This window comes from Halomonas sp. DP1Y21-3 (assembly GCF_019801245.1).
Lineage (GTDB): Bacteria > Pseudomonadota > Gammaproteobacteria > Pseudomonadales > Halomonadaceae > Halomonas > Halomonas litopenaei.
In genome coordinates, this window is record NZ_JAHVJM010000005.1 from 171,782 (window position 1) to 402,467 (window position 230,686).

A 230,686-nucleotide genomic window follows, 5' to 3' on the forward strand; every position below is an offset into this window, starting at 1 on the left:
GACACAACTCTGCCATGGGGTCGTCGCGATGGGCGTCGAAGCCCGCCGAGACCAGTATCAGTTCCGGGCGGAAGTCTTCAAGAGCGGGCCACCAGTCACGCTCGATGGCCGCGCGAAAACCAGCGCTTTCGGTGCCGGCGGGCAGCGGCGTGTGGACCACGTTGGGGTAAGGGGTATCCAGATAGCGCCAGGGGTAGAAGGGATACTGGAAGCTGGTGCAGACCATCACCTCGGGGTCATTCTTGAAGATGTCGATGGTGCCGTTGCACTGGTGGACATCGAAGTCGAGGATGGCGATGCGCCGCGCTCCGTGGACGGCGCGGGCGTGGGCCGCGCCGACGGCAACATTGTTGTAGAAGCAGAAGCCCATGGCCTCCTGGGCCTCGGCGTGGTGACCGGGAGGCCTGACCGCACAGAAGACATTGTCGGCCTGACCGCGGAACACCTGATCGACCCCCTTGACCACGGCGCCGGCGGCCAGACGTGCGGCCTGCAGGCTGTCGCTGTTCATCAGGGTATCGGCGTCGATCGAGGCGTGCCCCTCCTGGGGCGAAGCCTGCTCCAGCCGAGCGAGGTGCGCCTCGGGATGCACGCGCTGCAACTGCTCTTCAGTGGCCTCCCGAGCGTCTGCCTGCATCGCGTGTTGCAGCACGCCAGAGCGCATCAGTTGCGCCCTGATGGCATCGAGTCTCAAGGGACTCTCGGGATGATCCGGCCCCATGTCATGACGCTGGCAGTACGGGTGACTGAGAAAGGCTGTGATCATCGATATCTCCGACTGGTCTGGCGCCACCTTAGGAGTAATACGGACCCCGAGACAGTGGCAAATGGTCGAAGCGTGATGCCAAGGATGCCTTGTTCCTGGTCAAGCTAGCGCTGGACGTGGTTGTGGGGTAGCGCCACACTCCGGCACTATTTCCATAACGTTCAAGTGCGCAAGTCCGCACAATTCGCCGCCAGGGTGTCGGCTACCCGTCGCCTGAGGAGACCACCTGTGAGCACCCAGTTTCTTCGTCGCTTTTTCGATCCCGCCTCGATCGCCGTGGTGGGTGCCTCCGAGAAGCCTGAGTCCACGGGTGGGCAGGTCATTCGCAATCTGCTTGACGGCGGCTACGGCGGCAAGCTGTGGGCGGTCAACCCCAAGGGGTACGCCAGCGTCCACGGGGTCGAGTGCGTCGCTCGCACCTCTCAACTTCCCGAGGTGGTGGACCTGGCGATCCTGTGTTCGCCGGTCTCGACCCTGCCGAAACTGTTGAGCCGGCTGGGTGAACGCGGGGTGCGAGCGGCCCTGGTGCTGTCCGGTGGCAGTCAGCTGGAACAGGACGAAGGCGGCAAGTCGTCGATCCGCCAGCGCATGCTCGATGCGGCCCGGTCCTCCGGCATTCGAATACTGGGGCCGGAGTGCATGGGCTTGATCGTGCCGGGACGACGGCTCAATGCGTCCTACTCCAGTCATACGGTGCCCAGGGGCAAGGTGGCGTATCTGGGGCAGTCGGGCATGCTGGCCAACGCCATGATCGACTGGGCGGCCGGGCGCGGGATCGGCTTTTCTCACCTGCTGACGTTGGGGGAAAGCGTCGATGTCATGCTTCCCGACCTGATCGACTACATCAACCAGAATTCGCCCACCCAGGCGATCCTGTTGCACCTTGAACGGGTCCACGACGCCCAGCACTTCATGACCGCCGTGCGTGATGCGTCGCGCAATCGGCTGGTACTGGCGATCAAGAGTGGCAGGACCAGCCAAGCCGACCTCAGCGGCCTGCCACCGACGCCAGGCGTCACCCATCGTGATCGGGTCTTCGATGCGGCCTTCGCGCGTGCGGGCGTGGTAAGGGTCAACGATTCCGACGAGCTGTATGACGCCCTGGAGACACTGTCACGGATGCGCCCACTCAAGGGTGACCGTCTGGCGATCGTATCCAACGGGCTGGGGCCGGCCATGCTGGCCATCGACAAGTTGATCAACGCCGGAGGTCGTCTGGCCGAATTCGAGGAGGCTACCCAGACATCGCTGCGTGAGCGAGACCTCGATATCAGCAAGCCCGGCGAAAACCCGGTGGATCTCGGGGGCTACGCCACCCCGGAACGCTTCGTGGCGGCGTTGGAGATCGTCGCCGCCGACCCCAATGTGGACGCCGTACTGGTGGTCCATGCTCCGACGCGTCTGGCGCCTTCCAAGGCGACCGCCGAGGCGCTGATCCGTGAACGCAAGCGCTTTCGGCGTAACTTGTTGACCAGTTGGATGGGCTTCGAACAGGCGATCGGCGCTCGTCACCTGTGTCACGAAGCGGGTGTACCCACCTATCTGTCGCCGGAGAAGGCGGTGAAGGCCTTCATGCACATGGTCGACTATCAGCGGGTCCAGTCGTTATTGCAGCAGACGCCCCCGAGCCTGCCGTTTTCGACCTCGGCCGAGGTGCGAGAGCGCTGCCACCGGCTGATCGACGAGGTGCTCGCCGATGGTCGCGAGAGCCTGACCCATAGCGAGACCGCCCAGGTGCTCAAGGCCTACGGCCTGCCAGTGGCGGAGAGTCGCTATCCCGACGGTGCCCAGGCCGCCGAGGAGGCCGCCCGGGAGCTGACGGGCCCCTTCGCGATCAAGATCGTGCACGACGGCAACAGTCGGCCATTTCGTTACCGGCGACATCCTCACAAGCTGTCGGCGGGGCTGGTCCAGGATCTGGCCAGACCCGGCGACGTGGCCGAGGCGGTGGATCGCCTCAGCGAGAAGGTCTCCGAGAAATTTCCCGGCTTTCGCGTGCGAGAGTTCTGTCTCCAGCCCATGCAACGGGGCAAGCATTCGATGCAGCTGTGCGCAGGCATCACCCGGGACCCGGTCTTCGGACCACTGATTCTATTCGGCATCGGCGGCTACAAGGTCAATATTCTGGCGGATCGACAGGTCTCTCTGCCGCCCTTGAACATGACGCTGGCCGCGGACATGGTGTCTCGTACCCACGCCGCGCGGCTGATTCGTGAGCACTCGAGTGATCCAGAGCGCGATGAACAAAGGCTGTGCCAACTACTGGTGACCCTGTCGCAGATGGCCACCGACCTGCCTCGGCTGCGTGGTCTCGAGATCAACCCGCTGCTGCTCAATCGAGACGGCATGGTGGCGGTGGACTTCGCCATGGACCTCGGTTCTCCGGCGCGCTTCGCGATCATGCCCTATCCCGAAGAACTGAGGGAGTGGGTCAAGCTCAGAAACGGCTGGGACGTCGAGTTCAGGCCCATTCGGGCTGAAGATGCCCCTCTGATTACCGACTTCCACGGGCAGTTGTCCGAGGAGAGCATCCGCTTTCGCTACTTCCACAACAAGACCGATTTAAGCCAGGGCGATCTGTCGCGCCTGGCCCATATCAACTACGACCGACAGATGGCGTTTATCGCCGAGCGTCTTTGCGAAGACGGCAGCAAGGAGATGCTGGGGGTGGTTCGGGTCTGGAACGATCCCGACAATATCCGAACCGAGTTTTCGATCATCATCCGCGATGACCTTCAGGGGCTCGGTATCGGCAGTCGTCTGATGGAAAAGATGATCCGCTACTGCAAGGGGGTCGGCACCCTGGAGATGGTCGGCAAGATCATGATCGACAATCACCCCATGCGCGCACTGATGAAGCACCTCGGGTTCCGACAAAGCTTCAACATGGAGGAGCAGGTGGTGGACGCAGTGCTGCGCCTCAACGAGCCGGGTAACGATTGGCAGCGACACCGCCTGGAACGGCCGATGGAGTAGCAGGTCGGCGTTCGATGCCAGGACCGCCGGCCTGGCCTCCCGCCTGTGCTTGCAAGGCGGGAGCCGGTCGGATGATTCGTTCAGGGTGCCAGCCGCACCACTTCCCAGTGGCCATCGCGGCGGCCGTAGCGAACCCGGTCATGCAGGCGACTGGGCTGTCCTTGCCAGAACTCGATCATTTCGGGGACGACGCGGTAGCCTCCCCAGTGCACCGGGCGCGGGATATCCTGGCCTTCGTAGGCCTTCTCGAAGCGCCGCTGGCGCTGCTCGATCCAGTCGCGATCGGGGATGACCACGCTCTGGGTGGCGATCCAGGCCCCGAGCTGGCTGCCGCGGGGACGGCTTGCAAAATACTCGTCCGACTCCTGCTCGGCGACCTGCTCGGTGCGTCCCTCGATGCGCACCTGGCGCGCCAGCTTGGGCCACCAGAAGGTCAGGGCCGCATGGGGGACGTTGGCCAGTTCGCTACCCTTGTGGCTGTGATAGTTGGTGTAGAAGACCATCCCGTTTTGATCGAACCCCTTGAGCAGCACCACCCGCGCGTGGGGCAGGCCCTGGCTGTCCACGGTCGACAGGGTCATGGCATTGGCATCCTGGGGATCGGTATCCAGGGCCAGGGCGAACCACTCATCGAACATGGTGAAGGGATCCTTGGGTACCTGGCCTTCGTCCAGGCTGCCGCCTTCATAGTCACGTCGAATGTCCGCAATATCACGGGTCATCGGTATCTCCGGTGGAATCAGACAAAAAAAGGACGGCCACTAGGGGTACCGTCGTCCAATTGATAAATCATCGCACCTTGTGTCCGAGATGTCGCCCCGCGTCGCCGGGAACACCACCGTCATCGTCGCGAGTCATGATGAATGTCAGCTGCTACAGCTTTAGCAAGTACCGCTTTGGCAAGGCGCCACCACAGGGAGTGGCTATCTTGAGTATATCGTCACTGGCGCCAGGCGTTGTGCCTTTATCAGCGAAGGGGAGCGACCATGCCATCTGTCGAGTCAACGTCAGCCGCCGAGCACAGGCCGTCAGGGCGTAGCCGGCGTGTCTGGAGCCTGGCCATCCGGCTATTCCACTGGGGGCTGGTGGCCTGCGTTGTACTCTCATTTCTGACCATGAAGGTGGAGACCGACCTGTTCGACTTTCCGCAGAACGTGCACGCCAGGGCTGGGCTGATAGCGCTTGGGCTTTTGCTGTTTCGCTGGGGGTGGGCGCTGGTCGGCGATCACCACGCGCGCATCGGCTCCTGGCTGCGCTCTCCTTCGGTAACGCTGTCCTATGCCAGAGACCTGATGAAGCGACGTGCCGATATCTTTGCCGGTCACAATCCGCTGGGGGGATGGGCGGTGCTGGCGATGCTGACGAGCCTGACGATTCAGGCGCTGACGGGGCTCTTTGTCACCGATGACATCTTCTTCGAGGCGCCGCTGCATACCCTGGTGCCAGCAGCAGTCAGCGACACGGCTCTGTGGATTCATCACCTCAACGCGAATGTGCTGCTGGCGCTGATCGTGCTTCACCTGGGGGCTCTGCTAGCCCATCGCTGCCTCGGCGAGCGACTGGTAGGCGCCATGTTCAGCGGCCGCAAGACGCTGCCGCGGGGTGCGCACTGGGCCGAGACGGACGCAGAGACCCACCAGCAACCAGAGCAACAGTCAGATCAAGAGTCAGATCGGGCGTCAGATCACCAGCAAGGGCAACGTGGAAGCAGCGGCAAGGGGGTAGAGCCTGGCCGCTCGGCCCTGATGGTGCGAGCGGCGCTGCTGGCCCTGTTCAGTACGGGGTGTGTGATGTGGCTGTGGGGGCGCTTGTGAAACGCCGAAGGCTCACTCGGCTCGGAAGTTGTCGTGACACCCCTTGCAGGTATTGCCGACGGTGGCCACCTGCTTGAACAGCGCGTCCTGGTCACCACCGTCGGCCATCTCGGCGAGTTTTGCGGTTTCCTCGATCAGGGTGTGGTAGCGCTGGTCGAAGTCTTCGTAGTCATCGGCGATGTCCGCCAGGGCATCGGTCTCGACGCCATGGTCGTCTCCCTGCAGTGAGCCCTTGACGAAACCTTCCCAGGGTAGCGGCGCCACGGCGGCGAGGCGACGCGCCTTCTCGAGAAACAGTTCGGCGTCGAAGTCGCGCTTGCCCTGGGCCATCGCGCCCAGCGGGCCGATCTGCCAGGCCATCACGCCCAGCGCGTCCTGACGGTATTCGATGGCGTCTTCGATCTCGACGCTGGCATCGGGGAGTTCCTCGGCGAGTGCACAGGCGCTGGCCAACGTTAGTCCAAGTCCGGTCACGAGGGCATGCAACGGGGTCACGGTCATTGTCCTTACTCCTTGCCTGGCGACATGGGCCGGGCGTTGTCGAGGATGGCGTCGCGAATGCAACGACATCCTCAAGATAGCAAGGAGAGCGGCTGCCGCCAGAAGGGCATGACGGTCGGGCTGAACAAGAGCTATGAATTGCCCTGGTGCTGTCGCATCTGACGAGAGCGAAAGCGTGCGTAGCCCATGCAGCCGGTAAACAGCACCAGCGCCACCAGTGCCTCTGCCACGCCACGCAGACCGAGTCCCGGCAGGGTGGCGATCATCACCCCCTGGGCGAAGTAGAGCAGACTGACGAAGGCCAGCCAGGCATGGCCCCGTGGACGGCGGGTCAGGATGGATGGCAGAAACAGCACAAGAGGCAGCACAAAGGCGATCATCGGGCCGAAACGATTGCCGTCGGCTTCCACCGCGATACCGCGGTACACCATCATTGCCAGCAGCAGGCCAAAGCCGACCAGCACCAGCTGGCGCGACTGCCGGGTCAGGCGGTCAAGCCCGCGGCGCTGTTCTACCCCCTCAAGCCAGGCTCTCATGAGGCCCCCTTGCGGGCGTCAGCCAGAGCGAGCGTCAGCCGCGCCAGGCGCGCGCCCTGGGCGAAGGCCAGCTCACGCTCGTGTTCATCCAGCGGGCGATCGCTGCGAACGCCAGCCAGGTGGCTGACGCCGTAGGGGGTGCCTCCGCCCTGGGTGCGGGTCAGGGCCGTCTCGCTGTAGGGCAGCCCGGCGTAGACCATGCCATGGTGGAGCAGCGGCATCAGCATCGTTACCAGCGTCGTCTCCTGGCCGCCGTGCAGGCTCGAGGTGGAGGTGAAGGCGGTGGCGGGCTTGTCGATCAGCGCTCCTGACAGCCACAGCTCGCTGGTGCCGTCGAGAAAGTGCTTGAGAGGAGCCGCCATGTTGCCGAAGCGTGTGGGGCTGCCGAGCGCCAGGCCACTGGCGTTGCGAAGATCGTCGAGGTCAGCGTAGATAGCGCCTTCGGCGGGAATTTCCGGGTCCACCGCTTCACAGGTCGGTGACACCGGAGCCACGGTACGCAGGCGAGCATCGACGCCGGCGACAGACTCGACACCGGCGGCGATGCGCTCGGCCAGCGCCCGGGTGGCGCCCTGGCGGGAGTAGTAGAGGACCAGAACGTAGGGCAGATCCGACATACACTTTCCTTATGGCAAGAGCCTATGGGTTGACGAAAGCCCGAGGCAACGGGCGAAGAGGCTGGCTGGCCTCAACTCTCCAGCAGTGACGTGATGGCCTCGGGCGGGCGGCCGATTACCGCTCGCTCGCCGTTGTCGAGAATCGGGCGCTGGAGGATTCGAGGATGGGCCAGGATGGCAGCCACCACCTGGGATTCATCCTTACGGTCGGCGCCCAGACTCTTCCATTCGGTCTCGTTGGCGCGCACCAGGTCGCTGAGCTTGCCGTCCAGCCGGGCGATCAGGCCACGCAATTCCTCACCGTCCAGGGGATCGTCGAGGTAGCGGCGGACCTGGACCTCGGCGCCGGCCTGCTCCAGCAGGGCAAGGGCTTCGCGGGACTTCGAACAGCGAGGGTTATGCAATAGCGTGAGTGCAGCCATGACAGCTCCGGTCGAGTGGGAATCGGCGGCTATTGTAGATCGCCGGCGCGACCGGCCACAACGACGCGCCGCCAAGACAGGTCATTGCTCGAGAAGGCGATAGGCCCAGACCTCAGCGCCGCGAGCGAGGGTTAGCCTGACGCGCTCGTAGCGCACGCCCAGACGCTCGTAGCGGTCCAGTTCGGCCAGGGTCTCGCTATCCACCGCCAGTAGCTGTCCGGCCACCTGGTCGTCACGATCGACCTCCAGGTCGAGCCCCTCTCGGCGATACCCCGGGAGCAGTGCGGGCGTCGACTCGAGTCTTTCTCCGGTCACCAGCCAGCGCACCCATGGGGAGCGCAGGGTGCCGTAGACAAAGACTGGGTGGGGGCCGTCAGCGGACTGCTCCATGGCAGCCGGAGGTGTATAGCCATAGGGGCTCTGGTAGGTGTACCAGAACCAGCCATAAAGGCCGATGATCAGTGCGCCAACAAGACAGAGCAGGCGGGCAAGCCAGAGCGTCAGGGTGTTCATGGGGACCAGTGACAAATGAGCGGTGTGTGCCGGAAATCGAAAGGTGGCGTGTCTCGCTTGACTAGCCTCTCACCAGGCGGCCGGCTTGTCGAACCGAGGTCGCCCGCTATTCATTCCCGCTAGCCATTCCTTCTATCCTTTCCCTCTATCGGCGGCGGTCCCGGCCTTGCTAGGATAAAGATTCCCGCCAAGACGAGGAGGTGCCCCATGAGCGAATTTCTCCGCGCCGAGTCTTTTGATGGTGCCCATGATGATGTGGACTTCAAGGCCATGATGGGGGACGTCCAACCACTGCGCCAGGCCAACAATCGTGCCGATGCCGGCCGTCGCCGAGGCGCGCCAACCGAATCACAGCTGGCCAGGCGTCGTCATGCCCTGAGTGGAGACGACGGGCTTGATGGTCTCAGTGACGACTTCGTCGATCTGGTGCCTCCCTTCGATCCGCTGGAATACCGCCGCGATGGCATTCAGACCGGGGTGGTCGAGCGCCTGCGGCAGGGCGGCTATCCGGTGCAGGCCAGTCTTCACCTGCTGCGGCGCCCGTTGCATGAATGCCGGGGGAGTCTGCCCCAGTTCATCCGCGACGCCTACGCGGCCGATCTGCGCTCGGTGTTGATCGTCCATGGACGCAGCCGCGAGATCGATGGCGCCGCCAATGTGCTGCGCTCCTGTCTGGCCAAGTGGCTACCCGCCCTCGACGAGGTCCAGGCGTTCGTGTCTGCTCAGGAGGCTGACGGTGGACTCGGCGCCACCTGGGTGATGCTCAGGAAGAGCGAGCGCGCCCGCGCGGCGAACCGCGAACGCCAGCAGAAGCGTCGCGGATAGACCTGGCGAAGCCTGTTGCGGCTTCCCGGCCGCTTTCCTGCATCGATCCTCTTTTTTATTTCCTTTCCACCCGGCGCCATCCTGCAGATGGCGCCGTATCGCTTGCGTGGCCTCGCCAAGGACGCCATCGAGACAATCGGCATCAAGTTGGAACAGTCTGCACTGGCTGCCGCGACTAGGGTTCCTATAGCGCGATAGTGGCAAGCAATGCGCTGGCAGGGTCACGGCAAGGTGGGGAGCGACTTGATGAGTCATCCACTGCCGGTGCAGTGGCCTTACGACGTCATTCAGTTGGCAGGGGGCTACATGATCATCGCGGAACTTCACGACCACTGGCAGTGGTTCAAGCATCACTCGATACCTACCTTGGGGCACCGCTACTGGCACTGCGATGAGCTGATGCCATTGCTGCGCCGGCTGGACCGGGCGAACCGGCGGATTCAGGACTTCGGCCCGGTATTCACCGACCATGACCAGCAAAAGCTGGATCATCTGCGTGATCGCGCCATGGCACTAGTCGAGCAGGCGAGTGAAACGGCGACAAGGTGTCAGCAGCGGCTGGCGCTGGGCGACCAGGGGAGCTCTCGACCGCTTGACGAGCAAGAGCGGGCCTTGCTGCTGTCTTTCTACACGCTTCACGTCATCGAGCCTCTGGAGGATGCCCGGGCCCATCTGCTCGAAGAGCTTGGCTAGTCGACCTCTGGCATCGGGGGCGGAGACGACAGACAAGGACGTTGATGTCGCCAGACATCAGAGCAGCAACTGACGCTCGCACCACTCTCGGTGCCAGTCCTGGGGGCTGGCACCGTATTGACGCTTGAAGGCACGGGTGAAGCTGGCGGCGTTAAGGTAGCCACAATGGTACGAAAGCTGATCGATGCTGGGCGGATGGCGGGTCTTGAGTCTGGCCCTTGCCTGTTCCAGCCGGGTGCGCCTGAGCGTCTCGGCCACGCTCTCTGGGTGGTCGCTAAAGGCGCGGTAGAGCCCGGCACGGGAGCAGCCCAAGGCGTGAGCGATGCTGTCGACGTTCAACCGAGGCTCACCGGCGTGCAGTTCGATATAACGACAGGCGGCATTCATCAGGCTTTCGCGCTGGGTCGCCTCCCACTCGAGCGACAGCGGCCCTTTCAACTGCGCCAGCGCTACCAGGCTCATGTCGCGAGCGGTATCCAGTGCGCAGGCCAAGTCCTCGCCGGCGAGGGCCTCTTGCTCCTTGATGACGCCAAGCAGATGGGTCGTGAGCAACCGGGTCATGGCGTTGTCGGGAAGGCTGAAGGGGCTCGACTCGGCCCGCGTCAGCGCATCAGGCGCCCTGGCCTTGACCTGGGGCCGGGGAATCATCAGGTACAGCATCGAGTGCTGCATGGCGAGGCTGGACAGGGGCTGGAGGCTATCCAGTACCACCAGACCACTCTGGCTGGTGACACGATGTCGCTGGCCGTCGGCTTGCTGTAGGCGTGCTTCCCCCGCGAGCGTCAGGCTGACCAGCACAAAGTCGCTGTTGTCCTGGGCAAAGTGAGCAGCGGTGTCGTCGTTGGTACACCAGCCAAGGACGGCACCACCAGCGCTTGAAGCACTGATCACGCAGGCTCGATAGTCGTCAGCGCGCCGGCCTTGGGGAAGCTCGAGCTGTATGTCGGAATGCAGGCTGCGCCAATAGTCGAAGCGCAACTCGGGTGCTACCGACATTGACGAATAGCGCTGAAAGGCCGCCAGGGGGGATGGCGCTTCGCTGGACATAAGGAGCCTGAACAAGTTCTGGGGTGCGTGATCATCATCTGTTGCGCGTTCGAGCAGCGGCGCTTGTTCAGCATAGATCACTACGCCAACTGGTTCGGCGGCCAGTGGCGAGCTACCTCCAATGCCTGAGAAAAAGATGAGATTGGCTCGTCTTTCAGGATCGCTGGCTTACATATTGTGCATGGATGGGCATGGGCTGACATGAAACGCGGCGCATCGATATCCCATCTGCTGGTGCCCCTTCCACCAAACACGACAATGCCGCGATTCCTGCTGGCGCCAGCCTGTCACCACTGGGGCGACGGCGCCGGAGATCGCGGCATTGTTGATGGTGATGCTTCCTGCTTGCCTGGCAGGAGGTCGGTCGAACCAGGCAAGCCGTCCAACCCGGATAGGGTCAGGCGACGGCGGTTTCGCGCTGGCGTTCACGCGCCTCGCGCTGACGGCGCAGGAACATCGGCTCCGGGTTGTCGACGGACACCTGGTAGTGGCGCGAGAACACCGTGAGCGAGGCCAGGGCGTCTTCCACGACCTGGTCTTCGCGCAGCGAAAAGGCGTCGAAGCCACAGCGTGCCATATAGGACAACTGGTCGATCAGCACGTCGCCCACGGCACGGATCTCGCCCTTGAAACCGTGACGCTCCCTGAGTACCCGGGCCAGCGAATAGCCGCGGCCGTCGGTAAACTTGGGAAAGTCGATGGCGATCAGCGGCGCGTCTCTGAGTGCGGCGACGGTGTCCTCATCGAGCTGGGTGTCGCTGGGTAGCCAGGGCGCCAGGTCGTCGCGACGCTCTGCGGCCAGCCAGACGTCCAGGCGGACGATGGTCATGGGCTTGACGGGGGTTGCACCCTCGTCATCGACGTCAGACTGGAGCACCCAGGCGTCTTCCACCAGGCGGCGTTCCTTGATCAGCGGGCGTTGCGGCGTCTGCTCAGGCATAAACGTGCTCCTTGAAGGGTTTCAGACCGATGCGGCGATAGGTGTCGATGAAGGTTTCGTCGGCTTCGCGGGCGCCAACATACACCTGCAGCACCTTGTCGATGACCTCCGGCACATCTTCGCGGAAGAAGGAGGGGCCGAGGATCTTGCCCAGCGAGGATTCGTTGCCCTGACTGCCGCCGAGGGATATCTGGTAATACTCCTCGCCTTTCTTGTCCACGCCGAGAATGCCGATGTGGCCGACGTGGTGATGACCGCAGGCGTTCATGCAGCCGGAAATGTTGAGATCCAGCGGGCCAAGGTCGTAGAGGAAGTCGAGGCTGTCGAAGCGCTCCTGGATCGCCTGGGCCACCGGAATGGACTTGGCGTTGGCCAGGGCGCAGTAGTCGCCGCCAGGGCAGCAGATAAGGTCCGCCAGGGTGCCCACGGTGGGGTTGGCCAGGCGCAGCTCCTCGAGCTTGTGCCACAACTCCTCGATGCGGTCGACGGCCACGTCGGACAGCACCAGATTCTGCTCGTGGGTCACCCGCAGCTCGCCGAAGCTGTACTCGTCGGCCAGGTCGGCGATCTGGGCCATCTGCTCGGAGGTGACGTCACCCGGCGAGTGACCACTGCGCTTGAGTGACAGGGTGACGGCCTTGTAGCCCGGCACCTTGTGGTCGGTGACGTTGTTGGTGACGAAGCGGGCGAAGGCCCGGTTGTCCCGACGCAACGCCTCGAAGGCCTCGATGGCGGCGTCATCCACCTTGCGACGGGGCGGATCGACGAAGTGCGCCGCCATGTCGTCGATGGCCTGCTGATTGAGGGTCTGGGCGCCGTCCTTGAGGTGGGCCCATTCTTCCTCGACGCGCCGCCGCATCTCGTCGATGCCGAGTGCCTTGGTCAGGATCTTGATGCGCGCCTTGAACTTGTTGTCGCGGCGACCGAACTGGTTGTAGACCCGCAACACTGCCTCGAGGTAGGTCAGCAGGTGCTGCCAGGGCAGGTCCTCGCAGATGGTCTCGCCGATCATCGGAGTACGGCCGAGACCGCCACCGACCAGCACCTTCACGCGGACGTCGCCGGCGTCGTTGCGCCACAGACGCAGACCGATGTCGTGGACCTGAATGGCGGCACGATCCTCGGCGGCGCCGGTCACGGCGATCTTGAACTTGCGCGGCAGGTAGTAGAACTCCGGGTGGAAGGTCGACCACTGACGAATCAGCTCACACCAGGGACGCGGATCCACTTCTTCATCGGCAGCGATGCCGGCGAACTGGTCGGTGGTGGTGTTGCGGATATCGTTGCCGCTGGTCTGGATCGAGTGCATCTGCACGCTGGCGAGCTGTGCCAGCATTTCGGGCACGTCCTCGAGCTTCGGCCAGTTCAGCTGAAGATTGGTACGGGTGGTGAAGTGGCCGTAGCCGCGGTCATAGCGGGCGGCCAGCTCACCGAGCTTGCGCAGCTGGTAGGAGGCCAGCATGCCATAGGGGATGGCGATGCGAAGCATGGGCGCGTAACGCTGTACGTACAGACCGTTCTGCACCCGGATCGGGAGGAATTCTTCCTCGCTGATCTTGCCTTCGAGGTAGCGACGCATCTGGTCGCGGAACTGTGCGACGCGTTCGTCGACCAGGGTCTGATCATGGTTGTCGTAGCGATACATTCAGCGCGTTCCTGCAGCCAGGGAATGACGGGACGTTGCGGGTTACTCTACCTGCACGCCATTATGCTATAAAAGAATAAATAGTCATAGTTTGGGTGCAAAAGGTAATTAAAAGGTGTTGATAGGCGTCGTGCGGGGCGCTACACCTTCAGACTCTGCCAGCGGCGGCGTTGCCAGATCACCGCAAAGCACAGTGAGTTGAGCGCGCGGTAGCCTAGCTGACACCACCAGATGCCGGCCAGGCCGAAGCCTTCATGCACGCCGAACCACCAGGCCAGCGGCAGGAAGACCAGCCACTGACCGGTCAAGGTCAGCTGCATCACCGTACGGTTGGCGCCGGCGCCGAGCAATGCCTGGGTGAACACCAGGGCGGCGGCGTCGAGCACGATCATCAGCGCGGTCAGGCGCAGCGGATCGACGCCCAGGGCGATCAGTTCGGGGTCATGTAGAAACAGGCCCAGCACGGCTTCCGGCATCAACGCCATGGGCAGGGACAGGGCAGCGAGCAGCAACCAGGCCATGTGCACCACCTCCCAGCCCCAGCGGTGGGCCCTTTCCGGCGACTCGCGCCCCAGCGCCTCGCCGACCAGGCTCATCGCCGCCATGCCCAGGCCCACGCCGGGCAGAATCAGCAACAGCGATAAGTTGACCAGCACATGGCCCACCGCCACGCTGGCGGTGTCGACCTGACCGAGGATCCAGAACAGCACGGCGTAGCCGGCGGCGAACCAGAGCTGCTGAAAGGAGTGCGGCGTGGCCAGCTTCAGGGTGGTGGCCATGGTGCTGCCGCCGAGTCGCCAAGGCGAATGACACGGCCTGTGACGAGTGCCGCGATGGCCAGGCGTATGGCTCAACCAGGCCCAGATGGCGACACCGGCAAACAGCGACAGGCTGCTGCCGAGCCCGGCACCGCTGACGCCCATGGCGGGCAGGCCCCAGTAGCCGAAGATCAGGCCGATGCTGGCCAGCAGGTTGACCAGATGCATTACCAGCATGATCCGCAGGTACAGGCCGGTCTGCTGGATGCCGTTCCAGTAGCCTCGGTAGCAGAAGATCATCGCCACCGGCAGCAGCGCGATCAGACGCCAGCGAAAGTAGTCCACCGCCATCGACGTCAACCGCGGATCGTCGTTGAGCCAGGCCATGATCGGACCGGCCTGCCACAGACACAGAACCATCAACGGCAGGCCGATCATGACGGCCAGGGTAAGTCCCGCCGCCAGCGGCTCCCCGCGTGGATCGTGGCGCAGCTCAACGCCAAGGTCGGCGGCCGCCGAGGCAACGGGCGTCTGATGGCGTTCGCCATGGCGCCGCGCTACCTGGGCCTGAACCCCCGACGACAGCCCGAACAGGCAGGCGGTGACCATGAACATGGCGTAGCCGCCGATGCCGGCGGCGGCCAGCTCGGTCTCGCCGAGCCGGCCCACCAGGGCGGCATCGAACAGGTTCATCAGGCTCTGGCTCAACATGCCGGCCATGATCGGCAGCGCCAGGCGCAGGATCAGACGCCAGCGCGTCAGGTCGGGCAGCAGGGCCTGTTGTTGCAGGGAACGCATCAGGCGTCGTAGGACAGTACCGGCGACAGCCAGCGTTCCATGACGTCCAGCTCCATGCCCTTGCGACTGGCCAGGGCCTCGACCTGATCCCGGGTAATCTTGCCGGTGGCAAAGTACTTCGACTGCGGGTGGGAGAAGTACCAGCCGGACACCGCCGCCGCCGGCCACATGGCAAAGCTCTCGGTCAGTTCGAGCCCGGTGCTGGCCTCGGCGTCGAGCATGCGGAACAGCGTCGCCTTCTCGGTGTGGTCAGGGCAGGCGGGGTAGCCAGGGGCAGGGCGGATGCCCTGATACTTCTCGGCAATCAACGCCTCATTGTCGAGCTGTTCCTCGGGTACGTAGGCCCAGAACTCCTTGCGCACCCGCTCATGGATCAGTTCGGCAAAGGCCTCGGCCAGGCGATCGGCCAGCGCCTGCACCATGATGGCGTTGTAGTCGTCGCCCTTGGCCTTGTAGGCCGCAGACAGCTCCTCGACGCCGTGACCGGCGGTGACCGCGAAGCCACCGATCCAGTCCGGCTTGCCGCTGTCCTTCGGGGCAATGAAGTCGGCCAGGCTGTAGCAGACTCCCTCTCGGTTCTTGGTGGTCTGCTGGCGAATATGGTGCAGACGCTCGATCACCTCGCCGCGGGTCTCGTCGGAATAGACTTCGATGACGTCATCATCGACGCTGTTGGCGGGCCAGAGGCCGATGACCCCGCGCGCCTGGATCAGGCGTTCGTCGATCAACTTGCGCAGCATCACCTGGGCCTCGTCGAACAGTTGGCGTGCGGCTTCGCCGACCACCTTGTCGTCGAGGATCTTCGGATACTTGCCGACCAGCTCCCAGCTCATGAAGAAGGGCGTCCAGTCGATACGATCGACCAGTTCGTTGAGGTCGTAGTCCTCGAACACCTTGAGACCGGTAAAGGTCGGCGCCGGCGGGGTATACCCCTGCCAGTCCAGCGCCGGCTTGCGCGCCCGGGCATCGGCGTAGGACAGGTCGGCGGCCTTGGGGCGGCGCTTGGCATTGCGCTCGCGGACCTTGACGTACTCTTCCCGGATCTCGTTGACGTAGGCCTCTTTCAGCCCCGGTGACAGCAGCTTGCCGGCCACGCCCACGGCACGTGAGGCGTCGGTCACATAGATCACCGGCTGCTCGTACTGGGGTTCGATCTTGACCGCGGTGTGCGCCTTGGAGGTGGTGGCGCCGCCGATCAGCAGCGGCAGCTCGAAGCCCTGGCGCTGCATCTCCTTGGCTACATGGACCATCTCGTCAAGCGAGGGGGTGATCAGTCCCGACAGGCCGATGATATCGGCGTTCTCTTCCCGGGCGGTCTTGAGGATCTTGTCGGCGGGCACCATCACGCCGAGGTCGATCACCTCGTAGTTGTTGCACTGGAGCACCACGCCGACGATGTTCTTGCCGATGTCGTGGACGTCGCCCTTGACCGTGGCCATGACGATCTTGCCCTTGGCCTGGGTGTCTTCGCTCTTTTCCGCCTCGATGTAGGGGATCAGGTAGGCCACCGCCTGCTTCATCACCCGCGCCGACTTGACCACCTGGGGCAGGAACATCTTGCCGGCACCGAACAGGTCGCCGACCACGTTCATGCCATCCATCAGCGGCCCCTCGATCACCTCGATGGGGCGGGTCGCGCGCTGGCGGGCCAGTTCGGTGTCATCCTCGATGTAGGCGGTGATGCCCTTGACCAGAGCATGCTCGATGCGCTTCTCGACCTCCCAGCTACGCCACTCGAGGTCCTCCTTCTTCTCACCGCCGGAGCCGTCACCCTTGTACTTGTTGGCGATATCGAGCAGCCGCTCGGTGCTGTCATCACGGCGATTGAGCACCACATCCTCGACGGCTTCGCGCAGCTCTTCCGGCAGGTCGTCATAGACCGCCAGCTGGCCGGCGTTGACGATGCCCATGGTGAGCCCTGCGCGAATCGCGTGGTAGAGAAATACCGAGTGGATCGCCTCGCGCACCGGATTGTTGCCGCGAAACGAGAAGGACACGTTGGAAACGCCACCCGACACCATGGCGTGGGGCAGGTGTTCGCGAATCCAGCGGGTGGCCTCGATGAAGTCCACCGCGTAGTTGTTGTGCTCGTCGATGCCGGTGGCGATGGCAAAGATGTTGGGGTCGAAGATGATGTCTTCGGCGGGGAAGCCGATATCGTCCACCAGCACCCGGTAGGCGCGTTGGCAGATTTCGGTCTTGCGCGCGAAGGTGTCCGCCTGGCCGGACTCGTCGAACGCCATCACCACCACGGCGGCGCCATGACGGCGGCACTCGGTGGCCTGGTGGCGGAAGGCCTCTTCGCCTTCCTTGAGCGAGATCGAGTTGACCACCGCCTTGCCCTGGATGCACTTGAGGCCGGCCTCGATGATCTCCCACTTGGAGGAGTCGACCATGATCGGCACCCGAGCGATGTCCGGCTCACCGGCGATCAGATTGAGAAAGCGCACCATGGCTTCCTGGGACTCGAGCATCCCCTCGTCCATGTTGATGTCGATCACCTGGGCGCCGTTCTCGACCTGCTCGAGCGCCACCTCCAGGGCGGTGGTGTAGTCCTCTTCCTTGATCAGTCGCTTGAAGCGAGCCGAGCCTGTGACGTTGGTACGTTCACCGACGTTGACGAACAGCGAATCGTGCTCGATGTTGAACGGCTCAAGGCCAGACAGACGGCAGGCTCTGCTGCGGTCCGGAATCTGGCGCGGGGGCAGGTCCTTGATCGCGCGGTGAATGGCGGCGATATGCTCGGGGGTGGAGCCACAGCAGCCACCGATGATGTTGACCAGGCCACTGCGCGCGAATTCAGCGACGATCTCGGCCATCTCCTCGGGGGTCTGGTCGTACTCGCCGAACTCGTTGGGCAGGCCCGCGTTGGGGTGAGCCGAAACGAAGGTGTCGGCCTTGGTCGACAGCTCCTCGACGTAGGGGCGCAGCTCCTCTGCGCCGAGGGCACAGTTGAGGCCCACGGTCAGCGGCTGGGCGTGGCGCACCGAATTCCAGAAGGCCTCGGTGGTCTGGCCCGACAGGGTGCGCCCGGAGGCGTCGGTAATGGTGCCGGAGATCATTACCGGCAGGCGCTCGCCGGTCTCGTCGAAGATCTCTTCGAGGGCGTAGATCGCCGCCTTGGCGTTCAGGGTGTCGAAGATGGTCTCGATCATGATCAGATCGGAGCCGCCTTCGATCAGTGCCAGGGCTGCCTCGCGGTAGTTGTCACGCAGGGCATCGAAGGTCACGTTGCGCTTGGCCGGGTCATTGACGTCCGGCGACAGCGAGGCGGTGCGCGAGGTAGGGCCAAGCACCCCGGCCACGTAGCGGGGCACCCCGGTCTCTTCGCCGACGTCGTCGCATACCTGGCGGGCCAGCCGAGCGGCTTCGCGATTGAGCTCCGGGACCAGCTCCTCCATGCCGTAGTCAGACTGTGACAGGCGGGTGGAGTTGAAGGTATTGGTCTCGAGGATGTCGGCACCGGCCAGCAGATAGTCGCGATGGATGCGCGCCACCAGGTCCGGGCAGGTCAGGGCCAGCAGATCGTTGTTGCCCTTGAGATCCGACGGCCAGTCCTTGAAGCGCTCGCCGCGGAAGTCTTCCTCGCTCAAGGCCGCATTCTGCAACATCGTGCCCATGCCGCCATCCAGCATCAGAATGCGGTCTTTCAGGCTATCGATGAGGCGGGCTGTCTGAGGGGTCGGTGCTGCTACGGCCATGGGCGGGTGTGTCTCCAGCTAGACGCTTGTCAGGTCGACGAACGATAAAATTTTTATGGGCCAGCGCTTGTGTCCACGCGGCAGGACCCCCATGTGCATGCCGGAATACACGGCGATGTCTCGGGAGTCGGTCGAAGGGGCCATATGGTACCAAAGCACCGGGCCTGGCGGCAGGGGCAGCGTACCTGCGAAGGCGGAAACCAAAATCCGAGTAAAATACTCGGGATTGAGTCTGACGCAGGTGTCGCTTACCATGGTCCTGACCAAACCCGCGGGGCCACAGCGCCCGCTGTCAGGCGGGGCGAACTAGCGAGAGACCCATGAGCGAGAATATCCAGATCACCGACAGCGCACAGGACTACCTGGCGGAGCTGCTCGAGAAGCAGAACGTCGAAGGTATCGCGGTGCGGATCTTCATCACCCAGCCGGGCACGCCCTACGCCGAGACCTGCCTGGCGTACTGCCGGCCGGGCGAGGAAGAGCCCAGCGACGAGCGCCTGGAGCTTTCCAAGATCGCCGTCTATCTCGACGCCAACAGCATTCCGTTCCTGGAAGAGGCGGTGGTCGACTTCAACGCCGATCGCATGGGCGGCCAGCTGACCATCAAGGCGCCCAACGCCAAGATGCCCAAGGTCAACGCCGATAGCCCGCTCGAGGATCGCATCAACTACATCCTCTACAGCGAGATCAACCCGGGCCTGGCGGCCCACGGTGGCGAGATCAAGCTGATGCAGCTGACCGACGACCAGGTGGCGGTGCTGGCCTTCGGCGGCGGCTGTCAGGGCTGCGCCGCGGTGGACCTGACCCTCAAGGAAGGCGTCGAGAAGACGCTGATGGAGCGCATCCCGGAACTCGCCGGCATCCGCGACGTCACCGACCACACCGACACCACCAACGCCTACTACCGTTGACGTTCAACCGCGCCGACTGGCGCACTGAGGTTCCGCCCTCAGGATCAAAGGTGAATCAACAACGCCGCTCCATGGAGCGGCGTTGTGGTGTTTGGGTAAACCATTAGGGGTAGGGGCGCGCGAGACTGGTTGGGGAGCGATAGGCACCCCCTGTCGAGCCGGTGTCTGCGAACAGCCATCCACCGAAGTCATAGCGGAACTGCCGGCGGTCGCTGTTCTGGTTGGTTAGCGCCGAGAGCCGCAGCAGGCGGTCGTAGTGGTTGCAATCACTTCAAGAAAAGACGCTGGCCCATGGGGTCGCGGCGTTCGATGGGCTGGTCCTTGTCGCTTGCCGTTGTGAAGAGTCGATAGCGCTGGTTGGTAGGGGCGTGACCTCCCGAAACTTTATATGGCGAACTCCACATCCAGCGTCGAAGAGCCGGATGTTTTCTGCATCCAAGAGTTTGAGAAAGCCACTTACCCTGAATACATGGATTCAATCATTATTCTAAGATGTTTGCTTCCAGGTTCTTCTCCCCATGACTCCATTAGCTCTGAAGATAATTTGTCGCAATGTGCTATTACATCTTTTCCAGAAACTTTATTCCCACACAAAGTTGAAGCATCACCAAATATGTTAGAGATTTCATCGACTAGAGCACCAAATTGTCCTATATATTTAGAGTCTAATGTTGCCAGTGGGTATTCAAGTTCAATTTTGTCGATCGGATCTTGTGCGTCCACAAGTTTTCCGGAAAGAAAAAGCTTTAGCTGTATGATTGTTTCAGATTGCCACGCAGGGGCTTTCTCTTTCCGATAAAAACTATAAGTGTCATAATTTAAGTTTGCTCCGGCGGTCTTAAGGATTCTGTTTGACTCACCAGGGGAGTACACCCTAGGTAAGTCAATAATTACGGACACTGTCTGATGAAATTCATCGTTATTATTCATAGGATTCCTTTTGTGGTAGGTACTGTATGCCTGAATGCATCAACCGCACCATGGCGAGCTGCCCTGGTGACGGCGCACTTCGCGATGCAGGTCGTCGCGCTCGAAGGCCATCAGCTCGCGCTGGTCCAGGGTCATGGCGTGGACATGGCCGGAGCCATAGCGCAGCCAGGCCTGGGTCTGGCCGTCGGGCAGGGTGGTGGTCTCGCGGTTGCCCAGGGCGTCGTGGGTGTGGCGTGTGACGCTGGAGTAGTCACCGCCGTTGGGCAGCTGATGACGCTGCACCTCGGCGATCAGGTTGTCGGCGGTGTCGAAGTGAAAGCGCGTCTCGCTGTGGCGGCTGGCGGCGCGGGTCAGGCGTCCCAGCGGGTCGTAGCCGTAGCGGGTGGTCAGCGCGGGCTGGCCCGGTCGCTGGCTCTCGCGCTCCAGCACCCGGCCCATGGCGTCGCGGGTGAAGGTGGTGACCAGCTCACCTTCGCGACGCTCGATCAGGGCACCGCCATCGTCGTAGCGGTAGTGGCGGGTGCGCCCGTCGAAGCAGGTGTCCACGATTGCTGGGTAAGATCAGTCTGAGGTGCCGGCACCGACTTCAATTGATCAGATGTCGCACTTGCTCATTGAGACCGCCGAGTTCAGTCAAATATATGATGGTCAGCATCATGCTTGGTTCGGTATAGCTCCCCCCATCCTATTATGTCTAAGTCATTCTTTTCAGAGATGTTAGAAAATGAATAGGCATCATTTTTTGGTATTGCAATAAAAACAAAGCACGGAAATTCAGAGATGTTGATAATATTTTCACCTTGATGGCGAGTAGCGAGCACTATTGTGTCAATGTCCTCACTTTTGTTGAATGGGTGGCCAATAACTGGTGGGGATATTTTTGCTACAATATATGGCTTGTTTGAGCTAAAAGAAGACTGTGACAAAAAATCACACTTTCTTGTCAATGAGAATGTTTTGCTCTCCAGTGAGGACAAGAAATACGTTTTCATATCAAAACTCCGGATTGACGCCGCTGACTCTATCAATCTTCACTGCACCGTTATCTATTCCATTTGGGATGATGTATTCAGCAATTCCCCCTTGATTTCCGTCGAGTGGTAAGGCCTGACGTATTTTTACTACCTTGGTTGGATCTTGTAATGTTCCTTCAATTACGAAGCGTCCAGAGTTATTTGCTCCGCTTTCTCCACCAGAGGGTAGACCGGCCACCTCTCTATAGTTTTGCACATTATTCGGATTTTCCGGAGACCAAGATGCTCCGCCGGGCATTGCGTCATCACCATATACTCTATATAGCCGTTGGCCCTTTTCGGGCATTGGCGGGGATGATAGGTCAGAGCATTGGCAATTCTTAGTCAACCCCAGCGGATCCACCCATCCTGTCGGATTGGGGGCGTACATGTACAGGTTTTCGCCGCCGGCCAGGCCTATCGGGTCCTGGGTGGTGAAGCGTCCCGTCTCTGGATCATAGTACCGATGGCGGTTGTAGTGCAGCCCGGTTTCTTCATCCAGGTACTGACCCTGGAAGCGCAGCGGATTGTCGGTGGTGCTGGGATTGCCGTGTCCGTCACTGGCCTTGGTGAGCTTGCCCCAGGCGCGGTAGTGGCCGACCCAGGCGAGCTTGCCGTCGCATTCTGCCAGCTCCATCGGGGTGCCGAGGTGGTCGGTGTGGATGCTGTAGAGGGTCGGCTCGGTTGGCTGGTGTTCGGTATAGAGCACCGCCCCGGTGCCGCTGCGGGTGTGGACGGCCTCGAAGCGGTTCTCGAGCTTGGCGGCGGGCACGAAGCTGTCGGGTTCGAACAGGTAGATCACCCGCCGTTCGGGGGTGAGGCCGGGGTACTCGAGCCGATGGCAGCGCTGGGCGATCGGTAGCGAGTGAGGCCGTTCGGGGTTCTCGCGGGCCAGTTCCAGTCGTTCGGGGCGAAACAGCGGCGGCAGGCCGCCGACAAAACGTTCTTCGCTTTGCAGCAGGTCGCCGTCCCAGTTGAACACCGTCAGCTCGCTGGGCTGGCCCTGGCGGTTCACCTCTTTCCACACCCGTCGGCCGAGGCCGTCGTAGGCGTAGCGGGCGCGCATGCGCGGCACCGTGTCATCGCCCGCGGCGGGGGCATGAGGGTAGTGGCTGGCCTCGATCAGTCGGTGTTCGGGGTCGTACTGGTAATGCCAGGTCTCGCCGCTGGGGGCGATGCGGCGGGTCAGGTTGCCGCTGGCGTCGTAGTGGTAGTGGGTGCCGGCGTAGCGCTTGAGCAGGTTGCCCATGGCCGGCGACAGGCTGGCCGGTGCGCCAGGGTAATCGAGGCGAATGCGTTCCTCGGATCCGTGGTCGAGGTGATCGCGGGGGCGCTCGCGTCGCCAGCGGGTGGCGTCGGAGGTTGTACCTTCGTTTCCTTTTTCGCCTTTTGCTTGTGGTGGCACGGGATCGACCAGATTGCCGGCCGGGTCGAAGGCGAACACTTCCTCGAGGCCTGGGGCGCTTGCCTGGCGCAGCCGGCCCAGTGGGTCGTAGCCGTAGCGGGTGGTGCCACGCAGGTTGTCGTCCACCTGGCTGAGCAGGCCGTTGGCGCTGTAGTGCCACTGGCGCCTGACGGTGGGGTGTCGGGGGCGGTCCTCGACGGATGCTTCGAGGGTGCGGATGTGCTGCTCTATCAGGCGTCCCAGCGGGTCGAAGCGTGACTCGACCTCGCGGCTGCCCTGGTGACGGCGCACCTCGCGATGCAGGTCGTCGCGCTCGAAGGCCATCAGCTCACGCTGGTCCAGGGTCATGGCGTGGACATGGCCGGAGCCATAGCGCAGCCAGGCCAGGGTCTGACCGTCGGGCAGGGTGGTGGTCTCGCGGTTACCCAGGGCGTCGTGGGTGTGGCGGGTGACGCTGGAGTAGTCACCGCCGTTGGGCAGCTGATGACGCTGCACCTCGGCGATCAGGTTGTCGGCGGTGTCGAAGTGAAAGCGCGTCTCGCTGTGGCGGCTGGCCGCGCGGGTCAGGCGTCCCAGCGGGTCGTAGCCGTAGCGGGTGGTCAGCGCGGGCTGGCCCGGTCGCTGGCTCTCGCGCTCCAGCACCCGGCCCATGGCGTCGCGGGTGAAGGTGGTGACCAGCTCGCCTTCGCGACGCTCGATCAGGGCGCCGCCATCGTCGTAGCGGTAGTGGCGGGTGCGCCCGTCGAAGCCGGTGTCCTCGATCAGTCGTCCACCGCCGTCATAGCGGAACTGCCAGCGGTCGCCGTTCTGGTTGGTCAGCGCCGACAGCCGCAGCAGGCGGTCGTAGTGGTAGGCGAAACGCTGGCCCATGGGGTCCCGGCGCTCGATCGGCTGGCCCTTGCCATTGTAGCGATAGCGGGTGCGCTGCCCGGTGGGATCGAGATACTGGGTCAGCCGGCCTTCGCCGTCGTGGGAGAAGTGCTCGATGGCGCCGTCGGGGTGCTCGACGCTCAACAGCAGGCCGGTGGCGTCACGGGTGTAATGGGTGCGATGCCCGGCGGCGTCACGGCGCTCGATCAGCCAGCCGCGGTGGTCGTATCGAAACTGGGTGGTCTTGCGTGAACAGTCGCTGGCACCGGTCAGCCGACCCTGGTCGTTCCAGCGGTACTGGTAGGTGTTGCCGGCGGCGTCGGTCATCGCCGTGAGCAGGCCGCGCGCGTTGTGACTGAAGGTGGTGACACGCCCGCTCGGGGCGATTTCTTGCAGCGGCAGCCCGCGTTCATCGAAGCGCAGCGAGCGTTCGCGTCCGTCAGGCTCGGTGACGCGCACCGGCAGGCCCTTGTCGTCGTAGTCGATGCGGGTGCTCAGGCCCTGGGGATCGACCGTCTCGATCAGCCGACCCTGGTCGTCATAGCGATAGTGGGTGGTGCGTCCTTCGCCGTCGATATGGCGGATCAGCCGGCCGTGCTCGTCCCAGCGCCAGTGCTCGCTGCCCAGCGCCGGGTGGAAGGGGTGAGTGATCGACTCGATCTGGTTGTGATAGTTGTAGCGGTAGAAGGTCACCACGCCGTCGGCGTCGGTGACGCGGGTGTACCACAGGCCGCGATGGTACTCGAAGCGGGTGTCTTCGCTGCCGTCTTCCAGGCGGTTGCGTACGCAGCGCGCATCGTGAGCGGCGGGCAGGGCGCCCTCGGCCTTGCCCGGCCAGTCCCACTCGAGCTCCACCGCCAGGCCACTGCGGTGGGTGTAGCGGGTGACCAGATGGTGCTGGTACTGGTACTCGCGGGTGTAGCCGCGCATATCACGACTTTCGATCAGATCACCGTCGGCGCTGTGCTGGTAGCGGACCAGCACCTCGGGCTCGTGCGCCTCGGCGGCTTCGTCATTGTGTTTGGTGACGTCCGCCCCGGGATAGTGGCGCACCACCTTGGCCAGCAGCCCCGCGCTGCTGTAGTGAAAGCGCAGCAGCAGGGCGGCGCCGTCGGTCAGCCGGTCCAGTCGGCCCTGGCGATAGCTCAGGTGCAGGGCGCGGCCGTCGCGCTCGCGCTGCTCGACCAGGCGGAAATGGACGCGCTCGCCCGGCCCGGACTTGCCGATGCGGCGGTAGAGCTCCTGACTGCCGTCGAGGTAGTGAAGCCGGTAGTGCTCGCTGTCGGGGTGTTCCAGGGTCACGCTTTCACGCGGGAGGAAGCGGCTGCCGCCCACCTCGATGGGCTCGATGGGCAGGGCGCGGTTCAGGCTGTCGATAAAGGTCAACTGCTCGCCCAGGGCCTCGAAGCGGGTATGGAACGGGCTGCTCCAGCGGGCGCCCAGCTCGCTGTCATCGAGTTCGTCGATGCTGGAGCGGTAGTAGCGGGTCCACTCGACGTCGATCAGCCCCGGTACGCTGAAGTCGGTGTGCCACAGGTTCTCGTCACCCATCACATAGTCCACGGGGTTGGGACTGGTGGGGGTGGGGCGATGCAGCGAGCACACGCAGCCGGCCGGAGTGGCGCTTGGCTCGGCTTCGTGGCGGGTGGTCTGGCGATTGTCTGCCGACAGGTAGTGGACCGTATGTTGCCCGGTGACGGCGGTGCCCTGGTGATTGACGCCCCTACTTTGCGACGACCGGCGGCGAGTCGCCTGGGCCAGGTCGCGTATCATCGGCAACAGGCGCTCGAACCCGGCGTTGACCATGGACCTGGCCATCCCGCCGAGCTGGCCGAGGAAGGCGATGAGGCGCTGACGGTCGTCACCAAAGGCCTCGAGCAGGCGGTCAAAGGCAATGAATACGACACGCTTGCCTTTCTCGAGAAGGTTCCACCACTCGGGGTTTTTGTCGATCAGGCCGGCCTGGGTGGCGGCATCGACCGGGTTGTTGATGAACTCGGCAAGTTTGCCGACGATGGTGTCAATTTCGCGCAACAGCTTCGGTTTCTGTTCCTCGAGCTTGGATTCGAGTTCTGCCAGAAAATCCATCGCCGCACCGCCGGCCTGGTTGACCAGAATTTGAGCGGCGATGTCGACGCCTTCACCGCGGGCAAACGCCTGTATGCCCTCACGGGTACCCACGCGGATAGGGCGGGAGGCGTTGCCGACGGCGGGCACCAGACCGATGGCGTCGATCACTAGCACCGCCCAGAGCCAGACGTTCTGGTAGTTCGGCGTGCCGTCTGCGTCGTTGCCATCGAGGTCAACCACGTCGCGGGCGACGTCGCCGATGGCCATGACGTTACCGACCACCGGCAGCATGTAGGCGGCCTGGACGACCACGTCGAGTACCGTGACGGAATCTTCCTCCACGTCCATCATCATCACGGCTTCCGGGGTCTCACCTTCGCTGTAGGGCTCGGCGGTGATCACCCGGCGGTGATTGAGTGCCTCTTTCAGAGGATCGTGGTCCAAACCTGGAATGACGTGGTTGCCCCAGCTTGTTCTCGCGGCCATGCTAAGTTTCCTTCCTTATGTCCCCACAAGAGGGCGCCATCCCTGATGCATTCAGTGAGGTATTGACCGCTACCCACCGAGCCCCTTGGCGATATTGGCCTGTCGACTCAGGAGCGTTTCTTCGGTGATCCACCAGGCCAGCCTGGCGACGTCAGGTCGGTGTCCTGAGCGTGGGGGGTGTCCTTGAGGTCGCCGAATGTCGGCCTGGTGGGGACGCCACCCTTCCAGCCGGGTGATGACAGCTCGGTATTGCCAAGGCCTGGGAGCTGCTCCTGAAGCTTCTCCTGCGCGATCTTTTCGAGTTGTGCCCGGGCCTGCTGCCCGACCCGCCCCGGAAGATCGCTCGGGATGTCACCTGGAATGGATGGCAACGGAGGCCCCTCGGGCCAACCGGGCGACGATAGACCCGCACCGGAAGTGCTTGGCATTCTTCCGGACGTTCCGCCGGCCCAGCCAGGAGACTGGAGGAGGCTGGGCGCTGGTTGGCTGGTCGACCCCAGGCCACCGGCGCTGCCCGACACGGCGGCCTGGGTATCGCCGGACGTCGTGGCATACGTTGGCTTGATCGGTACCTTGCTGGGCCACGCCTGTGGCCGCTTGTCGATTTCTCGCGGGTCCTGGAAGTACTCGACCTGGACACCCCCCAGAGGCAGCCCAGACAGCGTTGCCTTGCCGGCGGCGTCCAGCACCCCTTGGCGTACCGAGCCATCGGAGAGGAACGCGCGATAGCGGGCGCCGGGCACCGGCCGACCGTTGCCATAGAGGTGTTCAAGATCCAGGTTGGAGGGTTCGGTTTGCGGAAGGTTGTCCAGCGGATAACTCAGACTCGTGGGCCCGCCAAACAGGTGCTGGCTGCCCTTGACGTCGATAGTGCCGGGGGCGTGAATTTCGATGTCGCCGCCCTTGAGTCGGATATAGCCGCCACCGCAGGTCAGCAGCACTTCCTCGGCAGCGGCAATGTGCACGGCGTCTTCGGTGGAGGTGATGCTGAGCTTTTTCTCCGCAGTCAGTGCCATCTCGTCGCTCTGGGCCTGCACCTCGACTTTGCCCTGGGCGGCGAACAGCTTGATCCCGGCGCGTTGGACGAACAGCGACAGCCGGTCGGCGATGCTGGCGACCAGGCGTTTGCCAGCGGCCAGGTTGATGTCTTCGCTTGCGGTGACGCTCAGCGACTTGCCCTGGGCCAGGTGGGTGGACTGGGGGGTGCTGATGGCGATGCCCGCCGGGGAGGCCAATTGCAGCCAGGGCTCCTTGAGTCGCGCGGCCTCGCCACGCCCACCTTTGCTTGCCGTTGTCGCACTGCTGCCGTCGAAGGCTGTGGCAGAGTCGGCACTACCGTGGCGCCCCTGGGCGTCGTCGCTGGCCTTGTGCAGGTCGGTGCGGCTGGCAAGCGCCTCGGCGTCGTGGTCGACAGCGCTGTCGCTGAGGCTGTCGGCAAGCTGCCAGGCGCTTTGTAGCTCGCGCCAGGCGGGACGCATGTCGAGCTGCTCACCGTTGGCACCAAGCTGTCCCCAGCTGCTGACCAACAGGCCCTGGTTGGCGCGCACGGCGCCGTAGGCGTCGGTGCGCAGCTCGAAGCCGGTGCCACGAAAGTCGCCGCGGGTATTGCCGTGCTGGTGGATCAGATAGCCGAGGTTCAACTGGCTCTTGGCGTGCTCGGAGTTGAGCCGCACCCGCTCCTGGTCGGTGGCGTCATCGAACACCAGCTCGTTGTACTTGCCGCCACGATAGGTCTTCGACTTGAAGCCCGACAGCAGGCCGTTGGAGTGCCATTCCGGACGTTCATCGCCGTTGTAGACCCGACCGGTGATCAAAGGGCGATCCGGGTCGCCCTCGAGGAAGTCAACGATCACCTCCTGGCCGATGCGCGGGACAAAGACCGCGCCCCAGCCGGCGCTGGCGTTGGGCTCGCTGACCCTCAGCCAGCAGCTCGAGCCAGCGTCGTGGTGACCCAGCCGGTCCCAGTGAAACTGCACCTTTACCCGATTGAGCCCATCGGTGTGGATTTCCTCACCTTCTGGCCCCACCACGGTGGCGGTCTGGGGGCCACCCATCACCGGGCGCGGATGGTCGAGGCTCGAGCGATAGGGCAGGCACAGGCGCTGGGTCTCGATGTCGACCAGATAGTGGCCGGTGCCGGCGCGCTGGTAATCGTCACGGTGGAGGCTGGAGCCTTTATCCGAGAGACCCAGCCCGTGGGCGCGACGCGCCTGATCGAGCTGTTCCTGCAAGCTTCCGGGCAGGGTCGACAGATGCGCCGATACCGGCAGGGCATTCTCGGCATGCACGCTGAGGCCCAGCACCAGGAACTCGCGCTCGCTGTCGTCGCCGCGCTCATGTTGGCCATGCTGGGTCAGGGTGAAGTGGCCGCCGACCTGAAGCTGGCGGGCGCCACCGGCGCCATGGAAGCGCTTGGCGCGGGACTCCAGGGCTTCCAGACGATTGACCGCCAGTCGCTCACCGCGACGGTGGTCCGGGTAGTAGTACTCGCCGGGATAATCGTAGACCTCGGTGTCCGGCAGGTGGCCCTGGTCGGGGATGGTGTCCTGGGCGATGTCGCTGGGGTGGCGAGGCTGCTTGTAGTTGAAGGTGGCGAGGCTTACGCGGGTGGGCTGCTGCTGACGGCGCCCACCCCACTGAGTCAGTGCGTCCTCGGCCTCAGTGGCGGCCTGGCGATGGAAGCGGATGGCCTGGGGGGTTACCGCTGGGCAGGTATCTACGCTGTCGGTGATCACCAGGCAGTGATCGCCTTCGCCATGGCTGAAATAGAAAAACAGTCCTTCTTGTTCCATCAGCCGGTTTACGAAGTGGAAGTCGCTCTCTCGGTACTGCACGCAGTAGCTGCGCGCGGGGTAGTCGCGACGAAGATCAAAGCGGTAGCGCCCCTTGGCGATCTCGTGGCCCTGGAACACCGCCTCGATCACCTCGGTGACGTTCTTGTCCTGGAAGATGCGGCTGTCACGACCGAGGCTCAACAGGGATAGCCAGGGCACCAGCACCAGTTGGTAGTAGTAGACGCCACCGTCTTCGCCGAGCAGGGCGGCGGTGTCGACCAGGCCAGAGAGCGGACGGTAGCCGCCGTCGGCCTGGCGGATCTCGATCAATGCCGGCTGGGCGATCAGCGACTTGAGTTCGATGTTGCCGCGCTGGGAGATTACGTCGAGGGTGTAGCAGAAGGGGCGCGAAATGGTCTCTTCACCGACCAGGCGATGAGGGATCAGCGATTGCCCGGCCAGATGAAACTTGAGCAGGCGCTGATCCTGACTCAGTGTGACATCGAAGGCACCCAGCAGGTCGCTTGGGCGATACGAGGACCAGGAGGGGTCGTCCATGCTCAGCACCCTCCTGCCAAACGTGCCCACTCGGTGGGCGCCGATGGAAGACGCAGCGATGCGCGCAAATGATGGGGAGCAGATGGCATGGCGGTTCCTCCCTGAACGATTCCGTCAGTCCGAATCAGGAGGATCTTACCGGCGGGACGGGGCCCGGGCAGCAGGGGAAAGGCGTTTTCAGAAAGGGCTTACGCAGGAAAACGACATGTCGAGCAAGCTGTGCCTTGGCAACGCCGCAAATCGGGCATTGAAGGAGGCGGTGCACGTCGCTTGGGCCATGAATGGCGCTTGTGGTTTGCAGTGCCGCTGCGCTGGATCCCGGGCTTGCCGTGTGAACGCCACCCTATGCAATCACACGGCAAGGCCGCTGCCTGAATCCTGGAGGCGCTGCCCTAGGGCGAAGAGGTCTGTTGTTTGGCGTTTCCGCTGGATCTGCCCTCGTTATCATCGGGGCGTTCGCGCTGTTGCCTGGCCAGCGCCCAGATCTTCTCGTCAAGCTTGGCCTCGAGTGCCTTGAGTCGCTCTGACTGATTCGCCAGCAGGCGCCTCTGCTCTTCGATACGCTCGTTGAGCAGGTCTACCTCGTGGCCTCGAGCGCGCAGGTTCTCCTCGGCTCGCGAGCGCTCCATCTGCGTCTCGCGGTGGCGCTTTTCCTCTTCTGACAGTTCGCCCCGCAGTGCCTGAAGCTGCTGCTGCAACACCTCCTGGCGCTGATCGGCCTGCTTGAGGCGCTGGGCATGGGCCTTTTCCGCACTTTGTCGTTCCTGGCGTGCCTCGTCCAGCATAGCCATCAGCCGCGCCTCGGCGGCCTCGTGGCGCTGTTCTTCCTGGGCCAGGCGCTCGCGATGCTGCTTCTGCTGATCATCCAGCGCCTGCTGGTACTCCCTGCCTTCACGCTCCTTGTCCTGCTGCAGACGATCAAGCTGCGCTTCGAACTGGGTGGCGCGCTCGCCTTCCTTGATGAGCTGCTGCTCCAGCGCTTGATTGGCGCTCGCTAGTCGTGCCGATTCCGAGGCCGCCTCCTGCAGACGCTGCTCCATGGATGACAGATGGGCCGACAGGGCGCTTTCGCGCTGTTCGGCGTCCTCGGCGCGACGATCGGCGGCGGCCACCTTTTCAAGCGCGCCTTCCACGTTGCGATCGGCCTCCTGGCGATAGTGGGCCAGGTTTTCCGCCGCCGCCTCCTGGGCCTTGCTCCAGAGCTCTTCGGCCAGTCCCTGAAGCTCCACGGGCATCCCCTGGGGGGGCGGAACGTCTCGTCGCTCTTCCCGGCGTGAACGCCATTCGCGCAGGTGCTCGCTGATGGTGGTGAAGCTGCCGGTGCCGAGTATCTCTCGGACCTTCTGAACGCTGGGGGCTTCCTGCTGCTTGAGCAGGGTATCCACCGCTCGTTGAACGTCGTCGTAGGTGATCCCGGTACGGGCCATGAAGCTCTCCTTGTGCGGTGGTCGATTCCGCCAGCGGCTGATCATGCCTGAATGCCCCCTCGCTCGCCATGCTCCGGTTCGCTTTCTGTGACACCCGTTGGCACTGCCGTGCGGTGACGTCACGTGAGCGGTGCTCACATTCCTGCGAACCCCTGCCTGCTCCGTGAGGGGGCGGCTGATGCCGCCAGCCATCATTTCCATTAAGCAAAGGCGATAGTACGTGTAATTACATAAAGTGTAAATACGTAGGCATATTTATGATAAGCGACATTAAATCAAGATTACGCGCCTTATCTTGAATTTACGCACTTACAGGGGCAGACTAAGACAACCAGCGCTCGTTGCGGATGCATGGGAGAAGTTGGCGTCGTATAGCGCGGGAAGGGCTGCTGCGAGTTGGTTGCAGCGGTAGAAGCGGCGCGCCTTCTCGTTGATGTCGAACAAGGGCGCGTAGAGGACGTCTAGGGAGAAGTTCTTCTTCGGATAATGGATGGTTTAAAATCAATGCGTTACATGGTTTCTTGCTCGCCCGGCAGGGCGGCCTTGGGTTAGGCTAGAGCAGGGAAAAACGAGACCAGGAAAGAACGCGGGCATGGGAGCGCCAGACCGGGGAAAGCGAGAGCGGAGAACGGTTCGAAAAGAGATGAGCTAGAGCAGAGAAGGGCCAGCCCGGGGAAAGCGAGAGCGGAGAACGGTTCGAAAAGAGATGAGCTAGAGCAGAGAAGGGCCAGCCCGGGGAAAGCGAGAGCGGAGAATGGCTCGAGAAGAGCTAGAGCAGAGAAGGGCCAGGCCGGGGAAAGCGAGAGCGGAGAACGGCTCGAGAAGAGCTAGAGCAGAGAAGGGCCAGGCCGGGGAAAAGCGAGAGCTGAGAATGGCTAGATCAGAGAAGGGCCAGAATAGAGAGCGGCAAAAGTAGAGAAGCACGAGGGCGGGAGAGGGCGGGCAGGTGAGTAGCGGTCAAGCCACCCTGACAGCAGGGCATCAAGGGTTATGCCCACGCCACTTGGCATAAGCTGCCGTTCCAAGCGCCAGAATGATCAGCGGCGAAGCCACGAACAGGAACGTCTTCAGGGATTCGAGAATATCCGGTGTCATACGTCCTCCTCAGAGGAAAACCTCTTCTTAGTAGTGATTCCGAGAGCTGCACAGCCAATCCCCAGCAGCACCCCCGCGAGCGAAAGGAGTGCGGGCATCTGAGACGTGAACAGGCCGCCCATGACACTGAGTGCCGCGATGGTGGCACCAACCCGGTCAACGAAGTCCCCGAAGCCACGGGCAACGAAATGCTGGTTGTGACTCATGATCGATCTCGACGGCTCCCTGTCGTTCATACGTCAGCATACCCGAGACCCTCAGATACCGGCGCAACCAGGCTGCGCGCTATCGCGTCCTCGCACATTGGCCGCGCGCAACCGGATGTGGCCATCGGTGTCTTGAGCGGCCAGCTGGTCAGCAGGACTTTTTATCTATTCAGCCGCGCCAAGCGAGGACACGCAATGGCGCAAGCCAATGGGCAGGTCATATGAGCAAGACACCTCCGATACAGGCACAGGACGGCAGGGCGGTCTTCGACAGCACGCCGGGAGGCACCCTGGTCGACGGCGAATTACCGTCTTCGTCGTCCCCGCAGGCCCTGATCGAGGCGGAAGATGACTGGCAGGCGGTGGCCCACTGGCTTGCCGAATACGGCGGCAGCGCGCAGACCCAGCGCGCCTACCGCCGCGAGGCCGAGCGGCTGCTGCTGTGGCTTGAAGAGCGCCGCCTTTCGCTGGCCCAGATGACCCGGGCTCACCTGGATGAGTTCGAGGCCTTTCTCGCCGACCCGCGCCCCCGCGAGCAGTGGGTAGGCCCGGTCAGGCCGCGTCAGGATCCTCGCTGGCGGCCGTTTCGCGGCCCCCTGTCGCCGGCAAGTCGGCGCCAGAGCCTGGTGATCCTGCAAGGCATGATGGCCTGGCTGGTAGAGGCGGGCTGGCTGTCGCGCAACCCGTTTCGATTGATGCGCGACAAGCGCAGGCGCCTCAACAATGGCCAGCGGCGTGTCGAGCGCTATCTGGAGCGTCCGCTGTGGGACTGGCTGTGGGCCTGGCTCAACGAGCCGCTGGAGCCAGGTGCCGACCGACGAGCCAGATTTCTCTGGACCAGGCGGCGACTGGTGTTCGGCTTTGCCTACCTGCTGGCCCCGCGGATCAACGAGATGAGCCAGGCGCGCATGGAGGATCTGGTGAGGCGGGAAGGGCGCTGGTGGTGGCAGGTGGTTGGCAAGGGCGGCAAGTTTGCCGAGATTCCGGTGCCGCCCGACATGATCGAGCTGGTCCGGGAGGCGCGGACGCTCTACGGCGAGCCGGCCGATCCCGCCGGGGATCCAGCGCCACTGTTGAGACGCCTGGATGGTAAGACCGCGCTGGGTGACAACCAGTTGTACCGACTGATACGCACGACCTTCAGCCAGGCCGCGGGCTGCCTGGAAGAGCAGGGCGGGGATCCCCAGGCGGTGGCACGGCTACGACAGGCTACGCCGCACTGGCTCAGGCATACCGCTCTGACCCATCAGGCCCAGGCGGGCGTGGAGCTTCGTTATCTGGCGCAGTCGGCACGTCACTCACGCCTGGAGACGACGTCACGCTACCTTCACACCGAAGACGAGGAGTGGCATCGCCAGCAGTCGCTGCACGGCCTTGGCCAGGCAGAAGGACCAAGATGGGGTCAAGGGAAGGGGGGAGAATAAGGAATGAAGAAACAGCCCTCCCCCCTGGACAGGTTTCTGGCTGAGGGCGGCTAGCAGAGCCCGCCAATGGAGCCAACCAGGCAATCCTAGTGCTCGAGGGGGCCGCGCTTTCGGGCGATATAACGATTGGCGTGCTCGGTGAGCGCCTTGACGTCGGACTTGTAGCCACGGTCGAGTCGGTAGGCGGCCACCGCCAGCGCCAAGGTGGCGCCCAGCATGATCAGCATGGCGATATGGAATGTCATCACTTGTCCCTCCAGGTGAGCAGGGCCTTGGCATAGGATGCCACGAGTGCCAGCCCAAAGCCAACGAAGGCGCCCCAAAGCGGCTTGGCCGTGCTGGCCACCACCAGCGTCGCCCCCGAGCTATCCTTGTCGGCGAAGAACAGCGCAATCAGCGAAAGTGCGCCGACGGTTGTGCCCGCGCGATCGGCCAGATCCAGCAAATTGGTAAGGATGGCCGCTCGCTTGGCCCGGCGCTGGGCGGCCAGGTGAGCGATGATCTCTTCCAGCTGCTGCTGCGTCAGGCCTCGCTCGGAGGCCGGCGTGCCGGTCTTGCCGGCCCGTGACGAGCCCAGATACTGGTCGAGCTCCTTTTCCAGTGCATCGAGTCGTCTATCACGTGAGCGATGCGGGCCCTGTCCTTGGGGGTCTGGCGCTTGCATGTCGATCTCTTTATGTAGCTTAGGCGGCGAGCGACAGCGAGTGCTCCGTTGTCACCCGCTCAGGGCGAATTCTAGCATGACGCCTGGCCGGGTTCTCCGAACCGGGGCTGACCGGGGGAGGACGACGGCGGGGCCTGGCAGGTATAATCCTGGCAGCATTCTAGGGAGTCACCATGACCACGACGAGTACCGCAGAACAGGCCCAGCAGGAGCTGCTGGAAGAGTTTGAACTGTTCGACAACTGGATGGACCGCTATCAGTACATCATCGACATGGGCAAGGCATTGCCGGCCTTCCCCGATGAGCACAAGCGTGACGAGCTGAAGATTCAGGGCTGTCAGTCCAATGTGTGGATGCACCACGAGCGCCAGGGCGACACCCTGCACTTTGCCGCCATCTCGGACGCCGCCATCGTGTCAGGGCTGATCGCCGTGCTGATGCGCATCTACAACGATCGAAAGCCCAGCGACATCCTCGCCACCAGTCCACATTTTCTCAAGGACCTGGGCCTCGACAAGCACCTGTCGCCGACCCGCAGCAATGGCCTCAACGCCATGCTCGAGCGCATCTATCGCGTCGCTGAGCAGGAAGCTGCCTGACGCTTGAACCCTGGGCGTCGACGAGGCGCCCGCGTCAGTCCGCTGATCTCGAGTCGCTGTCGCCGCGCACCTGAAACCGCTCATCGAGCTCCGGATCCTGGCGGCAAAGCCTCTCGCTGGGCCCGCCAGGCACGGGATCGATGCCGCCCTTGGCGCCAGGATGGCAGCGCAGAATACGCTTGAGCGCTAGCCAACCGCCCCGTATCGGACCGTGAACCGTTATGGCTTCGTGACTGTAGTGCGAGCAGCTTGGCCAATAGCGACAGCGTGGGCCCAGCAATGGGCTGATGACACCCTGGTAGAGGCGAATCAGCGCCAGTAACGGCCATGCCAGCCAGCGCTTCGGTCCGCGCGCCCGGGGTGATGGCTCCTGCGCGGGGGGCGATCGATCATCGCGACCACGACTGCTGTCAGCCCCGGCCGTCGCCGGTGACTCAGGATCCCTTGGTGTAGAGCTCATCGGGATCGATCAGCGCAGCGCTGTTGATGCGGGCGCTGTCAGCTTCCAGGGACAGATAGAAACAGCTACGACGGCCGGTATGGCAGGCTGGACCGGTCTGCTCGACCTGCAGCAGCAGCGTATCGCCGTCACAGTCCAGCGACGCACTCTTGAGATGCTGCTGCTGGCCGGAAGACTCGCCCTTGCGCCACAGCTTGGCGCGGGAGCGGGAGTAGTAGCATACCCGGCCAGTGCGCAGCGTTTCCTCCAGCGCTTCCCGGTTCATCCACGCCATCATCAGCACTTCGCCGCTATCGTGCTGCTGGGCGATCGCCGGCAGCAGGCCATCGCCGTTGAATCGCACATTGGCCAGCACCTCTTCGAGAGAATGACGGCTATCGCAGGGTTCGCGCTCGAGGCGTTTGAGCAGGTCGGTCATGGGGCTCAGGTGGCGTCCTTGGGGGTGGAAGAGGATGTATTGACTGGATCAGCGGTGGCGTCGGCACGCTCCTCGGCACCATCGTTGCGGCTGCCTTGGCAGGCCTGGCACAGGCCAAGCAGTTCGATGGTCTGGCGCTGTACCTGGAAGCCCAGCGTCCTGGCACGGGTTGCCAGTTGCTCGTTGATCTCGTCGAGGTGCAATTCCTCGACGCGCCCGCAGTCCCGGCAGATCAGCAGCTGGAAGCGATGGGCATGCTCGGGGCAGGGGCAGGCGACGTAGGCATTGAGCGACTCGATGCGATGTACCAGCCCCTGTTCGATCAGGAACTCCAGCGCACGGTACACCGTCGGGGGGCGCGCGGCGGCGTGATCCTTGGCTAGCCGATCCAGCAGATCGTAAGCCTTGAGGCCACCGCTGGCCTCACCGATCAGTTCCAGTACACGTCGCCGGATGGGGGTGAAACGCACGCCACGATGTGCGCAGTGAGCTTCAGCCTGTTGTAGCAGGGCGGTTTCGGTCATGGGGTCCAATATTCACGAAGCGGCAACCTAGTCTACGCGCTGGCCCGCCGGCGGGCCAGACACGCGAAACTGTCAAATGGCTTCTGCCGGGGCTTCCTGCAGCTCGCCCTGGCGGGCGAAGTGGTGCTGGGCGAAGGCCACCCGCTCGGCAGCGCTGCGCTCCTCGGTCTGCGCCTCGATCAGATCGAGGCGTCGCCGCAAGCCTTCGCCATTGGCCATCTGGATCGCCAGGCCAGGGCGGGCGTTCAGCTCGAGCAACATGGGGCCGCGGTCACGATCGAGCACCATGTCGGTGCCGAGATAGCCAAGCCCGGTCATCTCGTAGCAGCCGGAGGCGAGTTCAAGAAGGGTGGTCCAGCCAGTGATCTGCAGGCTGGCCAGTTCATGGCCGGTATCGGGATGATCGGTGCGCGAACGATCGAACTGGACGCCTCGTACGGCGCGCCCGCTGGCGATATCGATACCGACGCCCACCGCACCCTGGTGCAGGTTGGCCTTGCCGTCGGAGGCGGCGGTGGACAGCCGCATCATCGCCATCACCGGGTAGCCCTTGAACACGATGACACGGATATCCGGCACGCCTTCGTAGGTATAGGCAGCGAAGGTGGTATCGAAGTTGATCAGCCCCTCGACCAGGGCAACGTCCGGGGAGCCCCCAAGCGAATAGAGCCCCGAAAGGATATTGGAGACGTGGCGTTCGACATCCTCGATATCCAGCTCCGCGCCGCTGGGCTTGATGAAGTGCTTGCCCTCGACTCGCTCGATGACCAGGATGCCCTTGCCGCCGCTGCCCTTGGCCGGCTTGATCACAAAACCGTTGTGGCCCGCCAGCATCTCGCTGATGTGCTTGACACTAAACTGGGTCGACACCGTACCGATATGCTCCGGCGTGGTGATGCCGTATTCCTGTGCCAGCAGCTTGGTCTTGAGCTTGTCATCCACCAGCGGATACAGCTTGCGACTGTTGTAGCGACCGATGTAACGGATGTTACGCCGGTTCATGCCGATGATGCCCTTGGCATTGAGCTTGCCGGGACTGGTCCAGTTGAGCATGGCTCAGTCCTCCGTGACCGGCTTGAAACGACGAAGTTCGAGCAGCCGGTAACCGGTGTAGTTGCCCAGCAGCAGGATCAGCGCCATCAGGATGAGCTGCAGGCCGAGGAAGTTGAAGGTGATGTGGCGAATCCACGGATTGTTCATCGCCAGATAGGCCAGTACCGCGGTCAGCAGGCTGCCGCCGCCCTGGATCAGCACCTCCTTGGGGCCTTCTTCTTCCCACAGGATCGACATCCGCTCGATGGTCCAGGACAGGATGATCATCGGGAAGAAGGTGATCGTCAGGCCCGCATTGAGACCAAAGCGATAGGACAGCACGGTGAAGATCGAGATGATCGCTATCACCGTTATTATCACCGCCGTCACCCTGGCCACCAGCAATAGATTCAAGTGTGACAGATAGCTGCGGATGACCAGACCGACGGCCACCACCAGCAGAAACCCGACCAGGCCGGTGAGCAGGGTGGTCTGGATGAAGGCCAGGGCAATCAGTACCGGCATGAAGGTACCGGACGTCTTGATGCCGATCAGCACCCGCAGCAGCACCACCACCAGCGCACCGATCGGGATCAGCAGGATGGTCTGGAACAGCGCCTGCTCCTCGAGCGGCAAGCTGTGAATCGAGAAGTTGAGCAGGGTATCGCTGTCCTCGGCGAGCTGGCTGCGTACCGCCGCCGCGGCGGGCTGGTTGCGTACCAGCATGGAGAAGGAAATACGTGAATCGCGACCGCCTTCCACCTCGAGCACGGCATTGCCAGCGCTTTCCCACATCAACAGGTTGTCGGGCTTGCCCTGTTCGCCGGTGGCCGGATTGAACAGTGCGCGCTTGTCGCCGTCATAGACCTGTATCCACGAGGTCAGGCTCTGGCGCCGACGGCCGCTGTCGAGCATCAGGCCACTGACCTCACGGGCGGCAACGCCGGCCTGGTTCAACAGGCGCACGGCCAGCGGCACACGATCGAACTGGGTCAGCAGTAGCCTGGCATTTTCCCCCTGGCGGTCATCGGCGAATTCGCTCAGCAATTCACGGGCGAAGGTAAAGGCGTCGGACGAGCGTGCCCAGGCGCGGTCGATCACCTGCTGGGCGGCGGTGTCGTAGGGACGCTCCCAGGCGACATCGGTCACCGGCGGCGGCGGGGGCGGAGCGGTTGCCTTGCGGGCACCTTCGGTCACCAGTACCTGGGCGGTGTAGTAGAGGCGCTGATCGCCCACCGCCTCGCGGGTGGACCACTCGGCGCGACGTGCGCCGTTTTCCTGCAGGAACGCCAGGCCGTAACCCGGTGAGGCGGTGTGCTCGGTCAGCACACGAAAGCCGGCCTGAGAGGAGGGCAGGGCCATGTCCACCTTGGCCGGCTCGCCCTGGCCATCGAAGGTGACCTGAGCCTCGATTTCCCAGACCTGGCGCTGTTCACCCGGCGTCCAGGGGACCTCGAATTCCACGTGGCGGTGAATGCTCATCGCGATGCCAACCACCATCAGCAGGGCGACGATCAGATAAAAGGGCAGTCTGGACATGGGTCTTCCTTAATCGGGAGCGAAAGGCCGACGCCCCGAGGCGTCGGCACACAGCGTTATCTCAGGGCTGTTCCTGATCATCACGATCGGCCGCTTCCTCGTCGGCGGCTTCGCTGGCCGATTCCCCTCCTGGGAATTCGGGACGGTCGTGCAGGTAGTGGCGTGCCACGTCGATGACGGCGATATCCAACAGGAAACGACGGCCAAGCAGGACGGGATAGCTCAGGTGGGTGCGGTCGTTCAGGGTGAATTCGACCTGTTCACGCAGCGGGCCGAGGGTCATCAGCAGGCTGACCACGGGGCGGCTTTCTTCACCGTTGGCCTGGACGATGGTCACCTTGCGTTCTACCGGTGCCTCGATCCATTCATCGCGCACGGCCTCGACCACCGAATCCTCTTCATTGAGGCCCAGCTTGAAGCGCACCCATTCGTCACCATCCCGTTCGAAGGTGGTGACATCGGTAGCGGACAGCGATGAGGTATTGGCCCCGGAGTCGATCCGCGCCTTCAGATAGGTGCCCACATCGGGCAAGCCAACCCACTCGCTGCGTCCCAGCAGTTCCTTGTTGTCGATACCGGACTCGGTGCTGGCCTCACACTGCGTCGTCCGAGGACCGGGCTCCGCGCTGCCGCGCTCGAGCCCGGCCAGATCCTGGCGTACGCCGCGCAGCAGGCTACCGACTTCGCGGATATCGGCGGTCATGCGGCGATCCTGCGCCGCCTGTTCACTGAGCATGTCGTGGGTCAGGTCGCAGCGTCCCGCCAGGCGCGTCTCGAGCCCTCGGATCTCGGCGTGGAATTCCGAAGGCGTGAGAGGCTCAGGAGGAGGCGGAGCGTCGACCGGTGCCAGAGCACAGCCACCGAGCATCGCGGCGGCGGCCAAAGAAAGAAAACGAGTCGGTCGGAGGGGCATGACGCTAGCGTCCTTGTATCGGCATCGACAAAAATGGTGTGACTCGACAAGACCACTTCCGAGGAAGCTAATCGAACGAGACAAATTGAAGCGATGATAAGGAGCGACGCCAGCGCTGTCCATGCTGGGGCCGGGTTGATCACGCCTCAGGTGCTCCGCTGTACTGCTGAGAACCGCCCACAATCCCGAGCCCCCACCCCTGAAAAAGCGCTAAGGTGTCTACTGAGCGGGGCCCATGTCTACCTCATCAGAAATCGGGACAATAGACCCAAGGAGTTGCCTGAGTATTGGCGGCTACACATGTCCCATGGTCTTCCGCTTCTACTATGCAGAACCTTTCGTGCTTTGCTGAAGCTAGCACGAGGCTGACTACAATAACGCAACAAGATAGCGACAGAGTCGACTACAAGGTTCAACGTTCTCGTCGGAGCCCTCGCCATGGATAACAAGATTCTTGTGGTAGTGACCAGTCACGCCAAGTATCCCAATCATGATCGAGCCACGGGTCTGTGGCTAGGTGAAGCCGTGCATTTTATCGATCATGTCGAACAGGCTGGCTGGACCTGCGACATCGCAAGCCCCAAGGGGGGCTATACGCCCATCGATCCCCACAGTCTGGCGGCCGCCGAAGCGATTGACTGGGACTACTATCAGAACAAGGACTTCATGAACCGCCTGGGTACGACGCTGGCCTTGGACGAGGTCAACGCAGCGGACTATCGGGCAATCTATCTGGCGGGCGGGCATGGGGTCATCTGGGACTTTCCGGGCAACGAGACGCTTAAACGCCTGTGTCGGGACATCTACGAGGCAGACGGTATCGTATCCTCTGTGTGTCACGGTGCCGTGGGCTTGCTCAATGTGACCCGGGATGATGGGGAATACCTGATCAAGGGCATGAAGGTGACCGGCTTTTCCAATCACGAGGAGCACCTGGCCAAGCTCGACGACATCGTGCCGTTTCTTACCGAAACGGAGCTTGTCGAGCGTGGCGGACTCTATTTGAAGGCGGATCGCGCCTGGGAGCCATTCGCCGTAGTCGATGAGCGGCTGGTCACCGGGCAAAATCCAGCCTCGGGCCGACGCGTGGCCGAACTGGTGCTGGAAGCGTTGGGCGACTGATCACCGTCGGTCAGCAAGATCTTTTCTATCCGGACATCACCATGGCAGCCAGACATCGTCAGGGAAGACGCACGATAGCGATTATCGTCACCACGGCGCTGGTCGCCGGACTCGTCATGGGGTTCTACGCAGGAAGCCGCTACCAGCTCTGGCATCTGCAGGACGCCTGCCTGGATGCCGGAGGACGGGTTTCAGACGACGGTGTGGCACGATGTGACATCGAACGTGAGGTTCCTGCCAGCTAGCCTGTGCTCGCAAGCGGAGAGGAAGCGTCGCTGGGTTGTGCAGGATGGAAAAGCAGTCAGACGATCGACATGGAGGCCGCAGAGCGCCAAAGGGGAGGCAGCAGAGCATCAGAGGCTTGTCCGGGAGAACCGGCAAACACCTCATTTAACATAATATAGATTATGCGAACTATGGGTCATGAAAGCTTGTGAAGGCTGATAACAGCCTCGAACTTACCTCGAACTCGGCGGTAGCTTCCCACCGAGCCCAACGGATTCAGATCATCGAACTGGCAGTCCTGTCGAGCGGACTGCGTCAACCGATGACAACTGACGTACTGGCGGCCGGCACTGACTCAACCCTTCTCCTTGAACTGCTGGTAAGTCTCCCGGGCGCGTTCCAGGTGGCGCGCCATGGCGGCTCTGGCGGCGTCGGGGTCGCGTGACAGGATCGCGTCGAGAACGTCCTGGTGCTCGGCTTCCACGCGCTTGAGATAGGTGCTGGTGGAGTCGGTATTGACCTCGCTGGTCGCGAGCTTCGAGCGCGGAATCGCGCTCAGGTTGAGCTGCTCCAGCGCCTGAGGGAAGAACGGATTGTGGGTGGCCCTGGCAATCGCGTGGTGGAACTCGAAGTCCTCGTTACGCGCCTGGCTACGCTGCTGACGAGCCTTGACGAAGGCCGCATGGGTGTCACGCAGGCGAGTCTCGTCGTCGGCCTCGAAGCGCTCGGCGGCCAACGCCGCCGCCGCAGGCTCCAGATTAAGCCGCAGCTCGATGACATGCAGAATATCTTCGACGGTGGTCGGACGAATCCGCTTGGCGGGCATGGCCTCGGCCGGTGCGGCCCGGATCACCGTGGTGCCGACGCCACGCCGTGCCTCGACCAGGCCCAGCGACTTGAGGTGAGCCACCGCCTCGCGAATCACCGTCCTGCTGACACCAAAGGAATCACACAGGCCGCTTTCTGTCGGCAGCTTCTCGCCGACGGCGATGGTTCCGGCGGTGATCAGACCTTCCAGCTGGTCGGCCACGTTCATCGACAGACTGCCTTCACGCGTCAGCTTCTTGACGTTTAGCGGTGCCGGTTCCGTGCGGGGTGCTGGCTTGGCTGCCATGGTCGATTCCTCTTCAGTTCGCGTGGCGATGACGCGACGTGCCGCAAAGCGCTATCACTGGGCTACTTTTCAGGGCTATTTATCAGGGCTGTATATCAGCACTGACTATCAGGACGCCAGTGTATCAAGGCGATGGCGTCAGGTCCCCGGTGTACGGATGCCTGGTGGCTTTCCGCGACGATTCAGTGGCTATTCATCGTCAGGATGGCCCTGGCCTGCAAACTTGCCGCCCTGGAAGCGCACCGAAGGGTCATCGGGAGCCAACCGCCCTCCCCTGGCCTCGATCTCGGCACGCCAGGGTTCGGAGCTGTCCTTGGGCACCCAGCCCAGAAAACCTGCTTCGCGATTGTCCCACCATTGTTCGGCGTTGTTGGAGGCGCCGTAGACCACGGTGTAGCCCAGTTCAGGGACGCAGAAGGCGCGCTCGAGCAACGCCATGAAATCCTCGACGCTCATCCAGGTGGCCAGCATGCGGGCATCGGCGGGCTCGGGAAAGCAGGAGCCGATACGCACCGCCAGGGTCTCGACACCGAACTTGTCGAAGTACAGGCTGGCGAGGTCCTCGCCGAAGCCTTTCGACACGCCATAGAGCGAATCCGGGCGTTTCGGCACCTTGGCGTCCAGCCGCTGATGCTGTGGGTAGAAGCCGATGACGTGGTTAGAACTGGCGAATACCACCCGCGGCTTGTCATGATGGCGCACCGCCTCATAGAGGTGATAGGTGCCCATGATGTTGGCCGGCAGGATCTGCTGCCAGGAACGCTCCACCGATACACCGCCCAGGTGGATAACACCATCGCAGCCTTCGACCAGGCGAGCGACAGCATCGACGTCGGTCAGGTCTGCCGTGACGATCTCTTCATGGCTGGTGTCGTGGGTCACGTCCTGGTCGACGGCGACCATGTCGGACAGCCGGACCTCCTTCGCCAAGCGACTCAAATGAGGTCTCAGAGCGGTGCCCAGGCCCCCGGCGGCGCCGGTGACCAGCAGTCGATTCAACATGTCAGAATTCCTTCTCGGGTGTCGTGTCTCGTGTCTCGTGATACGCGCCTTCAGCGACCGAAGCCGTACAGTTCGGCGGGATTGTCGACCAGGATGCGTTGGCGCTGCTGCTCATTGGCCCAGGCCAGCAGTACGTCGAGTTGGTCAGGGTCGTCGGGGTACTGATCTCGCGGGACACCAACATGGGGCCAGTTGCTGCCCCAGAGGATGCGCTCCGGTGCGTGGTTGATGACCCGCCGGGCGATGGCGCCGACGTCGTCGTAGTCGGGCCCTCCGCTCAGGCTGGTCTCGTAACCGGCGCAGACCTTGAACCAGGCGTTGCCGCGGTCAAGCAGCCTGAGAATGGCATCGACGCGAGGATCATCGGCCGGCACCGGATCGATGAACTTGCCGATATGATCGATGATGTACGGGCACTCGATACGTTCCAGCATCGGCAGGTGCTGGTCGAGCTCGCGGCCATTGAACTGTACCATCAGGTGCCAGCCTAGGGGCGCGATCAACGGCTCGACCTCGGGCAGGCGAGCCAACGGCATGGCGCCTCCGCCCAGGTTCATGATGCGTGCGCCGCGTACACCTCGGCCATGCCAGTCTTCGAGGGTTTTCAAAGGGGTGTCAGGACTGACGGCGGCGACCCCGCGGGCCTTGTCCAGGCCCAGTTGATCGAGCGAAGCAAGCAAGGCGCCATTGTCGAACTGATAGGCGTTGGACTGGGTCACGACCACCCTGTCGAGCCCCATCCAGCGCTGGAAGCGCCGGAGATCCTCGACGGTTGCCAACTCCTTGATCGGCGGCCCGCCTGGCTGGCCTTTGTAGCCATCGAGGAAGAGATGAATATGGCAATCGGTGGCGCCGGCGGGTGCCTTCAGCCTGGGCGCGCGCCCTTCCAGCGGACGGGTATTGGCCGGTATCACTGTCTTGTCTCCTTGAGGGCGAAACGTGTCAGGGCGTCGCGATCGATCTCGATGCCAAGTCCAGGGCCGTCAGGGATATCGACCCAGCCCTGATGATGCTCCAGCGGCTGGGTAACAATGGCCTGACGGAAGGGATTGTGGGTCCGATCGAACTCCATGATGGGTTCGATCGGCTCACGTCTCGGCGGATTGGGCGGTAGCGCCGCCATGGCCTGAAGGCTGGCGGCGATGCACACGGCGGTGCCCCACACATGGGGAATCAGACGCACGCCATGAAGCGCCGCCATATCCACGACGCGCCGCATCTCGGTGAAGCCGCCGACGCCGCATATGTCGGGCTGGCAGATATCGATGGCGCGACTGGCCAGCGGCTCCTGCATGGCGTAGCGGCCATGCCAGTTCTCGCCACTGGCGACCGGTAGAGGCTGGCCATCGCGCACCGCGCGATAGGTATGAATCTGCTCCGGCAGTACCGGTTCCTCGAACCAGTCGACGTCGTAAGCCGCCGCCCGCTTGCCGACCTCGAGGGCCTCCAGCAGGTCATAGCCGTGGTTGGCATCGATCATCAGACGCCGATCGGGACCGATGGCCTCGCGCACGGCGGCGATGACCCGAAGATCTTCCTCGACGTTGAAGCCGATCTTGATCTTGACCCCGTGAAAGCCCTCCTCGGCGTAGCCCGCCACCTCCGCGGCGATATCACTGACCCGGTCCACACCATCGCGACGAAAGGAGCCGGTGGCGTAGGCCTGGACGCGTTCGCGAAAACGCCCTCCCAAGAGTTCCGACACGCTGGCACCGTAGTGCTTGCCCTTGATGTCCCACAGCGCGATGTCGATGCCGCTGAGGGCCGTCATGGTCAGCCCCCGCTGGCCCTGGTCACGCAGCCGGTTGTAGAGCAGGAGCCACAGTCTTTCATGCTCCAGCGGGTTGGCGCCGATCAGGGTGTCGGCGTAGGTGGCCACCACCGCGGCGTTGGCCTGGGCCGGACCGAGGCACTCCCCCCAGCCGACGGTGCCGTCTTCGCAGGTGATCTCCACCAGGCAGTGCTGGCGGCGTTCGAAGCGCATGGAAGCACTTTCGAAGGCCTGTTCAAGGGGATGATCCAGCAGATGGGTCTCGACCCTGGCGATCTTCATCGGTGTGCCTCTTTTCCTGTAGGTGGTCTGCGGTGTGTGGCGCCTCGTCAAAGGCTGGCTTGGCATGGTCGCCATCACTCCAGCATGTTGGGCAGCGCCATGGACAGTGCCGGAACGTAGGTCACCAGCATCAGAGCGGCGAACAACGCCAGGTAAAACGGCCAGATGGTGCGAACGGTCTGTTCGATCTTGATCTTGCCGACCACGCTGCCGACAAACAGGCAGGCACCCACCGGCGGCGTGCACAGCCCGAGCCCCAGATTCATCATCATCATGATGCCGAACTGGATCGGATCCATGCCGAACTGGGCGGCAATCGGCAGAAAGATCGGCGTGCAGATCAGGATCAGCGCCGCCATGTCCATGATCATGCCGAGTGCCAGCAGGATCAGGTTCAGCATCAGCAGGATGGCGAGCGGATTGTCGGTGATCCCGAGCAGCGTGTTGGACAGCAACTCCGGCACGCTATAGAGGGCGAGCAGATAGGAGAACGCCGAGGCGCAGCCGACCAGGATCATCACCAGCGCGGTGGTGCGCACCGACTGGTAGACCGCCTGCTTGAACGATGCCCAGTGCAGCTCGCGATAGACCAGCGCGGTGACGACGATGGCGTAGATGGCCCCGAAGGCGCCTGACTCGGTCACCGTCAGCACGCCAGACAGCACGCCGCCCACGATGATGACCGCGGTCAGCAACCCTGGCAGTGCGGCGGCAAAGCTGATCGCCAGCGCCTGCCAGCCCGGAAAGCGTTCGCCCTGGTAACCACGCTTGACCGCTACCAGATAGGCGGCAAGGGCCAGCAGGCCACACATCAGGATGCCCGGCACGATGCCCGCCATGAACAGCTTGGTGATGGACAGGCCGCCACCGGCCGCCACGGCGTAGAGGATCATGTTGTGGCTGGGCGGAATCACCACCCCGGCCACCGACGAGGTCACCGTCACGTTGACCGCGTAGTCCGCGTCGTAGCCCTTCTCCTTCATCACCGGAATCAGGATGGAGCCGAGCGCTGAGGTGTCCGCCACCGCGGAACCGGAAATCCCGCCGAACAGCATCGAAGAGGTCACATTGACCACCCCGAGCCCTCCGCGCACCCGGCCCACTGCGGCAGAGGCCAGGCGCACCAGGCGCTGGGAAATACCGCCGTGCAGCATCAGCTCGCCGGCGAAGATAAAGAACGGAATGGCCAGCAGGGAAAACACCGAAATGCCCGAGAGGATGCGCTGGAATGCCACGAACAGCGGCAGTCCCTCATAGAGAAAGCCCCCTACTGCTGCCAGTCCTACCGCAAAGGCCACCGGAGCGCCGACCGCCAGTCCCAGGGCAAAGAGTCCAAAAACGATAGCGAGTCCCATGCTCAGTCCTCCTGGGTCGGGTTGTGCCGGCCGCCAAGCCGCTTGACGATGTTAGCCACAGCGAACAGCACCATCAGCGCGCCACAGATCGCCAGCGGCGCAGCACGCCAGCTTTCGGAGAGTCCGAGCATCGGGATAGGTCGTGCCAGGTTGGTCATCATCAACTGCCAGCCCTGCCAGGCCATGAAGCCGCCAAAGGCCACCACGAACAGATCCGCCAGATGGTGCATCAGACCCTTGATCGGCGCCGGCATGTTGTCGCGCAGCAGGTCGATGGACAGGTGGCTGTTGTGACGAACGCCGGCAGCGGCGCCGAGAAAGGTGATGTAGGCCACGCTCAGAAGCGCCGTCTGCTCGACCCAGGTGGGGGTGTCATTGAGCACGTAGCGGCCAAATACCAGCCAGCCAAAGGTGATGATCAGCAACACCAGCAGCACCCCGGCCACCATGATGCAACCATGGGCGATACTGTCGAGGATGCGGTCCAGTCGGCTGGGTGTTTCACGCTTGTAGCGTATGCTTCGTGACTCCGGCGATGCCGGAGGAAAGGCACCACGGCGTACCGTGGCGCCCTCTTGCTCTGACTCGGTTTGCTCGGACCCGACGTCAGAGGTGTCGGTGGGTGCGTTCACGCATCAGCCTCCCCGCCCGCCCCCGGCACCGGGGACGGGGCTCTCGTATCAATGGGATCAGTCGGCCTGAGCCGCGCGAATGTCGTCGACCAGCGAGGCCAGGTCCGGGTTCTCGGCAAGAAAGCCCTCATAGACCGGTTGCATCAGCGCCTGGAATTCTGACTTGTCCGGAACCTCATTGATCTCGACGCCTGCATCCAGCGCCGTTTGCCGACTGGCCGCGGTACGCTCTTCCCACAGTTCACGCTGCTGCTCGGTGGCGACCTGCCCGGCCTCCCGGACCGCCGCCTGGTCCTCTTCGGACAGCTCGTCCCAGGTACTGCGGGCCATGCACAGGCACTCGGGAATGACCAGGTGGTTGGTCAGTGAGTAGTAGCCGGCAACCTCGTAGTGGCCGCTGGATTCGTAGGACGGGAAGTTGTTCTCGGCGCCGTCGATCACTCCGGTCGTCAGCGATTGGTAGACCTCACCGTAGGCCATGGGGGTGGCGTTGCCACCCAGCGCATCGATCATGTCGACGTAGAGGTCGTTGTTCATGACCCGGACCTTCATGCCCTCGACATCTTTCGGAGTCTCGACCGGGTGGTCGGTGTTGTAGAGGCTGCGCGAGCCTGCCCCGAACCAACCCAGCGCGACCAGGCCCTGCTCCTCCATCGCTGCGGCGAAGCGTTCGCCGATCTCGCCATCCATCAGTTCGTACATGCGCTCTTCACTTTCAAAGATGAAGGGCAGCGAGAGTACGTTGGCCGCCGGCACCATCGGACCCATGGGGCCCATGTTGAAGTTGCCGAAATCCAGAGCACCGTTGCGGGTCTGCTCGATGGCATCAGGCTGATCCCCCAGCACGGCGTTGTGATAGACCTTTGGTGTGATGCGCCCTTCCGTTCGCTCGTCCACCTCCTTGGCGAAGGTCTCCAGCGCAATGCTGTTGGGGTACTCGGGAGGATGAATGTTCCAGCCGCGCCACTGTTCGGCCAGGGCTGGCGTTGCCAGCAAGGCGGTGGTCGCGGCCAGGCCGGCAAGATGGATGGCGCGGGTGAGCTTGCGTGAAGCGGCGGGATTCATGGCGAGTCCTCTGGTTGACCTTGTTGGCGTTGTTGTCATACCCGGTTGGGCAAGTGTCCGGCCCTCTCGTACTGCCATCACATGGCGATGGCCTGAGCCGTTTTCTGGAAACCATGGCATACTATGTATGACAAAGTAGAAGAGAGGACTTCCTGGCTGCAACCCCTTCCTGACACTTTTTGACTAAAGTGCAATGCCACTGTCGAGGTGCGTTAGCCAAGGCGGCCAACATGATCGACATTTTTCGGAAAAGCCCTTTATTAGCGGGCAATAACGATCTGTCTGAAACCGGTTCCTGGTGCAGAGAGGTCCCGCTGCAGCGGCAGCTTAGTTGTAAAATGCTGTCATTTTCGAGCGTGACGCGTGGCCTGCTGTGTCCCTGTGCCGCCTGAGCTGCATAGGCGGCAGGAAGTCTCGAGGGACGTGCAGGGCCTCGGCTGATAAAGACGTTCAGCGTAGACAATATCGATGCAGAACAACGGGAGAATCGGGCGCCGCTGAGCGCCCGAGAACATGGCGGAGATTCGTTCAGGGGAAGGATCGAGGTGGCGCGCCCGAATCATCGGATCGGGCGCTGGTCGGGAGGTGGGGAGGTGGCTAGAAAGCCCAGGCCGCCGACAGCGACACCGTATCGCCATCGAAGCGATTTTCGGATGACACATCGTGCAGCCACTTGCCGATCAAGGTGACCGGCGCCTGGCCGAGTGAGACGCTCTTCATGAAGGCCGGCCCTACCCCTGCCCCGCTACTGCGAAAACCATCTTCCAGGCGATCCGGTACCGGTCCCGAGTCCGACTCGAGCTGTTCGTAAACGTACCCGGCGAGGCCCAGTCCGAAGCTTGGCGTCAGGTACTTCGCCGCCAGCACGTCCAGGTGAAACTCGTCGCCGGTGGTGTAGTCGGTGGCATCGTTCTTGAAGTTGAACAGGATGCCCGCAGTCATCGACAGGTCCCATCCGCTTTCGGGCAGCCAACTGTAGGTAATGGTGGGATCGATCGACCAGTAGTGCCGCCCCAGGTTGATCCGATCGTCCTCGTCGTAGCGCCCCACCGGAATATTGATCCCCACCGCCGCCGTGGTGTGGTGAGTCCCGTTGGCCCAGTTGAGGGCGACAGGCACCAGGTACGGATCACCGAAGCCGCTGTTGCTTCCGCTGTTGAAGCGTTCCTGGCCTGGGATGCTGGCCTCGAGATCGACGCTGACGTCAAACACGTAGGGAAGATTGATCCCGGCGATGTAGGTGGCGCCGAGCCACTCGACGTCGGTCACCCAGGTCAGCTTGAGCAGGTTGAACCACAGCGTCTGGTCGAGACCCGCCGACAGCCGTCCGCCCAGGGGCCGCGCGCCGATATCGCCCTCGTAGCGCACCAGGTCGTTGCGCGCATAGACCCCGGGCGGCGGGGCCAAGCCGGCGGCAAAGTCATTATAGGCGCCCGGTACATAGATGCTGCTGCCACCTTCCGAGGCATGAGCCGTCGCTGGGGCCAGCAGTGCTGCACCAAGGATCGGCGCTGCCAGCAGGTAGTGATACATACCGGAGGTCAGGAGTCGGGGGCGACAAATGGCCATGGGGACGGTTCCATTGAGAAGTTTGCTGCAAAGTATAGGAAGCACTACGAACTTTTGGGCACAATTTTGACGTACCTGCCTCCTATGCCCCCACGTACCCTGCTGCTCTTCCCGTGACGTCTACCTCCAGCGTCCTGCGACTACTTCGGTCGTCCTGCGATTACTTCGGTCGATTGGCCAGATACGACAACGGCGCCCCAAGGGGCGCCGTTGTCGGGTGCGGGAAGCGAGTTCCTGTTCAATCCTGGCGGGACGCCCTTACTCGCCGGCGGGCGCGTAGGAGCCATCTTCGCGGTGCACTTCCTTGCCCGTCAGGCCCGGAGTGAACACGCAGGCCAGGTGCATGGTCTTGGAAGCACGCAGCAGGTGCTCGTCGTGCTGATCCAGGATGTAGATGTCGCCCGGCTTGATCGGCCAGATCTTGCCGTCGGCCAGGGTCTCCACTTCGCCTTCGCCCTCGATGCAGAACACCGCCTCGAAGTGATGCTTGTAGTGGATGTGGGTCTCGGTACCCTCGAAGATACGGGTGATGTGGAAGGAACACTGACCGCCGTCATCGGCGAGCATCAGGCGGGTGCTGTCCCAGTTACCGTTCTCTGCCTTTACCAGGCGGTCGGTCTGACGAGCTTCTTCCAGGTTGCGAACGATCATCGAATTCTCCGTTGTCGGGGGTCGGGGGCGTCGGCGGTGCCGGGCATCGAAAGGCCCTGTGCGAGGCTTCGAGCGCTGGTGGCGTCCGCAGAAAAAGCGAGGGCGAGCCCTCGCTTTACATATTGCTCAGGGCAGGATCAGCGGCACCTTGCTGCTGGCACCTGCCCGCAGATAGCCTGCGGGCGTATCCTGTTTCAGCTTAGCGCCTCGTGGGTGCTGCGCTCGAGGATATCGAGACCTTCGATCAGATCCTCGTCGGTGATGGTCAGCGGACACAGGCACTTGACCACCTCACCGTCCTGGCCACTGGTCTCGATCACCAGGCCGTTCTCGAAGGCCTTGGCGGTGATCTTGTCGGCGATATCGCCGCTTTCCACGTCGATGCCGCGCATCAGGCCGCGGCCACGCTCGGATGCCGGATACCCCTTGTCGCTGAGCCAGGCGGCGATCTTCTGAAAGCGCTCTTCCACGATCCGCGCCTTGCGCTGGATGTCACGCTCGAAGGTATCGTCGCTCCAGTACTTGCGCATGGCAGCGGTAGCGGTGACGAAGGCCAGGTTGAAGCCACGGAAGGTACCGTTGTACTGACCCGGCTTCCACTTGTCGAGCTCCGGGCGCATCAGCACGTGGGCGAACGGCAGGCCGAGTGCGGACAGCGACTTGGAGTTGGTGACGATGTCCGGTGTGATGCCGGCGTGCTCGAAGCTGAAGAACTTGCCGGTACGACCGCAGCCCGCCTGGATATCATCGATGATCAGCAGGATGTCATTGTCGCGGCAGATGCCCTCGAGACGCTTGAGCCAATCCAGGCCGGCCACGTTGATGCCGCCCTCGCCCTGGACCGTTTCGACGATGACCGCGGCGGGCACGTCGAGACCGCCGGACTTGTCGCCGAGCAGCTTCTCGAAGTAGTCCAGGGTATCGGTCTCGCTACCCATGTAGCCATCGAAGGGCATGAAGGCTGCACCCTGGGTCGGAATACCGCCGGTCGCCTCGCGGAACTTGCGGTTGCCGGTGGTGGCCAGCGCTCCCATGGTCACGCCGTGGAAGCCATTGGTGAAGGTCACGATGTTGTGACGACCCTTGGCCACACGAGCGAGGCGAATGGCAGCCTCGACGGCATTGGTGCCGGTCGGCCCCGGGAGGTGGACCTTGTAGTCGAGACCACGCGGCTTGAGGATCACCTCTTCCAGGGTCTCCAGATAGTCGCGCTTGGCGGCGGTCCAGAAATCAAGACCGTGGATGATGCCGTCGGTGGCCAGGTAGTCGACCAGCGCCTGCTTCAGGTGCGGGTTGTTATGGCCGTAGTTCAAGGTGCCGGCACCGGCCAGAAAGTCGATGTACTCGCGGCCTTCCTCGTCGGTCAGGCGAGCGTTCTGCGCTTTGGTGAAGACCACCGGAAAGGAACGGGAATAGGTACGAACTTCGGATTCCATGCGTTCGAGGATCTGGGTCTGCATTGCGACCTCCTGTCGGGTTCGTAGGGGAAGTTATCGGGTATCGGTGGCGACGGACGCTGGCGCCCTGTCACCACCCTGGAAGCCGTTAGATACGCGTCGTGTCGAAGGGACCGATGCGCACCAGGTTTTCCGGATCGTGCTCTCCACCCAATTGGTCGGTAGAGAAGTACTCGCGGCTGTTCAACGGCGCCTGCCAGCGATCGGCCAGGCGGCGGAACAAGCCCCAGGAAGCCTGGTTATCCGGTGTGATGGTGGTCTCGAGGTGGTGGACCTCGGCAAATTCAGGGCGGGTCAGGATGGCTTCGACCAGTCTGCGGGCCAGGCCGGTACCGCGGGCCTTCTCGCCCACCGCGACCTGCCATAGAAAGTAGGTGTCCGGAGCATTGGACTTCACGTAGCCGGAGACAAAGCCGACGATCTCGCCTTCCTCGTTGGTGGCAACGGCACAACTGTCACGGAACTGGGTGGCCAGCAACAGGTAGGCGTAGGCGGAGTTGACGTCCAGGGGCGGGCAGGACTTGACCAGCTCGTAGATGCCCCAGCCATCCTCGGGAGTGGACTTGCGAATAAACAGCGGCGCCGCTTCGTGACCCACCACCGCGTCCGCCACCGTAGGCTTGGCGAGGTCGGCTGATGGTGTGAAGGGCTCAGTGCTTGCGGTCATGTTCGTTATGCTTCGCTGTAGCGAATTTGGACAACCATTATAACAGTCGAGTATGACATTTCAAAATCTGGATTATTCTTAACCCCTGGAAGCATAAAAAAAAATTATGCGAGTGGCGCCAGGCCACGTCTCATGGCGGCTCGGAGCGATCACTGCCGCTCACCTCCCCTATCCCTTTGGCGTAATCGATTGCCTCTCCAACGAGACGATTTCGTCCGCCTGAAGCAGTATAGTCGGCCCTTTCGGATCGGCGAGAAAAGGCCACAAAAAAGGGCACCCACAGGTGCCCTTGTCGTATCGTGACGCCGGTCTCAGGTACGCGTCGGCGTGCGCATGGTGACAAACTCTTCGGCGCCGGTCGGGTGGATGCCGACGGTGGCATCCAAAACAGGCGGCCTTGGTCTCTCGTCAAAAGATAAGGGCACCCACTGGTGCCCTTGTCGTATCGTGACGCCGGACTCAGGTACGCGTCGGCGTGCGCATGGTGACGAACTCTTCGGCGCCGGTTGGGTGGATGCCCACGGTGGCGTCGAAATCTGCCTTGGTCAGGCCCGCACGCACCGCGATGGCGATGCCCTGGATCACCTCGCCGGCCTCCTCGCCGACCATGTGCGCCCCTACCACCACGTCGCTTTCGTCGTCGACGATCAGCTTCATCAGGCAGCGTTCATCGCTGCCGGACAGGGTGTGCTTCATGGGACGGAAGTCGGCGCTGTAGACGCGGACCGCCTTGCACACCTCGCGGGCCTTCTCTTCGGACAGGCCAACGGTGCCGATGTTGGGATGGCAGAACACCGCAGTGGCGATGTTGTCGTAGTTCATCGGCGCCTGGGGCGCGTCACCGTAGTGGTGTGCGACCAGATGCATGGCCTCGGCCAGGGCCACCGGCGTCAGCTCGGGACCGCCGGTCACGTCGCCCAGCGCCAGGATCGAGGGCACAGAGGTCTCGAAGCGATCGTTGACCTGGATAGAGCCGTTCTCGTTGAGCGCGATGTCGAGCTGGTCCAGGCCCAGGCCTTCCAGATGCGGCTTGCGGCCGGTGGCGGACAGCACGGCATCCACCTCAAGGGTCTCGCCGTTGGTCAGGGTGGCCTTGATCCCGCCTTCGACCTTCTCGAGGGACTCGATGTTGGTGTTGAAGTGCAGGTTGACGCCCTTCTTGGCCATCTCGTCGCGGGTGAACTCGCGCACCTCCTGGTCGAAGCCGCGCAGGAACAGGTCGCCGCGATACAGCAGGTGGGCGTCGGCGCCCAGGCCGTTGAAGATGCTGGCGAACTCCACGGCGATATAGCCGCCGCCAAGCACCAGAAAGCGCTTGGGAAACTCGTCCAGGTCGAAGATCTGGTTGGAGTTCATGGCCAGTTCGCTGCCGGGGAACGGCGGCACCCAGGGCCAGCCACCCACCGCCACCAGGATCTTCTCGGCGCTGATGGTCTCGCCGCCGACCTCGACACGGTGTTCGTCCACCACTTTGGCGCGACCGTTGATCAGGCGCACCCCGGCGTTGTCCAGCAGCTTGCCGTAGATGCCGTTGAGTCGCTTGATCTCACCGATCTTGTTGTCGCGCAGGGTCGCCCAGTCGAAGCTCGGCGCCTGGTCGAGCTGCCAGCCGAAGCCGCGAGCGTCGTCGAAAGCCTCGTGGAAGTGTGCGGCGTAGGAGTAGAGCTTCTTGGGCACGCAGCCCACGTTGACGCAGGTACCGCCGAGGTAGCGATCCTCGGCGACGGCCACCCTGGCCCCGGTTGCCGCCGCGGTACGGGCAGCGCGGACACCACCGGAGCCGGCACCGATGACAAAGAGGTCATAGTCGAATTGTGACACTTGCGTCTCCTGATTCTGTTGCTGGGGCCCTTGTTGTCGGGACCGCTGTCGGATCATTAGGGGCCTGGCCTACCAGGGACCTGCCTCGAGGCCCACCAGGATGGGAAACCTTCCCATGATACCAGCGGGCTGGCTACCACGGGAGGGTGCTTGACCACCTTGACCGAGGGGGGTAAAAACATGCACCACTTTAGCCATCCACTGCTTGCACGGGGAAAGTTCATGAGTGATATCGACAATCTGCTCGCCAATAATCGGGCCTGGGCCGACAGAATCTGCCAGGAAGACCCTGATTTCTTTGCCCGCCTTGCTCAGCAGCAAAGCCCGGAGTATCTGTGGATCGGTTGTTCCGACAGCCGCGTGCCGGCCAACCAGATCATCGACCTTCCCCCGGGTGAGGTGTTCGTCCACCGTAACGTCGCCAACCTGCTCTACCACAATGACATGAACGCCCTGTCGGTGGTGCAGTTCGCGGTGGACGTGCTCAAGGTACGTCACATCATGATCGTCGGCCACTACAACTGTGGCGGCGTGCGCGCTGCGGTCACCGGCGGCGAGAACGGTATGGTGGACAACTGGTTGCACAGTGTACGCGAGCTCTACAGCATGCATCGCTCGGAACTCGAGCATCTGCCGCTGGACGAACAGGTGGATCGCATGTGCGAGCTCAACGTCAAGTCTCAGGTCAAGACGCTGTGTCGTACCAAGATCGTCCAGCGTGCCTGGCAGCGCGGCCAGGCGCTGTCGGTGCATGGCTGGGTCTATGGCCTCAGCGACGGTCGTGTCACCGATCTGGAATGCAGCGTCCACGGCCTGGATCAGGTCGCCCAGCTTTATCGCATCGACCGCGTCTGCCCGCCCCAGCAGTGACGGCTGGTCTGAACTGACCGATTGACCGCCAGGCGACCCTGGACACCACTGTCGCCTCGGCGCTGTGTCGATTGCCCTTTCGCGCCCCCGAATCTCGTTCGGGGGCGCTTGCACTTGCGGTTACCTCACTCGCCTCCGCCGGCTACCTCAGCTCCTCTATTTCCCCTTACTTTTCTGTCTGCGCCACCTTCTCGTCGCTCAGCGCTTGTCTGCTCCTTGAAGACACGCTCCCCGGGCCCATATTCGTTCCTCGCATGGGTGCTGTCACAATTTCGATTGTGTTTAAACGCGACACCTCACTATGTTGATGCAGGACATTGACTAGCCGGCGCTTACAACATTGACCAAGGCGTCCGACTGGCAATTACAACAACCTCAACAAGCAGGAACTCCTTCCATGTTCAAGAAGACCCTTCTGGCCGGTGCCCTCGGTGCCGCCATGCTGACGGCTGCCCTGCCCCAGACCGCACTAGCCGAAAACACCCTGCGCATGGCCTACGACGCCGATCCGGTGTCGCTGGACATCCATGAGCAGCTCTCCGGCGGTATCCTGCAACTGTCGCACATGGCCTTCGATCCGCTGGTGCGCTGGACCAAGGACTTCGAGTTCGAGCCCAGACTCGCCACCGAGTGGGAGCAGGTCGACGACACCACCATGCGCATCAGCCTGCGCGAAGGGGTCACCTTCCATTCCGGCAACCCCTTCACCGCCGAGGACGTCGCCTGGACCGTCGAGCGCCTCAAGCGCAGCCCGGACTTCAAGGCGATCTTCGAGCCTATCGAGACGGTCAACGTGGTCGATGAGCACACCGTGGAGATCATCTCCAAGCGGCCCAACCCGCTGCTGCTGAACATGGCCACCTACATTTTCCCGATGGACAGCCAGTTCTATTCCGGCGAGACCGACGGCGGCAAGGCCAAGGACGAGATCGTCAAGAACGGCAACTCCTACGCCTCGCGCAACATCTCCGGTACCGGCCCCTTCCAGGTGACCAACCGCCAGCAGGGCGTTCGGGTCGACTTCGAACGCTTCGATGACTACTGGGACAGCGAGTCCCCGGGCAACGTCGACGCCATCACCCTGACTCCGATCGGCGAGAACGCCACCCGCGTCGCCGCCCTGCTGTCCGGTGACGTCGACTTCATCGCGCCGGTACCGCCCAACGATCTGGAGCGCATCGAGAGCGACGAGGACACCAACCTGGTGACCATGTCGGGCACCCGCATCATCCTGTTCCACATGAACCAGGAGCGGGTCGAGGCCTTCCAGGACCCGCGTGTTCGCCAGGCCTTCAACTACGCGATCAACCAGGAAGGCATCGCCGATCGTCTGATGAAGGGCTTCGCCACCCCGGCCGCCCAGTTCTCGCCGGAGGGCTACTCCGGCCACAACCCGGATCTCGAGCCGCGCTTCGATCTCGACCGGGCCAAGGAACTGATGGCCGAAGCGGGCTATGAGGACGGCTTCTCGGTCAGCATGATGGCGCCCAATAACCGTTACGTGAACGACGCCAAGATCGCCCAGGCGGTAGCCGCCATGCTGGCGCGGATCAACGTCACGGTGGACCTGAAGACCCTGCCCAAGGCCCAGTACTGGGGCGAGTACGATGATCGCGCCGCCGACATGATGATGATCGGCTGGCACTCCGACACCGAAGACTCCGCCAACTTCCACCAGTACCTGACCGAGTGCCCGGATGCCGACAGCGGTGGCGGCCAGTACAACGCCGGCAACTACTGCAACGAGGAGCTCGACCAGCTGATGGTCGACGCCAACCTCGAGGTGGATCTGGAGAAGCGTGGCGAGATGCTGCGTGAGCTCGAGCAGGGCCTCTACGACGATGCCGCCTTCATTCCGCTGCACTGGCAGAACCTGGCCTGGGCCTCGGCGGCCAACGTCGACATCGAGCCGGTGGTCAACGTGATGAACTTCCCCTACCTCGGGGATCTGGTCATCGAAGAAGAGTAAGACGACAGGCACCGCCACGCGGTGCCTGCAAGCTCCCATTCAGCAGCTGCCTCGGCTCCGTGACATGGTCGCGGAGTCGAGCGCCTGTACCCTGGACAATCCCCATGATCGCATTTCTGATCAAGCGCCTCTTTCATGCGCTGCTGGTGATGTTTGTCATCAGCGTGATCGCCTTCGCCATCCAGGACAACCTGGGTGATCCCATCCAGCAGATGGTGGGTCAGTCGGTGCCCGAGAGCGAGCGCGAGGTGCTGCGCGAGGAACTGGGGCTCAACGATCCCTTCCTGGTGCAGTACTTCCGTTTCGCCGTCAACGCAGCCCAGTTCGACTTCGGCTATTCGTACATCTACAACGAGCCGACCACCGAAGTGGTCCTGCGACACCTGCCGGCGACCCTCGAGCTGGTATTCGCTTCGACCCTCCTGATCATCTTCCTGTCGGTGCCGATCGGCGTCTACAGCGCGATCAAGCCCCGCGCCTGGCTGTCCCGTTTCTTCATGGGGGTGTCGATCATCGGCATCTCCATCCCGGTGTTTCTCACCGCTATCGTGTTGATCCAGCTGTTCGCCATCGGCGTGAGCTTCACGCCCTTCCCCGCCGATACCGGCTGGGGCGCCTGGCTCAACGGCCTGCTGTCCACCGAGGGCGGCATGCCGGCCTACGGTCGCGGCGACCCGATCCACGTGTTCGGCACCTGGACCACCAACTTCGCCTCGCTGGAAGGCCTGACCTACCTGGTGCTGCCGGCCATCTCGCTGGCCTCGATCATGCTGCCGCTGTTCATTCGCCTGATCCGCGCCGAGATGCTCGAGGTGATGCAGTCGGAGTACGTCAAGTTCGCTCGGGCCAAGGGCATCTCGATGCGCCGCATCTACTTCCTGCACGCGCTGAAGAACACCATGTTGCCGGTCATCACCGTCGGCGGCGTGCAGATCGGCACCCTGGTGGCCTACACCATCCTCACCGAGACGGTGTTCCAGTGGCCCGGCATGGGCCTGATGTTCCTCGACGCCATCGAGCGCTCGGACATCCCCCTGATCGTGACCTACCTGATGATCGTCGGCCTGATCTTCGTGATCACCAACACCCTGGTCGACCTGATCTATGGCCTGGTCAATCCCACCGTCAAGCTGACAGGTAAGCCCGCATGAGCACCCAGAGCACTGCGACGAGCAGCCGGTGGGAGCGGTTTCGCGACTCCTACCTCTTGTACAGTTTCAAACGCGACCTGATCGCCCAGACCAGTCTTCTGATCTTCGTGGTGATGGTCCTGGCCGCGCTGCTGGCGCCCTGGCTGGCGCCGGCCGACCCCTACGACCTGGCCCAGATCGACATCCTTGCATCCGAGCTGCCGCCGTTCTGGATCGACGGCGCCGACCCCCAGTACCTGATGGGTACAGATTCCCAGGGGCGCGACCTGCTCTCGACCATCCTCTACGGCATGCGGGTGTCGCTGGTCATCGGCTTCGGCGCCGTGGCGCTGCAGGCCACCCTGGGGGTGTGCTTCGGTTTGCTGGCGGGCTACCTGGGTGGGCGCGTCGACGCCTTTCTGATGCGCCTGGCGGATATCCAGCTGTCGTTCTCGACGCTGATGGTGGCCATCGTAGTGGGCGCCCTGTTCAAGGCGATCTTCGGCGGCGCCACCTACTCCGACTATGCCATGTGGCTGCTGGTGCTGATCATCGGCCTGGCCGAATGGCCCCAGTACGCCCGTACCGTGCGTGCCTCGGTGCTGGCAGAGCGCTCCAAGGAGTACGTCGACGCCGCCCGGGTGATGGGCCTGCGCAGCCGGCGGATCATGTTCCGTCACATCCTGCCCAACACCCTGTCGCCGATCTTCGTCATCTCCACCGTGCAGGTGGCCAACGCCATCATTTCCGAGGCGGCGCTGTCGTTTCTCGGCCTCGGCATGCCCGAGACCCAGCCGTCGCTGGGCTCGTTGATCAAGTCAGGCTTCGACTACATCCAGTCCGGTTCCTGGTGGATCACCCTGATTCCGGGCCTGGTGCTGGTGGTGCTGGTGCTGGTGATCAACCTGCTCGGCGACTGGCTGCGCGACGTGCTCAATCCACGACTGTACAAGGGCTGAGGTAGACATCATGGCACTACTCGACGTCAATCACCTCGACGTGCGCTTCGCCCTGCGACAGGGCGACGTGAAGGCACTGCGCGATGTGTCGTTCAGCCTGGATCGTGGCGAGCGTCTGGGCATCGTGGGCGAATCCGGCGCCGGCAAGTCGGTCGCCGCCTTCAGCCTGCTGAATCTGATCGCCAAGCCGGGCTATATCGCCGGTGGCAGCATCACCTTCGATGGCCAGGAACTGACCGGGCTCGGCGAGCGCGCCCTGCGCAAGGTGCGCGGCCACCGCATCTCGATGATCTTCCAGGATCCGATGATGACGCTCAATCCGGTGCTGTCCATCGGTGAGCAGATGGTGGAATGCCTCAAGGCCCACCGCCGTATCTCCAGCAAGGAAGCCCGCGCGATCTCGCTGCGCAAGCTCGAGCAGGTGCAGATCCCGTCGCCGGAAAAGCGCCTGGACCAGTATCCCCATGAGCTGTCCGGCGGCATGCGTCAGCGCATCATCATCGCCATCGCGCTGCTCCTCGACCCGGATATCATCATCGCCGACGAGCCCACCACCGCCCTGGATGTGACCATTCAGGCGGAGATCATGGCGCTGTTGCTGGAACTGTGCGAGAAGCACAACGTCGGCCTGATCCTGATCACCCACGATCTCGGCGTGGTCAGCCAGGTGACCCAGCGCATGCTGGTGATGTACGCCGGACGGGTGATCGAGCAGGGCCCGACCCGAGAGATCATCAATGATCCCCAGCATCCCTACACCCAAGGGTTGATCAACGCCCTGCCCCAGATGGCGACCCCGGGCGAGCGGCTCAACCAGATACGTGGCAGCATGCCGTCGTTGAGCCAGCTCCCCAGCGGCTGTCCGTTTCATCCGCGCTGCGACTTTACCCAGCGCCACGACGGCAGCGAACGGACACCCTGCAAGACCGAGGTACCGGCCTTCGTGCGCTCCGGCAACTGTGAGGTGGCCTGCCATATGGTCGCCGAGATGCAGGATGCCGAACGCATCGTGGCCAGGGAGGACAACTCATGAGCCAGACCACTCAGGCAGCCGTCAAACCGCCGACCGAGCCGATTCAGCAGGGCGGCCCCGCCGACATGAACCCTGCCGCTGGAGGCGACAGCCTGCTCGAGATCCGCGGGCTGGAAAAGCGCTTTTCGCTGTCCGGGGATTTCCTCGAGCAGCTCAAGTTCCGGCGTGGTCGTATCGTGCGCGAGCAACAGCACGTGCACGCGATCAACGGGGTCGACCTGGACATCCGCCGCGGGGAGTCGCTGTGCGTGGTGGGCGAGTCCGGCTGCGGCAAGTCGACGGTAGCGCGTACCGTGATGGGCCTGCTGCGGCCCAGCGCCGGCGAGATCCATTACGACGGCGAGCGTATCGATCATCTCGATTCGAAAGCATTGCTGCCTTTCCGTCAGCGCATGCAGATGATCTTCCAGAACCCCTACGCCTCGCTCAATCCGCGCATGACCATCCAGCAGACGCTGGAAGAGCCGATCCGCCTTCACCACCCCGACTGGAAGCCACAGCAGGTCGTCGACAAGGTCCACGAGGTGATGAGCTCGGTAGGCATCGCCCCGGACTGGGGCTCGCGCTACGGCCACGAGTTCTCCGGTGGCCAACGACAGCGTATCGCCATCGCCCGAGCGCTGGCGGTGGATCCGGAGTTCATCGTCGCCGACGAGCCGATTTCGGCGCTGGACGTGTCGATCCAGGCCCAGGTGCTGAACCTGTTGATGGAAGCCCAGCGCGAGCACCATCTGACCTACCTGTTCATCACCCACGACCTGGCGGTGGTGGAGCACTTTGGTACCCGGGTGGCGGTGATGTACCTGGGCCGCGTGTGCGAGGTGGCGCCCACGGCGACGCTGTTCGCCCGCCCGCGTCACCCTTACACCCAGGCGCTGATGTCGGCGATTCCCCGGCTGGAAGACGACCGTCCCCAGCACCTGCGCCTGCAGGGCGAGGTGCCGACCCCGGTGAACCTGCCGTCGGGCTGCGTGTTTCACGGGCGCTGCCCCCACGCCAACGAGCGCTGCCGCCGGGAGATTCCCCGTCTGATCGCCACCGATGAGGGCGGCCAGGTCGCCTGTCATGGTGTCGAGGAAGGTCGGCTGTCTTGACCGCTGCCTTGACCTCCATCGCCTTCACCTGCAACACGCCGACGCCGGGTACGCCCGGCGTCGGGTTATCTGGCACAATCGACGTTTCGCAGGACAGGTGACACTTCCATGGAAATACGTTGGCTGGAAGACTTTCTCGCCTTGGCCCGCACGCGTCATTTTTCCCGTGCCGCCGAAGAACAGAACGTGACTCAGCCCACCTTCTCTCGGCGCATCAAGCTGCTCGAAGAGGAGATGGGCACCACCCTGATCAACCGTCAGACCCTGCCGCTGTCGCTGACGCCGGCCGGCGAGGCCTTCCTCGCCATGTGTCACGACGTCACCCGGCGGGTCGACCTGACCCGCCAGCGACTGGCCCAGATGGCCGAGGAACAGGCTGGACAGCTACGCCTGGGGGCACCCCAGAGCCTGCTGGCGCAGTTCCTGCCCCAGTGGCTCAGCGGCTGGCAGTCGCCACCGCCGCTGCAGCCCTACCTGCGTGCCACCGCCTGGCTGGTGGGCGACTATTTCCAGGGACTTGCCTCCGGCGAGATCGATCTTGCCCTGTGCTACTGGCCGACCAGCGGCAATCCGCTGGAGCTGGCCAACGAGGACACCGATTATTGCGTCATCGGCCGCGAGCGCTTTATGCCGGTGTGCCTGCCGGATGCCAGCGGCCAGCCTCGCTTTGCGCTGGAAGGCGGCAAGGGGCGCGCCCTGCCATTGATCGCCTATCATCCCCGGGGCATGATCGATGCCGCCATCCGCTCCCACCTGGACCGACTCGGCGACGCCCCTACCCTGACGGTGCTCAACGAGAGCGTACAGAGCGGCAATATCCGAGAACTCGTCGCGCTGGGCTATGGGCTGGGCTGGTTGCCCGAGCGCAGCCTGGGCGAGGCGCTGGCCTCCGGCGCGCTGGTGGCGGCAGGACCGCCACGCTGGACGGTGTCCTTCGATATTCGCCTGTATCGCCACCTCTCGACCCGTCGCGCGGCGGTCGACGCCGCCTGGCAGGAGCTGTGTGCTCACGCCCTCGAGACCGAGGCTCAACCATGATGCCCCCGACCACCCAGCGGAGACCTAGCCTTGCCCCAGCCTGACGCCCGTTCAAGCTTGTCCCCTGCCACCTCGGGCCTTCGCGCGGATGCAGCGACACCGGGCGGCTTTCGTGCCGCCCGCTGGCTGTCCAATCCGCATGTCCAGACCCTGCTGCCGAGGGTACTTCGTCCCGCGGAGGTGGACTGGCGACAGGAATTTCTCGCGCTGCCCGACGGTGACGAGGTGGAGCTTAGCTGGGTGCTGCCGGAACCCGATGACCAGAGCGCCCCGCTGTTCGTGCTGTTCCATGGCCTCGAGGGGGGAATCACCTCGCCCTACGCGCACGATCTGCTGGCGGCGGCCAGAGACCAGGGCTATCGGGCGTTGCTGATGCACTTCCGTGGCTGTGGCTCACGCCCCAACCGCTTGCCGCGCGCCTACCACAGCGGCGATACCGGCGACGCCAAGGTATTGCTTGAGGTACTGGGCGATCGCTATCCCGAGGCACCCAAGGTCGCCGGTGGCGTGTCGCTGGGGGGCAATATGTTGCTTCGGCTGGTCGCCGAAGAGGACGCTAACTCGTTGGGGCTCGACGCCGCGGTGGTGATCAGCGCGCCGCTGGATCTGGCGGCCTGCGCCCAGCGCCTGGGCGAGGGTTTTTCGCGGGTCTACGAACGCCACCTGCTGGCCTCGCTCAAGCGCAAGGTGATACCTCGGCTCGAACGCGGCGAGCTTTCCCTCAAGGTCAGCGTCGAGCAGGTGCGCCGGCTGAAGCGCCTGCGCGACTACGACGACGTCATCACGGCGCCGATGCACGGCTTCCGGGACGCCGATGACTACTATGCCCGCGCCTCCAGCGGCCCGGTGCTCGATCGGGTGGCCGTTCCCACCCTGATGCTGCATGCCCGTGACGATCCTTTCATGCCGGCCGACCTAATCGAGCGTTTCCCGGCTCGCTCGCCGCTGGTGACCCTCGAAGTCGCCGAACGCGGCGGCCATGTCGGATTCATGGAGCCAGGCCCTCGCCGCCCTCGCCCCTGGCTTGGCCGACGGCTGGCGCGCTACCTGCAGGAATTGTCGCTGGACCAGCAATGACATGGCTCCTGCTCATGCAAGGGCAACTCAGATCAAACAATGTCACGCATCATCACACAAGAGCCCCGGCCATGGCCGGGGCTCTTGTGCTTTACGCCGTGTGTTGCGTGGAGTGCTGCGCGCTTGGTCACTGCAGTTCCGGAGGATCTCCCGGCAGGCTCCAGGTGTAGATCAGGTCCACCGCCTGGGCGGCGCCGGAGACGGCTTCCAGGTAGAGGCTCCTCCATAGCTGGTAGGTCAGGGTCAGCTCGGCGATGGGCGAGAAGATGCCGACGCCGTAGCCCACCTCCAGACGGTCGGTGAGACGGCCGCTGACCACCACCTGACTGCTCTCGCCACTGCCGGAGGTATCCAGTGACAGATCCTGGATGCCGAAGGCCTCACCCATGGCGCCTACCGCCCCCCCGGTCTTGCCCAGGGTCAGGCCGATCAGCGCCGAGGTCAGGGCGCCGCTGGAGTCGCCGCTGTCATCCGGCGCCCGGCCGCGCAGCACGTAGGACAGCGCCCGAGACTCGTCCATCGACGGCTCGGAGAAGATCTCCAGATCGGGCTGGCTGGCGGTACCGGTGACCTTGAGACCGGCGATCACTCCGTCTTCGGTGCTGGCCGGGTTACGGATGGCCTCGAAGTCCAGCGTCGGCAGACTCGGCGGGCCGGCGAAGATCAGCTTGCCCTGGCGAATCTGCAGATCCTGGCCGTAGGCACGGAAGCGGCCATCGACCAGGCTGACGTCGCCGAACAACTGCAGCGGCCCGTTGTTCTGGCGCACCTCCAGATCCCCTTCGAGCTCGGTCTGCAGACCGTAGGCGCTCAGGCGCATGTCGGGTCCCAGCAGCAGCCGTACGCGGATGTCGATGGCCATGCCCGCCTCGGCCATGGCCTCGGCGGTGGATTCTCCTACCGGGTCTTCCTGGGCACGCCGTTCGGCCTCCTTGGCCTCCTCGTCCATCTCGCGGGTGATGATGATCTCGTCACCGCTCGGGGTGACCGCGGACGCCGGAACGTCACCGACCTTGAGCCTGGCCCAGGGGATCCGCACCTCGCCACGTACCCGCAGTCGCGAGGGGTTGGCGGTGATGGTCAGGTCCGGGGCCAGCTTCAGCTTGCCGAAGGCCGGCATGGCGGCGAGCAGTGGATCCTGCACCGCGGACAGCGCCATGTTGGCCTCCCAGCTACCGTCAGGCCAGGCGGCGTCACCGCTGATATTCAGGCGCCCTTCCTCGGCGTCCACATGGCCGGAAATCCGCGCGCTGTCGCCGGACAGCGCGATATCCAGCCGTCCGTCGGTGACCGCCAGGGGGATATCACCACCGTGGACCCTGAGCCCGGTCAGACTGATGTCGCCACTGAGGTCGGGTGCCTCGCGGCTGCCGGCGATACGGATGGTGCCGCCAAGACTGCCCTCGAGTTCATCGAGGCCGGCCGCCAATGGCTGATACGGTGCCAGGCGCACGTCGGTAATGGTCAGGGTGCCGTCCAGGCCGCCGCGCCCCATGGGATCGTCGATGGCCAGGGCCAGGTCGATATCGCCGCTCTGGGCCAGTGACAGCGCCAGGTCCATGTCGATGCGGGCCTCGCTGGCGTCTGCACTGAGCGACATGCTGGTGGCAGGCACCGACCAAGGCTGGCCATAGGCGTCCTCGCCGGTCACGCTGACCTCGCTGTCGACCTGGACGTCGGCCTGCCAGCGACTGCCGCCGGCCGACCAGCCAGCGACGACACGAGCGCCGGTGTCGCCGTCGATGGCCCAGCCCTGAGGCAAGGCCTCGTTGACCAGGTCCATGGGCAGCTCATTGATCTCGAGGGTCAGCGAGCCGGCGTCCGCCGAGGCGCTCAGCGGCTCGCTGATGCACACGGCGCCGCCCTGGCGACGTGCCAGGCAGAAGGGCTCGGTCTGGACCGACCCCGCGGCCAGGTCGGCCTCGAAGCTCAGCGGATCATCGAGGGCGATATCGCCCTGGGGCAGCGTAACTTCCAGCGGCGACAAGGTCCCCTGATAGCGGTCGCGGGCCTCGTTCATGGCCCCGTCAAGGGCCAGCACCAGACGGTTGAGTGGCCCGTCTTCGCTGCCCTCCACGGTGAGCTCCAGGCGGTGATCCGACAGCCGCCCATCGAGATCCAGGGCGATATCGGAGAATCGCTGGCCACCGGCTTCGACCTGTCTTGCCTCAAGACCGATATCGAGCTCGGGGTCGTCGATACCGGCCACACGGCCGGACAGCGACAGTTCGCCGACGCGATTCTCCTCAAACGCCACCCCGCTGCCGTTCAAGGCAAGGTCAAGCTGGGGCGCCTGGAGGCTGCCGCTGGCCGTGATGTCACCGGATAGCTGGCCGGCAAGCCCCGGATACAGGCTCGCCATGTCCGGCAGTGATATCTCGGCGTCGACGTCGAGGTTGGACTCGCTGACCTGGCCGACGGCCTGGATGCGATTGTCGCCCTGGCGGAAATCGAGGCTGTCGATGTCCCATTGCATATTGCTGTTGCCGGCGAGTTGGGCCTCCAGCGACAGCGGTCGGCCATCGAGGGTTCCCTCGATATCCAGCGCCGGCACCTCCACCCGCCAACCCTCATCGGTCTGGGTGAACGCCACCTGCAGGGTGCCGTCGATATCCCCCGCGAGCCCTTCGACGAAGGGTTCCGGATTAAGGCCCGTGAGGGTCGCTGCCGCCTCCACCGAGACGCCGTCAGACCAGTCGACACGTCCCTCGGTGCTGAGAGCGCCGGCGCCCTCCGGTGCGACCTCAAGCGGCGCCCAGGCAAACTGTGAAAGATCCCCCTGGCCCTGAAGGGCCAGGGTGGTTGGCGGTACATCCGGTCCCTCGGCGGCCAGGGCCAGTTGCAGCGTATAGCCGGTCAGGGAACCCTCGATGGCGAGATCCAGATCGCGGGCGATCCACGGCTCCACCTCGGCCGTGGCAGCGGTGGCATTGCCAGCTTCAGCATTGTCTGGTGCGCTTGTCTCGGCGTCGCTCACCTCGCCAGTCTCTTCGATGCCTTCAGGTAGGGGGCTGTCCATGCCAGGCAGCGGCCATTGCAGTCTGGGGCTCTGGAAGGTGGCGCTGAAGGGCAACGTGGGGTCGAGGGCGTCGAGTCGGGCGACCAGGTGGGTGTCCACCGGGCCCGAGGTCTTCAGGTCGATTTCCAGGTCGGCCAGACTGCCGGCTGCACTCAGCTCGACCCGCTCGCCGGACAGCGCCGGGAAGATTTCCGGCAGGTACAGATCGGCGGCAAAATTGAGCTCCAGCGGGTAGTCGCCGCTCAACGTGGCGCGGGCCTGGAGCTCGGCGTCGGCATCGGCGGAGGCCACCGCCAGGGGCTCGATGGTAACGGTCTGACCGCGGGCATCGAGACTCAGGTCCAGACGCTCGACGTGGTAGTCGAAGGCACCGTCGACGGTGGTGTCCTCGACCACCAGTTCGGGTACTTCAATGGCCAGTGGCAAGGTGACCTCGGGCAGCACCAGACGCTCACGCTCATCCAGCGGGATGTCATCGGCCTTGGCTGCGGCCCCTTCCATCTCGGCGGCGGCCTCGCTCGGCAACGGCGAGCGCACCGCGATGGCGGCGTCGATGGCCTCGGCGCTGACGATGGGCCCTTCGTGTTCGGCGTCGCTCAGGGCCAGCATGGCGCCGGGCGTCAACGGCAGGGTCAGATGAAGACCCGCCAGGCGCGTAGGTCGAACGCTAAGGGTATCGCCCTCGGCCACCGCCGCGGTGGTGAAGCTGTCCCAGGCCAGTCGAGTGCCGTCGGCTAGTTGCACGGCGACGTCCTCGACCGCCAGTTCACGGATCTCGACGGGAAACGGCAGCGCCAGGGGCCCCGGCTCGGCGCTGGTCGGCTCGGGTTCTACGGGAGGCTCCTCCGCGGCTTCGCTCTCGCCCAGGCGGACGTCGGTACCCGACACCCTCAGGTAATCAAGACACAGCCGGCCATCAAGAACGCAGTCCTCTGCCCAGGACAGCGACAACGCGTCCACCGACAGCCGCAGGCTGCCCATCTCCATGCGAAAGCCATCCAGCGCAAAGGTGTCGAGCAGCGCGCCTTCGACCGCCTCGTACTCGAGAAAGCCCATGCGCTGGCCCTGATCCAGCGCCATTCGGGTGCCCCAGGGACTCAGCACCAGGCCGCCAATCAGCAGCACCAGGCCAACCAGGGTCAACGGCAGCCAGATCAGCAGACGTGTCAGGGCCCACAGGGCGCGTCCTTTTCTCATTGAAGCCTCGTGTCAGGGGCCAGCGGCATCGGGTTCAAAACTCGGGCCCGATGGCGAAGTGCAGCCGGAAATTGTCGTCTTCGTCATCGAAGGGATGGGCGACATCGAAGCGGATCGGGCCGACCGGAGAAATCCAGCGCACGCCCAGACCCGCGCCCTTGTTCAGGTCGCCCGGCCACCACTCGGAGAAGGCGTCACCGACATCGAAGAAGGCCGCGCCCCACCACTTGCCGGTGATCCGGCGCTGGGCCTCGACGCTGGCGGTGAACTCGTGCTGACCGCCTTCCAGGTCGCCGTTCTCGTCTTCCGGCGACAGCGACTCGTAGCTGTAGCCACGCACGCTGGAGTCACCACCGGTAAAGAAGCGAAGCGAAGGGGGAATCTTCTCGAAATCGTCGGTATTGATCGCGCCGACACCCAGTCGGCCGATAAAGCGGTTGTCGTCACCCAACTTGCGGATCCAGGCGGTATCGCCGGTCATGCGGAAGAACTCGGCATCAGAGCCCCAGGCATCGCTGGAGTACTGCAGCTCGAGATTCTGACGATCGCCCCAGGTGGGAAACTGAGGGTTGCGCGTACGGGTACGCGACCAGCTTACCCCGGGATAAAGCAGCAGCACCTGATCGGACTGCTCCCCCTGGGTAAAGTCCTCGTAGGTGGCGCGCAGATAGACCGTCTGCTCCCAGTCATTCTCGAACACCCAGTGCCGACCAAAATCGACAGTACTCTCGAAGCTTTCGGTGTCCTCGATGTCCTGCTGGCGCAGCCCGTACTGCAGTCGGTAGCTATCGTTGAGCGGATCCTCCAGCGGGATCTTGTAGGTGCCGCTGAACTGCTGATCCGGTGCCGACAGATATAGCTGATTGGTCCAGCTATGGCCGTAGCGGTTGACCCAGGGCTGCTCCCAGGAGAACTGCAGGCGCGGCCCCACATCGGTGGCGAAGCCGATACCCGCCTCGAACTGGTGACGATCCGCCGGCGTCACGCTGACATCGATCGGCATGGTCGGGAATTCCGGTGGATACAGTCCAAGCGCCACCGCCAGAGCGTCGCGGCTGATCCGCGGCCCCTGGTACGGCGTCGGGATCTCCGCGACGTCCACCGAGTACCACCAATTGTCGTTCTCGGGCAGCGCCAGGGAGCCCTTCTGGCGTTCCAGGCGGGGGCGTACCGTCAGCGAGCCGAACCATTCGGTCTCGCTCAACTGGTTGTTGAGTTCGGCGACGTCGCTTGCCAGGTAAGGATCGCCGTAGTCGAAGGGCACCAGATTGCGCAGGCGTTCCTCGACGATGTGATGGCCCTTGAAATTGACCCTGCCGAAGCGATAGCGCGGCCCGCTGTCCATGCCCAAGTACAGCCGGGCGCTGTTGGCCCAGGGGCGAATTTCCATGCGCTCATCGGTGAACTGCCAATCGAAGTAGCCTCGCTCCACGGTCAGGCCCTGCAGCCTACCCTTGAGACTCTCGTAGGGGGCGTGTTTGAGGATGTCGCCTTCCTCTTGCGGATAGGCGTCGATCGCCAACTGAAAGGGGGCGTCATCGCGGGCGTCGCCCTCCAGGGTGAAATCGATCACTTCCAGCTTGACCGGCTCCCCCTTGTCGATGGTGAGGAAGACCTCCTGGGGCTCGTCATCGCGGTCGAAACGCATCTCGATCTGCGGTTCATAGTAGCCGTAGACCCGCATCGCCTCCTGGGTCAGTCGAACCACCTCGTTGCGCAGCCGCTCCACACGATACTGGCTGCCGTCGAGCCCCTGCAGGTAGACCTCGACATTGTTGGCCATATCCCCTTCGATACCGACGATCTCGGCATCCATGCCCAGGGCCGGCACCGACACCGAGACCAGGCAAAGGGCGGCCCCTGATCGACGGACGAACGGACCCAGACCCGAACGAGCGGGAACGCGATTTTCCATAATAGACTGGCTTTCCTGACGTGGGTGCTGGATCAACGCAGCGCCTCCAGTTGGGCGCTGAACGCGAGCTGGGACTGACGCAGTTCGCGAAGATCGGCGCCAAGCGACCGGGCGCTGTCATCCAGCGCATCCAGGCGCTGCTCGAGCCTGGCTTCCATTGCGCGACGTTCCTCCGCACCATCTTGGCGCGATTGGCGCAGGCCTTCAACGTCCTCGTCCAGGGAGGCAAGCCGCTGCTCCAGGGTGTCGAACCGCGGCAGTAGCTGGCCCAGTCGGGTATCCAGGCGCGTTACCACCTCATCGACCCTGGTGGTCAGCGACCCCAACCGGCCGGCAAAGGACTCGCGGGCATCATCGAAGCGGTCCATGCGAGCCTCCAGGGCACCTCGGGCATTGTCGCCGGCTCGTTCAACGGCACCCAGCGATGTGCGTGTCGCCGCCAGCGTATCGGCGATGGAGGCGATACGCTCTTCGACATCCTGCAGAGTGTCGGCGTTGTTGCTGTGTTGGTCCAGCGTTGTCTGTGCCTGTTCGGAAACAGTGTTTCTTATATCCTCGGCGGTCGACTCGAGTCGCTGGGCCAGGGCATCGTCCCGCTGTTCGAGTTCGGCCACTCGACGCTGGATGTCCGCCACCAGGTCCCCTTCTCCCTGCTCGGCATCGAACCGCGCATGAATGTTGGACAACTCCCCCCTCAAGCGGGTCAGCTCACCCTCGAGCCGCTGACGTTCCTGCCAGGCCAGCCAGCCAGCGGCCCCCACTGCACAGATAATCAACAGCACCAGTAGCCATAACGGCCAAAGTCTAGGCGCCGGGGGCCGGCGATAGCGAGCGGCGGATACACTCTCTCCTGGATCGGGTACGATAGCGCCCGGACGGCCGACTTCCGGTGGATGCCCCATGAAACTCTCCTTGCGGTTCAGCGTGTGGCACTGTGGCACCGGATGGCATCGCTGGCTCAGGGCCGATCACGTGCCACGGGCCTTGGCGGCCAAAGTTGGCTGATAGTGTAAGGTTTTTTACCATATTTACGCACGGCAGACGGATAACGCGTTAGCGCTATCCCGATCAACGCCTTGCTGTGGGGCACCTGCCATACCTCGCTTCACCATGACGTTCACGAACCCGGAGTCCCCATGATCCTTGAATTGCCCGCGCTGCCCTTCGATAGCCACCAACTGGAACCCTACCTCTCGAAGGCCTGGGTCGAGGATCGTTATCAGGGGGACCATCAACGTCATCTGACAGCGCTCAATCATTGGGCGAGCGGCTCAGGCACGGCTACGAGGTCCCTCGAAGACGTAGTGTCAAAGGCCCAAGGTGAGGTGCTCGAACACGCTGTCGAAGCCTGGAACCTTACCCTGTTCTGGCACTGCCTGTTACCGCGCCCGACAGCACCGGAGGGTCGACTGAACGAGGAACTGACACAGACGTTCGGTTCCTTTACAGGATTGAGAGAGGCGATGCACGGGCGGGTCGAAGACGAACAGGAGCAAGGGAACCGGCGGCCAGGCTGGCTGTGGCTGCTGCACTCCAACCGTGGCATGAGCCTGACGATCAGTGCGCGTGGCCAGCGGCTTGATGCCGCATCGGGCAGGCCGCTGCTGGTCATGGATCTTGGCTGTGGAAAGTCTCCGGTGGAGCAACTCTGGCCGCTGATTCACTGGGACTTTGTCGCCCAGAATCTCGGCGACTGTCATTGACCGATGACACCTCGAGCAGCTCAGGTCGGGCCAGGCCTGGTCTGGCCAAGACAGAACAAGACACCAAAGCAAAGAGCGCAGTAAATACTGCGCTCTTTACGGGACAGACCCGGTGCCGGGCCGATGGTTCGGCTGTCAGGCCCTGATCGATATATCAGGTTGACGGATCGGCGCGTCGGCCGATGCCGCGATAGTGAAAGCCCTGGGCGGCGACGTACTGGGGGTCATAGATATTGCGACCATCGAGGATCAGGGCGCCCTCCAGCTGTCGTTTCAGCGCCATCCAGTCAGGATTCCAGTAGGCCTTCCACTCGGTGACCAGCATCAGCGCATCGGCGCCATCGCAGGCGTCGAGTGGGTCGTCCTGATGCAGGCTCAACAGCGGGTGGTCACCGACCACCGCACGTACGGCAGGGAGCGCAGCGGGGTCATGCAATCTGACGTGCACACCCTGGGCCCACAGGGCGCGCAGCAGGGTCAGCACGGGCGCATGATCGATGCGTGCGGTGCCGGGCTTGAAGGCAGCCCCCCAGATGGCCACGGTACGGCCTTCCAGACGCCCCTGATAGTGAGCCCACAGCTTGCGGAACAGCGTCTCCTTCTTGTGCTCGTTGATCTCGAGCACCTGGTCGAGCAACTCGGAGTGGCGGCCGCTGGCCGACTGGACATCCACCAGGCCCACCAGATCCCGGCTGAAATTGGGGCCGCCGAAGCCACAACCGGGGTACAGGTATTCATAGCCGATGCGCTGATCTGCCCCCATGCCCTGACGCACGTACTCCACGTCCACGCCCAGGGTGTCGGCTAGCCCGGCCATCTCGTTCATGTAGCTGATACGGGTCGCCAGCATGCCATTGATGGCCAGCTTGGTCAGCTCCGCGGCGCGTCGAGGCATCCGCTTGAACACCTCGTGACGCCGATTGAAGGCACGCATCAATTCTCGCACCTGGCGCTCGGCGTGGTCATCGTCGCAGCCCAGCAGCCAGCTGCGGGCGCGGGTAAAGGTTTCCCAGGCCCGCCCTTCCTCGAGGGTGTCAGGTAGTGCCACCGAGGTCACGTTCTGGCCCTCGAGCACAGACTCGAGCCGCTCGGTGTCGCCCACCGGAAAGGTCGCGTTGTTGACGATGATGGCACCGTCGGCAAGACGCGAGGCGTTCTCCTCCACCAGACGGCTGGCATCGTCGCGCTGGGTCGGTGACAAGGCCAGCCACAGCACGTCGATATCAGGGCTGTCGACCTCGCTGTTCCGCTCCAGGGTCAGGTGCCCGGCCTCCATGGCCTCCGTCAGGCGTTGCAGTACCGAAGGCTCACGGATCAGCCAGTCACTATCCTTGAGCTCGCTCCAGCGGCGATCCAGCGGTTGCCAGCAGACATCATGTCCAACCCAGGAGAGCGCGGCGGCAGCGGTGGCTGCCGAAAGCTCACTTCCATGTATCACGACCTTCATGGCTTCAGTCCTCGGCGGCGTAGCGTTTCAGCAGCTCGGTGAAGCCCTTGCCATAGCGGGAGTGGCGCCGACCATAGGCCAGGATCGCCTCCAGGTAGCCGAGCTGGTGGCCGCAGTCGTAGGTGGTGCCCTGCATGCGGTAGGCGTCCACGCCTTCGGCGACGCGCAGCTCCTCGATGGCATCGGTCAGCTGGATCTCGTTGCCGGCGCCGGGCGGGGTCTTGGCCAGCAGCGGGAAGATACGACCCGGCAACATGTAGCGTCCGATCACCGACAGGTTGGAGGGCGCTTCCTCGACCTTGGGTTTCTCGACCAGGCCGGAAAGCTCACAGGACTCACCGGGCTCGGGAGACTCGCCCTTGGGCGCAACGATGCCGTACTTGTAGACCAGCTCGCGTGGAACCTCTTCCACCATCAGCTGGGAGCGTCCGGTGCGCTCGAAGGCGTCGATCATGCCGGCAAGGTCATTGCGCTCAAGGCCATCATCGTCGACCAGTACGTCCGGCAGCAGCACGGCAAAGGGCTCGTCGTCACCGATCACTGGACGAGCGCACAGCACCGCGTGGCCGAGGCCCAGAGGTTCAGGCTGACGCACGCTGATGATGTTGACGTCGGCAGGAACGATGGCACGCAGCTCCTCGAGCAGCTCGGTCTTGCCCTTGGCCTCGAGCCCGGCCTCCAGTTCAAAATGCTTGTCGAAGTGGTTCTCGATGGCGCTCTTGGTGCCGTGGGTCACCAGCACGATGTCACGAATGCCCGCCGCAACGGCCTCCTGTACCACGTACTGGATCACCGGGCGATCGACGATGGTGATCATTTCCTTGGGGATGGCCTTGGACGCCGGCAGACACCGTGTGCCAAAACCTGCGACGGGGAGAACGGCCTTGCGGATCATGAGACTTCCTTCTTCTCGAAATTGGGTTCGGCTGTCGTCCATGGCGATCTGGGCCATGGGACTCGGAACAGGGAATGCGTAGAATAGCGTACCAGACGAACTCGGTCCGCTGACATCGGCGGCATGGAACGCCCTGGAGATACAGATGAGCATATCCGATACCCCTTCCGCCAACGTGGACCACAACGAGATCGACAAGTTCTCCGCGCTGGCCGAACGTTGGTGGGATCCCGAAGGCGAATTTAAACCGCTGCATGCCATCAACCCGCTGAGGCTCGATTTCATCGACGCCAGAGTGGGACTGGCCGGACGCGAAGTGCTGGACGTCGGTTGCGGCGGAGGCATCCTCTCCGAGGCCATGGCACGCCGCGGCGCTCGGGTGACCGGTATCGATCTGGCCGAGGCGTCGCTCGCGGTTGCGCGTCAACACGCCGATGAGCAGGGGGTCGCTCTCGAATACCGCTACATCAGCGTCGAAGACATGGCCGAGGAAGCGCCGGAGCGCTTCGAAGTGGTGACCTGCCTGGAAATGCTCGAGCACGTGCCCGATCCCGAAGCCATCGTGCGTGCCTGCGCTCGCCTGCTCAAGCCCGGCGGACAGCTCGCGCTGTCGACCATCAATCGAAATCCCAAGTCCTACGCCCTGGCTATTCTCGGCGCGGAATACGTGCTCGGCATGGTACCTCGTGGTACCCATGACTACGCCCGTTTCATCCGCCCAGCCGAACTGGCCCGCTGGTGCCGTGACGCTGGACTCGAGATCGAGGAGCAAAGCGGTCTGGTCTACCACCCGATCACTCGTCGCTTCTCGCTGTCCGCCAACGACGTCTCGGTCAACTACCTGATGATCTGTCGCAAGGAGACCGCGTGAACGATTCGCTACCTCACGCCCTGCTGTTCGACCTTGATGGCACCCTGGTGGATACCGCCCCTGACCTGGCCCAGGCCACCAATCGATTGCGCCGGCTGCATGGTCTGGACGAGCTGCCCTACCCTGCCATTCGCGCCCAGGTGTCCAATGGTGGCAGCGCCCTGGTCACCCTCGCGCTGGGGCTCGAAAGCGAGCATCCCGACCACGCGGCAGCACGTCAGCAGCTGCTTGACCTCTACGCCGAAGCGGTGGCCGAACACAGCCAGGTGTTCCCGCCGCTCGACCGTCTGCTGCTCCACTGGGATGGCCTCGACCGGCCCTGGGGGATCGTCACCAACAAGCCACGTCTGTATGCCGAGCCCCTGGTCGAGGCGCTGGGACTCGCGCCGGGCGTCATGCTCTGCGCAGACGACCTGCCGGTGAAGAAGCCACATCCAGAACCACTGCTGGAGGCGGCCAGGCGCCTCGACGTCGCGCCCGAGGCGTGCTGGTATCTAGGCGACCACGTGCGCGACATGCAGGCGGCAAAAGCCGCGGGCATGCCGGCTATCGCCGTGGGTTATGGTTACATTGCCGAGGAAGAAGATTACCGGGACTGGCCGGCCGACCGCTGGTTCGATACCGCGGAGGCGGTTCTCGAGGCGCTGAAAAGGCACTGAGAGTCTAATGAGAGGACGCTGAGAGGCCACTGAGAGGCCACTGAGACGTTGCTGAAAGCCAGACGTCGACGAGCAGCGAGGGCGGCGGCCGAGGCCCTGCACGACGACGCGAGGCGCGACCTGTGCGTCGGTTCGCTGGCGCTGGGGTCGGGATCGACAGTTTCAGCGGTGGGACACAAGGAACGGCGGGCCTATTGGCTCGCCGTTCCTTTTGCAACGCTCGTTGCTCGCTTCGCTTGCCTGTGACGTCAGCTTCTCGGCGGCTGGGCGTCGAAGGCTTCCCCGTTGCGGCCCTTGCTGTCAGGGCCCATCAGCCACAGATAGGTCGGCATAATGTCCTCTGCGGTCCGAAGGCTCATGGGGTCCTCGCCCGGGTAGGCGCTCTTGCGCATGGCGGTGCGGGTTGCCCCGGGGTTGAGGGTGTTGATCCTCAGGGTCCCCAGATGATCGATCTCCTCGGCCAGTACCTGGGCAAAGCCTTCGGTGGCGAACTTGGAGACCGAATAGGCGCCCCAGTAGGCCCGCCCCTTGCGGCCAACGCTCGACGAGGTAAAGATCACCGAGGCGTCGGCAGACTTGGTCAGCAGTGGCAACAGCGCCTGGGTCATCCAGATGGGCCCGTTGATGTTGACCTGCATGACCTGATCCCACAGTTCCGGATTGTACTGCTCGAACGGAGTGATCCGCCCTAGCTGCCCGGCGTTGTGCAGGATACCGTCGAGCCGGCCGAACTCCTTGTCCAGCGCTTCGGCCATATCGTGGTAGTCCTTGAGCGTCGCCCCTTCGAAGTTCAACGGAAAGATCGCCGGTTGCGGGCCTCCGGCGGCCTCGATCTCGTCGTACACCTTCTCGAGCTTGGCGGTGGTGCGGCCCAGCAGAATCACGGTGGCCCCGCGACGTGCGTATTCGATCGCCGCGGTACGCCCGATGCCGTCTCCGGCACCGGTCACCAGCAGAATGCGATCCTTGAGCAGGTCTTCAGGTGCCTGGTAGTCAATCTTGCACTCGGTCATGGCGCTTCCTTGATCAGGCCCCGGCCTGACGCAAATAGTCATCGGCAAGAGACGCCGCATTGCTGTCAGGATAGTCCTGCTGGACGGATTCCAGAAGTGCGTGGCCGCCTTCGGTATCTCCCTGCCGCGCTTTCAGCAGTCCCAGCTTGTACATGGCATCGGGAACCTTGCTGCTGTCGGGAAAACGGTCCAGTACGGTCTCGAAGGCAACGGCGGCATCGCCAAAGGACGACTGTGCCGAATGCAATTCACCGAGCCAGTAGTAGGCGTTGGCGGTCAGGCTGGAGTCGGGATAATGATCGACGAAGGTATCGAAGTCGCTGATCGCCTGATCGAAGTCTCGCGACTGCACCTTGGAGAACGCCGACTGATAGGCCTCCCTGGCATCATCGCTGGCCTGACCAGAGGACGATGAGGATGCTCCGCTGCCGCTGCTGTCTGCAGATTCGCTCGGCGGCTCCGTGGGCTCACTCGGGGCGCTTGGCGACGCTGCCTGGCGCGGCAACTCGGACATGCGCTGATCGAGGTCCATGTACTGCTGGCGACTCTGTTGCTTGAGCTGATCGAGCTGGTAGCGCAGTTCTTCGATCTGCCCGCGCAATTCTCGAAGCTCGCGCTGGTGCTGCTCGACCTGGTTGAACAGTGCGAGATTGCCGCTGGCCTGGGCCTGGGTGGCCGTCTGATCGTAAAAGCTGTTGCCACCGCTGAGGTCTCTGACGACCGGCTGCTGAGCCAGTGCAGGTGACAGGATGGCGGGTACCATGACGGACAACGGGAGCACCAGGGCTCCCGCGCCGCACAGTCCCTTAAGACTGTGTCTCATTGACTTCTCCCACGTCCGACGTCAGTGGCTTTCAGTAAGCAAAGACCACACGGCGGTTCTGTGCAAAGGCATCCTCGTTGCTGCCGCGAGCTGCGGGGCGCTCTTCGCCGTAGCTCACCACTTCCATCTGCGAGGGATTGACGCCCTGCAGGCGCAGGTAGCGCTCGACGGACCCGGCACGACGCTCGCCAAGCGCGAGGTTGTACTCGCGGGTACCGCGCTCGTCGGTGTGGCCCTGCAGCACGACGGAGGCGTTGGGGTTGCTGCTCAGGTACTGGGCGTGGGCGTTGACCACCGATTCGAACTCGGGACGGATGGCGTCGCTGTCGTAGTTGAAGTAGATGGTACGCACTTCCGGGATGCGGCCGTCGGCCATCTGGCCGGCACCGTCGGTGCCATAGCCGGAGCCGCTGACCTGGCCGCTGCCGGCGGTGCCGGTACCGATGCCGGTGCCACCCATGGTACCGCCGGTACCGGTGCCTGCGGCGCTGCCGTCCTGGGTGCCGCCGGTGCTGGAGCAGCCAGCCAGAACGGCCAGGGAAGCGGCGATGGCCAGCGAACGGGCGTAGGGCTTGAGAAACATCGTGTCACTCTCCTTGCGTGATGCATCAAAGTCGATTCATCGGCATATGGCCGTCGAATCAGTTCAGAAACGGGGACCAGGCCGGCTCACGGACATCGCCCTGGGCGGCGGGCAGACGGAACTGCGCACGTCCATCGGCGGTGACCGCTCCCAGCACCCCGGTGCTACCCTGCTGGGTGGCGAAGATTACCATGGTGCCATTGGGCGCGATACTGGGAGATTCGGCCTGCTGGGCATCACTGATTTCCACCAGACGCCCGCTCTCGAGGTCCTGCTTGGCCACCTGATAGCCATTGTTGCCGCGGTGGATCAAGAACAATGTTTCGCCATCCGGCGACAGGCGACCACGAGCATTGTAGTTGCCGGTGTAGGTCAGACGCTCGGCCTCACCACCGGACACGCTCTGGCGATAGATCTGGGGGCCGCCCGAGCGGTCCGAGGTGAAGATCAGGGAGCGGCCGTCCGGCGCCCAGGCCGGCTCGGTCTCGATGCTCGAGGAGTTGGTGACACGCTGAACGTTGCGCGAGCCGATATCCATCACGTAGATCTCGGGCTGGCCGTCCCGGGACAGCGCCATCGCCAGGCGACGGCCATCCGGCGACCAGCTCGGTGCGCTGTTGAGCCCCTCGAAGTCGGTCAGCTTGACGCGCTGACCGGTGGCAAGATTCTGCACGTAGATGGCCGGCCGTTCGGTCTCGAAGGACACATAGGCCAGCTTGCCGCCATCCGGCGACCAGGCCGGTGACATGATCGGTTCATCGGACGTCAGGACCTGCTGGCTGTTGCGCCCATCGGCGTCGGCCACATAGAGCCCGTACTGGGTGTTGTCGCCCACCCCCTGCGAGGTGACATAGGCGATGCGGGTCGAGAAGGCGCCGCGAATTCCGGTGATCTCCTCGAAGATCTGGTCACTGATATAGTGCGCCGCGCCGCGCAGATCGGAACTCGATGCCGTGACCGTCTCGCCCAGCAGCCGGGTCTCGCCACTGACGTCGAGAAGCTCGAAGCGCACCTTGACCTGGCCACCCTCCTGACTGGTGCTGCCGACCACCAGGTAGCGCGAGTCGAGACTGCGCCAGTCACCGTAGGTGACCTCTTCGCTGGTCGAGGGCTGGTTGAACATCTCTGAGCGCGGCAACGGTTCGAAGTAGCCGCTGCGCTCCAGGTCATCGGAGACGACCTGAGCGATATCCTCCGGTAGCCCACCCGCCTGGTCGGCGAAGGGCACCACCGCGATCGGTGTGGCCCTTTCGTTGCCACGGGTGATATCGATGGTCAGATCGGCCTGGGCTGCTGGCCCGGCCAGCCATACCAGCATGCCTGCCACAACAGCAAGCAGACGCTTGGCAAGGCTTGTGTGAGCGACGGTCATGCTGACCCTCCTGGTCCACCAACTCGCATTCAAGGCTCTCATCAGCGAATGTCTCCCGGTCTGAATCGCAGATTGAATTGACGATAGTCGCGTTGCACGCCGCTGGGAAGGTCTCGCAGTTCGGTGAACGGAGCAGCAGACTCCACCGCCTGGATGGCGGAGTTGTCGAAGGCGGCGTTTCCGCTCGAACGTGTGACCGTTGCAGCAAATACTTCACCCGAGGGCCCCAACCTGACCTGTACCTCGGCGGTGGTGCCGTCGCCCACATTGGGCGGGATGACCCAGGCCTGCTCCACCGCACGCCGCACCAGCTGGATAAAGCCATTGGCGGCCTCGTTCCCCTGTTCGGCGTTGGAGACGGCACTGGAATCGCCCTCGATGATCCGCTGAAGCTGCCGCTCGGCCTCTTCTCTGGCCTTCTGTTCGGCGGCCTCGCGGGCCTGGCGTTCGGCTTCTTCCTGTGCCTTGCGTTCCGCTTCCTGGCGGGCCTGACGTTCGGCTTCTTCCTGTGCCTTGCGCTCGGCTTCCTCTCTTGCCTGCTGCTCGGCTTCCTCTCTGGCCTTCTGCTCGGCTTCCTCTCTGGCCTTCTGCTCGGCTGCCTCGCGGGCCTGACGTTCGGCTTCTTCCTGTGCCTTGCGCTCAGCCTCCTCTCTTGCCTGCTGCTCGGCTTCCTCTCTTGCTTTCTGCTCGGCTTCCTCGCGGGCCTGTCGTTCGGCCTCCTGCTGTCGCGCCGCCTCTTCCTGACGACGTCGCTCGGCTTCGGCCTGGCGCTCCTGCTCGGCCTGCTGGCGAGCGGCTTCACGCTCGGCTTCCTCTTCGGCCTTGCGCTGGGCGGCGGCTTCGGCCTCGGCGGCCCGCCTTTCGGCTTCCGCCTGAGCCTGCTCGGCAGCTTCTTCCCTTGCCTGCTGCTCGGCTTCCTGCTGAGCCTGTTGTTCTGCCGCCTGACGCTCGGCCTCTTCGGCGGCCTGCTGCTCTGCGGCCTCGCGGGCCTGACGTTCGGCCTCCTCCTGGGCCTGGCGCTCGGCTTCTTCCTGAGCCTGACGTTCGGCCGCGCGCGTGCGTGCCTCGGCCGCCTGCTGGGCCTGATCGGTACGTGTCTCGGTGCTGATCAGGGTAGCCTGCACGATGGCGTTGTTGGGCGCCTCGGGTTCACTGCTCGGCCACTTGATCACACTGATGACCAGGATACCCAGGTGCAGGGCAACGGCCAGCACCGTCGGCAGACCATAGCCAACTCGCCCGGCGGAACGCTTAAGTGTCTTTCGCCGCTGTGGTTTCGCCATGAGCGCTCCTAACCGTCCTGGGGCGGGGGTTCGGAGATCAACCCGACGTTGGCGACGCCGGCGACCTGCAGCGTGCTCATCAAGGTCACCACCTGGCCGTAGGAGACGTTGCGATCACCCCGCACCATGACCGGCGTGCCGGGATTGCGCTCGAGCAGAATGACCACCCGGTCACTCAACTCGTCCAGGCTGACCTGGGTCTCGTCGCCACCGAGGCTGATGAAGTACTGCCCTTCCTTGTCCACCGAGACGATGATCGGGTCGGTGTCTTCGGTGTCCTCGATCGGCTCCGAGGTCGCCTGAGGCAGGTCGACCTTGACCCCCTGGGTCAGCATCGGCGCGGTGATCATGAAGATCACCAGCAGCACCAGCATGACGTCGATAAAGGGGACCACATTGATTTCCCCCATGGGCTTGCTGCGCCCACGGCGATTGAAGGGTCCAAGCATGCGGCGTCTCCTTGATCAGGCGGCGCCGGCGTCGGGCCGGCCCTGCAGGTTGCGGTGCAGGATGGAGTGGAACTCCTCGGCAAAGTCTTCGTACTTGCCAAGCAGGCGCGACGATTCCGCCGACAGGCGGTTATAGAAGATGACCGCGGGGATCGCTGCAAACAGGCCCATGGCGGTCGCGACAAGCGCCTCCGCGATCCATGGTGCCACCGTGGCCAGGGTCGCCTGCTGGGCCATCGACAGCGACTGGAAGGAGCCCATGATGCCCCAGACGGTGCCGAACAGGCCGATATAGGGGCTGGCCGAGGCCACCGTGGCGAGGAACACCAGGTGCAGGTTCAGGCGCTCTTCTTCACGTGACCAGGCCACCCGCATGCTGCGTTGGACGCCGTCGAGGATCGCCTGGGGGCTGCGGGTCTTCGGCATCAACCGATTGAACTCGCGAAAGCCGGCGCGAAAGATGTGCTCGGCGCCCTGGGTCTCGCCCTCGGCCGGGGCGTCTCGATACAGCTCGTTGAGGTCGACGCCGGACCAGAAGCGGTCCTCGAAGGCGCGATGCGCCTTGCGTGCACGGCGCATCACAAAGCTGCGCTGGAACACCACGATCCAGGAAAGCACGGAACCGATCATCAGCAGCAGCATGACAAATTGCACCACGCCGCTGGCGTTCATGATCAGATGGGGAATGGACATGGAGTCGTTCACGGAAATCCTCGTCTCGGGTCAGTCGTTGGAAGCGTCGAAGGCCTGGTCGTCAGGGGCCATGCCGAAATGGGTCCAGGCCTGGCGCGTCACCACCCGGCCTCGTGCGGTGCGCATCATCAGACCTTGCTGAATCAGGTAGGGTTCGATCACGTCCTCGATGGTGTCGCGCTCCTCGCCGATGGCCGCCGACAGCGAATCCACCCCCACCGGACCACCGTCGAACTTCTCGAGCATCGCCAGCAGCAGGCGACGGTCCATATGGTCGAGGCCATGGTGGTCAACGTGGAGCATGTTGAGCGCCTGGTCGGCCACCTCGGCGGTGATGCGCCCTGCCGCCTTGACCTCGGCGAAGTCGCGAACCCGCCGCAGCAGCCGGTTGGCGATACGTGGCGTGCCACGGGAGCGCCTGGCCACCTCACGGGCGCCATCTGTGTCGGTGTGTACCTCGAGCAGGCGCGCCGAGCGTGCCACGATCTCGGTCAGCTCGTCGATGGCGTAGAACTCGAGGCGCTGCACGATACCGAAACGGTCGCGCAGCGGTGACGTCAGACGACCGGCTCGGGTGGTCGCCCCGACCAGGGTGAAGGGGGGCAGATCGAGCTTGATCGAGCGGGCCGCAGGGCCCTCACCGATGACGATATCCAGCTGGAAGTCTTCCATGGCGGGATAGAGGATCTCTTCCACCACCGGCGAGAGTCGATGGATCTCGTCGATGAACAGGACGTCACCGGCCTTGAGATTGGTGAGCATGGCGGCCAGGTCGCCGGCACGCTCGAGCACCGGACCGGAGGTCGAGGTCAGGCCCACGCCCATCTCGGTGGCGATGATATTGGCCAGGGTGGTCTTGCCGAGTCCAGGCGGGCCGAATACCAGGGTGTGGTCGAGACTCTCGTCCCGGGCCCGGGCGGCGTGGATGAAGATCTCGAGCTGTTCCCTGACCCGGGGCTGGCCGATATAGTCAGCCAGGCGCCTGGGGCGGATGGCGTGGTCCACCCGCCCTTCTCCTTCCTGCGGATCGGCAGCGATCAGTCGGTCGGTATCGATCATGGTCAACCCGCCATGCGGCGCGCCAACGCCGCCTTGATCATGGCTTCGGTGCTGCCCTCATCCTCGAGGCCGGACAACATGCGGCTTGCCTCGGTGGGCTTGTAGCCCAGACTGACCAGCGCCGCCTCGGCGTCAGCCAATGCCGTCTTGCCGGATACCGGTGTGGACGGCTGAGCGTTCCCTTCAAGCGGCAGGCTGTCGGGATGCTGCCAGTGGGGAAAGCGATCGCGCATCTCGATCACCAGCCGTTCGGCCGTCTTCTTGCCGACGCCAGGCAGACGTGTCAGCGCCTTGACGTCGTCTTCCATCACGCAGCGGATGAAGGCGTCCTCGTCCATGCCGGAGAGTATCGCCAGGGCCAGCTTGGGGCCGATACCGTTGACCTTGATCAGTGCGCGAAACAGCGCGCGCTCCTGCTCGCGGGCAAAGGCATACAGCAGATGGGCATCGTCGCGCACGGTCAGATGGGTGTACAGCGACACCCGCTCCCCGGCGCCCGGCAGGGCGACCAGGGTGGTCATGGAGGCTTCCATCTCGTAGCCGACGCCATTGACGTCGACCACCAGCCAGGGTGGTTGGGTTTCGAGCAGTGTGCCCGTGATGCGTCCAATCATGGCGCGAATACTTCCTTGATCTCGGCGGTAAAAGTGATCGCCAGTGTACCTGAGACGGCGGTCACGAATCGCGGGAGCGGCTACCCTGCAAGCGTACCTTGCATCCCACTATACGGTGGCAGCCTGGGCCCCGCCAGCACAAACAAACGCTGTTCGATAATGCTTCCGTCGGCACTTTGCGACAGCCTGAACGTCAGCCGACGCAACAACAACAACCCGGCGCATCGGCGTAAAAAAACCTAGGCGCTGTCCGAAAAGTCGACGAGCGAAGGTTAGACAAGGCAAAAATCGGTGAGAAAGCGCAGTTTACGGGGTGTAAATGAGCATTTTGATCCGATTTTTAACGCCGTATTACCGAGCGCAGGCACTTTTCAGACAAGCCCTAGGGACGATACTGGCGCCAGGACGTCCCCTTGCCGCCCCCCCTGGAGCCACTGGGCCGCCCACCGAAGGAGCCCTGGGTGATCAAGCCACGTGACGCGTAGCAGTGCGTCAGGGCGATTCCCAGAGCGTCGGCGGCGTCCGCCTGGGGCGTGCCGGACAGACCCAGCGTCGCCGTGATCATGTGCTGCACCTGGGTCTTGTCGGCACCACCGCTGCCGGTGACCGCCTGCTTGATCTGGCGCGGCCCATACTCGTGCACGTCAAGGCCGTGATTGGCGGCGCAGACGATGGCGGCGCCCCGCGCCTGGCCCAGTTTCAGCGCAGAGTCGGCATTTTTCGACATGAACACCTGCTCGATGGCGAAGGCCGCGGGACGGTGGATCCCGATCAACTCGCTGATCCCGGCATAGACCTGCGCCAGGCGCTGGGCCAGGGACTCATCCTTGAGCCGAATGCAGCCACTGGCGATGTAGCGCGGCTGCCGCTCGCTGGCGTCGAGTACCCCGTAGCCGGTGATACGCGAGCCAGGATCGATCCCCAGCACGATCATGCCGGGTTCCCCGGCAGGTCAGCGCTCCAGTTCGGCAAGAATGGCATCATTGAAGTCCGCATTGGTGAAAACATTTTGCACGTCATCGAGGTCTTCGAGGTGATCGATCAGGGCGAGCACACGGCGCGCGAGATCGGCATCCTCGATGGGCGTGGTGGTATCGGCGAAGAGTCCGACGTCGCTGTAGACGGGCTCAAGCTCCGCGGCCAGCAGGGCATCCTTGACGGCACCGAAGCGCTCCGGTGATGTCACCACCTCAAGGCTGCCGTCTTCGTCGGTCAGGATATCCTCGGGCTCCGCCTCCAGGGTGGCCGCCATGGCTGCCTCCTCGGAGGTTCCCGGTGCCAGGGTCAGTCGCCCCTGGTGATGGAACATGAAGGCGACCGATCCGCTGGTGCCCAGGTTGCCGCCATGCTTGGAAAACGCGTGTCGCACATCTGAGACAGTTCGATTGCGGTTGTCGCTCATGCACTGCACCAGGATGGCGACGCCTTCCGGACCATAGCCCTCGTAGGTGATCTCCTCCATGTCATCGCCATCATTCTGCCCTGCCCCGCGATCCACCGCCCGCTGGATCGTGTCCTTGGTCATGTTGTTGGACAGGGCCTTGTCGATGGCGGCCCGCAGACGCGGATTGTCAGCGGGTTCGGGCCCGCCCTGACGAGCGGCCACGCCCAGCTCGCGGATCAGCTTGGAGAATATCTTGCCGCGCTTGGCATCCTGGGCGGCCTTGCGATGCTTGATGTTCGACCACTTGCTATGTCCTGCCATGGTGCATCCCGTTGGTTGCTGGAAGCCGACGCTTCGCACGTCGCCGGGCGATATTGGAAGACAAGGCCCTGAAGGAGCCTGCCAAAAGCACCTGAACCCGGCGCTGGATCAAAGGCGCGCCACATAGCCCGCCACCTGATCACCCGTTGTGCTAGCGTCGGGCGCTTGATTTATCGCGCATTCTACCGCGCGTGCAGCTCACCAGCGAATCCAGCTCAGGAGTGACGAATGAAGGATGTGGCCATCATTGGTGCAGGGCCAGTGGGCCTATGCCTGGCGCGAGCACTGGCCGGTGCCGGCTTGAGTGTGGCACTGATCGATCGAATCGATCGCCCTCGACTGGCCGAACCCAGGCCCGATGGGCGCGAGATCGCCATGACCCAGGCATCCTGCGACCTGCTTGCCGACATTGGTGTGTGGCAGCGGATCCCCCAGCACGAGGTGGCACCGCTGACGCATGCCAAGGTGTTCAACGGACAGTCGTCCTTTGCCATGGACTTCGACTCCGGCAACGATCGACCACTGGGCTTCATGGTGCCGAACCATCTGATACGCCGCGCCGCCTTCGAGGAAGCCGAACGTATGGACGGCATCGACTGGCACTTCTCGGCGCTGGAAAGCATCACCAGCGACCCCGGTGCGGCGCGTCTGGCACTGGAAGACGGTACTCGACTGTCGGCACGTCTGGCGGTGGCCGCGGACAGTCGCTTCTCCGAATCCCGCCGTCAGATGGGCATCGCTGCGCGCATGCGCGATAACGGCCGCAGCATGCTGGTGTGTCGGGTTCGCCACCAACGCGCCCATGACCAGTCTGCCTGGGAGTGGTTCGACCACGGCCAGACCCTGGCGTTGTTGCCATTGCACGAACACCTGTCGTCGGCGGTGGTGACCCTGCCCAGCCAGCAGATGTCGGAGCTTACCGCGCTGCCGCCCGAGGCACTGTCACAGGCGTTGACCCATCGCTACGGACGCAGGCTCGGCGCCATGACCCTGGAGGGCGAGACCCACGTCTATCCCCTGGTAAGCGCCTACGCAGAGCGCTTCGTGGCCGAACGCTTTGCGCTGGTCGGTGACGCCGCGGTGGGCATGCATCCGGTGACGGCACACGGCTTAACTTTGGCGCCCAGAGTCAGCACCGCCTGGCCCGCCGGCTGATCCGCGCCCACCAACTCGGACAGGACATCGCCGACCCGCAACTGCTGAAGCGCTACGAGCGCGAGCATCGGCTGGCCACCTGGCCGCTGTATCAAGCCACCCAGGCCATCGTCGGCCTCTACACCGATGACGGAGTGCCGGCACGAATGGTCCGTCACCTGGGGCTGCGCCTGGGTGACCGACTGGCACCGGCGCGTAGAATGATCGGACAGCATCTGACCGAGCCTCATGGTGGCTCACCGATCTCACCGCTCTCGCCTCTATCGTCTCTCACCACCCTTCCGTCGCTGGCCCGTCGCGCGGCGTCTTCCTTGCCGTCACCACTGTCCAGGCTGCTGGGCTGATTTCCCATCAACGAAAAACCCCCGCCGATGGGCGGGGGTTTTTCGGTACAGCACGATAGCCTAGGGCTTGTCTGAAAAGTGCCTGCGCTCGGTAATACGGCGTTAAAAATCGGATCAAAATGCTCATTTACACCCCGTAAACTGCGCTTTCTCACCGATTTTTGCCTTGTCTAACCTTCGCTCGTCGACTTTTCGGACAGCGCCTAGCGTTATTCGCCGGCTTCGGGCTTGGCCTTCTGACGCAGGCGGATACTCAGATCCTTGAGCTGGTCGTTGCTGACCTCGCCAGGGGCGTCGGTCATCAGACAGGCTGCACTCTGGGTCTTGGGGAAGGCGATGACCTCACGGATGGTACGAGCGCCGGTCATCAGCATGACCAGACGATCGAGACCGAAGGCCAGACCACCGTGGGGCGGCGCACCGTAGTGCAGCGCGTCCAGCAGGAAGCCGAACTTCTCGCGGGCTTCTTCTTCACCGATACCCAGGATCTCGAATACCACGCTCTGCATGGCCTGATCGTGGATACGGATCGAGCCGCCACCCAGCTCCGTCCCGTTGAGCACCATGTCATAGGCGCGTGACAGGGCCTCGGCCGGGTTGGCCTTGAGCTCCTCGGGGCTGCACGCCGGCGAGGTGAAGGGGTGATGCAGCGGGCTCAGGCGACCGTTGTCGTCGGCCTCGAACATCGGGAAGTCGACGACCCACAGCGGCGCCCAGGGCTGGGTGTAGAGATCGAGATCCTCACCCAGCTTGACCCGCAGAGCCCCCAGCGCCTCGTTGACGATGCGCGCCTTGTCGGCACCAAAGAAGATGATGTCACCGTCTTCGGCATCCACACGATCCAGCAGGCTCTCGATCACGCCTTCCATGAACTTGACGATCGGCGACTGCAGGCCCTCGATGCCCTTGGCACGCTCGTTGACCTTGATCCAGGCGAGGCCCCGCGCGCCGTAGATACCGACGAACTTGGTGTATTCGTCGATTTCCTTGCGCGACAGCTTGGCGCCACCGCTGACCTTGAGTGCGGCGACACGGCCGTCATCGGCGTTGGCCGGACCGGAGAAGACCTTGAAGTCCACCTCCTTCATCAGATCATCGACGTCGGTCAGCTCCAGCGGGATGCGCAGGTCCGGCTTGTCGGAGCCGAAACGATGCATCGCCTCATGCCAGGTCATGCGCGGGAACTCGCCCAGATCCACGTCGAGCACGTCCTTGAACAGGCCCTGCACCATGGACTCGGTGATGCGCATGATGTCGGCCTCTTCGACGAAGGAGGCCTCGAGGTCGATCTGGGTAAATTCCGGCTGACGGTCGGCACGCAGGTCCTCGTCACGGAAGCACTTGGCGATCTGGTAGTAGCGATCGAAGCCCGCCACCATCAGCAGTTGCTTGAACAGCTGAGGCGACTGCGGCAGCGCAAAGAAGCTGCCGGCGTGGGTCCGACTCGGCACCAGATAGTCACGTGCACCTTCCGGGGTCGCCCGGGTCAGCACCGGCGTCTCGATGTCGAGGAAGCCCTCGCCTTCGAGAAAGGCCCGCACGCTATGGGAGATGCGAGAGCGCAGACGCAGCTTCTCGATCATCTCCGGGCGACGCAGGTCGATGTAGCGGTGCTTGAGGCGAATTTCCTCACCCACCTTGCCGTGCTCGTCGAGCTGGAACGGCGGCGTGGCGGCGGTGTTGAGCACCTCCACTTCCTTGGCCAGCACCTCGATCAGGCCGGTCGGCATGTTCGGGTTCTGGGTTCCCTCGGGACGCATGCGCACTCGGCCCTGGATGCGCAGCACGTACTCGCTGCGGGCGCGGTCGGCATTGGCGAAGGCCTCGGCGGTATCGGGGTCGACCACGACCTGGGCGATACCGTCACGATCGCGAAGGTCGAGGAAGATCACCCCACCGTGGTCACGGCGGCGGTGTACCCAGCCGCACAGGCTGACCGTCTGGTCCACCAGGGTTTCGTTGAGCTGGCCGCAATAATGGCTGCGCATGTTGGTTCCTGTCATGTTGCGTGAAGGTAAAGGCAATTCGTTGGATCAGGCAGCGGCGCCGTCACCGGAAGCGGAGCCACCACCGGAGGAGGCGCCGCCTCCGCCACTGTCACCCGCCAGATTCTTCTTGGTGCCACCGGTCTTGAAGTCGGTCTCGTACCAGCCGCCACCCGCAAGACGGAAGCCAGCCGCCGAGACCAGGCGGTTCAGTTCGGGAGCTTCGCAGGCCGGGCAGTCGGTCAAGGGAGCGGCGCTCATGCGCTGCAGCTTCTCCAGCCGATGGCCACAGGCCTTGCACTGATATTCGTAGATGGGCATGGTTCTAGGTCTCCGTTCGCATTGTTCCTGCGGGGCGGGAAGCCGGCGTCTGATCTGCCTGACACACCCTCGATCACGCCGCTTCCGATCCCGACATGCGATATAGGGCCGGCCAACAGCAATTCCAAGCCCAAATCAAAGGGGCGCATTATAGCGTGCTGAGCGCCTCAAGGCCCAGCCCTGTGCACCGATCTTCGCCACCAGACTCACCACACCCACCAAACACAACAGGAGAAGCGATGAAAGCTGTATTACTGGACGCCGACAGCCTGGGTACTGATATCGACCTGGCACCGCTGCGCGAGCAGCTCGAGAGCCTCGAGGTTCACCCCACCAGCACCCCCGCCGAGGCGCGTGAACGGCTGGCCGGAGCCGACGTCGCCATCGTCAACAAGGTGGTGCTGGATGCCGATACCCTGAACGCCCTGCCTTCCTTGCGGCATATCTGCGTACTGGCCACCGGCACCAACAATATCGACATGGAGGTGGCGAAAGAGCGTGGCATCCGCGTCGACAACGTCAACGCCTACGGAACTGCCAGTGTTGCCCAGCATACGCTGATGCTGATCCTCGCTCTGGCCACTCGCCTGCCGCAGTACCAGCGCGACGTGGCCGAAGGCCGTTGGGGAGAGAGCCCGTTCTTCTGTCTGATGGACCACCCGACCCTGCAACTCGAAGGCAAGCATCTGGTGCTGGTGGGACAGGGTGAACTGGGCTCCAAGGTGGCCGCCCTGGCCGAGGCATTCGGCATGCGGGTGAGCTTCAGCGCGCGTCCAGGCAACGAGGCCAATGACCGGCGCCCGGCACTGGCCGAGCTGCTGCCCGAGGCCGACGTGGTCAGCCTGCATTGCCCGTTGACCGAACACAGTCGTCATCTGCTCAACGCCGACAACCTCAAGACCATCAAGAAAGGCGCCCTGCTGGTGAACTGCGCCAGGGGTGGAGTGATCGATGAAGAAGCCGCTCTGGCCGCCCTGCGCGAAGGGCAATTGGGAGGCCTCGCCGTCGATGTCCTTCCCGCGGAGCCGCCCCGTGACGGCCACGCCTTGATCGACGCAGTCAACGAGTCGCCGCGCCTGAACCTGCTGGTCACCCCGCACAGCGCCTGGATCACCCCTGAAGCGCGACAGAACATCGTCAAGCTGACCGTCGACAATCTGCGAAACGCTGCGCAAGAGAGCTGACGCCGTCCAAGGCGGGCACAGAAGACCGTGCCCGCCGCACACCAGGTCATTCTTGCCACCCTGCGCCTTGCCTGCCCCTTGCTGAGCTCTCTCCAGGCTTTCGCCACGCTGATACAACGTTATCGTCACGCTGATGCCAAGTTCTCGCCACGCTTAGGAAACGTTATCGCGCCCCTGATCGGGCATGTTCAGGCGAGCCAACAAGTGTGACGCCTCCCAACGGCCTGTCCTCATCGCCTATGACTAACACATCGATGAAATTGGCACGTTTGAGTACTGGTCGAACAAGATAACGGTATAAATTTGGAAACAAGGCAATACCCGCGTTGTCGATGGCGGTTGCACCCTTGCGTCCGCCCGGCATCACTCCGATACTTCGCGCTGAGCCCACCCCCTCATCGGACACCCCATGCTGTACAACTACGGGTCGATCAATCTCGACCATGTCTATCGCGTTCCCCATCTCGTTCGCCCGGGGGAAACCCTGGCGAGTCATGAGCACCGAGTCGGCCTTGGAGGCAAGGGAGCCAACCAGTCGCTCGCGCTGGCCAAGGCCGGTGGTCAGGTGGCTCACTGGGGTAGCCTGAATGCCCAGGATGGCTGGGCCCGCCAGCAGCTTGCCGATGCCGGGGTCGACGTCAATGGTATTGCCGAGGTGGCCGCCCCCTCCGGCCACGCCATCATCCAGGTCGACGACGGCGCAGAGAACGCCATCCTGCTGTTCCCCGGAGCCAACCACCACCACGCGGCCGACGACCTTTCCAGGCTGATGGAGGGCACTCAGGCCGGCGACTGGCTGCTGCTGCAGAATGAATGCAGCGCCCTGGCCGACGCCATCCGGCTCGGACATGAAAAGGGACTGAACATCGCCTTCAACCCGGCGCCGATGAGCGACGCCGTGCTGGACCTGCCGCTCGACCGGTGCGATCTCCTTTTCGTCAATCGGGGCGAGGCCGCCTGGCTGGCCGGTGTTACAGAGGATACCGATGCCGACGCCTTGCTCACCGCCCTTTCCGAGCGCCTGCCCAGCACCCAACTGGTGCTGACGCTCGGAGGCGAAGGCGCCTGGCATCAGCACGGCGGACAACGCCAGTTCCAGGCGGCGAGTCGGGTCGAGGCGGTTGACACCACCGCCGCCGGGGACACCTTCATCGGCTACTACCTGGCCGCGATGCAGGAACAAAAGACCGTGGCGGATTGCCTGGCGCTGGCCTCCACCGCCGCCGCCCTCGGCGTTCAGCGCCAGGGCGCGGCTGCCAGCATTCCGACCCGCGACGAGGTCGACACAGCGCTGGCGAGCGGCCAGCACGCCATCCGTTGAGACCTTCAGGCCAATCACAGGAGCTTCCGTGAGCACCCCGATCATCTTCGATACCGACCCGGGCGTCGACGACGCCCAGGCCATCGCCATCGCCCTGCGCCATCCCGACATTGAGCTGCTCGGCATGACCACCACCTTCGGCAACGTCGACATCGAGACGGCGACCCACAATGCCCTGCTGCTCGGCGAGATCGCGGGCCAGCCAGTGCCAGTGGCCCAGGGCTCGGCCTGCCCCATGGTCAAACCTCGTCATCCGGCACCCAAGCATATCCATGGCGACAACGGCCTGGGCAATATCACCCTGCCCGAGGTCAAGGGACAGGCCGATGCTCGCAGCGCCGCCCAGTTTATCGTCGACACCGTGCGCCAGCGTCCGGGCGAGGTCAGCCTGGTGGCGGTCGGCCCGCTGGGCAACCTTGCCGCAGCGCTGCAGCTGGACCCCGAGATCACCCGCCTGGTCAAGCAGGTGGTCATCATGGGCGGCTCCATTCGCGAAGGCGGCAACGTCACCCCGGTGGCAGAGGCCAACATCTTCAACGATGCCCACGCCGCGCAGCGCGTACTGACCGCCGACTGGCCGCTGACCCTGGTGGGGCTCGACGTGACCCATCGCTGCATCCTGACGCCGGAACACATGGCCCGCATCGAGGCAGGCCAGGGCGAGCTCGGCAAGATTCTGGCCGGCAGCTACGACTTCTATCGCGCCTTCTATCGTGAAGCCCTCGGCATCGACGGCTGCTGCCCCCATGACAGTGTGGCCCTGGCCTGGCTACTGCGCCCGGACCTGTTCGAGACCACCCGCGGCCACCTGGGTGTGGTTACCGAAGGGCCGGCCGAGGGGCAGACCATCCTCGCGCCCGAAGGCAGAGGCTTTATCGCCGACCGCTGGTCACAGACACCCGTGGTCAACGTCTGCATGGGGGTAGACGGCAAGGCCGTCAGCGACTGGATCGCGGACACCCTGGCCTGAACGACTCAAGCCAGCAAAAAGCCCCGGGCGGGCACGACGGATAATGTCGAGGGACATTGTCGTGCCCGCCCGGGGCTCTTCTATCGCTGGATCCTTGAGGTCATGGCGCCAGCGGCGACGACCACGGGCGCTCTACACCGGGCTCTAGCCCGTCGTGAAATCCCTCGGCGGCTTATCCAGCGTTACCTCACGGGTGGTGACCTGGGTCACTTCGGCCTGCTCGGGCCCATATTCAAGCCAGTCGGCGACCCGTTCCACCGCGTCACGAGGTCCACACAGCAACACCTCGACACTGCCGTCCGGCAGGTTGCACGCATACCCCGCAAGCCCCTCTGCCTCGGCTTGCTGCCTGGTGGCAAAGCGATAGCTCACGCCCTGTACTCGCCCTTCCACCAGGGCCTCCAGGCATAGGGTGTCATCGGACATCGTGGCTGCCTCCTGCTGCTCGTCCATTGGTTCCTCTCTGGCGACATCGGCCCCTTGAACCGTATCATCGACGCTGACCTCGTCATCTTCGTTGGCCTGACGGCTCTCCACCGTGCCAGCAGTCTCCGCTCCCCCTGCCTCCAGCTCCGCCTCATGCTGACGCTCGCGAGCCTCCTGCTCGAATTCCCGTTCTTCTTCGGCGCTCAACTGGGCACGCACGCTCTGCTGATCGAGCAGTTCCTGCTTGACCAGCACGGCGCTGTTGCGCGGGATGATGGGCTTGTGCCGGGCGAGTAGATGGACCTTGGTAAAGGCAGCACCAAACAGCAGGATCAGCGAGGAGTAGTAGACCCACAGCAACACCACCACCACCGACCCCGCCGCACCGTAGGTCGAGGCAGTCGCGTTGTAAGCCAGATAGAGCGCGATACCGGTACGCCCTATCGAGAACAGCAAGGCCGTGACAACCGCACCGACGATGACGTCGCGCCAGCGCAGCACCACGTCGGGCAACACCTTGAAGATGGTGGCAAAGAGCGCGGCGATCACGCCGATCGACACCAGCAGCTCCACCCCTCGTGTCAGCAGGCTGACGTAGGGCAGCACATCATCGGCGGCTTTCAGCGCCGCCCTGACGAACACCCCGAGCCCCACTGACACCAGCAGGATAAAGCCGATCGCCAGCACGATCGTCAGTGACAGCATGCGATTCTTGACGAAGATCCACAGGCTGTTGCTGCTGGGGCGTGCCGCGACGCCCCAGATGGTGTTCAGCGAAAACTGCATCTGGCCGAACACCGTAGTGGCACCAACCGCCAGGGCGGCAAAACCCAGCAGCGTCGGCAACAGCCCGGACTCCTGGATCCGCGACTGGGCGACGGCATGCTCGATGGCGGTGGCCGCTTCGGGGCCCATGGTGCCCTGCAACTGGGCGAAGATTTGCCCCTGTGCCGCCTCCTCGCCCAGCACCACACCGATCACCGTCACCGCGATGATTACCGTCGGCGCCAGCGAAAACAGGGTATAGAACGCCAGCGAGCCGGCGTAGCTGAAGGCGTTGCGCTCCAGCCACAACGCCACCGAGCGACGCAGCACTCCCCACCAGAAGGCGAAAAACTGAATGATCATGGCGTTCCCTCGTCATTATCGTTGCCCTCAGCATACCTAACACCGACGGTATACGCAGGAACATGCGCCAACGCGACGCCCTGATGCTGCCAGTTCATCACGACCGGATCGTCGTGACGGGGTGATCGAGCCTCCTTCATCTAGCCTCATTTATCCAGCTCGGGAGCCTGTCTGTTTGCACCGGTCTGTTTGCGCCTTCCAGTCGTCGCCACCATAATGGCGGCGACGTTTTCCAGGAGTCCTCCATGCCCACCGATCTGGCCACCTCTCCGCCGCAGACCGAGTTCGACTGCCTGGTGTTCATCGGACGCTTTCAGCCCCCGCACCTCGGCCATCTGGCGGTGATTCGGGCGGCCCTCAAGCAGGCCAGACAGGTCATCGTGCTGGTAGGCTCCGCGTGGCAGGCGCGCTCACTGCGCAACCCCTGGCGTTTCGACGAACGCCGCCAGATGCTGCGCAGCGCCTTCGACGAAGACGACAACGCTCGCCTCGAAATCGTGCCGCTGCTGGATGCGCTCTACAACGATGATGTCTGGGTGCACGACGTCCAGCGCAAGGTGCGCGATCTGGCCCATCCCGAGAGCGCACGGTTACCACGTATCGGGCTGATCGGCGCCAGCCGCGGTCAGTCGAGCTACTACCTGTCACTCTTCCCCCAGTGGGAGTCGGTGAGCGTACCGCTGGTCGAAGCGATCTCCGCCAGCCAGATTCGAGAACGGCTATTTCGCTCCGAGGGCTCGGCGGTAGAGTATCTCTCCACCAACGCAAGCCACGATCTTCCACCGGGCGTGGTGGAACATATCCGCCGCTTCATGAGCGGCAAGCCCTACCGCCAGCTCGGGGAAGAACAGCAACTGCTCGATCAGTACCGCTCGGCCTGGGCCCAGGCGCCCTACCCGCCGATCTTCGTCACCGTCTGTGCGGTTGTGGTGCAGTCGGGCCATGTGCTGCTGGTGCGGCGCACCTCGGCGCCCGGCAAGGGACTCTATGCCCTGCCCGGGGGCTTTATCAGCGCCCAGGAACGACTGATGGACGCCTGTCTGCGCGAGCTGCGCGAACGCATTCGGCTGAAGGTGCCGGAGCCGGTGCTCAAGGGATCACTACGCGGTCAACGGCTATTCGACGAGCCGCACCGAAGCTGGCGTGGGCGAACCCTGGCCGAAGCCTTCTACTTTGCCCTGCGACCGGATCAGAACCTGCCGAGGCTGAAACCCGTCAAGGGTGGCGACCACGCCCGCTGGGTACCCCTGGCGGAACTCGAGCCGGAAAGCCTGTTCGAGGATCACTTCTTCATCATCCAGAACTTTCTCGGGCTGCCTGCCGATCGACGCTCCTGAGGCACGCGGCAAGATCCAACGGCGGTAACGACATGGCGGACAAGGGAAGCCCCCTGTCCGCCAAGTTTCCTGCTTGTGACGGCCTGGCTAACCGTCAATCGTGCTCGGTCAGCAGCGCCAGCGCCTCCAGCAGATTCGGGTCCAGGTCATTCGACCGGTGATGGGCCCGACTGAGCTGCTCGCTGAAGCCTGGCGCGGCCACAGGGGACGATGGCTCACTTTCACTCACCTCCAGCCGAACCTTGTCCAGGTCCAGCACCAGGCGATAGTGATGTGCTTCCCCTTCACCGCCTCGGCTATCGATATCCAGCGTCACCTTTTCCAGCGCCGCCGGCCGTTCGATCAGCAGCTGACCGATCGAGGGACGCTGGATCCAGTCCGGCAAGGCTCGGCCCCCGGGTAATGACACCTTGATGTCGCGTTGCCCTTCCGGCAGCGTGAGCCACGCCCGCTCGTTCTCGACCAGAGCCTCCAGCGTCGCTCGGCCATCGCTGCTTGCCCACGACGTCGCTCGCACCTCACCGGGATGAGCCAGCGATCTGGCTTCCTGCAGCATCGAGGAGTTCCAGGCGCTGGATTCTCTCGGCTGATCCTTGTTTACCACCTCCATTTCAGCGTCGGTCAGCGCCGAGATGCCGTGTACCGCCGCTCTTACTGCCCCATCCGCAGACAGGTCGGCAAGGCCACCAAGGCCTCCGTACTGATTGACCACCTCATCGACCATGCCATCGGCATGCATCAAGGGCCCTTCAGCATCCGACTCGACATCCTGCGCCGGGACTTCGGGCGCACGGTCACCGATATACAAGCTATCGAGGGGCTCCACCGTCACCGAGACGGTCACGTAGGTTACACCGCCCTGCCCGTCCGACACCGCGACGACAAAGCTGTCGCTGCCGGAGAAGCCTGCTTCCGGCACATAGACGAAGGATCCATCCGGGTTCAGGGTAAGCTGACCGTGTCGAGGACCGTCATCCAGCGTGAAGGTGAGATCATCCCCCTCAACGTCCGATGCCACCACCTGACCAGCGGCGGCTTCACCGCTACCAGTGACGATGGGATCGGCACTGGCCACAGGGACGTCATTGACCGGCTCAACCGAGACGGTGACTACCACGGTAGTGGTGGCACCGCTGGCGTCGGTCACGGTCACGCTGAAGCTGATATCGCCACTGACGTCGGGATCGGGCACAAAGGTGAAGGTGCCATCCTCATTGAGCGTGACGGTGCCGCCGTCCGGTTGATGGTCGAGACGGAAGGTCAGGTCGTCATTGTCCACGTCGGTGGCGACGACGCGCCCCTCGACCGGGGTATCCTCGGTGGTGACGATGGGATCCACGCTGGCGACAGGGGCGTCGTTGGCGCCGAGAACGCTGATCGTCAGCGTCGCGGTGGAAACACTGCCATCGCTGTCGGTGATGGTGTAGCTGAAGGTCTCGGTGAGCGTCTGCCCCGGTTTGAGCGCGTCCACCACGGGGTTGCTGTTGTCCAGCGTATAGGAATAGCTGCCGTCCGCGTTCAGCACCAGGCTACCGTAACGGCCCTCCACCGGCTCGCCAACGCCGCCCTCGGGCGATGACTGACCTGTCCCGACCGCCGTGACCCCGCCATCCACCGAAACGTCATCGACACCATAGTGGTCATTGAGGAGGACGTTACCGCTGCAGTCGCTTCCCGGCTCTGAGCCTTCCTCGCTCACCTCACCGCGGTCATTGCCGGTGCCAGGACCATCATCGATGATGGCGATGGCCAGGGTACCAATGTTGTCGGTGGTCTCGCCCTCCACGTCGGTGACGCCGATGGCGAAGCTGTCGTTAACCGCGCCGCCGGAGTGATCGGCCCGGGATGTCAAGGTGTAGGTATAGCTCACCTCTCCGGTGGCGGGGTCGTAGTAGCGCAGCACCAGGGTGCCGTGATCGCCGGTCACCTCGATGGGATGGCTACCACAGTCCTTGAGCTGATCCAGGCTGATGGTGCTTCCCCCCAGGGTCAGGCTGGACAGACTGTCGGCTGGTCCGAGGGTAAAGGTGCCACTGTGGCTCAGGCCCAAGCCCTCGTGGCTGCCTCCTGTCAGACCGGCCTCGTCCACCGACCCATCGGTGGTGGCGTCGCCTGCTGAATCGCCCCCTCCTGGCTCACCGCCTCCATCCCCCAGCCCACCGACGGTCACCTTGTCGTCTACCGCCGTGACCGAAATGCTCAGGCTCGCGTCGGAGGTCGCGCCCTCATCGTCACTGACGGTGTAGGTGACCAATGGCATCTCGCCGTTGTAGTTCAGCGCCGGCACGAAACGGTAGCTGCCATTGGCGCTGATGGTCAGCTCGCCGACGCCTTCGATGACGGCGGTCTGCCCTGCCAGGAAGGTTCCCTCGATACCATCGACACTGAAGCCCGTAACACTGAGGCTATCGCCCTCGATATCGCTATCGTTGGCCAGCAGGCCGTCTTCGGCGGCGACCGTCAGAGGCGTGTCCTCGGCGATCGTGGCCTGGTCGTTCTTGGCGGACGGCGCGTCATTGACCGGTGTCACCGAGACATCGACCTCCACCGTGACGGTGGCACCGGAAGGGTCGGTCACGGTGACGGTGAAGCTGGTGTCGCCGTTGAAGTTGGCATCCGGGGTAAAGGTAAAGTTACCTTCCTCATCGAGGCTAACGGTGCCACCCTCAGGCTGCGCATCCAGACTGAAGGTGAGCTCATCGTCATCGACGTCGGTGGCGATGATCTTGCCATCCACCGGAGTATCCTCGCTGGCGGTCACCTTTTCCGCAGAAGCTTCCGGCGCGTCGTTGGCGCCACGAATGGTGATCGTCAAGGTGGCGGTGGCGAGATCGCCGTCGGCGTCGCGAATCTGATAGCGGAACGTGTCGGTCCGCGTGTCACCGACCTGGAGCCCGTCCACCACGCTATTGGTGTTGTCCAACGTATAGCTATAGCTGCCATCGGCGTTGAGGATCAGGCTGCCGTAGCTCCCTTCCAGCGGGACGCCGGTGGCCCCATCGAGACTTCCGCCTTCCACACCTACCCCGACCACCGCCCCATTGGCATCCGCACCATCGGCACCCGGGCGATCATTGGCCCAGACGCTGCCTGCGCCGGCAGCACCGTCCTCGACGACTACGCCGCTGTCATTGGTCGCACTCGGGGTGTCATCGATGATCTTGATCGCCAAGGTACCGGCGTTGGCGGTGACCTCACCCTCCACGTCGGTCACGCTGATCATGAAGTCGTCGCTGACCGGCTCGTTGGCGTGATCTGCGTTTGAGGTCAGCAGATAGCGGTAGCTGACCGTACCTGTGGCGCGATCGTAGCCTTCGATGGTCAAGGTGCCGTAGCGGCCCTCAATCGCGATGGGTGACGACGCGCTGGCCTCGAGCTCGGCAAGGCTGATGCTGCGACTGCCCAAGGTAAAGCTCGCCAGGCTGTCCGCCGGCCCCAGGGTAAAGCTGCCGCTATGGCTCAGTCCGCTACCTTCATCGCTGCCCCCGGGCAGGCCGGCCTCGCTGACGGAGCCATCACTGATGTTGCCTCCCTCGCCGCCATCGTTCCCGTCGCCCAGGCCGCCCAGGTTGACCTGGTCGTCCACCGGCGTGACCGTGATGTCCAGGGTGGCGGTGCTGGTCCCACCCTCGCCATCGCTGACGGTGTAGGTGATCGTTGGCACCTTGCCGTGGTAGTTGAGTGCCGGTTCGAATCGCCAGGCACCATCGGCCTCCACCGTCAGCTTGCCGAAACCATCGATGGTGACGGTCTCACCGACATCGATGCTCTCGCTCATGCCGTCGACGCGAACGTCCACGACCACCAGGCTGTCGTGATCGGTCTCGATGTCACTGTCGTTGTCGAGCAGACCAGGCAGACTGTCGTCGCTCGAGGAGTCAAGCGGCGTGTCCTCGGGGGTACTGGCGGTCTCGCCGGTCACCTTCGGCGCATCATTGACCGCTTCCACGTTGACCGTGACCTCGACAGTGGTGGTACCACCATTGCCATCGGAAACCGTGACCTTGAAGGTGATATCGCCATTGACGTTGTCGTCGGGGGTGAAGGTGAAAGTGCCATCGTCGTTGAGCGTAACCTTGCCCCCGTCTGGCTGCGCGACCAGATCGAAGCTGAGGTCATCTCCTTCAACGTCACTGGCCTCGATGGTACCGCTGACCGGGGTATCCTCCTGGGTCGTCAATGCATCGACGCTGGCCGTCGGCGCGTCGTTGGCCCCCTCGATGGTGATGGTCAGAGTTGCGGTGGACGTGCTGCCGTCGGCGTCGGTGATCTGATAGCTGAATATCTCGGTCAGCGAACCACCCGATTTGAGGCTATCGACCTCCGTATTGGTGTTGTCCAGGGTGTAGGTATAGCTGCCGTCGGCGGCCAGGGTCAGGCTGCCGTATTTGCCGACAACCTCGCTACCGACACCGTCCGAGCTGACGCTGGAGCCCGGGCCCGTCGCCGTCACCGTGACGTCTCCATCGGCGCCCTCGCGGTCATTGGTCAATACACTACCGGTGCCGGCATCGCCGTCCTCGGCGACGCTGACCTTGTCCTTGGCGGCGATGGGAGCATCGTCGAGAATCTCGATCATCAAGGCCTTGGGGCAATCCCGGGTCGAATTTTCAAGTTGGTCTGTCATGACCACGTCGACGCTATCGAACACTCGCTCTCCACCATGCTCAGCCGCTTCTGTCAGCACGAACCGATAGAGCACGGTGTTTTCCCGCACGTCGGTGCCGTCGCCTTGCTGGTAGCCGATAATCTCGAAATAGCCGTGATCGGTCTCGATGCGTACCGACGGATTGTCGGCGGACAACGCCGCCAACTCGCTCGGGGTGAAACTCGTGTCGCCGATGGTCAGGGTTTTGAGCTGCTGCGTCACCCGGTCCACCACCGAGAATGATCCTTCGTAGATCACCTCACCCGAGTCTCCAGGGTCTGTGCCGGTGGCGCCATCCGTGTTGAGTTGAGCTTCGTCTACCTCGCCCCCTTCCGTGCCAACCACCGCCGTCGTGCCGTAGATGCGGATGGTCAGGGTGGCGGTGGCCGTATCTCCGTCAGGATCGGTGATCTGGTAGGTAAAGGTGTCTGAAACGTGTCGCCCGGCAGCCAGCCACTTGACCGTGTCCGAGTCGAAATCGGGTACATAGCGGTAGCTGCCGTCGGCGTTCAAGACAAGAGTGCCGTATTCGCCCTGAAGCCCCTGTCCGATATGGGACGCCGACGGCCCGTCTGATCCTGCCCCCACTGCACTGACCGTGCCACCGTCACCGCCCAGGAAATCGGCGTCACCGTCCATGGCATCGGGATCGTCGCCTCCGTCGCCGGTCAAGACGTTTCCATCGGCGATACTGCTGGGTTGATTCGGCTTGTTGATCGTGTCGTCGACGTCGTTCACGGCCTTCGGTGCATCATCGAGTATGGCAATCGACAGGGTACCGGCATCCGCAGTGACGTCACCGTCGACGTCGGTGACGGCGATCGCAAAATCGTCACTGACAGGGCCCTGGCTATGGTCGGCGTGTGCCTTGAGGGTATAGATATAGCTGACCGTGCCACTGGCCCTGTCGTAGCCATTGATCAAAAGCTCGCCGTGGCCACCCTGGATCCTGATCGGCGTACCGGCACTGTTGACCAGCTGGTCAAGCGTCAAGGTGGTTCCGCCAAGGCTGATACTGGCGAGGCTGTCCGCCGGTCCCAGGGTGAAGCTGCCGGTATGGGAGACGCCACTACCCAGGGTACCGGTCCCCCCCGCCAGGCCGGACTCGCTGACCTGTCCATCGTTGGCACCATCACCGTCACCACTACCATCGCTCAGGCCCCCGACGGTGACCTTGTCGTCGACCGCCTCGACGCTGAGCTGGAGCGTTCCGGTGGTAGTTCCGCCGGCACCATCGCTGACGCTGTAGCTGATCTTGGGCACGTCACCGTGGTAGTTCAGTGCTGGCTTGAAGCGGTAGGACCCATCGGCGTTCAAGGTGAATTTGCCGACGCCCTCGATGGCGACCGTCTCGCCCGGCTCGAAGGTTCCCGTCACGCCCTCGATGGTAAAGCCGCTGACGCTGAGACTATCACCATCCATATCGCTGTCGTTGGCCAGTACCCCACTGTCCTTGTTCACCACAAGGGGGGTGTCTTCACTCGTGCTGTTGGTGTCCGGGGTGGCCACAGGAGTATCGTTGACCGGCGTCACCGTCACCGTAACTTCCACCGTGGTGGTACCGCCGTGACCGTCGTCTACCGTAACGCTGAAGCTGACATCACCGTTGACGTTGGCGTCGGGAGTAAAGGTGAAGCTGCCGTCTTCATTCAGTGTAACCGTGCCCCCGTCCGGCTGGGCCACCAGATCGAAGGACAGCGAATCGCCATCCACGTCGCTGGCGGTAATCTTGCCGGAGACCGGCGTGTCTTCAGGCGTGGATATCGCATCCACGCTGGCCACAGGGGCATCGTTCGCGCCCATGATGGTGATGGTCAGGGTCGCTGTACTGGTATCACCATCGGCATCGATGATCTGATAGGTAAAGACCTCGGTCAGGTTTGCCCCCACCGCCAGCGCGTTTACCTCACTGTTCGTGCTATCGAGTTTGTAGAGGTAGTTGCCGTTGGCATCCAGGATCAGGCTACCGTAACTGCCGGCGACGCTGCTGCCGACACCGCCGCTCGGCGACGCCTCACCGCTACCCACCGCGTTGACCAGCCCCTTGCTGGGGGCGCCATCGGCTCCTGCCAGGTCGTTGCCGATGACCGAGCCACTGATGTTGCCACCGTCCTCCACGGCCTGACCGGTATCGGCCTTGGCCACCGGTGCATCGTCGATGACGGCGATGGTCAGAGTGCCCGCATTGGCGGTGACATCTCCCTCGACGTCGGTCACCCCAATGACGAAGCTTTCGTGGACCTCACCATCGCCATGGCTGGCATTAGTGGTCAGTGTGAAGGTGTAGCTGACGATACCGGTCTTCTGGTCGTAGCCGGTAATGGTCAGCAGACCATGGGTGCCGTTGATCTTGATCGGGGTGGTGGCGCTGGCCTCCAGCTGCGCCCGAGTAATCGATGTAGTGCCAATGGACAGGCTTGCCAGACTATCGGCGGGCCCCAGCGTGAAGCTGCCGCTGTGGGATACCCCGCCGCCCGCCACATCCGAGCCACCGGTCAGGCCCGACTCCTTGACAGAGCCGTCGGTCATGGCGTTGCCGTCACTGCCATCGTTGCCATCGCCAAGCCCGCCCAGACTGACCTCGTCATCCACCGGCTTGACTGTGATAGCCAGCGCACCGCTGGTGGTCCCGCCATTGCCGTCACTGACGCTGTAGGTGACCTTCGGCACGCTGCCGTTGTAGTTGGTCGCCGGCACGAAGGTATAGGAACCGTCGGCGTTCAGGGTCAGGATCCCCACCCCGGCAATGGTGGCGGTTTCGCCCGCCTTGAAGCTGCCCGTCACGCCCTCGACACTGAAGCCGCTGACGCTCAGGCTATCGCCTTCCACATCAGCATCGTTGGCCAGTACGCCCTTGTCCTTGGCGACCTCGAGCGTCGTGTCTTCGTTGGTCTCGGCCTTGTCATCCACCACCGTCGGGGCGTCATTGACCGGCGTCACCGTGACGCTGACCTCGACGGTGACGGTGCCTCCGTTGCCGTCGGAGACGGTTACGCTGAAGGTAATGTCACCATTGACGTTGGCGTCGGGGGTGAAGGTGAAACTGCCATCCTCACTCAGGCTGACGGTACCACCTTCCGGCTGGGCGACCAGATCAAAGGACAGGTTATCGCCATCCACGTCCTCGGCCACGATGCTGCCGTCCACCGGCGTATCTTCCGATGTGGTCAAGGCGTCGACCGAGGCGGTCGGTGCATCGTTGGCCCCCTTGATGGTGATGGTCAGGGTGGCGGTGCTGGTATCGCCGTCGGCGTCGATGATCTGGTAGCTGTAGGTTTCGGTCAGGGTCTCGCCCTGCTGCAGGGCATTGACCATGGCGTTGGTGTTGTCCAGCGCATAGACGTAGCTGCCATCGGCGTTGAGCGTCAGGGTGCCGAAGCTGCCCACAAGGGCGCTGCCGACGCTTCCCCCATCGGTGGATTCGGCAACACCCACCTTTGACACCTTGCTGCCATCGGCGCCTTGCCGGTCGTTGCTCAGTACGTTGCCTGTGGAGGCCGCGCCGTCCTCGGTCACCGAACCGGTATCGGCGGCGGCCGACGGCGCATCATCGGTGATGCGGATCGACAGGGTACCGATACCCTTGGTGATATCTCCCTCGACATCGGTAACATCGATGGCAAAGCTGTCCTTCACCGCACCACTTGAGTGGTCGGCGGCGGAGGTCAGGGTGTAGCGATAGCTCAGCATCCCGGTCTGGCGATCATAGCCCTTGATCGTCAGGGTCCCGTGGCTGCCGGTCACCTTGATCGGCGTCGTGGCACTGGCCTCGAGTTGGGCCAGCGTTATGGTTGAACCACCCAGGGTAAAGCTCGCCAGGCTGTCCGCCGGACCCAGCGTAAAGGTGCCGTCGTGGGTCAGTCCTGTGCCCTCGGCATCGACCAACCCTGACTCCTTGACCTCTCCGTCGACGCCGTCCCCGCCATCACCGAGCCCGCCCACCGACACGCTATCGTCGACCGAATCGACCGTGATGCTGAGGGTGGCGGTGTCGCTGACGTGCCCGTCGCTGAGCACATAGGTCACCTTGGGTACGCTGCCATGGTAGTTGAGCGAGGGATCGAAGCGGTAGGAACCATCGGCGTTCAAGGTCAGGGTCCCCACCCCGGCAATGGTGGCGGTTTCCCCTGCCGTGAAAGTGCCCGTCAGCCCCTCGACGCTGAAGCTTGCCACCGACAAGGCATCGCCATCGATATCACTGTCATTGCTCAGCACGCCCTCGTCCTTGCCAACGATCAAGGGGGTGTCCTCCGCTGTGCTGGCGCTGTCGTCTGACGCGACCGGCACATCATTGACCGCACTGATCTTGACCGTCACCTCCACCTGGGTCTTGCCGCCGTGGCCGTCATCCACCGTGACGCTGAAGGTGATGTCGCCGTTGACGTTGGCGTCCGGCACGAAGGTGAAGGCGCCGGTGTCCTCGTCGAGGGTGACGGTTCCCCCCTCGGGCTGAGCATCAAGGGTAAAGCTCAAGGAGTCACCATCAGGGTCCTCGCCGACGATGGTGCCCGTGGTCTCGCCGTCCTCTGCACACTTGGCGGTGATATCCTCCGCTGTCGGGGCGTCGTTGGCGCCCTTGATGGTGATGGTCAGGGTCGCCATGCTTGTATCGCCGTCAGCGTCGGTGATCTGATAGGTAAAGGTCTCGGTGAGGGTTTCCCCCTTCTGCAGGCCGTTGACCGTAGCGTTGGCGTTGTCCAGGGTGTAGAGGTACTTGCCACTGGCGTCCATCACCAGGCTACCGTAGTCACCGGCAATGCTGCTGCCCACACCACCGGAAGGCGGAGCCTCGCCCTTGCCGACCGCGCTGAGTGCACCGCTGTCGGCGGCCCCATCGGCCCCCAGGGTGTCATTGGAAACGACACTGCCCGTCAGCGAACTGCCGCCGCTGGCGTCCTCGTCGACGCTGCCCTGGTCTGCCTTGGCGGTCGATACGTCATCGACCACCAGGATGGCCAGCGTGCCTGCGTTGTAGGTCTCGTCGCCATCGCTGTCGGTGGTGCCGATGGTAAAGCTGTCCAGGACCGGATCCGACCCATGATCGGCGACCGACGACAGGACGTAGCGGTAGGACACGACCCCGGTATCGCTGTCATAGCCGTTAATCGACAGCTCACCGTAGCTACCCGTGATGGTGATCGCGGTGGTGCCACTGGCCTCCAGCTGTGCCCGGGTTATCATCGTGACACCGATGGTCAGGCTGTCGAGGCTCGAGGCCGGCCCCAGGGTAAAGGAGCCCGTGTGCACACTACCACTGCCGCCGGCGGCAGAGCCCCCGGTCAAGGCCGATTCGTTGACGCTGCCATCGCTGCCGTCGCTGCCATCCCCGAGGCCGCCAAGTGACACGCTGTCTTCCACCGAGGCAACCGTAATGGTCAGGGAACCGCTGGAGGTCCCGCCCTTGCCGTCGCTGACGGTGTAGGTGATCTCCGGGACACTGCCGTGGTAGTTGGGCGCCGGGGTAAAGCTGTAGGAGCCATCTGCGTTGAGCGTTAGCGTCCCCTTGCCGGGGATGCTGGCGGTCTCACCCGCGGTGAAGCTGCCGGTGACGCCGGCCACGCTGAAACCAGAGACGACCAGACTATCCCCTTCCACATCGCTGTCATTGGCCAGAAGTCCTTCGCTCTTGTCGACACTCAGCGTCTCGTCTTCCTTGGCATCGCCCTTGTCGTTGGTGACCACAGGGGCATCATTGACGGCGGTTACCGTAATCGTGAGCGTCGAACTGGCGTAGCCACCGGATCCCTTCAGGGTGTAGCTGATGATCGGCAGTGCACCGAAAAAGTTCGCCACAGGATCGAACCGGTAGGAGCCATCCTTGGCCAGCGTCAGCTTGCCTATGACATTGCCGTCACTGTCCTTGACGGTATTGGCCTGCCCCAGTACCAGGGCGGTATCGGCAACGCCGTCACCGTCCGTGTCGATGGCCGCCGAGGCGATTTCGGTGGCCCCCGCCAGGGTATCGTTGGACAACAAGCCCTTATCCTTGGTGACCTCCAGCGCCACGTCCTCATTGGTCTTCCCGGCGTCTTCCACCGCCGTCGGCGGATCGATGCTGTCGCGATAGTCCAGGTCGAAACCGGGAGGTAAGGCGTCGCTGCCGTCTGCTGCGATATCATCGTCGCTGTCAGAGAGCGCAAAGTTGCCGTCAACAAGGTTCTCATCATTGGCATCAAAGCCATCGTTGGCGTCCGATCCCTCGAAGATGTCGAGGAGCCCGTCGCCGTCGGTATCGGTGCTGTCACTGACCGACGTTGCGCCATCGTCGCGCTCGGCGATATCCAGCTTGCCGTCGTTGTCGGAGTCACTGTCGAGATAGTCTGCCGTGCTGTCGCCATCGGTATCGACCGGCGTCAGCCCCTTGCTGGCCGTAGCGGTGATATTGCCGGTGTCCTTGTCGTAGGCGTCATCGAGTCCGTCCTTGTCGACATCGGTGCCAGAGGGCTTTATATAATCCTGGGTCGTCTGCGACTCGACATTGTCGGTGATGCCATCGTTGTCGCTGTCGATATCCAGGTGATCAAAGACACCGTCTTTATCACTGTCCCTGTAAGCCGCATGATTGCCGGAACTGGCAAGTCCCAATTCCCTTAGCTGAAGCTTATACCCCGCTATCGAGGGTCCTGTTTCATGGGTACTCGTGATAACAACTTCAAACCGGAGAACGCCGCGATACACGTGACTAAAGTTATAAATATCGTGCGTACTCGTGTTATCACAACCAATATTCGCTAAAACTTCCTCGCCCAGCAGCCCATCCTTCCCATACACCCTGATAGTAGCCGACCTTATCCCATCACCAACAACACCGCGATCATTGGCAATATAAAATTGATCGACCGTCAAACCAGAATTCGACAAGGAATCTACTACAGAGACAGATATCACTATCGGCGGATCAAGCTCCCCTTTCCTGCCTCCTGTATCGATATGTATGTAATCGCTACTCGAATCATCACCGTCGAATACATCCCCGGCTTCACCCACGACGATTTCGCCGCCATCCACCTTGATGGAAGAGTTGTCCCAGTAGTCTGTTCCTATCCAATTTCCCGAGACACCTTCACCCCACTCATTGATATCAAGGATTCCATCATTGTCGTCATCGATGTCCAAGCTATCTGCGATTCCGTCACCATCGGTATCAATCTGGCTATCCCGATAATCCAGGTCGGAACCGGGGGGCGAAGCGTCGCTGCCGTCGGCCGCGACGTCGTTGTCGCTGTCAGAGAGCACAAAGTTGCCGTCAACAAGGTTCTCATCATTGGCATCATAGCCATCGTTGGTATTCGTTCCCTCGAAGATATCCAGCAGGCCATCATGATCGGTGTCGGTAGCATCCGTGATGGCCCAGGCGCCATCATCGCGTTCGGCAATATCCGGCATGCCATCGTTGTCGGAGTCACTGTCGAGATAGTCTACGGTGCTGTCGCCATCGGTATCGGCCGGCGTCAGCCCCTTGCTGGCCGTAGCGGTGATATTGCTGGTGTCCTTGTCGTAGGCGTCATCGAGTCCGTCCTTGTCGACATCGGTGCCAGTGGGCTTTATGTAATCCTGGGTCGTCTGCGCCTCGACATTGTCGGTGATGCCATCATTGTCACTGTCGATATCCAGGTGATCGGCGATATTGTCACGGTCGGTGTCCTTCGCCACACCACCGATACCAATCCTGACACATGACCCTACATTGGCAACCACATTGTAGTCAGGATGCCACCCCATGCTCAGGGTCACCGTTTTTACATCGACGACCCTTACCGACCACGACAGTCCGTATAGGTTCCCCAATCCTCTCATGCTGAATGTGAGCGAGTTAAGATAAATCCCCTGAGCGACATTCAGGACATTGTTGGGATCGTAGACCACGATATAGGCACCGGGGCTCGATACGGTAAGCTGGTCATACCTATCAAACTGTCTGCTACTAGGTACGTTCTTGCTGTCGATAACGAAGTCCACAAAGGTATCTGTTGCAAGACTGACCGTTGCAACATTATCCGCGGAATAGTCAAAGTTTACCGCTCCGGCTTCTTGACCATAGCTGAGGCTACCCTCGGTGGTATTTGAGGTCACTTCTACCTTTGTGCCGTTAAAGTCAAGATCCGGTATCTTGTCGTTGGCGATATCGGTCGTGTCGATTTGTTCTTGTACAGAGGTATCTTTTCCTTCGGTAACATCAATGATGCCGTCGTTATCCTGATCGATATCAACCGTATCGATGATACCATCGCCGTCACGATCCAAGACAGCATTTTCCCGATAGTCAAAATCGACAACAAGAGGTTGTGCTCCGTCGCCATCCGCCGGCAGATCGTCGTCGGAATCAGCCAGCGTAAAACCATTCTCCGTGACATTTTCATCGTTTGCATCATAGCCATCGTTGGCGTTCGTTCCCTCGAAGATATCCAACAGGCCATCATGATCGGTGTCGGTCGCATCCGTAATGGAAGAGGCCCCATCATCACGCTCGGCGATATCCAACTTACCATCGTCGTCGGAGTCACGATCGAGGTAGTCTGCCGTGGTGTCCCTATCGGTATCGACCGGCGTCAGCCCCTTGCTGGCCGTAGCGGAGGTATTGCTGGTGTCCTTGTCGTAGGCGTCATCGAGTCCGTCCTTGTCGACATCGGTGCCAGAAGGTTTTATATAATCCTGGGTCGTCTGCGCCTCGACGTTATCGGTGATGCCATCGTTGTCGCTGTCGATATCCTTGTCATCGCAGATACCATCACCATCGGTATCCTTTGAAATATATTGAAACGCCACCCGGTCCATGGCGTAGTCACCGTTTCCTCCGTCCCCGTCCTGATCGACCACCATCACGATGCCATAGTTGCCGGCCTTGCTCAGATCAAACACACCGCTAAACGTCTTGAAAATACCGCTTCCAGGAAGATCGCCGATAAGGCCGTACGCAAGCGTCTTGACGCGCTTCCCAGCATCAAAATCCCAGATAAATATATTATAGCCATCCGAACCACGCGAATACGTTTTTGAGAGATCGAAGCTGTATCGATAGTCACCTGCCGCCAACTCCTTGCCGAACTTGTAGACAAGTGACTCGCTGCCATCCGCTGCATTTACCAGACTATGATTCCCACCATTCTCACCAGGGCTGATCTCATCAAAGAGGCCCCCGCTCAGCGATGAGTTTTTTGCACTATTAACCCAACTAGGCTTTGAAGTATTGTTATCAACAAGGTCTGAGCCGCTGAAATACCAACCAGAGGAATCCCCACCGGAAAATCCGCCATTCTCCACCAGATTTGGTCGACTAAAGTCATACTCGTTATCGTCGATAATCCCATCATTATCATCATCGATATCGACGCTGTTATCGATACCATCACCATCCGGGTCGAGGCGAGCGCTATCACGATAGTCAAAGTCAGCTACGCTCGGCACCGCGTCTGAGCCATCCGCGCTGACGTCGTTGTCACTATCGGAAAGGGTAAATCTCCCATCCTTGATCAGCTCGTCGTTGGCGTCAAAGCCATCATTGGCATCCGCTCCCTCGAAGATGTCGAGCAGACCGTCGCCATCGGTATCGGTTTCACTAGTGATGGACCAGGCCCCAGCGTCGCGCTCGGCGATGTCCTGCTTGCCGTCGTCGTCGGAGTCGCTATCGAGGTAGTCTGTGGTGCTGTCGTCATCGGTATCGACCGGCGCCAGGCCCTTGCTGGCCGTAGCGGAGGTATTGGCGGTGGCAGCATCGTAGGCGTCATCCAGGCCATCCTTGTCCTTGTCGATGCCGCTGGGCGCCACATACCCCTTGGTGGACTGGGCCTCGATGTTGTCGGTGATACCATCGTTGTCGCTATCCAGGTCAGCAGAATCAGCGGCTCCGTCTCCGTCACTGTCGATCCTGCCGAAGAATTCGACTTCTGTCACGGCAATCCCTGCTCCACCTCCCACCTGCTCTTTAATATTGAAAAACTGAATACTTGCCACACCGTGAATATCTTTCGGTATATCCATATGAAGCGGCCAACCAGCCGCCCCTTCGGGGATAGAGTTAGTGGCAGCATATCGAGTGCTTGAATAGATCAAGTCCCCGGAAGAATTATAAAACCTTATCTCACCTATCGAGCCAATCGATTGTGAATCATTAAGTATACTTCCCGCATTGTTCCACAGATCGATCCCATAGATACGATCGATGGGTGGATCAAAATTGAACGTAAAATCGCTGATTTGCTCTGCAGTGGACGATACAAAGTAAGTTTTGGTATTCCCGTCTACCAGGCGATCCAGAGGAGCCGAAGAAGCCCCGCCGCTCGTCACGCCATTGCAGGTTATTTTCTGTGCCCCACCTTCCACTGAATCGAGAATACCGTCCCCATCATCATCGATGTCGTCGACATCCAGGACGCCATCTCCATCGATGTCGGAGCCCCCGGCAGCACGCTCCCGCCCGCCCTTCTGGGCTTCCACGTGCTGCAGGGCGCTCATCAATACATCATGGCCTGCATCATGATCCGCGGAGCCCGTATCTGTCGTTGCGACCGCGGCGTCAGCCGCTTGCTTGACGTTATCGACGGTGGCGGTACTGGCAGCATCCAGCAACACCCGGGCTTCGAGTTCGCGAATCAACAAGTCGTCCTTGATCATGTCGGATCTCCCTCTTTGAATTCGGGCTGACCGTCACCTGGACGTGTCAGGTTTCAATGACTGCGACGCCTATGACCCCCACTCACGCACCAGCACCTGGGCCACACGACGTGCCATGCTGGCTGCCAGGCTAGACGGTTGCCCCTCCAGGTGAAGCTCCCCGCGAAGCTCGGTGAGCGGCGACGATTGGTCCTGGTCAGAGACTGCCAACAGTTCGAATAGCGCACGTTCCGGCACGGAGCGTTGGTCATCGGGCCGTGCCGCGATAGGTCCGCCGTGGTCTGACGCCAACATCCACTGATCGACGTAGCGGGAAGCGGCGGCGGCGATTCGCTCGACGTGCATGGGGGTCTGCGGCCAGAGACGCTCATCATCGACAAAAAAACAAGGCTGACCGAGCGCCAGCAATCCCAGATCATCGCTGCTGACGTAGCCACGGGCGGATAGCCGATCCGTACTGGCTACCAACGCCAGACGAAGGTCTGTGCCGACCCAGCGGCCCGAATGCAGGTAGTCGGCAAGCTCAACCACCGTGCCGTCCATGGGGGCGATGACGTCGAGCCGACGACGTTGATCGGTGAGTCCAGCAAGCTGCTGGCGTTGCATGTCCCGTTCGCTCTCCAGTACCAGACTCTGGGACAGGTCCGTGTTGTCGGCACTTCGTCGGTCCAGGCGCCTATCCACCAGATTCAGATGTTCCTGCACCGTTCTTTCCCGCTGTTGCAACGCTGGCACTTCGAGCCTGACCAGTACCTGCCCCCGCTCGACGACATCGCCGACGCGGACCAGCACCTGCTCGACCCTGGCGGCGCGATGGGCAAACACCGGAACCTGTTGACTGGCGCCGAACACCACCGGCACCGTGATTCGATGAGGCAGAGGCAAGGCAACGAAGGCAGCGATGCCGGCGGCCACCGCCAGGGTCATCAGCACCCGCCGGCCAGCCTCCCTGCGTCTTTTCCACCAGACCATCAGCTCACGCAGTATCGGCATGACAATGAACCATAGAATTTCCACGCTGAAGAGAAAGACGCCCAGCACCTTGAAAAAGAGGTGGTAGACCACCAGGGCAATCCCGAGAAACAGAAAGAAGCGATACACCCATACCGCCAGGGCATAGCCGATCAATACCCGGCGCTTGGCACGACTCAGCGCTTCCGGCGGCGTATCGCTAAAACCGAAAAGCCCTTCCCTCAACCACCAGCGCCCCATGGCAAAGCCCCGCTCCTGCAGGTTGACAATGCCGAGCAGGTCACTGAACAGGTAGTAGCCGTCGAAGCGCATCAGGGGATTGAGGTTCACCGCCAGGCTCAGCACCCAACCGGTGGTGGCAAGCGCAAAGGCCACGAACCGCAGAGCGCCATCCGGTAGAAAAACCCAGGCCAGAGTGGCATAGACAGCGATGACCAGTTCCACCGCCACCCCGGCCAGATCGATCAGCACACGTTTGCGCCGCCGGGGCAGCCGCCAGGCATCGGTGGTGTCGGTAAACAGCACCGGCATCATCACGATCAGCGCCACCCCCATGCTCGACACACGAACCCCAAAGCGGGTCGCACAGAAGCCGTGGCCAAGCTCATGCAGCGTCTTCACCAGCACCAGACTCAGGGAAAACGCGACCACACCGGAAACGCTGAACATCGCCGGCAAGGTGGTGAAGAAGCTCTCCCATTGGCGAGAAACAAGGTAGAGGCCAATGACACCCAGGATCGCCGTGAAGAGCCAAAAGCCTCGATGAAAGAAGATGGCGACCAGCGGTAGGCATCGCTTCAACCCACGCCCTGGATACACCAGGGGGATACGCACGAAAAGGTAGTGATGAAGCAGCCACTTCCACCAGGATGGCCGGCTGGCCTCACGATATCGCCGAGCCTTGTCGAAGCTGCGGCCTTCGCTGGCCTCGAGCAGGTCGTTGTGATCCAGAAATTGCTGGATCTGGCGAATATCATCTTCGCTGATGTCAACGTGTCCGCGGGCGTCAAGACGTCGCCTCAAAGCCTCCACCGTCCCCGCCGACCAGCAGGCGAGAATATCGACGACCCTGGCATCAATCTCGAAAAAACGTCCGGCCAGCGGGTCATGAATCTTCCAGCGAGCGGCCTTGCCTGGTTCTGCCCCACCTTCGATCAGCTCGAGCTCCTGACGAAGCGACCCAAGCAGCTCCTGCTTTGCTGAATCAGACGTGCCCTCCATTGCCCTGGCCACGGCCTAGACGCCTGTCAACTGTCTGAAGGTGACGATCGGGCGCCGGAACAGATAGTAGAACAGTGATACCGGCTCACCATGGATTCGCGCCGTGCCTCTGAGACCCAGCCGCGGCATGTCTTCTCTCGGCGTTTCCGGTATCGCCATCACCTTGAAATTGGCGATACCGCTGGCGTTCTTTTCGGCCTTGTAGGCGGCCCGTGCCACGACCGCCGACACCGGTTCGAGGGGTGCTGCATCAAGAAACACATCCACCGAGGCTCCACGTTCGAGGGTGACGGCGTCGGCGGCCGCCACTTCGAGCCGGAAAGCAATATCCGCCGGGTCCGCTACCTGCATCACGGCTTCACCCACCCGCACGGGACGCCCTACCCAATCCTGCGGGTCGCCATAGAGGGCGACCCCGCTGCGCTCGGCGCGAACTACCGCCTTGTCGAGCAGGTCATGGGCATAATCTCGCTCGGCTTCGGCAACTCTCAGCTCGCTGCGAGCGATGGCGAGCTCGCGCTTGGCCTCACTGCTTGCGATGGCAGCCTGCTGTAGCCTCAACGCCTTGGACTGGGCCACCTGAACCTTGCGCTGGGCAACTTCGAAGTCATTGCGTAGTTCCACGTCCACCAGCTGCACCAGCGGATCACCCAGCGCCACCCGGGCGCCGGGAGCGACCAGGATGCGGTCGACGACGCCCGCCATCGGTGCCGCCACGACAAACGGCTCACTGGCGACCACCTCAGCGGGCGCCCTCGACGTCAGCGGTACCTGCACCAGCGCCAAGGCTGCCCCCAGGCCCAGCACCGTAGCCAGCGCCAGTCCGCGCGCCCCCCGTGCTCGCCCAAGAGACACACGGCGTCGACCTCGGATCGCGCTGGCGCCGTGACCGTAGGCCTGGGCAAGACGACTGGCCAGGGCCAGGTGCGGTGTTTCCCAGGCACGCTCGCGAGTCAGTAACCAACCGGCGCCGATGGGCCGGTCGCCATAGCTTAGCGGTATCCACAGCCCATGGCGCATGGCGGGTATGCCTTCGTCCTCCAGGACGTTGGCAAGATCCAGCAAGCGCGGTTGCGTCTCGTCCCGGTGTTCACGCCAGTCACTGCCCACCAGATGCTGGTAGGCAAGCACCTGAGCACTGTCATGAGGCACCCGCGCAAGTCCTCCCACCGCCTTGACTCGCCAGCGATTTCTGCCCGACAGGCAAAACACCAGTGACTGGCGAGCCTGGAGCAGGCTCTGCCCCTCATTGGCCAGGTGGCACCACAGCTGGTCGAGGCTGTCACAGTGGCGCAAGGCGCCTTCGATACGAATCAGCCGCTCGCCACCTGGCCCCACCTCCGAGCCACTCGCTCTGGCCTGACCCTCCGCCACCGGGTGTTGCGCCTCGGTAGTAGACTGGCGCTCAATCGCCACACTCGTCATGAGGAGGTCACTCCACAGCGCCTGCCCTCACCGCCCCCCCTGGAGGGCCAGGTCGCGGTGCCGCTCATCCCGGGAAGAACCCGTGCCGGTGCATTGTCCACTCGGCTGATCACCTTGACGGTCTGGCTGACGGGATCGACGGCAGCCGAGATGCGCGACACTTCTGCGTCAAGCCTGTCGCCGGTCTCGTCCACCTCGAAGCCGAAGGCGCTACCCCGGGTCATCCAACTCAACCAGCAGGAAGGCACCACCATATGCAATTCCAGTGCGCCGTCACTCACCACCTGGATCAGGGGAGCGTTGGCTTCCGGCGTCTCGTTGGGGCGTACCATGGGCTCAACCACTCGCCCGGCAAAAGGCGCCTTGATCTGACAATCCTTGCGTTGCTCCTGGATGGCGGCCACCCGGGCCCGCTGCTCACGCACCTTGAAACGTGCAATGTCGGCATCCGCCTGTCCGGTGGCGCCCATCTGCAACAGTTCGTTCTGCATGGCGGCGTTGCGGGATTCCGCTGCGGCCTTAGCCTCCGTCGCACGCAACTCGGCGTCGAGTCCGGCGCAGTCGAAGCCGACCAGCACCTCATCGGCATCGAAGTGGTCGCCTTCCTTGAACGGCACCTCAAGCACTCTGGCCGATAGACGACTCGACAGTATCGCCTCGTGCTCGGCCCTCAGGATGCCTCTGGCCTCGCCCATGTCGCTGGCCTGGGCAGCCCCCGACAGCAGCACTGCCAGCACGAGTCCCGGCCAGAGCGTGCGAGTCCGCTGGCCACACTGCCCCGCCCCCAGGCTTCTGCTGTTCATCCCGTGCGCCCTCATGGCGATGCCACCACGTCAATGGCCAAGGCATCGCCACGCTGCGCCCACAGAGCACGCAGATCATCGGCAAGCTCCAGGACGCTTTCGTTGCTGCTCATGCCGGCATCCACTGCGTCGATGCCTGTGGCCGTATAGACATTGGCGTAGGCCCCCTGGAGGTCCGACAGCGCCTGATCCATCCGCACCTCGGCCAGCAGGGTATTCATCTGTTCACGAATCAGGGTCTGTTCGCTGACGTGCCTGGCACGATAGCCGGCTTCCACCTGATGCTCGATCGCTCGCTGCACCTCAAGGAATCGCTTGGCCGTGCCGAGTTCTCCGCGCCGCAGTTCATAGCGTGCTCGGGTCACCGATACCTGAGTCGCCACCGCCATGGTCAATGCCAGGCTCCGTGCATCGAGCAGATCGCTCTGGGCGTCGATACGATCCTGACGGGCCGGCAGACTGAACACCTTCAGCAGGTTCCAGCTGGCGCGAGCGCCATAGCTGACCCAGTCACTGTTGTAGAGAAAGTCGTCGTCGCTATAGTTGGCTCCGACGAAAAGCTTGAGACTCGGCAAGGTTTCCAGAATCGCTGTGGTGCCCTCGCGCTCGTTGTTGCGCAATTGGTAGGCGACTTCGCGCAGCTCCGGGCGATTCATCACCGCCAGCTTCAACATGGTGTCGTAGGAAAGGTCGATCCCTTTCCAGGCCAGGTCACGCGGCGGCAACACCAGTTGGTAGGGTTGCTCGGGCGGAAGGTTCATCAGCGCCGCCAACTGCTGCTTGGACACCCGCAGCTCCCGCGTCAGTGACTCGAGGTCGCGGCGAATGGTCAGCAGTTCACGTTCATAGCTAAGCGCAGGAAGCGGCGCCGTCAAAGCACTGCGCTGCTGACGGTGGGCCTGATCCAGCGCCCTTCGTGTGCTCTCCTCGAGCTCTCGAGTCTTGGCCAACAGACGTTCTGCGCTGACCGCTCGCCAGTAGGCGGCGCGTACATCCTCGATGATGCGCTGGATGACCTTGCGCTTGCTTTCCTCGGCCAGCATGACGCTGTCGGCCCTCTGCTGAGCCCGCACATAGGACAGGCCAAAATCGAGCACGTCCCAGCTCATGGTAAGGTCGGTCGCCAACTGGTTGCGTTCGCTGGATGACGAAGGTTCCAGCGACTCCTGACCACTCAACAGAGAAATGCTGGAACTGCCCGGTTCATTGTCGCGTCCGGTAAAGTTGAGGTTGCCGACCACCTTGGGCAGCAAATCGTAGTGCGCCAGATCGAGCTCCTTGGTGCGCAGGGCCTGCTCCATCACTTCCACCCGATAGTCCAGGTTGTACTTGATGGCGCGGGCCATTGCCGAATAGAGATCGATTGGGGCAATAACGGGTTCCTGACTGGCCGTGACCCTCGCCAACAGGTCGTCGGCGCGTTGTTCATTGGCCTGTTGCGACATCGGTTGAGGGGTGACAGCGCAGCCGGACAGCACCAGCGCCGTTGCGACGCCGACCCAGGTCTTTCCATATTGCTTTCCGAAGCACGAGGCCCTCTGGCCTGCCACTCCACACTTTTTATCGACCATCCCTGTGCCCCCTGCCGAAATTACCTCAGCCTTCAAGAGTGACGCGTCTTGCCTGCTGGTTGCGCACCTGCCTACCGGCCGCCACCGACAGGCGCCCAACATTGCAACAGCGCACAAACGTCGAGAAAGCGAGCGTATAACTTATGTTACTTCGTGTAATCAACTATCCAGAGAGCTGGACAATGGGTCAATATGAAAACCCGAAGAGCGCAAAGGTTGGCCCAGTTTCTTGACCTTGATCACAGTCATGACCGACAACGTTCGGTAGTGCACAGAGTGTCACCTGGGCGAGAAAGGCCCTCTTTTGTTACACCTTTCATGCTCCTTTTCATTGGCTGGGTACGGATACACACGCAGCAGGTAGCGCGAGAAAGGCATGACCTAGCTGCATGCCATCGGATGCGAAACCCTCGCTTAACGGGACAAGCGCCACCAGCCAGCATCGTGAATTTCCAAGCCATCTAGAGCGAAAACGCCAGTACGCGACAGCCAGGATCAGTCAGGAAAGCATGGTAAAAACGTCAGGACACGAATGTTGGGATCAACCAGGAAAACAAAGCGGGATCAAAGACAGGAAATGGGAATAGACGCGGGGGTCTTCGCAACCACTGAGCGACATGGCACCTCCATGCCGGGTCCAGCAGCGGCTTGCCTGTCTGTCGTCGTACAAGGAGGGGATAGCGCCTGACGGGCACAGGTCCGCAGGCACTTGTCAGAGGTAAAGGCGATCAGGCCTCGAGGAAGTCTCGCGGCAGCTTCATCATCTGGCGCCACAGTTTTTCGACACCGGGCTTATGCACCAGTGAACAGCGATACAGGCGGATCTCCAGCGGGACGTCCCATTGCTCGCCACCGGCCCGCACCACCGCCCCGCTCTTCAGCTCCTGCCTGAGGCAGAAATCGGGTATCCAGGCCATGCCCACGCCCTGCATGACCATGGCCTTGAGCCCCTCGGCCATGGCGGTCTCGTAGACGGTACGCAAGCGCATGCGCAACGGGTCATTCTTCAACAGCATGCGCACGCTACGCCCGAGAAAGGCACCCTGGGTGTAGGCCAGGTACGGCAGGGAGTCGTCACCGTCCAGAGGGAAGCGCGGCGCTCCCTGCTCATCCGGCAGGCTCACCGGTATCATCTTGACCCGCCCGATGGAAAAGGAGGGAAAGACTTCCCCGTCCAGCTGCATACTGGCGTAGGGGTCGTAGTAGGCCAGCATCAGGTCGCAGTTGCCTTCGCGCAGCACATGGATGGCCTCCCCCACGTTCATCGCCACCAGCCGCGTCGGCAACTCCCCGAGCCCCTTCTGCAGCCGCGAGATCCATTGAGGGAAGAAGCTCAGCGCCAGCGAATGGGCTGCCACCACGTCCAGCGCCTCGTTGGCCATGGCCAGGCCGCGCAGATGGCCGAGGGACTCGTTGAGCTGCTCGACGATATTGCGAGCGGTCACCAGAAACAGCTGCCCCTGAGGGGTCAGGTCGATGGGCGTGGTCGAGCGATCCACTAGGGTGACGCCCACCGCCTGTTCGAGTGAGCGAATACGGCGACTGAAGGCCGGCTGGGTGACGTGGCGCTGGCGTGCGGAGGCCGAGAAGCTGCGGGTGTTGGACAGCGCAACGAAGTCCTCGAGCCATTTCGTTTCTAGATTCACCAGCACTCCTTGTCAAGACACCAACCACACGGGACGCTATCGCCTTGAACGTGACCGAAGGGGCCACATCAGACCGCCCGATAAAACGGCTAAATGTACCGGAAAGCGCCCACCTTCCCAAGGGAATACTGACGCTTTATTGCTCCGCCATGCTGCGTGCCACTGTGCCGGACATTGACCAGCCTCCAGCAGAGCCTTGTTCTCTTTTTGCCTCGGGGGATGGCAAGGCAGCGGCGGCGCCTGCACAGGCTACTGCACAGGCGCCAGCAGGTAGGCGGCCCGGGACACCAGCTTGCGCCACAGCGGACGCGAGCGCAGCTCGTCGAGGCTGACCTCGCGACAGTTGGCGAAGTCCTGTTCCAGCATGGCTTCCACCTCCAGGGCGAACGCCTGATGTGGCACCAGGGCGGTGATCTCGAAGTTCAACCGGAAGGAGCGGTTGTCCAGATTGACGGTACCGACACTGGCGGCGCTGTCATCGATCAGCATGACCTTCTGATGGAGAAATCCCGGCTGATAGCGATAGACCTTGACCCCGGCGCGGATCATGTCCGGCAGGAAGGCGAAGGCCGACAGGAACACCAGCAGATGGTCGGGACGTTCCGGCATCATGATGCGCACATCCACCCCGCGCATGGCGGCCAGGCGCAGTGCGTCCTGTACGCCCTCATCGGGAACGAAGTACGGACTGGTCACCCACAGACGCCGATGGGCGCTGTGGATCAGGTGCTGGACCAGCAGGCTCGCGGTCTCCTGCGGATCCGCCGGGCCCGAAGGGACGATCACCACATGGCGCCCGTTGCCTTCATCGAGCGTGCGCTGATCCACCTGGGGCGCCCAGGACAGACTCAGCATGGTGCCGGTGGCCCAGTGCCAGTCCTCCCAGAAGGCTTCCTGCAGCCCCAGCACACTGGGCCCGACCAGCTTCAGATGGGTATCGCGCCAGGGTCCGTGGCGAGGATCCTGTCCCAGATACTCCACCCCCACGTTAAAACCACCGAGCCAGCCTTCGCGACCGTCCACTACCAGGATCTTGCGATGGTTGCGGAAATTGAGCTGAAAACGGTGACGCCATCCGCGCGAGGAGTGAAAGGCGCTGACGTGGATGCCCGCCTCGCGCAGCTCGCCCAGATAGCCGTCGCCTAGCTGCCGGCTACCGATCTCGTCGTACAGGAAGTAGACCCGCACCTGACGCCGTGCCGCCCGCACCAGATGTTCCTGCAGCCGACGACCAAGTTCATCATTACGCACGATGAAGAACTGAATGAGGATATAAGAGCGGGCCGCATCGATACCGGCAAACAGGCTGTCGAAGGTCTGATCGCCATCGACCAGCAGCTCCGTCGAGTTGGCGCGGGTCAGCGGCATCATGGCAAGCTTTTCGACCGCCTTGACGTCGGCGTCGGTGGCCCCCACCAGATAGGAATCGAAGCGATCTCGATAGCGCAACAACACGCGCCGTAGCAGCGTATCGCGCTGGCCGCGCGCCGACACATAACCGTAGAAGCGTGGTCGGCCGAAAACCCAGTAGGCCGGCAACGCCAGATACGGCATGGCGACCAGCGAAATGATCCAGGCGATCGCCCCCTGAGAGGTTCGACTCGACATCAGCGCGAGCACGGCGGAGATGGCCCCGCCCAGGTGAATCAGAAAGATGGCCAGGCCAAGCAGCCATGAGGTCATCGAAGGTCTCCATCCGTGTGACACCGCACCACATCGAGCGCTGAGCGTCGGGGCGCACTAGCTAGCGTTATTGCGGACTTCAGCATACCCGCAACGCAGGCGGCCCCGCCAGATGACGGGGCCGCCTATCGTGTCTCGCCGTGCACCGGGGCGAGACATGGCATGGGGAGATCAGACGCTCTCGGCGATGATTTCCTTCCACTTGGCCGGACCGGTCTGGTGCACCGATGAACCCTGGCTATCCACCGCCACGGTCACCGGCATGTCCTCCACCTCGAACTCGTAGATGGCTTCCATGCCCAGGTCCTCGAAACCGACAACCCTGGAGGCCTTGATCGCCTGGGACACCAGGTAGGCCGCACCACCCACCGCCATCAAGTACACCGCCTGGTTGTCACGGATGGCCTCGATCGCGATCTGACCACGCTCGGCCTTGCCGACCATGCCCAACAGTCCTGTCTGCTCGAGCATGGTGCGGGTGAACTTGTCCATGCGCGTGGCGGTGGTCGGTCCAGCCGGCCCCACTACTTCGTCACCGACCGGATCGACCGGCCCCACGTAGTAGATGAAGCGCCCTTTCAGATCCACCGGCAGCGACTCGCCCTTGGCCAGCATGTCGACCATGCGCTTGTGCGCCGCGTCGCGCCCGGTCAGCAGCTTGCCGTTGAGCAACAGGGTATCGCCCGGCTGCCAGGTCTTCACCTCTTCCGGGGTGACCTCGTCGAGATTGACGCGCTTGACGTTGCCACCGGCTTCACGGGTGATCTCCGGCCAATCCTCGAGCTTGGGCGCCTTGAGCGCCGCCGGCCCACTGCCGTCCAGGGTAAAGTGGGCATGACGGGTCGCCGCGCAGTTGGGGATGATCGCCACCGGCTTGTTGGCGGCGTGGGTCGGGTAATCCTTGACCTTGATGTCGAGCACCGTGGTCAGGCCACCCAGCCCCTGGGCACCGATGCCGCTGCGGTTGACCTTGTCGAACAGTTCCAGGCGCAGCTCCTCGGCGCGATTGGCAGCGCCTCTGGCCTGGAGGTCCTGGATGTCGATCGGATCGAGCAGGGCTTCCTTGGCCAGCTCCATGGCCTTCTCGGCGGTTCCGCCGATGCCGATGCCGAGCATGCCGGGCGGACACCAGCCTGCGCCCATCTTCGGCAGCTGTTCCATGACCCAGTCGACCACCGAGTCGGAGGGATTGAGCATGGCGAACTTGGACTTGGCCTCGCTGCCGCCGCCCTTGGCCGCCACGTGAACCTCGACGGTATCGCCAGGCACCAGCTTGTGGTGGATCACCGCCGGAGTGTTGTCCTTCGTGTTCTGACGCTTGCCGTCGGGGTCGGCCAGCACCGAGGCGCGCAGCACGTTGTCCGGGAAGTTGTAGGCCCGGCGCACCCCTTCGTTGATCATGTCATCGAGGCTCATGTCGGCCTCGAAGCGCACGTTCATGCCCACATGGACGAAGACCGTGACGATGCCGGTATCCTGGCAGATCGGACGATGGCCGGTGGCACACATCCGCGAGTTGATCAGGATCTGGGCGATGGCATCCTTCGCCGCCGGATTCTCCTCCCGCTCGTAGGCGGCCGCCATGGCGTCGATAAAGTCCTTGGGGTGGTAGTAGGAGATGTACTGCAGGGCATCGGCGACACTCGTGATGAGGTCGTCCTGGCGGATCACGGTCATGGCAGACTCCTTGGCTGGGTCGATACGCCCGCTCTCTTGGCGTCCCGTAGGCGACATGGCGGGCTTGCGAGGGCCCGTAGTGTAGCGCATTACGCCACGGCTCGGCAGCCGTCTGTGCCGGTTCGTTTAACGCGCTACTGATCCGGCGTCTGCTTGCCGGCTGGCGGAGATCCCGCCTCACTCTGGAGAACGAGCCTGCGCTGCGCCAATTGAACAAGATGCGCCAGCCAGGGCAGCCAAGCGGAAGATCAGGCTAATCGGCAAGATAACGGTATAACACGCAATTAGAGGAACCGAGGACACGGTCACGACAGGACGGACTGCCAGATTCGCCCGCCCCGCTTACGCTGCCTCCTTTATACCGCTCCGAGCGCCAGCTGACGCTCTCTGAGCCCATGCAGGCGATCGCGCAGCCGCGCCGCTTCTTCGAACTCCAGATTGGCGGCGGCCTCGCTCATGGCGTCCTCGAGTCGCGTCATCTCCTTGCGCAGCTCCTCCGGCGACAGGCTGGCGGGATCGTAGACCGCTTCCGGCTCGGCCACCTTGCGCTCGCCCTTGCGTCCACGAGTCTTGCGGCTGCCCGGGGCCTGGGCGGCTTCGAGAATATCCGCCACCGAACGGGTCACCGTCTGCGGCGTGATGCCGTGTTCTTCGTTGTGTGCCGTCTGCTTGGCGCGGCGCCGCTCGGTCTCATCGATGGTCTTGCGCATCGAGTCGGTAATGCGGTCGCCGTAGAGGATCGCCTTGCCGTTGGCGTTACGCGCGGCCCGCCCCACCGTCTGGATCAGCGAACGTTCGGCGCGCAGGAAGCCTTCCTTGTCGGCGTCGAGGATCGCCACCAGCGACACCTCGGGGATATCCAGGCCCTCGCGCAGCAGGTTGATACCGACCAGCACGTCGAACTTGCCCAGACGCAGGTCGCGGATGATCTCGACCCGCTCCACCGTATCGATATCCGAGTGCAGGTAGCGCACCTTGACGTCGTGTTCGTCCAGATACTCGGTCAGGTCTTCCGCCATGCGCTTGGTCAGGGTGGTGACCAGCACCCGCTCGCCCACGGCGGTGCGCAAACGAATCTCCGACAGCAGGTCATCCACCTGGGTCGAGGCCGGACGCACCTCGATCTCGGGATCCAGCAGGCCGGTGGGACGTACCACCTGCTCCACCACCTGGCCGGCGTGCTCGGCCTCGTAGGGACCCGGCGTGGCCGAGACAAAGATGGTCTGGGGTGAAATCCGCTCCCACTCCTCGAACTTCATCGGACGGTTGTCCAGCGCAGACGGCAGGCGGAAACCGTACTCGACCAGGGTCTCCTTGCGCGAGCGGTCGCCGCGGTACATGCCGCCCACCTGGGGCACACTGACGTGGGACTCATCGATGAACAGCAGCGCATCGGCGGGCAGGTAGTCGAAGAAGGTGGGGGGCGGCTCGCCGGGGTTGCGTCCGGACAGGTAGCGCGAGTAGTTCTCGATGCCGTTGCAGTAGCCCAGCTCCATCATCATTTCGATGTCGTAGAGGGTACGCTGCTCCAGGCGCTGGGCCTCGACCAGGCGATCTTCCTTGCGCAGGAAGGTCAGTCGTTCGGCCAGCTCCTCTTTGATCCGATCCACCGCCGCCAGAATGGTCTCCCGCGGGGTCACGTAGTGGCTCTTGGGGTAGATGGTCATGCGGGGCACCTTGCCACGTACCTCGCCGGTCAGCGGATCGAACAGGCTGATGGTGTCGATCTCGTCGTCGAACAGCTCCACCCTGACCGCCTCGTCCTCGGCGTCGGCCGGGAAGATGTCGATGACGTCGCCACGCACCCGATAGGTGCCGCGCTTGAAGTCCATGTCGTTGCGGGTGTACTGCAGTTCCGCCAGACGACGCAGAAAGCCGCGCTGATCGATCAGCTCGCCGCGGGTGAAGTGCAGGCGCATCTTCAGATACTGGTCCGGATCACCCAGACCGTAGATCGCCGACACCGACACCACGATCAGCGCATCGCGACGCTCCAGCAGGGCCTTGGTCGCCGACAGTCGCATCTGCTCGATATGGTCATTGATCGAGGCGTCCTTCTCGATGAAGGTGTCCGACGAGGGCACATAGGCCTCGGGCTGGTAGTAGTCGTAGTAGGAGACGAAGTACTCCACGGCGTTATCCGGGAAGAACGCCTTGAACTCCCCGTACAACTGGGCCGCCAGGGTCTTGTTCGGCGCCATGACGATGGTCGGCCGCTGCAGCCGCTCGACGATGTTGGCCATGGTGAAGGTCTTGCCCGAACCGGTCACCCCGAGCAGGGTCTGGTGGGCCAGACCCGAATCGAGCCCCCCTACCAGGCTTTCGATAGCGCTCGGCTGGTCACCGGCAGGCTGGAACTTCGACGACAGACGAAAGGACTTGCTCATCATGACTCCTGCTGGGGGACACCACCCAGATCGGGGCGGCTGGCGCCGACTTCAAGTCTCGCGCCCGCTCGCCGACGTCAGGTTTGGGCCGTTGGCGCCAGCGTTCGCGTGGTGATTTCCACCGTGGAAGTGGTCATCAAGCGGTGGATCGGGCACTTGTGGCTGATCTCCTCGAGCCGTGCCAGCCGCTCAGGATCCTCGATGCCGTGGAAGGTCATCGCCACATCGAGCCGATAGACGCCCTTGCGTTCGTCGCGCTCGTCTCGGGTGACCTTAACGCTGACGCCATCAAGGGGCCACTCCTTGCGTTGTGCATACATCTGAGAGGTGATCGCCTTGCACGCCCCCAGCGACAGATCGAAGTAGTCGTGGGGGTCCGGCGCCAGGCCATCACCGCCGAAGGCCACGGGCACATCGACCAGCAGATCGTCGAAACTGTCGATAGTGACCCGCTGGCGCAGCTTGCCATCCTTTTCGGTGATGATATCAATACTCATCATTTCACCTCGATGCCGAGCTTGAGTCGCTTGATCGCCTCGATCAGAGCCTCGCGGCGAGCGCGCCCCTCCACCTCGGCACCGTGGCGGCCCACCTCCACACTGTCGACGCCGTCGAGCATCATCAAGGCGGTGGTGATCTGATTGACCTGGTCGGCGTTGTCGACGCCCTGGAAGGTCAGGGATTGCTGGGACATGAGGCGCGCCTCCTTGGCGGGTAAAGCGGAAGGACCGAAGATCGTAACGCAAGCTTGAAACAGGTGGAAAAGCTTAGCACGACACCCCGTGCGGGTTCTTCTGCCCGTACCTTGCAAAAGGGGCGTCTCACCCTCACATTGCTGACAGGCGCAAACTTCACCTTTTTTCGATACGCGCGACAGGATTGCTCATGACGGATTGGATCACCGCCCACGGCGGCCGCTTGACCGGCTCGGACCAGGTCGACTTCGACACCCCCGACGCGGCCCGCCTTGCCCTGGACAGCACCGTGGCCACCCCGCTGGTCCATCTCGGCGCGCTGGACGTGGTCGGCCCCGACGCTGAGCGCTTTCTGCAGGGCCAGACCAGTGCCCAGCTCGCCCACGCCAACGGCCACTTCGCCCCGCTGACCTGCTTCTGCACCCCCAAGGGCCGCATGCTTGCCAACGGCCAGCTGATGAAGGTCGACGACGAACGCTTCAGGATCGTGCTGCATCGCAGTCTGGTAGCCCCGCTGGCCCAGCACCTGGGCAAGTTCGCCGCCTTCTACAAGGCCGAGCTGACGGCTCGCGATGACCTGGCGCTGATCGGCCTGATCGGCCAGGAAGCACCCGCCCTGACCGAGGTCGACTGCGACCTGACACCGCCCGATCCCTGGCGCCAGGCGAGCCACGGCGAGACCCTGGTGCTCGGCCAGCCTGGCCCTCGCCCCCGCTACCTGATCATGCTGCCGGAAGACCAGGCAGAGGCCTTGTTCTCGCGCCTGATCGAGCAGTGTCAGCCGGTGGGCAATCAGGTATGGCGGCTGGCGGATATCCAGGCGGGTCTGTGTTTCATCGATACCGATCAGCAGGATGCCTACCTGCCCCAGATGCTCAACTGGGAGGCGCTGGCAGGCATCAGTTTCAAGAAAGGCTGCTACACCGGGCAGGAAGTGGTGGCTCGCGCCCACTTCCGCGGCCAGGTCAAGAAGCGCCTGTATCGCGCCCAGCTGGAGGGGACTCGACTGCCGCCGCTGGGCAGCGAGGTGATCGACGAAAGCGGCAAGCGCCAGGGCGAGGTGGTGGCAAGCGCCCTCGATGCCTATGGGCAGGCCGAGGTACTGGCGGTGCTGAACACCCGCGCCGATGAGGCCGCCCTCAGCTGCGAGGATCAACGTCTGAAGCTTCTGCAGCTGCCCTACGCCATCGATCGCCTCGACCCCGAGAGTCTGGTCTGACATCGCTGACGCCTGGGCATTTCGACCCGGGCGATAATCCCGCCGTCGCCCTGGTCAGGGTGCCGGCAGGCCGAACAGCCGGCGGGCGTTGTCACTTGAGTGCAGCGCCACGGTTTCCGGTGTCTGCCCTCTGATCTCGGCCACGTGGCGACACACCTCGGCCACCAGGGCAGGTTCATTGCGCTCGCCCTGGTGGCCGGACAACGGCATGTCAGGGCTATCCGTCTCCAGCACGTAGGCGTCATCGGGCAGCGATGCCACCGCCCGGCGCACCCTCCTGGCCCGGGGATAGGTCACCGCCCCCCCAAGGCCCAGCGTAAACCCCAGATCGACAAAGCGCCTCGCCTGCTCCGGAGAGCCGGCGAAGGCATGGATGAGGCCCCCCGCGGGAAGCCCGAACTGGGCCAGTCGCTTGGCGACTTCATCGTTGGCACGCACACAGTGGATGACCACCGGCAGGCGCAGATCCCGCGCCAGCCTGAGCTGGGCATCGAACAAGTGCCATTGGCGATCGAGGGTGTCGCCAAAACGCGCATCGATCCCGCACTCCCCCAGGGCGACGCAGCGAGGGTGGGCCTTCAACGCCTGGCCCAGCGCGCTGATGTCGTCATCCTCGCCCTCCAGCCGATGATCCTCCAGAAACACCGGATGCAGACCGAGACAGGCGTGCAACCCCGTCTGCTCGGCCAGCTCCAGAGTGCCCTGCCAGGCGTCACGGTGGGTTCCGGCGACCACCAGATGTTCGACGCCCGCCCGCCTGGCCCTGGACAGGACAGCGTCGCGATCGGCGTCGAAGTCGGCAAAGTCGAGGTGGCAGTGGGCGTCGATCAGCATCAGAGCTCCTCTTTCCACGGAGGCGCCGTAAAAACGTCGCGAGCGATGTCAGGATGGTCGCCGCCGGAGCACAAAGGCCGGAATTTACTTGCCGCTAAATGAGGACCTTGAGCACCGCCGGCGGGAAGCCTGTCGAGCGCAGCAGTTTTTTCCGGTGTCTCCTCAGTGCTCGCGGGTCTCCCTGAACCTTATATCCGGCCAGCGCTCCTGGGTCATCTGCAGATTGACCCGGGTCGGGGCGATATAGGTCAGGTAGCCACCGCCGTCGATGGCCAGGTTGGTACTGGCCTTGCGCTTGAACTCCTCGAGCATCTTCGGATCGTCGCAGTAGATCCAGCGGGCGGTGTTGACGTTCACCCCTTCGTACATGCAGTCGACCTTGTACTCTTCCTTGAGACGATGGGCGACCACATCGAACTGCAGGGTACCGACGGCGCCAAGGATCAGGTCGTTGTTGTCCAGCGGCATGAACACCTGGGTGGCGCCCTCCTCCGAAAGCTGCTGCAGGCCCTTCTGCAAGGCCTTCATCTTCAGCGGGTCCTTGAGCCTGACCCGCTTGAACAGTTCCGGGGCGAAGTGGGGAATGCCGGTGAACCGCATGTCCTCGCCCTGGGTGAAGGTGTCGCCGATCTGGATGGTGCCATGGTTGTGCAGGCCGATGATGTCACCGGGCCAGGCTTCTTCCACGTGGGCACGATCGGAGGCCATGAAGGTCAGGGCGTCGGCGATCTTGACGTCCTTGTTGATGCGCACATGGCGCATCTTCATGTTCTTCTGGTACTTGCCCGAGCACACCCGCAGGAAGGCGATGCGGTCACGGTGATTGGGATCCATGTTGGCCTGGATCTTGAACACGAAGCCGGTGAAGCGCTCGTCCTCGGCCGGCACCTCGCGCACGTCGGTTTCCCGCGCCTGGGGCGGCGGCGCATATTCGACGAAGCCATCGAGCATTTCGCGTACACCGAAGTTGCCCATGGCGGTACCGAAGTACACCGGCGTCAGCTCGCCACGACGATAGGCCTCGAGGTCGAAGCTGTGGGAGGCACCGCGCACCAGCTCGACCTCCATCCGCAGCTCCTCGGCCAGATCCTCGCCGAGCACCTCGTCCACCTCGGGGCTATCGAGGCCTTCGATACGCTTGTCTTCCGGAATCCGGTTGCCCTGCCCCTGGGTGTACAGGTGGATGACGTCATTGTAGAGGTGATAGACCCCCTTGAACTGACGCCCCATGCCGATCGGCCAGGTCATCGGCGCACACTGGATATTGAGCACCGTCTCGACCTCATCCATCACCTCGATGGGGTCGCGGATGTCGCGGTCCATCTTGTTGACGAAGGTGAGGATCGGCGTGGTACGCAGGCGGCAGACCTCCATCAGCTTGATGGTGCGGTCCTCGACGCCCTTGGCGCCGTCGATCACCATCAGCGCTGAGTCCACCGCGGTCAGGGTGCGGTAGGTATCCTCGGAGAAGTCCTCGTGGCCCGGCGTATCGAGCAGGTTGACCATGCGGCCGCCGTAGGGGAACTGCATCACCGAGGTGGTCACGGAGATACCGCGCTCCTGCTCCATCTTCATCCAGTCCGAGGTGGCGTGGCGATCATCACGCTTGCTCTTTACCGAACCGGCCAGCTGGATGGCGTTTCCGAACAACAGCATCTTTTCGGTGATGGTGGTCTTGCCCGCGTCCGGGTGGCTGATGATGGCAAAGGTGCGCCGAAGCCCGGTTTCCTGGGCCTGCTTGGGGTTGGACATGGAGACGGTTGCCTGCTTGCTCGTAAAAAAGTGGGGCACGGGGACAGGGCCCCCATGCGCAAGGGCGCCATGATACCGCGACAGGGGCCCTGGCTGCATCTGACTATACTGGCACCATCATCCTCTCTTCCCAGGCCTCTCGCGTTTCGTTGCGGCTCTGCGGTTCATTGCGCTTCGCATTAATGCAATAGATTCGCGATCAAGCTGTCATCGACGGCCGCAATGCTAGACGACTGGCCGCGACCGCCCCCCGCGAAGGGCGACGCGCCACCCCGCCAAGACCACCGGACGCAACGACAAGGAGAGCCCCATGCAACCCACCCGACGCCAGTTTCTTGGACTCGGCCTCAAGGCCGGTGCCGGCCTCGGCCTGATCACTGCCGCCCCCGGCATCGTGCTGGCCGAATCCCGTCGACCCGTGATCACCTCCGGGGTGATGAGCGGCGACGTCGGCACCGACCGCGCCATCATCTGGTCGCGTGCCGACCGCCCCTCGCGGATGCTGCTGGACATCGCCGACAACGCTGCCTTCAACAACGCCCGTACCCTGCAGGGACCCACCGCCCTGCCGGCCAGCGGGCTGACCGCCAAGCTCGACGTCACCGGCCTTGCCGACCTGCCGGAGGTGTTCTACCGAGTGCGCTTCGCCGCCCTCGGCGACGACCGCGCCATCAGCGAGCCGGTCATCGGCCGGCTGGTCATGCCGGGACGCTCACGCCGTTCGGTACGTTTCGTGTGGTCCGGCGATACCGTCGGCCAGGGCTGGGGCATCGATGAATCCCGCGGCGGCATGCGCATCTACGACACCATGCTCAAGCAGTCGCCGGACTTCTTCCTGCACTCCGGCGACACCATCTACGCCGATGGCCCGCTCGAAGAAAGCGTGAACCTGGAGGACGGCAGCGTCTGGCGCAACCTCATGACCGACGCCAAGAGCAAGGTGGCCGAGACCCTGGACGAGTATCGCGGCCAGTACCTCTACAACCTTCTGGACGACAACCTCAAGCGTTTCAACGCCGAGGTACCGATGTACGCCCAGTGGGACGACCACGAGACCGTCAACAACTGGTACCCCGGCGAGATCCTCGATGATCCGCGCTACACCGAGAAGAACGTCTCGCTGCTGGCGGCGCGTGCCCGCCGCGCCTTCCTCGAGTCGATGCCGATCCGTCAGCGCCCCGAGGCCCCCGAGATGATTCGCCGTCGTTTCACCTACGGTCCCGAACTCGAGGTGTTCATGCTCGACATGCGCACCTATCGCGCGGCCAACAGCATCAATACCCAGGGCGCCGACGACCCGGCCTCGAGCCTGATGGGGGCTCGCCAGGTCGACGACTTGATCGCGGCGCTGAAGGCCTCGACGGCCACCTGGAAGATCATCGCCTCCGACATGCCGGTGGGCCTGGTGGTCGCCGACGGCGAGCACTTCGAAGCGGTGGCCAATGGCGAGGGTGGCGCCCCTTCCGGGCGCGAGCACGAGATCGCCCGACTGCTCAAGGCGATCCACGACAACGCCATCGCCAACGTGGTGTGGCTGACCGCCGATGTCCACTACACGGCCGCCCATCACTATGCGCCGGAACGTGCCAGTTTCAAGCAGTTCACGCCCTTCTGGGAATTCGTCAGCGGCCCGCTGCACGCCGGCACCTTCGGCCCCAATACCCTGGACGCCACCTTTGGCCCGGAAGTGGTGTTCCAGAAGGCCCCCGCCGATGGTCAAGCCAACCTGCCGCCCAGCGAAGGCTTTCAGTTCTTCGGCCAGGTGGACCTGGATGGCGACAGCCTGGCGCTCACCGTCACCCTCAAGGACACCGAGGGTAACAGCCTGCATCAGCAGGTATTGACGCCTCAGCAGGCCAGCTAGTCAGGCGATGCCGCCTGTCGCTGCCAAGACCCGACAGCGCCGCCGTAGAGGCGGCGCTTGTCCTTTGCACCTGGGCCACGGGCCCAATGGAGCGCACGACAGGCCCACCATGCGCAGGTCCGACCGCGCCCCCCTATAGCGGCCTAGCCCTCAGACGTGGTGTGACGTGATGTCCGTGAGGCCAACGCGGCCTTGAGGTGTTCCAGGTAGCTCAGCAGTACCGGGATCACCGCCAGCACCAGCAGGGTCGAGACACCGAGGCCGAAGGCGATGGTCACCGCCATGGGGATCAGGAACTGAGCCTGCAGCGAGGTCTCGAACAGCAGTGGGGTCAGTCCACCGATGGTCGTCAGGGATGTCAGGAACATGGCCCTGACCCGCTGCACCACCGCCTCGTTGAGAGCCGCGTCGATATCCCGCCCGGCGTCACGCTCGTGACGATAGAAGGTCACCAGGATGATCGCATTGTTGACCACGATCCCGGACAGCCCGAACAGCCCGAACATCGACAGGATGGTGAGATCCAGCCCCATCACCCAATGGCCCAGCAGGGCTCCCACCAGCGCCAGCGGAATGGTCGCCATCACGATCAGCGGCAGGCTCCAGGAGGCAAATACCCAGGCCAGCACCACATACATCAGGCCCAGCCCGATGATCAGGCCGGTGCGCATGTCGGCGAAGGTATCGCGCTGGTCCGCCGCCTGGCCCTCGAAGGTGTAGCTCAGGTGGTAGCGCTCGGTCAGCGCCGGCAGCACCTCGGCTTGCAGCGCCTCGACCACCGTAGCGGTGTTGGTCACCTCGGTGTCGAGGTCGGCGCTGACTTCGACGGCCAGACGGCCATCGGCGTGACGCAGCGCCTCGAAGCCCTGGCGGTGATCCAGCGCCATCACCTGGTCCAATGGCACCAGGCGGCCATCATCCACTCGCACCATCAGCCGCGGCAGGGTCGCCAGGTGCTCACGCTGGTCCTGCGGCAGCAGCACCCGCACCTCGATCTCGTCGGCACCGTCCTGATAGGTCTGCACCAGCACGCCATCGAAGGCTGCCCGCAGCTGGCGCCCGAGTTCCCGGGTGGTCAGGCCCAGCGCCTGACCATAGGCGTTGACCGAGTAGATCAGCTGTTCGCGCCCCCAGGGCATGTCGTCCTCGGGCTCCAGCACCCCGGGCAACTGTCCGAGGCTACGGGTCAGTGATTCCGCCGCCCGCTTCAGCGACTCGGCGGACTCGCCGACCAGGCGCACGTTGACGTCACGCCCCGGCGGCCCGCCGCTGCGCTCGACGATGGACAGGGTGTCGAGTCCCGGGACCTCGGACAGACGCTCTCGCCAGGCACGGATAAACGGCAGATTGCGCACCGAGCGCCGGTCGGACGGCACCAGCTCGACCATGATCGAGCCGACATTGTCACCGGTACGCCCGCTGGCGTCGGCGGACAGGGTGCCCCCCACGCGCACCACGGCGCTGCGCACCAGATCCCCGCCCAGGGCCTGTTCGGTGTCATCGAGGGCCTTTTGCATGGTGGCCAGATAGTCCTCGACCCTATCTCGAGAGGTGCCGGTGACGAAGCTCAGGTTGGCGTAGAGGATATTCGGCTCCGGCGTGGGGAAGAAATTGAACGCCAGACGTCCGCCCGCCAGGAGTCCCACCGTCACCAGCACCAGCGCCAGCGCTGCGCTCAAGGTCAGCGCCCGATGGCGCAAGGTGCTGGCGGAGAAGCGTCGGAAGGGCCCCTGGCGAAAACGATCGAAGCCGCTGTCGAAGGCACCTCGCAGACGCCCCAGCGGCCCCGGACGGCGCTCGCCGCCGGCGCGAGGCGAGAAGGCGTTGCGCAGGTGGGCCGGCAGCACCACGAAACACTCAAGCAGGGAGGCCACCAGCACGCAGATCATCACCACCGGAATATCGCGCAGGATGTTGCCGATGATTCCCCCCACCATCAACAGCGGCATGAAGGCGGCCACGGTGGTCAAGGACGACGCCACCACCGGCCACAGCATCCTGCGGGCCGCACCCGCCGAGGCCAGGCGTGCCGCCTCGCCTGCTCGAAAGTGGGCATCGGCGTCCTCGCCGACGACGATGGCGTCGTCGACGATCACCCCCAACGCCATGATCAGGGCAAACAGCGAGATCATGTTGACCGAGCCGCCGATGCCCCAGAACACCGCCAGTGCACCGAGAAAGGCGGTGGGAATACCGATGGCCACCCACAAGGCCACCCGCGCCGGCAGGAACAGATACAACAGCGCCAGTACCAGCACCAGGCCGCCCAGGCCATTGTTGATCAGCAGACCAATGCGATCGGCGATCAGCTGCCAGGTCTCGTCGTGGACATCCAGCGTGATGCTCTCGGGCAGTTCCGCGCGGGTTTGCTCCAGCCAGCCATTGAGCACCTCGGCGGCGGCAAGTGAGTTGCCGCTCTCCGAGCGCTGCAGCATCAGCTCCACCGCCGGCTGTCCATGGTGGAGCACCTCCACCTGACGCGGACGGTTCTCCTGGCGGATCACCGCGATGTCACCGAGCGCCAGACGCACCCGCTGGCCCCCGCGCACCGCGATATCGGCGAACTCCTCGGCGCTGCGGCGCTGTTCCACCGCGCGCAGCTCGCGCTCGCCGTCCTGACTGCCGAGCAGCCCCGCGGGCAGGTCCAGCGACAGTCCCTCGATGCGCTCGGCGATCTCCGGCAGGCTCAGGTCCAGCTCGCCAAGCCGCTCCACCGGAACCTCCACGCTGATCTGCTGCTCCGGCAGACCAACCAGCTCGACCCGATCGATCCCGGCCGACAACAGCTCGTCCTCGAAGCGGCGGGCCAGCCTCCGCAGCGCCTCGCGATCGACGTCACCGGACAGTATCAGGCGGGCCACCGGCTCGAAGTTCTGGGCCCGCGAAACGCGCGGTTCCTCGGCGTCCCCGGGCAGGTTGGTGAAGCCATCGACCTGCTCGCGCACATCGTCCAGCGCCAGCACCGGGTCGGTACCCTCGTAGAACTCCAGGGTAATGCTCGACACCCCCTGGGCCGAGGTCGAGGTCATCCGCTTCAGGCCATCGAGATTGCGCAGGCGCTGCTCCAGCGGGATGGTGATGCCCTGCTCCACGTCTTCCGCCGAGGCGCCGCTGTAGACGGTCTGCACCGAGACGATGTCCAGCGCAAAATCGGGGAAGAACTGAATGTTCATCCGCGACAGGCCCAGGGCGCCGCCGATCAGCATCACCAGCATTACCAGGTTGGCCGCGACCCGGTGGCGGACAAAGAAGCCGATCGGGCCTCTGGGGGCATTCGGTTGGGTATCTTCGCTCACGGGCCGGTCTCCGCCCGAACATCGTCGCCCGCGGACGGTGAGCTCACAGACTCACCAGACCTCTGGCCAGCCAGGTCCACCACTCTCAATCCTTCGATGGCGTTGGGCAGATGGGTGGTGGCCAGGCGCTGGCCGTCGGCCAGACCGTCACCGCTGACGATCACCCAGGAGCCCCCGTCAGGCCCGCTGGTCTCGCCGTGACGCCTGACCTCAATCGGCCGCAGACGTCCCTGTTCGATGACGTAGATCCGATCGGCACCGTACAGGGCACTGAAGGGTATCGCCGCACTCTCGGCCACCTCGGGACGGGCAAGCGACAGCGATACCAGCGAACCAGGCCGCAGGCGGGCCGGCGAGGACACCACCTCGAAGATGGCCTCGGTGCCGGCGGGATCCCCCTGGCCCGACAGTGCTCTCAGCCGATAGCGCCCGCCCTCGTCGTCGACGGCCTCAGGGCGAGCGCCATCGGCCAGGCTCGACACCAGTTCGGACTGCACGCCCCTGGGCACCCGGGCACGCACCTCGAGGCCATCTAGCGGGATCAGGTCGAGCAGGGCGTCACCCTCGCGCACCCGGTCGCCCGGCGCGACTTCAACAGCGGTGACGATACCGGCGAAAGGCGCCATGGCCCGGGCCCTTCGCGCATCGCGACGGGCTTCGGCCAGCGACGCCTCGGCCTGGCGCCGCTGGGCCTCGAGACTGGCCAGCCTGGCGGGGTGTCCGTCGAGTTCGCCCTGGCGACTGACCAGCGTCACCTGGGCTCGAGCGATTTCGTTCTCGTCGGCGTCAAGCTCGGCCCGGGAGGCCAGGTTACGCCGCACCAGCGAGCGCATGCGCTCGAGCTGACTGCGGGCGTTGTCGAGCAGCGACTGTTCCCGAGCCAGCGCCTGTCGATCGCTCTCGAAGCGAATCTTTTCCGCCTCGATCTCGGCCTCCAGCCGTGCCACCTCCGCCTCGGCCCGCGTCACCACCGGCACCACGTCTTCCTCGGCCAGGGCTACCAGCAGGTCGCCCTCTTCGACCCGGTCACCATCACGTACCGGGCGCTGCCCGACGTGGCCATCCAGCGACGCCACCAGCCTCAGGCGATCCGGCGCCAGCACCTCGCCGTAGAGCGCCAGGGTCGGTGCGTGGCGGCCCAGCGACAGCGTCATGGCAGCGACCGGCCACTCGCGCTCTTCCACCGTTACCGGAGGCGGCGCCGGCCGCGTCACCTTCAACAGCCAGAACCCACCCACGCCGATCGCCAGAACCACGATCGGTAGCAGTCGCTTCAGCATTCCATCCATTCCCTTGTTCAGACCGCGCCCTTTGCCGATGAAGCGCTGTGTCAACGCATGCCGATAAAGCCACTTGGTAGTGTGCTCAAGCCGACAGTCACGTCGAAGCCACCACCTGGCGTCTTCGCTGCACAGGCCCCTGCCACTGTTGCCCAGCCACGGGCGAGACGCAATCGCTCACCGCCAACGACCTTGTCCCTTGTGCGCATGCCCCTGGGAGCGGAGCCACCGATCCGGGCGCCGTGCCTGTAGCGCGCGCCCCACGACGGCCGGGCCTGCGATGCGCTATCATGCCGCCACTCATCGAGGGAGAGATCATGCCTGCCGCCCTTCCACTGCCGCTGTCGACGCCCAACCGCAATCTGATCCGCCTGACCTTTGTACGCGGCATCACCTGGACCGGTTTTCTGGTCGCCATCATCGTCGGCATCGAGCTGCTGGACTTCGCCCTCGACGTTCCTGCGGTGATCGCGGTGATCGTCGCCATGGGCCTGATCAATATCGCCACCTGGTGGCGCCTGGGCCGGCCCAGGGATGTCAGCCATCACGAGTACCTGATCCACCTGCTGCTGGACGTGGCCGGGCTGACCCTGCTGTTCTACTTTACCGGCGGTGCGACCAACCCCTTCATCACCTACTATCTGGTGCCGGTGACCATCGCCGCTGCCACCCTGCCCTGGCGTCACGCCTGGATCCTGGCACTCACCGCCATGGCCGCCTACAGCGCCCTGATGGTGGTCTACCATCCGGTGCCACAGCTGGGCTCCCACTATGCCTCCAGCGTCAACCTTCACGTGCTGGGCATGTGGCTCAACTTCTTCCTGTCGGCAGGCCTGGTGACCTTCTTCATCTACAAGATGGCCCACGCCCTGCGCCATCGCGACCAGACCCTGGCTCGGACTCGCGAGGCGGCGCTACGCTCGGAGCAGGTCCTGGCGGTGGCGACCCAGGCCGCCGGCACCGCCCACGAACTCGGCACGCCGCTGTCGACCATGGCGGTAGTACTGTCCGAACTCAAGAACGAACACCACGACGACCCCAGGCTGGTGGAAGATATCGACCTGTTGCGCCAGCAGGTTGACACCTGCAAGGCGCGCCTGCGCAACCTGGTCGAAAGCGCCGACCTCCGGCGCAAGGACGAGCCGGAGACCCGCGACGCCCAGAGCTGGCTCGACGGCGTGATCGATCGCTGGCTGGTGCTGCGCCCGGACGTTACCCATCGCCTTGAGGTCGCACGCCGACGCGGCCAGCCATCGATCGCGGTGGATACCACCCTGGACCAGGCGCTGACCAACCTGCTGAACAACGCCGCCGACGCCCAGCCAGACGATATCGAGATCCAGCTCGACTGGACGACCGACAAGGTGATCATCGATATCCGCGATCATGGGCCAGGCATCCCCATGTCGATCGCCGACCAGCTCGGCGAGACCTTCGTGTCGACCAAGAGCAAGGGACTGGGGATCGGTCTGTTCCTGACCCATGCCACCATCAATCGCTTCGGCGGGGGCGTCAGTCTGTATAATCATCACGACGGCGGCACCCTGACCGAGGTCACCCTGCCCCGCGTCGGCTGAGTCTCCATTCACGAGGACATCATGCAAGACACCGCACACCGGCTACTGATCATCGATGACGATGAGGTCTTTTGCCACGTACTCGAACGCGCCATGCAGCGCCGCGGCCACGAGGTCGAGGTGGCCCATGACGCCACCCAGGCGCTGGAACTGGCGCGTCGCCACCAGCCTGAGGTCGCCACCCTGGACCTCAAGCTTGACCAGGACTCGGGGTTGAAGCTGCTGCCCGAACTGCTGGAGGTGGTTCCCGACTGCCGCATCGTGGTGCTGACCGGCTACTCCAGCATCGCCACGGCGGTGGAGGCGATCAAGCTCGGCGCGGTCAACTACCTGTGCAAGCCAGTGGACGCCGACGAGGTACTCAGCGCCCTGGAACAGCGTGAGGGAAATCCCGAGACCGAGGTGGCAGACAACCCGCCGTCCATCAACCGCCTGACCTGGGAGCATATCCAGAAGGTGCTGCAGGAACACGACGGCAACATCTCGGCCACCGCCAGGGCGCTCGGCATGCACCGTCGCACCCTGCAGCGCAAGCTGCAGAAGCGTCCTGTCCGGCGTTGATGACACCATCGTACGCTGCCGGTGACAGCCTCCCCCCGATACAGCGGACACTCGATACAAAAGAGACGCAGCCCAGGGGCTGCGTCTCTTGTTTGAGCTCAACACGCTAGGCGCTGTCCGACGTCGGGTGTCTCGATACAGGCCCTCTCTCTACCAGCCCTTTCTCTACCAGCCCTCTCCACCGTCCTTCTCTGCGCCAGGCGCCTCTAGATCAGAGGTCTTTGCGCCCGTGCATTTTACCCCCAGACTCTCTACACGAAGGGCTAAGCGCCAGAGGGTCTGCAACAGAGGGTCTGAAACAGAAAGGTTTGCAACAGCGTGCTTTACTGGGCGGTCCAGCCCAGATCGATATTCCAGCTGGCGCCGGTGACTGCACCGGCCGCGTCCGAGGCAAGATACCCGACCAGGCTCGCCACCTCGGAGGGGTCGATCAAGCGCTTCACGGCAGCATTCTTGAGCATGATCTGCTCGATCACCTCCTGCTCCTCCATCCCATGGAGTCTGGCCTGGTCGGCGATCTGATTGTCCACCAGTGGCGTCTTGACGTAGGCCGGACACAGGGCGTTGGCGGTGATGCCCTGAGCGCCGCCTTCCAGCGCAGCGGTCTTGGTCAGTCCGATCATGCCATGCTTGGCGCTGATGTAGGCGGCCTTACCGGGCGAGGCCACCTGGGCATGGACCGAGGCGATATTGACGATGCGCCCCCAACCATTCTCGCGCATTGACGGCCAGGCCGCCTGGGTCAGCAGGAAGGGCGCGGTCAGCATCAGATCAATGATCTGACGCCATTTTTCCTGGGGGAACTCCTCGATAGGAGCGACGTGCTGGATGCCGGCGTTGTTGACCAGAATATCCAGCCGCCCGAAACGCCTCAGGGCTTCATCGACGGCGCCGCGACAGGCCTCGGCCTGGGTCAGATCGGCCTCGTGGAAGACCGCACCCTCGGCCTCGGCCACCTCCCGTCCGGCCGGGTTGAAGTCGACCGCCAGGACTTGATGCCCCTGAGCACGCAGATGGGCGACGACCGCCGCACCGATGCCGCTGCTGGTGCCGGTCACCAGGGCAACTCTGGGAGTGGAATGATCGCTCACTATTGCTCTCCTCTGGGTCTGGAACACATCACCCGTCGAACGGGTGGCGTCGCTGATGACGATGCCTGCCAATGCCTACATCAGCATCCCAGCATATGCCAGTGCTGCATTGCAGCGCCAGCCGGACAAAGGTCTCGATCGCTCACTCGGGGGCCGTCATCACCTTGTCCATCAGCCGCTGTGCCAGGCGACAGGCCTCGCCCATGTCGTCGACATCGCCAAGGTCGTTCAACAGTAGGCAGCGCCACAGTATGTCCCCGGCCATGATTTCCGGCTCCAGCTCGAATTCCCCCCTTGGCAGCTCCAGCACCTGAGGCCCGGCCGTGCCCGTATCGCACGCCTCGGTGGATTCCCGCACCAGCGCCAGCGACAGGTCGCAGGGCGTCAGCCAGGCGCCAACCAGCCATCCAGGACGGCCAGGACAGGGCGCAAAACACAAGGCATCCACCGCAAGCCGGGGGTGAAACTCCGGGCGCGCCTTGAACGCTCGCAGGTGACGATCACTGAATTCCCTGGCAAGACGTTCCAGCCGCCGGTACTGCTCCATCGATAACGAAGACATCACACCTTCCTGTCACTGTTGAACCCTTGATACCCCGTTACTGTCCTCGACTCCCACAGGCACGCGCCGAACGGGAATGTTAGACTTCAGCCAAAATCCCTCCCCCTGCAAGGAGTCGCCCATGACCCTCGAGGAACGTCTGGAAGCCACCATCGACATCGCCACGGCGGCTGGCAAGATGATCCGCGATGCCCGCGAAGGTGACGACCTCAAGCATCACTTCAAGGAAGGCCAGGAGCTGGTCACCGATACCGACGTGGCGGTGGACACCATGATCACCGAACGCCTGGAGTCGGCCTTCCCCGGCGAGGACCGCCTCAGCGAGGAGCTGGCCCCCGACAAGGATGCCGTGGAAGAAGATGGCGCCCTGTGGGTGGTCGATCCCATCGATGGTACCGTCAATTTTGCCCACGGACTTTTCCATGTGGCGGTGTCCATCGCCTACGTCAAGGATGGGGTCACCCAATTGGGCGTGGTCCATGCCCCCTTCCTCGGCGAGACCTTCACCGCGATACGCGACAAGGGCGCCTGGCGCAATGGACAGTCGATCAGCGCAAGCCAGAGCGAGTCCCTCGAGCAGAGCCTGGTCGGTACCGGCTTTCCGTACCGGCGTGACAGCCGACTGCCTCTGATGCGACGCCTTGGCGCGGTGCTTCACCACTGTCGCGATGTGCGTCGCAACGGCGCCGCCGCCCTGGACCTGTGCGATGTCGCCTGTGGTCGCCTGGACGCCTACTACGAAACCGTCTCTCCCTGGGATTTCGCCGCAGGCTGGCTGATCGCCCGAGAGGCCGGCGCCCGCACCGGGCACCTGTATCCCTGCCCGGAGGGCCTGCCCGAGGACCTTTACGGCGAGAACCTGCTGGTCAGCGCCCCGGCGATCTTCGACGAACTCGGAGAGCTGCTGCGCCAGGCCGACGCAGGGGAATTGCGCGATATCGGTATCGGTTGAGCGTCGACTTTTCGCCATGCCGATAGCCGTGTTCGATCGAACGGCATTCAGCAACGCTATTGGCCTTCCGCGACGCAATCCGTCACAATGCGCGCCATCCACTTACTCATTGGCCGTCCCGCTGCATGGCGTCGGACAGGTCGCTGATTCAACACTACCCACTGCATCAACGATGCGAGGAGTTTTCATGATTGTTGTCATCTTCGGTCGCCCCGGCTGCCCCTTCTGCGTACGCGCCAAGGAGCTCGCCAACTCTCTGAGCGACGCCGGTCGCATCGAGGGCTACCGCTACGTGGACATCCACGAAGAAGGCATCACCAAGGCCGATATGGAAAAGACCATCGGCAAGCCGGTCACCACCGTGCCGCAGATCTTCGTCGACCAGACCCACGTGGGCGGCTTCACCGAGTTCGACCAGTACGTTCGCGACAATGAGCTGATGCCTGCCTGAACCGACGGCACAGCCGGTAGCAAGACGGGAAGCCCACACGGGCTTCCCGTTTTTTTGCTGAAGACCCCACGAAACGTGCGCCTGGTCATGCCACCTGCCCTGCCCATCCTGGCCAACAGACCGTGCCCTCACCCGTCTGGCCGCCGAAACCGTTGAACGTTCGCCCGTCGTTGAAAGATCGTCCCTCCTTCCTGCCTATACTCACAGAACAGGCTTCCTGGCAGGCAAGGATCGGCAATGACAGAGCAGCAGCGCTTCGTTCAGCAATTGTGGCTGGACTACGTCCATCAGCACCCTGACATCGGTGCGCTGCGCCTGTGGCCGGTGGATGCGCCGGTCGAGTGCTTCACGCTGGTCACCGTGAGCCAGTCCCCCTGGAGCCTGGCCTCCCTGTTGCCGGCTCTTGAACAGCACGGCTACCGCCCTCTATATCGCTACGCCCTGCCCGACCGAGGCCTGCTCGCCTGCCTGTTCGCCGGCCGTGAAGAAGGGCCGAGACTGAACATCGTCGAGCTGCAGACCACCCGTCTGTCGCGACAGCCTCGCGATACTCTGCTGAAGCTGGTCGCCACCGGCAACGCAGAACGAACCCCATTGCTTGGCGCCAACCGCCCCTGGTCGATGCCTGACTGGGACAGCTACCAGCAGCTTCATCGCGCCCATCCACTGGCCGGCTGGCTGGCGGTCATGGGCCCCCGGGTGCATCACGTCGCCTTCGATTGCCACAGACTCGACAGAAGCCTGGTCGAGCTGGACCAGGCACTCCAGCAACATGGCCTGCACGCCGGACAGAACGAGGATCTGGCGCTCCCCCTGTCGGCGATGGTCGAACACCGCTTCTACCCGACCTGTTCTCGGCGTCTGGCGTTCGCCCTGGGAGATGAACATCGGGTGCAGCTCGGCGGCCTGCTGCTCTTGGAAAAACAGGCCAGTGCGGGCCAGCAACGCACCGCCGACGTGATGCTGCCACCCCACAGCCGCTGCGAAATCACCTGACGCCGGGCGTCAGCCGACGGCGTCGGCCGTGTGCTCTTCTTCACCCTCCAGGTCCAGCTCAAGCTGCTGGGGCTCGTAGCGGGGATCGATCTCGGCGAAGTGCGGAGTCTCCATCACCGGCTGAGCGACGAAGGGCTCCTGCTCGACCGACTTGCCCCGCTCACCGTGGAGCCTGACCATCACGAACATGGCCAGGGCAAACGCCGCCATGCCGAGAAACAGCCACAGTCCGTCGGGACCCGCCGCCTGCATCACCAGCGAGGCACTGAAAGGCCCGATGACCGAGCCGATGCCGTACCAGATCATCAGCTTGGCATTGGCAGCGACCACCTCCTCGGGTTCGAGCCAGTCATTGGTGTGGGCCAGACTGAGCGAGTACAGGGTGTGCAGCATGGCAGTGTGGCCGCAGGCGATCGCCAGCAGCAGCCAGAAGCTGGCACCGGCCGCCGCCGAGATCAGAGCACCGGTGACGGTCATCACGATCGCCATCCACAGAATGACGCGACGCCGGTCGAGACGATCCGAAACCCGTCCCAGCCCCCACTGGGCGACCAGCGCCACCAGGGTGGTAACCGCCATGAACTTGGCGGTCTGGGCGGTGGTCAGGCCGATTTCCTGACCGTAGTACGGAGTCATGGCGAAGAACGCCTGCACCATCAGGCCGCCGGTAAAGGCACCGACCAGGCCCACCGGCGCCCGCCGATACAGGGTCGACAGACGAATCTTGCGCGGCGTCACGTCGTGGTGACGACTGGGCCCGTGGATGCGATGAATCGACAACGGGACCAGCGACAGCGCAAACAGCATCCCCACCACCGAGAACAGTACCGGGCCGCCCGGGTCGGCCAGATTGAGCATCCACTGGCCGCCGGCCAGCGAGGTGGTCGAAATCACCATGTACCAGCCCAGCACGCGACCGCGATTATCGTTGCTGGACTCCCCCGACACCCAGGACTCCATGACCATCAACAGGCCCGCCGTGGCACCACCCCCGATCAGCCGCCAGACCAGCCAGGCCCAGGGATTGATCCACAGTCCATGAAGCATGGCGGTAACCGCCAGCGACGCCGCACAGGCGGCGAACACGCGAATATGGCCGACACTGCGAATGCGCTTCTCGAGCCAGTAGCTTCCGGCCACGAACCCCAGCGAGAAGCTCGACATCAGAAGCCCCGCCATCTGGGAGGGGAAGCCCTCCAGCGACATGCGGACCCCGAGCAGGGTCATGATCAGACCGTGACCCAGCAGGAAGCTGATCTCACACAGGAACAGAACCGGGAGAGTGGCAGGGAGTGCGCGCAACACAGACCTCCGTGGCGATGGCGAATGGCCGGCCGAGAGCCCGTCTCGACCAGTGACCTGGGCGCCGCATTGTACCTGCCAGGGCTCGAGTCTCCATCCCTCCCACGAGGTTCATCCACAGATTCTGTGGATAAAGCTGTGCATCAAGGCGTTTGAACCGTCCAAAAGCCCGATCACTGCGGCACCGGACTCAAGATGGTCATAAATTCGGCAACCACGACAGGGTCTCGCAAACGCCAGCGGCCCGGCGTAAGCCGGGCCGCTGCGAGGGTGCCAAAACCTTGTTCTCGCTCAAGGTATCAGCCAGCAGAACATGCTGGCTCGGCAAGGGTGACGCTCGTCAAAGGGCGTTTTGGTCAGTCGAAGACCATTTCCGGAACGTCATCCGGCACGATCAGCTTGCCGGCGGTCTTTTCCTTGATCTCCTCGACACTGACGCCCGGTGCCCGCTCCTTGAGGATAAAGGCGCCGTTGTCGATCTCCAGATAGGCCAGATCGGTCAGCACACGATTGATGCAGCCGGCACCGGTCAGCGGCAGGCTGCAGGACTCCAGCAGCTTGGAGGTGCCGTCCTTGGAGGCATGGGTCATGGTGCAGATGATGTTTTCGGCACCCGCCACCAGGTCCATGGCTCCGCCCATGCCCTTGATCAGCTTGCCCGGGATCATCCAGGAAGCGATGTTGCCGTTCTGGTCAACCTCGAAGGCGCCCAGCACCGTCAGGTCGACGTGACCGCCGCGAATCATCGCGAAGGACTCCGCCGAGGAAAAGATCGCCGACCCCGGACGCGCTGTGACGGTTTGCTTGCCTGCGTTGATCATGTCCGGATCGACCTCTTCCTCGGTGGGGTAACGCCCCATGCCGAGCAGACCGTTCTCGGACTGCAGCATCACGTCCATGCCTTCCGGAATATAGTTTGCCACCAGAGTCGGAATGCCGATGCCCAGGTTCACGTAGAAGCCGTCTTCGAGTTCGCGCGCGACACGCTGCGCCATCTGTTCACGAGTGAGTGCCATCTTGATGCCTCTTTGCTGTTCTTTGGAGAAGTCGTTGCGTCAGGGCGATGCGCCTGATCAGCCCTGGTGTACGGTGCGCTTCTCGATACGCTTCTCGAAGGTGCCCTGGATCAGGCGGTCGACGTAGATACCGGGCGTGTGGATCTCGGCCGGATCCAGCTCGCCCGGCTCGACGATCTCTTCGACCTCGACCACCGTGATCTTGCCGGCGGTGGCGACCATGGGATTGAAGTTCTGGGCGGTCTTGCGATAGACCACATTGCCGTAGCGATCGGCCTTCCAGCCCTTGACGATGGCGAAGTCACCGACGATGGCCTCTTCGAGGATATAGTGGCGACCGTTGAATTCGCGCACTTCCTTGCCCTCACCGATGGGGGTGCCATAGCCGGTTGCCGTGTAGAAGGCGGGAATACCGGCACCACCGGCGCGCATCTTTTCGGCCAGGGTCCCCTGCGGGGTCAGCTGCACATCGATCTCGCCGTCGAGCATCTGACGCTCGAACAGGGCGTTCTCGCCCACGTAGGAGGCCAGGATCTTGCTGATCTGACGGTCCTCCAGCAGCACCCCGAGGCCAAAGCCATCGACGCCACAGTTGTTGGAGACCACCGTGAGGTCCTTGACCCCGCGACGCTTGATCTCGGCGATCAGGTTCTCCGGAATGCCGCAGAGACCAAAGCCTCCGGCCAGCACCGTCATACCGCTCTCGATGCCGTCCATCGCCTCTTCATAGGAATACACGCGCTTGTCGAATCCGGCCATGTGGGGCGCCTCGTCTGTCGATGAAAGTGAAAGGAGAGGTGGCGAACCGGCACCGTTCCGGTGCCCCGCCCTGCCTCAAGGTAGCACTGAAGGCAGTGTTGCTCGCCCCCATATATTTGTTAAGTTTGTTTTCTTTATTGATTATTTATATCTTTAAATAAATTTGACCTTGGTAGCATGTCGTGACCGTCAAGCAACTGCGTGCCTTTCTGGCGGTGGCCAGAACCCTGAGCTTCACCCAGGCCTGTGAACAGCTCCACCTCTCCCAGCCGGCGCTGAGCCTGGCGATCAAGGGTCTCGAGGACAGCCTAGGCGGTAGACTGCTGATCCGCACGACCCGAAGCGTCCGCCTGACCCCCGAAGGTGAGTCCCTGGTGCCGCTGGCCAAGCGCTTGCTGGTGGAATGGGACAACACCGAGGACGCCCTGCGCCAACGCTTCACCCTGCAACTTGGACGGCTCTCCCTGGCCGCCATGCCGGCCTTTGCCGGCAATCTGCTGGCCCCGGCACTGGGGGTGTTTCACCGCCAGCACCCGCGCATCAACGTCACCGTGCATGACGTGGTCAACGAGCAGGTGATCGACATGGTGCGCCAGCGCCAGGTGGAGATGGGCATCGCCTTCGAGCCGGAGGCCACCGGCAGCCTGCACTTTACTCCGCTGTTTCACGACCGCTTCGTGGCCGTGCTGCCCCCACGCTCGCCTCTGGTACAGCATTCGAGCCTCGACTGGGAAAGCCTGATGAGCTGGGACTTCGTGGCCTTGCAGCGGCCTTCCATGGTACGCCGCCTGCTGGAGCAGCAGCTCGGTGCCCGCCACGGGGCCCTCAAGGTAGCCTTCGAGACGCATCAGCTCGCCAGCGTCGGGCGCATGGTGGCCAATGGCCTGGGCGTCAGCGCCGTGCCCTCGCTGTGCCTGCGTCAGATGCAGGAGGCCGGCGCGGTCTGCCGCCCGCTCAAGGATCCCGTCATCGAGCGCGCCGTGGGGGTGGTCACCTGGAACCCCCACGAGCTGTCGGTGGCCGCCCGCGCCATGCTCCAGGTACTGGTCGACAATATCGAGACACCGACCCTCTCCGAAGCATGACGCCGACATGGCCGTGGACCCTCGCACTGGGCAGCCGGCACCGGATCCATTAGGATTGGCGGGCCTGCCTCGCCCACTGTCACGGCCAGGCGACACCCGCTCTATCTGCTGTTGCGAGGTTATCCAAGGAATGTCGACCCTCAAGGGCCTGATCAGCGTTCTGCTGCTGGTTGGCAACACGCTATTCTGGACCATCCCGTTGGTGATCCTGACCCTGCTCAAGGTGGTCACCCCCGGGCGACGCTGGCAGCGGCGCGTGCTGGCCGGACTCAACGCCATCGCCCTCAACTGGATCGGTTTCAACCTGTGGTGGATGCGTCACTGGGTCAAGCCCGACCTTCGCATGTCGGTGCCCGAGGGGCTGAGCCCGGACGCCTGGTATCTGGTGCTGTCCAACCATCGGAGCTGGACCGACATCTTCCTGCTGATGATGGCGTTTCATCGCAAGATCCCGATGCCGCGCTTCTTTCTCAAGCAGCAGCTCATCTGGATCCCGGTAGTAGGCATGGCCTGGTGGGCACTGGAGTTTCCCTTCATGCGCCGCTACAGCAAGGAGCGCCTGGCCGCCAACCCACGCCTGGCCGAGCGCGATCGCAAGGCCACCGAGCGCATGTGCGAGCGCGCCCGCGACGTCCCCATTGCCATCATCAACTTTGTCGAAGGGACCCGTTTCACCCCGGCCAAGCGCGAGGCCAGGCAAAGTCCCTTTCGCCATCTGTTGCGCCCCAAGGCCGGCGGCATCGCCCAGGTACTGAACCTGCTTGGCGATCGTCTCGACGCCATCATCGACCTCACCATCGACTACCAGTCGAGCCAACCCAGCTTCTGGCGCTTTCTGTGCGGCCAGGAGAAGGCCATTCGCCTTGATGCACGCCGCCTCGACGTGGCGCCGTGGATGCTGGAGGGGCGCTATCACGACGACCCGCACTACAAGGAACGCTTCCACTCATGGCTCAACGCCCTGTGGCAGAACAAGGACGCCTCACTCGACTCGCACCGCTGGTGATCGCCCTGCTGCTGGCCGGCTGCGCCGGTCAGGGGGCATCGCCGGCGTCATCGCAACGCAGCGCCAGCGTCGCCGGCAGCAGCATTGCCGGCGACTGGATCAGCGTGCAGCGCGGCGATACCCTCGGCTCCATCGCCCGCCGCGCCGGCGTACCGCTATTGCGACTGCAACGCTTCAATCCGGGTGTCGACGCCCGCCACCTGGCCGTGGGTCAGCGCCTGCTGGTGCCCTCTCATCAGGAGCGGGCGCCGTCCGGCGGCCCCTATCGCTATCAGATCCGCCCCGGCGACACCTATAGCGCCGTTGCCAGGCGCTTCGGCACCACCGCTCAGCGCATCCAGAGTGCCAACCCTGGCGTCCGCGCCACCGACCTCAAGGTCGGCCAGGTGATCCAGGTGCCGCTGGCCAGCCGATCGGTCGCCAGCCGCTCATCGTCCAGCAGCTCAGGCACGTCCAGCCCCTCTCGCTCCGCTTCGTTGCCGGATCCCGGTCCGGTCGCCTCTAACGCTCGTGGCTGGCCCTGGCCGCTGGACGACTACCGGGTGGTGCGCCGTTACGGCAAGGACAGCCGCGGCAGCCTGCAGCCGATGCTGCTGGCCACCGACGAGGGCGCCCGGGCCAAGGCCGTTGCCGATGGCCAGGTGCGGTTTGCCGACGGCATGCGCCAACTGGGCCAGGTGGTGATTGTGCACCACGCCGACAACCTGCAGAGTGTCTACGCGCTATGTGACGACCTGCTGGTCAAGCAGGGAGAACAGGTCAGCCGTGGCACCCCTCTATGCGTGGTCGGCAAGCATGCCTCGACCGGCCGCCACGATCTGCTGTTCGACATGCGCCATGGCGGCAAGCCCATCGACCCGGACACCATCCTACGCTGAGCGCTGCGGGCCGAGTCGACGCAAGCACAGACCGCTTGTCCGTCGCCCGGCCCCGTCGACACCGTAACAGCCTGTTCATATCGCTGACCTAGAGATGTCATGCTGGAGCATCACTCTGTCTCGGGAGCGGGCCATACGGGGCCCGACCGGTACGAGGAATTCCATGCGCATCTGTCTGGTCAGCGAAACCTGGTCTCCTGATATCAATGGGGTCGCCCATACGCTGGGGCGCATCAGCCAGGAACTGCGTGCTCTTGGCGTGACGCTGCAGCTGGTCCGGCCGGCCCCCGTCGACGGCTCCACCGAACCCGCCACCGGGATGGCCCACGAACTTCGCGTACGCGGCATGTCGATGCCGCGCTACAAGGAAGTGCGTATCGGCTGGGCCTCCGCCAGTCGTTTGCGCAGGCTATGGCGCGACAATCGTCCCGACGCCATCTATGTAGCGACCGAAGGCCCCTTGGGCTGGTCAGCGCTGCGCGCGGCAGAAAAGCTGGACATCCCCGTGGTCAGTGGCTGGCACACCAACTTCGATCACTACTGCCAGGACTATGGTCTGCCGTGGCTGGCGCCACTGGTACGCAATCGCCTGCGTCATTTTCACAATCGCTGTGCGGCGACCCTGGTACCGACCCATCAGCAAGCCCGGGAGCTTGCGCAAAGAGGCTTCGAGCGCGTCAGCGTCATGGCACGTGGCATCGAAGGCGATCGTTTCACCCCCGACAAGCGTAGTCAGCAACTGCGCGACAGCTGGGGTGTCGGCCAGCACCAGCCGGTGGCGCTCTACGTGGGCCGACTGGCGCCGGAGAAGAACCTGGAACTGTTGCGCGACACCTTTCTCGACATGCTCGAGGCGCGCCCCGACATGCGCCTGGTGGTGGTGGGCGACGGCCCCGGGCGGGCATCGCTGGAAAAGGCCCTGCCGGACGCCATCTTTACCGGCTTCATCGATTCCGCCGAAATGCAGATCCACTACGCCAGCGCCGACATCTTCGTCTTTCCTTCGCTGTCGGAGACCTGGGGCAACGTCATTCTCGAAGCCATGGCCAGCGGCCTGGCGGTGGTAGCCTTCCGCCACGCGGCCGGCGCCGAGTTGATCACCACCGACAAGGATGGTGTCAGCGTCGCCGCCGGTAACAACGCCGAATTCCGCCAGCAGGCGACAGCGCTATGCCAGCAGCAGGCACGCTACGCCCGCCTGGGCCGCGCCGCCCGGGAACGCGCCCTGGCCTACCGCTGGCCATCTATCGCCCAGACCTTCCTCGACGCCCATCACCAAGCCCTGACGCCGGGAACCGACCTGTCGGACCCCGCCAAGGCCTAGATCGCTCGTTGAACACCCCGCCGCCGGCCCGAGCGGCGGCGTGGAGGCCACAGGAAGCGGGCCCAGGGCTCGGCCCGAAAAGTCGGCGAGCGAAGGTTAGACAAGGCAAAAATCGGTGAGACAGCGCAGTTTACGGGGTGTAAATGAGCATGTTGATCCGATTTTTAACGCCGTATTACCGAGCGCAGGCACTTTTCAGACAAGCCCTAGCACGACACATGACGACAAAAGACGCTAGAAGACGACTTACCGCCAGGGAGATGTGACATGCCCACTAAAATCCCGCAGATGTTCGACCGCCTGGATATGCTCGAGTGGCAACTGTGCCAGCGCACCGCCGGCCTCAGCATTCACCGCCCCTGGCTATCCACCTTGAAGATCTCCAGCAAGCTGGGCGACTGGCCGATCTGGGTGGCGCTGATCCTGGCGCTGCCGGCGATCCACGGCCGCGATATCGGTCTGCGCCTGATGCTCGAATACACCGTCACCGCCGTGGTGGCGATCGCGGTGTACAAGCTGCTGAAGACCCGTCTGTGTCGAGAGCGGCCCTTCATCACCTTTGGCGGCAGCATCCAGTGCAACGAACCGGCCAGGGACCGCTACAGCTTCCCCAGCGGCCACACCATGCACGCGGTGATGTTCTGCACCCTGGTCGCGGTACACAGCCCCGCCCTGCTGCCCTGGCTGCTGCCCCTGGCGGGCCTGATCGCCATCTCGCGGGTGGGTCTGGGACTGCACTACTACAGTGACGTCCTTGCCGGCGCGGCGCTCGGCTATGGCATGGCCCTGGCTAGCCTCGGGCTTTCCTCGACCACTCTGCTGATCGCGGCGTCCCACTGACGCCGCCTCGGGGGGCATCACTGCCGCTCGCCCGCATCTCGCCCGCACCTCTAGAACAAGCGCCACCGCTCCTGATCGGTGGCGTCAGCCAGCCTTCACTGGCATCATGCTTGAATGCCTCCACATGACCCCAAAGCGCTGCTCGAATTGCTACACGAAGCACCACTCGAAGCGCCACCCCAAACCCTGGTCGAGACCCTGCCGCTTTACTACCTGCCCGGGCTCATAAGCGAGTCCGACGCCAGCGACCTGCAGGATAGGCTGCGCCAGGAACTCGACTGGCAGCAGCCGGAACTGACCCTTTACGGGCGCAGTCATCCCATTCCCCGCCAGCAAGTATGGATGGGCGATCACGCCTATCGTTACTCCGGCAGGGACTTCGCGCCCTGCCCCTGGCATCCGTCGGTGGCGGCCCTGCGTGATCGTCTCAATGACCTCCTCGAACGGTTTTCAGCCGTCGACAAGAGCACGCCGACCTGCGCCTTCAATAGCGTACTGATCAACCGCTATCGCAACGGCGAGGACCGCATGGGCTGGCACTGCGATAACGAAGCGGAACTTGGCGACTGCCCTACCATCGCCTCCATCAGCCTGGGAGCGACCCGTCCCATGCGCTTTCGCTGGAAGGACCGCTCGTCCGCGGCCTTCAACGTCTGGCTCGAAAGCGGCAGCCTGCTATGGATGGGACCAGACTGCCAGGAACAGCTCGAACACGCCCTGCTGCCGCGCAAGATCCCGGGTGAGCGAATCAACCTGACCTTTCGTCGGCTTATCGTCTGACCTGCAATGCCGGCGCCAGACCCGAGCCGTCTCTTTCTCCAGGGCATAAAAACGGCGCCCTGTGGGCGCCGTTGATCGTTCATCCGATGGCAACTTTAGGTTACCGAAGATAACGGTATAAGGCGTTATCTATCGAGTTGTCAGCCGCGATAGTAACCCGGTGTGATGACTGGCATGCGAGTCACCGTCATCGGCAGACGCTTGCCACGCACCTCGGCGTACACGGTGGTGCCGATCTCGGCGTGATCGAGGCTGACGTAGCCCATGGCCACCGGCTTGCCGACACTGGGGCCAAAGCCACCGGAGGTCACCTGCCCGAGCAGACGATCGTCCTCGCTGTAGAGCTCGGCACCTTCGCGCACCGGAGCACGCCCCTCGCCCAGCAGGCCGACGCGCTTGCGCTGGTGGTCCTTGACTTCGACCTGGTGCAGTACCAGGTCAGCCCCCGGGAATCCACCGGCGCGCTCGCCGCCACGACGACGTGGCTTGCCAATGGCCCAGATCAGCCCCGCCTCCACCGGCGTGGTGGTGGTGTCGATATCGTGGCCGTAGAGACAGAGCCCGGCCTCCAGGCGCAGGGAATCACGCGCCCCCAGGCCGATGGCCTCGACCTCTTCCTCAGCCAGCAGCTTGCGCGCCAGGGCGTCGGTCTGATCCGCCGGCACCGAGATCTCGAAGCCATCCTCGCCGGTATAGCCGCTGCGGCTGATCCACACCGGGATACCGTCGATGTCGAAGCGACCATGCTGCATGAACACCATCTCGCAGGCTGCCGGACACAGGCGCGCCATGACATCGGCGGTCTTCGGCCCCTGCAGCGCCAGCAGGCCGCGATCGACCACCTCGACTTCGTGGTCGGGCAGCCCGCGACGCAGATGGGCGATGTCCTGATCACGACAGGCCGCGTTGACCACCAGGTAAAGGTGGTCACCGGCGTTGACCGTCATCAGGTCATCGAGGATACCGCCGTCTTCGCTGGTAAACAGGCCATAACGCTGCATGCCTTCGGGCAGGCCGACCAGATCCGCCGGCACCAGGGTCTCCAGCGCGGCCAGCGCGTTCTCGCCACGAATCAGGATCTGCGCCATGTGCGAGACGTCGAACAGGCCGCAGGCCGCGCGGGTATGCTCGTGCTCTTTCTTGACCCCCAGCGGATACTGAACGGGCATGTCATAGCCCGCGAACGGGACCATCTTGGCCCCCAGCTCTCGATGCAGGGCATTCAGCGGTGTCGTCTTGAGTTCACTCATGGCGTTTCGTCTCGTGGTTCGTGAAAGAACCCTTGCAACGACAGGAGGTGCCCCTGAGGGCACCTCCCGTGGTCGGCTCAGGCTCAGGACTTGTCGTGATCAAGGGCCTCGCCCGGCAGGATGTCCTTGCCGTCGAAGTAGTCCTTGGTCAGCTTGAACACCACCGGCGACAGCAGCGCCAGGGCGATCAGGTTGGGAATCGCCATCATGGCGTTGAAGGTGTCGGCCATCAGCCAGATGAAGCCAAGCTGGGCCAGCGCACCCACCGGAATGGCCAGCACGAACAGTACCCGGTAGATCATGATGGAGCGGGTACCGAACAGGAACTGGAAGCACTTCTCGCCATAGAAGGACCAGCCGAGGATGGTGGTGAAGGCGAAGATCGCCAGGGCGATCGACACGATGGCCTCACCCCAGCCATTGGGCAGGGCATTGTCGAACGACAGCGCGGTCAGCGAGGCGCCGGCCTCACCGGTCTCCCAGATCGGCGCGGTCAGGATCACCAGGGCGGTGATGGTGCACACCATGATGGTATCGATGAAGGTACCGAGCATGGCGATCAGCCCCTGGCGAACCGGGTTCTTGGTCTGGGCCGCGGCGTGGGCGATCGGCGCGCTGCCAAGACCGGCCTCGTTGGAGAAGATACCCCGAGCGACACCGAACCGGATGGCCGCCATCACGGCTGCGCCGGCGAAACCTCCCATGGCGGCGTGGGGATTGAAGGCGTAGTAGAAGATGTTGCTCAGGGCGCCGCCGATCTGGTCGGCATTGACCGCCAGGGCACTGACACCGGCGATGATGTAGGCGATACCCATGATCGGCACCAGCTTGCCGGCCACCTTGGCGATACGCTTGATACCGCCGAGGATCACCGCACCGGCCAGCACCATGATCACCACACCGGTAATCCAGGGCTCGATGCCGAAGCTCGACTCGAGGGCGTCGGCCACCGAGTTGGACTGCACGGTGTTGCCGATACCGAAGGCGGCCACGGCGCCGAAGAAGGCGAAGGCGCCACCCAGCCACAGCCATTTGCGGCCGAGTCCGTTCTTGATGTAGTACATCGGTCCGCCGATATGGAAACCGGTGTCATCGGTCTCGCGATAGCGCACCGCCAGCACCGCCTCGGCAAACTTGGTCGCCATGCCCACCAGGGCGGTGATCCACATCCAGAACACCGCACCGGGGCCACCCAGGGCGATCGCCGTGGCCACACCGGCGATGTTACCGGTACCGATGGTCGCCGACAGCGCCGTCATCAAGGCGTTGAACGGCGAGATCTCACCTTCATCCTTGCTTTCGGACTTGCTGTCACGCCCGCCCCACATCAGCTTGAACCCCATCCCCAGCTTGCGGATGGGCATGAGCTTGAGACCCAACTGGAGGTAGATACCCACCCCCAGCAACAGGATCAGCATGATCGGTCCCCACACCACCCCATTGATGGCGGAGAAGATATTGTTGAGTGCTTCCACGGAAGTCTCCCTTTTGACTCGGCACTTGTTGTTATGCGCTGTCGACCAGCAGAAAGCCTGTTTACCGTGAATTGTTATCGGAATAACAGGCATATCAGACGAATCGACAGCACGGACCCGCCTACGATAGCGGATATTGTCGCAAGGGCACCAGCAACGCTTGTCCACGCTAACGCCGCATCGCCAGCCGTCGCATGCGTGAACGTCAACCGTGTTTCCTATTGGAAACTTTTGCCACCTTAGCCAAGGCGTTTGGTCTTGGCAAATCCCCCTTTGGTCGCTGAAGGCCCCCGCGCCTCTTCGACGTCTGTAGCATAGTCGCCAACGTCGAATCATGCCGGGTCTCGCCACCAACGCGTCCATCACGTGCCATCCGCCCATCCCCTTCACCTCACCGTGGCTTCAGCCACGGGCGTGGACTGGACGCCAACCGCGAGTCGTTCCACCCTATGTCTTGAGAGTGCGGCGACCACCCCGTTTTTCTCTCATCATGGACTCGCCAAACGCCGAGAATGGCGTTAGCATGCGCGAAACCGGAAAACCTTTTTCGTATAGGAAATCGAGATGAGCTCAATCCCCGCCAACCTGCGCTATGTCGACAGCCACGAATGGATTCAGGACAACGGCGACGGAACCGTCACCATCGGCATCACCGATCACGCTCAGGAAGCCCTGGGTGACGTGGTCTTCGTCGACCTGCCCGAGGTCGGCACCAGCCTCGCCAAGGGCGACGAATTCGGCGTCATCGAGTCGGTCAAGGCCGCCTCTGACCTCTATGCGCCGGTGGACGGCGAGATCGTCGAGGTCAACGAGTCCCTCGAGGACGCTCCGGAGACCGTCAACGAAGCGCCTTACGAGGATGGCTGGATCATGAAGGTGCGCCTCGACGACCAGAGCGCCCTCGACGACCTGCTCGACGCCGACGCCTATCAGGCAGTGGTCGACGCCGAAGGCTGAGCCGGGCCTCTGTGACCCGCGCCACCGGGGGGAGCCACTCTCTCCCCTCGCCGGGGCCATGTGGCCCCGGCCAACGCGCCCGCCACCACGCGAGGCAACCCGTTATTCATCCGGATCTTCGGGGTCCGTCACACTCAAGGTGTTCCATGGCTTTCGATACACGTCGCCTGGCCGAACTGGCCGATCACGATGCCTTTCTCCGTCGTCACAATGGTCCCGATGGGGACGACAGGGCCAAGATGCTGTCGGCCCTGGGTGTCGAAGGCGTGGAGTCCTTGATCGACAAGACGGTGCCCGCCAACATCCGCCTGGGCCGTGAGCTCGATCTGGATCCCCCCAAGGCCGAAGCCGAGGCGCTGGACTACCTGTATCGTCTGGCCCGCCAGAACAAGGTCGCCCGCAGCTACATTGGCCAGGGCTACTACGACACCCACCTGCCGGCGGTCATTCAGCGCAACGTGCTGGAAAACCCGGGCTGGTACACCGCCTACACCCCCTATCAGCCCGAGATCTCCCAGGGCCGTCTGGAAGGCCTGCTGAACTTCCAGCAGATGGTGATGGACCTGACCGGGATGGAATTGGCCAACGCCTCGCTGCTGGATGAAGCCACCGCCGCCGCCGAGGCCATGGCGCTGTGCCGGCGCTCCAACAAGAAGGCCAAGACCAATGCCTTCTTCGTTGCCGACGATGTCTTCCCCCAGACCCTGGACGTGCTCAAGACCCGCGCCTCCTGGTTCGGCTACGAGATCGTCATCGCCCCGGCGGAAGAACTCGCAAGCCATGACGTCTTCGGCGCACTGCTGCAGTACCCCGGCAATGACGGCCGCGTCCACGACCTGGCGCCGCTGATCGCCGAGGCCAAGAAACGCGGCGTGATGACCTGCGTTGCCACCGACCTGATGGCCCTGGTCCTGCTCAAGGAGCCCGGCGCCATGGGCGCCGATATCGTGGTCGGCTCGAGCCAGCGTTTCGGCGTGCCGATGGGCTTCGGTGGCCCCCACGCTGCCTTCTTCGCCACCACCGACAAGCTCAAGCGCTCGATCCCCGGCCGTATCATCGGGGTGTCGAAGGATGCCCGCGGCAACACCGCCCTGCGCATGGCCATGCAGACCCGCGAGCAGCATATCCGCCGCGAGAAGGCCACCTCCAACATCTGCACCGCCCAGGCGCTGCTGGCCAACATCGCCGGCTTCTACGCGGTGTATCACGGCGCCGAGGGCCTGCGCACCATCGCCGGGCGCATCCATCGGCTGACCACCATCCTGGCCACCGGCCTGGCCCAGAAAGGCGTCAGCCTGGCCAACGACAGCTACTTCGACACCCTGCGTCTGACCGGGGTCGATCGCGGCAAGATCCACGGTCGTGCCATGACCCACGAGATCAACCTGCGCTACTTCGACAATGGCGACGTAGGTGTCAGTCTCGACGAGACCACCACCGCCCACGATCTGGACGCACTGTTCGACGTGTTGCTTGGCGAGGAGCACGGCCTTGGCGTGCGCGAACTCGATGACGGCATCCTCGAGTCCCAGGCCAGCGGCATTCCCGCCGCTTGCCGACGCGAGAGCGACTTCCTTGAGCACCCGACCTTCCAGCGCTATCGCAGCGAAACCGAGATGCTGCGCTACCTCAAGCGCCTGGAGAACAAGGACCTGTCGCTGGCCCACGCGATGATTCCGCTGGGCTCCTGCACCATGAAGCTCAACGCCACCACCGAGATGATGCCGATCACCTGGCCGGAGTTCGCCCGCATCCATCCCTTCGCACCGAAGGATCAGGTCGCCGGCTATCGCCAGATGATCGACGAACTGGCGGCCTTCCTGGTGGAGATCACCGGCTACGACCATATCTCGATGCAGCCCAACTCCGGCGCCCAGGGCGAATACGCAGGTCTGCTGGCGATCCGTCGCTACCAGGCGGCCCAGGGCGAGGGCCACCGTGACGTCTGCCTGATCCCCAGCTCGGCCCACGGCACCAACCCGGCCTCCGCTGCCATGTGCAGCATGCGCGTGGTGGTGGTGGAGTGCGACGAGGACGGCAACATCGACCTGGCCGACCTCAAGGCCAAGGCCGAGCAGCACTCACAGGCGCTGTCCGCGATCATGCTCACCTACCCGTCCACCCACGGGGTGTTCGAGGAAGGAGTGCGCGAGGCCTGCGACATCGTCCACGCCAACGGTGGTCAGGTGTACATCGACGGCGCCAACATGAATGCTCAGGTCGGCGTGGCACGTCCGGGTGACTTCGGCGGCGACGTCAGCCACCTCAACCTGCACAAGACCTTCTGTATCCCCCACGGCGGTGGTGGCCCCGGCATGGGCCCGATCGGTGTCAAGGCGCACCTGGCGCCCCATGTGGCCAACCACAGCGTGACCCCGATCGACGGCGTCGAAGAGGACTCCGGCGCGGTGTCCGCGGCGGCCTTCGGCTCGGCCTCGATCCTGCCGATCTCCTGGGCCTACATCAAGATGATGGGCGCACGCGGCCTGCGCGAAGCCACCGAGCTTGCCATCCTCGGCGCCAACTACATCGCCACTCGCCTGGAAGCGCACTATCCGGTGCTCTACAAGGGCCAGAACGGCACCGTGGCCCACGAGTGCATCATCGACATCCGTCCGCTCAAGGCGGCCTCCGGCATCAGCGAGGAAGACATCGCCAAGCGCCTGATGGACTACGGCTTCCACGCCCCCACCATGTCCTTCCCGGTGGCCGGCACCCTGATGATCGAGCCCACCGAGTCGGAGTCACTCTATGAGCTGGACCGCTTCTGTGACGCCATGATCGGCATCCGCGAGGAGATCGCCCGGGTCGAGAGCGGCGAGTGGAGCCTGGAGGACAACCCTCTGGTGAAGGCCCCGCACACCATGGCCGACCTGATGGACGCGGACTGGAACCGGGGCTACTCCCGCGAGATCGGCGCCTTCCCCTCCGAGGCGGTCAAGGGTGCCAAGTACTGGCCGGCGGTCAACCGGGTCGACAACGTGCTGGGCGATCGCCAGCTGATCTGCTCCTGCCCGAGCATCGACGAATACCGCGACTGATCCCGTCGCAGGCAAAGCACAGAACCCCGCCACGGCGGGGTTCTGTCGTTTATCGCATGTGTGCAGGAAGGACTGACGCCTCAGCCCTCGGCCTGGCGACCCTCGGGGTGGCCGAAGCGCTCCAGATGGCGCTGCTCGCGAAAGGCCTCGAGCAGGTGGTGGTAGCGACTGGGGACCCGCGCCCCGCGTCGACTGACGAGGTAGAGCGTCTCGTCCATGGGGTGGGTCAGGGTCATCTCGCGCACCTGACGTTGCCAGGGCGAGGTCTCGAGCACCAGGCGCGAGACCACGCTGAAGCCGAGGCCACGGGCCACGGCGTCGAGCACCATGCCCACCTCGTTGGTGAAGCCCTGTCGCGGGAAGTGGCTCATGGAGCTGAAGTCGTCGGGAAAATTGGCTCGCAGCAGGCTACCGGCCTTGTCCAGACCATCGGTATAGCTGATGAAGCCGAGCCCCAGCAGGTCATTGAGGCTGGTGCCGGTAAAGTCCGCCGGCACTACCAGGCTCAAGGGTTCGTCGTGCCACGCCTCGCACTCGAGATCCGGGTGACGGGTGACCTCGGTGACGATGCCGAGATCGTGCCGACCGGCCAGCACATCGGCCAGGATCTCCTGATGAAAGGCGAAGCAATAGGATACGGTCAGTCCTGGATGCCGCTGCTGCTGGCCCAGGATAAACGGATAGAGCATCAGCCCGATGCTGCCGGGTGACGCCAGCCGACACTCGCCGCTGTCGAGACTCTCGTCGTCCAGAGAGTGACGAAACTGTTCATGCTCGGAAAACAGCTTTACCGCGTAGTCGTAAGCTCGGCGGCCGGCCTCGGTCAGCCGGAAGCGGCGCCCCTGGCGCTCCAGCAGGGTCTTGTCCAGATAACGCTCGAGCTTGCGCACGTGCTGGCTCACCCCCGGCTGGGTCATCTCGAGACGCTGGGCGGTACGGGTGAAGCTGCCGGTCTCTACCAGGGTGATGAAGGTGCGGAAGTACAGGGCATTGAACATGGAGTGACGCCAGGGTGATCCGTCCGGTTTGCAGGCCAGCGACAAGCCAGGTCATGGCTGCTGCAAACCAAGGCCAATTGAGGAAATGCCCACGCAGTGCACGAGGCCCTTTCCTTGGGTCGGCATAGTCTACCACTTCGGCACGAAGCCCGCAGCGGTGCGCCCTGACGCCCGGCCGTGGTAGCATCGAGCCATGATAGAGCGTTCATTTCACACCACCTCCGACCAAGAGTTCACCACCATGCATGACCCCATCGCCGCCCGTGCCGACGCCATCCATGATGCCCTGATCGACATGGAGCGTGACGCCAGCGCCGAGGAGCTGTTTCCGCTGGGCTATCTGATTCCCCAGATCCCCCTGGTGGTGGACCAGCTGGACTACGACCCGAGCGAAGTCACCAGTGACGATTTCGACGCCGTCTTCCATGAATGGCTGGACGGCGCCTTTGCCCAGGACGGCATGAGCGACGCGGATCAGAGCGCCGTGCGCGCCCTCTTCAATCAGGCGTGTGCCAAGGCCCCTGCGCCCTGACACCCGCCCAGACAAGGAAGCCTTGTATGCCAGAGACCATTTCCACCACGATCTCCCCCGAGGGCAGCCTCGAGATTCTGTCCCAGCACGAGGTCAATCGTCTGCGCGACAGCTCCCAGACCGGCCTGCACGAGATGCTGCGCCGCTGTACGCTGGCGGTGCTCAATTCCGGCAACCCCATGGATGACGGCCTGGCCCTGCTCGAGACCTACCCCAACTTCGATATCGAGCTTTTGCAGCAGGACCGCGGGGTACGTCTGAAGCTGACCGATGCCCCCGCCGAGGCCTTCGTCGACGGCCGCATGATTCGCGGCATCCGCGAGCATATCTCCAGCGTGTTGCGCGACATCGTCTACGTCTACAACGAGATCCAGAACCAGTCGCGCTTCGACCTGGCCACCGGCGAGGGCACCACCAACGCGGTGTTCCACATCCTGCGCAAGGCCGGCACGCTCAAGCCTAGCCGGGATCCCAGCCTGGTGGTGTGCTGGGGGGGTCACTCGATCTCCCGCGAGGAGTACGAGTACACCAAGGACGTGGGCTACCACCTGGGGCTTCGCGATCTCGACATCTGCACCGGCTGCGGCCCTGGCGCCATGAAGGGACCGATGAAGGGCGCCAACGTCGCCCACGCCAAGCAGCGCCGCTACCCCGGCCGTTACCTGGGGGTGTCGGAGCCCGGCATCATCGCCGCCGAGGCGCCGAATCCCATCGTCAACGAACTGGTGGTGATGCCGGATATCGAGAAGCGCCTGGAAGCCTTCGTGCGCCTGGGCCACGGCATCATCGTCTTCCCCGGCGGGGTCGGTACCGCCGAGGAAATCCTCTACCTGCTCGGCATCCTGCTGCACCCGGACAACGCCGACATGGAGTTCCCGGTGGTGTTCACCGGCCCCGCCAGCGCCGCCGCGTACTTCCAGCGAATCGACGAATTCCTGGTCTACACCCTCGGCGAATCGGTGCGCGAGCTCTATCAGATCATTATCGATGACCCGACCGAGGTGGCCCGCACCATGCGCGCCAACATCGACAAGGTCACAGAGTATCGGCGCGCCCGCCAGGACGCCTTCTACTACAACTGGCGCCTGACCATCGCGCGTAACTTCCAGGAGCCCTTCGTGCCGACCCACGAAGCCATGGCGTCGCTGGCGCTGAACCGTGAACTGCCCAAGCACGAACTGGCCGCCAATCTGCGCCGCGCCTTTTCCGGCATCGTCGCCGGCAACGTCAAGGAACAGGGCATTCGCGCCATCGAGGCCCACGGCCCCTTCCGCCTGCACGCCGAGGCCGACCTGATGGAGAAGCTCGACGCCCTGCTGACGTCCTTCGTCGCCCAGGGTCGCATGAAACTCGCGGGTGACTATGTCCCCTGCTATACCTTGGGCGGCGCTGTCGCCTGATCGCCCTCATCCGTATCCGCAGCACCATAAAAACACATCGCCCCGAGCCGCAAGGCTCGGGGCGATGTGTTTTCTTACTGAACGTGCAGAGCGCATCGGCGCCAACAAGACCGCCGTCACCAGAGCTCCGCCGCAAGGCTCAATCCCGCTTCGAGAACACCAGCACCACGGCGTGCAGCAACAGTCCTGCGGTCGCCCCCTGGGAAAGCACCGCCAGACCAAGCGCCATGCCATCGACCAGGGTGCTGTAGATCGCCATTACCACCAGGCCCACGACCATGCAGCCCAGCAGGGTGAACAGCATGCGTAGAAAGCGCGAGCGTCCCGCGCCATCGAGCAACCGCCACTGAAACAGGCTGGCCAGGGCCAGTACGCCGAGCACGATATAGCCCAGCGTCTCGCGGGTATCGAGACCGGCCATCTGGTAGCGCGGCAGGGTCAGCGCAAGCACCAGCATCAGGCCGACCATCAGGCTCAGGCGAGCAGGGCTCGCGATCGCCCTGGCCATCAGGCCACCTTCAGGTTCTGACGGGCAATCCAGCCCTCGACCCAGGGCAGCGCCTCGTCATCGGCCATGAAGGTCTCCATGGCGTCGATCTCGAGCCGGTCGTCGAGGCGTGTTGCGCCCTGCTCCTCGAGCAGCTGGTCCAGGCGACGCCCGGCGCCGCAGAAGGTTTCGCCGTAGGAGCTGTCACCCAGGGCGATCAGGCCATAGCGAAGTTGCCCAAGGCCGGGACTCTTGTCCTGCAACTCGCGCACGAAGCTGACGAAATTACCCGGGAAGTCACCGCTGCCGGTGGTAGACACGCAGAACAGCGCCAGATCGGGTGCATCGTCTGTGACGTCGGCCAGGGTCGGGTTTTCGAGCACCGAAACCTCGTAGCCCGCGTCCTCGAATAACGGCTTGACCTGTTCGGCTACGTCGAGAGCACCACCGTACATGGTGCCAACCAGTATCTTGAGAGTAGGCATGTGATGGAATTACCTGAGAATTTTGGTCGGATTCTAGCACGTAGGCTGGCGCCTGCGCATCCCTCGGGCGCTGCAAGCCGTGTCTGGACCGGATACCATGGCAGGCCAGTTCACACTCCCCCGCCCACCGCCACCACACAAGCGAGAGCCCCATGCGCGAGACCTTCGAGGCCTGGATCACCCCCATCATGATCGGCGGCCTGATCCTGTTCATGTGCTTTATCATCTGGGACCTGGCGAAGCAGTCCAAGGCTGGCCGCTTCGGCACCCTGATGCTGTTCATCGTGCTTGGCGCCGGCATGCTGGGCTACGTGGCAAAGGTCGTCATTACCTGGTATCTGGAAGGCAAGGGGGTCTAGCACCGCTCCTGGCGACACTTGCTCTCGTCGACTCTTCCACCAGAGCCTCAGCCTCCAGGTCGACATCGCCATTGTCCATGGCGTCGTTGTCTTACCGATTCTGCCGTTTTGTTCGTACCGCCGATATCAGGTATCGAACCATTGTTGTATACAGTTTGTCGTCCTACATTGGATACACTAGCGCTGCATAGTGTATTCAGTGACTAGAGACGCCCTGACAACAACCACAATGGCCAGGATCATGCAGACACCCCCCACGACACTGTTCGACTTCCACGGCCGGCCCGGCATAGCCCGGGCGCTGCCCATTTCGCTTCAACACGTGCTGGCGATGATCGCCGGTGTCATCACTCCGCCGCTTATCGTCGCCGGCGTGGTCGGCGCCACCCCGGCGGAAAAACTCCAGCTGATTCAGGTAGCGGTGCTTGCCTCCGGCGTCTGCACCCTCTTCCACCTCTACGGCGTCTGGAAGTTCGGCGCCCGCCTGCCGGCCATCTTCGGTGTCGGCTTCGCCTATGTGCCAACGCTGATCGCCGTCGGCGCCCAGTACGGCATCGAGGGCATCCTGGGCGCCCAATTGATCGGTGGCATCACCATGATGGTGGTGGGCTACTTCATCCAGTTCATCCGCCACCTCTTTCCCCCGGTGGTGGCGGGCACCGTGGTGCTGGTGATCGGACTGTCGCTGTACGACATCGCCATCCGTTACATGGCTGGCAGTGGCAACGTCAACGCCGAAGGCTTCGGTGATCTCGTCAACTGGGGCCTGGGCGTTCTGACGCTGGTCACCGTCCTGGTGGCGTCCCAGTTCGGGCGCGGCGTGGTCAAGCTGTCGGCCATCATCATCGGCATGCTGGTGGGCTATCTGGTCGCCATCCCCCTGGGCATGATCGACTTTTCCCCGGTGAACAACGCCCCATGGCTGGCGGTGCCGGAGTTGATGCCGTTCGAGATGGAGTTTCACTCCGCGGCCATCATTTCCATGGTGGTGATCTGCGTGATCAATTCAGTCCAGACGATTGGCGATCTCTCCGCGACCAGCGTGGCGGGGATGAACCGGGAACTGGCGACAAAGGAACTCACCGGCGGCCTGCTCGGCAATGGCCTGACGACCACCCTGAGCACCTTCTTCGGCGCCCTGCCGACCTCCACCTACAGCCAGAACGTCGGCATCGTGGCGATCACCAAGGTCATCAGTAGAAGCGTCTTCATGCTGGCGGGTGTCATCGTGCTGCTGGCCGGCCTCAGCCCCAAGTTCGGCGCGCTGATGACGACCATCCCCTATCCGGTCATCGGTGGCGCCACCATCACCGTGTTCGGAATGATCACGGTGACCGGCATCCAGCTGCTGATCAAGGACGAGATGACCGCCCGCAACATGACCATCGTCGGGCTGTCGCTGGCCCTGAGCCTGGGCATCACCTCGGTGCCGTCGGCGATCGAACAGTTCCCGGAAACGGTCAAGGACGTGGTCACAGGCGCACCCATCGTGATCGCCGCGATCAGCGCCTTCCTGTTGAACCTGCTGTTGCCGCGCAAGACACTGGCCCAGGAGGCTCAGGAAAGGGAGGAAGAAGCCCGACAGACGAATCTCGATCGCCAGAGTACCGAGGAAGGCTGACGCCCGGTACGCCTATGACCTTGATATCAGCCACGGCTGCAAAGGAGCTGTTGCAAGGCTCCACTCCAGCCCCGCCACAAAAAAAGCGCCGCCCTTTTGGGGCGGCGCATTTTACGATGACACTTTGCGTCACGACCTTCGGTTACGACACTTCTTCAGGGTGACGCCTTTACGGGCCAGGGCCTTTCAAGACAGACGTTGCAAGACGACACCATCGTGGAGCAACGCTTGGCGATCGGACGAGGCCGGCAAAGCCAAGGCTTCACTCCTCTAGGCTTCCTCGGGATGCCCCACCTGGCTTTTCAATTTCTGCCCGGGCCGGAAGGTCACCACACGCCGAGCCGAGATCGGAATCTCTTCTCCCGTCTTGGGGTTTCGCCCAGGCCTTTCACGCTTGTCGCGCAGATCGAAATTGCCGAATCCCGACAGCTTGACCTGCTCGTTTTCCCGCAGACAGGCGCGAATTTCCTCGAAGAAGGCTTCCACCATGGTCTTCGCCTCCCGCTTGGACAGGCCGAGCTCGGTATGCAGATGCTCGGCCAGTTCTGCCTTGGTCAACGCTCCCATGTTCTTATCCTCATGGTGATGGTCACGCCAACCGTTCGCGCCCGTCAGGGGAAAGCGTCAGGCACGCAGCTCGGCATCGAGTCCCTGCCGAGCCGTTGCCACGATGGCATCGACCAACTGATTGATTTCTTCGTCATTTAGCGTGCGCGAAGGATGCTGCCAGGTCAAGCCCAAGGCCACACTCTTACGACCTTCGGCTACGCCTTTACCCTGATAGACGTCGAAAAGCCCCAGTTCGGTGAGCCATTCACCGGCTTCGGCACGCACGCGGTCGAGCAGCGCCTGCACCGGCTGGTCTTCATCCACCACAAAGGCCAGGTCGCGACGCACCTCGGGATACCGTGACAGCGGCGCAAAGGCAGGGATGCTGCCCTGGCTGAGCGCGTCGAGGCGCACCTCGAACAGCACGGCGTCGGTCTTGAGACCGAGCTTGGCCTTGACCGCCGGGTGCAGGGTGCCGATCCAGCCGGCTTCCTCGCCGCGATGGAGGATGCGCGCGCACTGTCCGGGATGCAGCGACGGGTGCTCGCCCGGCTCGAAACGCCAGGCGTCGGCGCTACCGGTCACTTCGAACAGACTCTCGAGGTCACCCTTGAGATCGAAGAAGTCGACCTTGTCGCGACCGCCGGCCCAGCCTTCGGGAAGGCGCGAGCCGCAGACGATAGCGCCGAGCATCGGCACCTGCTCCAGCTCATCGAGCTCGCCGCGGAAAACGAGGCCGCTCTCGAACAGGCGCACGCGGGTCTGCTGGCGATTGAGATTGTGCTCAAGCGCCCTGACCAGGCCCGGGAACAGGCTCGCCCGCATCACCGACAGATCCGCCGAAATCGGGTTGGCCAGCACCGGCGACACCGCTTCAGGCAGCAGCACACGCTGCAGCTCCGGGGCGACGAAACTGTAGGTGATCGCTTCCTGGTAGCCACGTGCGGTCATCTGACGACGCAGCCGCGACAACGGGCTCCTGGACTCATGGTCCGCCTTGAGCGCCAGGCGCACGGCGGGTCGACGCACCGGCAGACGGTTATAGCCGTGAATCCGCGCCACTTCCTCGATCAGGTCTTCCTCGATGGTGACGTCGAAACGCCAGCTCGGCACCTTGACCCGGAAGCCAGCCTCGATGCTTTCCACCGCCATGCCCAGGCGCTCGAGGATCTCGCCGACCTCGGCGTCGTCCAGACGCTTGGACAGCGCCTTGGCCAGCCGCTCGGTGCGCAGGGTCACCTCACGCTGAGCCGGCAGGTGAGCGTCGGATGCCTGCTCATTGAGCGGCCCGGCTTCGCCGCCGCAGATGGCGATCAGAAGCTCGGTCGCCCGCTCGATGGCACGGCGCGTCAGCTCGGGATCGACGCCGCGCTCGAAGCGATGCGAGGCATCGGTGTGAAGCCCGTAGGAGCGCGCTTGTCCGGCCACCGCCAAGGGGGTGAAGAAGGCGCCTTCCAGGAAGATATCGCGGGTGGCCTCGCTGACACCGGAGTGTTCGCCGCCCATCACTCCGGCCAGGGCCAGCGGTCCCTTCTCGTCGGCGATGATCAGGGTGCTCGGGTCGAGACTGACGGTCTGGCCATCGAGCAGCACGAGCTCCTCGCCCTGGCGTGCCAGACGCACGATCACGGCACCCTCGAGGTTGGCACGATCGAAGGCGTGCAGCGGCTGACCCAGTTCCAGCATCACGTAGTTGGTCACGTCCACCGCCGGATCGATGGCGCGTACGCCGCTGCGGCGCAGACGCTCCACCATCCACATCGGCGTGGGACGGCTGATATCGACGCCCTTGATCAGACGGCCGATATAGCGCGGGCAGCGCTCTGCGTCCTCGACCCTGACCGGGAAGGTTTCGTCATGGCTGGCCGCAACCTTGGAGATCTGCGGCTCGTTGAGGCCAAGACGGTTGAGCACGCCAACCTCGCGGGCCAGGCCCTGGACGCTCAGACAGTCGCCGCGGTTCGGGGTCAGATCGACCTCGATGGTGTGGTCATCCAGGCCCAGGTAGTCGCGCAGGGCGGTGCCCACCGGAGCGTCCTCGGGCAACACCAGGATACCCTCGGAGGTGCCCTCCTCCAGGCCCAGCTCCGAGGCGGAGCAGATCATGCCGCGGGACTCGACGCCCCTGAGCTTGGCCTTCTTGATCTTGAAGTCACCCGGCAATACCGCGCCCACCCGGGCGAACGGGATATGCTGGCCGGCGGCCACATTGGGGGCGCCACATACCACCTGCACGGTCTCGCCGCTTCCGTCGTCGACCTGACAGACGTTGAGCTTGTCGGCATCAGGGTGCTGGGCCTTGTCGACCACCTTGGCCACTACCACCTCGCTGAAGGCCGCCGCCACGGGTTCGACGGCGTCCACCTCGAGCCCCGCCATGGTGATCTGGTCGGCAAGCCCCTGGGTGGAAAGCTGCGGAGATACCCACTCACGCAGCCACTGTTCGGATACTTTCATGAGGACTCCTTGACGTCCTGTTCCTGCATTCGATGTTCTTTATCGGGCCCTTTGGCCCGCAGCGCTCAGTGAAACTGACGAAGAAAGCGCAGATCGTTTTCAAAGAACAGGCGCAGATCGTTGACGCCATAGCGCAGCATGGCCAGGCGCTCGGCACCCATACCGAAGGCGAAACCGGTATAGCGCTCGGGATCGATGCCGCCGTGACGGAAGACTTCCGGGTGGACCATGCCGCAGCCCATCACCTCGAGCCAGCCGGTGTGGGAGCACACACGGCAACCTTCACCGGCGCACATCACGCAGGCGATATCGACCTCGGCGGAAGGCTCGGTGAAGGGGAAATAGGACGGACGGAAACGTACCGACAGGTCATCGCGCTCGAAGAAGGCATGCAGAAAGTCTTCGATGGTGCCCTTGAGGTCGGCGAAACTGACGTCTTCCTCGATCAGCAGGCCCTCGACCTGATGGAACATCGGGGTATGGGTCAGATCCGAGTCACTGCGGTACACCCGACCCGGGCAGACGATGCGAATCGGCGGCTCCTCGGCCTTCATGGTGCGCACCTGGACCGGCGAGGTGTGGGTGCGCAGCAGCCGGGTGGCGTCGAAATAGAAGGTGTCGGCCATGCCCCGCGCCGGATGGTGGGCCGGGATGTTCAAGGCTTCAAAGTTGTGGTGATCGTCTTCGAGCTCTGGCCCCACCGCCACCTCGTAGCCGATGCGACGGAACAGGCCTTCGATACGCTCCAGGGTGCGTGTCACCGGATGCAGGCCACCAGTGGGCTGTCCACGACCCGGCAGGGTCACGTCCAGGCGTTCTGCGGCAAGCTTGGCGTCGAGTTCGGCCTTGGCCAGGGCCTCGCGCCGGGTATCGAGTTCCTTGGCCAGCTCCTGCTTGGCCTGGTTGATGCGCTCACCGGCCGCCGGGCGCTCCTCGGCGGGCAGCTTGCCGAGCCCCTTGAGCAGCGCGGTCAGTTCGCCCTTCTTGCCCAGGTACTTGACGCGAATCTCGTCGAGTGCGGCCATGGAGTCGGCTGACTGGATGGCGTCGCGAGCTTGTTGAACCAGGTCGGGAAGGTGGTCCATACGTTGAGCTCCGATATCGTTGATCGTTCAGTGGTGGAGTGGTCGCGCAATAGTAGAGAGATCGCGATGAAAAAGGGGTCGCCAAAAAAACAGGGGAAGAGCGGCTGCTCTTCCCCTGGGGCGATCATGAACGCTCGTCTCCCCATGGGGAGAGCTCGCTCATCATTCGAACGCGCTTACTGGGCAGCCTTGGCCTTCTCGACGATGGCAGCAAAGGCTGCCTTCTCGTGAACGGCCAGGTCAGCCAGGACCTTGCGGTCGATTTCGATACCGGCCTTCTTCAGACCACCGACGAAGCGGCTGTAGGACAGACCGTGCTGACGGGCACCGGCGTTGATACGCTGGATCCACAGGGCACGGAACTGACGCTTGCGCTGGCGACGGTCGCGGTACGCGTACTGGCCGGCCTTGATGACGGCCTGCTTGGCAACGCGAAAGACGCGCGAACGGGCACCGTAGTAGCCCTTGGCCTGCTTCATGATCTTCTTGTGACGACGACGGGCGACGACACCACGCTTGACACGAGTCATAGCACTCTCCTGACGTTAAAGGGGGTTCACCAAGGGTTTATACGTACGGCAGCATGCGACGCACGAGTGCCTTGTCGGCGTCGTGGATCTGCTGCATGCCGCGCAGCTGACGCTTACGCTTGGTGGACTTCTTGGTCAGAATGTGACTACGGAAGGACTGCTTGTGCTTGAAGCCGTTGGCAGTCTTCTTGAAGCGCTTGGCAGCGCCGCTGTTGCTCTTGATCTTCGGCATGAGAATAACTCCGCTCGAGTTTCTTTAGAAAATCCGGGGCCAATGGCCAGCCTTCACAGGCTGACCAATCGTTGAACCGGCCGTCGGATCACTTCTTCTTGGGGGCAATGATCATGATCATCTGGCGCCCTTCCATCTTGGGGAAGGATTCCACGGTCCCGATTTCCTCGAGATCCGCTGCGATCCGTTCCATCAGCTTGCGGCCGATGTCCTGGTGCGCCATTTCACGCCCGCGAAAACGCAGGGTGACCTTGCCCTTGTCGCCACCTTCGAGGAATCGAATCAGGTTCTTCATCTTGACCTGATAGTCACCCTCGTCGGTGCCAGGACGGAATTTGACTTCCTTGACCTGGATTTGCTTCTGCTTCTTCTTCTGAGCAGCTTTCTGCTTCTTCTGCTCGAAGACGAACTTGCCGTAATCCATGATCTTGCAGACGATCGGATCGGCATTGGAAATCTGTACGAGGTCCATCCCTTCCGCTTCGGCACGCTCAAGGGCGTCGCGGGTATCCACGATGCCAAGCTGTTCGCCGTCGCTGGCGATCAGGCGGACCTGATCTTCGGTGATGCGCTCGTTCATTGGCGGACGCTTGTCCTGGGGGCGTCCTCTGGGGTTGCTTCTCTTGATGGTTCCGTCTCCACTGTAGCTTTGGAAGGTGCGAGAGCTGGGAAGGTGCGTGCCTAGAGCCTCACACGAGGGGGCGGCCCATGCCGCCTACCCGTTAGTACCGCTCGGCCTGAACTCGTTCAATAAAGGCGTCCACGGTCATGGTGCCCAGATTTTCGCCGCTGCGCGTACGCACAGCCACCGAGTCGGCCTCTACTTCCTTATCTCCGACCACCAGGAGATAGGGTACCTTCTGCAACGTATGCTCGCGAATTTTAAAGCCGATCTTCTCGTTCCTCAAGTCCGACTTGACGCGAAGACCGATTTTTTGCAGTCGTGAGGTCAAGGCTTCGGCGTATTCCTTCTGGGCATCGGTGATGATCATCACCACCGCCTGCTCCGGCGCGAGCCACAGCGGCATGGCGCCGGCGTAGTGCTCGATCAGGATGCCGATGAAGCGCTCCATGGAACCGACGATGGCACGGTGCAGCATGACCGGCGGCTTGCGCTCGCCCTCTTCGGTCACGTACTGGGCACCCAGCCGCGTGGGCATCATGAAGTCGACCTGCATGGTGCCGACCTGCCACTCGCGGCCCAGGCAGTCCTTCATGTGATACTCGATCTTGGGACCATAGAAGGCGCCCTCGCCCGGCAGCTCCTGCCACTCGACCCCACAGGCCTCCAGCGCACCACGCAGGGCGTTCTCGGCACGATCCCAGGTGTCGTCGTCGCCGATGCGCTTTTCCGGGCGCAGGGCGATCTTGATCGCGATATCCTCGAAGCCAAAGTCGCTGTAGACCTTGAGCGCCTGGCGATGGAAGCTCGTCACCTCAGGCTGCACCTGCTCTTCGGTACAGAAGATGTGGCCGTCGTCCTGGGTAAAGGCGCGCACTCGCATGATGCCGTGCAGCGCGCCGGACGGCTCATTACGGTGACAGCCGCCGAATTCGCCGAAGCGCACCGGCAGTTCACGGTAGCTGCGCAGGCCGGAGTTGAACACCTGGACGTGGCCCGGGCAGTTCATCGGCTTGAGCGCGTACTCACGCTTCTCGGACTCGGTGAAGAACATGCCGTCGGCGTAGTTATCCCAATGGCCGGACTTCTTCCACAACGACACGTCCATGATCTGGGGACAGCGAATCTCCTGATAGCCGCCCTCCTTGTAGACGCCGCGCATGTACTGCTCGACGCGCTGCCACAGGGTCCAGCCGTTGGGGTGCCAGAACACCATGCCCGGCGCCTCTTCCTGCATGTGGAAGAGGTCGAGACGACGCGCCAGCTTGCGGTGATCGCGCTTCTCGGCCTCCTCGAGGCGGTGCAGGTAGGCCTTGAGCTGCTTCTTGTCGCCCCAGGCGGTGCCGTAGATGCGGGTCAGCATGGCGTTGTCGGCATTGCCGCGCCAGTAGGCACCGGCCAGCTTGGTCAGCTTGAACGCCTTGAGGTGACGCGTGTTGGGCACGTGGGGCCCACGACACATGTCGGTATATTCCTTGTGGCGGTAGAGGCGAATAGTGTCGCCTTCGGGAATCCCGCGCACGATTTCCTGCTTGTAGGGCTCATCGCGATGCAGGAATTCCAGCATCGCGGCATCGCGATCGACGTACTCGCGGACCACGTCGTACTCTTCATCGATCAGCTGCTTCATGCGCTTCTCGATGGTCTCGAGGTCTTCCGGGGTGATCGACTGGCCGAAATCGATGTCGTAATAGAAGCCGTCGGTGATCACCGGGCCGATGGCCATCTTGGCCTCGGGATAGAGCTGCTTGACCGCGTGCCCGATCAGGTGGGCACAGGAATGCCGGATGATCTCCAGGCCTTCCTCGTCACGTGCGGTCAGGATCGCCACCTCGGCGTCCGTCTCGATCAGGTCCGCGGCGTCCACCAATACGCCGTCGATCTTGCCGGCCACGCAGGCCTTGGCAAGTCCCGGGCCGATGCTCTCGGCCAGTTCCATGACGCTAAGGGGGGAATCGAAGGTTCTCTGACTGCCGTCAGGCAGTGTCACGATGGGCATGCAAGCTGTCCTTGTGCGCAGTGGTGATCCATACCAGGGATCACGTGTCGCCAAAATGGATTCGAGGGGTGAAACAGCGACATAGAATATCAGAAATGGCGCCGCCGGCGCCATGCTCTACCCCTGTGGAGGGCGTCGCGACACCTTTAGCGAGCGGAATGGCAAGCCTGGCCACCACCACCCGAAACGCAGCGAGGCGCCCGAAGGCGCCTCGCTGATGTCATCGTGCTCGATCAGGCGATCGAGACGGACTCGGTCAGGGCAGACTTACTGCCACTCACCCAGTTCCACACGACGGTTTTCCGCACGACCTGCATCGGTGTCGTTGGTCGCGATGGGCTGCTCTTCACCGTAACCGATGGCACGCATGCGGTTCGGCTGAACACCCTGGCTCGCCAGGAAGCGAGCAACGGAAGCGGCACGCTCCTGAGACAGCTGCTTGTTGTAGCTGTCGGAACCGACGCTGTCAGTGTGACCTTCGATGCGCACGCCGACGTTCGGGTTGGCGCGCAGACGCTCGGCAACACCAGCCAGAACCTGCTCAGCCTGAGCGGTCAGGGTGGCGGAGTCGAACTCGAAGTTCACGTCACGCAGGACCAGGTCCTTCTCGCAACCCAGGGAGTTGACCTGGACACCAGCCGGAGTACCCGGGCACTGGTCCTGGAAGTCCGGCACGCCATCGTTGTCGGAATCCAGCGGGCAACCCACTGCGTCCACGGCGACGCCGGCCGGAGTACCCGGGCACTGGTCGTTGGCGTCGTAGACGCCGTCACCGTCGGAATCCTTCGGAGCGTTCATCGGCTCCTTGTTCGGCTCGGCACACAGCAGAGCGCCAGCCACGGTGCCGACGGTCGCGCCGACAGCAGCGCCGGTTTCCTCGTCGTCATCGCTGGTGGTGCCGTAGCCGATACCACCGCCGATCAGACCACCAGCGATACCACACACCATCGGGTGCTGGTACCACGGCTTGGCGTCAGATGCGCTCATGCCGGAGGAGGACTGAGAGGCGGAGCTGGCGCAGCCGGAGAGGCCGACAACCAGTGCAGAACCGAGCAGCAAGCCAGTCGTTGATTTTTTCATGTAAGACTCCTTCTTCTATCTGACACTCAATGCTGAATACGGGTAACCCTGTTCTTCAGCGGGTCCAATGTTGTGCCGATCGAGAAACAGGATAGGTACCCTACTTCCTCATAGGCAAGAAAAGCATGAAATACAGCGCCTAGCCAGTCTATTAGTCGCCAATATCTCAACGTCTTCTGCCAACGGCCCATCGTGCAAGACAATTGCTGCACGACCAATCCCTTGCAGGCGATATCATGACGTATCGCTTCTGTACAATCAAACTAGCACAGGCGATACCCGCCCGTCATTCACTTCATCGAACAGTGTTCGAGATCGCTCAATTGAGAGAGTCGGGGTAACGGGCTTGAAAATCCAGCGCAGCCTGTGCCGCAGCCAGCACATCGTCGCGATTCGCTTCTTCCACGGCCAGTCGCTGCTTGTCTTCAGCGAACCGCTCCTTGGGCGTAAGCTCTTGACGAGCCTGATGTGTGTGCAGATGACGGGTCTGTTCGTAGACCTCGGCAAAGACTCTGAACTCGCGCCGCTCAAGCAGTGCCGGATCGATGATCTCGAACAATACTTTCAACCGCCAGCAGCCTTCGGTCACATCGACCTGACGCTGCAATAGCGCCGACGCAACCAGACCGAGGTTTTCCAGGCCATTTTCCCTGGCACGACGTTCCTCGTCCCGAATCACTCCCTCTCGGCGCCGCACCTCATTCTTCAACGACCAGGCGTACCACGCCAACGCGGCAATGATGACAATGCCAAGCCCGAGCAAGGCATAAGCGAGCGTCGTGGACATGCAGCCCCCTGTGCGATGGTCAAAGGGGGCATTCTACACATCTACCAGAGAGGCTGAACCATTCATCGCGAGAAAGACCGGTGACTGCCGCCTGCATTGTTGCCACCTGCCGATGACACTCCCGTGACACCGGACCGTTGAACGAAGGTAGTCGGCCCTCACGGACTCAAGGCGATACTCAGATAGTGATCCAGCAACAAGGCCAGAAAGACGCCAAGCAGATAGCGAATGGAAAACCAGAAGGCCTGCAAGGGCGCCTGTTCGTCGTGGCCACGCCAGACCCTGAGATTCCACTGCATGAAGCGTAGATTGAGCACACAGACGCTGACCAGATAGAGCCACCCACTCATGCCGATGGTGAACGGCAGCAAGGTGGCCGCCACTGTCAACCAGCCATACAGCCAGACCTGCAGTCTGGCAAAGGCGAGGCCATGGGTCACCGGCAGCATCGGAACCCCTGCCTCGGCGTATTCATCGCGCTTGTAGATCGCCAGCGCCCAGAAGTGCGGCGGCGTCCAGGCAAAGATGATCAACATGAGCAGCAGCGGTTCGGCTCCCACTGTCCCGGTCACGCTGGTCCAGCCCAGCAGTGGCGGCGCGGCACCGGCGACACCACCGATGACGATATTCTGCGGCGTGGCCCGTTTCAGAAATACCGTGTAGATCAACGCATAACCGACCAGCGACCACAGCGTAAGCCAGGCGGTCAACGGATTGACGGTCAGCGCCAGCAGCGCCACCCCCGAGGTGGACAATGACAGCGCCCAGGCCAGCGCCAGTGGCGTCGACAAGCGACCGGACGCCAGCGGGCGCCGCGAGGTGCGATGCATCCGCGCATCCAGCTTGCGATCCACCACGTGGTTGATCGCCGCCGCCCCGGCGGCGGCCAGTGCAATCCCGATAAGCCCGCACACCATGGCGTTAAGCGCAGCTGGCGATATCGCACCGGGGATCGCCAGCAACATCCCCACCAGGGCGCATACCAGCATCACCATGACCACTCGCCATTTGCACAACGTCAGCAAGTCACGCCATAGCGGATGGGTCGCTGCACCCATGGCCTGTGCATCACGCATGGAGCCACCCTCCTCTGGTCTGGCGTTGACGTCCCTTCACCGCCTGTCTTGAATGGCGCTGCTTCCACGCTACCAGGGTAAAACTGAAGACCAGCAGTACCGCGCCGGCAGTATGTAGAAGCGCCAGGCCCAGCGGCAGCCACAGCAGCACATTGGCGATACCCAGGGCGACCTGCAAAGCCGTCGCCCCGGCCAGCGTCAGCAGCCAGGGCCGCATCTCACGGCGATGCCAGCGACGGATCACCACCAGTGCCAGCGCCAGCGTCAACACCAGCGCTCCCAGCCGATGGGCCAGATGGATCGTCGTGCGTGCTTCGGCGTGCAGGGCCCCGTGCAGATAGTTGGGCCCCACCGTCTGGGTAAGGTGGAAGCCCTCACCCCAGTCGGTGTCGGGCACCCACTGGCTATTGCAGGTGGGAAACCCCTGACAGGCGATGCCCGCGTAGTTGCTGGAGGTCCAGCCCCCCAGCGCCAGTTGCAGTACCAGCAGCATGGTGGCCCCCCCCATCAGCGCCCCCAGTGGTCGGGCAGCGAGCGCCGCCTCGCCCCTGGCGACGCGACGCAGGCGCAGATGCAGCCAGATGAACAGCGTCATCACCGTGAGACCTCCCAGCAGGTGAAGGGTTACCACCTGGGGCCACAGCTTGAGGGTCACGGTGTAGGCACCGAAGGCCCCCTGCACCATCAAGGCGGCGAACAGAATCAGCATCAGACGCCAGGGAAACCCAGGCTTGCGCCGCCTGGGCCAGGCCAGCACCAGCAGGGCCATCACCATGACCCCGAGACATCCGGCCAGGTAGCGATGGATCATTTCCATCCAGGCCTTGGATGCCTCCAGCGGTGCATCCGGACTATGCAGCAGAGCGCTGCTTGCATCGGGCACGACCAGCGCCCCATAGCACCCCGGCCAGTCGGGACAACCCAGCCCCGCATCCAGCAAGCGGGTGAAGGCACCGGCCATGATGACCAGGGCGGTGAACAGCGCCCCCACCAGACTCAAGAGCCGCAGCGTCGCCAGGCGTCGATCATTCATGGCGCACCTCCTGGCGGCCGTCTTCGCTGGCACCTTGGCTGTCGTGCAGACTGACCAGTTCGGTGGCACCTTGTGTAGCCTCGGCCTCACCGGGATCTTCGCCCAGGGCAGCAAGCGGTGGCTCGGGGTTGCGCTTGAACAGATGCTCGATGTCGTCCATCACCGCCCGGGTCTCCACCCCGACAGGATAGGCGACCGCCACCCACCCCTGGGGGTCAAGCAGCCACGCCTGCCCCTGACTGGCCCACTCCGGCGACTCGGTCCAGGTCATCAGCGACTCGCCAGGCAAGGCGGCAGCGTCTCCGCCTACGCGCAACCGACTCAGACGATGGGCGTCCTTGCCCAGCGCTCGGTGCAGGCGCCACCAGCGATCCGCGTCTTCGGCGCAGCTATCGCCGCAATCGTAGGCCAGGGTCCAGGCATGCGCCGCGACCTCCCCTCCACGATCGCGACTGGCAATGTCTGTGCGCTCAAGAGCCGGCCACCGGGATAGCGGCGGCACATCGGCATCAAGCGCCCCGTGTGCGGTACGGTTGTCGGGAATGCCGATACGGAACTCGACCATGCCCCAGGCAAGCGCCATGGGCATCACAAAGATCGCGATCAGTGCGACCAGCTTCAGCCGCTGCCACCCCATCGTCGTCATCCTCGCACCTCCACTCCTTGCGTCGACACGTTCGGTCCTGTCGTGCCCGCTGGGCTATCGGGTATCTGTTGTTCTCGCGTTAGTGTCGTGCTCTCGCGCTAGCCTCTTGCCCTCGCCGATGTCGCTTGTCTTTCGACCCTTTCCTGTCTTTCGCGGCGTTATTGTCTTCCGCGGTTTTCTTTCGCAGTCTCGCCATCTCTCGGCCTTAGCGTTCTTGCCTGGCGGACATATCAACAATTGACCTTTCAGCGCTCGTGACGCCCGCCGCGCAAAGATCGCGATAGAGTCGTCGACCTCCAAACAGCAGCGCCAGCAGCGCCACCAGCGAAAGCCCCCACCACTGCAGTGCATAGGCCAGATGTCGCTCTGGTGGCATGACGTTAGGCGTCCACCAGTCCTCCAGATGCCCGGGACCCTGGCGCTGATGCAGCCAACCGGCAAAGCTGAACTCCTCGTCCCAGGCTCCGAGTTCGATGCGCTGCAGTCGCGTGCCTTCGAGGTTGCCACCGAACCGCGGCGTACGCCGGCCATCCGCCTGCCAGTCACCGCTCAGCGACACCAGCCCCTTCGGCGTCTCTGCGTAGGGCGCCTGGCGCGACACCCCTGTCTCGAGAAAGCCGCGCTCCACCAGCCACCGCTGTCCCTCGACGTCGACAAAGGGCGTGAGCACCGCTACCCCGAGTCGATTGCCGAGCATCCGATTGTCCAGGTAGAGGGTTTCGTCGGCCTGAAAGACGCCTTCGAGCGACAGGCGGCTGCCGTCCGGCGGCAATGTCCCTGGCATGTTCAAGGTCGGTGCCTCGGCAAGGTTTGCAAGATAGTCGCGCTTGCCGGCGGCGCGCTCCCACTGCCATAGTCCAAGGCCGATACCCAGCACCATCAGCGCTGCACACAGCAGGCACCAGGCCACCAGCCGACCCGGACCACGCCTTTTCCCCTCACTCGAACGGACTCTCACCATGCTGCTCAAGATCCTGATTCTGATCGTGTTCGTGGCCATGCTGGCCAGTCTCGCGGCCGGGGTCGGCTTCCTGCTCAAGGACGACAGCCACTCACGCCGCCTGCTGGTCTCGCTAAAGATCCGGGTAGCCCTGGCCGCCCTGCTGCTGGCGTTGCTGGCCTATGGCTTCGCCACCGGTACGATCGGCTGAGCGGCCCCCACGCCGCCTGCCTCAGAACACGTAGACAAAGATGAACAGCCCCAGCCAGACCACGTCGACAAAGTGCCAGTACCAGGCCGCCGCCTCGAAACCGAAGTGGTTGTCGCCACTGAAATGGCCCTTGCGGATACGCATCAGGATGCTGGCCAGGATGATGGTGCCGATGATGACGTGAAGGCCATGGAAGCCCGTCAGCATGAAGAAGGTCGAGCCGTAGATGCCCGCCTCCAGAGTCAGGCCCAGGTGATGGTAGGCTTCGTAGTACTCGACCCCCTGGATGATGATGAAGAAGGTGCCCAGCAGCACCGTACCGAACAACCAGTTGTGGGTAGCGCGACGCTCCCCCATCTTCAACGCTTCGTGGGCGACCGTCAGGGTAATGCTCGAGGACACCAGCAGCAGGGTGTTGACCAGCGGCAGCTGCCAAGGGCTCAGGGTCTCGGTCGGCCCCGAGATGGCGCTGTCCGGTGGGTTCTCCAGCGGCCAGCTGGCGGTGAAGTCGGGCCACAGCAATGCCGACACGCCCTTGGCACCTTCACCATCGAGCCATGGCAGCGCCAAAGTCCGCACATAGAACAGCGCACCGAAGAAGGCGCCGAAGAACATCACTTCCGAGAAGATGAACCAACCCATGCCCCAGCGGAAGGACCGATCCATCTGGGCGTCATAGAGCCCTGACATGGACTCCTTGATGACATCCCTGAACCACAGCACCATCACCGCCAGGATGCCCACCAGCCCCGCCAGCATGATCGGCGACCCCGCCGCCCCGTGCACCAGCCAGGTGCCCCCGCCGACCATCATCACGCCCATGGCCAGGGAACCGAGGATCGGCCACTTGCTGGTCGCGGGTACGTAGTAGCTGCCACCACTCATGCTTCACCTCCTGGATCTTCGCCAGACGCCGGTCGGCGTCCCTTGTCACTGCCCGGTGCGCCGTCGGCCACCGTCGCCACCGCCACGTCCGGTCCCTGGTCCTGCGGGTAGAGCGTGTACACCAGGGTCACGGTCTTGATCTCTTCGGGGAGATCGCGGGTCAGTTGAAACACCAGTGGCGCCTCGAAGCTCTCCCCCGGCGCCAGCCGTTGATTGTCGAAACAGAAACAGGCCAGCTTGCGCAGATGTAACGACGCCGGAGATGGGGTCACGCTGGGCACCGCCCTTGCCACCAGCGCCTGGTCACCCAGATTGCGAAAGGTGAAATACACCTCCGTGCTCTGCCCTGGGTGAACCCGAACCTGGCGACTGTGGGCCTCCAGCTTCCACGGCAGTCCCGCACTGCCACGAGTCACGAACTGCATCGTCACCGTGCGTTCGGTATCGACCTCTTCGTGCACCAGCGTCTGAGCGCTGGTCGAGGTCTTGCCGTTGAGACCCGTCACCTGGCAGAAGACGTCATACAGCGGGACCAGGGCAAACGCGAAGCCAAACATCCCCGCCAGCACCACCAGAGTCTTCACCACGGTTCGTCGAACCTGGGGACTGCGATCCTCGACGACGTCCGTCATGGCGACACTCCCGACTCAGTGCTCCACCGGCCGATACTGAGGCGGGTGCTCGAAGGTATGCAGAGGCGCCGGGCTCGGCACCGTCCATTCAAGATCCTCGGCGCCATCCCAGGCCTTGGCCGGCGCCTTCTTGCCGCCCCGCACGCACATGATCACGATGACCACGAACAACAGCTGCGAGAAGCCGAACATGAAGGCACCGATACTGGAGAGCATGTTGAAGTCGGCAAACTGCAACGAGTAGTCGGGAATTCTTCGCGGCATGCCGGCAAGCCCGGAAAAATGCATCGGGAAGAAGGTCAGATTGACCCCGATCATCGACAGCCAGAAGTGCCACTGGGACAGCCGCAGGTGCGGGTAGTGGCCGGTCCACTTGGGCAGCCAGTAGTAGACCCCCGCCATGATCGAGAACACCGCGCCGGGCACCAGCACGTAGTGGAAGTGAGCCACCACGAAGTAGGTGTCGTGGTACTGGAAGTCCGCCGGCGAGATCGCCAGCATCAGCCCCGAGAAGCCACCGATGGTAAACAGCACCACAAAGGCGATGGCGAACAGCATCGCCGGCTCGAAGCTGATCGAACCCCGGAACAGGGTGGTGATCCAGTTGAACACCTTCACCCCGGTCGGCACTGCGATCAGCATGGTGCTGTACATGAAGAACAGCTCCGCCACCAACGGTAACCCCACCACAAACATGTGGTGCGCCCACACCAAAAACGACAGGATGGCGATGGAAGCGGTGGCGTAGACCATGGAGGCATAGCCGAACAGCCGCTTGCGGGCGAACGTCGGAATGATCACCGAAACGATGCCGAAGGCCGGCAGGATCATGATGTAGACCTCGGGATGCCCGAAGAACCAGAACAGATGCTGGAACAGCACCGGATCACCACCGCCACCGGCATTGAAGAAGCTGGTGCCGAAGTTGATGTCCATCAGCATCATGGTGACCACCCCGGCCAGCACCGGCATTACCGCGATCAGCAGGAAGGCGGTGATCAACCAGGTCCAGACGAACAGGGTCATGTCCATCAGGCGCATGCCCGGTGCGCGCAGGTTCAGGATGGTGGCGATGATATTGATCGCCCCCAGGATCGAGCTGATACCGGCGATGTGCAGCGACAATATAAAGAAGGTAGTGGACGGCGGCGCGTAGGTGGTGGACAGCGGCGCATAGAAGGTCCAGCCGAAATTCGGTGCCCCACCCGGCATGAATAGCGTACTCAACATCAGGGTAAAGGCGATCGGCAGCAGCCAGAAGCTGAAGTTGTTGAGCCTCGGCAGCGCCATGTCCGGCGCCCCGATCTGCAGCGGCACCATCCAGTTGGCCAGCCCGACGAAGGCCGGCATCACCGCGCCGAACACCATGATCAGGCCATGCATGGTGGTCATCTGGTTGAAGAACTCGGGCTGCACCAGCTGAAGACCGGGCTGGAACAATTCGGCCCGCACCACCAGCGCGAAGACCCCACCGATCAGAAACATGGTCAAGGAGAAGATCAGATAAAGGGTACCGATCTCCTTGTGATTGGTGGTCAGTACCCAGCGCATCAGACCGCCTGGGCGATAGTGATGCTCGTCGTGTCCCGCCGAGCTGGCCTCGGAGGCCGACGACTCGAGTCGATGCTTGGGAGGCAGTGACGCCATGGCGAAGATCTCCCCTGTTGGCCGCCTGCCTGACTCTTGGCGGGCGTCGATGGTGCGTTCAACGTGACTCCTGAGAGCCCCCGGTTGCTCGGACTGGTCGTTCGTCGACCATCCCTTGTTCGCTATTCCCTAGCTCGTTCATCTCTTGTGCTTGCATTTCCCGGCACCTGAACGGCTGCTCCAATCGCGATCCCGACAGCCGTTCGTCCGGCTACTCGGACAGCATGTCGGCGATATCGGCCGGCTGGGTCACCTCGCCTGTCTCATTACCCCAGGCGTTGCGTTCGTAGGTGATGACGGCGGCGATCTCCACCGGATTCAGGGTGGTGCGGAAGGCCGGCATGGCGGTACCCGAGACACCATTGACGACGGTATCCAGATGGCGCTCCGGCTCGTCCAGCAGTGCCTGGTTGCCCGCCAGCGCCGGGAAGGCAGGCGGCAGGCCACTACCATCGGCCTGGTGACAGGAGGCGCAGATGGAGCCGTAGACCTGCTCGCCACGCTCCATCAGTTCGTCCATGGACCACTCGCGATCCACCCCCTGGGCCTCCTGGGCAGCGGCGGCCTTGCGCTCGGCCAACCAGGTATCGAACTGCTCCTGTTCGACCGCCTCGACCACCACCGGCATGAAGCCGTGATCCTTGCCGCAGAGTTCCGCGCACTGGCCGCGATAGATGCCGGGCTCGTTGATGCGCACCCAGTTTTCATTGACGAAGCCAGGCACCGCGTCCTGCTTGACCGCCAGTTCGGGCACCCACCATGAGTGGATGACGTCGTCGGCGGTCAGCAGCAGGCGTACCTTCTTGCCCACCGGCAGCACCAGGGGTTCATCGACTTCGAGCAGATAGTTATCCCCCTTCTCGCTCTCGCCTGAGATCTGCTCGCGGGGAGTGGCAAGGTTGGAGGTAAAGTCGACATCCTCACCCAGGTAGCTGTAGTGCCAGCGCCATTGCTGGCCGGTCACCATCACATCCAGGTCGGCGTCGGAGGCGTCGTACATCTTCTTGAGCGTGGCGGTAGCCGGCACTGCCATGCCGACCAGAATGAGCAACGGCAGGGCCGTCCAGATCACCTCGACGGTGGTGTGCTCATGGAACTTGGCGGCCTTTGCGCCCTGGGAGTGACGATAGCGGAACAGCGAGTAGAACATGGCGCCGAAGACCACCACGCCAATGATCACGCAGATCCAGAAGATCGTCATGTGCAGCGAATACACCTCACGACTGACGTCCGTCACCCCGACCGGCATGTTCCAGTCGGACGCCTGAAGGTGCCCTCCGAGTCCTGCGAACAGCGTTCCCGCAGTCATCCACACATGCCGCATGCGCATCGATGCCTCCTGGAGCTCGTTGTTATCTTGTTCGCTCGCCAATGGCTCGAGTATAGAAGAGCCTGGTCACTGCCCCGCCTGTAGCGGGCCGAGCCGTCAACGCAAGACGCCACCCTGCCAACGGGTCACTCAACCCGCCGCCAGGGTGGCGATCACGATCAGAATCACGACAAACAGCACCCCCATGAGGATGCCTACGACGATAAAGCTGGACGCCTTGCCGGTGGTGAAGTCTTCCTGACGCCGGGACTCGCGTTGCACGCCGAAAAACGCGGCGAGTACCGACTTGATGGTCTTCCACATCTTGACCTCCGGCCCAATCCCTTCGCTTGACCATAGTTCAGCCGGAGACAATTTGCGTTGCGCATTAGACGAAGGTCAGAGTCCGAATATCGCCACAATCAGCGGCAGCAAAAAGGCGGTGATCAAGCCCGTCAGTCCCATGGCAAGGCCAGAGAAGGCGCCGGCCATGGCTCCCAGCTTGGCGAACGCCTGGGCCGTACCAAAGCCGTGGGCGGAGAGCCCCATGGTAAAACCCTGGATCACCGGGTCCTTGATGCCGAGTAGACGAAAGATGAACGGCCCCAGCGCACAGCCGATGGAGCCGGTAATCAACACAAGCCCCGCCGCCAGTGACGGAATACCGCCTATCTTCTCCGCCACCCCCATGGCGATGGGCGACGTTACCGAGCGCGGCGCCAACGACAGCACGGTTTCTGGCGCCGCCCCGAACAACAGCGCAATGCCAAGGGTCGAGGCCACCGCGGTCACGATACCCGCGCCGCAAGCTACCAACAGCGGCAGCAGTAACTGACGCACCCGCTCGCGATGGTCATACAGCGGGATGGCCAGCGCCACCGTGGCGGGCCCCAGCAAAAAGTGGATGAACTGGGCGCCCTCGAAGTAGGTGGCGTAGTCGATCCCGGTGACCAGCAGGAAGGAGATGATCAGGGCAATACTCAGGGTTACCGCGTGAAGCAGCGGCGTGCCGCCCAGCCACTTGTTGATGCGCACCGCCAGGGCGAAGGCCAACAGCGTGACCAGCAGCGACAACAGCGGATTGCCAGACAGATAGACCCATAGCTCATCGAGTTCGGCCACCTCCATTACTGACCTCCCCGGCGAGCAGCCAGCCTTGCCATGACCCAGGCGGTGACCGCCAGGGTCAGGGCCGTGGACAGCACCAGCGTCGCCGCGATGGCGAGCCAGTCATCGGCGATCAGGCGGCCATGCACCATTAGCCCGACACCCGCAGGCACAAACAGAAGCGTCAGGTAACGCAGCAGACCTTCCCCTGTCGTACGCAGGCTCTTCGGCACCTTGCCGCGAATCGACAGCCCGATCAGCAGAATCACCATTCCGATCACCGGCCCGGGTATCGGTAACGTCAGCCCCCGCGCGATCAACTCACCAGCGAACTGACACGCCAGCAGTAGACTCATTCCCAGAATCAGCGGCATTCCCTGGTCCTCCTCGTGTCCCATTGCCTACCAATAGTGTGTCAGAGCACGGACAAAGTGGGCAGCGCTGACGCCCGGGACTGGTCAATTTCCAACCAATTGAAATAAAAGCGCAAAAGGGGCTTTTCATTTTGAAATGAACGCGCTAGTATACGCCTCGTCTTCGGGGGACAGGCCAGACGGTCACACAACCCATAGGCCAAGTCGGAGCGTGGCGCAGCTTGGTAGCGCGTTGCAATGGGGTTGCAAAGGTCGCAGGTTCGAATCCTGTCGCTCCGACCACTGAATTCAAGAATGACGGTCACCTTGCTCATCAGAGCGGTGGCCGTTTTTCGTCGTTTTCGCCCCCCCCTTCTCATCGCATCGAGTTCACACGTGGGCACCGCCTGAACTGACCCCACTCCGCTTTTTACTCCGCTATCGACAGCACTACCTCCTGCACTATCCACTCGGCCCACTTGCTACTTTCACCCTTCTCGCTTTGTCCTCCTCGTGGCGTCGTTACATCGCGCTGTCTGGAGCCGATACCCCTGCGGGACCCAGGCTGCTACCGCGACCTGCGCTCAGTGCCTCTATACCGCCAGCCGCCGCATCGAACGGTCACCGTAAAGTGCTGGCGATCGGATACTACCAATGCTATATATTAGCCTGCTCTTATTCGACAAATGGTTGAATTCTCTGGCGTTTCATACCCGACATCTGCCGGCCAGCGGATACAAGGCAGCAGACGGGGTAGACCTGCTCGTCTCGAGCAGCCGCCAGGGCGAGCAGGAATGGCCGGCAGGAAATCGACGCACAGCAGTGGCTGCGTCTCACGACACCAATCAGGAACTGACATGAACTACCGACTGATGTTTCAGCTTACGGACTCCCTGAACACCAAGTCCCTCGAGCCACTGTTGCTGAAACCCACGCCACTGGAAATGCCGGAGCACCAGATCGACTCCTTGCAGGAAGTTCCAGCTACCGATGATCTGATCGAGCTTCCCTTCACGGCGGAGGAAGGCGAAAAAACCAGCCTGGTCTTTGTGCAGGGCAGGGTTGTCTCCACCAAGAAGACCTTCACCATCTCTGATGGTGGTGAAAGCGCCAGGTGCCTGGTGACCTGCTTCATCGAACCCAATCGCGTGGTGCAACAGGGCACAGGCGAGCTGATTCTCGAACCCACCATCAACAACATCGAAGAGATGCTCTGATCTGCGATGCAGCAGGCCGTCGGCAGCGCCTGCAGGATTACAGGTGCGCCGACGGCCTTTCTTCGACGCCCTGAAGGCGCGCAGCCAGGCGAGTCACCATCTCGTTGTAGTCCCTGCGAAGACCACCGGCACAACGTCGCCGACATCACCGGCAGGAAGATGTCGTCAGTGGTGCTCCGGCAGTTCCTGCAACACCAACCACGACCACCAGAGGACGCTTATGCCCAACAAGACCACTGCGGTCGTCCAGTGGATACGGCGTGAGGCTGGGCCGCTGCTGGTTGCCAGCATCTTCCCGCTGCTGCTGATCGTCTACTTTTTCAAGGAAGGTTTCTCGATCAAGGTGCTGGCGCTGTTTCTCGCCCTTCCGCTGGTGGTCTACCTGTCGCTGAGTGTCGCTATCTGGCTGTGGTTCGTGGTCAGAAATCGGGACTCTCGATAAGGACTCCGGGGCGCGCGGATCGCGGTGGCCAAGGTGCTTGGCGCACTCAACAGCCCTCTCTGTTCGAGACTATCCTTAACCAAGTGGATTGAAGCCTTGAAAGATCGAGGATTTGGCCTGAATGAGCTCTATGGACTGACCAAGGGTCGTATCGAGGCGGAGGCTGGCTGGGATGCTCCGCTGGAAGAGGACGTCATCGAAGCGTTGTTTGATGGAAATCATCCATGAAGCGCTACCTGCTCACTATCGATCTTTAGCTCTGGCCGACTGAACGGTTGCCCCCCGATGGCCTGATAAAGCGCTATGACCCGGCTCGCCGCTATATCGCCCCGGTCGATGAGCTGTTGCCATCTCGGTAGTGCTCGGCAAAGCGCCGCCTGGCCGAGTCCGACACTTGCTCGCCCCCATCGAATCGCCGCTTCATCACAGACGAGGCCTACCTTGCGATGTTGGCCTATAGATGACGCCCGTCTACGACCAGACACTGTGGTCATCCGGTGATGGTGATCCCCGCCGCCGCATCCATTAGGCTATGCCGAGACGTCCCGACGATAGCGATGCGCGTTCTGCTTAAGCTAGCGCCGTCACCGCCTCGGGCTGCCACGCCTTCACGCAGTACAGAGAACTCGCCATGACCGATACCACCGCCGCCTCGGGCTTGATCGTCCTGCAGGGCAACCGTATGGAGGATCTGCGTGATCTGACCCTGAAGTGGCTGGGGCGACGCCCGCTGCATCCGCTGGCGCGCACCCTTTTTCTGGTGCAAAGCAACGGTATCGCCCAGTGGCTCAAGACCTCCATCGCCGAGCGCCAGGGCGAACCGGGCTACGGCGTCTGCCTCGGCACCGACGTTGCCCTGCCCGCGCGCTTTCAGTGGCAGGCCTATCGCGCGGTGATCGAGGCGGTGGAAGGCCCAGGCCAGGTGCCGACCACCTCTCCTTGGGACAAGAGCCGCCTGCGCTGGCACCTGATGAAGCTGCTGCCCGAAGCCCTGGACGACCCTCTGTTCGAGCCGCTGGCGCGCTACCTGCGCGAGGACGATGAGCAGCGCAAGCGTTACCAGCTGGCCGAGCGCCTGGCTGACCTGTTCGATCAGTACCAGGTCTATCGCGCCGACTGGCTCACCGCCTGGGAGGCCGGCAACGATGTGCTCACCCTGCCCGGTAACCGTGTTACAGAGGTCCCCGATGACCAGCGCTGGCAGCCGGCCCTGTGGCGCAGGATCAGCGACGCCCTGCCCGCCGACCAGCGCCACAGCCACCGCGGCGCCGTGCACCAGCGCTTCAAGCGGGCCGCCGAACAGCTGACCCGCGAGGTCGAACAGGACAAGACGGCCTGCCCCCAGGAAATACCGCCGCGTATCGTGGTATTCGGCATTTCGTCGCTGCCCCAGCAGACCCTGGAGGTGCTGGCCGCCCTGTCCAGCATCAGCGAGGTGGTGCTGTGTCTGCTCAACCCCTGCCAGTTCTACTGGGGCGAGATCATCGAGACCCAGGAGGTCCTGCGCCGCCACGTGCGCCAGCGCCGTCGCCAGGGCATGCCGGCGGAGCTTCACCACTCGCTCGAACAGCTGCATCTACACGCCCATCCGCTACTGGCGGCATGGGGCAAGCAGGGCCGCGACTACCTGCAGCTCCTCAGCGAACATGACCACACCGACGTGGAGGCGTTGAGCGCCCTGCTCGACGACTCGGTGGATCTGTTCCTCGCGCCGCCCACCGACACCCTGCTGGGCCAGCTGCAGGACGACATCCTCAACCTGCGCCCGCTGGCGGAGACCCAGGCCGAGTGGCCAGCGCTTGATCCCGAGCACGACCACTCGATCCGTTTTCACATCTGCCACAGCCCTCAGCGTGAACTGGAGGTTCTGCACGACCAGCTGCTCGAGGCGTTCGCCGAGGATGCGACTCTCGAACCCAGGGACGTGATGGTGATGGTGCCGGACATCAACGACTACGCGCCCTATATCGACGCGGTATTCGGCCAGTTCGCCCCGGGCGAGAAGCGCCACCTGCCCTACCACGTGGCCGACCAGCAGGAACGCCATCGCGAACCCATGCTGGTGGCACTGGAGACCCTGCTGTCGCTGCCGCGTCTGCGTTTTCGCGCCAGCGAGATCCTCGACCTGCTGGACATCCCGGCCATCCGCACGCGCTTTGGCCTTGGCGAGGGGGACCTATCCACCCTGCAACGCTGGATTCGCGAGGCCAACGTGCGCTGGGGCCTCGATGCCTCCCAGCGAGCCGAACTCGGCCTGCCGGAGCACGACGAGCTGCACACCTGGCGCTTCGGCCTGGAGCGCATGCTGATGGGCTACGCCGTGGGCGAGGCCAGCGACGACGGCGAGGACTGGGCCGACATCGTGCCCTACGACGAAGTCGCCGGCCTCGACGCCACCCTGGTCGGACCGCTGTACCGGCTGATCATGACCCTCGACGAAGTTCGTCAGAGCCTGGTCGAACCCAAGACCGCCAGCCAATGGGACCAGATTCTGGGAACCATGCTGGAGCGCACCCTGGCCCCCGGCTCCAGTGCCGAAGAGGCCTTGCTCGGGCGCATCCAGGCGGCGCTCGAGACCTGGCACGAGGAGATCGACTCGGCCGAGGTCGGCATCCGCCTGCCGCTGGCGGTGGTGCGTGAAAGCTGGCTGTCGCGCATCGACCAGCCCCAGCTGTCCCAGAGCTTCATGATGGGCCGCATCACCTTCGCCACCCTGATGCCCATGCGCGCGATCCCCTTCCGCCACGTCGTGCTGCTCGGCATGAGCGACGGCGCCTACCCGCGCCGCGCCGAGGCCATGGACTTCGACCTGATGGCCATGCGCGGACACTATCGCGCCGGCGACCGCTCCCGGCGTGACGACGACCGCTACCTGTTCCTCGAGGCACTGCTGTCAGCGCGGGATCGACTGACCATCAGCTGGTGCGGACGCAGCCCCCAGGATAACGGCGAGAAGCCGCCCAGCGTGCTGGTCGGCCAGCTTCGCGACCACTTCGGCAAGGGCTGGCGCCTTCCCGACCAACCGCCCCACGATGAGCGCTCGCTGGCCGAAGAGCAGCAGATGGCCGAGGCCCTGCTCACCGCCCTGACCACCGAACACCCGCTGCAGCCCTTCGGCGCCGGCTATTTCCTGGCAGACTCGCCTCTCTATACCTACGCAGACGAGTGGCAGACCCTGCACCAGCGTGATTCACGTCCCCCGGACCCGATGGCGACCACCTCAACCGATGAGGCGCTGCCACCCTGGCGCCCCGAGGGCGCCATCGGCCTGTCGCAGCTTTCCGGCCTGCTGCGCGATCCCGTCAGCGCCCTGTTCCAGCAGCGCCTGTCCACCAGCATGCGCGACGAACAGACGCTGAGCGACGATGACGAACCCTTCGCCTTCGCCGGCCTCGCCCGCTGGCAGCAGCGCGAGGCGCTGGTGCAGCCGCTTGGCCAGCGTCTGGCCCACGACCGCGCCTGCGACCCCGCCCTGTTGATCGAACGCCAGGTCCAACGCCAGCAACGCGCCGGCCACTACCCGCCGCCACCGGTGGGCCCGGTGATCCGCCGCCAGTTGCTTGAGCGAATCCCCGACGCTCTCGACCACTACCGCGAGCTGCTCGAGCGCTACCCGCGCTCGCTGGAGCGGGCACCGCAGCTTCGCCACGACAGTCGCCTTCCCTTGCCCGACTCGAGTGAGACCCTGGTACTGGAAGACGCCCTGTCCCACCTGCACGCGACCGACTCTGCCCCCTCCTCCGGGACCAGCGACGAGGGCGATGCGGGTGCGAGTGAGGTCGCCCGCATCGTGCTGTTGACCAGCCAGGTCCACCAGGGCGAGCATTTTCACTGGAGCCAGATCCTGCGCCACTGGCCGGCGCACCTGGCGCTGCAATGCCTCTACCCGAATTCGCCGAGCCATCTGGTATCACCCAGCGGCGTGCTGGAGATCCCCGGCATGCCCCGCGAACAGGCCGCAAGACGCCTGGATGCGCTGATGCGGCGCTGGCTCACCGCCATGCAGGGCGCCACGCCCTGCCACCCCGACATCGCCTTCGCCCTGCTCGAGGAATATCCCGTGGCAGAGGATGCAGCCTGGCCACCGGCAGACGCCCAGTCATCAGCCACGTTGCGCAAGGCCTGGGAGCAGGCCTGGGAAAAACTGCCGGAGCGAAGCCCGCTGCTGCTGCGCGAATTTCCAAGCCTGGATGAGTTGATCGGCGCCGAGGGCTTTGACGAGGCCTGTCGTGAGCTCTACGCCGACCTGCATGGCTGGATCAGCACGGCGCGCAGCGCTCGCAAGGGCTCTGACAAGGGCTCTGACAAAGCATCGGGCAAGAGTAACGCCACCACCGGGAAGGAATCCGCATGAGCCTGCCGTCCGACCTTTTTTCCACCGACGACCAGCCGCCTTCCCCGGACAACGCCGGCCAGACGCCGCTGCCATTGGCACTGCCGCTGCAGGGCAGCCAGTTGATCGAGGCCAGCGCCGGCACCGGCAAGACCTTCACCATCGCGCTGCTCTACGTGCGTCTGGTGCTGGGCCACGGCCAGCCGGACAACCCGGCGAGTCGACGTGACAATGGCTTCAGTCAGCCGCTGGTGCCGCCGGATATTCTGGTGGTGACCTTTACCGAGGCCGCAAGCCAGGAGCTGCGCGATCGTATCCGGGCGCGCCTGGTCCAGGCCGCCGAGGCCTTTCGCGCCGGCGACAGGGACGACGGCTCGGCCGCGGACGACGGCCTCGCCGAACGCGACCCGCTATTGGCCGCGCTGCGCGACGACTTCGAGCGCGACGCCTGGCCCGCCTGCGCCCGGCGACTGATGCTTGCCGCCGAATGGATGGACGACGCCGCCATCTCGACCATCCACAGCTGGTGTCAGCGAATGCTCAAGGAGCACGCCTTCGACAGCGGCAAGCTGTTTCGCCAGGAGGTGGTCAAGGATCTCGGCGAGATGACCCAGGAGGCGGTTACCGACTACTGGCGCACCCGCGTCTACCCCCTCGACGAGCCCCTGGCAGCGTCCATGGTCGAGTTGTTCGGCTCGCCCCAGGGGCTTAACAAGGCGCTGCGCAATCTGCTGAGCCGCGAGGATGCCAGCCTGGTCTTCTGCGGCGAGCCATTGGCCGCTGGTGATTTCGGCGCCCACCTCGCCCAGTTCAGCGACGCCCGTGAGAGCGCCGACAAGCTGGAAGATGCCGCCCGCCGTGCCTACCTGGATGAGAAGGAGGCGGTGCACGACTGCCTGCGCACGCTGCGCCCGGCGATGCACGGCGGCAGCTTTCGCGGCAAGGATGACGACGACACCTTCGACGGCTGGCTGGAACAGCTCGGCGACTGGGCAACCGGCAAGCGCACCCTTGCCGAGGCGAGCTTCGTGCAGAAACTCGCTCGCTCCAAGCTGCGGGTAAAAAAGGGCACCGAGGTGCCCGAGCTTGGGCTGTTCGAGGCCCTGGAGGCGTGTCGTCACAACGACGAGCAGGTCGAGACCCTGCAGCGCGAGCTCTACCCCCAGGTGCTGGCGGATGCGCGCGACTGGGTCAGCCGGCGGCTGTCCGAGCAGCTCGAGGCCAACGCCCAGATGGGCTTCAACGACATGATCACCGGACTGGCCGGCGCCCTGGACGGCGACGGCGGCGAGACCCTGGCGCGGCGCATTCGCCAGCAGTTCCCGGTGGCCATGATCGACGAGTTCCAGGACACCGATCCGGCCCAGTACCGCATCTTCGAGCAGGTCTATCGTATCGGCGATGCGCCCACCGCTGAGCCAGACGCTCAGCACGACCTGGATGGGCCAGGCGCTCCTGAGCATGACGCCACGGCGCTGATCCTGATCGGCGATCCCAAGCAGGCGATCTACGGTTTTCGCGGCGGCGACATCTACACCTACCTGGGGGCTCGTCACGCCACCCGCGGTCATCACCACAGCCTGGACACCAACTTCCGCTCGAGCGAGGCCGCCGTGGCGGCGGTCAACCGGCTGTTTGCGTTTGCCGAACGTAGCCACCCCCGCGCGGCCTTCCGCTTCGCCGCCGACGACCACAATCCGCTGCCCTTTCAATCGGTCGGCGCCAACGGTCGCAAGGAAACCCTGTGCCTGGATGGCAAGCCCGCCGCCGCGCTGACCGGCTGGCTGATCGCCGACGGCAACAAGGACAACGGCTGTCTCAACAAGGAAGGCTACCTGCGCGAGGCCTCCCGCCACTGCGCCGACCGCATTGCCGACTGGCTCAATCAGGCCAGTCCTGGCGACGGCACTCCAAGTGCCGGTTTCGCCACCTCAAGGAACGCCGGTGACAGCAAGCTCACTCCGCTGAAGGCCGGCGATATCGCCATCTTGGTGCGCGATCGCAGCGAGGCCAGCGCCATCCGCAACGCCTTGAGCGAGCGCGGCCTGGCCAGCGTCTACCTGTCGGATCGGGACAGCGTCTTCGCCACCGCCGAGGCCCGCGACCTGCATCACTGGCTCAAGGCCATGGCCAACCCGGAGTCGGTATCGACCCTGCGCACGGCCCTGGCCACCGCCACCCTGGGCCTGGGACTAGCCGAGCTCGACATGCTGCAACGCGACGAGACCGCCTGGGAGCGGGTGCAGGAGCGCTTTCTTGGCTACCGCCTGCGCTGGCAGCGTCGGGGCGTACTGCCGGCGCTGCGCCAACTGCTGCACGACTACCGGATCCCCGAGCGACTGCTCGGCGCCCACCAGGGCCAGCGTCGCCTGACCAACCTGCTGCATCTGGCCGAATGGGCCCAGCAGGCCAGCGACACCCTGGACGGCGACCACGCCCTGATTCGCGTGCTCGCCGAACACCTCGACGACCCTGGCCACGACGAGCAGATCCTGCGCCTGGAAAGCGACGCCGACCTGATCCAGGTGGTGACCATTTTCAAGTCCAAGGGGCTCGAGTATCCGCTGGTGTGCCTGCCGTTCCTGTGCACCTACAAGGAGATCAGCGGCCAGTCCGGCACGCCCCTGTACCACGTCGACGACCAGCCGCTGCTCGAACTGGCGGCCAAGAAGGAGATGGCCAAGGAGGGCTTTGAGCTGGCCGACGACGAACGACTGTCCGAGGAGGTACGGCTTCTGTACGTCGCCTTGACCCGAGCGCGCCACGCCACCTTCGTTGGCCTTGCCCCCCTCAAGCTCGGCAACGCCAGGAGCGCCACCCTGCACAAGTCGGCGCTGGGCTATCTGCTGGCCGGCGGCGAGGCGATCCCTGACCTGACAAACCTGCGAGAGCGCTGGGAGGCCATGAGCGGGGGCTTCGACGCCATCGCCCTGGACGCCATCGACGCCAGCAGTGATAGCCCCCAGATCCAGTACCACCCGGTCACCACCGAGCTCGCCACCAAGGGCGCGCGCACGCCCAGCCACAGCCCCTTTGCCCCCTGGTGGATCGCGAGTTACTCCTCGCTTGCACAGAAGGGAGCCACCGCCCCCGAGACACCCGAGGCCGAAGTGCTGGAGGAAGAGCATCTGGACGCCCGCCTGGTGCCCGCGGCGCGAGAAGCCGGCGCCCCCGAGCCCGGTACCCTGCACGCCTTCCCGCGGGGCCCTGGCCCGGGCACCTTCCTGCACGGCGTGCTCGAGGCGTTGGCCGAGCACGGCTTTGACAGCGCGCTTGATGATGCAGGCCTGCTCGCCCGCCTGGCCCAACGCTGCCGCCGCCGCGGCTGGGAAGCACACACCCAGGCGCTGACCGACGGCATCCATCGCTGGCTGACCACGCCCTTGACCTCGACCACACAAGAGCGCCCCGACGACGAGGATGCCGACGATGGACCGGTACTGGCGAGCCTTGAGCGCTACCGCGCCGAGCCCGACTTCTGGTTCGCCACCCATGACGCCATCACCCCGGCCATGGACAAGCTCACCCGCCAGCATCTGTTTCCCGGCGAGCCCAGGCGCCAACTGGGCTATCAGCGCCTCAACGGCCTGCTCAAGGGCTTTATCGACCTGTTGGCCGAGCATCAGGGACGCTTCTATATCATCGACTGGAAGTCCAACTGGCTGGGTCCGGACGATGACGCCTACCACCAGGACGCCATGCGCGCCGCCATGCTGGACAAGCGCTACGACATGCAGCTTGCGCTCTACCTGGTGGCACTGCATCGCCACCTGCGCCAGAGCCTGCCGGACTATGACTATGACCGCCACGTTGGAGGGGCCATGCTGGTCTTTCTGCGCGGTATTACCGCGCCCTCGCGCGGCGTCGCCGCGATCAAGCCGCCCCGAGCCTTTATCGAGGCACTCGACGATATCCTGGCAGGACAGGCGGGCAGCGTCGCGAGAGCAACCCACGAAAGCGCCACCGGCCATGACAATGACACCAGCGGGGAGGCAATGGCATGAGCGAGGCTAACCCTGAGGTACACCGCGGGGGGAACGGCGAGACGCCGGGTGATGCAGCCTCGACCGCCCTGCCGTCCTCGCCCTTTGCCACCCCGGAGCAGGCACTGGCCGACCCCGAGGCCCTGCTGTCGCTGCTGTTTGCCTGGGCCGAGTACGGCTGGATCCGTGATCTCGACGCGGCGCTGCCCCACCGCCTGGCGAGCCTCGCCCCGGACGGCGACGCCAGCTGCCTGCTGGCGGCCATGCTGGTCAGCCACCAGGCCGGCCAGGGGCATCTGCTGCTGGACCTGAATCAGGCCCGCCGCCAGCCCGAGACACTGATCGCCGTCGCTCGGGACGTGGCGCGTGACGACACCGCCCCGCCCCCGCCGGAGGCCCTGCTCGGCCGTCTCGGCGACGACTGGGTAAACCGGCTTCAGCGCTGGTCGGCGGTGGCGCAAGGCCCAGGCGCCAGCCCCCTGGTTCTCGAGGCAGAGCGCCTCTATCTACGCCGCTACTGGCGCAACGAACAGCGGGTCGCCAGCGCCATCGCCGCGCGGCTGTCAACGCCCGGCACTCCAACCAAGGATCATCCAACCGAGGGTCATCCAACCGAGGATCATCCGACCGCCGACGGTGACGCCGCCCGCCTGCGTCCGGTGCTGGATACGCTGTTTCCCCCGTCCGATCCGCGTGCCGACCAGGCCGCCTCCCAGAAGCTCGCCTGTGCGCTGGGCGCACGCGCCCCCTTCGCGGTGATCACCGGCGGCCCCGGTACCGGCAAGACCACCACCGTCATCCGTCTGCTGGCGCTGTTGCAGACCCAGGCCATCGCTGAGCGTGGCGCCCCCCTGGCGATACGCCTGGCCGCCCCCACCGGCAAGGCGGCGGCGCGACTCAGCGAATCCATTCGCGACCAGATCGCCGCCCTCGACGAACTGCCGCTACCGGACGCCGCCCAGGTACGCGCCTCGATTCCCCACGAGGTCTCGACCCTGCACCGGCTGCTCGGCGCCCGACCCGATACCCGTCACTTCCATCATCATCGCCTCAACCCCCTGCCGCTGGACATGGTGGCGGTGGACGAGGCGTCGATGGTCGACATCGACATGATGGCGGCACTGCTCGACGCCCTGCCGCCCCATGCACGCCTGGTGCTGCTCGGCGACAAGGACCAGCTCGCCTCGGTGGAAGCCGGGGCGGTCCTCGGCAACCTGTGCGCCAGGGCCGAACAGGGCCACTATCGCAACGACGTCAGCGACTGGCTCGAAGCGGCTACCGGGCTGTCGTTGCCTGAAGCACTGCACGACGGCGACGGCCGGGCGCTGGATCAGTCCGTCGCCATGCTGCGCCACTCCTTTCGCTTCGATGACGCCAGCGGTATCGGCCAGCTTGCCCGCGCCATCAACGCCGGCGACAGCCGGCGGGCGCTCGCGGTGCTGGACGACACCGCCTTTCCCCAGGCGCAGCGCCAGGCCCTGCCCCGCGCCAACGAACGGCGCCTGATGACCCTGGCGCTGGATGGCCGAGGCCAGGACGCGGCCTGGGGCTATCGCTTCTATCTGGGCGCCATCAGCCCGCGTCCCGACACCCCGGAAGCTGGCGCACTCGAGCAAAGCGGTCTGCTGCGGCCACGCCCGTCGCTGTCATCCGAGCGAGCCGAGTGGGACCGCTGGGCCTCTGCCATCCTCGAGGCCCACGCCCAGTTCCAGTTGCTGACGCCGCTGCGCGCCGGCCACTACGGGGTCGAATCGCTCAATCAGCGCATCGAGCAGGCGCTGGCACGGGCCGGACTGATCGACAAGCCGGATCACAGCACCCACTGGTACGAAGGCCGCCCGGTGCTGGTCACCGGCAACGACTACGCGCTCAAGCTGATGAACGGAGATATCGGCATTGCCCTCAAGGTGCCGGTGGAGTTCGCCAACCCCGAGGCCGGTACCACCCTGCGCGTGGCCTTTCCTGCCGGTGACGGCCAGGGCGGCATCCGCTGGGTGCTGCCCAGCCGGCTGCAGCGGGTCGAGACGGTATTCGCGATGACGGTGCACAAGTCCCAGGGCTCGGAGTTCGTCCATACCGCCCTGGTGATGCCGGACACCCTGTCGCCGATCCTGACCCGCGAACTGGTCTACACCGCCGTCACCCGCGCCAAGAAGACCTTCACTCTGCTCAGCGCAAGCAACGTGGTGCTGGCCAAGGCCATCGAACGACGGATTGCGCGTCAGAGCCGGCTGTTTCAGTCGCCCGAAACATAGGCCCTGCAAAATCGCTCGGCATATTGTTCCGGTTCAGTAGCCCGAAGATGCTGCCCATCGACAGAAAGCCGCATCCTCACATCGCCAACGACGCTTTGGCACAAGGCGAGGTGGGGATGCGACCAACGCCAGGACGCTCTAGGCTGGTGAAGAAAGGAGTGTCACACGCATCCAAGGAGGACTCATGCCCGCCACCCGCACGACCTCGCCCGCCCTGGAGCGGGCTCATCTGGTGTGGGACCTGTTCATCATCGCGCTGGTGATCGCCAACCTGGCGCTGTTGCTGTTCGACAGCCTGTTTCTGCTGCCACCGCTCAACGCCGCCTTCGAGGCGGCGGCCCCTGGCCTGCACGGCACCTACGACCGGCATATCCATGCCAACTTCTTCAGCATCGACCTGGCCTTCGTCGCCGTCTTCCTGTTCGATGTGCTGCTTGGCTGGGCCGTTGCCATCTACCAACGCCGCTACCACCGCTGGTTCTTTTACCCCTTCGTGCACTGGTACGACGTGCTGGGGTGTATTCCCCTCGCCGGCTTCCGCCTGCTGCGTATCCTGCGTGTGATCTCGCTGCTGCACCGCCTGCACCGCCTGGGACTGATCGACGTGCGTCGCTGGTATCTCTACTCGGTTGTCGCCAAGTACGCCGACATCCTGATGGAAGAACTTACCGATCGTATTGCCATCCGCCTGCTCGACAACGTCCAGCAGGAGCTCACCAGCGGCGACGGCCTGGCCTCACCGGCCATCGAAAAGATCGTCACGCCGCGCAAGGAGGCCCTGGTGCGGGAAGTCAGCCAGCGCCTCGAGACCATGGTCGGCGACATCGCCCACCACAACCGTTTCGCGACACTGGCCTACGTGCGCGGCCTGGTCGCCCGCACCCTGGCCGAAACGCCGGAGCTTCAGCGACTCAAGCGCCTGCCCATGGGCTCCCAGCTCACTCAGGGGCTGGAGTCATCGATGTCCGACCTCGCCTGCCATCTGGTCGATGAAGCCCTGAATGGTCTCAAGTCCAGGGAGTTCTCCTCGCTGGTCGAACATATGGCCGACAGCGGCTTCGACGCCTGGCTGCGCACCGACCCCGAGACCGAACAGATCACCGAACAGGTGCTGGTCGATATGCTGGAGCTGCTCAAGGAACGTATCGCGGTCAAGCGCTGGCACGACAAGTACGCGTGAAGGGAGCGGGCCACAGGGGGAGCCCTGTGGCCTACTGGGCATTCAGGTCTCGCTTATTCTTTACGATGGATCTGCGGTCGCTAAGCTACACGGCACAACCACGGCTAATGCTGTGGAATGCGATGGTGGCACAATCGATGACTGCACCGAGGGAGACGCCTGCGAACAGGGAGAGACACGTGGCCATTACTGAAGATGACGTCCGGCAGGCAGAGGCCCGCATGGCCTGTGAACGCGATCACGCCCACGTCGTTTCCGCGCGATACGACAGTCGCACCCATCGCGTCATCATGCACCTGAACTCAGGGCTTGAGCTCGCGATCCCGCCGCACCTAGTGCAAGGTCTCACCGACGCCACGCCAGAAGCCCTGGCCGACATAGAGGTTTCTCCCACCGGGCTTGGCCTTCATTGGCCCCAACTCGATGCAGACCTCTACGCCCCCGCCCTCCTGCAAGGCCAATTTGGCTCCCCCTCCTGAGCTAAAGGATGGCGCCAAAGGGGGCGCCCGCGGACGGTTCGGTGAAACGGTCATTAACAAACATCCGGGACCCGACAATTAAGCAGTCACTGGCATACTCGCAGACCTTATTCAACATTTAGTACCTGTCGGTGCTCGGTAGAAAAGGCATCGATTGACCGAAATTCAGCCTTAGGACGCAAGCCAATCGACACGACGAGTCAGCAAGCAAGATGGCGTCACCAAGAAATCAATGGACTAGTTTCTTGAACGCTTGTTGTCGAAGCTGTCAATATCCCGGATATTTTTTCCATACCCAATCATTGTCGACGCCGCCAAAATCATCCAAGTCCCATTCATTGCTATCCACTAAATCCTCAGCCATTTCAGTTATCACGTCCCGTAATTCTAGCGGTTCCAACCAACTCTCCGGGATGGCCGAGACCCCCATCATGGCGCCCAATAGATTGCCAGCAATAGCGCCAGTAGAATCAGAGTCACCATCATGATTAACTGCAAGGCAGACTCCATGGCGGAGATCTTTGGCAACCAAGGCGCAATAGACAGCAATAGAAAGTGCCTCTTCTGCTACCCACCCTTGTCCCAGCTTACTAATAGCCTCGAAGTGATTACTCGAAATATCGGCCAACGCTTCAGCTTTTTCCAGAGCATCAAGCGTCTCTTCGTGCCCTTCATATGCCACAAGTGCCTCCTTCACTTTGCCAAGTGAATCTCTGAGACCTTTACCATTGATAAGATGCAAGATTAATTCCGACAGCACTCCAGCAGTCAAATAGCCGCTGGGATGACCATGAGTAATACTCGCGGCTTGCATACCCAGATGGAAAGCATCGCTGCCAGTCGTAGAAGGCCAAATGAAAAGTCCACATGGCGCCACTCGCATGAGTCCACCACAGCCTTTACTGTTGTTCTTAGCTGAAGCGCCATATCTTTCCATCGATCGCAATGCCGAGATACAAGTACGACCCGGCGCACGTTGATTTTGTAATTCTGCATGTCCGGCTAACCAACCACTAGTGAGCCAGTCTTCTCCTGTTTCCATTCGCGACCGATACCCTTGTGTATAAAGCCAGCGCTCATAAGCACTAGAGATTACACTGGCTATGTGACATATCCCACGTCTGGCGCCCCGTACATGACCGCGCAGCAGCCCCTCGGCAGTAAACAATACCATTTGGGTATCATCAGTAATTCGACCTATACCACCATAACACGGCACGTACTCAGTTATACCAGACTCACCAAATTTAGAGACAATCTCAACATGAGTTATAAACTCTACCGGAGCGCCAAGTGCGTCACCGACAGCGCCCCCTAGTAGGCAACCAACGAACTTTTGTCTTATTTCATGAGTTTTATTTTTCATATCCACAATTACACCAAAAAAATCAAAAACACTAAAACAGAATGGTTGGTTTTAGAATCAAAAATCACCTATTCACAAAAATCGAACTTTTTCCCTCGTACCTATACGATCAAACACAATACAATCCTCCGTCGATCTTGCAATATTTAATTTAAATGTACCAACAAACCGAAGAAGGTTTCTTCCCAAGGAGTCTTTAGCTTTGGCAAAAACAATTGTTTTTCTTTCCGGATTTCTCTCAGCGTCTATCAACTGAGTCTCAATAGATTTTTTCCCGTCAAGATTTTCAGCACACTCGTAAATACGCTCACCATCTTTTGTTATTTTATTGTGCCACATACCATGTCTAAAAAGTCTGGGAAACCATACAACATCGGTACTACCATCAGGTATCCCCCAAGCGCCACGCTGCAGTGCTTTACCTTTAAAACCAAAACATCTCAAGGCTTCTGCCTGCGTTCGAAAAACAGGATTATCGGCAACGTCCAAGTATCCTTGATTGATCCATCTCCGTGAAGAATAAGCGAAATCCCAGTCCCAAGGAACAAACGTGCCGTTGTCAACACCAATCTCTTTAATTTTGTTCAGTTTATCGATGAAATTATCAGTTTCTTCCGCAACAATAGAAATGTCTTTAAACATCCCTTCATCGCCATACGTTTTTATCCTATGAATTTCGTGTCCTGTAGCTAAAACAATATCATCACTTCTCTCAACATCTTCAGAAATTTGGTTTTTGTGATGCTTTTCATCAATCTCCAGATGCAGATTGAACTGAGGAAAATAAATATCAGTCAAGGCGCGATAGCCCTCTGGCCGATATACAAGCTGCTGACATACGAATTCAACGTCATCATCAATTTTATGAATTATTCGAGAAACAATGTACAGCTCCCATCTTTTGTGGGATATTTTCTGCAGACTCCTAAGAATGTAGTCAGCTTTAGAAAGTTCTTTTGCCATCAAATCCACCAAACCTTTTAATCATCATAACAATTATTCTAGATATAAAAATATCACATACATCAGAGGGTAACAGCACTTATTTTACTATACGTTAAATTGCCGTTTACCTATATAAACGCACTTCAACCGTTGCCTTGTCTAAGCCACAATCCATAAGTTCGTGCAAGAGTACCAACTATTACCGACAGCCCCACCAACCTCGTCATCCACCTTCCAATTCCCTACTCCCAATCCAACCAACCCCATCTCGCTCACCAAGCCAACTTTGCCCCCGCCCTCCTGTGCTGGCGCAGCCATGCACCTCCTGATACTGTATATCCAAACAGTATCTGCGATTCAGGAGGCCCCCATGCGCGACGACTATTCCCTTGTTTGGCGAACCCTTTCGTGTAGCGCCTATGGCAACGACGGGAGCCTGTGCCATGAGTCTTGAGGTGGAGGTGCTGGGGCGGGTCGATCCGCACGCGCCCAGGACCGCCTTGCCGCTGGCGGCGACCGAGGTTCGCGCGGGCTTTCCGTCACCGGCCGATGACTACCTGGAGGGACAGCTCGATCTGGTGGCGCATCTGGTGCCCCACCCCAGCGCCACCTTCTACCTGCGCGCCAAGGGCGAGTCGATGAAGGGCCTCGGCATCTTCGACGGGGATCTGCTGATCGTGGATCGCTCGCTGGAGCCGTGCAGCGGTTCGGTGCTGATCGCCAGCGTCGACGGTGAGCTGACCTGCAAGCAGCTTGGCTATATCGGCAATCGACCCTACCTGCTGGCGGCCAATGAGGCCTTCGCGCCGATTCCGCTCAACGGTCGCGACTGCGACCTATGGGGCGTGGTCACCCACAATATCCACGCCCTGGCAGCGGGAGTCGCGCGGTGATCGCGCTGGTCGACTGCAACAACTTCTACGTCAGCTGTGAGCGGGTCTTCGACCCCTCGCTTCGCGGCAAGCCTGTGGGGGTGCTGTCCAACAACGACGGCTGCGTCATCGCCCGCAGCCAGGAGATCAAGGACCTCGGCGTTGCCATGGGCATGCCTGCCTTCAAGATCGAGGGCGCGCTGCGCAGGCAGTGCATCCTGCTGTCGAGCAACTATGCGCTCTACGGCGACATGTCGCGTCGGGTGGTCGATACGCTGCGGGAGTTTGCTCCCGCCGTCGAGGTATACAGCATCGACGAGTGCTTTCTCGACCTCGCGGGCATGGCACCCGCCGGGCTGGACGCCCACTGCCGGCGCTTGCGACACACGGTGATGCGCCACACCGGCATTCCCGTCGGCGTCGGCGTGGCGACCAGCCGCACCCTGGCAAAGATCGCCAACCACCAGGCCAAGAAGGATCCCCGCGCAGACGGCGTCCACGTGCTCGAGGCCGATTCGGCGGCAACCCGGGCGCTGCTGCAACGCCTGCCGGTCACCGAGGTCTGGGGCGTCGCCGGGCGCACCGCCGCCCGGCTTGGGCAGCTCGGCATCGAGTCCGCCTGGCAGCTACGTGAAGCCGACCCCAAGCATATCCGCCGCCATTTCAGCGTGGTGCTGGAACGCACGGTACGCGAACTTCGCGGCGAATCCTGCATCCGCCTCGACGACGTCGGCGCCCCGCGCGAACGGATCATGACCAGCCGCTCCTTTGGTCGGCCCACCGATGATCTCGCGCAGTTGCGTCAGGCAGTGCGCGCCCATGCCGGCCGCGGTGCTGAAAAGCTGCGTGGTCAGGGCAGCGTGGCGCGGGCGCTGCTGGTGTTCTTGAAGACCAACAAGCATCGTCAGGATCTGCCCCAGCACCACCCTTCGCTGGTGGTTCCGCTGGCGCGTCCCAGCGACGACAGCCTCGAGATCGTGGCAACCGCGACCCGGGCGCTTGCGCGTATCTATCGCCCAGGACACCAGTATATGAAGGCCGGCGTGATGCTACTCGACATCGCCGACAAGGCAAGCCTGCAGCAGGATCTGTTTGCCGTCGACGACGGCAAAAAAGAACGCAATCAGCGCCTGATGGACACCCTGGACGCGATCAACCAGAAGCACGGTCGCGGCGCCTTGAGCCTTGGCAAGACCAGCGTGGACGCGGCCTGGCAGCTCAAGTGCGAACATCGCACCTCGCGCTACACCACTCGCTGGGATGAGCTGCCAATTGCCAGGCTGTAGCAGTCGGTATGACACACACCTTGACGGGCGGCCACCCTCTTTTCCCCCAAGATACCAACACGACGAACGGAAAATCTGTGCGCCAGGCCATCACACAGGCTATCGCCGGAAGCAGTCAGAAATTCTCAAACCTTTACGCGCGTTTGACGACAGTCACCTGCATCATTGCGGCCCAATCTTGCCTAAGCTTTCTCTCAACAACGATTCTTTAAAGCACAGTTTCTGCTAGATGCTCTCGCTTGGGCAACCTGGAAAACGAAACTCCATCTGCTTGTTGGCTCGTTACTCCCGAGCACAACGCTGAGGCTACAGTGCGAGGCAGCTCACCTGGGTTCCTTATTACTCTGGTGGGTGTAAGGACGCACCGGCTCGCGTCTACGCAGACTATGACGCTGGAACACGACGAGCCCGAGTGCCTGGAACTGCCGGCATCGCGGCACAAGAAAAGCAAAAACTGACCAAGGTACGCTATGAAAAATCCAGTCTTGATTGGCCTCGTCCTGCTTTCGGTTTCCCTGCCTGCCATGGCCAAGGACGTGACGGGTGGTGTCTACGTCGCCACCAACAACGCCGACGAGAACTCGCTGATCGCCTGGCGCCAGTTTGACGATGGCACCCTGGAAAAGGTCGGCGAGTACACCACCGGCGGCACGGGCAACGGCATGGATGGCGGCCTCGACCCGCTCGGTTCGGCCTACGGCGTGTGGCGTTCGGCAGACAACCGCAACGTACTGGTGGCCAACGTCGGCGACGGCACCCTGTCGTCACTTCACGTCGAAGACGACCTGACGCTGACGCTCAACAATGTGGTGGATGCCGGCGGCGCCAAACCCAAGGCCATCGACGGCCATGGCGACATCGTCTACGTCGCCAGCACCGATGGTGCCAACGATGAGCCGGGGGTGATCAAGGGCTTTACCATCGATGGCGATGGCAACCTGACCGAGATCCCCGACTCCGTTCGGCCGCTGGATGATTCTCCGGTCAGCATGGAGTTCACCGAGGACGGCAAGTACCTGACGCTTGTCGGCTTTCTTACCGGCATGGTGCATGTCTATGCGGTGGACGACGAAGGCCTCCTGTCGCAGGAGCCGATCTCGAGCCTTGAGTCGCCGCACTTGAGCGAGGAGCGCTTCTTCGCCCTGCCCATCGGCACCAAGCTGGTCACTCGCCCGGACGGCCACAGCACCCTGCTGGTGACCGAAACCCGCTATATCACCCAGGGCTACCAGTTCCACCCGTCCTCCGAGGAATCGAAGGCCAAGTATCCCTTCCTGCAGGAATACGAGGGCCAGACCGGCTCCATGTCGTCCTACGACATCGACGAGAACGGCAAGCTGACCCTGGTGTCGGCGGATGTGATGACCGGCGACGACATCTGGGGTGGCGAGCAGGCCGCCTGCTGGGTCACCACCTCGGAGGACGGCAAGTACGCCTGGACCACCAACTCCCATACCTCGAGCCTGTCGACCTTCAGCGTCGATCCCGAGGACGGCAGCATCGCTCTGCTGGAAGAAGCCGCCTACCGCGCCGAGGATTACAACGAGTATTTCGCCGACATGGACCTGAGCGCCGACGGCAACTACGTCAACATCATCAGCGGCAACACCGGCAAGACCTGGGTGTTCGAGATCCAGCACGATGACGGCAGCCTGAGCGTGGTTGATGCCTATCCCGGCAGCGCCGAAGTCCACTCCTACGGACTGGTGACCATCCCGCTGCCCCAGGGCGGCTAGGCGACTTTTCGGAGCAGGCCTAGAGGTCGGCGACCAGAGCCACGACGCTGGGCCACAAAGCTATGCCACAAAGCTTCACCAGAGAGCTGACCAAAATCGCCAGATCAGGCGGGTAGGTAAAGTAGCTAAAAAGGGGGCCGTGCTGACACGGCCCCCTTCTCTGTTGCAAGCGGCATAAGAAAACTCAGCTCGTGTGCGGTGCTTCCCGGCTCGAGACCGCAGGCCATAGATCCAGCAGCCGATGCAGTACCGCCATCACCGCCAGGGTGGCCAGCAGTGCCACGCACATCGAGCTGAACCGATAGACGGCGTCGACGACCAGATCCTGATCGGGTCTCAGGTACTGGCCAAACAGGATACCCAGGGTCGTCAGCCCGCCGAAGCCGATGCCGGAGCCGGCGTTCTCGATGACGTGCTCCCGTGCGAACAGCAAAAGACCGATGGCGTAGGCCAGCAGCACCAGCAGCAGATGGTCGCTCTTGGTGAACAGCACCAGTTGCAGCACCAGTGCCAGGTTGCAGCCCAACAGAGTGCCGATGGCACGACGCCAGGCCGACATCCGGGCGCCATGGTAGCCGAGGGCAAACAGGATCAGGATGGTCGCCATCTGCGCGGACAGGGAGTCGCGCAGATCGAGCAATTGAAACACCAGAAAGGACAGGGTCGCGGTCAGCGCCCCGATCAACGCCTGATGGCGCTTCAGCGCCGCTGTCTTGGCCTGACGTGGCGGCGGCTGTCGCGGCGTGACATCGGGAAACAGCCAGTGCATCAGGGCTGCGATGGCCACCGCCAGAAAACTCGCCACGCTGTTGCTGGCCAGCAGGTCGAACAGGTCGAGGTCGGGGTAACTGGCGAAATGCAGCATGATGCTCAGGGTCAGCACGCCGTTGGCGCCGAACACGAACAACGGCCCCCTGGCCATCAGGGTGAAGCGTCCCAGGAACATCAGGAACACCAGTCCCGTCATCACCACCGGCAGATGCTGGGTCAACCCCACCACCAGGCTGATCTCGACCACATTGAGGCAGGCGTTACCCAGGAACTGGCGCACCACATGGGCGTTGAACACCGGAATGATCCCCAGCAGAAACATCGGAAAGACGGTGAAGAAGACACCATAGTTCCAGTGCATCAGCTGGCTGATCAGAAAGCCGAGCCAGGCCCCCACCGCGATACGCAGACACTGGCGCAGGCCGTTGTCGCTGAGCTTCGAGGCCTTCGGTTGCTGCTGCCCTGACGACGCCCGTAGCCTCTTGGCAAACAAGGCCCGTGGCTGCTTGGTAGACGACGCCCGTGGCTGCTTAGTAAACATAATGCAGCCAGGACATCAGCCGAATCTGCAGCGCCCCCAGCGGATGGGCCAGCGGGTGCTCCCCGGGAAACAGCTGCACCGTGGCGCGGGAGCCGGTGGGCAGACTCGTCGGTGCGTCCCCGGCCAGCGAAAGGTGCAGGCGAAGGCGCTGGGCGTCGCGCAGCCAGCGGTCGGTGGTGGGGATGTCGGCCAGGTTACCGTCGGCGCTGATCTGTCCGTCGTAGACCCCTGCGTCACGCTTCTCGACCCGGGCGGCAAAGACCTGGCCTGGCATGGCGTCGAAGACCACACGGGCCTCGTCGCCGGCGGCGACCTTGCGCAGGCTCTTCTCGCGGAAGTCCGCGATCAGTTCGACCTCATCGGTGATCAGCGCCAGCGCTGGCTGTCCCTGGGTGGCGTAGTCACCCACCTCGAGTTGCAGGTTGCTCAGCGTGCCGGAATGCTGGGCCCGCACCAAGGTGTGGTCGAGATCGAGCTCGGCCTGCTCCAGGGCGTTGCGGGCCTGACGCAAACGCAAGTTGGCCTCCCCCTCGGCACCCAGTTCGGCCTCCAGGCGCGCCACTTCCGCCTCGGCGGACTTGACCTCGGCCTGGGCCTGACGGTCGGTGGCTACCAGGCCATCGAGGCGCTGGCGCGAGATGCTGTTCTGGCTAATCAAGCGCTCGCCTCGCCGGCGCTCCTGGGCGCTCTCCTGGGCCCTGGCGCGGGCCGCTTCGAGGGCGGCGCGGGCCGATGCGATGCTGGCGCTCAAAGTCTCGTTCTGCTGACGCGCTGCCTCCAGTTCCAGTCGCGCCTGCTCAAGCGCCAGCTCGAAGGGCGCGGGGTCGATACGAAACAGCGGATCACCCGCCTCGACATGGTCGTTATTGCTGACGTGGACCCGCTCGACGGGGCCGCTGACTTCCGGGGCGATACGCACCACCGGGCGCATGACCCGCGCCTCCGGGGTCATCGGCATGTAGGTATCTGCCACCACAAAATAGGCAAACATCAGGACGAACATGCCCAAGGCCAGGCGAACGATCCACCTGAAGCGCTGGTCGGGGGTCATGGTATTCCTCTTGGTTACACGACGGGCTGACTTGACGGGCTCACGTGACGGAGCCGCTCGGTATTTGACGAAGGCGTCCCCCGTCGACCGGCCGCGTAGACTAGCACTTTGTTAGCCTGTTAACAATATTGCGACCCTTCATGCACATTTCCTGAACCTTTGCTGATTCGGGCAGTCGTACCCTTCGACGTGCTCGACCAGGCGTAGCGACTGCTTACCCAGGCAGTCGCCCGACACCCGACATGCTCGACCCACAAGGATGATGGAAATGCAGCGACGTGACTTCCTCAAGGCGGCCACCGCCCTCAGCGCCTACGCCCTGCCAATCTCCCCGCTGCTGGCCGCGCTGGACCAGCGGCTCATGACCACCGGAGAAAAGGTCTCCTTCGACTACGCCTGGTTGAAAGGCTTCGCCCGCCATCTGTCAGGGCAACCTCACCAGGATCACGAAGGCGAACTGCCCGACCAGCTCAAGTCCCTTTCCTGGGACGACTACCAGGCCATCGGCTACCGTGCCGACCACGCCCTGTGGAGCAACAGCGACGCGCCCTATACGGCCCAGCTGTTTCACCTGGGTCGTGGCTTCACCACCCCGGTCAGGATCTACCAGGTCAGCCAGGGGCAGGCGCAGGAACTGGCCTACGACCCGGCGCTATTCAACTTTTCCAACGCCGATGGGGATAGCGTGGTCGATACCGATACGCTGTCCGAACGCCTCGGCTTCGCCGGCTTCCGCCTGCACCATCATCAGGACCCCAAGCGCGATATCGCCTCCTTCCTGGGCGCCAGCTACTTCCGTGCGGTCAGTCAGAGCATGCAGTACGGCATGTCGGCCAGGGGCCTGGCCATCGACACCGCCGGCAGCGAACCCGAGGAATTCCCCGACTTCACCCGCTTCTGGCTGGAACAGCCCGAGGGTGAAGACAAGGTCATCGTCTACGCCCTGCTCGAGTCGGAGAGCACCACCGGGGCCTACCGCTTCGATATTCGTCGCGACGTCGAAGGCGTGGTCATGGACGTGGCCGCCACCCTCTATCCGCGCAAGACGATCGAGCGTCTGGGCATCGCGCCACTGACCAGCATGTACCTGGTCGGCGAGAACGATCGTGACGTCAACTATGACTGGCGCCCGGAGATCCATGACTCGGATGGGCTGTCGATCCACACCGAAAGCGGCGAATGGCTGTGGCGCCCGCTGGTGAACCCACCCCAGCTTCGCTACAACGCCTATTCCGCCACCAATGTTCAGGGCTTCGGCCTGGCCCAGCGCGACCACGACTTCGACCACTACCAGGACGATGGCGTCTACTACGATCGCCGACCCAGCGTGTGGGTCGAACCTACCGAGGGCTGGGGCGAAGGTAGCGTGGATCTGGTGGAGCTGTCTGCCAAGGACGAGACCTTCGACAATATCGTGGCCTACTGGCAACCCAAGGCCCCGGTGGAGGCCGGCCAGGAGCTGCGCTATGCCTATCGTCTGAGCTGGTACGACCTGCCGCGACAGCAACCCAGCCTGTCGCGCTGCGTGGCGACCCGTACCGGACTGGGTGGCGTCGTCGGCCAACGTCGCGAGTACTTCAGCTGGCGCTTCGCGTTGGACTTCCGCGGCGGCCCCTTCCCCTTCGATGACGCAAGCGAGGTCGAGGTGGAGCCGGTCATCGAGACCAGCGCCGGGCGCGTCGAGATCACCTCGGCCCGACCGCTGGACGCCATCCAGGGCTACCGGGCCATGTTCGATGTGGTACCACCGGACGAGGGCACCGAGCCGATCAATCTGCGTCTGTATCTGCGCGATAGCGAAGGCAAGCCGCTGTCGGAGACCTGGATCTACCAGTGGACGCCGCCGCCCGGCGATGAGCGCGAGCTACATAACCCCGATCACTTGTAGTCGCCCCCCCACCGACGATGCGGGGCGCCCTCCTTCCTTGATGACAAGTTGCCAGGGCCAGGCCACAATGTAGCTACACAGTGGCTACCAATGAGAAGGAGACATTCATGGGTACCGATACCGTGGTCCGAGCTCGCATCGACAGCGAGACCAAAGAGCGCGCCACCGCCGCCCTCGATGCCATGGGCCTGACCGTGTCCGACGCCATCCGCCTGCTGATGCTGCGGATCGCCGACGAAAAGCGCCTGCCGTTTGCGGTGCAGGTACCAAGCGCCACCACGACCAAGGCGCTGGAAGAGCTGGAAGCCGGAAAGGGCAAGCGCTTCGATAGTGCGGATGCGCTGTTCGACGATCTAGGCATCTAATGCTGACCCCAGTCCGCTCAAGCCAGTTCAAGCGAGACGTAAAGCGGGTCCAGAAGCGCGGCAAGGACATGGACAAGCTACGCCGACTGCTGGGCCTGCTGCTTGAGCAAGCGCCCTTGCCGTATACCTACCAGGATCATGCATTGCAGGGAAACTGGAAGGGTTACCGAGATGCCCATATCGAGCCCGATTGGCTGTTGCTGTATCGCGTCGTGGATGACCAACTGCAATTGGCCCGGACAGGTAGCCACGCTGATCTCTTCCGCGAGTAGGCTAGGGCTTGTCTGGAAAGTGCCTGCGCTCGGTAATACGGCGTTAAAAATCGGCTGGTGCGCCAGCCCGGTCAAAATGCTCATTTACACCCCGTAAACTGCGCTGTCTCACCGATTTTTGCCTTGTCTAACCTTCGCTCGTCGACTTTTCGGACAGCGCCTAGCCTGAAACCCTTCCCCACATGGCGGTTCCCGACACCACGACACAGGGTGATTCCCCTGCTCTGATCCTTTGCTCTCCCCCCTCAACCCAGCCGAATTGACCGCGTGGCGCCGCTTCCGGCATGATCGTGGCTGCTAGATCACTCCAACCTCTCAACAAAAACAAGGCGCTAGGCGGCTACCATCGTAAAGTGACGGCCCGCCGAGAAGACGCCATTTTCGCTGAACACCACCAAGGAACCCCCATGACACGCCACATCGCGCCCCGCCCCCTTGCCCTGACCACCCTGGCCGCCGGCATCGCTCTGTCCACTGCGCTTGCCACGTCCGCCGCCCAGGCCAACGACTTCGCCGACATGGACCCGGTCAAGCTGCGCCTGGCCCACGTGGTCAACGAGCAGGACGGCTTCCATATCGCCGCTACCAAGTTCGAGGAACTGGTCGAAGCCCGCACCGACGGCAAGGTCGACGTCGAGATCTTCCCCAACGCCACCCTGGGTGATGAGCGCACCCTGCTCGAGGGCATGCAGATCGGCACCGTCGACATGGGCGTGATCACCAACGGCCCGGTGGCCAACTTCGTCGAGCCCATGGCGGTGTTCGAACTGCCGTTCCTGTTCGCCTCGCCCGAGGAGGCCTACTCGGTACTCGACGGCCCCATCGGCCAGGAACTGCTCGACAGGCTGGCCGACGTCAACCTCAAGGGCCTGGCCTACGCCGAGCGCGGTTTCCGCAACCTGACCAACTCCGAGCGCCCGGTGGCAAGCCCCGAGGACATCGACGGCCTGCGCATCCGGGTCATGGAAAACCCGGTCTACGTCGACACCTTCCGCGAACTCGGCGCCAATGCCGTGCCGATGGCCTGGACCGAGGCGCTGACCGCCATGCAGCAGGGCACCATCGATGGCCAGGAAAACCCGATCAACGTGATCCACTCGTTCAAGCTCAACGAGACCCAGGACTACATGACGCTGTCGCGCCACACCTACGCCCCGGCGATCTTCGTCATGGGTATGCCGTCCTGGCAGAAGCTGCCCGAGGCCGCCCAGGAGGTCGTCGAGGCCGCCGCCCAGGAAGCCGCCGAGTACGAGCGTGAGCAGAACGCCGCCATGGCCGAACAGCAGCTTGCCGAACTCAAGGAAGCCGGCATGCAGATCGAGGAGTCTCCCGACATCGCCGCCTTCCAGGACGCCGTCGCTCCGGTCTACGAGACCTACGGCGAGCAGTTCGGCGACTACCTGCCGCGCATCCAGGAAGCGCTGAAGGCCGGGGAGTCCAAGTAAGTGCTGTCCCTGCTCGAACGCCTTGAGCGGGGACTCGACGCCGTGACACGCCCGGTGGTGTTCGCCGCCATGGCGGCGTTGATCGGCGTCATCTCCCTGCAGATCATCTCCCGGGTGGCCTTCACCGCGGTGGGCTGGACCGAAGAGGTCGCACGCTTTCTGCTGGTCTGGATCACCTTCCTGGCCGCCACCCTGGCCTACCGCGCCGGCCGTCATATCGCCGTGACCTTCGTGGTCGACACCCTGCCCGGCCTCGGCGGACGAATCGCCAGGATCATCGCCCACCTGGTGGTGCTGGCCTTTCTGCTGGCGCTGATCGTCATCGGCTGGAACTACATGCAGTTGCAGAGTTTCCAGAAGTCGGCGTCACTGCGCCTGTCGATGACATGGATCTACGCGGTGATGCCGCTGGCGGGCGCCTTGATGGCCTTCACCACCCTGGTGGCGATCGTGCGAGAGCTCACCGGCCAGACGCCGGCGAGCCCGCAGGAGGTGACGTGATGCTGTTGCTGTTCATCTCCTTCGTGGTGCTGATGCTGATCGGCGTGCCCATCGCCTTCACCATCGGCGCCAGCACCCTGGCGACGCTGGTAGTCCAGGGCACACCGCTCGCGGTAGTGCCCCAGCAGATGTTCCAGGGCATCAACACCTTCGCCCTGGTCGCGGTGCCGATGTTTATCCTCACCGGCGACCTCATGGCCCAGGGCGCGGTCAGCCGCAAGCTGGTCGACTTCGCCGACAGCCTGTTCGGCTTTCTCAAGGGCGGGCTTTCGCTGGTGTCGGTACTGGCCGGGATGTTCTTTGCCGCCATCTCCGGCTCCGGTGCGGCCACCACCGCTGCGGTGGGCTCGAGCCTGGTGCCGGAACTCAAGCGCAAGGGCTATGACCCGGCCTCCGCCGCCAGCCTGATCGCCGCCAGCGGCACCATCGGCGTGGTGATCCCACCCTCGGTGCCGATGATCATCTACGCGGTCATCGCCCAGGAGTCGGTGTCGGACCTGTTTCTGGCGGGCTTTCTGCCGGGGCTGGCCATGGGTCTTGGCCTCGGTGCCATCGCCCTGGTCCAGGCCCACCGCCGCCAGTACCCCCACGGCAGCCCGCTGTCGCTGGCGACCATCTGGCGGACCCTGCGTGCAGCAAGCTGGGGGCTGATGACGCCGGTCATCATCCTCGGCGGGATCTTCTCGGGGGTCTTCACCCCCAGCGAGGCGGCGGTGGTGGCGGTGGTCTACGCCCTGCTGGTGTCGCTGTTCGTCTATCGCGACCTGACCTATCGGGACGTCTACGCCGTGATGATCCGCTCGGCGATCACCACCTCGGTGATCATGCTGGTGATCGCCACCTCGGCGGTGCTGAGCTGGACTTTGTCCAGCGCCCAGGTGCCGGCCCAGATCGCCCAGTCGGTGCTGTCGCTGTCCACCGATCCCTACGTCATCCTGCTGCTGGTGGTGGCGGTGATCCTGCTGACCGGGGTGTTCATCGAGACCGCCAGCGCCCTGATCATCCTGACCCCAGTATTGCTGCCGCTGGTGACCCAGCTCGGCATCGACCCGGTGCACTTTGGCCTGATCATCGTGGTGGGGCTGGCGATCGGCATGATCACCCCGCCGGTGGCGATCAACCTGTACGTGGCCTCTTCGGTGACCCAGCTGCCGCTCGAGCGTATCACCCGTGCCATCCTGCCCTACCTGCTGGGGCTGATCGGCGTGCTTTTGCTGGTGGTCTACGTGCCCCTGTGGCTCTCCTCCTGACGCCGGAGGCTATCGTCCTGACGCTGGAGGCGAAAAAGCCTATTTAGCGCCAACCAGCGAGCCGCGGATGCTGTCACCAGGATCCGCGGTTTTTTCTTTGCTGCCACAGCGCCATACTGGCGATGGACCGCTTCATCGGCGACTCCTTTGCAGCTTCACCGTACCCTGACATCCGGAGCCTTCATGTCCCTTCGCCTGCCTGTCGTTGCCCGCCCCGGCCTTCGCGCCTTCCTGCACCAAGCAAGGATCGGCCTGCCGAGCCGCGCCATGATCGCCGCCATGATCGCCGCCCTGCTGCTGGCAAGCCTCGCCGGCTGCACCACCTACACCTACGATGACGGACACAAGGAGACGGTCTGGGGCGTTCCCCCGGTGGATGAGCACAAGACCGAACAGGAGCGCCAGAACGAAGGCGTCAAGTATCGTGAACCGGGCGTTATCCCGGAAGAATGATCGCCCGATTTGCTCCCTCATTTCACCGGTGGTACAGGCCTCGCCAGGACCTGCTGATGCTTAGGTGCTGCCGCCCTTCACCAGGGTGAATCCCAGATCCCGGATCGGCCGTTCCGGGGTCTTGCCGGACAGACGCTCGAGCAGCAGTTCCGCCGCCTGGGTGCCCATCTCGCTACGGGCCACCGCCAGGGTGGTCAGCTTCGGCGTCAGGTGCTCCGCCAGCGGCAACCCCAGATAGCCACCGACCGCCAGCTCCTCGGGAATCCTGATGCCCTGGCGGCTGGCCGCCAGCAGCACGCCGCTGGCGACGATATCGTTGGAGCAGTGAATGGCGTCAGGTCGCGGTGTCATTGCCATCACATCCTCCAGCGCCCGCACCCCGACCTCGTAGGACGCCGGCTCGTGGTACTCCAGCACCCCGCCACAGGCCGCACCCGCCTCCTCCAGCGCCCGCTGGTGGCCCTCCAGGCGTTGAGCCGCCCGGTAGTCATGGCCCAGGTGAGAGCCGACGAAGGCGATACGCCGATAGCCCTGCTCAAGCAGATGGGACGCCATAGCGTGACCCAGGGCGACGCCGTCCACCCCCACGTTCATGTCGATGGGGTCGTCGCCCACTTCCATGATCTCTACCACCGGGCGTCCCCAGTCCCTGAGTCGCGAGATCACTCGGGGCCGGTGGCGCAGACCGGTCAGGATCACCCCGGACGGCGAGTAGCCGAGCACCGTATCGACCAGACTGGCCTCGCGGTCCAGATCCCAGTCGGTGGTGGCCAGCAGCATCTGGTACCCCGCCGCCTCCAGTCGTTTCTGGATGGCATCGATGACCTCGATAAAGGTCAGGATCGCCAGCGACGGCACGATCACCGGGATCACCCGGGTACCAGCCGCGGCAAGCCCCCCGGCGATCAGGTTGGGCACATAGCCAAGCGCCTCCACCGCCGCGTCGACACGCTGCTTGACCTCGGCGGAGACTCGCCCCGGCGTATTCAGCGCCCGCGATACGGTGATCGGCGCGACCCCCGCCTGCCGGGCCACGTCGGCCAGGGTCACTCGGCCCTTGCCCCGGTGGCGCTTGCGTGAGCGAATTTCCTGGCTGTCCATTGGCGTCCTTCCTCGAAGATTCCTTTGGCCACAGTGTAACCCAAGACCAAAGTATGGGTAGCGCTACCATCTTAATGGTAGCGCTACCCATGCAATGTCGGCTACCTTTCGACTACGCCTCGACGCAATAGCGTCGTCGGACGATACGCCCCGAGGAGACAACGACAATGAACGCACGCAGCCTCACCCCCCTTGCCCTGGTCACCGCCATCTCGCTCGGCGCCGCTGGCACCGCCGCCGCCGAAGACCTGGCCATCGCCATCCACACCGACCCGTCCCACGCCATGTTCAAGATCGGCGAGCGCCTCAAGGACACCATCGAGAGCGAGTCCGATGGCGAGCTGACGGTGACCCTGCTTGGCACCGAGGTCGGTGGCGAGCGCGACCACCTGGAAGGCGCCAGCTATGGCGAGTACGCCATCGCCCTCGGTGGCTCCATGCCGATGACCCTGTATGCCCCCGAGTTTGCCGCCGCCGACCTGCCCTTCGTTTACGACTCCAGTGACCAGGCGCGCAAGATCTACGAAGGCGAGATCGGCGAGGCGCTGAATCAGAGCCTGATCGCCAAGGGCAACATGCGCCTGGTGGGCCTGTCGGCGCGCAACCCCCGCAACCTGACGGCCAAGACCCCGGTCGAGACCCCGGAGGACGTCAGCGAGGTGCGCATGCGCGTGCCGGAGATCGCGCCCTGGGTCGCGGTATGGGGCGAGATCGGCGCACTGCCGAGCCCGATCGCCTGGCCGGAGGTCTACACCTCGCTGCAGACCGGCGTCATCGACATGCAGGAAAACCCGGTGGACAACATCTACGCCGGCAAGCTGTTCGAGGTGCAGGACTATGTCAGCCGCACCGAGCACGTCTACTCGTTCTTCCACTGGCTGATGAACGAAGACGTCTATCAGGAACTGTCCGACGAACACCGTGACATCGTCCTGTCCGCCATCGACGACGCCACCACCTGGGGCGATCAACTGGTCAGCGATGGTCAGGCGGAGCTGTTTGAAAAACTCAAGGAAGAAGGCATGGAGGTGGTCGAGCCCGATGTCGCCGCCTTCCGTCAGGCCGCACGCCCCGCGGTGGAAGAGATCGCCCAGGACTACGACCCGGCCGTTCGTGACTATGTGCTGTCACTGATCCAGTAAGTCCGAGGCGGCGCGAGCCTTTGAGGCCTTGGCGCCTCGAGGGTTTGCACAGCATCTGACCGTCCCACGGGGCCTCGCCGACCGAGGCCCCCTCCCTTGAGTCAAGTCCCCGCCACCCGGCGGGGGCAACGGAGTGTCCGATGACCTCATCTCCTACCCTGTCCCGGGCACTGGGTGCTTTCTGGTGGTTGTTGACCACCGTGGTAGTCGGTGCCTTCGGCCTGATGCTGCTGGTCATGGCCATTCAGGTAATCGCACGCTATGCCCTCGGCGTCGCGGTGCCCTGGACCGACGAGATTTCCCGCTATCTGTTCCTGGCGGAGATCTTTCTCGGTTCGGTGCTGGCGCTGCGCTACCAGGAACACATCCGCATCACCGTCGTCACCGACCTGCTGCCAGCGGGCGCCCAGCGCTGGGCGGCGGTCGCCGCCGACGCCATCAGCATCCTGGTGCTTCTGATGATCATGGGGGGCGCCTTCAACATGATGGAGCGCACCGCCGGCATCTTCGCCAGCACCTTCGACATGAGCTTTTCCTACCTGTACCTGATGCAGCTGGTCGCTGCCGGCCTGATGGCACTGCTGCTGGTGGAGGACCTCGTCGTTCGTCTGCGCGGCAAGCCTTCCACCTTGCCTGACGAACCCAAGGAGTAAGACACCATGGAAATCTTTGCCATCATGTTCGTCGGCCTGATCGTGCTGCTGATGCTGGGGGTGCCGGTCGCCTTTGCGATGATCGCCTCATCGGCGGCGGTGCTGGCCTACACCCGTGGCTTCGCCGAGATCCCGCTGGAGATGATCGCCCAGCGCACCCTGTACGGCGTCAACAGCTTCACCCTGCTGGCGATTCCCGCCTTTCTGCTGATCGGCCGGCTGATGAACTCCGCCGGCATCTCTGATCGGGTGTTCGACGTGGCGCGCTGCGCCGTGGGTCACCTCAAGGGCGGGCTCGGCCACGTCAACGTGCTGGCGAGCATGCTGTTTGCCGGCATGTCGGGCTCAGCGGTGGCCGATGCTGGCGGGCTTGGCGCGGTGGAGATAAAGGCCATGGAAGACGATGGCTTTCCCACCGACTTCAGCGCCGCGGTCACCGCCAGTTCCGCCACCATCGGGCCGATTATCCCGCCCAGCATTCCGGCGGTCATCTATGGCGCCCTGGCCAACGCCTCCATCGCCGCGATCTTTCTCGGCTCCATCCTGCCGGGCCTGTTCATGGGTGCCGGCCTGATGGTGATGGTGGCGGTGATCTCCCATCGTCGTGGCTACCCGACCCGGGCCCGCGCCACCATGGCCGAATTCACCCGTGCACTGTCGCGGGGCCTGCTGCCCATGCTGACCCCGGTGATCATCCTGGTCGGCATCCTGTCGGGGCTATTCACCCCCACCGAGGCCTCGGTGGTGGCGCTGCTCTACTGCATGATCATCTCGTTCTGCGTCTATCGCTCGATCACCCTGCGCGAGTTCGTCCAGATCCTGCGTGATACCGCCATCGACACCTCGGTGCTGCTGCTGATCATCGCCGGCAGCGCGCTCTATAGCTGGATCCTGGCGCGCTACCAGGTCACCGCCCTGGTCGCCGACTTCCTGCTCGCCACTGTCAGCGATCCAATGCTGCTGCTTCTGCTGTTGAGCCTGTTCATCCTGCTGATCGGGCTGTTCATCGATTCGGTGCCGGCGCTGTTTCTGCTGACGCCGCTGCTGGTGCCGGTGGTGGTGCAGTACGGCATCGATCCGGTGCACTTCGGCGTGCTGATGATCTTCAACCTGATGATCGGGCTGATCACGCCACCGGTGGGCACGGTGCTGTTCGCCATCCAGAAGATCACCGACCTGCCCTTCAACACCTTGGTGCGGGCCACCCTGCCGTTCTACATCCCGCTGGTGGCGGTGCTGATCGTGATCACGCTGTTTCCGTCCATCGTGATGTTCCTCCCCAACCTCTTGCTCAAATGACGCCGCGACCGGGCAAGGCTCCAGGTCCTTGCCCGGCGGGCTTATCTTAAGGAGTCATGCCATGGCTGTACTGATCACCGGTGGCCTCGGCCACGTCGGTTCCTGGGTCGCCACCCTGCTCGCCCGCCAGGGCAAGAAAGTCATCATCTGCGATATGGCCGCCCCCCACGTCGACCGCATGGGCCTCGACTATCTCGAGGAAGTGCGCGACAACGTCCACTTCGAAGCGGTGGATGTGCTCGACACCCACACCCTGTTCGAGACATTTCTGCGCTATCGCGACGAGCTGGAAGGGGTCATACACGGCGTCTCGGTGATCGCCGGGCCAAGCTTCCAGACCCGCCCGTTCAAGCACCTGTCGATCAACGCCATGGGCACCCTGAACGTCTACGAGACCTGCCGGCTGCTGGGCATCGACAAGGTGGTCAACATGAGCTCCGGCGCGGTCTACGGCGACGCCGCCGGTCCACAGGTCGAGACCATGCCCTACAAGGCCACCGACCTTTACGGCGCCACCAAGATTTCCGGCGAGCTCTACGGCGACCAGTACACGGCGACCTACGGCATGGATATCCGTCAGGCCCGACTGTTCTTCGTGTATGGCCCCGGCAAGCGCCCGTCCCACATGCACGCGGTCTACCAGGCGATGTTCGGGCCACTCGAAGGGCTACGCGATGTGCACCCGGACAACGGACGCGACCAGACCACTGACTGGACCCACGTCGAGGACACCGCGAGGGGCATCCTTGCGCTGTTCGATGCCGACAGCGTGCCTCACCGCCACTACAACATTTCCTGCGGTGTGCCGATCGCCCATCAGGACATCGTCGACAGCGTCACCGACCTACTCGGCCATGACAGCGGCATGCGTCTGGGCCCTGGCCCCTTCGTGGTGCGGGGCAGCCCCCTGGACATCACCCGCGCGCGCACGGATCTGGGCTTCGAGCCACGATTCACCGATATCCGCGAGGGACTCGAGGACTACCATCGCTGGCTAAAGAAGAACGCTTGAGCCGACATGGCCGGCCTGTCAAAGGCCGGCCGCTCGCAGACGGGCCGATCCGCTCCCGCCATCACTGCCGACGGAACACCAGCGCCAGATTGTTGGCCGGCAGCTCGTGGATGGCCTCGCGGCTCAGGCCGTGCTCGGCGGCGACCTCGGTTACCTGCTCCAGGTCCCGCACACCCCAGCGCGGGTCACGGCGCCTCAATTCGGCGTCGAAGGCCGCATTGGACGGCGCGGTATGCTCACCACCACGTCGGTAAGGGCCGTACAGCAACAGCACGCCACCCGGCTCGAGGTGGGCCTGGGCCTTTGCCATCAGCGCAGGCGTCACTTCCCACGGCGAGATATGGATCAGATTGATCGCCACCAGGGCGTCAAAGGTATCATCCGGCCAGGGTTCCAGCACGTCGCGGCGTACCGGCGCCAGCAGATTGCCGCCGCCTTGCGTCGCTTGCTCCGGCTCTCGCCCCGATGGCCCTGCCCGTTGCGCTTCGCTTTCGCCTTGCCTGTCACCCTCCGCTTCCCCTTGCCCATCTTCTGCTGCTGCAAGCGCGCGCCAGGCAGCGATGGACGCCAGCGCCGCCTCGGAAACGTCACTCGGCTGCCATCGCCAGCCCGGCTGGCACTGCGTCATATACAGTCCGTGCTCACCACTGCCGCTGGCGAGCTCCAGTACGCGGGCATGGCGTCCCAGGCACTGGCGCAGCACCGCGTGGATAGGCTCGCGATTGCGAAGCGCCGCTGGACTGGAGAGTCTCGCGTCGGACATGGGAAAACCTCACGGTAAACAAGGGGAGTAACAAGAGCGGCAATGGCCAAACGGATATAACGGAAGCATGGTAACGTCTGGCATCAACGGCTGGCGCAACGATGCCAAGCGATGATCGTCCCGGTACACTAGCAAAAGATACCCTTCATCTTCACCAAGGACGGCCCATGGCTCGACCCGCGCCTCGCTACCTCGAGATTCAACAGCACATCCTGGCCAAGATCCAGCGGGGGGAATGGCCCACCGACCATCGCATTCCGGGTGAGGAGCAGCTGGCGCTCGACTTCAACGTCAGTCGCATGACCGCCAACAAGGCCATCCGCGAACTGGTTCAGCGCGGCTACCTTACCCGCCAGCCAGGTGCCGGAACCTTCGTCACCGAACGCAAGGCGGAATCCTCGCTGATGGAGGTCCACAATATCGCCGAAGAGGTCCGCGGCCGCGGCCATCACTACCGTGCCAGAGTACAGCGTGCCGAAGCGATCGACGCCAGTGAGGACATCGCGTTGCAACTGGGGGTCAAGCGAGGCAGCAAGGTCTTCCATACCCGCATCGTTCACCACGAAAACGACGAGCCCATCCAGCTCGAGATGCGCTACGTCAATCCCCGCCACGTGCCCGACTATCTGGACGCCGACTTCACGCTCACCACGCCCCATCAGGTGCTGATCCAAACCTGGCCGATCACCGATATCGAACACGTGGTCGAGGCCGTTTCGGCAGACACGCAACAGGCCGAGGAGCTGGCCATCTCCACCTCCCTACCTTGTCTACAGTTGCGGCGGCGCACCTGGTCAAATGACCTGCTCATCAGCTACGCCGTGCTGATCCACCCGGGAGATCGCTACAAGCTGCGCTCGGCGTGGAAGGACTGAGCGACGGACACAGCCTCCACCAATGCACGAGGGCCGGACAGTGATTGTCCGGCCCTCGTGCTTACGGCTACAGCGATCGACAAGGTTACTGCAGCAGCATGGCCGCCGGGATCGCCATTACCAGGGTGAGTGCCACCCGCACCGCCCATACCACCAGCATCTGCCATATCGTGATGGGAATCCGGGTAGCCAGCACGCAGGGAATGGACGCCGAGAAGAACAGGATGGACGACACCGACACCACGCCGGCGGCAAAGCGCGCCACGAAGTCGATTCCCGCGTCGCCACCGAGCAGCAGCGCCGGCAGGAACATCTCGGCCAGGCCCGCGGCGCTGGCCTGGGCCAGTTCCTGGGCATTGTCGATGCCGAAGATCGCCACCACCGGATAGAACAGCCAGCCCAGCCACTCGAACACCGGCGTGTACTTGGCCACCAGCAGTCCCAGCAGCCCCACCGACATGATCGACGGCAGGATGCTGATCGCCATCACCAGCCCTTCGGTCAGATTCTTGCGTACGCTGGATCCCAGCCGCGGCGCCTGCTCGGCCACCTTGATACCGGTGCGCCACGCCAGCGCCAGGCGATCCCCCTTCCGCGCTTCAGGTTCGCCGTCGGTCGCGGTGTTGTCCATGCCTGACAGCGGCCACAACCGCGCGGTCACCGCCGAGACAACGAAAGTGATCACCAGGGTGATCCAGAAGTAGGCGTTCCAGTAGTCCATCAGCCCCAGGGTCTTGGCGACGATGATCATGAACGGCGCGGAGACGGTAGAGAAACCGGTGGCAATGATGGCCGCTTCTCGGGCCGAGTACTGGCCACCGGCGTAGGCCCGGCTGGTGATCAACAGTCCGATCGAGTAGCTGCCGACGAAGGAGGCCACCGCGTCGATGGCGCTTCGACCCGGGGTACGCCACAGCGGGCGCATGACGGGCTGAACCAGGATGCCGATCAGCTCGAGTAGCCCATAGCTCAACAGCAGCGCCAGGAAAATGGCACCGATCGGCACGATCAGCCCCACCGGAATCACCAGCTTGTCGTAGAGAAAGGGCAGCATGTCCGGCTGATGCAGCAGTGCCGGACCGGCGGAGGTCATGGTCAACAGCGCCGCCACCACCCCCAGAAGCTTGAGCACGGTGAAGATCTTGTCGGTGAGACTGCGTCGCCAGTCTCCCTTGATCAACGGATAGGCTGCGCCGGCGATGATCAGCGCCAGGGCGTAGAACCTCGCCCAGTCACCGAGCCCGGCCCGTGCCGCGGTCACCAGATGATCCAGCGGAATCGTGGTTCGACCTTCCCAGGCAACCGGAACAAAGAAGATGAAGATGCCGATGGCGCTGGGCACCAACAGCTTGAACAACAGCAGGCCGAGGGGTGTCTGGCCTACCGAGGAACCAGGAGTCGTCGCCATGAAGGGAACCTCGTCGAAGTGTGAACCAACTCGTAAGTGTCATCTTGTTTGTATATACATTTCAACCGCTATAGTGGCAAAGCACTCCCCCACAGCGCCTTTAGACGATGGTCTAATACGCCACAAACTTCTCCTCAGATTCGTTCGTTAAACGGCGTTATCACGCTCCACCACAGCTCTTTCCTGCAGCGTCGCAGACAGGCCGCCGGTCAGGGCATCGGACGAACCGGCAAGGACTCCAGAACCACACTTTCCTGTATATACATAATACTGTCGAGCGACCCTATGGGCACCCGACGCCTCCCGCGCGTGCTCGAAACGCTCTCGGGTCTCTCGACGACTCGAGGTTCAGAAAAGCCGGTAACGATCCCGCGGCCAAGACGGAGAGCACTGCGCCTAGCCGACCTGCGCTCCCCTCGGGGCGATGCTTCAGAGAAAACAGGCCTGATGCATCCGCGACCATGTATATACGTTTACCGAAGCAATCCGTCGGGATTTCACGCCTATCCGCGCACTACGACTATGGTCTATTGATACGTCACGGCCTGGAACCCAGCCCAAAAAAACGCCTGCAAGCCGCTGTTTCAACAACCATCCTTCAGCCCCGGCCCATGGTTCGGGCGATGCATCACTGGCGACTCGGCGGCTTGACGAAACGGCTTGAAGGCATTATTTGTATATACATTACCCGACACGGAGCATCCCCATGTCCGAGCAACCCAAGCGCCTGCTGTGGCGCGATCTGGCGATCTTCGACGGACTGACCACCCTGCCCGAGCGTCACTGGGTAGCGGTCGAGGAGGGTCGGATCTGCGCCCTGGGCACCATGCAGACCCTTGACCCGAGTCAACATCGCGACGCCGTCGACATGGGGAAAGGCGGCGTCATGACGCCGGGCCTGATCGACTGCCATACCCACCTGGTCTTCGGCGGGCAGCGCAGCGACGAATTCGAGCTGCGCCTGCAAGGCGCCTCCTACGAAGAGATCGCGCGTCGCGGTGGCGGCATCCTGGGCACCGTCACTGCGACCAGGGAAGCCGACGAATCGGCCCTGTTCGACGCCGCGGCAAAGCGTCTCACGTCGATGATCGAGGACGGCGTGACCAGCGTCGAGATCAAGTCCGGCTACGGCCTGACCCTGGCCGACGAACTGAAGATGCTGCGGGTGGCGCGACGTCTCGGCGAGCAACTGCCCGTGCGCGTCACTACCACCCTGCTGGCCGCCCATGCCCTGCCACCGGAGTATGCAGGCGACGCCGATGGCTACATCGAGCTGGTGTGCAACCAGATCCTGCCGGCGGCCCACGCCGAGGGCCTGGTCGATGCGGTCGACGTGTTCTGCGAGCGCATCGCCTTCTCGAGCGAACAGTCCCGACGCGTGTTCGAGGCGGCCAGGGCGCTTGACCTGCCGGTCAAGGCCCACGCCGAGCAGCTTTCACTGTCCGGTGGTGCCGCCCTGGTGGCCCAGTTCCGAGGGTTATCCGCCGACCATATCGAGTACCTGGACGACGACGGCATCACGGCGATGGCCGATGCCGGGACCGTCGGCGTCCTGCTGCCCGGTGCCTTCTACACCCTGCGTGAAACGCAGTACCCACCGATCGACGCCATGCGTCGTGCCGGCGTCGCCATGGCGGTGGCCTCGGACGCCAATCCGGGCACCTCGCCCATCGTGCTGCCGACCCTGATGCTGAACATGGCCTGCACCCTGCTGCGCCTGACGCCCCAGGAGGCACTGGCCGGCATGACCCGCCACGCCGCCCAGGCCATCGGCCAGCCAGACCTTGGACGCATCGCCGTCGGCGCTCCCGCCGATCTGTGCGTCTGGAACATCGATAGCCCGGCCGAACTGGCCTATGCCGTCCAGCCGGGACGGCTCAAGCACCGCCTGCTGGAGGGCGTATTGACCCATGGATGAGCAGCTATCTTCCCCCTGGTCATCCATGACCCCGGCGGCTGACCCAGACACCATGCCGTCCAGCCGGGACGGCTCAAGCATCGCCTGCTGGAGGGCGTATTGACCCATGGATGAGCAGCTCGCTTCCCCCTCGTCTCCCACCGCGCCGCTGACCGAAGCGGACATGGGCATCTGGCAGGGGCGTACCGACCCCGAGCCCAACAGCGAGCGCTGGCACCAGCGCATCGCCGCCTACCGTTCCGGCGCCGAGCCTGGCGTCGTGGTGACGGGCTTTGCCAGCGATGCCGGTGTCGCCCGCAACAAGGGGCGGGTCGGAGCCGCCGATGGCCCCGCCGCCATTCGCCGCGCCCTCGCCCCCATGGCCTGGCACCGCGACGCCCCGGCCTACGATGCCGGCGACGTGCACTGCGTCGGCAATGGCCTCGAGGATGCCCAGGAGGCGCTGGGCGCGCGGGTGACCGAGATCCTCGACCAGGGCCACCAGCCGGTGGTGCTGGGCGGCGGTCACGAAGTCGCCTACGCCAGCTGGCGCGGCCTCTCCGAGCATCTGGACAAGGGCCACCGCAGGCCCACCGTGGCGATCATCAACCTGGACGCCCACTTCGACCTGCGCGACCCCAGCGAACAGACGTCTTCCGGCACGCCCTTCGCCCAGATCGCCGCCGACTGCGCCAGGCGTCGCTGGCCGTTCCGCTACGCCTGCCTCGGAGTCAGCCAGGCGGCCAACACCCGTGCCCTGTTTCACACCGCCAAGCGGCTCAAGTCGCTGGTGGTCGAGGATCGCGAGTTTCGCGATAGCCGCATCGCGTACATCAAGCGCGACGTGCAGCGTCTGGTAGCCGACTGCGATCACGTCTACCTGACCATCGACATGGATGTCTTCCCTGCAAGCGATGCCCCTGGCGTCAGCGCTCCCGCCTCGCGGGGCGTGATTCTGACCCACTTCGAGCCGATCCTCGAGTTCCTGCGTCGCTCGCGCAAGCTACGCCTGATCGACATCGCCGAGGTCAACCCGGCGTATGACATCGACCAACGCACGGCGCGTCTCGCCGCCCGCCTGGTCCATCAACTGACCCGGTCCAACGCCTGACCGAGCCTTTTATTCCCTTTCACTACAGGTACCGACATGAACCAGATCACGCCCTCGCTGAACGACCGTCACGATCCTTCGCGCAAGATCGCCGCCCCCACCGGCACCGAGCTGTCGTGCAAGAGCTGGCTGACCGAAGCCGCCCTGCGCATGCTGATGAACAACCTCCACCCTGACGTCGCCGAGCGTCCCGAGGATCTGGTGGTGTACGGCGGCATCGGTCGCGCTGCCCGCACCTGGGAATGCTTCGACAAGATCGTCGAGGTGCTCAAGCGCCTGGAGGACGACCAGACCCTGCTGATCCAGTCCGGCAAGCCGGTAGCGGTGATCCCGACCCACAAGGACGCGCCGCGGGTACTGATCGCCAACTCCAACCTGGTGCCGGCCTGGGCCAACTGGGAGCACTTCAACGAGCTCGACAAGAAGGGACTGATGATGTACGGCCAGATGACCGCCGGGTCCTGGATCTACATCGGCTCCCAGGGCATCGTCCAGGGCACCTACGAGACCTTCGTCGAGGCTGGCCGTCAGCACTTCAACGGCGACCTCAAGGGCCGCTGGGTACTGACCGCCGGCCTCGGCGGCATGGGCGGCGCCCAGCCGCTGGCGGCGACCCTGGCCGGCGCCTGCTCGCTGAACATCGAGTGCCAGCAGACGAGCATCGACTTCCGTCTGCGTACCCGCTATCTGGACGAGCAGGCCAACGACCTGGACGACGCGCTCGAGCGTCTTGCGCGCTACACCAGTGAAGGCAAGGCCATCTCCATCGGTCTTTGCGCCAACGCCGCCGACGTCCTGCCGGAACTGGTCAAGCGCGGCGTCAAGCCGGACATGGTCACCGACCAGACCAGTGCCCACGATCCGCTGCACGGCTACCTGCCCTCTGGCTGGACCTGGGACGAGTACGTGGCCCGCGCCAAGAGCGAGCCCGACACAGTGGTCAAGGCCGCCAAGGCGTCCATGGCGGTGCATGTGCGCGCCATGCTCGAGTTCCAGAAGATGGGCGTGCCCACCTTCGACTACGGCAACAACATCCGCCAGATGGCCCAGGAAGAAGGCGTCGAGAATGCCTTCGACTTCCCCGGCTTCGTCCCGGCCTACATTCGTCCGCTGTTCTGCCAGGGCATCGGCCCGTTCCGCTGGGTGGCGCTGTCCGGCGATCCGGAGGACATCTACAAGACCGACGCCAAGGTCAAGGAGCTGATCCCCGACGACGAGCACCTGCACCACTGGCTCGACATGGCCAAGGAGCGCATCAGCTTCCAGGGTCTGCCGGCGCGTATCTGCTGGGTCGGTCTGAAGGATCGCGCGCGCCTCGGCCGCGCCTTCAACGAGATGGTCAAGAACGGCGAACTCAAGGCACCCATCGTCATCGGCCGTGACCACCTCGACTCCGGTTCCGTGGCCAGCCCCAACCGCGAGACCGAGTCCATGCTGGACGGCAGCGACGCCGTGTCCGACTGGCCGCTGCTCAACGCCCTGGCCAACACCGCAGGCGGCGCTACCTGGGTCTCGCTGCACCACGGCGGGGGTGTCGGCATGGGCTTCTCACAGCACGCCGGTGTAGTCATCGTCGCCGACGGTACCGACGAGGCCGATGCCCGCCTTGCCCGCGTCCTGCGCAACGACCCGGCAAGCGGCGTGATGCGCCATGCCGACGCCGGCTACGACATCGCCAGCCAGTGTGCCCGCGACAACGGCCTCGACCTGCCGATGCTCAAGGACTGATGTCGTCCCGGGCGCGGCCAGCCGCTGGCGCGCCCGACCCTGGCATCGAGGCGCCTTGCCCCTGAGGGCGCCTCCTGCCCGGGAGCGCCATGCAAAAAGCGCAGACGCCTGCACAAAGGCCGCCCCTCGGGGCGGCCTTTATCGTTTACAACCCTGGTTCACTTCGATGCCACTTGAAACGTGCGCCGACGCCCCTGAAGCGGCCGGCGACGGGTCAGGCGCAGCACTGCTTGAACTTGCGCGCACTGCCACAGGGACAGGGATCGTTGCGTCCCGGCTTGAGTCGAGACACCCGGGCCTCGCCATCCAGATAGACCCAGCGTCCCTGGTGGCGCACAAAGCGCGAGCGCTCTTCCAGCACGCCCCAGCGCTGCCGCCCCGGCGTGCCCTCGGCAAAGGTCGCACGAAACTGCACCCAGCCCTGGTCGCCTGTTTCACCGCTATCGAGTATCTCGAGACGCTTCCAGCGGGTATCGTCGTCACCGCCCAGTTGCGCCGGGCAACTGTCCGGGTGCCAGCTATGGCGAAGGTAGTCCTCGAGCCCGAGGGCGAAGGCCGCAAAGCGCGAGCGCATCAGCGCCTCAGGCGAACCTGCGTTCTCGCCCTGGTGCAGCAGACCGCAGCAGTGCTCGAGGACCAGACCACTGCCGCAGGGGCAGCGGGTGGATGACGTTGTAGTCAAGGTACGGCACTCCTCTTATCTACCTTGCGCTTTGCCACAGCGCGGGCCTTGTACGAACACCCGACGTGGGTGGCAACGCTTTAAACAGACTGCCGACCTGTACCGGCCTCACGCAAATACCGACCAGCCTGTGGCCTTGGACAGCCCTTCCAGGGCAGCGGTGCCCTTGAGCGAATTGCCGTAGCGATCCAGGCCCGGCGACCACACTGCAATCGAGGCCACGTTGGGCACCACCGCCATGATCCCGCCCCCGACACCGCTCTTGCCCGGGAAGCCGACCCGATAGGCGAAGTCCCCCGAGCCATCGTAGTGGCCGCAGGTCATCATCAACGCATTGATCGCCCGTACCCGCTCGAGCCCGATCATGCGCTGGCCCTCGAAGCCACCACACAGAAAGCGTGTGGCCCTGGCGAGCTGGGCGGTGGACATCTCGATGGCGCAGTGATGGAAGTAGGTGCCCAGCACCCGGTCACAGTCGTTGGTCAGGTTGCCGCAGGATCGCAGGAAGTAGGCCAGGGAGAAGTTGCGATCCCCGGTGGCATGCTCGGAGCGCGCCACCTGCTCGTTGATATGGATATCCTCGTCGCCGGAGGCCTCGCGCAGAAAGCGCAGAATCTCGCCGAGGGTGTCGCGTGGCGCATTGCACCCGAGCACCGCGTCGGTGGTGACAATCGCCCCGGCGTTGATGAAGGGATTGCGGGGAATGCCGTCTTCCACCTCCAGCTGGACGATGGAGTTGAAGGCCCGGCCCGATGGCTCGCGCCCGACCCGCTGCCACAGGCCATCGCCGTGGCGCCCCAGCGCCAGCGCCAGGGTGAAGACCTTCGACACGCTCTGGATCGAAAAGGCCTTGGCGGCGTCGCCGGCATGAAACTCCTGTCCATCCACGGTGCACACACTGATGGCGAACTGGCGGGGATCAACACAGGCAAGTTCGGGGATATAGCTTGCCACCTGGCCCCACTCGCCAGCCTGACGAGCCTCGCGATCCAGCCTCTCGACCAGCGCCTGCAGTTGTTCCGGCGTAAGGGTCTTTCCCATGAGCGTGATTCTTCCAGGAGCCTGACAAGGCTGGCGATGGTCGCCCCCTCCTTCGTGGCTGTCAACGCCGGTTCCCGGCCGGGGACAATCTCCCGGGCGATATGTCCCGCTCAGCGCCCGCGCCGCTTGGTGCGCATGGTCGCCTCGGCGGCAAGCGGATCTTCTGGCCAGGGGTGCTTGGGGTAGCGGCCGCGGTTCTCCTTGCGCACCTCGGGGTAGACGTTGTGCCAGAAGCTTTGAAGGTCCATGGTCGTCGCCAGCGGCCGCCGCGCCGGGGACAGCAATTCCAGGCGTACCGGCACCCGCCCGTCGACGATACAGGGTGTGGCTTCGCAACCGAACAGGGCCTGCAATTTGGCGGCCAGCACCGGCACGATACGCGTGCCGTGCTCGTCGCCGTCGTCGACCTCACGCTCATAGCGCAAGGCCGCGCTGTCACCGCTTGGCAGCGCCAGCCGTCGCGGTGCCAGCTCGTCCAGCTGGCCCGCCAACGGCCACGGCAGACGTTCGCGCAACAGCCGTTCCCAGGGCAGCGCCAACACCTGATCGAGCCGCGACAGGCCATCCAGATGCGGACCGAGCCAGTCCTCGAGCTCGGCCATCAGGCTGGCGTCGTCAAGCTCCGGCCACTGGGGATCATGCGTCCGTCGCAACAGCGCTACCCGTCTTCTGAGCTGCTCTGCCGCCTCGTCCAGCGGCAGCGCCTCGCGCTGCCCCACGGCATCGAGCAGCGCCCTATGCCTCGCCTCTCGACTCGGCGGTCCTGCCAGGGGCTTGCGCTCCAGCACCACGGCATCGAGGGCGCGTACCCGCTCGCCTTCCAGGCGTCCCGCCGATGCGTTCCAGGCGACCCGCTCGGTCCAGTCGCCAAGTTCAGGAAAATGCGCCAGCAGTGCCGCCTCCTCGATCCGTACGCCGCGATAGAGCCGGGCCTCACGCTGGCGACCGTCCAGGTCCACCGTGACCAGCAGGGGCGCGTGGGCCAGGGGGTGATCGCTTGCCAGCGTCACTAGGCCACCGCCACGCAGGCGAAAGCGTCCGGGCGAAAGGTGCTGAGCGACACGGTCGGGGTAGGCACAGAGCAGAAGCTCGCCCAGGGTTGTTGAGGCGCCCGGCTCGCCTGTCTCACGGGACTCACCCCCATGGGCCTTGTCCAGCGCCACCCCGGCGCGCTTGCACAGTCGCCGGGCCTCCCGCTGCCAGGCAGGGTCTGGCCTAGGCGACGACAACAGCTGCGAAAACACCCGCTCCAGATCCGGCTCCCGCGAGGCGCCCTGACGACCTTCCAGCCAGGCGGCCAGGGCGCAGGCCAGGGCCAGCGACGCCTCGCCGGCGCGACTGGCCCGCTCCAGCATGGCGGCGAGCCGGGGATGCACCGGCCAGCGTCCGGCTGCCCGGCCCAGCGCGGTCAAGCCGCCGTCAGGCTCGACCAGCCCGAGGGACTGCAACAGCCGACGCCCGCTATCCAGGGCCGCTGTCCCTGGTGAAGTCACCCAGTCAAGCGCGGACGCGTCCTTGACGCCCCAGCGCGCGAGTTCGAAGGCCAGGCCGGACAGGTCTGCCTGGTGTATCTCCGGCTCGGCGTGGGGCGGCAGCGGCTGCTCTTCCGCCCACAGCCGATAGCAGCGTCCAGGCCCCTGGCGCCCTGCCCGCCCACGCCGCTGATCGGCGCTGGCTCGGTTGACACGGCGGGTCTCGAGACGCGAAAGCCCGGTACGCGGGCTGAACACCGGCACCCGCTCCAGTCCGGCATCGACCACGCTGCGCACGCCATCCACGGTGACACTGGACTCGGCGATGGCGGTGGCCAGTACCACCCGACGCCGGCCATTCGGGTCAGGACGAAGGGCAGCGCGCTGCTGCTCGAGCGGCAAGCGTCCATGCAGCGGCAGTATCGCGATATCCTCCAGACGCTCGCCCAGCCAGCGCCCGAGACGTTCGATTTCGGCAACCCCAGGCAGGATCACCAGCACGTCGCCGGCAGGATCACCACCACCCCTGGCATCGTCATCTCCGCCATTGGAGACAGGATCGGACGCCTGCAGCGCCTCCATGACCACCCGGCCCTGCTGCTCTTCCGCCGAGGCGCGCTGGGACAGCGGCCGATACAGCGTCTGGACCGGATACTGCCGCCCCGGGCACTCGATCACCGCCACGTCCTGTCCCAGCACGCCTTGCATGGCGGCCACGTCCAGGGTGGCGGACATCACCACCAGGCGCAGGTCCTCGCGCAGCCCCTGCTGGACGTCGAGGGCCAACGCCAGCCCCAGGTCGGCCTCCAGACTGCGTTCATGGAACTCGTCGAAGAGGATGCCGGTGACCCCCTCCAGCATGGGGTCGTGCTGCAGCATGCGCGATAGCACGCCCTGGGTGACGACTTCGAGGCGAGTCATCGGGCCGATCCGGCTCTCGCCACGCATGCGGTATCCCACCGTCTCGCCCGGCCGCTCGCCCAGCAGCTCGGCCATGTGGCCCGCCGCCAGACGCGCCGCCACCCGACGAGGCTCCAACAGCAGCAGACGCCCACGACCATCGTCGCCACCGCACCAGTCGCAGTCCAGCAGGGCCAGCGGTACCCGAGTGGTCTTGCCGGCCCCGGGCTCGGCCACCAGCAGCGCCCGGTTGTGCTGTTCGAGCGCTGCGGTGAGCTGAGGCAGTCGGGCGTCGATGGGCAGGCTGGGCGGTGAAGACATCGGCTCGGGGGCTCCTGGCGCGGGACGGGACAAGAAAAGACAAGACAAGACAAGACAAGACAAGACAAGCAAGGCAGCAATGCAGCAATGCAGCAATGCAGCAATGCGCCGCCGATGATAGCACGCCGCCACCCTAGGGCCCGTCGGCAGCCACCCGCCCGAGGCCTGACCTGTATACACCAGCAACAACATTTTGTTGCCAGTAGGTGACGTTTTTGTCTACGCTCTTCAAGCTGACCGAAAGGTCAGGTTTTTTTAAGCGCGACGCCCGTCGCGGCATCACCCAGACAATCGACAGCGGCCACTACAACGACAAGAGGACCCTGAGATGAGCGAGACCACGTCCACGCTTTCACCGCGCGACCGTCATCCGGCAGCCAGCGCGAGTCGCCCTGACGGCGACGACGGCACTGCGGATCAAACCAGCCAGGACGCCGTCGGCCGGCTTGCCTGGCTGGATCGCTACTTCAACGTCAGCCGCCGGGGCAGTTCACTGAAGACCGAACTGCTGGCCGGGATCGCCACCTTTCTGGCGGGTATGTACATCATCGTGGTCAATCCAGCGGTGTTGTCGGACGCCGGCATTCCCTTCTCGGCGGCGCTGTCGGCCACGGTGGTCATCAGCTTTCTGAGCAGCCTGGCCATGGCGCTGTACGCGCGCAACCCCATCCTGGTGGCACCCGGCATGGGCATGAACGCCCTGTTCACCTACACCCTAGTACTGGGGGCGGGCCTGTCCTGGGAGGTCGCACTCGGGTGCGTGTTCTGGTCCGGTGTGATGTTCGCCGTACTGGCCATGTTCAACGTCCGCGAGGCGATCATCGACGCCATTCCGCCGTCGCTGCGCTACGCCATCACCTGCGGTATCGGCCTGTTCATCACCTTTATCGGGCTCAAGAACGCCGGCTTCATCGTGGCAAGCCCCGCCACCCTGGTCAGCCTGGGCAGCCTGGACGCAAGTCTCGCCACCTTCTTCATCGGCCTGATCGTGACCGCCGTGCTGGTCATCCGCGGCTTCAACGGCGCCCTGATCCTCGGCATCGCCACCACCACCCTGCTGGCCGCACCGATGGGGCGTCTGTGGGGTGACGAGGTGGTCGTGGCATGGCAGGGACTGGCCGCCTGGCCAGACTTCTCGGCGCTGGGTCAGGTCGACGTGCTGGGGGCTCTCAAGGTCGCCTACCTGCCCTTTATCTTCGTGATGCTGTTCACCAACTTCTTCGATGCGCTGTCGTGCTTCATGGCGCTGTCGGAATCCGCGGGGCTCAAGGACGCCAAGGGCAACCCGCGCAATCTCAAGCGCTCGATGACGGTGGACGCCTTCGCCTCGATGATCGCCGCTCCGCTTGGCACCAGCGCCGCCCAGACCTTTATCGAGTCCGGCGCAGGGGTCGCCCAGGGCGGGCGCACCGGCCTGACCGCGCTGGTGATCGCGCTGCTGTTCCTGCCGTTTCTGTTCCTGTCGCCGCTGCTGTCGCTGGTGCCGGGCATCGCCACCTCGCCGGCGCTGGTGCTGGTGGGGCTGTTCATGATGGCCCCGGTGGGCAAGATCGACTGGGGACGCTTCGAGGAGGCCTTTCCTGCCTTTCTGGCGATCATCCTGATGCCGTTGACCTACTCGATCACCCTGGGCATCGCCTTCGGCTTCATGAGCTTCGTGCTGATCAAGCTGGCCACCGGCAAGTTCACCGAGATCAAACCCGCCATGTGGGTGTCCGCGGTGCTGTCCGCGATCATGCTGGTGACGGCGCAATAAAAGCGCGCGAGCCCCGGGGCGCCCGCCGCCGGGGCAAGTTGCTAGCGGCCAGACAGCACTAGCTGTTGGAGGAAGACACCACCCCACAGCCCTTCAGGACCACCTGGATCAGAAAATCGGTGACCCGCTGCATATCGTCATCGGTGAAGTCGTCATGGCCGGTGATGCCGGCGACCTGGCTTTGAAAATCTGCATAGTGCTGGGTCGCCGACCAGATCAGGAAGATCAAGGATACCGGGTCCACCGGGTCCATCAGGCCGCGCTCGGCCCACTGACGAAACACCTCGGCACGGCTTTCGACCCAGTCGCGCAGCTCGCCACGCAGATAGTCCTGCAGAAAGGGAGCGCCCTGAAGGATCTCGCCGGCAAACAGGCGCGAGGCCTCGGGGTGGCGTCGAGACATCTCCATCTTCGAGCGGATAAAGGCACTGAGCACCTCGGCGGGATCATCATCCACCGAGATATCGTCGAGCATCATGTTCCAGCGCTCCATCACCCCTTCCAGCAGGCGAACGTACAGCGCCTTCTTGCTGCCCATGTAGTAGAGCACATTGGACTTGGGCAGCCCGGCTTCCTCGGCAATCAGCTTCAGGCTGGCGCCCCGATAGCCGTGACGCGAAAACACTCGCTCGGCGGCGTCGAGTATGTCGCGTTCGTTACGCTGGCGAATGGCACCAGCCTCCGCCTCCAGCGGCGCCTTCAGCGCCGTGTCATCAAGCTGTGAGCCCATGGTTATCCCGGTCGTCGAATCGCCCGCCACCGCCGGTTGCAGGTGGGTCGGCAAGGAGGAAAAGAGTGCCTGAACCCCACCGCTCTGGCAATTGGGCAAAGCGGCTAACCTGGCGCGACAGCGCCTGTGACGGGCAGCTTTTTAGGCCTCTGCTGTGGTCGCCGACAGGAACACGCGGCGGGCACCGAAAAAAACTCGACGGCGTGACTTGAAGAAGCTGACCGATTGGTCAAGAATGAAGTTACCCCCTTGCCATGGCGATGCCCCTTGGTACCGACTCGCTGACAACCACTCGGCTCAGCCTGCAACCAGGACATCGACCAGGACATCAACGACGACAACGACAACATAAGCGGACCTGACCATGATCG

General features: G+C 63.5%; 189 protein-coding genes, 1 tRNA gene and 1 pseudogene (2 of these 191 cut by a window edge). 76 read left to right on the forward strand and 115 right to left on the reverse strand.

Going from position 1 to position 230,686, the window contains the following annotated elements:
• Positions 1–766: the 5' portion of a histone deacetylase family protein gene (locus KUV74_RS15535; RefSeq protein ID WP_222516790.1), read on the reverse strand. The gene continues 170 nt to the left of window position 1, outside the view; 766 of the gene's 936 nt are visible here — the first part of the coding sequence; its start codon is at positions 764–766; the stop codon falls past the left edge of the window.
• A 228-nt stretch (positions 767–994) separates the two neighbouring features.
• Between KUV74_RS15535 and KUV74_RS15540 the strand changes: the two genes are divergently transcribed.
• The gene (locus KUV74_RS15540) at positions 995–3,742 is read left to right on the forward strand and encodes a bifunctional acetate--CoA ligase family protein/GNAT family N-acetyltransferase (RefSeq protein ID WP_222516791.1); all 2,748 of its coding nucleotides are present in this window, start codon (positions 995–997) and stop codon (positions 3,740–3,742) included.
• Positions 3,743–3,822: 80 nt separating this feature from the next.
• Here the strand turns inward: KUV74_RS15540 and pdxH are convergent, their stop codons facing one another.
• A complete protein-coding gene (gene pdxH, locus KUV74_RS15545) occupies positions 3,823–4,464 on the reverse strand; it encodes a pyridoxamine 5'-phosphate oxidase (protein WP_108133409.1) in 642 nt (213 codons plus the stop codon).
• Positions 4,465–4,728: 264 nt separating this feature from the next.
• Here pdxH and KUV74_RS15550 point away from each other — a divergent pair, with 264 nt between their 5' ends.
• Complete coding sequence (locus KUV74_RS15550) at positions 4,729–5,556, forward strand: cytochrome b/b6 domain-containing protein (protein WP_222516792.1); 828 nt, start codon at positions 4,729–4,731, stop codon at positions 5,554–5,556.
• Between the two features lie 12 nt (positions 5,557–5,568).
• On the opposite strand, the gene KUV74_RS15555 is transcribed toward KUV74_RS15550, so the two are convergent.
• The 5 genes from KUV74_RS15555 to KUV74_RS15575 form a co-directional block, all read right to left on the reverse strand.
• Positions 5,569–6,057: a c-type cytochrome gene (locus KUV74_RS15555; protein ID WP_045992202.1), complete on the reverse strand. Its 489-nt coding sequence runs from the start codon at positions 6,055–6,057 to the stop codon at positions 5,569–5,571.
• Between the two features lie 131 nt (positions 6,058–6,188).
• The gene (locus KUV74_RS15560; RefSeq protein ID WP_045992201.1) at positions 6,189–6,593 is read right to left on the reverse strand and encodes a DUF2069 domain-containing protein; all 405 of its coding nucleotides are present in this window, start codon (positions 6,591–6,593) and stop codon (positions 6,189–6,191) included.
• Entirely contained in the window at positions 6,590–7,210 is a 621-nt protein-coding gene (wrbA, locus tag KUV74_RS15565; protein WP_045992200.1) for an NAD(P)H:quinone oxidoreductase, read from the reverse strand. The genes KUV74_RS15560 and wrbA overlap by 4 nt, the downstream gene beginning before the upstream one ends.
• 71 nt (positions 7,211–7,281) lie before the next feature.
• Positions 7,282–7,632: an arsenate reductase family protein gene (locus KUV74_RS15570; protein ID WP_222516793.1), complete on the reverse strand. Its 351-nt coding sequence runs from the start codon at positions 7,630–7,632 to the stop codon at positions 7,282–7,284.
• Positions 7,633–7,713: 81 nt separating this feature from the next.
• Positions 7,714–8,145: a gamma-glutamylcyclotransferase family protein gene (locus tag KUV74_RS15575; protein WP_124804750.1), complete on the reverse strand. Its 432-nt coding sequence runs from the start codon at positions 8,143–8,145 to the stop codon at positions 7,714–7,716.
• 207 nt (positions 8,146–8,352) lie between these two features.
• On the opposite strand from KUV74_RS15575, the gene smrA reads away from it, so the two are divergent.
• Complete coding sequence (gene smrA, locus KUV74_RS15580; protein WP_108133414.1) at positions 8,353–8,970, forward strand: DNA endonuclease SmrA; 618 nt, start codon at positions 8,353–8,355, stop codon at positions 8,968–8,970.
• 246 nt (positions 8,971–9,216) lie between these two features.
• Complete coding sequence (locus tag KUV74_RS15585; RefSeq protein ID WP_222516794.1) at positions 9,217–9,663, forward strand: hypothetical protein; 447 nt, start codon at positions 9,217–9,219, stop codon at positions 9,661–9,663.
• Between the two features lie 57 nt (positions 9,664–9,720).
• Here KUV74_RS15585 and KUV74_RS15590 read toward each other — a convergent pair whose 3' ends face one another.
• The 5 genes from KUV74_RS15590 to metH all read right to left on the reverse strand — a co-directional run bounded on the left by KUV74_RS15590 (position 9,721) and on the right by metH (position 18,552).
• Positions 9,721–10,710, reverse strand: a complete 990-nt coding sequence (locus KUV74_RS15590; RefSeq protein WP_222516795.1) for an AraC family transcriptional regulator — start codon at positions 10,708–10,710, stop codon at positions 9,721–9,723.
• Positions 10,711–11,107: 397 nt separating this feature from the next.
• Positions 11,108–11,650 carry a DUF934 domain-containing protein gene (locus tag KUV74_RS15595; RefSeq protein ID WP_045992194.1) on the reverse strand — a complete coding sequence of 181 codons (543 nt, stop codon included), beginning with the start codon at positions 11,648–11,650 and terminating at the stop codon, positions 11,108–11,110.
• The gene (locus KUV74_RS15600) at positions 11,643–13,295 is read right to left on the reverse strand and encodes a nitrite/sulfite reductase (protein ID WP_045992193.1); all 1,653 of its coding nucleotides are present in this window, start codon (positions 13,293–13,295) and stop codon (positions 11,643–11,645) included. The genes KUV74_RS15595 and KUV74_RS15600 overlap by 8 nt, the downstream gene beginning before the upstream one ends.
• 140 nt (positions 13,296–13,435) lie before the next feature.
• On the reverse strand, positions 13,436–14,851 hold the full coding sequence (locus KUV74_RS15605) for an MATE family efflux transporter (RefSeq protein ID WP_222516796.1): 1,416 nt from the start codon (positions 14,849–14,851) through the stop codon (positions 13,436–13,438).
• Positions 14,851–18,552 (reverse strand): methionine synthase, encoded by a 3,702-nt coding sequence (gene metH / locus KUV74_RS15610; RefSeq protein WP_222516797.1) that lies wholly within the window; start codon positions 18,550–18,552, stop codon positions 14,851–14,853. Before metH ends, KUV74_RS15605 begins: the two co-directional genes overlap by 1 nt.
• Positions 18,553–18,872: 320 nt before the next feature.
• Between metH and nfuA the strand changes: the two genes are divergently transcribed.
• On the forward strand, positions 18,873–19,463 hold the full coding sequence (gene nfuA / locus KUV74_RS15615) for a Fe-S biogenesis protein NfuA (RefSeq protein ID WP_045992189.1): 591 nt from the start codon (positions 18,873–18,875) through the stop codon (positions 19,461–19,463).
• 456 nt (positions 19,464–19,919) lie between these two features.
• Here the strand turns inward: nfuA and KUV74_RS15620 are convergent, their stop codons facing one another.
• The 6 genes from KUV74_RS15620 to KUV74_RS15645 all read right to left on the reverse strand — a co-directional run bounded on the left by KUV74_RS15620 (position 19,920) and on the right by KUV74_RS15645 (position 30,996).
• The gene (locus KUV74_RS15620) at positions 19,920–20,393 is read right to left on the reverse strand and encodes a hypothetical protein (protein ID WP_222516798.1); all 474 of its coding nucleotides are present in this window, start codon (positions 20,391–20,393) and stop codon (positions 19,920–19,922) included.
• A gap of 39 nt (positions 20,394–20,432) precedes the next feature.
• On the reverse strand, positions 20,433–20,939 hold the full coding sequence (locus tag KUV74_RS15625) for a hypothetical protein (RefSeq protein ID WP_222516799.1): 507 nt from the start codon (positions 20,937–20,939) through the stop codon (positions 20,433–20,435).
• 83 nt (positions 20,940–21,022) lie between these two features.
• Positions 21,023–21,385, reverse strand: coding sequence for a hypothetical protein (locus KUV74_RS15630; RefSeq protein ID WP_222516800.1), 363 nt, complete (start codon positions 21,383–21,385; stop codon positions 21,023–21,025).
• Position 21,386: 1 nt separating this feature from the next.
• Entirely contained in the window at positions 21,387–26,237 is a 4,851-nt protein-coding gene (locus tag KUV74_RS15635) for an RHS repeat-associated core domain-containing protein (RefSeq protein WP_222516801.1), read from the reverse strand.
• 107 nt (positions 26,238–26,344) lie between these two features.
• Complete coding sequence (locus KUV74_RS15640; protein ID WP_222516802.1) at positions 26,345–29,569, reverse strand: type VI secretion system Vgr family protein; 3,225 nt, start codon at positions 29,567–29,569, stop codon at positions 26,345–26,347.
• Between the two features lie 392 nt (positions 29,570–29,961).
• Positions 29,962–30,996: a DNA-binding protein gene (locus tag KUV74_RS15645; RefSeq protein ID WP_222516803.1), complete on the reverse strand. Its 1,035-nt coding sequence runs from the start codon at positions 30,994–30,996 to the stop codon at positions 29,962–29,964.
• A 1,522-nt stretch (positions 30,997–32,518) separates the two neighbouring features.
• Here KUV74_RS15645 and KUV74_RS15650 point away from each other — a divergent pair.
• Positions 32,519–33,721 carry a tyrosine-type recombinase/integrase gene (locus tag KUV74_RS15650; protein WP_222516804.1) on the forward strand — a complete coding sequence of 401 codons (1,203 nt, stop codon included), beginning with the start codon at positions 32,519–32,521 and terminating at the stop codon, positions 33,719–33,721.
• Between the two features lie 86 nt (positions 33,722–33,807).
• On the opposite strand, the gene KUV74_RS15655 is transcribed toward KUV74_RS15650, so the two are convergent.
• Both KUV74_RS15655 and KUV74_RS15660 read right to left on the reverse strand, forming a co-directional pair.
• Positions 33,808–33,966, reverse strand: a complete 159-nt coding sequence (locus KUV74_RS15655; RefSeq protein ID WP_156088610.1) for a hypothetical protein — start codon at positions 33,964–33,966, stop codon at positions 33,808–33,810.
• Positions 33,966–34,385, reverse strand: coding sequence for a hypothetical protein (locus tag KUV74_RS15660; protein WP_213227843.1), 420 nt, complete (start codon positions 34,383–34,385; stop codon positions 33,966–33,968). Before KUV74_RS15660 ends, KUV74_RS15655 begins: the two co-directional genes overlap by 1 nt.
• Before the next feature lie 173 nt (positions 34,386–34,558).
• On the opposite strand from KUV74_RS15660, the gene KUV74_RS15665 reads away from it, so the two are divergent.
• Complete coding sequence (locus KUV74_RS15665; protein ID WP_045992080.1) at positions 34,559–34,984, forward strand: SufE family protein; 426 nt, start codon at positions 34,559–34,561, stop codon at positions 34,982–34,984.
• Positions 34,985–35,018: 34 nt separating this feature from the next.
• Here KUV74_RS15665 and yidD read toward each other — a convergent pair whose 3' ends face one another.
• From yidD to KUV74_RS15695, 6 genes are all read right to left on the reverse strand, one after another.
• Entirely contained in the window at positions 35,019–35,318 is a 300-nt protein-coding gene (gene yidD / locus KUV74_RS15670; RefSeq protein ID WP_261395504.1) for a membrane protein insertion efficiency factor YidD, read from the reverse strand.
• A 100-nt stretch (positions 35,319–35,418) separates the two neighbouring features.
• A complete protein-coding gene (gene hisI / locus KUV74_RS15675) occupies positions 35,419–35,862 on the reverse strand; it encodes a phosphoribosyl-AMP cyclohydrolase (protein ID WP_213227839.1) in 444 nt (147 codons plus the stop codon).
• 5 nt (positions 35,863–35,867) lie between these two features.
• Complete coding sequence (locus tag KUV74_RS15680) at positions 35,868–36,386, reverse strand: Fur family transcriptional regulator (RefSeq protein ID WP_108133629.1); 519 nt, start codon at positions 36,384–36,386, stop codon at positions 35,868–35,870.
• A 72-nt stretch (positions 36,387–36,458) separates the two neighbouring features.
• Positions 36,459–37,439: an alpha-L-glutamate ligase-like protein gene (locus tag KUV74_RS15685; protein ID WP_222516806.1), complete on the reverse strand. Its 981-nt coding sequence runs from the start codon at positions 37,437–37,439 to the stop codon at positions 36,459–36,461.
• Positions 37,440–37,442: 3 nt separating this feature from the next.
• Entirely contained in the window at positions 37,443–38,957 is a 1,515-nt protein-coding gene (locus KUV74_RS15690; protein ID WP_108447945.1) for an inactive transglutaminase family protein, read from the reverse strand.
• Between the two features lie 61 nt (positions 38,958–39,018).
• Positions 39,019–39,870 (reverse strand): ATP-dependent zinc protease, encoded by an 852-nt coding sequence (locus KUV74_RS15695; RefSeq protein ID WP_108133627.1) that lies wholly within the window; start codon positions 39,868–39,870, stop codon positions 39,019–39,021.
• 438 nt (positions 39,871–40,308) lie between these two features.
• On the opposite strand from KUV74_RS15695, the gene KUV74_RS15700 reads away from it, so the two are divergent.
• Together KUV74_RS15700 and KUV74_RS15705 are read left to right on the forward strand one after the other, a co-directional pair.
• Positions 40,309–40,992, forward strand: coding sequence for a type 1 glutamine amidotransferase domain-containing protein (locus tag KUV74_RS15700; RefSeq protein ID WP_222516807.1), 684 nt, complete (start codon positions 40,309–40,311; stop codon positions 40,990–40,992).
• A gap of 41 nt (positions 40,993–41,033) precedes the next feature.
• The gene (locus KUV74_RS15705) at positions 41,034–41,237 is read left to right on the forward strand and encodes a hypothetical protein (protein ID WP_108133625.1); all 204 of its coding nucleotides are present in this window, start codon (positions 41,034–41,036) and stop codon (positions 41,235–41,237) included.
• 335 nt (positions 41,238–41,572) lie between these two features.
• Here the strand turns inward: KUV74_RS15705 and KUV74_RS15710 are convergent, their stop codons facing one another.
• The 12 genes from KUV74_RS15710 to gorA all read right to left on the reverse strand — a co-directional run bounded on the left by KUV74_RS15710 (position 41,573) and on the right by gorA (position 54,603).
• Positions 41,573–42,331, reverse strand: coding sequence for a FadR/GntR family transcriptional regulator (locus KUV74_RS15710; RefSeq protein WP_213227835.1), 759 nt, complete (start codon positions 42,329–42,331; stop codon positions 41,573–41,575).
• A gap of 189 nt (positions 42,332–42,520) precedes the next feature.
• Positions 42,521–43,333, reverse strand: coding sequence for an NAD-dependent epimerase/dehydratase family protein (locus KUV74_RS15715; RefSeq protein ID WP_222516808.1), 813 nt, complete (start codon positions 43,331–43,333; stop codon positions 42,521–42,523).
• 50 nt (positions 43,334–43,383) lie between these two features.
• Positions 43,384–44,247, reverse strand: a complete 864-nt coding sequence (locus KUV74_RS15720) for an amidohydrolase family protein (protein ID WP_222516809.1) — start codon at positions 44,245–44,247, stop codon at positions 43,384–43,386.
• Entirely contained in the window at positions 44,244–45,386 is a 1,143-nt protein-coding gene (locus tag KUV74_RS15725; protein WP_222516810.1) for a mandelate racemase/muconate lactonizing enzyme family protein, read from the reverse strand. Before KUV74_RS15725 ends, KUV74_RS15720 begins: the two co-directional genes overlap by 4 nt.
• A gap of 74 nt (positions 45,387–45,460) precedes the next feature.
• Positions 45,461–46,741: a TRAP transporter large permease gene (locus KUV74_RS15730; protein WP_222516811.1), complete on the reverse strand. Its 1,281-nt coding sequence runs from the start codon at positions 46,739–46,741 to the stop codon at positions 45,461–45,463.
• Between the two features lie 2 nt (positions 46,742–46,743).
• A complete protein-coding gene (locus tag KUV74_RS15735; RefSeq protein ID WP_231498708.1) occupies positions 46,744–47,373 on the reverse strand; it encodes a TRAP transporter small permease in 630 nt (209 codons plus the stop codon).
• A 57-nt stretch (positions 47,374–47,430) separates the two neighbouring features.
• The gene (locus KUV74_RS15740) at positions 47,431–48,438 is read right to left on the reverse strand and encodes a TRAP transporter substrate-binding protein (protein ID WP_045992069.1); all 1,008 of its coding nucleotides are present in this window, start codon (positions 48,436–48,438) and stop codon (positions 47,431–47,433) included.
• Between the two features lie 597 nt (positions 48,439–49,035).
• Positions 49,036–50,007: a transporter gene (locus tag KUV74_RS15745; protein ID WP_222516812.1), complete on the reverse strand. Its 972-nt coding sequence runs from the start codon at positions 50,005–50,007 to the stop codon at positions 49,036–49,038.
• Between the two features lie 258 nt (positions 50,008–50,265).
• Positions 50,266–50,658 (reverse strand): ectoine synthase, encoded by a 393-nt coding sequence (locus KUV74_RS15750; protein WP_045992068.1) that lies wholly within the window; start codon positions 50,656–50,658, stop codon positions 50,266–50,268.
• Between the two features lie 194 nt (positions 50,659–50,852).
• Positions 50,853–52,118, reverse strand: coding sequence for a diaminobutyrate--2-oxoglutarate transaminase (gene ectB / locus KUV74_RS15755; RefSeq protein WP_045992067.1), 1,266 nt, complete (start codon positions 52,116–52,118; stop codon positions 50,853–50,855).
• Positions 52,119–52,203: 85 nt separating this feature from the next.
• Positions 52,204–52,782: a diaminobutyrate acetyltransferase gene (ectA, locus tag KUV74_RS15760; protein WP_045992066.1), complete on the reverse strand. Its 579-nt coding sequence runs from the start codon at positions 52,780–52,782 to the stop codon at positions 52,204–52,206.
• Between the two features lie 459 nt (positions 52,783–53,241).
• The gene (gene gorA / locus KUV74_RS15765) at positions 53,242–54,603 is read right to left on the reverse strand and encodes a glutathione-disulfide reductase (RefSeq protein WP_315900833.1); all 1,362 of its coding nucleotides are present in this window, start codon (positions 54,601–54,603) and stop codon (positions 53,242–53,244) included.
• Between the two features lie 222 nt (positions 54,604–54,825).
• Here gorA and can point away from each other — a divergent pair, with 222 nt between their 5' ends.
• From can to KUV74_RS15805, 8 genes are all read left to right on the forward strand, one after another.
• Positions 54,826–55,473: a carbonate dehydratase gene (gene can / locus KUV74_RS15770; protein ID WP_045992064.1), complete on the forward strand. Its 648-nt coding sequence runs from the start codon at positions 54,826–54,828 to the stop codon at positions 55,471–55,473.
• A gap of 397 nt (positions 55,474–55,870) precedes the next feature.
• On the forward strand, positions 55,871–57,442 hold the full coding sequence (locus KUV74_RS15775; RefSeq protein WP_108133617.1) for an ABC transporter substrate-binding protein: 1,572 nt from the start codon (positions 55,871–55,873) through the stop codon (positions 57,440–57,442).
• A gap of 104 nt (positions 57,443–57,546) precedes the next feature.
• The gene (locus tag KUV74_RS15780; RefSeq protein WP_045992062.1) at positions 57,547–58,593 is read left to right on the forward strand and encodes an ABC transporter permease; all 1,047 of its coding nucleotides are present in this window, start codon (positions 57,547–57,549) and stop codon (positions 58,591–58,593) included.
• Positions 58,590–59,531: an ABC transporter permease gene (locus KUV74_RS15785; protein ID WP_045992061.1), complete on the forward strand. Its 942-nt coding sequence runs from the start codon at positions 58,590–58,592 to the stop codon at positions 59,529–59,531. The genes KUV74_RS15780 and KUV74_RS15785 overlap by 4 nt, the downstream gene beginning before the upstream one ends.
• Positions 59,532–59,541: 10 nt before the next feature.
• Positions 59,542–60,564 (forward strand): ABC transporter ATP-binding protein, encoded by a 1,023-nt coding sequence (locus KUV74_RS15790; RefSeq protein ID WP_108133615.1) that lies wholly within the window; start codon positions 59,542–59,544, stop codon positions 60,562–60,564.
• Positions 60,565–60,629: 65 nt separating this feature from the next.
• Complete coding sequence (locus KUV74_RS15795; RefSeq protein WP_045992090.1) at positions 60,630–61,658, forward strand: ABC transporter ATP-binding protein; 1,029 nt, start codon at positions 60,630–60,632, stop codon at positions 61,656–61,658.
• A gap of 108 nt (positions 61,659–61,766) precedes the next feature.
• Entirely contained in the window at positions 61,767–62,696 is a 930-nt protein-coding gene (locus KUV74_RS15800; RefSeq protein WP_108133614.1) for a LysR family transcriptional regulator, read from the forward strand.
• Positions 62,697–62,726: 30 nt separating this feature from the next.
• Positions 62,727–63,773: a hydrolase gene (locus KUV74_RS15805; RefSeq protein WP_261395489.1), complete on the forward strand. Its 1,047-nt coding sequence runs from the start codon at positions 62,727–62,729 to the stop codon at positions 63,771–63,773.
• 127 nt (positions 63,774–63,900) lie between these two features.
• Here the strand turns inward: KUV74_RS15805 and KUV74_RS15810 are convergent, their stop codons facing one another.
• Genes KUV74_RS15810 through KUV74_RS15820 form a run of 3 tightly spaced genes read right to left on the reverse strand, consistent with a single transcriptional unit; the run spans position 63,901 to position 70,806 of the window.
• The gene (locus KUV74_RS15810) at positions 63,901–67,989 is read right to left on the reverse strand and encodes a translocation/assembly module TamB domain-containing protein (RefSeq protein WP_222516814.1); all 4,089 of its coding nucleotides are present in this window, start codon (positions 67,987–67,989) and stop codon (positions 63,901–63,903) included.
• 34 nt (positions 67,990–68,023) lie between these two features.
• A complete protein-coding gene (locus tag KUV74_RS15815; protein ID WP_222516815.1) occupies positions 68,024–69,904 on the reverse strand; it encodes an autotransporter assembly complex protein TamA in 1,881 nt (626 codons plus the stop codon).
• Between the two features lie 32 nt (positions 69,905–69,936).
• The gene (locus KUV74_RS15820; protein WP_146164684.1) at positions 69,937–70,806 is read right to left on the reverse strand and encodes a hypothetical protein; all 870 of its coding nucleotides are present in this window, start codon (positions 70,804–70,806) and stop codon (positions 69,937–69,939) included.
• Between the two features lie 234 nt (positions 70,807–71,040).
• Between KUV74_RS15820 and KUV74_RS15825 the strand changes: the two genes are divergently transcribed.
• Entirely contained in the window at positions 71,041–71,607 is a 567-nt protein-coding gene (locus tag KUV74_RS15825; protein ID WP_222516816.1) for a Fe-Mn family superoxide dismutase, read from the forward strand.
• Between the two features lie 154 nt (positions 71,608–71,761).
• On the opposite strand, the gene KUV74_RS15830 is transcribed toward KUV74_RS15825, so the two are convergent.
• Positions 71,762–73,054: a nucleotide sugar dehydrogenase gene (locus KUV74_RS15830; protein WP_222516817.1), complete on the reverse strand. Its 1,293-nt coding sequence runs from the start codon at positions 73,052–73,054 to the stop codon at positions 71,762–71,764.
• Between the two features lie 4 nt (positions 73,055–73,058).
• A complete protein-coding gene (galU, locus tag KUV74_RS15835; RefSeq protein WP_045992053.1) occupies positions 73,059–73,949 on the reverse strand; it encodes a UTP--glucose-1-phosphate uridylyltransferase GalU in 891 nt (296 codons plus the stop codon).
• Between the two features lie 145 nt (positions 73,950–74,094).
• Here galU and ubiG point away from each other — a divergent pair, with 145 nt between their 5' ends.
• Positions 74,095–74,820, forward strand: coding sequence for a bifunctional 2-polyprenyl-6-hydroxyphenol methylase/3-demethylubiquinol 3-O-methyltransferase UbiG (gene ubiG / locus KUV74_RS15840; RefSeq protein ID WP_108133608.1), 726 nt, complete (start codon positions 74,095–74,097; stop codon positions 74,818–74,820).
• Entirely contained in the window at positions 74,817–75,479 is a 663-nt protein-coding gene (locus KUV74_RS15845; protein WP_222516818.1) for an HAD family hydrolase, read from the forward strand. The genes ubiG and KUV74_RS15845 overlap by 4 nt, the downstream gene beginning before the upstream one ends.
• A 248-nt stretch (positions 75,480–75,727) precedes the next feature.
• Here KUV74_RS15845 and KUV74_RS15850 read toward each other — a convergent pair whose 3' ends face one another.
• The 11 genes from KUV74_RS15850 to KUV74_RS15900 form a co-directional block, all read right to left on the reverse strand.
• Positions 75,728–76,492 carry a YciK family oxidoreductase gene (locus KUV74_RS15850; protein ID WP_108447928.1) on the reverse strand — a complete coding sequence of 255 codons (765 nt, stop codon included), beginning with the start codon at positions 76,490–76,492 and terminating at the stop codon, positions 75,728–75,730.
• A 13-nt stretch (positions 76,493–76,505) separates the two neighbouring features.
• The gene (ybgF, locus tag KUV74_RS15855) at positions 76,506–77,315 is read right to left on the reverse strand and encodes a tol-pal system protein YbgF (RefSeq protein WP_222516819.1); all 810 of its coding nucleotides are present in this window, start codon (positions 77,313–77,315) and stop codon (positions 76,506–76,508) included.
• Positions 77,316–77,346: 31 nt separating this feature from the next.
• The gene (pal, locus tag KUV74_RS15860) at positions 77,347–77,898 is read right to left on the reverse strand and encodes a peptidoglycan-associated lipoprotein Pal (RefSeq protein WP_222516820.1); all 552 of its coding nucleotides are present in this window, start codon (positions 77,896–77,898) and stop codon (positions 77,347–77,349) included.
• A 58-nt stretch (positions 77,899–77,956) separates the two neighbouring features.
• Positions 77,957–79,216, reverse strand: a complete 1,260-nt coding sequence (gene tolB, locus KUV74_RS15865; protein ID WP_219906541.1) for a Tol-Pal system beta propeller repeat protein TolB — start codon at positions 79,214–79,216, stop codon at positions 77,957–77,959.
• Positions 79,217–79,311: 95 nt separating this feature from the next.
• On the reverse strand, positions 79,312–80,553 hold the full coding sequence (tolA, locus tag KUV74_RS15870; RefSeq protein WP_222516821.1) for a cell envelope integrity protein TolA: 1,242 nt from the start codon (positions 80,551–80,553) through the stop codon (positions 79,312–79,314).
• Between the two features lie 8 nt (positions 80,554–80,561).
• Entirely contained in the window at positions 80,562–81,002 is a 441-nt protein-coding gene (gene tolR, locus KUV74_RS15875) for a protein TolR (protein WP_108133603.1), read from the reverse strand.
• A 15-nt stretch (positions 81,003–81,017) separates the two neighbouring features.
• Positions 81,018–81,695 (reverse strand): protein TolQ, encoded by a 678-nt coding sequence (tolQ, locus tag KUV74_RS15880; protein WP_181248684.1) that lies wholly within the window; start codon positions 81,693–81,695, stop codon positions 81,018–81,020.
• A 30-nt stretch (positions 81,696–81,725) separates the two neighbouring features.
• Entirely contained in the window at positions 81,726–82,754 is a 1,029-nt protein-coding gene (ruvB, locus tag KUV74_RS15885) for a Holliday junction branch migration DNA helicase RuvB (RefSeq protein ID WP_045992045.1), read from the reverse strand.
• A 2-nt stretch (positions 82,755–82,756) separates the two neighbouring features.
• Complete coding sequence (ruvA, locus tag KUV74_RS15890) at positions 82,757–83,368, reverse strand: Holliday junction branch migration protein RuvA (RefSeq protein WP_045992044.1); 612 nt, start codon at positions 83,366–83,368, stop codon at positions 82,757–82,759.
• Positions 83,369–83,750: 382 nt separating this feature from the next.
• Positions 83,751–84,302, reverse strand: a complete 552-nt coding sequence (ruvC, locus tag KUV74_RS15895) for a crossover junction endodeoxyribonuclease RuvC (protein ID WP_108133601.1) — start codon at positions 84,300–84,302, stop codon at positions 83,751–83,753.
• A gap of 18 nt (positions 84,303–84,320) precedes the next feature.
• Positions 84,321–85,073, reverse strand: coding sequence for a YebC/PmpR family DNA-binding transcriptional regulator (locus tag KUV74_RS15900; RefSeq protein WP_108133600.1), 753 nt, complete (start codon positions 85,071–85,073; stop codon positions 84,321–84,323).
• A 228-nt stretch (positions 85,074–85,301) separates the two neighbouring features.
• On the opposite strand from KUV74_RS15900, the gene KUV74_RS15905 reads away from it, so the two are divergent.
• Positions 85,302–86,228: an FAD-dependent oxidoreductase gene (locus KUV74_RS15905; RefSeq protein ID WP_222516822.1), complete on the forward strand. Its 927-nt coding sequence runs from the start codon at positions 85,302–85,304 to the stop codon at positions 86,226–86,228.
• Positions 86,229–86,454: 226 nt separating this feature from the next.
• Here KUV74_RS15905 and KUV74_RS20905 read toward each other — a convergent pair whose 3' ends face one another.
• The 3 genes from KUV74_RS20905 to KUV74_RS15915 form a co-directional block, all read right to left on the reverse strand.
• A complete protein-coding gene (locus tag KUV74_RS20905; RefSeq protein ID WP_261395491.1) occupies positions 86,455–86,580 on the reverse strand; it encodes a hypothetical protein in 126 nt (41 codons plus the stop codon).
• Positions 86,581–86,781: 201 nt separating this feature from the next.
• Complete coding sequence (gene aspS / locus KUV74_RS15910) at positions 86,782–88,560, reverse strand: aspartate--tRNA ligase (RefSeq protein WP_222516823.1); 1,779 nt, start codon at positions 88,558–88,560, stop codon at positions 86,782–86,784.
• 45 nt (positions 88,561–88,605) lie between these two features.
• Positions 88,606–88,878, reverse strand: coding sequence for an FmdB family zinc ribbon protein (locus KUV74_RS15915; protein ID WP_045994967.1), 273 nt, complete (start codon positions 88,876–88,878; stop codon positions 88,606–88,608).
• A gap of 239 nt (positions 88,879–89,117) precedes the next feature.
• Between KUV74_RS15915 and KUV74_RS15920 the strand changes: the two genes are divergently transcribed.
• From KUV74_RS15920 to KUV74_RS15930, 3 genes are all read left to right on the forward strand, one after another.
• A complete protein-coding gene (locus tag KUV74_RS15920; RefSeq protein WP_108133597.1) occupies positions 89,118–90,062 on the forward strand; it encodes a D-2-hydroxyacid dehydrogenase in 945 nt (314 codons plus the stop codon).
• A gap of 409 nt (positions 90,063–90,471) precedes the next feature.
• Positions 90,472–91,383 (forward strand): ribokinase, encoded by a 912-nt coding sequence (locus KUV74_RS15925; RefSeq protein WP_222516824.1) that lies wholly within the window; start codon positions 90,472–90,474, stop codon positions 91,381–91,383.
• A 28-nt stretch (positions 91,384–91,411) separates the two neighbouring features.
• Positions 91,412–92,353, forward strand: coding sequence for a nucleoside hydrolase (locus tag KUV74_RS15930; RefSeq protein ID WP_045994964.1), 942 nt, complete (start codon positions 91,412–91,414; stop codon positions 92,351–92,353).
• Positions 92,354–92,497: 144 nt separating this feature from the next.
• Here KUV74_RS15930 and KUV74_RS15935 read toward each other — a convergent pair whose 3' ends face one another.
• Together KUV74_RS15935 and KUV74_RS15940 are read right to left on the reverse strand one after the other, a co-directional pair.
• Complete coding sequence (locus KUV74_RS15935; RefSeq protein WP_315900845.1) at positions 92,498–92,806, reverse strand: acylphosphatase; 309 nt, start codon at positions 92,804–92,806, stop codon at positions 92,498–92,500.
• A 204-nt stretch (positions 92,807–93,010) separates the two neighbouring features.
• Positions 93,011–93,907 (reverse strand): annotated as a pseudogene (locus KUV74_RS15940) (YihY/virulence factor BrkB family protein); the annotation flags it as partial.
• 245 nt (positions 93,908–94,152) lie between these two features.
• Here KUV74_RS15940 and KUV74_RS15945 point away from each other — a divergent pair.
• Entirely contained in the window at positions 94,153–95,244 is a 1,092-nt protein-coding gene (locus KUV74_RS15945; RefSeq protein ID WP_045994963.1) for a bifunctional nicotinamide-nucleotide adenylyltransferase/Nudix hydroxylase, read from the forward strand.
• A 94-nt stretch (positions 95,245–95,338) separates the two neighbouring features.
• Here the strand turns inward: KUV74_RS15945 and KUV74_RS15950 are convergent, their stop codons facing one another.
• Complete coding sequence (locus tag KUV74_RS15950) at positions 95,339–106,477, reverse strand: Ig-like domain-containing protein (protein ID WP_222516825.1); 11,139 nt, start codon at positions 106,475–106,477, stop codon at positions 95,339–95,341.
• Positions 106,478–106,822: 345 nt separating this feature from the next.
• On the opposite strand from KUV74_RS15950, the gene KUV74_RS15955 reads away from it, so the two are divergent.
• The gene (locus KUV74_RS15955; RefSeq protein ID WP_222516826.1) at positions 106,823–107,572 is read left to right on the forward strand and encodes a hypothetical protein; all 750 of its coding nucleotides are present in this window, start codon (positions 106,823–106,825) and stop codon (positions 107,570–107,572) included.
• Between the two features lie 465 nt (positions 107,573–108,037).
• The gene (locus tag KUV74_RS15960) at positions 108,038–108,640 is read left to right on the forward strand and encodes a hypothetical protein (RefSeq protein ID WP_222516827.1); all 603 of its coding nucleotides are present in this window, start codon (positions 108,038–108,040) and stop codon (positions 108,638–108,640) included.
• A 1,932-nt stretch (positions 108,641–110,572) separates the two neighbouring features.
• Here the strand turns inward: KUV74_RS15960 and KUV74_RS21005 are convergent.
• From KUV74_RS21005 to KUV74_RS16010, 10 genes are all read right to left on the reverse strand, one after another.
• Positions 110,573–112,708, reverse strand: a complete 2,136-nt coding sequence (locus tag KUV74_RS21005) for a site-2 protease family protein (RefSeq protein WP_222516828.1) — start codon at positions 112,706–112,708, stop codon at positions 110,573–110,575.
• 3 nt (positions 112,709–112,711) lie between these two features.
• Positions 112,712–114,121 (reverse strand): efflux RND transporter periplasmic adaptor subunit, encoded by a 1,410-nt coding sequence (locus KUV74_RS15970; RefSeq protein ID WP_222516829.1) that lies wholly within the window; start codon positions 114,119–114,121, stop codon positions 112,712–112,714.
• A complete protein-coding gene (locus KUV74_RS15975) occupies positions 114,118–114,924 on the reverse strand; it encodes an efflux RND transporter periplasmic adaptor subunit (protein WP_222516830.1) in 807 nt (268 codons plus the stop codon). Before KUV74_RS15975 ends, KUV74_RS15970 begins: the two co-directional genes overlap by 4 nt.
• 11 nt (positions 114,925–114,935) lie before the next feature.
• Complete coding sequence (locus KUV74_RS15980; RefSeq protein WP_222516831.1) at positions 114,936–116,270, reverse strand: TolC family protein; 1,335 nt, start codon at positions 116,268–116,270, stop codon at positions 114,936–114,938.
• Positions 116,271–117,223: 953 nt separating this feature from the next.
• Positions 117,224–118,141 carry a LysR substrate-binding domain-containing protein gene (locus KUV74_RS15985; protein ID WP_108133590.1) on the reverse strand — a complete coding sequence of 306 codons (918 nt, stop codon included), beginning with the start codon at positions 118,139–118,141 and terminating at the stop codon, positions 117,224–117,226.
• A gap of 249 nt (positions 118,142–118,390) precedes the next feature.
• Complete coding sequence (gene cls / locus KUV74_RS15990; RefSeq protein WP_222516832.1) at positions 118,391–119,824, reverse strand: cardiolipin synthase; 1,434 nt, start codon at positions 119,822–119,824, stop codon at positions 118,391–118,393.
• 171 nt (positions 119,825–119,995) lie between these two features.
• Positions 119,996–121,501, reverse strand: a complete 1,506-nt coding sequence (locus tag KUV74_RS15995) for a fumarate hydratase (RefSeq protein WP_045991456.1) — start codon at positions 121,499–121,501, stop codon at positions 119,996–119,998.
• 356 nt (positions 121,502–121,857) lie between these two features.
• A complete protein-coding gene (uvrB, locus tag KUV74_RS16000; protein WP_045991457.1) occupies positions 121,858–123,888 on the reverse strand; it encodes an excinuclease ABC subunit UvrB in 2,031 nt (676 codons plus the stop codon).
• 77 nt (positions 123,889–123,965) lie between these two features.
• On the reverse strand, positions 123,966–124,385 hold the full coding sequence (locus KUV74_RS16005) for an OsmC family protein (protein WP_222516833.1): 420 nt from the start codon (positions 124,383–124,385) through the stop codon (positions 123,966–123,968).
• Entirely contained in the window at positions 124,385–124,582 is a 198-nt protein-coding gene (locus KUV74_RS16010; RefSeq protein WP_045991458.1) for a hypothetical protein, read from the reverse strand. Before KUV74_RS16010 ends, KUV74_RS16005 begins: the two co-directional genes overlap by 1 nt.
• 191 nt (positions 124,583–124,773) lie before the next feature.
• Between KUV74_RS16010 and KUV74_RS16015 the strand changes: the two genes are divergently transcribed.
• Entirely contained in the window at positions 124,774–125,802 is a 1,029-nt protein-coding gene (locus KUV74_RS16015) for a YgfZ/GcvT domain-containing protein (protein ID WP_222516834.1), read from the forward strand.
• A gap of 54 nt (positions 125,803–125,856) precedes the next feature.
• Here KUV74_RS16015 and KUV74_RS16020 read toward each other — a convergent pair whose 3' ends face one another.
• Both KUV74_RS16020 and KUV74_RS16025 read right to left on the reverse strand, forming a co-directional pair.
• Complete coding sequence (locus KUV74_RS16020) at positions 125,857–126,636, reverse strand: TatD family hydrolase (protein WP_222516835.1); 780 nt, start codon at positions 126,634–126,636, stop codon at positions 125,857–125,859.
• A gap of 162 nt (positions 126,637–126,798) precedes the next feature.
• Entirely contained in the window at positions 126,799–128,388 is a 1,590-nt protein-coding gene (locus KUV74_RS16025) for a peptide chain release factor 3 (protein ID WP_108133585.1), read from the reverse strand.
• A gap of 310 nt (positions 128,389–128,698) precedes the next feature.
• Here KUV74_RS16025 and KUV74_RS16030 point away from each other — a divergent pair, with 310 nt between their 5' ends.
• The gene (locus KUV74_RS16030; RefSeq protein ID WP_222516836.1) at positions 128,699–130,252 is read left to right on the forward strand and encodes an alkaline phosphatase D family protein; all 1,554 of its coding nucleotides are present in this window, start codon (positions 128,699–128,701) and stop codon (positions 130,250–130,252) included.
• 143 nt (positions 130,253–130,395) lie between these two features.
• On the opposite strand, the gene KUV74_RS16035 is transcribed toward KUV74_RS16030, so the two are convergent.
• Positions 130,396–133,548 carry an efflux RND transporter permease subunit gene (locus tag KUV74_RS16035; protein ID WP_315900838.1) on the reverse strand — a complete coding sequence of 1,051 codons (3,153 nt, stop codon included), beginning with the start codon at positions 133,546–133,548 and terminating at the stop codon, positions 130,396–130,398.
• Entirely contained in the window at positions 133,545–134,828 is a 1,284-nt protein-coding gene (locus tag KUV74_RS16040) for an efflux RND transporter periplasmic adaptor subunit (protein ID WP_222516837.1), read from the reverse strand. The genes KUV74_RS16035 and KUV74_RS16040 overlap by 4 nt, the downstream gene beginning before the upstream one ends.
• Before the next feature lie 317 nt (positions 134,829–135,145).
• Between KUV74_RS16040 and KUV74_RS16045 the strand changes: the two genes are divergently transcribed.
• Both KUV74_RS16045 and KUV74_RS16050 read left to right on the forward strand, forming a co-directional pair.
• Positions 135,146–136,405 (forward strand): ATP-binding protein, encoded by a 1,260-nt coding sequence (locus tag KUV74_RS16045; RefSeq protein WP_222516838.1) that lies wholly within the window; start codon positions 135,146–135,148, stop codon positions 136,403–136,405.
• Between the two features lie 21 nt (positions 136,406–136,426).
• Positions 136,427–136,966: a response regulator transcription factor gene (locus KUV74_RS16050; protein WP_045991464.1), complete on the forward strand. Its 540-nt coding sequence runs from the start codon at positions 136,427–136,429 to the stop codon at positions 136,964–136,966.
• Positions 136,967–137,289: 323 nt separating this feature from the next.
• On the opposite strand, the gene KUV74_RS16055 is transcribed toward KUV74_RS16050, so the two are convergent.
• Together KUV74_RS16055 and hybE are read right to left on the reverse strand one after the other, a co-directional pair.
• A complete protein-coding gene (locus KUV74_RS16055; RefSeq protein ID WP_375038409.1) occupies positions 137,290–138,057 on the reverse strand; it encodes a 3-hydroxybutyrate dehydrogenase in 768 nt (255 codons plus the stop codon).
• Between the two features lie 142 nt (positions 138,058–138,199).
• Positions 138,200–138,619, reverse strand: coding sequence for a [NiFe]-hydrogenase assembly chaperone HybE (gene hybE, locus KUV74_RS16060; protein ID WP_222516839.1), 420 nt, complete (start codon positions 138,617–138,619; stop codon positions 138,200–138,202).
• A gap of 121 nt (positions 138,620–138,740) precedes the next feature.
• On the opposite strand from hybE, the gene KUV74_RS16065 reads away from it, so the two are divergent.
• From KUV74_RS16065 to KUV74_RS16075, 3 genes are all read left to right on the forward strand, one after another.
• Positions 138,741–139,571, forward strand: a complete 831-nt coding sequence (locus tag KUV74_RS16065; RefSeq protein ID WP_045991467.1) for an inositol monophosphatase family protein — start codon at positions 138,741–138,743, stop codon at positions 139,569–139,571.
• 187 nt (positions 139,572–139,758) lie between these two features.
• Positions 139,759–140,022, forward strand: coding sequence for a GrxA family glutaredoxin (locus KUV74_RS16070; RefSeq protein WP_045991468.1), 264 nt, complete (start codon positions 139,759–139,761; stop codon positions 140,020–140,022).
• Between the two features lie 237 nt (positions 140,023–140,259).
• The gene (locus KUV74_RS16075; protein WP_222516840.1) at positions 140,260–141,018 is read left to right on the forward strand and encodes a DUF1338 family protein; all 759 of its coding nucleotides are present in this window, start codon (positions 140,260–140,262) and stop codon (positions 141,016–141,018) included.
• A gap of 9 nt (positions 141,019–141,027) precedes the next feature.
• On the opposite strand, the gene KUV74_RS16080 is transcribed toward KUV74_RS16075, so the two are convergent.
• The 3 genes from KUV74_RS16080 to KUV74_RS16090 form a co-directional block, all read right to left on the reverse strand.
• Complete coding sequence (locus KUV74_RS16080; RefSeq protein WP_222516841.1) at positions 141,028–142,320, reverse strand: MFS transporter; 1,293 nt, start codon at positions 142,318–142,320, stop codon at positions 141,028–141,030.
• A gap of 356 nt (positions 142,321–142,676) precedes the next feature.
• Positions 142,677–143,336, reverse strand: coding sequence for a CoA transferase subunit B (locus tag KUV74_RS16085; protein WP_045991471.1), 660 nt, complete (start codon positions 143,334–143,336; stop codon positions 142,677–142,679).
• 57 nt (positions 143,337–143,393) lie between these two features.
• Positions 143,394–144,095 carry a CoA transferase subunit A gene (locus KUV74_RS16090; RefSeq protein WP_045991472.1) on the reverse strand — a complete coding sequence of 234 codons (702 nt, stop codon included), beginning with the start codon at positions 144,093–144,095 and terminating at the stop codon, positions 143,394–143,396.
• Positions 144,096–144,277: 182 nt separating this feature from the next.
• Here KUV74_RS16090 and KUV74_RS16095 point away from each other — a divergent pair, with 182 nt between their 5' ends.
• The 6 genes from KUV74_RS16095 (at position 144,278) to KUV74_RS16120 (ending at position 150,008) form a co-directional block, all read left to right on the forward strand.
• Positions 144,278–145,180, forward strand: a complete 903-nt coding sequence (locus KUV74_RS16095) for a LysR family transcriptional regulator (RefSeq protein WP_045991473.1) — start codon at positions 144,278–144,280, stop codon at positions 145,178–145,180.
• 130 nt (positions 145,181–145,310) lie between these two features.
• Positions 145,311–146,186 (forward strand): acyltransferase, encoded by an 876-nt coding sequence (locus KUV74_RS16100; protein WP_222516842.1) that lies wholly within the window; start codon positions 145,311–145,313, stop codon positions 146,184–146,186.
• Positions 146,129–147,064: a LysM peptidoglycan-binding domain-containing protein gene (locus tag KUV74_RS16105; protein WP_108133577.1), complete on the forward strand. Its 936-nt coding sequence runs from the start codon at positions 146,129–146,131 to the stop codon at positions 147,062–147,064. Before KUV74_RS16100 ends, KUV74_RS16105 begins: the two co-directional genes overlap by 58 nt.
• A 163-nt stretch (positions 147,065–147,227) precedes the next feature.
• Positions 147,228–148,388 (forward strand): glycosyltransferase family 4 protein, encoded by a 1,161-nt coding sequence (locus KUV74_RS16110; RefSeq protein ID WP_222516843.1) that lies wholly within the window; start codon positions 147,228–147,230, stop codon positions 148,386–148,388.
• 267 nt (positions 148,389–148,655) lie between these two features.
• A complete protein-coding gene (locus tag KUV74_RS16115; protein ID WP_181248681.1) occupies positions 148,656–149,228 on the forward strand; it encodes a phosphatase PAP2 family protein in 573 nt (190 codons plus the stop codon).
• 114 nt (positions 149,229–149,342) lie between these two features.
• Positions 149,343–150,008 (forward strand): alpha-ketoglutarate-dependent dioxygenase AlkB family protein, encoded by a 666-nt coding sequence (locus tag KUV74_RS16120; protein ID WP_222516844.1) that lies wholly within the window; start codon positions 149,343–149,345, stop codon positions 150,006–150,008.
• A 140-nt stretch (positions 150,009–150,148) separates the two neighbouring features.
• Here KUV74_RS16120 and gcvT read toward each other — a convergent pair whose 3' ends face one another.
• Together gcvT and KUV74_RS16130 are read right to left on the reverse strand one after the other, a co-directional pair.
• Positions 150,149–151,258 carry a glycine cleavage system aminomethyltransferase GcvT gene (gcvT, locus tag KUV74_RS16125; RefSeq protein ID WP_045991477.1) on the reverse strand — a complete coding sequence of 370 codons (1,110 nt, stop codon included), beginning with the start codon at positions 151,256–151,258 and terminating at the stop codon, positions 150,149–150,151.
• An 83-nt stretch (positions 151,259–151,341) separates the two neighbouring features.
• Positions 151,342–152,733: an alanine/glycine:cation symporter family protein gene (locus tag KUV74_RS16130; RefSeq protein WP_045991478.1), complete on the reverse strand. Its 1,392-nt coding sequence runs from the start codon at positions 152,731–152,733 to the stop codon at positions 151,342–151,344.
• 564 nt (positions 152,734–153,297) lie between these two features.
• On the opposite strand from KUV74_RS16130, the gene gcvH reads away from it, so the two are divergent.
• Positions 153,298–153,690 carry a glycine cleavage system protein GcvH gene (gcvH, locus tag KUV74_RS16135; protein ID WP_045991479.1) on the forward strand — a complete coding sequence of 131 codons (393 nt, stop codon included), beginning with the start codon at positions 153,298–153,300 and terminating at the stop codon, positions 153,688–153,690.
• Between the two features lie 146 nt (positions 153,691–153,836).
• Positions 153,837–156,731, forward strand: a complete 2,895-nt coding sequence (gene gcvP, locus KUV74_RS16140) for an aminomethyl-transferring glycine dehydrogenase (RefSeq protein WP_045991480.1) — start codon at positions 153,837–153,839, stop codon at positions 156,729–156,731.
• An 80-nt stretch (positions 156,732–156,811) separates the two neighbouring features.
• Here the strand turns inward: gcvP and KUV74_RS16145 are convergent, their stop codons facing one another.
• Complete coding sequence (locus KUV74_RS16145; RefSeq protein WP_045991484.1) at positions 156,812–157,729, reverse strand: LysR family transcriptional regulator; 918 nt, start codon at positions 157,727–157,729, stop codon at positions 156,812–156,814.
• Positions 157,730–157,970: 241 nt separating this feature from the next.
• On the opposite strand from KUV74_RS16145, the gene KUV74_RS16150 reads away from it, so the two are divergent.
• Complete coding sequence (locus tag KUV74_RS16150; protein WP_222516845.1) at positions 157,971–158,261, forward strand: hypothetical protein; 291 nt, start codon at positions 157,971–157,973, stop codon at positions 158,259–158,261.
• Between the two features lie 26 nt (positions 158,262–158,287).
• Positions 158,288–159,661 carry a nucleotide 5'-monophosphate nucleosidase PpnN gene (ppnN, locus tag KUV74_RS16155; protein WP_045991486.1) on the forward strand — a complete coding sequence of 458 codons (1,374 nt, stop codon included), beginning with the start codon at positions 158,288–158,290 and terminating at the stop codon, positions 159,659–159,661.
• A 139-nt stretch (positions 159,662–159,800) separates the two neighbouring features.
• Here the strand turns inward: ppnN and KUV74_RS16160 are convergent, their stop codons facing one another.
• The gene (locus KUV74_RS16160) at positions 159,801–160,169 is read right to left on the reverse strand and encodes a hypothetical protein (RefSeq protein ID WP_045991487.1); all 369 of its coding nucleotides are present in this window, start codon (positions 160,167–160,169) and stop codon (positions 159,801–159,803) included.
• Positions 160,169–160,633 (reverse strand): flavodoxin domain-containing protein, encoded by a 465-nt coding sequence (locus KUV74_RS16165; RefSeq protein ID WP_045991488.1) that lies wholly within the window; start codon positions 160,631–160,633, stop codon positions 160,169–160,171. Before KUV74_RS16165 ends, KUV74_RS16160 begins: the two co-directional genes overlap by 1 nt.
• Before the next feature lie 152 nt (positions 160,634–160,785).
• Between KUV74_RS16165 and KUV74_RS16170 the strand changes: the two genes are divergently transcribed.
• Both KUV74_RS16170 and KUV74_RS16175 read left to right on the forward strand, forming a co-directional pair.
• Positions 160,786–160,992, forward strand: coding sequence for a DUF2788 domain-containing protein (locus KUV74_RS16170; RefSeq protein WP_045991489.1), 207 nt, complete (start codon positions 160,786–160,788; stop codon positions 160,990–160,992).
• Between the two features lie 241 nt (positions 160,993–161,233).
• Positions 161,234–162,613 carry a uracil-xanthine permease family protein gene (locus tag KUV74_RS16175; protein WP_108133571.1) on the forward strand — a complete coding sequence of 460 codons (1,380 nt, stop codon included), beginning with the start codon at positions 161,234–161,236 and terminating at the stop codon, positions 162,611–162,613.
• Positions 162,614–162,883: 270 nt separating this feature from the next.
• On the opposite strand, the gene ihfA is transcribed toward KUV74_RS16175, so the two are convergent.
• From ihfA to KUV74_RS16240, 13 genes are all read right to left on the reverse strand, one after another.
• Entirely contained in the window at positions 162,884–163,180 is a 297-nt protein-coding gene (gene ihfA, locus KUV74_RS16180; protein WP_045991491.1) for an integration host factor subunit alpha, read from the reverse strand.
• Between the two features lie 57 nt (positions 163,181–163,237).
• Entirely contained in the window at positions 163,238–165,619 is a 2,382-nt protein-coding gene (gene pheT / locus KUV74_RS16185) for a phenylalanine--tRNA ligase subunit beta (RefSeq protein ID WP_222516846.1), read from the reverse strand.
• A 65-nt stretch (positions 165,620–165,684) separates the two neighbouring features.
• Entirely contained in the window at positions 165,685–166,704 is a 1,020-nt protein-coding gene (gene pheS, locus KUV74_RS16190; protein ID WP_045991493.1) for a phenylalanine--tRNA ligase subunit alpha, read from the reverse strand.
• 176 nt (positions 166,705–166,880) lie between these two features.
• Complete coding sequence (gene rplT / locus KUV74_RS16195) at positions 166,881–167,234, reverse strand: 50S ribosomal protein L20 (RefSeq protein WP_045991494.1); 354 nt, start codon at positions 167,232–167,234, stop codon at positions 166,881–166,883.
• A gap of 37 nt (positions 167,235–167,271) precedes the next feature.
• Complete coding sequence (gene rpmI / locus KUV74_RS16200; protein ID WP_045991495.1) at positions 167,272–167,466, reverse strand: 50S ribosomal protein L35; 195 nt, start codon at positions 167,464–167,466, stop codon at positions 167,272–167,274.
• 88 nt (positions 167,467–167,554) lie between these two features.
• On the reverse strand, positions 167,555–168,094 hold the full coding sequence (gene infC / locus KUV74_RS16205) for a translation initiation factor IF-3 (RefSeq protein WP_083970214.1): 540 nt from the start codon (positions 168,092–168,094) through the stop codon (positions 167,555–167,557).
• A 94-nt stretch (positions 168,095–168,188) separates the two neighbouring features.
• Positions 168,189–170,087 carry a threonine--tRNA ligase gene (thrS, locus tag KUV74_RS16210; protein WP_045991497.1) on the reverse strand — a complete coding sequence of 633 codons (1,899 nt, stop codon included), beginning with the start codon at positions 170,085–170,087 and terminating at the stop codon, positions 168,189–168,191.
• A gap of 267 nt (positions 170,088–170,354) precedes the next feature.
• On the reverse strand, positions 170,355–171,167 hold the full coding sequence (locus KUV74_RS16215; RefSeq protein WP_222516847.1) for an OmpA family protein: 813 nt from the start codon (positions 171,165–171,167) through the stop codon (positions 170,355–170,357).
• A gap of 319 nt (positions 171,168–171,486) precedes the next feature.
• Positions 171,487–171,954, reverse strand: coding sequence for a DUF2489 domain-containing protein (locus KUV74_RS16220; protein WP_045991499.1), 468 nt, complete (start codon positions 171,952–171,954; stop codon positions 171,487–171,489).
• 158 nt (positions 171,955–172,112) lie between these two features.
• The gene (cyoE, locus tag KUV74_RS16225; protein ID WP_222516848.1) at positions 172,113–173,030 is read right to left on the reverse strand and encodes a heme o synthase; all 918 of its coding nucleotides are present in this window, start codon (positions 173,028–173,030) and stop codon (positions 172,113–172,115) included.
• Complete coding sequence (locus tag KUV74_RS16230; RefSeq protein WP_222516849.1) at positions 173,023–174,063, reverse strand: COX15/CtaA family protein; 1,041 nt, start codon at positions 174,061–174,063, stop codon at positions 173,023–173,025. The genes cyoE and KUV74_RS16230 overlap by 8 nt, the downstream gene beginning before the upstream one ends.
• Positions 174,056–174,709, reverse strand: a complete 654-nt coding sequence (locus tag KUV74_RS16235) for a hypothetical protein (RefSeq protein WP_222516850.1) — start codon at positions 174,707–174,709, stop codon at positions 174,056–174,058. Before KUV74_RS16235 ends, KUV74_RS16230 begins: the two co-directional genes overlap by 8 nt.
• A 205-nt stretch (positions 174,710–174,914) precedes the next feature.
• Positions 174,915–175,670 (reverse strand): SURF1 family protein, encoded by a 756-nt coding sequence (locus KUV74_RS16240; RefSeq protein ID WP_222516851.1) that lies wholly within the window; start codon positions 175,668–175,670, stop codon positions 174,915–174,917.
• On the opposite strand from KUV74_RS16240, the gene KUV74_RS16245 reads away from it, so the two are divergent.
• On the forward strand, positions 175,669–175,860 hold the full coding sequence (locus KUV74_RS16245; protein ID WP_045991503.1) for a DUF2909 family protein: 192 nt from the start codon (positions 175,669–175,671) through the stop codon (positions 175,858–175,860). The genes KUV74_RS16240 and KUV74_RS16245 overlap by 2 nt on opposite strands.
• 21 nt (positions 175,861–175,881) lie before the next feature.
• Here the strand turns inward: KUV74_RS16245 and KUV74_RS16250 are convergent, their stop codons facing one another.
• The 7 genes from KUV74_RS16250 to KUV74_RS16280 all read right to left on the reverse strand — a co-directional run bounded on the left by KUV74_RS16250 (position 175,882) and on the right by KUV74_RS16280 (position 181,814).
• Positions 175,882–176,745, reverse strand: coding sequence for a cytochrome c oxidase subunit 3 (locus KUV74_RS16250; protein WP_045991504.1), 864 nt, complete (start codon positions 176,743–176,745; stop codon positions 175,882–175,884).
• A complete protein-coding gene (locus KUV74_RS16255; protein ID WP_083970215.1) occupies positions 176,742–177,377 on the reverse strand; it encodes a cytochrome c oxidase assembly protein in 636 nt (211 codons plus the stop codon). The genes KUV74_RS16250 and KUV74_RS16255 overlap by 4 nt, the downstream gene beginning before the upstream one ends.
• A gap of 15 nt (positions 177,378–177,392) precedes the next feature.
• Positions 177,393–179,024, reverse strand: coding sequence for a cytochrome c oxidase subunit I (gene ctaD / locus KUV74_RS16260; RefSeq protein WP_045991505.1), 1,632 nt, complete (start codon positions 179,022–179,024; stop codon positions 177,393–177,395).
• A 211-nt stretch (positions 179,025–179,235) separates the two neighbouring features.
• Positions 179,236–180,354, reverse strand: a complete 1,119-nt coding sequence (coxB, locus tag KUV74_RS16265; RefSeq protein WP_222516852.1) for a cytochrome c oxidase subunit II — start codon at positions 180,352–180,354, stop codon at positions 179,236–179,238.
• 129 nt (positions 180,355–180,483) lie between these two features.
• The gene (locus KUV74_RS16270; protein ID WP_083970217.1) at positions 180,484–180,657 is read right to left on the reverse strand and encodes a DUF2970 domain-containing protein; all 174 of its coding nucleotides are present in this window, start codon (positions 180,655–180,657) and stop codon (positions 180,484–180,486) included.
• A gap of 75 nt (positions 180,658–180,732) precedes the next feature.
• Positions 180,733–181,461 carry an LrgB family protein gene (locus tag KUV74_RS16275; protein ID WP_222516853.1) on the reverse strand — a complete coding sequence of 243 codons (729 nt, stop codon included), beginning with the start codon at positions 181,459–181,461 and terminating at the stop codon, positions 180,733–180,735.
• Complete coding sequence (locus KUV74_RS16280) at positions 181,461–181,814, reverse strand: CidA/LrgA family protein (protein WP_045991507.1); 354 nt, start codon at positions 181,812–181,814, stop codon at positions 181,461–181,463. Before KUV74_RS16280 ends, KUV74_RS16275 begins: the two co-directional genes overlap by 1 nt.
• A 205-nt stretch (positions 181,815–182,019) precedes the next feature.
• Here KUV74_RS16280 and KUV74_RS16285 point away from each other — a divergent pair.
• From KUV74_RS16285 to KUV74_RS16325, 9 genes are all read left to right on the forward strand, one after another.
• Positions 182,020–182,096 (forward strand) — tRNA-Pro (locus KUV74_RS16285).
• A gap of 554 nt (positions 182,097–182,650) precedes the next feature.
• A complete protein-coding gene (locus KUV74_RS16290; RefSeq protein ID WP_108133728.1) occupies positions 182,651–183,010 on the forward strand; it encodes a hypothetical protein in 360 nt (119 codons plus the stop codon).
• Between the two features lie 220 nt (positions 183,011–183,230).
• Positions 183,231–183,452 (forward strand): hypothetical protein, encoded by a 222-nt coding sequence (locus tag KUV74_RS16295; RefSeq protein ID WP_045991614.1) that lies wholly within the window; start codon positions 183,231–183,233, stop codon positions 183,450–183,452.
• A 24-nt stretch (positions 183,453–183,476) separates the two neighbouring features.
• Entirely contained in the window at positions 183,477–183,680 is a 204-nt protein-coding gene (locus KUV74_RS16300; RefSeq protein ID WP_222516854.1) for a hypothetical protein, read from the forward strand.
• Positions 183,681–184,083: 403 nt separating this feature from the next.
• Complete coding sequence (recC, locus tag KUV74_RS16305; protein ID WP_222516855.1) at positions 184,084–187,806, forward strand: exodeoxyribonuclease V subunit gamma; 3,723 nt, start codon at positions 184,084–184,086, stop codon at positions 187,804–187,806.
• Positions 187,803–191,789, forward strand: a complete 3,987-nt coding sequence (gene recB / locus KUV74_RS16310; RefSeq protein ID WP_222516856.1) for an exodeoxyribonuclease V subunit beta — start codon at positions 187,803–187,805, stop codon at positions 191,787–191,789. Before recC ends, recB begins: the two co-directional genes overlap by 4 nt.
• Positions 191,786–194,023, forward strand: a complete 2,238-nt coding sequence (recD, locus tag KUV74_RS16315; protein ID WP_222516857.1) for an exodeoxyribonuclease V subunit alpha — start codon at positions 191,786–191,788, stop codon at positions 194,021–194,023. The genes recB and recD overlap by 4 nt, the downstream gene beginning before the upstream one ends.
• A gap of 184 nt (positions 194,024–194,207) precedes the next feature.
• Positions 194,208–195,203 carry an ion transporter gene (locus KUV74_RS16320; protein WP_124804708.1) on the forward strand — a complete coding sequence of 332 codons (996 nt, stop codon included), beginning with the start codon at positions 194,208–194,210 and terminating at the stop codon, positions 195,201–195,203.
• A 179-nt stretch (positions 195,204–195,382) separates the two neighbouring features.
• Positions 195,383–195,682 (forward strand): DUF2442 domain-containing protein, encoded by a 300-nt coding sequence (locus tag KUV74_RS16325; RefSeq protein WP_124804707.1) that lies wholly within the window; start codon positions 195,383–195,385, stop codon positions 195,680–195,682.
• Between the two features lie 268 nt (positions 195,683–195,950).
• Here KUV74_RS16325 and KUV74_RS16330 read toward each other — a convergent pair whose 3' ends face one another.
• Both KUV74_RS16330 and KUV74_RS16335 read right to left on the reverse strand, forming a co-directional pair.
• Positions 195,951–197,048, reverse strand: coding sequence for an ADP-ribosylglycohydrolase family protein (locus tag KUV74_RS16330; protein WP_124804706.1), 1,098 nt, complete (start codon positions 197,046–197,048; stop codon positions 195,951–195,953).
• Between the two features lie 72 nt (positions 197,049–197,120).
• Positions 197,121–198,011 (reverse strand): AbaSI family restriction endonuclease, encoded by an 891-nt coding sequence (locus KUV74_RS16335; protein ID WP_124804705.1) that lies wholly within the window; start codon positions 198,009–198,011, stop codon positions 197,121–197,123.
• Between the two features lie 425 nt (positions 198,012–198,436).
• Here KUV74_RS16335 and KUV74_RS16340 point away from each other — a divergent pair, with 425 nt between their 5' ends.
• From KUV74_RS16340 to KUV74_RS16350, 3 genes are all read left to right on the forward strand, one after another.
• Positions 198,437–198,886 (forward strand): LexA family protein, encoded by a 450-nt coding sequence (locus KUV74_RS16340; RefSeq protein WP_045994834.1) that lies wholly within the window; start codon positions 198,437–198,439, stop codon positions 198,884–198,886.
• Entirely contained in the window at positions 198,883–200,151 is a 1,269-nt protein-coding gene (locus tag KUV74_RS16345) for a Y-family DNA polymerase (protein ID WP_108133736.1), read from the forward strand. The genes KUV74_RS16340 and KUV74_RS16345 overlap by 4 nt, the downstream gene beginning before the upstream one ends.
• A 470-nt stretch (positions 200,152–200,621) precedes the next feature.
• Complete coding sequence (locus KUV74_RS16350; protein WP_222516858.1) at positions 200,622–201,887, forward strand: lactonase family protein; 1,266 nt, start codon at positions 200,622–200,624, stop codon at positions 201,885–201,887.
• A 184-nt stretch (positions 201,888–202,071) separates the two neighbouring features.
• Here the strand turns inward: KUV74_RS16350 and KUV74_RS16355 are convergent, their stop codons facing one another.
• Together KUV74_RS16355 and KUV74_RS16360 are read right to left on the reverse strand one after the other, a co-directional pair.
• On the reverse strand, positions 202,072–203,151 hold the full coding sequence (locus tag KUV74_RS16355; protein ID WP_261395492.1) for a DUF2955 domain-containing protein: 1,080 nt from the start codon (positions 203,149–203,151) through the stop codon (positions 202,072–202,074).
• A 37-nt stretch (positions 203,152–203,188) separates the two neighbouring features.
• Positions 203,189–204,250, reverse strand: coding sequence for an HlyD family secretion protein (locus KUV74_RS16360; RefSeq protein WP_222516860.1), 1,062 nt, complete (start codon positions 204,248–204,250; stop codon positions 203,189–203,191).
• Between the two features lie 268 nt (positions 204,251–204,518).
• On the opposite strand from KUV74_RS16360, the gene KUV74_RS16365 reads away from it, so the two are divergent.
• The 7 genes from KUV74_RS16365 (at position 204,519) to KUV74_RS16395 (ending at position 210,424) form a co-directional block, all read left to right on the forward strand.
• Entirely contained in the window at positions 204,519–206,138 is a 1,620-nt protein-coding gene (locus KUV74_RS16365; RefSeq protein ID WP_222516861.1) for a glucan biosynthesis protein, read from the forward strand.
• 107 nt (positions 206,139–206,245) lie between these two features.
• Positions 206,246–206,503, forward strand: coding sequence for a type II toxin-antitoxin system RelB/DinJ family antitoxin (locus KUV74_RS16370; RefSeq protein ID WP_045994821.1), 258 nt, complete (start codon positions 206,246–206,248; stop codon positions 206,501–206,503).
• Positions 206,503–206,775 carry a type II toxin-antitoxin system YafQ family toxin gene (locus KUV74_RS16375; RefSeq protein ID WP_222516862.1) on the forward strand — a complete coding sequence of 91 codons (273 nt, stop codon included), beginning with the start codon at positions 206,503–206,505 and terminating at the stop codon, positions 206,773–206,775. Before KUV74_RS16370 ends, KUV74_RS16375 begins: the two co-directional genes overlap by 1 nt.
• 407 nt (positions 206,776–207,182) lie before the next feature.
• Positions 207,183–208,220 carry a TRAP transporter substrate-binding protein gene (locus KUV74_RS16380; protein WP_213229009.1) on the forward strand — a complete coding sequence of 346 codons (1,038 nt, stop codon included), beginning with the start codon at positions 207,183–207,185 and terminating at the stop codon, positions 208,218–208,220.
• The gene (locus KUV74_RS16385) at positions 208,221–208,721 is read left to right on the forward strand and encodes a TRAP transporter small permease (RefSeq protein ID WP_315900841.1); all 501 of its coding nucleotides are present in this window, start codon (positions 208,221–208,223) and stop codon (positions 208,719–208,721) included.
• Positions 208,721–209,971, forward strand: a complete 1,251-nt coding sequence (locus KUV74_RS16390; protein ID WP_231498723.1) for a TRAP transporter large permease — start codon at positions 208,721–208,723, stop codon at positions 209,969–209,971. Before KUV74_RS16385 ends, KUV74_RS16390 begins: the two co-directional genes overlap by 1 nt.
• A gap of 183 nt (positions 209,972–210,154) precedes the next feature.
• A complete protein-coding gene (locus KUV74_RS16395) occupies positions 210,155–210,424 on the forward strand; it encodes a hypothetical protein (protein WP_315900842.1) in 270 nt (89 codons plus the stop codon).
• A 60-nt stretch (positions 210,425–210,484) separates the two neighbouring features.
• Here KUV74_RS16395 and KUV74_RS16400 read toward each other — a convergent pair whose 3' ends face one another.
• Positions 210,485–211,525: a LacI family DNA-binding transcriptional regulator gene (locus KUV74_RS16400; protein WP_108447857.1), complete on the reverse strand. Its 1,041-nt coding sequence runs from the start codon at positions 211,523–211,525 to the stop codon at positions 210,485–210,487.
• Between the two features lie 167 nt (positions 211,526–211,692).
• On the opposite strand from KUV74_RS16400, the gene KUV74_RS16405 reads away from it, so the two are divergent.
• From KUV74_RS16405 to KUV74_RS16420, 4 genes are all read left to right on the forward strand, one after another.
• The gene (locus KUV74_RS16405; protein ID WP_222516863.1) at positions 211,693–212,667 is read left to right on the forward strand and encodes a TRAP transporter substrate-binding protein; all 975 of its coding nucleotides are present in this window, start codon (positions 211,693–211,695) and stop codon (positions 212,665–212,667) included.
• A gap of 140 nt (positions 212,668–212,807) precedes the next feature.
• Positions 212,808–213,320 (forward strand): TRAP transporter small permease, encoded by a 513-nt coding sequence (locus KUV74_RS16410; protein WP_222516864.1) that lies wholly within the window; start codon positions 212,808–212,810, stop codon positions 213,318–213,320.
• 6 nt (positions 213,321–213,326) lie between these two features.
• Positions 213,327–214,619 (forward strand): TRAP transporter large permease, encoded by a 1,293-nt coding sequence (locus KUV74_RS16415; protein WP_045994308.1) that lies wholly within the window; start codon positions 213,327–213,329, stop codon positions 214,617–214,619.
• A gap of 61 nt (positions 214,620–214,680) precedes the next feature.
• Complete coding sequence (locus tag KUV74_RS16420; protein ID WP_222516865.1) at positions 214,681–215,631, forward strand: NAD-dependent epimerase/dehydratase family protein; 951 nt, start codon at positions 214,681–214,683, stop codon at positions 215,629–215,631.
• 61 nt (positions 215,632–215,692) lie between these two features.
• Here KUV74_RS16420 and KUV74_RS16425 read toward each other — a convergent pair whose 3' ends face one another.
• Positions 215,693–216,394: a DUF938 domain-containing protein gene (locus KUV74_RS16425; protein WP_222516866.1), complete on the reverse strand. Its 702-nt coding sequence runs from the start codon at positions 216,392–216,394 to the stop codon at positions 215,693–215,695.
• A gap of 167 nt (positions 216,395–216,561) precedes the next feature.
• On the opposite strand from KUV74_RS16425, the gene hutC reads away from it, so the two are divergent.
• Complete coding sequence (gene hutC, locus KUV74_RS16430) at positions 216,562–217,269, forward strand: histidine utilization repressor (protein ID WP_222516867.1); 708 nt, start codon at positions 216,562–216,564, stop codon at positions 217,267–217,269.
• Between the two features lie 85 nt (positions 217,270–217,354).
• Here hutC and KUV74_RS16435 read toward each other — a convergent pair whose 3' ends face one another.
• Positions 217,355–218,677, reverse strand: coding sequence for a YjiH family protein (locus KUV74_RS16435; RefSeq protein WP_222516868.1), 1,323 nt, complete (start codon positions 218,675–218,677; stop codon positions 217,355–217,357).
• A gap of 706 nt (positions 218,678–219,383) precedes the next feature.
• On the opposite strand from KUV74_RS16435, the gene hutI reads away from it, so the two are divergent.
• The 3 genes from hutI (at position 219,384) to hutU (ending at position 223,413) form a co-directional block, all read left to right on the forward strand.
• Positions 219,384–220,595: an imidazolonepropionase gene (hutI, locus tag KUV74_RS16440; protein ID WP_222516869.1), complete on the forward strand. Its 1,212-nt coding sequence runs from the start codon at positions 219,384–219,386 to the stop codon at positions 220,593–220,595.
• Between the two features lie 106 nt (positions 220,596–220,701).
• Positions 220,702–221,685: a formimidoylglutamase gene (hutG, locus tag KUV74_RS16445; protein WP_222516870.1), complete on the forward strand. Its 984-nt coding sequence runs from the start codon at positions 220,702–220,704 to the stop codon at positions 221,683–221,685.
• A gap of 36 nt (positions 221,686–221,721) precedes the next feature.
• Positions 221,722–223,413 (forward strand): urocanate hydratase, encoded by a 1,692-nt coding sequence (hutU, locus tag KUV74_RS16450; RefSeq protein WP_108133753.1) that lies wholly within the window; start codon positions 221,722–221,724, stop codon positions 223,411–223,413.
• A gap of 214 nt (positions 223,414–223,627) precedes the next feature.
• On the opposite strand, the gene KUV74_RS16455 is transcribed toward hutU, so the two are convergent.
• The 3 genes from KUV74_RS16455 to hrpB form a co-directional block, all read right to left on the reverse strand.
• Positions 223,628–224,095, reverse strand: a complete 468-nt coding sequence (locus KUV74_RS16455; protein WP_222516871.1) for a YchJ family protein — start codon at positions 224,093–224,095, stop codon at positions 223,628–223,630.
• Positions 224,096–224,203: 108 nt separating this feature from the next.
• Entirely contained in the window at positions 224,204–225,136 is a 933-nt protein-coding gene (locus tag KUV74_RS16460) for a glutaminase (protein ID WP_204248984.1), read from the reverse strand.
• 110 nt (positions 225,137–225,246) lie between these two features.
• A complete protein-coding gene (gene hrpB, locus KUV74_RS16465; RefSeq protein ID WP_222516872.1) occupies positions 225,247–227,829 on the reverse strand; it encodes an ATP-dependent helicase HrpB in 2,583 nt (860 codons plus the stop codon).
• 328 nt (positions 227,830–228,157) lie between these two features.
• On the opposite strand from hrpB, the gene KUV74_RS16470 reads away from it, so the two are divergent.
• Positions 228,158–229,585, forward strand: coding sequence for an NCS2 family permease (locus KUV74_RS16470; protein WP_249742876.1), 1,428 nt, complete (start codon positions 228,158–228,160; stop codon positions 229,583–229,585).
• A 58-nt stretch (positions 229,586–229,643) separates the two neighbouring features.
• Here the strand turns inward: KUV74_RS16470 and KUV74_RS16475 are convergent, their stop codons facing one another.
• Positions 229,644–230,315 (reverse strand): TetR/AcrR family transcriptional regulator, encoded by a 672-nt coding sequence (locus tag KUV74_RS16475; protein ID WP_222516873.1) that lies wholly within the window; start codon positions 230,313–230,315, stop codon positions 229,644–229,646.
• Positions 230,316–230,679: 364 nt separating this feature from the next.
• Between KUV74_RS16475 and xdhA the strand changes: the two genes are divergently transcribed.
• Positions 230,680–230,686, forward strand: the 5' portion of a protein-coding gene (xdhA, locus tag KUV74_RS16480; protein ID WP_222516874.1) for a xanthine dehydrogenase small subunit. 1,472 nt of this gene lie beyond the right edge of the window; the window shows 7 of its 1,479 coding nt (coding positions 1–7); the start codon lies at positions 230,680–230,682; its stop codon lies beyond the right edge, outside the window.

What these genes read in the sequence shown, in the direction of transcription:
- pdxH (WP_108133409.1), bottom strand. Translation starts at nt 4,464, where the DNA reads ATGACCCGTGATATTGCGGACATTCGACGTGACTATGAAGGCGGCAGC.
- KUV74_RS16320 (WP_124804708.1), top strand. Translation starts at nt 194,208, where the DNA reads ATGCCCGCCACCCGCACGACCTCGCCCGCCCTGGAGCGGGCTCATCTG.
- KUV74_RS16395 (WP_315900842.1), top strand. Translation starts at nt 210,155, where the DNA reads ATGTCCCTTCGCCTGCCTGTCGTTGCCCGCCCCGGCCTTCGCGCCTTC.
- galU (WP_045992053.1), bottom strand. Translation starts at nt 73,949, where the DNA reads ATGATCCGCAAGGCCGTTCTCCCCGTCGCAGGTTTTGGCACACGGTGT.
- KUV74_RS16275 (WP_222516853.1), bottom strand. Translation starts at nt 181,461, where the DNA reads ATGGAGGTGGCCGAACTCGATGAGCTATGGGTCTATCTGTCTGGCAAT.
- cls (WP_222516832.1), bottom strand. Translation starts at nt 119,824, where the DNA reads ATGACCTCATGGCTGCTTGGCCTGGCCATCTTTCTGATTCACCTGGGC.
- KUV74_RS15955 (WP_222516826.1), top strand. Translation starts at nt 106,823, where the DNA reads ATGTATGTAATCGCTACTCGAATCATCACCGTCGAATACATCCCCGGC.
- KUV74_RS16420 (WP_222516865.1), top strand. Translation starts at nt 214,681, where the DNA reads ATGGCTGTACTGATCACCGGTGGCCTCGGCCACGTCGGTTCCTGGGTC.
- KUV74_RS16075 (WP_222516840.1), top strand. Translation starts at nt 140,260, where the DNA reads ATGACAGAGCAGCAGCGCTTCGTTCAGCAATTGTGGCTGGACTACGTC.
- KUV74_RS16230 (WP_222516849.1), bottom strand. Translation starts at nt 174,063, where the DNA reads ATGAATGATCGACGCCTGGCGACGCTGCGGCTCTTGAGTCTGGTGGGG.
- KUV74_RS16410 (WP_222516864.1), top strand. Translation starts at nt 212,808, where the DNA reads ATGACCTCATCTCCTACCCTGTCCCGGGCACTGGGTGCTTTCTGGTGG.
- coxB (WP_222516852.1), bottom strand. Translation starts at nt 180,354, where the DNA reads ATGCGCATGCGGCATGTGTGGATGACTGCGGGAACGCTGTTCGCAGGA.
- KUV74_RS15815 (WP_222516815.1), bottom strand. Translation starts at nt 69,904, where the DNA reads ATGGAAAATCGCGTTCCCGCTCGTTCGGGTCTGGGTCCGTTCGTCCGT.
- KUV74_RS16415 (WP_045994308.1), top strand. Translation starts at nt 213,327, where the DNA reads ATGGAAATCTTTGCCATCATGTTCGTCGGCCTGATCGTGCTGCTGATG.
- KUV74_RS15595 (WP_045992194.1), bottom strand. Translation starts at nt 11,650, where the DNA reads ATGCCTGAGCAGACGCCGCAACGCCCGCTGATCAAGGAACGCCGCCTG.
- KUV74_RS16235 (WP_222516850.1), bottom strand. Translation starts at nt 174,709, where the DNA reads ATGACGACGATGGGGTGGCAGCGGCTGAAGCTGGTCGCACTGATCGCG.
- KUV74_RS15685 (WP_222516806.1), bottom strand. Translation starts at nt 37,439, where the DNA reads ATGCTCAACTGGACCAGTCCCGGCAAGCTCAATGCCAAGGGCATCATC.
- KUV74_RS15725 (WP_222516810.1), bottom strand. Translation starts at nt 45,386, where the DNA reads ATGAAGATCGCCAGGGTCGAGACCCATCTGCTGGATCATCCCCTTGAA.
- KUV74_RS16405 (WP_222516863.1), top strand. Translation starts at nt 211,693, where the DNA reads ATGAACGCACGCAGCCTCACCCCCCTTGCCCTGGTCACCGCCATCTCG.
- KUV74_RS15590 (WP_222516795.1), bottom strand. Translation starts at nt 10,710, where the DNA reads ATGTCCAGCGAAGCGCCATCCCCCCTGGCGGCCTTTCAGCGCTATTCG.
- KUV74_RS16215 (WP_222516847.1), bottom strand. Translation starts at nt 171,167, where the DNA reads ATGAAAAAATCAACGACTGGCTTGCTGCTCGGTTCTGCACTGGTTGTC.
- ruvC (WP_108133601.1), bottom strand. Translation starts at nt 84,302, where the DNA reads ATGATCGTGCTGGGGATCGATCCTGGCTCGCGTATCACCGGCTACGGG.
- KUV74_RS16270 (WP_083970217.1), bottom strand. Translation starts at nt 180,657, where the DNA reads ATGTGGAAGACCATCAAGTCGGTACTCGCCGCGTTTTTCGGCGTGCAA.
- KUV74_RS15975 (WP_222516830.1), bottom strand. Translation starts at nt 114,924, where the DNA reads ATGAACAGCAGAAGCCTGGGGGCGGGGCAGTGTGGCCAGCGGACTCGC.
- recD (WP_222516857.1), top strand. Translation starts at nt 191,786, where the DNA reads ATGAGCGAGGCTAACCCTGAGGTACACCGCGGGGGGAACGGCGAGACG.
- KUV74_RS16120 (WP_222516844.1), top strand. Translation starts at nt 149,343, where the DNA reads ATGCCTCCACATGACCCCAAAGCGCTGCTCGAATTGCTACACGAAGCA.
- KUV74_RS15600 (WP_045992193.1), bottom strand. Translation starts at nt 13,295, where the DNA reads ATGTATCGCTACGACAACCATGATCAGACCCTGGTCGACGAACGCGTC.
- hutC (WP_222516867.1), top strand. Translation starts at nt 216,562, where the DNA reads ATGGCTCGACCCGCGCCTCGCTACCTCGAGATTCAACAGCACATCCTG.
- KUV74_RS15660 (WP_213227843.1), bottom strand. Translation starts at nt 34,385, where the DNA reads ATGCAAGCGCCAGACCCCCAAGGACAGGGCCCGCATCGCTCACGTGAT.
- KUV74_RS16145 (WP_045991484.1), bottom strand. Translation starts at nt 157,729, where the DNA reads ATGTTCAATGCCCTGTACTTCCGCACCTTCATCACCCTGGTAGAGACC.
- KUV74_RS16400 (WP_108447857.1), bottom strand. Translation starts at nt 211,525, where the DNA reads ATGGACAGCCAGGAAATTCGCTCACGCAAGCGCCACCGGGGCAAGGGC.
- thrS (WP_045991497.1), bottom strand. Translation starts at nt 170,087, where the DNA reads ATGCCCATCGTGACACTGCCTGACGGCAGTCAGAGAACCTTCGATTCC.
- KUV74_RS15920 (WP_108133597.1), top strand. Translation starts at nt 89,118, where the DNA reads ATGAAAGCTGTATTACTGGACGCCGACAGCCTGGGTACTGATATCGAC.
- tolQ (WP_181248684.1), bottom strand. Translation starts at nt 81,695, where the DNA reads ATGTCCATTCCCCATCTGATCATGAACGCCAGCGGCGTGGTGCAATTT.
- ectA (WP_045992066.1), bottom strand. Translation starts at nt 52,782, where the DNA reads ATGACCGCAAGCACTGAGCCCTTCACACCATCAGCCGACCTCGCCAAG.
- KUV74_RS16160 (WP_045991487.1), bottom strand. Translation starts at nt 160,169, where the DNA reads ATGGCCAGGGCGATCGCGAGCCCTGCTCGCCTGAGCCTGATGGTCGGC.
- hisI (WP_213227839.1), bottom strand. Translation starts at nt 35,862, where the DNA reads ATGACCGACCTGCTCAAACGCCTCGAGCGCGAACCCTGCGATAGCCGT.
- KUV74_RS15900 (WP_108133600.1), bottom strand. Translation starts at nt 85,073, where the DNA reads ATGGCAGGACATAGCAAGTGGTCGAACATCAAGCATCGCAAGGCCGCC.
- KUV74_RS15850 (WP_108447928.1), bottom strand. Translation starts at nt 76,492, where the DNA reads ATGACCGAGTGCAAGATTGACTACCAGGCACCTGAAGACCTGCTCAAG.
- KUV74_RS15705 (WP_108133625.1), top strand. Translation starts at nt 41,034, where the DNA reads ATGGCAGCCAGACATCGTCAGGGAAGACGCACGATAGCGATTATCGTC.
- ctaD (WP_045991505.1), bottom strand. Translation starts at nt 179,024, where the DNA reads ATGGCGTCACTGCCTCCCAAGCATCGACTCGAGTCGTCGGCCTCCGAG.
- hutG (WP_222516870.1), top strand. Translation starts at nt 220,702, where the DNA reads ATGGATGAGCAGCTCGCTTCCCCCTCGTCTCCCACCGCGCCGCTGACC.
- KUV74_RS15700 (WP_222516807.1), top strand. Translation starts at nt 40,309, where the DNA reads ATGGATAACAAGATTCTTGTGGTAGTGACCAGTCACGCCAAGTATCCC.
- tolR (WP_108133603.1), bottom strand. Translation starts at nt 81,002, where the DNA reads ATGCTTGGACCCTTCAATCGCCGTGGGCGCAGCAAGCCCATGGGGGAA.
- KUV74_RS15780 (WP_045992062.1), top strand. Translation starts at nt 57,547, where the DNA reads ATGATCGCATTTCTGATCAAGCGCCTCTTTCATGCGCTGCTGGTGATG.
- KUV74_RS15745 (WP_222516812.1), bottom strand. Translation starts at nt 50,007, where the DNA reads ATGGCCATTTGTCGCCCCCGACTCCTGACCTCCGGTATGTATCACTAC.
- tolA (WP_222516821.1), bottom strand. Translation starts at nt 80,553, where the DNA reads ATGGCGAAACCACAGCGGCGAAAGACACTTAAGCGTTCCGCCGGGCGA.
- KUV74_RS16085 (WP_045991471.1), bottom strand. Translation starts at nt 143,336, where the DNA reads ATGGCACTCACTCGTGAACAGATGGCGCAGCGTGTCGCGCGCGAACTC.
- ruvB (WP_045992045.1), bottom strand. Translation starts at nt 82,754, where the DNA reads ATGATCGATACCGACCGACTGATCGCTGCCGATCCGCAGGAAGGAGAA.
- metH (WP_222516797.1), bottom strand. Translation starts at nt 18,552, where the DNA reads ATGGCCGTAGCAGCACCGACCCCTCAGACAGCCCGCCTCATCGATAGC.
- KUV74_RS16425 (WP_222516866.1), bottom strand. Translation starts at nt 216,394, where the DNA reads ATGTCCGACGCGAGACTCTCCAGTCCAGCGGCGCTTCGCAATCGCGAG.
- smrA (WP_108133414.1), top strand. Translation starts at nt 8,353, where the DNA reads ATGAGCGAATTTCTCCGCGCCGAGTCTTTTGATGGTGCCCATGATGAT.
- hutI (WP_222516869.1), top strand. Translation starts at nt 219,384, where the DNA reads ATGTCCGAGCAACCCAAGCGCCTGCTGTGGCGCGATCTGGCGATCTTC.
- KUV74_RS15585 (WP_222516794.1), top strand. Translation starts at nt 9,217, where the DNA reads ATGAGTCATCCACTGCCGGTGCAGTGGCCTTACGACGTCATTCAGTTG.
- KUV74_RS15785 (WP_045992061.1), top strand. Translation starts at nt 58,590, where the DNA reads ATGAGCACCCAGAGCACTGCGACGAGCAGCCGGTGGGAGCGGTTTCGC.
- aspS (WP_222516823.1), bottom strand. Translation starts at nt 88,560, where the DNA reads ATGCGCAGCCATTATTGCGGCCAGCTCAACGAAACCCTGGTGGACCAG.
- tolB (WP_219906541.1), bottom strand. Translation starts at nt 79,216, where the DNA reads ATGCTGGTATGGCTGGCCGGGCCAGCAGCCCAGGCCGATCTGACCATC.
- KUV74_RS16050 (WP_045991464.1), top strand. Translation starts at nt 136,427, where the DNA reads ATGCAAGACACCGCACACCGGCTACTGATCATCGATGACGATGAGGTC.
- KUV74_RS15905 (WP_222516822.1), top strand. Translation starts at nt 85,302, where the DNA reads ATGAAGGATGTGGCCATCATTGGTGCAGGGCCAGTGGGCCTATGCCTG.
- KUV74_RS16475 (WP_222516873.1), bottom strand. Translation starts at nt 230,315, where the DNA reads ATGGGCTCACAGCTTGATGACACGGCGCTGAAGGCGCCGCTGGAGGCG.
- KUV74_RS15825 (WP_222516816.1), top strand. Translation starts at nt 71,041, where the DNA reads ATGATCCTTGAATTGCCCGCGCTGCCCTTCGATAGCCACCAACTGGAA.
- KUV74_RS16435 (WP_222516868.1), bottom strand. Translation starts at nt 218,677, where the DNA reads ATGGCGACGACTCCTGGTTCCTCGGTAGGCCAGACACCCCTCGGCCTG.
- KUV74_RS16245 (WP_045991503.1), top strand. Translation starts at nt 175,669, where the DNA reads ATGCTGCTCAAGATCCTGATTCTGATCGTGTTCGTGGCCATGCTGGCC.
- uvrB (WP_045991457.1), bottom strand. Translation starts at nt 123,888, where the DNA reads ATGAGCAAGTCCTTTCGTCTGTCGTCGAAGTTCCAGCCTGCCGGTGAC.
- KUV74_RS16240 (WP_222516851.1), bottom strand. Translation starts at nt 175,670, where the DNA reads ATGGTGAGAGTCCGTTCGAGTGAGGGGAAAAGGCGTGGTCCGGGTCGG.
- KUV74_RS15730 (WP_222516811.1), bottom strand. Translation starts at nt 46,741, where the DNA reads ATGGGACTCGCTATCGTTTTTGGACTCTTTGCCCTGGGACTGGCGGTC.
- KUV74_RS15775 (WP_108133617.1), top strand. Translation starts at nt 55,871, where the DNA reads ATGTTCAAGAAGACCCTTCTGGCCGGTGCCCTCGGTGCCGCCATGCTG.
- KUV74_RS20905 (WP_261395491.1), bottom strand. Translation starts at nt 86,580, where the DNA reads ATGGGAAATCAGCCCAGCAGCCTGGACAGTGGTGACGGCAAGGAAGAC.
- KUV74_RS16220 (WP_045991499.1), bottom strand. Translation starts at nt 171,954, where the DNA reads ATGTCCACGACGCTCGCTTATGCCTTGCTCGGGCTTGGCATTGTCATC.
- pheT (WP_222516846.1), bottom strand. Translation starts at nt 165,619, where the DNA reads ATGAAAGTATCCGAACAGTGGCTGCGTGAGTGGGTATCTCCGCAGCTT.
- recC (WP_222516855.1), top strand. Translation starts at nt 184,084, where the DNA reads ATGACCGATACCACCGCCGCCTCGGGCTTGATCGTCCTGCAGGGCAAC.
- KUV74_RS16025 (WP_108133585.1), bottom strand. Translation starts at nt 128,388, where the DNA reads ATGTCCAACCCCAAGCAGGCCCAGGAAACCGGGCTTCGGCGCACCTTT.
- recB (WP_222516856.1), top strand. Translation starts at nt 187,803, where the DNA reads ATGAGCCTGCCGTCCGACCTTTTTTCCACCGACGACCAGCCGCCTTCC.
- KUV74_RS15710 (WP_213227835.1), bottom strand. Translation starts at nt 42,331, where the DNA reads ATGGCAGCCAAGCCAGCACCCCGCACGGAACCGGCACCGCTAAACGTC.
- pal (WP_222516820.1), bottom strand. Translation starts at nt 77,898, where the DNA reads ATGTTTCTCAAGCCCTACGCCCGTTCGCTGGCCATCGCCGCTTCCCTG.
- KUV74_RS16295 (WP_045991614.1), top strand. Translation starts at nt 183,231, where the DNA reads ATGCCCAACAAGACCACTGCGGTCGTCCAGTGGATACGGCGTGAGGCT.
- KUV74_RS15695 (WP_108133627.1), bottom strand. Translation starts at nt 39,870, where the DNA reads ATGCCCCTCCGACCGACTCGTTTTCTTTCTTTGGCCGCCGCCGCGATG.
- KUV74_RS15970 (WP_222516829.1), bottom strand. Translation starts at nt 114,121, where the DNA reads ATGACGAGTGTGGCGATTGAGCGCCAGTCTACTACCGAGGCGCAACAC.
- rplT (WP_045991494.1), bottom strand. Translation starts at nt 167,234, where the DNA reads ATGACTCGTGTCAAGCGTGGTGTCGTCGCCCGTCGTCGTCACAAGAAG.
- ubiG (WP_108133608.1), top strand. Translation starts at nt 74,095, where the DNA reads ATGAGCATATCCGATACCCCTTCCGCCAACGTGGACCACAACGAGATC.
- KUV74_RS16090 (WP_045991472.1), bottom strand. Translation starts at nt 144,095, where the DNA reads ATGGCCGGATTCGACAAGCGCGTGTATTCCTATGAAGAGGCGATGGAC.
- KUV74_RS15750 (WP_045992068.1), bottom strand. Translation starts at nt 50,658, where the DNA reads ATGATCGTTCGCAACCTGGAAGAAGCTCGTCAGACCGACCGCCTGGTA.
- KUV74_RS16070 (WP_045991468.1), top strand. Translation starts at nt 139,759, where the DNA reads ATGATTGTTGTCATCTTCGGTCGCCCCGGCTGCCCCTTCTGCGTACGC.
- KUV74_RS15640 (WP_222516802.1), bottom strand. Translation starts at nt 29,569, where the DNA reads ATGGACGACCCCTCCTGGTCCTCGTATCGCCCAAGCGACCTGCTGGGT.
- KUV74_RS15665 (WP_045992080.1), top strand. Translation starts at nt 34,559, where the DNA reads ATGACCACGACGAGTACCGCAGAACAGGCCCAGCAGGAGCTGCTGGAA.
- KUV74_RS15605 (WP_222516796.1), bottom strand. Translation starts at nt 14,851, where the DNA reads ATGCGTTCCCTGCAACAACAGGCCCTGCTGCCCGACCTGACGCGCTGG.
- KUV74_RS15680 (WP_108133629.1), bottom strand. Translation starts at nt 36,386, where the DNA reads ATGACCGAAACCGCCCTGCTACAACAGGCTGAAGCTCACTGCGCACAT.
- KUV74_RS16340 (WP_045994834.1), top strand. Translation starts at nt 198,437, where the DNA reads ATGAGTCTTGAGGTGGAGGTGCTGGGGCGGGTCGATCCGCACGCGCCC.
- KUV74_RS16005 (WP_222516833.1), bottom strand. Translation starts at nt 124,385, where the DNA reads ATGAGTATTGATATCATCACCGAAAAGGATGGCAAGCTGCGCCAGCGG.
- KUV74_RS15570 (WP_222516793.1), bottom strand. Translation starts at nt 7,632, where the DNA reads ATGGCTGCACTCACGCTATTGCATAACCCTCGCTGTTCGAAGTCCCGC.
- KUV74_RS16045 (WP_222516838.1), top strand. Translation starts at nt 135,146, where the DNA reads ATGCCTGCCGCCCTTCCACTGCCGCTGTCGACGCCCAACCGCAATCTG.
- ybgF (WP_222516819.1), bottom strand. Translation starts at nt 77,315, where the DNA reads ATGAGACACAGTCTTAAGGGACTGTGCGGCGCGGGAGCCCTGGTGCTC.
- KUV74_RS16360 (WP_222516860.1), bottom strand. Translation starts at nt 204,250, where the DNA reads ATGACCCCCGACCAGCGCTTCAGGTGGATCGTTCGCCTGGCCTTGGGC.
- KUV74_RS15655 (WP_156088610.1), bottom strand. Translation starts at nt 33,966, where the DNA reads ATGACATTCCATATCGCCATGCTGATCATGCTGGGCGCCACCTTGGCG.
- KUV74_RS16165 (WP_045991488.1), bottom strand. Translation starts at nt 160,633, where the DNA reads ATGCCTACTCTCAAGATACTGGTTGGCACCATGTACGGTGGTGCTCTC.
- KUV74_RS16065 (WP_045991467.1), top strand. Translation starts at nt 138,741, where the DNA reads ATGACCCTCGAGGAACGTCTGGAAGCCACCATCGACATCGCCACGGCG.
- KUV74_RS16375 (WP_222516862.1), top strand. Translation starts at nt 206,503, where the DNA reads ATGCTGACCCCAGTCCGCTCAAGCCAGTTCAAGCGAGACGTAAAGCGG.
- KUV74_RS15915 (WP_045994967.1), bottom strand. Translation starts at nt 88,878, where the DNA reads ATGCCCATCTACGAATATCAGTGCAAGGCCTGTGGCCATCGGCTGGAG.
- KUV74_RS15630 (WP_222516800.1), bottom strand. Translation starts at nt 21,385, where the DNA reads ATGAAAACGTATTTCTTGTCCTCACTGGAGAGCAAAACATTCTCATTG.
- KUV74_RS16150 (WP_222516845.1), top strand. Translation starts at nt 157,971, where the DNA reads ATGCATGACCCCATCGCCGCCCGTGCCGACGCCATCCATGATGCCCTG.
- KUV74_RS15795 (WP_045992090.1), top strand. Translation starts at nt 60,630, where the DNA reads ATGAACCCTGCCGCTGGAGGCGACAGCCTGCTCGAGATCCGCGGGCTG.
- KUV74_RS16460 (WP_204248984.1), bottom strand. Translation starts at nt 225,136, where the DNA reads ATGGGAAAGACCCTTACGCCGGAACAACTGCAGGCGCTGGTCGAGAGG.
- KUV74_RS16115 (WP_181248681.1), top strand. Translation starts at nt 148,656, where the DNA reads ATGCCCACTAAAATCCCGCAGATGTTCGACCGCCTGGATATGCTCGAG.
- KUV74_RS16470 (WP_249742876.1), top strand. Translation starts at nt 228,158, where the DNA reads ATGAGCGAGACCACGTCCACGCTTTCACCGCGCGACCGTCATCCGGCA.
- KUV74_RS15575 (WP_124804750.1), bottom strand. Translation starts at nt 8,145, where the DNA reads ATGAACACCCTGACGCTCTGGCTTGCCCGCCTGCTCTGTCTTGTTGGC.
- KUV74_RS16040 (WP_222516837.1), bottom strand. Translation starts at nt 134,828, where the DNA reads ATGCTGAAGCGACTGCTACCGATCGTGGTTCTGGCGATCGGCGTGGGT.
- KUV74_RS16010 (WP_045991458.1), bottom strand. Translation starts at nt 124,582, where the DNA reads ATGTCCCAGCAATCCCTGACCTTCCAGGGCGTCGACAACGCCGACCAG.
- KUV74_RS15820 (WP_146164684.1), bottom strand. Translation starts at nt 70,806, where the DNA reads ATGGGGCATCCACCGGAAGTCGGCCGTCCGGGCGCTATCGTACCCGAT.
- wrbA (WP_045992200.1), bottom strand. Translation starts at nt 7,210, where the DNA reads ATGTCGGATCTGCCCTACGTTCTGGTCCTCTACTACTCCCGCCAGGGC.
- rpmI (WP_045991495.1), bottom strand. Translation starts at nt 167,466, where the DNA reads ATGCCGAAGATCAAGAGCAACAGCGGCGCTGCCAAGCGCTTCAAGAAG.
- KUV74_RS16105 (WP_108133577.1), top strand. Translation starts at nt 146,129, where the DNA reads ATGGCTCAACGCCCTGTGGCAGAACAAGGACGCCTCACTCGACTCGCA.
- pheS (WP_045991493.1), bottom strand. Translation starts at nt 166,704, where the DNA reads ATGGACCACCTTCCCGACCTGGTTCAACAAGCTCGCGACGCCATCCAG.
- KUV74_RS15555 (WP_045992202.1), bottom strand. Translation starts at nt 6,057, where the DNA reads ATGACCGTGACCCCGTTGCATGCCCTCGTGACCGGACTTGGACTAACG.
- KUV74_RS16015 (WP_222516834.1), top strand. Translation starts at nt 124,774, where the DNA reads ATGACGGATTGGATCACCGCCCACGGCGGCCGCTTGACCGGCTCGGAC.
- KUV74_RS15635 (WP_222516801.1), bottom strand. Translation starts at nt 26,237, where the DNA reads ATGGCCGCGAGAACAAGCTGGGGCAACCACGTCATTCCAGGTTTGGAC.
- ruvA (WP_045992044.1), bottom strand. Translation starts at nt 83,368, where the DNA reads ATGATTGGACGCATCACGGGCACACTGCTCGAAACCCAACCACCCTGG.
- hutU (WP_108133753.1), top strand. Translation starts at nt 221,722, where the DNA reads ATGAACCAGATCACGCCCTCGCTGAACGACCGTCACGATCCTTCGCGC.
- KUV74_RS16365 (WP_222516861.1), top strand. Translation starts at nt 204,519, where the DNA reads ATGCAGCGACGTGACTTCCTCAAGGCGGCCACCGCCCTCAGCGCCTAC.
- KUV74_RS15715 (WP_222516808.1), bottom strand. Translation starts at nt 43,333, where the DNA reads ATGTTGAATCGACTGCTGGTCACCGGCGCCGCCGGGGGCCTGGGCACC.
- KUV74_RS15995 (WP_045991456.1), bottom strand. Translation starts at nt 121,501, where the DNA reads ATGACCGTGATCCGCCAGGACGACCTCATCACGAGTGTCGCCGATGCC.
- KUV74_RS15650 (WP_222516804.1), top strand. Translation starts at nt 32,519, where the DNA reads ATGAGCAAGACACCTCCGATACAGGCACAGGACGGCAGGGCGGTCTTC.
- KUV74_RS15830 (WP_222516817.1), bottom strand. Translation starts at nt 73,054, where the DNA reads ATGAAGGTCGTGATACATGGAAGTGAGCTTTCGGCAGCCACCGCTGCC.
- KUV74_RS15810 (WP_222516814.1), bottom strand. Translation starts at nt 67,989, where the DNA reads ATGAGAAAAGGACGCGCCCTGTGGGCCCTGACACGTCTGCTGATCTGG.
- KUV74_RS16255 (WP_083970215.1), bottom strand. Translation starts at nt 177,377, where the DNA reads ATGACGGACGTCGTCGAGGATCGCAGTCCCCAGGTTCGACGAACCGTG.
- KUV74_RS15800 (WP_108133614.1), top strand. Translation starts at nt 61,767, where the DNA reads ATGGAAATACGTTGGCTGGAAGACTTTCTCGCCTTGGCCCGCACGCGT.
- KUV74_RS16390 (WP_231498723.1), top strand. Translation starts at nt 208,721, where the DNA reads ATGCTGTTGCTGTTCATCTCCTTCGTGGTGCTGATGCTGATCGGCGTG.
- gcvP (WP_045991480.1), top strand. Translation starts at nt 153,837, where the DNA reads ATGGCTTTCGATACACGTCGCCTGGCCGAACTGGCCGATCACGATGCC.
- KUV74_RS16280 (WP_045991507.1), bottom strand. Translation starts at nt 181,814, where the DNA reads ATGCCGCTGATTCTGGGAATGAGTCTACTGCTGGCGTGTCAGTTCGCT.
- KUV74_RS16290 (WP_108133728.1), top strand. Translation starts at nt 182,651, where the DNA reads ATGAACTACCGACTGATGTTTCAGCTTACGGACTCCCTGAACACCAAG.
- KUV74_RS15980 (WP_222516831.1), bottom strand. Translation starts at nt 116,270, where the DNA reads ATGGCCCGCGCCATCAAGTACAACCTGGACTATCGGGTGGAAGTGATG.
- KUV74_RS15925 (WP_222516824.1), top strand. Translation starts at nt 90,472, where the DNA reads ATGCTGTACAACTACGGGTCGATCAATCTCGACCATGTCTATCGCGTT.
- KUV74_RS16175 (WP_108133571.1), top strand. Translation starts at nt 161,234, where the DNA reads ATGCAGACACCCCCCACGACACTGTTCGACTTCCACGGCCGGCCCGGC.
- KUV74_RS15645 (WP_222516803.1), bottom strand. Translation starts at nt 30,996, where the DNA reads ATGGCCCGTACCGGGATCACCTACGACGACGTTCAACGAGCGGTGGAT.
- hybE (WP_222516839.1), bottom strand. Translation starts at nt 138,619, where the DNA reads ATGTCTTCGTTATCGATGGAGCAGTACCGGCGGCTGGAACGTCTTGCC.
- KUV74_RS15690 (WP_108447945.1), bottom strand. Translation starts at nt 38,957, where the DNA reads ATGTCCAGACTGCCCTTTTATCTGATCGTCGCCCTGCTGATGGTGGTT.
- gcvT (WP_045991477.1), bottom strand. Translation starts at nt 151,258, where the DNA reads ATGAGTGAACTCAAGACGACACCGCTGAATGCCCTGCATCGAGAGCTG.
- ppnN (WP_045991486.1), top strand. Translation starts at nt 158,288, where the DNA reads ATGCCAGAGACCATTTCCACCACGATCTCCCCCGAGGGCAGCCTCGAG.
- gcvH (WP_045991479.1), top strand. Translation starts at nt 153,298, where the DNA reads ATGAGCTCAATCCCCGCCAACCTGCGCTATGTCGACAGCCACGAATGG.
- KUV74_RS15935 (WP_315900845.1), bottom strand. Translation starts at nt 92,806, where the DNA reads ATGGACGAGCAGCAGGAGGCAGCCACGATGTCCGATGACACCCTATGC.
- KUV74_RS16330 (WP_124804706.1), bottom strand. Translation starts at nt 197,048, where the DNA reads ATGAAAAATAAAACTCATGAAATAAGACAAAAGTTCGTTGGTTGCCTA.
- KUV74_RS16110 (WP_222516843.1), top strand. Translation starts at nt 147,228, where the DNA reads ATGCGCATCTGTCTGGTCAGCGAAACCTGGTCTCCTGATATCAATGGG.
- KUV74_RS16020 (WP_222516835.1), bottom strand. Translation starts at nt 126,636, where the DNA reads ATGCTGATCGACGCCCACTGCCACCTCGACTTTGCCGACTTCGACGCC.
- KUV74_RS16350 (WP_222516858.1), top strand. Translation starts at nt 200,622, where the DNA reads ATGAAAAATCCAGTCTTGATTGGCCTCGTCCTGCTTTCGGTTTCCCTG.
- KUV74_RS16380 (WP_213229009.1), top strand. Translation starts at nt 207,183, where the DNA reads ATGACACGCCACATCGCGCCCCGCCCCCTTGCCCTGACCACCCTGGCC.
- KUV74_RS16250 (WP_045991504.1), bottom strand. Translation starts at nt 176,745, where the DNA reads ATGAGTGGTGGCAGCTACTACGTACCCGCGACCAGCAAGTGGCCGATC.
- KUV74_RS16170 (WP_045991489.1), top strand. Translation starts at nt 160,786, where the DNA reads ATGCGCGAGACCTTCGAGGCCTGGATCACCCCCATCATGATCGGCGGC.
- cyoE (WP_222516848.1), bottom strand. Translation starts at nt 173,030, where the DNA reads ATGCGTGATGCACAGGCCATGGGTGCAGCGACCCATCCGCTATGGCGT.
- KUV74_RS15945 (WP_045994963.1), top strand. Translation starts at nt 94,153, where the DNA reads ATGCCCACCGATCTGGCCACCTCTCCGCCGCAGACCGAGTTCGACTGC.
- nfuA (WP_045992189.1), top strand. Translation starts at nt 18,873, where the DNA reads ATGAGCGAGAATATCCAGATCACCGACAGCGCACAGGACTACCTGGCG.
- KUV74_RS16335 (WP_124804705.1), bottom strand. Translation starts at nt 198,011, where the DNA reads ATGGCAAAAGAACTTTCTAAAGCTGACTACATTCTTAGGAGTCTGCAG.
- can (WP_045992064.1), top strand. Translation starts at nt 54,826, where the DNA reads ATGAGTGATATCGACAATCTGCTCGCCAATAATCGGGCCTGGGCCGAC.
- ihfA (WP_045991491.1), bottom strand. Translation starts at nt 163,180, where the DNA reads ATGGGAGCGTTGACCAAGGCAGAACTGGCCGAGCATCTGCATACCGAG.
- ectB (WP_045992067.1), bottom strand. Translation starts at nt 52,118, where the DNA reads ATGCAGACCCAGATCCTCGAACGCATGGAATCCGAAGTTCGTACCTAT.
- KUV74_RS15790 (WP_108133615.1), top strand. Translation starts at nt 59,542, where the DNA reads ATGGCACTACTCGACGTCAATCACCTCGACGTGCGCTTCGCCCTGCGA.
- KUV74_RS16030 (WP_222516836.1), top strand. Translation starts at nt 128,699, where the DNA reads ATGCAACCCACCCGACGCCAGTTTCTTGGACTCGGCCTCAAGGCCGGT.
- KUV74_RS15550 (WP_222516792.1), top strand. Translation starts at nt 4,729, where the DNA reads ATGCCATCTGTCGAGTCAACGTCAGCCGCCGAGCACAGGCCGTCAGGG.
- KUV74_RS15740 (WP_045992069.1), bottom strand. Translation starts at nt 48,438, where the DNA reads ATGAATCCCGCCGCTTCACGCAAGCTCACCCGCGCCATCCATCTTGCC.
- KUV74_RS15560 (WP_045992201.1), bottom strand. Translation starts at nt 6,593, where the DNA reads ATGAGAGCCTGGCTTGAGGGGGTAGAACAGCGCCGCGGGCTTGACCGC.
- KUV74_RS16370 (WP_045994821.1), top strand. Translation starts at nt 206,246, where the DNA reads ATGGGTACCGATACCGTGGTCCGAGCTCGCATCGACAGCGAGACCAAA.
- KUV74_RS15620 (WP_222516798.1), bottom strand. Translation starts at nt 20,393, where the DNA reads ATGAATAATAACGATGAATTTCATCAGACAGTGTCCGTAATTATTGAC.
- KUV74_RS16100 (WP_222516842.1), top strand. Translation starts at nt 145,311, where the DNA reads ATGTCGACCCTCAAGGGCCTGATCAGCGTTCTGCTGCTGGTTGGCAAC.
- hrpB (WP_222516872.1), bottom strand. Translation starts at nt 227,829, where the DNA reads ATGTCTTCACCGCCCAGCCTGCCCATCGACGCCCGACTGCCTCAGCTC.